Here is a 199,438-nt window from a genome sequence, read left to right as displayed (position 1 = left end):
GGTAGCTCGTCGGGCTCATAACCCGAAGGTCGCAGGTTCAAATCCTGCCCCCGCAACCAAATTATTTTATATACCAATAGGGAGTACTCATTGAGTGCAACCAAAATGGTCCGGTAGTTCAGTTGGTTAGAATGCCTGCCTGTCACGCAGGAGGTCGCGGGTTCGAGTCCCGTCCGGACCGCCATTTTTATGACTTGTAAACGAAAACGTATAGTTTCGTTTTTTTTTATGTCTTTTTCTTTCAACAAGTAACCATGATGCGATGAAATAACTTGCATTTGGCTACACTATATGTGAAAAGAAAAGATAGATCATTTCAGCACAGCCTGGTTTTTTCATACCAGGCTTTCTTTATATCATTTTTAGTTGGAACTGAGACTCATATTCGCTACACTAATACTAACTGTGTCTGACATCATGTCTACTCAATCAATTGATTGCATGAAGGGGTTGTCTTTTTATGGATGAATTTGATCTTATTCACCGAATAACACCAAAAGAAACACATCAGCGTTCTTTGGTCATGGGCATCGGTGATGATGCAAGTGTTTATCAACCTCATTCACATTGTGAAGAGGTCGTTTGTGTTGATACAATGGTAGAGCATGTTCATTTTCGTTTTGATTTTTCCACGCCCTTTGAGGTTGGCTTTAAAGCACTGGCGGTCAACATCAGTGATATCGCCGCAATGGGAGGAACCCCAAAGTATTATCTTGTATCGATTGCGATTCCGCCACATGGTGATGAGACGATCGTCACAGCTCTTTACGAGGGAATGAAAGCGTTGGCTGACACCTATCATATGGATTTGATTGGTGGGGATACGGTAGCCATCCGCAGTGACTTTGTCATTACAGTGACGGTCATTGGTGAGGTTCCAAAAGGAAAAGCTTGTTACCGTCACAGTGCTCAAGCAGGAGATATTGTATTTGTTACAGGTGAGCTCGGTTCATCAGCTGCTGGATTATCACTCTTAATGAACGAAGTAGAATCTGCAAAGGCAGTCGATTCTGATTTTTTTCTTGAGCGTCACAAAATGCCTCAGCCTCACATTGCTGCTGGATACATATGCTCAAGCTTCCCACGGGTGACCTTGAATGATGTGAGTGATGGATTAGCAAGTGAGCTGAATGAGATAGCCGAAGCGAGCCGTGTGACGATAGAGATTGAAGCTGACAAGCTCCCAAAACATCCAGATTTACCGATGTTACGCAAAGACTGGCTTGAATGGGTGTTGTTTGGTGGAGAAGACTTTGTGTTAACTGGCACGATTCCAGAGGCTGATTGGGAAAGCTTTGAAATACAATGTAAAAAAGAAGACATTCAGATCACACGCATTGGACAAGTTAAAGGTGATCAAGCAGCCAGCGTTATCTTAAAAGACAATGATCAACAAACAGTGTTAATGAAAAAAGGATATAATCATTTTAAGAAATGAGGTGACATCAACTGTGAAATTAACATGGACGACAAAAGGTGCGGATGAGACGAAACGAATTGCCGCTGCTTTGGCCAAACTTGTGAAGCCAGGCGATGTATTGACATTAGAAGGAGATTTAGGCGCTGGCAAAACCACTTTTTCAAAAGGTTTTGCGGAAGGCTTAGGTATTACCCGTATCGTCAACAGCCCCACTTTTACCATTATTAAAGAATATACTGATGGCAGACTGCCACTTTATCATATGGACGTGTACCGCATGGAAGGTGCAGAGGAAGATATCGGACTCGAAGAATATTTTGAGGGCGAAGGTGTATGCTTGGTTGAATGGGCACATCTCATTGAACCGCAATTGCCTTCATCGTATTTAAAAATTGACATGCTGAGAACAGAACGTGAAGAAGAACGTCATCTCACGTTTGATGCAAAAGGGGAGCACTACGAGGCCCTTTGTAAGGAGATGAAAGAATTTGACCATACTGGCGCTTGATACGTCAAACCATACATTAGGAATTGCTCTTGTAAGAGATAACACAGTAATTGGCGAGAGCATCACGTACTTAAAAAAGAACCATTCCGTCCGAGCGATGCCGACTGTTGAAGCACTGATGAAAGAATGTGGTGTAGCGCCAAGCGAACTAAGCAAAATCGTTGTAGCAAAAGGACCTGGTTCCTACACTGGCGTCAGAATCGGTGTGACCATTGCAAAAACACTGGCGTGGACGCTGTCTATCTCGATATCGGCTGTTTCGAGTTTAGAAACACTCGCGGCAAATGGTCAATATTTTAATGGATGGATCTCGCCACTATTTGATGCGAGAAGAGGACAAGTTTATACTGGGCTATATATGTTTGAAGAAGGAAAGATTAAAGAGATCAAACCAGACCAAAATATCTTGCTCACGGATTGGCTTCAAGAGCTGAAGCAGGCAGAAAAGCCTGTCTTATTTCTTGGACATGATGTGCATCTTCATCAAGAGAGCATTCGCTCCATTTTAGGAGAGACTGCTGCTGTGGCAGAGGGGGCATTTCATAATCCAAGACCTTCAGCGCTTGCGTTTTTAGGAGCAGATCGTCCTGCTGAAGATGTCCACCAGCTTGTCCCTAACTATATTCGTTTGGCAGAAGCGGAAGTGAAATGGCTTGAAGGACAAAAATAATCTCAACACAGTAGAGATTCGAAAAATGACAGTAGAGGACATTCCAGAGGTGTATACGATTGAAGTGCATTCGTTTACAGCACCTTGGAAAAAAGAATCGTTTGTCTATGAGATTCTCCATAACCAATACAGTCATTATTTCCTCATTGAAGAAGCTAAGCAGCCTGTTGGGTATTGCGGGGTCTGGATTGTCATGGACGATGCACAAATTACGAACATTGCGATTCTCCCTGAGCATAGAGGGAAGGGCTACGGGGAAGCATTGCTTCGATATGTCATGGAATTTTGCAAAGAAAAAAAGACAGATCATCTTTCTTTAGAGGTGCGGGTTTCTAATACACCGGCACAATCCCTTTATGAAAAGCTTGGTTTCAGACCAGCTTCTATTCGAAAGAATTATTATACAGATAATGGGGAAGATGCATTAGTCATGTGGGTGAATATAAATGAGTGAACAAACAGATCGATTCATATTAGGTATAGAAACAAGCTGTGACGAAACAGCTGCGTCCATTGTGAAAAATGGGAAAGAAATCGTAGCGAATGTTGTGGCCTCGCAAATAGAAAGTCATAAACGATTTGGCGGTGTTGTACCAGAAATTGCTTCAAGGCATCACGTGGAGCAAGTGACCATCGTATTAGAAGAAGTGATGGCACAGGCCAATATGAGCTTTAAGGATTTAGATGCTATTGCTGTCACAGAAGGACCGGGCTTAGTCGGTGCTCTTCTGATCGGTGTCAATGCAGCAAAGGCACTGAGCTTTGCTCATCAAATTCCTCTCGTTGGTGTTCATCATATTGCTGGACATATTTATGCAAACCAGCTTGTTGATGAATTGCAGTTCCCATGTTTAGCTCTTGTTGTCTCTGGCGGACATACTGAGCTTGTTCTAATGAAAGAGCATGGGTCCTTTGAGGTCATCGGTGAAACATTAGATGATGCGGCTGGAGAAGCCTATGACAAAGTGGCTCGGACGATGGGTCTTCCGTATCCAGGTGGACCTCATATTGATCGATTAGCACATGAAGGAGAGCCAACGATTAAGCTTCCTCGCGCATGGCTTGAAGAAGGGTCCTATCATTTTAGTTTCAGTGGTTTAAAATCAGCTGTGATCAACACATTACACAATGCATCCCAAAAGAGAGAAACGATTGCTCCAGAGAATTTGGCGGCAAGTTTTCAAGAAAGCGTCATTGAGGTGCTTGTTGGAAAGACATTAAAAGCGGCTGAGGCGTATGGGGTGAAGCAGGTTGTTCTAGCTGGAGGAGTCGCTGCCAATAAAGGACTGAGAGAAGCCCTAACGTCAGCATTTACGAAGCTGCCAGAAGTAAATGTCACCATTCCGCCATTGTCTCTTTGCACAGACAATGCAGCCATGATTGCTGCTGCGGGTACCATTGCGTTTGAAAAAGGAATAAGAGGCGATATGGCAATGAACGGTCAGCCTGGATTACCGCTTGTCTCATATGAATGAAAACTCCTGTGGATAGACAGGGTTTTTTTTTATTTGGAATGAAAGCGATTTATTCACATGTAAACGTTATATATCCACAATTGTTAGAAAATTTCGTTTTAAAATGAAGGGAATGTGTATAAATGTGAGTTTTTCTGTGGATATGTGATTAAAATCTTGTGGATAAGTCCGAAGTGTTTAATAATAATAAAGAAGTTATTGTGGATATCATTGTGGGTAATAAAGCTTCACTGAAAGAAAAAGAGCACCCGTTAGGGCACTCTTTAAGATTCTGATAGGTCTTCCCACTCTGCAAAAAGTGATTCAAGCTCTTGATTAAGCGCATCATTTTCTGTTTGAATGGCTTGGACCTTCTCGTGATCTTGGAAAATAGCAGGATCACATAAAAGCTGTTCATTTTCACCGAGCTTCTCTTCGATGACGGCGATCCGCTCTTCAATTTCTTCGATTCTGCGTTGCTTTTGTCTTTCTTTCTTTTTCAGTTCTTTTTCTTCCGCATAGGAAAGCTTGGCTGTTTCTACTGGTTTTTCTGCGTGCTTTTTAGACGGCTCGTGATCTTTGAGCGCTTCAAGCTCTAATTGTTCGTTTTTCTTTTCAAGGTAATAGTCATAGTCACCAAGATATTCTTTTGTTTCTGCTCGCGACAGCTCGAACACTTTTGTTGCCAGACGGTTGATAAAATAACGATCATGCGAAACAAATAAGATGGTTCCTGGATAATCAATTAGCGCATTCTCTAAAATTTCCTTACTATCTAAGTCCAGATGGTTAGTAGGTTCATCGAGAATGAGGAAATTGGCTTTTTGCAGCATCAGCTTCGCCAGTGCAAGACGCGCTTTTTCTCCACCACTTAGTGCATGAACGGGCTTTAAGACGTCATCACCGGAGAAAAGGAAGTTTCCTAAACATGTCCGGATTTCTTTTTCATTCATATGAGGATAATCATCCCAAAGCTCATTTAACACTTTCTTGGAGGATGTCAGTTTGGCTTGTTCCTGATCATAGTAGCCGATCGTGACATGAGATCCAAAATTGATGTTGCCTTTTACAGGCGTTAATGTATTCGTTAAGGTTTTTAAGAGCGTTGATTTCCCGATCCCGTTCGGACCAATGAGTGCCACGCTATCCTCACGTTTGATATGAAACGAAAGGGAGGATAGGAGCGGTGTTTTTTCATCATAACTAATATCAAGGTTATGCACCTTCAGCACATCATTGCCGCTCTGTCTCGTAATATCAAAATGAAAGCTTGCGGATTTCTCATCACCTAATGGCTTATCTAAACGATCCATCCGTTCCAGCTGCTTCCGTCTGCTCTGAGCGCGCTTTGTGGTCGAGGCTCTTGCTAGGTTGCGATCCACGAAATCCTGAAGCTTCGAGATTTCTTCTTGCTGCTTTTCATAGAGCTTCATATCTCGTTCTAGCTGCTCTGCTTTCAGCTCAAGATACTTACTATAGTTCCCTGCAAACTTTTTCATCGCTGTTCTTGAGACTTCATAGACATGATTGACGACTTTGTCTAAGAAGTAGCGGTCATGGGAAACGATAAGAATAGCTCCTGTATAATTTTGCAAATACTGCTCAAGCCATGATAAGGTATCAATATCTAAATGGTTGGTCGGCTCATCCAGAATTAAGAGTTCTGGTTTCATTAATAAGAGCTTTCCAAGTGCTAGACGGGTTTTCTGGCCGCCGCTTAATGATTGGACGGTAGCCTCATCTTCAAAATGACTAAAGCCGAGACCATGAAGGATGGAACGGACATCTGCTTCATATTGATAGCCACCTTGATCTTTAAATTCCTGCTGCAGCCTGTCATAGGTTTTCATCAGGGAATCCAGCTCTGAACCTGTGGAAGAAGCCATTTTTTCCTCAATGGTTCTCATCTCTTGTTCCATCCCTTTTAAATGATCAAAAACCGATAATAATTCGTCTTTTAATGTACGTGTAGACGTCACATCGGTGTGCTGTGCTAAATAGCCGATTGATAGGTCTTTCGGTTTGATGATCTCACCTTGTTCGTAAGACATTTGACCGGCAATAATTTTTAAAAGCGTGGATTTGCCTGCGCCGTTACGACCAACAATGGCAATACGATCCTTTGCTTTGACTTCCAATTTTATATTCGTTAAAACGGTATCAGCGCCAAACGATTTGGACAGCTGATTCACTTGTAGAATCATCATGTAACTTCACCTCTGCTATAATATGTTAAGTGTAGCTTATCAGCAGTAAACCGGCAAATCTTACATACAATCACAACGGTCAAATGAAAGACAGATAGGAAAAAATAGTGTATGATTTGAGTGAGGGAGCGTTGAAAGATGAGTCAATTTAGCCACTTTAACGAACAAGGAAGAGCAAAGATGGTCGACATTAGTGACAAATCGTCTACAGTGAGAACCGCCGTTGCTGCTTCAAGCATTCGTATGATAAAAGAAGTGTTTCATAAAATACAACAGCATGAAATTGGAAAAGGGGATGTGCTGTCTGTCGCACAGGTTGCTGGCATTATGGCAGCAAAGCAAACGTCCAACATCATTCCAATGTGTCATCCGCTCGCACTAAAAGGCGTGGATATCTCCTTTGATTGGGAGGAAGACGGAAATGCGCACATTCTGAACATACAAGTACAGGTCAAAACAAAAGGAAGTACGGGTGTGGAGATGGAAGCGCTCACTTCTGCTTCAGTATGTGCACTGACCGTTTACGACATGTGTAAAGCGATCGATAAAGGCATGATCATCGGTCCCACCTATCTCGTTGAAAAGACAGGCGGGAAAAACGGTGATTTTCACAGAGCATCTGATATTTAAGTTGGAGGATCTTATATGAATATAGACCAGTCAAAAATTCCACAAGCGACAGCCAAACGTTTGCCGCTTTACTACCGTTTTTTAAAAAATCTGCATGCATCAGGAAAACAAAGGGTGTCATCGGCAGAGCTTAGTGATGCAGTTAAAGTGGATTCTGCCACCATTCGCCGAGATTTTTCGTATTTTGGTGCACTAGGGAAGAAAGGGTATGGCTATAATGTCGATTATCTCTTGACCTTCTTTAGAAAGACTCTTGACCAAGATGAAATGACCAATGTGATGCTCATCGGTGTCGGGAATTTAGGAACGGCTTTTTTACACTATAATTTCATAAAAAATAATAATACAAAAATTTCAATGGCTTTTGACGTCAATGAGAGTAAAATAGGAAGTGAGATAGGCGGCGTGCCTGTCTATGATTTGGATAAGCTTGAAGAGCATGTTCAAGAGGTAGGAGATATTCCTGTTGCGATTTTGACAGTACCTGCCGTAGCAGCTCAGTCCATTACAGATCGTTTGATTGCCCTTGGCATCAAAGGAATCCTTAACTTTACGCCGGCTCGATTGAATGTGCCGGAACACATTCGAATTCATCATATAGATTTGGCGGTTGAACTTCAGTCTCTTGTGTATTTCTTAAAGCATTACTCTGTTACGCAGGAGGATTGATGAAACGGGGTAAAGGGGGTGGAGCAAATGGGTCCGATCGGTCCTGGAAGTTTGGTTCTGATTGCGATTGTTGCGCTCATTATTTTTGGGCCGAAAAAGCTTCCTGAATTAGGAAGAGCAGCAGGAGATACATTACGTGAATTCAAAAATGCCACAAAAGGTTTAGCTGATGATCAGGAAGAAAAAAAGAAAAAAGAAGATCAGTAGAATAGGATGAGCTTCATGAATGTCAAAGATATGCCGCTTATGGAGCATATTGTGGAACTGCGAAAACGTTTAGTGATCATTGCGATGTTTTTTGTCACCTTTATGGTGGCAGGTTTTTTTCTCGCTAAGCCGGTCATTGTGTATTTGCAAAATACCGATGAAGCGGCAACACTGACACTGAACGCGTTTAAGCTCACAGACCCACTGTACGTGTTTATGCAGTTCGCATTTGTCATTGCTTTGGTTTTGACGTGTCCCGTTATTTTATATCAGCTTTGGGCGTTTGTGAGTCCTGGCTTATATGAAAAAGAAAGAAAGGTGACACTTGCTTACATTCCGATTGCACTGCTTTTATTTTTGAGCGGTGTGGCTTTCTCTTATTTTATTTTGTTTCCGTTTGTCGTCGATTTTATGATACGAATGTCGAATGATTTAAATGTAGAGCAAGTGATTGGGATTCATGAGTATTTTACATTTCTGATGCAGTTAACACTTCCATTTGGATTTTTGTTTCAGATGCCTGTCGTGTTGATGTTTCTCACAAGACTTGGCATCATTACACCAATGTTTTTATCGAAAATACGGAAGTATGCCTATTTTGTCCTCCTTGTCATTGCCGCACTCATTACACCGCCAGAGCTTGTTTCTCACCTCATGGTTACCTTGCCAATGCTCGTTTTGTATGAAGTGAGTATTGTCATTTCAAGAGTAACCTATCGCAAAATGCAGCAAACTGAGGAGAAAGAAAGTCATTATGTCTCATAAAAAAGCATCGTGATCTAATATGTGATCACGATGCTTTTTCTATTGTTTTAAAAATTGATTGATGGCATGGAAGAGGTGCTGGTAATATGCAGGCTCATGCGGGACAAAGTCGTGTACATCTACTTCTCTGCTTTCCTCACGTTGTTCTCCGGCTGCATTCATCTCAAAGCCCTCTACCTGAATCCTTTCACATAGCCCTGTTAACAGCTGCTGTGCATCGATGAATCTCGTTCTGTAAAGACCAGCGACTTCTTCTTTCTGTAATTGAACGTTCATAGGTTCTCCTTGATTTACATAAAGGTACACGTGGCAGAACTCACGGTCGATGAACGGAGGCAGATGAATTTCATCTTGTATGATTCCTGTATAGGTAAGATCCTTAAAAGGGATGGAAAGACCAAGCTCTTCTTCTATCTCTCTTAAACCATCAGAAGGCTGTTCAACTGCGAGAAGATGGCCCGCTGCTGTAATATCAAACAGAGAAGGAAAATCCTTTTTTGCAGGACTTCTTAGCTGAAAATAGAGATAGACTGTGCCATGTTCTCGTTTGAGAAGCCAGAAATGAAATGTTTCATGCCAAAGACCTTGGGCATGGACATCTGAACGGGTGGCAACTCCAATCGTTTCATGCTGATCGTTCATGATGCTTAGTTTTTCATGTTCCATGAAGACATGTCCTCCATAAAAAAACCATTTTCCAAACGCGGAAAATGGTTTTTGATTTATTTTTGCTGTTGTTTTTTGAGTTTGACAGAGAAAGCAAACATTTTAAACGCGATATTGATATTATAGGCCGCAAACACCATCAGCAAAATGCTGTAAAATGACCACATGTCACCTGGGTTTTGGATGGCCATATAGGTGAAAGCCACACCTACGGCAAAATAAATGATGCCCCATACAACAGGGTTTCTCATGAGAAAAAGCCTCCAATAATCATTTGCATTGTTTGAGATTGTTCTTCAATCATTTTTCTTACTGGCTCAATCTGCACAAGAATAACGAGCGAGTTCATGAGCATATGAGCACCGATTGGAACAATGATTCGTTTTGTTTTCGCATATAAAAAGGCAAAGGTAAAGCCCATTGCGGTATAGAGAAAGAAGTGGGGGAAATCAGAGTGTGCAGCAGCGAAAAATACTGAACTCACAAGTGCTCCAATAAAAAAATTCGTTCTTTCATAAATCACACTAAAAATGATTTTTCGGAAAATAATTTCTTCAAGTATCGGTCCAATTAGTGAAATAATGATAACAAGAAAAGGAAAAGCATCCATAATAGATAAAATATTTTGCGTGTTTTCTGACTCACGGCCAATGCCGAATGCATATTGTTCAATCACGCCTGCAATCGATTGCGTGAAAAGGGAAAGGAAGAAACCGCCAATGATCCAAGCGATAGCAGAACCGATGGAAACCGATGCTTCATTCCGAAGTGAAGCTTTTGGTACGGTTCTAAGGATGAGCAGAATAATGATCAATCCGATACAGAAGCTGATGATTGTCCACGTTCCAGATAATTTTGCAAGCTCTGCTTGTGTCATCGGTGTTTGAATGAATCCTAACCATTTCATAATGAGCACATAAGGAATCGCAGAAACCTGCACCAATATATACGTTAAGATGATGTACCAATATTGTTTTTTCAAGTAACGAAAACCCCTTTACTAAAAGAACTAGATTTATTGTAACACAAGTCTTCTTTTTCGTTGAAAAGGAAAGAATCTGTGATGGGAAAAGATCGTGAAAGCGTAAAAATTTTTAAAGGTTTTTACTTGAAATTGCAGAAGAGATTCTTTATTATAATAAATGTGTTAGCACTCGTTGGTGATGAGTGCTAAAAAAGACTACATATAAAAATTGAGGAGGTTGTTTCTTATGTTAAAGCCATTAGGCGATCGCGTAATCATTGAACTCGTTGAATCTGAGGAAAAAACCGCTAGCGGTATTGTCTTACCGGATTCTGCAAAAGAAAAACCACAAGAAGGTAAAATTGTTGCAGCAGGTTCAGGTCGTGTACTTGAAAGTGGTGAGCGCGTTGCGTTAGAAGTCAATACAGGCGACCGCATTATCTTCTCAAAATATGCAGGCACTGAAGTGAAATATGAGGGAAAAGAATATTTAATCCTTCGTGAAAGCGACATTTTAGCTGTTATTGGTTAATCACATAAAAAATATTGAGATACATTTCTAAAAAGACTGAGGAGGTTTTGTTATTATGGCAAAAGATATTAAGTTCAGTGAAGAAGCACGCCGTGCGATGTTACGTGGTGTAGATGCACTTGCAGATGCTGTAAAAGTAACTTTAGGACCTAAAGGACGTAACGTGGTTCTTGAGAAAAAATTCGGTTCTCCACTTATCACAAATGACGGTGTAACAATTGCAAAAGAAATCGAATTAGAAGATGCATTTGAAAACATGGGTGCAAAACTTGTGGCAGAAGTTGCAAGTAAAACAAACGATGTAGCTGGTGACGGTACTACTACTGCAACGGTTCTAGCTCAAGCAATGATCCGTGAAGGTCTGAAAAACGTAACAGCTGGTGCAAACCCTGTTGGCGTTCGTAAAGGGATCGAAGAAGCAGTGAAAGTAGCACTTGAAGGCTTGCACGAGATTTCTAAACCAATCGAAGGCAAAGAATCAATTGCTCAAGTTGCGTCAATTTCTGCAGCAGATGAAGAAGTAGGAAGCCTGATCGCTGAAGCAATGGAGCGTGTAGGTAACGACGGTGTTATTACAATTGAAGAATCTAAAGGATTCACGACTGAGCTTGAAGTGGTTGAAGGGATGCAATTTGACCGCGGATACGCTTCACCATACATGGTGACGGATTCTGATAAGATGGAAGCGGTTCTTGAAAATCCTTACATCTTAATCACTGATAAAAAAATCACAAACATTCAAGAAATCCTTCCTGTACTTGAGCAAGTTGTACAACAAGGAAAACCATTGTTGATCATTGCAGAAGATGTAGAAGGCGAAGCACTTGCAACACTTGTTGTAAACAAACTTCGTGGAACATTCAACGCAGTGGCAGTAAAAGCACCTGGATTCGGTGATCGTCGTAAAGCAATGCTTGAAGACATCTCTGTTCTAACTGGCGGAGAGTTAATCACAGAAGACCTAGGACTTGACCTGAAATCAACTGAAATCGGTCAGCTTGGCCGCGCGTCTAAAGTCGTTGTGACAAAAGAAAACACAACTATCGTAGAAGGTTCAGGAGATTCTGCTCAAATTGCAGCACGTGTCAACCAAATCCGTGCGCAAGTTGAAGAAACAACTTCTGAATTCGATAAAGAAAAATTACAAGAACGTCTTGCAAAACTAGCTGGTGGCGTCGCTGTCATCAAAGTTGGTGCTGCAACTGAAACAGAACTAAAAGAGCGTAAGCTACGCATCGAGGATGCACTTAACTCAACTCGTGCAGCAGTTGAAGAAGGTATCGTATCTGGTGGTGGTACAGCACTTGTGAATGTATACAAAAAAGTCGCTTCAATCGAAGCTGATGGTGACGTTCAAACAGGTGTGAACATCGTTCTACGTTCTCTTGAAGAGCCAATCCGTCAAATCGCTCACAACGCAGGTCTTGAAGGATCCGTCATCGTTGAGCGCTTGAAAAACGAAGAAATTGGCGTAGGCTTCAACGCAGCAACAAACGAATGGGTAAACATGATCGAAAAAGGAATCGTCGACCCAACAAAAGTAACTCGCTCTGCACTTCAAAACGCAGCTTCTGTTGCAGCAATGCTTCTAACAACTGAAGCAGTCGTTGCTGACAAACCAGAAGAAGGCGGCTCAGGCGGCGGAATGCCGGATATGGGCGGCATGGGCGGTATGGGTGGAATGATGTAACACCCCCCGAAAACCCCTTGAAATATAGGGGTTTTTGTTATGGGTTTTTTTAATTGGTCACTTACGACCAATTTGAATTCTAATAAATGATGGAAAAAATATAAGAACAAATGAAATCCAAACCTTCACCGCTTTTCATTCGTTAAAATAAGAGACAGTTATTTCATGGAGTTTTTACCAATAATAATAGAAATGATATATGTAAACAGAAAAGCGGTGATGTTATGAGCTTGACTACTTGGGTGGCGATTATTTTAGTGCTAGTCATCGTGTTAGGATTGTTTGGATCAAAAAAGCGTGAGAAATAAGGTTGAAACCCACTTCCAGATAGGTAGTGGGTTTTTTGTTGCAAGTACAACATTAATCAGCTATACTAATTTTAATAATTTATTGCAAATGCAACAAAAAGGAGTCGTGATAAATGAGAGAGATTTTACGGGAGATTGGAGTCATTGCTCGGGCGCTTGATTCCATTAGTAATATTGAATTTAAAGAGTACGATTTAACGAAGGGGCAGTATTTGTATCTTGTGCGTATTTGTGAGAAGCCGGGCATCATTCAGGAAAAGCTAGCGGAAATGATCAAGGTGGATCGAACAACGGCTGCCCGTGCTATCAAAAAACTAGAGCTTCATGGTTTTATTGAGAAGAAAGATGACCATGTGAATAAAAAAATCAAAAAGCTGTTTCCAACCGATAAAGGGAAAGCCGTATATCCACTGATCAAACGAGAAAATGATTACTCGAATCAAGTAGCGCTGGATGGATTTTCTGAAGAGGAAGCAGAACAGATTTATGAGTATCTCCTCAGGGTGAGACAAAATATCGAAAAAGATTGGGATTATGTGAAAAAAGGTAATAAGAGACGCTACTAAATGATAAGGAGTGATAACTTCAATGACCGTTACTTTTATTCCGTGTAATGATCAGCATGTAAAAGAGCTGCAAAAAGTCGGCAGCGACACGTTTAAAGAAACCTTTCAGGATCCAAACGAAGCTGAACATATCGATGCTTACGTAAAGACAGCCTTTCATCCGAACCAGTTGTTAAAAGAATTACATCATCCATTTTCACAGTTCTATTTTGTTCAAGTGAATGGCGAAGTTGCTGGTTATTTGAAGGTCAATATGGAGGATGCGCAGTCAGAAGAGATGGGAAGTGAAGCGTTAGAGATTGAAAGAATTTATATCAAGCAGTCCTTTCAAAAACAAGGATTAGGCCGATATTTAATCAATCAAGCCTTTGAGATCGCGAAGAAATATCATAAACGTGATGTTTGGCTTGGGGTGTGGGAGCACAACAAAGCGGCCATCGCATTTTATCAAAAGCTTGGGTTTGTTCAAACAGGGGTGCACGCCTTCCTTTTGGGAGACGAAGAACAATTGAACTTTATTATGACCAAAACACTTAGCTGATCAAAAAGGGGGGAAGGGAACATGCATATTCCATCATTTTTTCAAGTGAAAGATATGGAGAAAATCAAATCATTTATTCAAGCCCATTCATTTGCAACAGTTGTGACCACAACGGATGAAAAGCCCATTGCGACACATATCCCAGTGAGTTTTCATCAAATTGAGGATTCGTATGTGATCACAGGTCATATGGCTATTGGAAATCCTCAGTTGAAAACGTTTGAAGAAAATGAGAAGGTGCTCGTGATTTTTCAAGGGCTGCATGCTTACATATCATCTTCATGGTATGAAAAAGAAGCCGTACCGACGTGGAATTATCAAGCTGTACATGTATATGGAAAAGCCGTGCTGCTAGAAAAAACGGAACTGATGAAAGAATTAACAACAATGCTGGAAACATACGAAAGCCACAGAGAAAAGCCGGTGTTATGGCATACGTTGTCTGATGAACTATTAGAGAAGCAAATGAAAGGCATTGTAGGCTTTAAAATCATCATTGATGAAGTTCAGGCTGCTTTTAAACTAAGCCAAAATCGCCATGAAAGGGATTATGCTCACATTATTGAACAGCTGGAAGCAGAAGGTGAAGTGGAATTAGCTGATGTGATGAAAAAGAGATTAGAGGATGTATGAGAAAAGCACTCTAATTTAGTTCTTCTTTTTCTTTTATGAAATGCTGAAAGAGAACGGTTACTCATAAACAAAACCACTTTCTTCAAGGAAAGTGGTTTTTAGTGGTGATAAGCGGGTGGCAAATAAAAAAAGCCCTTATCATTCAAGGGCATAAATAAAACGTTTATTTTATTTTTACTGTGAATGTCACGTCTTTACTATTCATGTAATCGTCAGTTGTGACATTTCCAAATTTTAGCTTTAATTCTTTGATGTTTTTAATGTTGATCTCTTTGCCTTTAGGAGCTAGGAATTGAATGACACCATCTTGTTTAACGCCACCTTCAACTTCTCCACCAATATCACCATCAGTCATAAACAGATTCGCATCTAACTGCATGCTTCCAGCTACAGCTTTACCTTGGTCTGGATAGAAATTTAGGACTTTATCAGTCGTATTTTCGATGTTCATTCCTACATTGATTCTATCTTTCATAATTTTAATTTCGCCAAGATTTACTTTCATTCCTTGAGCATTTGTTTTGTGTTTGCTCGCATTAATTTTCTTTGAACCATCATCTTTTTTGTTTTTTGATTGTGCTTTTGTACTTGTAGATTCTTTTTCTTTAGATGCACCAGTAGACACATCTTCTGTTGAGCCGCAAGCAGCAAGTGTAAATGTTAGCCCTAAAGCTAGAAATAAAGCATAGAATTTTTTCAAAATGAAAATCCCCTTAAATTAATTTATATAAGCACCTTTCATGTGAAGGGCTTATACATTGTCTGTGACTATTATAATAGGATAAATGTACTTATTAATCAACATAAAATGATAAAAATAGAAAATAATTGTTTATTGGAGTTTTTCTTTCATAAACCAGTTAGCTTAAAATTACATAAAATCCACGTCTGATCTCTTAAAACCAACTTGAATTTCCTTATAATAGAATTACTATAAGAGATTGGGAGTGATTGAGATGGATGGTTCATCAATCAAGACGGTAAATAGAGAAGATCAACATGAATTCTTGTTTCTGAATATATCTTCAAATACAATTGGTGCTCTTTCGAAAGAATCTGCTGAGAAGATTTTAAAGATAAAGGACACCAATGAAATTCATCAACTGATGTATGTACCTATTGAAAATCTTGGTGACCTCAAGTGGCTTATTCAATCTTTGCATAAAGCCATCATGGAAGAAAAAGATGTTCGTGTCGTTCTTGAATTGGTTGACCTACTTTATTTTTTTGTTGTTCCATTTTATAAAGAAAAGTTGATGAGCCATGAGGGTCTGTCACAGCTGATGAACGATATGTTATTTATCCTAGATCTTTGGACAGATCAAGAGATAATAGAGCTAGTTGATGCCATTCAATTTGAATTAAAAAGAGTAGAGAAAAAAGGCTTGTAGAGCGATCTCTACAAGCTTCCCTCGTTATTCTGATTGACCACAGGGTCTTTTCTAAACAAGCCCATACAGCCTGCGATAATGATTAATACAGCTGGAAGGATAAAGAACATAGAAATAGAAATGATTCCACCAACAGCAGATACTAACAATAAAATCCCGCCAAGCTTTGCTTTTTTCTTTACGATGACAGATGCGACAATGGCAAGAATAGAGAAAAGCATTGCTGCCCAGCCTAATCCTGTAATTTCGCTGGTGCCTGAATCGCTAAACGCCGCATCGATTCCCCCGAAAGCAAGAGCGAACATTGCGCCGAAAAATCCAAAAATACCTCCAATTAAACCTAAAACAAATTCCGTCGTTCTTTTCATTATACTTTCCTCCGATATGTAATTAAGAATTATTGGTACTTATGAACCAATACAATCTTACTCATCGGCATTCTTTTCATGATGTTAATAGTTTTGTAAAAAAAAACAAGAAAATCCATAAAGAATTTCCTTGTCCATTTACTGGGCTCTTTCCCAGGTGATTTTTGTTTCATTTGTTGTTTTCGTTCCCCTTGCCAGCACCTTACCGTTTTCTTGTTTCACGGTGATGTTTAGGTCATAGAAGGAATAAAGGGCGCCAAGGCTGTCATTTTCCGGTTTATGCAGGTTGTTTTCTTTTTCAGTCGCTGCCCCAATGGCCAGCGTCTTGGCAAAGTTTAAACCGATGACTTCAGCGTAATCACTATTTGTATCAGAGGAAGCTGTCACGTTTAAAGAAATAACTTTTTTCTTTTGATCAACGATGATCGCTGTGTCTTTTACGAGCTTAGACTGCTCCATCACCTCTTTTGTTTCATTTTGAATGCGTTCATTGATCGTTGGAAGTGCCTTCGTTTCTGTTTTTTGTTCGTTTGTCGTATTTGAGCAAGCTGCTAGCATGAAGAGACTTGCAACTAGACTCATGAAAACAAGTAGACTTTTTTTCACGTTCGTTCTCCTTTTTTCTTCGAAGTATGTATGCTTATGTTACCACGAATCCTTGTTTTGATTAAAAGAGAAGTGTTGATAAGCTGTGAACAATAAAAAGCACCCAAAACTGGGCGCTTTTTTCTTATTGTGCTGAAAGGCTTGTACTAAGTGGAATAGAAGAATGTACCGTGAATTTAGGAGACGGCGCACCTGATTCTAGATTTTTACGCAACAGCGATGATTTGATGGTCCCATCCCATTTTTTATAGACGCTTCCTGATATATCTGCACGAAGCTGTACATTTGAGAAGCTTGCTTGTGTGTAGCTGTTTGCCCCATTATCCTGAACACCGTGTACCATTTTGACAACATCAAAGTTTTTCAGACGGCTAGGGTTGAAAACAGGCTGCTTGTAGCGCAATTTCCCATTGACATATAGTGACACCGTGCCATCACCATTGTTGATGAGCTTTAAGTTGACACGTGCGCCATCCTTAATGCTCGTATCGTATTCACTGTTCCAGTATTGACTGCCGCCTTGTGAGCCGCTGCCAAGAAAGACCTTATAGCCAGAAGACGTTTTTGAAATACCGCTCTCTACAACGGCAGAGCCAAGACCGAGATACCAGTCAGCATATCCATTTTTAATCGTTGCTGTTTTCGGAAGCACAATATCAGCAGAGATACCTGACCATTTGGCTTCATCCGTTTGTGTCACAATCGCACCGTGACGGGGACCAGCTGCTGAGGCAGGTAGACTTGAAAGCATCAAAACGAAGGCCAAACTCACACTCAAAACAATGAACCACTTTTTCATAAAAATTCCTCCTTATATTGGATTCACTTTTATTATATAAAATGAAAGAGAGGGGCTACTTACATTGTTCTGGCTGATTTTGGTATTTTTTGTGAACAAAATCGGTCATAAAAAAGTGGTCAACTTGTATTCGAATTGTAATGTGACTGTAAAATAACTGGGGGCATCTTCATGTATAATAAGTGCAGAAACCAAATACGGAGGATTTTTTAATGAATAAAAAGCTTATCGCGACAATCGTAACAGTAGCTAGTTTATTTTTAGCGTTTAGTTTCTCACATGGAGCAAGTGCAAAAAAAGTAAGCGGCAATATTACTTGGTATAATGGTGTCGGTAAAAAAGGCGCAGATGGAAAAAAACTCGGTCATTGGGATGCAGCAACTAAAATGGGATTTGACGTACCGAAAAAAGGTACAAAACTAAGAGTGACAACAAAAGCGAAACCACATAAAGTGATTACAGTATATAAATATGATGTTGGTAGAATGCCAAACGCTGTATTAGACGTAAGTCCGAAAGCATTCAAAGCACTTGGGTATAAAACAAGTAAAGGTGTCGTAAAAGGGCATTACACTTATTAATACATAGGCATGCAAAGAAGCGGGAAAAGTTCATTTTCTGGCTTCTTTTCTTGTAGAGAGGGTCTAAAAGACAATGAAAAAATCAACATGGTGGATCATCACGGTCATTGGAGTCGCAGTGATTGCGGCAGTCGTTTTCTTCATGATGAAGCCGGCTCAAGAGGCGAAACATGTGGGAAAAGTCAAAACGAATCAAGATGCAAAAGACGAATTGCTTGTTTCATTTACAGATCAGCAGTTAAACAATACATATTACCTGCACGATCGGGCGCTTCATACGGAAAAGCTGACAGCGTATCCTTCGATTGCTTATGATTCTACGAAACAGCTTTTATATTACACGTATACGGATGAAGACACGCAAAAAGTGAGTATTCGGGAATTGAATGTGAAAAATGATCAAGAAAAAACGCTGTTTACTAGTGACGATTCAATCGACAGTATGAGGCTGTCTGGTAACGGAAATCAGTTATATCTAAGGTATAACAAGGATTCTGGGGAACAATTTTTTGTCGCTTCTTTTGATTTGAAAAAACACAAAGTGAAGATGTTGTATCCAGAGAAAAGCAAGGATGATACGGTGAGTTCTTTTGCCTATGATCCGACTTCAAACCTTTTGGCCGTCCAGCATTATTCATTAAAAGAGGATTATCAGAAGACCGATGAAGCGAATGAAAAAGGGACGGATCCTGAACCAACGACCATGAAGATCACCCTTCAAACAGGTCAGAAGGGGAATCGTATTGCACGTATCTCACAAACGATCAATGATATTTCATTTTCACCAGATCACAAGACATTGATTTATACAGAAGTGAAGGTTCGAAACGAAAAAGAAGTATCTTCTATTAAGATGCTTGATGTAGAAACGGGGAAAACGACGACACTCGTTAAAAACAACCAGAATGTTCATATTTTAAGTGCTGCACAGCCGCAATTTTCTACGGATGGGACATCTGTTTATTTCTTAGGTGTTGCAAAGAACGCAAAGGAATTAAAGGATGACACCGGAAGAAAGGCGAAGGTAAGGACCATTTTTGAATATGATATCAAGAAGAAAACAGTAGAAGCCGCTTGGGAGAAGGATGGCGGAATCATTAACAATTTCACTGTCAATCGATAAACGATGCGTTCAGTTATTTTATATAACTGGACGTTTTTTTATTTTGTCATTTGATATACCGGGGAAATAGGTGAGTTCATGAAATGAAAGTCGTTTTTTAGAAAGAAAAAAGAGGAGCATTTTCGTATTTTGCTGGTGTGACAGAGGAGAAGAAAGAGAGTAAAATGAATGGAAATAAAAAAACGAGAGGACAGATGGCTTCTCGTTTGATCTTATTTATTTGGTGTTTTCGTCTAGTAAGTTTTGAAAAATAAATAGGGCATTAATGGAATGAGGAAATCCAGCAACCTTTGTACAGTGCTTAATAATCTCCATGACCTCTATGACAGAGAGACCGATATGTAATGCTTGTTTAAAATGAGCCTTTAGCTCTTCATCACAATCGCCTTTTGTGATGAGGGCAGATAATGTGCTAATTGCCTTCTGTTTATCATCTAATATGAAGTGGTTGAATTCTTTTTGTTCACCGAGTTCAATTGTTAGTTGTTCAATGTTTGTCCGAATGCTCTCATTTTCATGAATTGAAAGCTTCTCCATGTTACCTGCCACTGTTTCTTGTTTGATCTGGCAAGTCTCTTTTTCTTCATTCAAATTGAACTCCTCCGTTTTTTATCGCAATTTTCCATTTGTTTGTTTAATGTTCCTTATGTGCCTTTTGATAGATGTAATGGGTATATAGTAGTACTATCGGCTTGCTGCGTCAACTTTTTAAGTGTTGCATGTACAAATAAATGCCAATTCACGCGATACATTGTTCTATTTTCTAATGAATCAATGAAAAGGAAATAAAGGGCTAATGTAACAATGTCCGTTAGCCCTTCGCGATCATCTACTTAATGCATATTTCTACGCATGTGAAGGAAGAATGGTTTCATTTTTACCGAATGATATCCATCGGCCGCATCATGTCATAATCTTCGTGCTCTAAAATATGACAATGCCACACATACCGTCCGCTGTATGGGACAAAGCGTGCGATGATTCGAATGACTTCACCGGCATGCGCCTGAATGGTGTCCTTGTAGCCTTGTTCATGTAAAGGAGGTGCTTCATTTGGTCCTGTATACACGATTTCTCCAGTCGACTGATAGATTTCTGTATCAAATGGTCTTCTGTCTATCACCCTGAATTGAACAAGGTGTAAATGAATGGGGTGTGTACCCCTTGTTGGGTTGACGATGGACCAAATCTCTACACTGCCAAGTCGAGGATTTTCCGTGACGGGATCATTCCAAAATTGATTATCTAGTAATAAAATAGGACGGCCATATTTATCCTGCGTGCCGCTAAGTGTGAGCGTACGCTCTTTATCAGCTCGACTTGGCCGAAGCGGTGGCAGCGGTTTGAAGATTGGACGTAATGATTTAGGTGCTCTCCCTTTTAGCGGACGTGTGACTTTAAACTGCATAATGTTCGCATCTGTTTCTGGATTCACTTCTTGGCCGCAGCCTGCTTTATTTTTTAGAATAATTGTTTTGTTTTCATAAGCTGAAAAGTCGATAATGACATCGAAACGTTCAGCAGGTGCAATGCTAAAGGACTTGTGATGAACAGGTCTTGGCAAAAAGCCGCCATCAGATCCAATTTGCAAGATCGTGGCATCGTTGTCTAGATGCAGCTCGTAAGTTCTTGTATTGGACGCATTTAACATGCGAAAACGGTATTTTCGCGGCTCTACTTCTAAATAAGGCCATACTTTTCCATTAACCAGTATCGTTTCCCCGCAAAAAAAGGGGACGATGGAAGGGTCTGGAATGTCACTGTCTTCCGGCGTGTTGTTTGGTCTGCTTGGATAAAATAGTGCGCCATCCTCCTGAAACGTACGGTCCATGATCATTAAAGGAATATCATACTCATTTTTCGGTAATTCTAACGACTTTTCAAACGCATCTGAGATCAAGTAAAACCCAGCTAAGCCGGCGTATACATTTAATCGCGTCAATGCCATTGCATGATCGTGATACCACAATGTGCAGGCTTGCTGATGATTCGGGTATTCGTAAATCTCCCGTTCAAAGAAGGGACCTGTCGCTTCAAAGTCTCGTGAAAACCAAGCTTCTGGATAACCGTCACTGCTTGCTGGTGTGACCCCGCCATGTAAATGAACGACGGTTTTGACTTCTGGTTCGTCATGATGGCCTTCGTGAATGGTGTGATCGACCGGCAGAAAATGCTTAAGCGGCAATTTATTCATCCATTTTACTTTAACCTTTTCATTTCGATTTGCTTTAATGGTTGGACCAGGCAAACTGCCATTATAGGTCCATAGCTTAGTTGGGGGCAGGTCTCTATGAACTTTTAAGAACACTTCCTCCATAGCGATTTCATAATATGTTTGTCTTGGGTTCTTTTTGACGGGCTCCGCTACTTCTGGAATGGGCAGCTCGTCGACAAATTTTTCTAGGTTCATGTTCACTAATCCTCACTTCAAATTCAATTTGATACATTATAAGTGCGGACATCAAAATAGGTGAATAAAATAAAAAAAACCGCTTTTCAGCGGGAGAATTAAGGGTGTTTATTTTCAAGCGCCGCATTTGCAGGCACTTTTTTATTCGGTTTAAAGATAAAATAAGCGGCTAGCACACCAAAGGTAATGATACTTGTCAAAATGAGCTGTGGTCTCATCGATTCGATAAACAGCATAGAAGCCAAAATTGCGCAAATAACCAAAATGGTAAAGTACGTGAGGTATGGGAACAGCCACATTTTGATTTTGAGTTGTTCTGGATTTTCTTTTTCGATTTTACGACGCATTCTTAATTGCGAAACGGCAATGACCAAGTAGACAAGAAGTGCAATGGCACCAGATGCATTGACTAAGAACAAAAAGATGGTTTCAGGATAAAAGTAGTTCATCATGACGGCAATATAAGAAAAGAAGGTCCCTGCGACTGTAGCCGCTATAGGAACACCACGCTTGCTGATTTTCATAAAGCGTTTCGGCGCTTCGCCTCTTTCCGCTAATGAATAAAGCATTCTGGACGTTGTGTACAAGCCGGAGTTTAAACAAGAAAGAACGGCTGTTAAGACAATGACGTTCATGACCTGAGCGGCTGATGGGACGCCGATGTATTCTAACACAGCAACGAATGGGCTTGTTAAAATACTCGCTGAATCCCATGGAAGCAAGGTGACAACGACAGCGATCGATCCGACATAGAAGATAATAATACGCCATACAACAGAGCGAGTAGCCGTTGTAACAGATTTGACAGGGTCAGCTGATTCGCCGGCCGCAATTGCCACAATTTCAGTTCCCATGAAGGAAAAGATGACGACGACGATCCCGAGTAAAACAGAGCTGAATCCGTTGGGAAGAAAACCGCCGTTCCCCGTTAAATTCGCAAGACCTACAGTATGATGACCGCCAAAACCAAAGATGAATGCAAAACCAATGAGTAGAAAGAGAATAATGCTGACGACTTTAATTAATGAAAACCAATATTCAAATTCGCCAAAAGATTTAACAGAAAAGATATTTGTCAATGTTAAGAGGATTGTGAGGATTAGACTTGTGAGCCAAACAGGTGCATCTCCATACCAGTATTGAATAATGGCAGCACCGGCAATCGCCTCGATGGCGATGACGATCACCCAGAAGAACCAGTAAAGCCAGCCGATTGTAAAGCCAGCCCATGGGCCGATGGCGTCGCTTGCATATTGTGAGAAAGAACCGCTTGTCGGATAGGCACACGCCATTTCTCCAAGCATTCTCATAATAAAGATGACCAGAAGTCCGGCAAATGAATAGGAAAGAATGGATCCAGGCCCTGCAGAATGAATGACAGCGCCGCTACCAACAAATAGCCCTGCCCCAATGACCCCGGCAATGGAGATCATTGAAATATGTCTTGTCTTAAGGTTTTTTTGAAGACCGTTTGTCATGTTGGACATTTCTTTACCTCCAAACACTTCTCTTTCGTAGAGAATTTGTTTTTAGAATATTTTAAATTTTATCACACTGAATTGTCATTCAGCATTGGACAGGTTATCAAACTGACATTTCAAACCTCTTAACATGATGTTAAAAAGTATAAAGGATTTGAGAGATTATGTTCCCTCTTTTTCCTCAGTTCATTCTTAAAAATAGCAGAAGAAAGTGGGGAAAAAAGTTGCGTCTTAAAATAAAAATATTCTGATAATTTTAAAGGGAAGTAATGTTGCTCATATGCAAATTTCGGAACGGAAAAGAAAAATGTTGATGGGAGTAGGTTTTGAGGTCGATTGACCTTATAAAAATAAGTTTACTTAGGTCAACACATTTCTATGTATCCTATTTTGCTGACGCAAGCGAATCATGTTGCTGTAGACCCACATGGGCTTTGCTTTGTAAGATAAATAATAGAAAAGTTATGTGTGAGGAGGCTCTGTTCGACATGGAGCGCTATAACGAATTAAGACAAGGTGAAACAGGAGCTTGGGTCAGCATCATTGCCTATGTGATCTTATCTGCAGTTAAACTCATCATTGGATATGTGTTTCATTCAGAAGCTCTCTCGGCAGATGGATTGAATAATACGACCGATATTATTGCATCTCTTGCCGTGCTTGTTGGGCTGCGTATTTCTCAGAAGCCGCCTGATGAAGATCATCCATACGGGCATTTTAGAGCTGAAAATATTGCGTCACTTGTGGCTTCCTTTATTATGATGCTTGTTGGGCTTCAGGTGCTGCTGAGTGCAGGCCAGTCGCTTTTCTCATCTAAGCATCAAACGCCTGATATGATCGCGGCTTGGACGGCAGCGGGAAGTGCTGTTGTGATGTACGGTGTGTATATATACAACCGCAATCTGTCCAAACGAATCAATAGCCAGGCACTTCATGCGGCAGCTGCTGATAATAAATCAGATGCGTATGTGAGCATCGGGACATTTATAGGGATCATCGCCTCCCAATTTCAGCTGGCATGGATTGATACGCTTGCTGCGTTTGTCATTGGCTTAATTATTTGTAAAACGGCTTGGGAAATTTTCAGAGATGCCTCTCATTCGTTAACTGACGGTTTTCATATAAAAGATATGTCAAAATATAAAGAGACCATTGAAGAGACACCAGGAGTGGGCGATTTGAAAGATATTAAGGCCCGTTATCTTGGAAGCACGGTCCATGTGGACGTAGTAGTTGAGGTAGAGCCGCATTTGAACATTGCAGAAAGTCATGAGATTGCAGATGAAATCGAACGTAGAATGAAAAAAGAACATGATATTTTACATTCTCATGTTCATATGGAGCCAGCAAGTGCGCCTAAAGAAGAGAAGAAGTCTTTTCCATCGTGAGAAGGCTTCTTTTCTTTTTCTGACGTGCTGATGTTTTATGCAAACGCGCGTTGTATGGTAAAGTTAGACTATATGAAAATTGACGGAAACGTGATAGGAGGATCAGGATGGCATTTGATGAACCAATGCATTCAGATTTACAAAAAATCGTAGATAACATCAATAAAGTCATGGTTGGGAAAAAAGACATTGCGATATTAAGCCTTGTTGCGATTTTGGCGAAGGGACATGTGTTATTAGAGGATGTGCCTGGCGTTGGGAAGACGATGATGGTTCGTGCTTTGGCAAAATCAATTGGCTGTGAGTTTAAGCGAATCCAATTCACTCCTGACCTTTTGCCTTCAGATGTGACAGGTGTGTCGATTTATAATAAAAAGACAAATGAATTTGAATTTAGGCAAGGACCGATTATGGGGCAGATTATTTTGGCGGATGAGATCAACCGGACCTCTCCTAAAACACAATCAGCACTGCTTGAAGCGATGGAGGAGGGCAGTGTCACGGTGGACGGAGACACAATGCCGCTTGCGGATCCTTTCTTTGTCATGGCCACGCAAAACCCGGTGGAATATGAAGGAACCTATCCACTGCCAGAAGCGCAAATGGACCGGTTTTTATTCAAGCTGCAGATGGGGTATCCGACCATGCTGGAGGAGCTAGAAGTGCTCAACTTGCAGGAGAAGCAATCTCCGATCGATACGCTCCAGGCTGTGATGGCGAAGGAGCATATCCATGCTTTGCAGCAAGCCGTTCAGAAAGTGCATGTCGATGCATCTATTAAAGAATATATTGTGGAACTCGCCCAAGCGACACGTCATCACCCATCTGTTTATTTAGGCGTTAGTCCAAGGGGATCGATTGCACTTATGAAAGCGGCTCAGGCGTATGCGCTTTTGAATCAGCGGGATTATGTGATTCCAGATGATGTACAGTATTTAGCGCCTTATACATTGCCGCATCGAATGATTTTGACGTCAGAAGCGACGTATGAAGGGAAGAAGGCGGAGACACTGCTGCGACAGCTGCTTGAGCAAATTGGCGTACCAGTTCAAAAGTCGATGACTCAATGAAGCCACAAGACCGTTTAGCTGTTTCATTATGGTTACGTGTGATGATGCTCATCATTCTTACTGCGGCAGCCTTTTGCTATGCCATGTTTCAGGGCGGCTTTGTGAGCTTGTTCCTTTTTTATGCATTTTTACCATATGCTTTGTATGCTTTGATGTTTGCGCTCGTTCCGCTTCGGGCGACGGCCAAAAGGACATTGCAGCACACCCGGTTGAAGGCAGGGGATATGCTGTCTGTTGATCTTGAAATCAAGCGGACAAACCCATTTCCATATGTTTACGTCATTATCGAGGATGATCCGCCGGACACCTTCCACTTGCAGGAACAGATTGAAATGAAGCAAATGCTGTTTCCATGGTTTCGGAAGATGTGGCGCTTTTCTTATCAATTGAATGATATTGCGCGGGGTGAGCACCATTTGACAGCGGTCCGAATCAAAACGGGTGATATGTTTGGTTTTGTTGAAAAAGAAGTGATCATTCCGTTAGAAAAAAAGCTCCTTGTTTATCCAAAGATGCTGGATCTCCCGGTTGAGTCTGCTGATTCAGTGAATGAAAACGGAGGCAAAGCGGTTCACTCGTGGTTAAATGAACCGACCAATGTCACAACAGGTGTGCGGGAATACCAGCAAGGAGACCGTTTTGCTTGGGTGGACTGGAAGACGACGGCCAGAAGAGGCCAGCTGATGACGAAGGAGTTTGAACAGAATCAGACAAAGGACCTTGTCGTGTTTGCTGATTTTACAGATGAAGTCGTTTTTGAGACGGTGGTGTCTATTGCAGCATCTGTTCTCCAAACGGCTGTGAAAAAAGGGGTGCCGGCAGGTCTTGTTCCTCTTGGAGATCAGCATGCATTTCGAGTCGATCAAGGAGAACTTCATTTACAGGACATGCTTTATTATTTAACAAGGGTGCAGTATCAGCCTTCTCGCGCACCAGAATATAAGCCGTTAGCAGCGAGTGAGTATCTGCATTCAGGGAAATATGTCATCACGGGTCAGCTGCAGGAGGAGCTTGCTGCCAGTCTTCTTGGGAATCGAAACAAAAAGAACATCACCGTTCTTTTAGTGAAGAGAGCCGTTGACCGATTGACGACAAAAGAAAAACTGCTTGTAGACCGGCTCAAGGCTTCTGGAATACGCACCACCATTTTATTTGAAGAAGAGCTGCACGAAAGAACTGTGAGGTGATAAACATTTATGCTGCATACGCATCAGCGGCAAAGCCGTTTTGAGTTGTTCATCTATTATGCTGTAGCATTTCTGCTGCTATGGGAGTGGCTTCGTCCGCTTCAAGATTTTACAGAGACGAGTCATACGTCTTATTTCATCATTTTTATAGGGCTTACCTGTTTGTTTACATTCTTTCGTCTAAAGTGGTATGTGACGTTTCCGATTTGTGCTGGATTGATCTTGCTTGCCTTATATTTGATCTTTTATCAATCAGAGCCAGGCTATCCGGCTGCTTTGTTTGCCGATATCAAAGACAATATCACGTTAATGAGCACAGGAATGTGGAGTGACATGTATCCGTCTTTCCGCACATTGTTGTTTTATATTTTGCTTTGGCTGCTTGTCTATTTGCTTCATTATTGGGTGGTCTATCAGCAGCGTATCTTTTTCTTTTTACTCATGACGATTGTGTATGTCACGATACTTGATACGTTTACGCCATATGATGCGACCTTTGCGATCGTTCGTATTATGGTGTTTGGCTTTTGTTTGCTTGGGTTGCTGTATTTCGATCGACTTCGTTCGGCTGAAGGTGTGCGGGTGTCACAGAAAGCGCGTCTACAGTGGTTTTTGCCGATGATGGTGCTTGTCCTCATATCAGCGTCGCTCGGTGCTTCTTTGCCAAAGTCTGATCCGAAATGGCCTGATCCTGTCCCGTTTTTTAAGGCGGTCACGAATCAAGATGGCACTACCGGGCAGAATAAGGTGGGATATAGTACAGACGATTCAACGCTTGGCGGGCCGTTTAGTGAGGACCGTACACCGGTGTTTAAATGGAGCGGAAAGGAGCCGTCTTATTTTCGTGTAGAAACAAAAAGTATTTACACGGGAAAAGGCTGGGAGGATGCTTCAAATGATACAAAGCCTACTCGGTTAAAGGACGACGATGTGCCGAACCAGTGGTTTACGGATCGCGTGAAGACAGAGGAGCATGAGACGAGAGTCGATATGGAATCGGACTATCGATTTAATCATGCCGTCTATCCGATTGGGACGATTTCATTGACACCAATGGAAAACATCCCGCTTCAAATGATGGGGAAAACGGAGAAAATTGTACCGTCTAATCAAAACCCGCCCAAGAATTTAGGGAACTATCAAATCAGCTTCTTATCACCTACATTTATCCTTGAAGATTTACAGAGGATCAAAGTGCCTTCAAAACAACAGGTAAATCAACAAGTGGGACGTGAATATTTACAGCTCCCATCCTCATTGCCAGAGCGTGTGAAAACATTGGCAAACAGTTTAACGGAAACGAAGGATAATATGTATGATAAAGCCAAAGCGATTGAGGATTATTTAGGATCTGCGAAGTTTTCATATGAAACGCAAAATGTCGCAGTCCCTGGGCGTAACGAAGATTATGTGGATCAATTTTTATTTGATACGATGATTGGCTACTGTGATAATTTTTCATCCTCTATGATTGTGATGCTTCGTTCGATCGGTATTCCGGCGAGATGGGTGAAAGGGTATACGTCTGGTCAGTTATATGAAACACAAATGGATGGAAACAATGTGTATGAAGTGACCAATAACAATGCACATTCATGGGTAGAGGTCTATTTTCCAAACAGAGGCTGGGTGACCTTTGAACCGACAAAAGGGTTCACGAACCCAGAGACATTTACGAATGAAGCCGTTTCTAGCGATCAAACGGATGATCAAAAGGAAGAAGAAGATCAGTCTAGTGCTGATGCAAGCGAAGATCAGCCGCAAGACCAGCCGCAGTCGCAGGAGACAGAGCAGCCGGCAAAACCAAAGGAACAAACAGCTCAAACAAAGCCAAGTATGGTGCATGTTGGTTCGATCTTGGGGTATGTGGCAGGTGCTGTTGCCCTTCTCGGTTTGATCAGCTGGATGCTTTATCGATTCAGGGCAAGATGGCTACCATTCTTCATTGTACGAAAGGTGAAACGCCTGCCTGACGAGGAAGCATTCTTCTATGCGTATGCCGCCTTATTAAAGCAGCTGAAGCGCAGAGGGATCGAGAAGAAGCCAGGCATGACATTGAGAGAATTCGCTTCTGTCATAGATGGAAAGAATGAAGATCAACAGATGTCAGAGCTGACACAGCTCTATGAGCGGGCACTCTATCGACGAGAGGATGCGTCGACGCTTTGGAAGCAATCCGCAAAGTTATGGGAAAATTTAATAAACAGGAGATAGTCTTGACCGCGTACCTTCCTGTTGTTAGAATAGGTGAATATTAAAACCTTCTAAAATACATGAAATTGAAGCGTTCGGATGTGAGTCTGGGCGCTTCAAAAGCGTGAATTCACACTGAGAGCAGGTTTTCTCCTCTCATTTTTTCTGTGCGTTTATAAAATTAAATTGGACATAGAGGTGACACCATGACAAATTTAGTAAATGAAATGATTTTGGTTCTCGATTTCGGCAGTCAGTACAACCAGCTGATCACACGTCGTATTCGTGAATTTGGTGTGTACAGTGAGCTTCATCCGCACACTTTAACTGCTGAAGAAATTAAAGAAATAGCGCCTAAAGGAATCATCCTTTCTGGTGGACCAAATAGTGTATACGATGAAGGATCTTTCCGCTGTGACGAAAAGATTTTTGATCTAGGCATCCCGGTTCTAGGCATTTGCTACGGCATGCAGCTCATGACTCACTATTTAGGCGGGAAAGTAGAAGCCGCAAGCCAGCGTGAATATGGGAAAGCGGATATCCACATTAACGGAACACCTGCTTTATTCAAAGACCTTCCAAATGAGCAAGTCGTTTGGATGAGCCATGGTGACCTTGTTGTCGAAGTGCCAGAAGGCTTTACAGTCGATGCAACAAGTGCACATTGTCCAAACTCAGCGATGAGCTTTGCTGAGAAGAATTTCTATGGCGTTCAATTCCACCCAGAGGTTCGTCACTCTGAGTACGGCAACGACCTATTGAAAAACTTTGTCTTTGGTGTGTGTGATTGTGAAGGCAAATGGTCAATGGAGAACTTCATTGAAATCGAAATGCAGAAAATCCGTCAAACAGTAGGCGACAAACAAGTATTGTGCGCACTAAGCGGCGGTGTTGATTCATCTGTTGTGGCGGTGTTAATCCACAAAGCGATCGGTGATCAGCTAACATGTATTTTCGTTGACCACGGTCTTCTTCGCAAAGGCGAAGCAGAAGGGGTTATGAAAACATTTAGCGAAGGTTTCAACATGAACGTCATTAAAGTAGATGCGAAAGATCGTTTCTTAAACAAGCTAAAAGGTGTGTCTGATCCTGAGCAAAAACGTAAAATCATCGGTAACGAATTCATTTATGTATTCGATGATGAATCGGACAAGCTAAAAGGAATTGACTACTTAGCACAAGGAACACTTTACACAGATATCATTGAGAGCGGAACAGCAACAGCACAAACAATCAAATCTCACCACAACGTAGGCGGTCTTCCAGAAGACATGCAGTTCGAATTGATTGAGCCGCTCAATACCCTATTCAAGGATGAAGTCCGTGCCCTAGGATCAGAGCTGGGTATTCCTGATGACATCGTCTGGAGACAGCCATTCCCAGGTCCAGGACTAGGTATCCGTGTACTAGGTGAAATTTCTGAAGAAAAATTAGAAATCGTCCGTGAATCTGACGCCATTCTACGCGAAGAAATTGCCAACTTCGGCCTTGAGCGCGACATTTGGCAATACTTCACGGTTCTCCCAGACATCCGCAGCGTAGGTGTTATGGGTGACGCAAGAACATATGACTACACAATCGGTATCCGTGCTGTGACGTCTATTGACGGTATGACGAGTGACTGGGCAAGAATCCCTTGGGATGTGCTTGAAAAGATCTCAACTCGTATCGTGAATGAAGTGAAGCATATTAACCGCGTGGTGTATGATATTACGAGTAAGCCGCCTGCTACGATTGAGTGGGAATAAAGGATTTATTTGATTAGGTGAGAAAATCCTGATTTATAGGGTTTATTTAGAGCAATAGACCCTATAATTAGGCTTAAATAAAATCAATCCCCCCCACTGTTCCCCCCAGTTTGTTATATACCTAAAGAATTCAGTTTATTAGTTTATTTCTAATATTGATGTGAAATGGGGTGCAAGTTATGGAAAAGAAGTTTAGTTTCTATCTTACTTTCCAAACTGCTGAACGTTTAGAAGAAATGCAAAAACGCATTTTGGAGAAAGAAGGAAGAGTAACGAAAGCCTACATCGTCAACACTGCAATTAATGAATATTATGAAAAACATTTTAAAAAAGATAATGAAGAATCGTGAAGGCCTGTCTAACTGATGGGTCTTTTTTTTGTTTTAATATTTGACTCCTTATTGACTCCGTAGATATTCCTGTGGTATATTCATCCTGTTGACTCCTAACAGAATATATACGGAGTTAAAAATTGAAAGGAGGAGATAATTTGAAAAAGAAATTTAGTTTGTACCTTACCGACTTCACTGCTAAACGTTTAGAAAGAATACGGCAAAATTTCTGTGATAACAAAGGGAGAGTGACAAAAGCATTTATTGTTAATGTGGCTGTCAACGAATATTTCGAAAAAAATTTCAAATAAGTTTTTCTAGCACATGTATGTTGATATGAGGAAAAGGGAGGTCCCACAATGTTTGGAGAAGATATCAAAAATTTAACTGTTGAAGAACAGGAAGAGGTTTTAGAATATTTAGATGAATATTTTGAGTCTGTAGCGATTGGAAACGGGGATTATTATATTGGTCCAAATGGAGAAATTATTATTGAGTAATTTAATTAGAAATGGGGAGACTTGTATGTCATCAAAAAAAGATAAATTTCAAAGATTATGTAATAAAAGATTAGACACAGCATTAATCAAATTAGATTTAATAGCAAACCTTTCAACAAATCGTTATGAATGTAATGAAGATGATGTAAAGAATATACTCGTTTCTCTAAAAAGCAAAATCATTCATATAGAAGAACTGTTTGATAAGCGTATTCTTCTAAATTCTAAAAAGATTAATAAGTGAAGAAGCAATATTCGTTTGAAAAAGAAATTAATTGGCGGGAATTCATTTCCCGTCAAAAAGTAGTCTACCAAAATAAATATATCCATTATATTGAATAACGTTTTTGGATAATTATTTTCAATGGGACATCAATTTAAAAAGGAAGAGATTACAATTAAAAATAAAATTAAAGTGATAAACAAATTCATCTTTGAAGTAGCTATGATTCTTCTACCTTTTTCGATTGTTTATTTGGTAATGGGGAATTGGCTGTCCGGTATTACGGATTTTGGTAGATCTTATGTGTTCCCATCTGATGTAACTGATTTTCGTGAGGTTTATGGGACAAAAGTAAAGTATGGCTGGATAGAGTTTGATACCTTTGGTCAAGGTTTTAAAAATTACAGTTTTGATGTTTCCTATGTATTTTGGGGCGGATTAATATCTGTAATTCTTCTAGTTTTAGTTGGCAAGCTAATTCATGTGGGCCTTGTAAAATCATTAGTGAATCGAGTAAATATAAAAAATAGAACTTGAAAGGGCGTTAGTAATCCGTGAAGCTAGAGGCACTAAAGAATATCCTTAGTAGAAGGCAGAGTGAATGGCATCATGTTGTTTTTCCGCGCAGGAAAATGAATTTATTAAAATATCTCCTTGGAGTATTCATATTTGTGCTGACAGCTTTCTGTGGAATGGTGTCTAATGCTATTCCTCCACTAATAATTAATATTCCTGTGGTGTATCGCTCAGTCAGTTTTAATGGTTTCGTTAATCTAATCATCATCATTTTTTGGGCGATATCCATTTATAAAAGTATAAGGCTCTACTTTAACATTGTTAAGAATCCTAAATCATGGATTGCGAACAATTTAGCTTATATGATTGATACTTTGAAATTATATGACGAAGAAAACTTTGAATCTATTAAAAACGATAAAGTTGTTAGGGAAAAGCGTATTGTCAGAGTAATTCGCATTCAATATAGGGAAACAAGTAAGCATGTAGTCGTAAGGATTTTACGTGACGGTGATAGGTTTACAAAAGAAGCCACTAAACTTGGAGAGAATTTAGAAGCTGCTTTAGGCTTGGAGCTAGACTCTACCAATAAGACAGTGGATTATGCTGAATATGTATTTTTAAAGCACAAAGATGAACGTATAGATTTAAATTCTACTGTAACTAACGTAAATGATTCAGATGAAATCAAAATAACTGGCAACATATCTTATGAGCTTCATAAGGTTCCCCATTCTCTCATTGTAGGAGGCACTGGATCGGGCAAGTCTTTCTTTATATTAGGTAAAATTGTTAACTATCTGAAGTTAACTCCGCAAGCTGATTTGCGAATTATAGATCCTAAAAAAGCCGATTTGAGTCTGTTAAGATTTGTTACTGGATTTGAAAATAAAGTTGCAACAGATGCTAACCAAATATGTCGAATTCTTAGGGAAACTGTCGAGTTGATGGAACGAAGATATACGGAGTATTTTAATGATATATCAGCTTTCGGAAAAACGTATCGAGACTTCAATTTGCCTATTGTTATTGTGATATTTGATGAATTTTCAGCTTTTATGCATTCAGTGGATAAGAAAATTGCTAAAGAAGCATTAGATTATGTATTTACTCTAGTAATGAAAGGTAGACAAGCAGGAGTAATGATCGAGATCCTTATGCAACGTCCATCGGCAGATGATCTACCTACAAATATAAGGGCACAAATGGGGTTTAAAGCTGGGTTAGGTGCTATGGATTCCATTGGTTATAATATGATATTTGATACGAAAAACGTTGAATATAAGACTGTCACAGAAAAAGGTGGAGGTTACATACAACTAGATGGTAAACACACTTCTCCAGTTTATTTCGAAACGCCATATATAGACAAAGATTTTGATTTTATAGCAGAAATAGAAAAACTAATGATTCAGAGAGCAAATTAAGTGTTTAATGCTATTCTTGTCAAACAGCTACAGCCAATATTGACCGTCAATTTTTGTGAAGGTTTGAGGCGGTGGCAGAGCCATCCGAACGGAGTGGTCGAAAACGTTCAGAAAAAGTGATGGCCAGTTGAGCGATTTTTGCTCAACATGAATCGAAAAATAGGGTCGCACCAGTTGGGTAACACTGGTGAATCTCCCTCAACGAAAATGCTCGAAACCCTTGGTGCTCATGGGTTGGAGGGATGTGTGAAATCCCGAGAGTTGGGGATTTAAAAAATGATAAAGAGGTGTCTGTAAAAATGGGAAAACTAATATTAAAATCGTCTAAGTTACATTCGTTAAATGACTCGGAAAATGTGGATTTAGCTGATTTCCACTTTGATATTAAACAATTTAAGATTCCTACAGCGATGCTGATTCAGAAAGACGGCTTTACTACTCGAATTGAAAAAGAAAAAAATCTAAATGGAGAGTTAGTTGAAACTGGAAAGTATTCTGTCACATTTAAAGTATATGATCGTCCATTTATCGAACTCGTCTTACAAAATGGCGGTACTGAAATTGGCTCCCCTATTACTGTAATAGTTGAAAAACAGGATAGCCTACCTATTTTAGATGATTATGAAGATGGAGAGTTCATTCCAATTTCCTTTTCGGGACTAAAAGTAAAGCCTAAAAAGGTTCAAAAGAAGGCTTTTGTTGGGCAAGGTAAGCCAATGATTGATACATGGCAGTATTCAGAGCTTAAAGTTGAAGCTGATAGTTATATCATTGGTGAAGCACATGAGTCCTCTAAATCGAAGTAATCAGTGTCTCATTGATTACTTTCGTTGTTCAATTCCGAATAGTGAATTTTCAATCGTTGCTAATGAAATTTTAGGAATCCCTATCTCTGAATTTTCTTCAGAGATTAAGGGGTCACCTTATCCAACATACGATAGATGCATTAGCTTTGCGAATATAAAACTCCATTCTTCGGGAAATCATGGAAGCATTCTTGTAGATATGCCAGGACAAGCTTGTCGACAGTATGAGGAATACATGTCAAGAATTGATGGATGGCATTGGTACAAATTTGTATCATTTATTTTAGGAATACAAGGGAAGGTATCAAGGATAGATTTGGCATTAGATATATTCGATAATGCTTCTCCATCTGTAAAAACGCTACAGGATTATGTGAAACGAGGGCAGTTGAGTACGAAAAGCCATAAATATATTGAAATAAATAGTGGAAGGATTCTTGATGGAAAACTAACAGGATTTACGTTGTACGTAGGATCATCTCCTCAAATTTTACGAATTTATGATAAGAAACAAGAAAGAAGAGATAATGCAGATGAAGTTGTGAACGTTGGAAAATGGGTTAGATGGGAACTGGAGTTAACAGGAAACAAAGCAATGTTAGTTGCTCTTCAAATCTCAAATGGGAAACCATTGAACGCTATAGTTAAAGGTGTGCTATCAGCACATTATTGTTTCAAGAGACAACCTAAGAATGTTAGTGAGTTACATAACAAAAATAGGCTACCAACAATGAAATGGTGGGGTAAGTTTATAGAAGGTATTGAGGAAATACCTTTAAAGGTTCAACGTGAAAAGTTGACTTTAAAGAAAAAGAAAAAATGGGTTGAACATTCAACTGTAAAGTCAATAAGTATGATCTATGAGTCATTTAGGCGAGCATATGGCGAAAAATATGCTGAGTTATATTTGAAAGAGTTAGTACATGTAGGAAAAGAAAAAATCACTGAGTCTGATCAATCATTAATTGAGCAACGTGTTTTAGAACTTGTAAGTGAAGAGGAATATTAGTGTGGAAAGGGATGGGTGTGATGGGTACAACAATATGTAAAGATGATTTAATTAAACTAGGCTATAAGAAATATCAAGCCATTTCGCTCATTAGGCAGGCAAAAGCAATCATGGTACAAAAAGGTTGTCCGTATTATAACAACAAAAGGCTGGGGAGAGTACCGAGGGATGTGGTTGAATCAATTTTAGGAGTTTCTCTTTTGGCAGAAATGAGTAACTCCCAATGAAAAATAAAACGCAAAAAACAACGAAATATCCTGGTGTATATGTTGATGATAAAGGAAATTTCTTTTATCAATCTGAATTTGGTATTGATCGAATTACGGGAAAACGAATACGTAAAAAGGGAAGAAAAGATGTTAATGGTAAGCCTTTTGCTTCTGCATTTGAAGCAAACAAAGAGTTAACTAGATTAAAAAGAGAATATCATAAGGTTAACAGTTATTCTAACTATAAAATGACTTACGAACAATTTATGAATAGCGTGTACATACCTTATTATCAAACAAATGTTGAAGAAAGTACATTCTCTGTTCGAAAAAGAATATTGGAGAAGATTAGGGATAGATTTGCTTCTATCCCTCTTCGTTCCATTTCAGTAGAAGACGTACAACATTTTCGCACATGGTTATTAACAAGTATAGAAAATGGTGGTGCGGGGTACTCACAATCGTATGCAAGTCTAGTATTTGGAACGTTCCGTAAAAGTTTAGAGAAAGCTGTGGAAATGCAATACCTAGAAATGAATATTTCTAAAAAGGTTAGAGCTATTCCAAAAGGTAAGGCGATTGTGTCGTATTGGACGAAAGAAGATTTTGAAAAAGTGATAAACCAAATTTATACAGAAGATTTTTATGAACATCTGAATTTTGTTATGCTGTGGGTCTACTATATGACCGGAATACGAGTGAATGAAGGCACTGCTTTATGGTGGAATGATGTCGATTTGAAAAATAAACGTTTACGTGTTCATCATATGTTAATTATGAAAACGAGAAGGGAATGGAAAAGAAATTCGTATACAAAAACGGAAGATGGAAAGAGAATTATTGCTCTTGATGATGATACAATAAATATATTAACGATGTGGCGAAATAGACAATTGGAGATAGGATTAGGTAATTCAAATGACTTTATTTTTAGTTATGATGGATTGCCAATGATTAAATCGACAATAGGCAGAATCATTAAACGTTATTCTCAATTCGCAGGAGTAACAAGGATTCAAGCAAAAGGATTGCGTCACTCCCATGCTTCATATTTAATCAATGAATTTAACGTTTCTGTTCTTGTGTTATCACAACGTATGGGGCATTCAAGTCCAGAGATTACTTTAAAACACTATGCCCATATGTGGAGTGGTGCTGATACTGTAATTGCTGAGGAGATGTCAGGTAATATAAAAATAGAAACTGCCGAATATACGAAGATAATTTTTAATGGAAATCAAGTGATAAAAAAGAAGGAATAAATAATGACTACGATTTACTCTATTAGCGATATACATGGGTTCTATGACTCAATGCTTGATACATTAAGTCTTGTTGATTTAAATTCTAACAAAGACAATAAATTGATTTTTCTGGGTGATTATATAGATAGAGGAAAAGATAGTTGTCGAGTGCTTTATTATATAAAGGAATTAGAAGAGAAGTATCCTAATCAAGTTATAGTTTTATTAGGTAATCATGAAGAAATGTTCATTGATTGGTTTACTTTAAACGATAAATTGAATTGGTTTTCTCAAGAAGTGAATTTTCTTACTGTAAAGAGTTTTTTTTCTCGTGATGAATTTATGGATATAATTAAAAATACAAAAAATAACGGTGAATCCTATTCTGAAGTAAGCTATTACATGATTAAGGAAATTAGAAAGCGCCATTCAAAACTTCAAGATTGGCTTGTTAATAAAGAAAAACAAGACCCATTTTACGAAACGGATAACCAAATTTATGTTCATGCAGGTATTTTTGAAAAAGATCAATTTTTATGGAAGTATGCTACACAACCAGATGAATTCACTTGGAAGTATCCAGCGGAAACAGGAGCTTTTTATAAAGATATCATTGCAGGACATGTTTCGACAGTTAATGTTTCTAATGATAGTAAGTATTTAGGGAAAGTATTTTGGGATGGGTACAGTCATTTTTATATTGATGGTGAAACAGAAAGAAGTGGAATAGTGCCTTTATTAAAATACGATACTTTTACGGGTGCGTATTCGAGCTATACTAAGAGAATGGATGGTTCTTGGGTAGAATATCAAATAACAAAGAGGAGAGTTTGAGAATGGGGAATATGAATACATATGAGGGTTATTTAAAAGCCAATGATTGTTTGACTTTCGAGGATTCTTCTAATATATATAATCAGATTATCGAATCAGCAAATATAAATGACAAAGAATTTAAAGAGTTTTGGAGAGAAATGATAAGTAATGCCATAATTTATGCGAATACAAGAGCAAATTGGAGTTTGCAAAATTCAACTGAACGAAGAGAGGTAGATAAAAGAAGAACGAGACAACATGATGATTTTATGGCAAGTCTAAAATTAATCGCTTCATATATGAAAGAGCAGAGATGGAATACTACTTGGTTTGATCAATTAGGAACTATAGAAAATGATAGAAAACGTTTTGGTGATTTTGCTTGCTATTTAGTTTATATTAATTCTTTGAATGCTAGGTAAAAGATTATTACTATCTTACCCACCATATACCCCACCAATATCATACTTGTGTTAATAGAGACCAATAAATACAATGATTTTAAAGATGGAAGTACGATTGAGTGGGAGTAAATTATAATTTAAGAGCCTTAAAATGCTGATAGCTAAACTTCTAGAGAAATTCTTGTTTCTCTAGAAGTTTTTTTAATACTAGTAAATAATTTTAAATTAAACTTAAAAGGTGAGCTGCAAAGCTTCACCTTAATTTTTTTAGTTCAAATAAATATTTCCTAAGGATATAGATGATTTTATTTAATATTATTCAATATATATTGAGAAGTGTTTTAATTAAATCCTTAATTATTTGGTATTGTTGAAGACAAAGCATTTTTTACAATAGAAAACACCTTCATTTCTTAAGAATGCTTTTATTTCAGTCTGCCCTCGTCTCTTTGGATAAACTAATCTTATATAGACTTCTTCATTACCTTGAATTTTTTTATGGCAAATATAACATTTTGGGTCATCAAATAAATTTAGAAACATTTATATTCTTCCTTTCAATATATTTTCTGAAAAACATTTACAAAAAAATAAAAAAATGTTGAATTTTGTATTTAAATATAATAGAATTTTAATTGTAATAAATTTGGGAGGTATTTAAATGCTAACATTTGAAGGAATTAATGTAAAATTAAATTTAAGAAAGGTCTGCCTGAGTGGATTTGCTCTACTTGCAATATTTATGATGGGCGGTATTTTTGTTTCTGCCGATGTTATTATGATTCTCCAAAATGCCGGAGTGAAAGTCAGCCCTGGTATTGCTAATGCCTTAACTACTATTAGTGGGGTATATGGAGTCCAATCATATGTACTAACCGCTTTAGGAGTAACTATAGCTTGGCCAGTTGCAGCTGCCATTGCAGCAACTGGAGCAGCCGGTGTCTGATCTAGTTCATAGAAAAGATGGGAGATCTTCTTCCCATCTTTTTTTAAAAAAATTGCAGGTATGTATATTAATTTTTGGAAGCTGTATATTAAATGTAATAGCTTTGTATATTCATGGTATAGAAACAATCACTCCTTTTGTATATAGTCTCAATATAGAACGTCCTACTGTATTATTAATTATAATTTTATTTATCCTATCTATTACTACTATAGGAATGTATTTAATCTTAACTTATCTCATTTTTAAAGTTGCTCTTAAACTTATATTTAAAAATGAACAAATCAATAAATTGATAAGTAAATATTTGTTTTTATTTGTCTTATATGGATACGCTTTTGTTTCGATATGGAATTTACTAGATAAAATTGTGTGGTTTGAATTTAATCCAATTGTATTAACAATTCCGATTTCAAATATTTTGTCATACTTTCTCATATGCTTCTTGTTATACGAATATTTACTAAATACTAAAGTATTCATAATACCGTTTGTGATAGTAGGATTTATAGTAATAATAAATAAGTTTGGGGAGTTAGCTTTATGAGAGGTAAGTATAAAGCGATTAACCCTTTCATAAAATCCTTTGTTTTATTTGCAAGCACCTTATTAGTTAGTTTGCTTATTTTTTATGCAGTGGGTGTGAATTTGGATAGCACAGAGGTGCTAGAATTTCAGAACAAAAACATTTTTTTTTACATAGTAACAAATAACCTTAAAGTATTTCTTGTTATTATATTGGGGCTATTCCTTTATAGGATACCAACTTATATAACTCTTATGTATAATGCAGTAATATTAGCTTTTGCACTGTCAGCCCTTACTCATGTTTTAATGTTTCTATCCATAATTGCCCATGGGATTTTTGAAATGTTGGCGTTTATTATAGCAGGAAGTGTTGCTTTTAATAAATACGAAGATGTAATGTCTAATAAGATGAAATTTATTTTTATATCCTTTGTTGGCATTTTATTAATATTGATAGCAGCAGTTATAGAGACTTATATTAGCCCAATTATACTTAAAGGAATGATGTAACTTGATTTATTTGTTTTTGATGTTTTATTCTTTAATTTGTTTTGTCAGTAGAGAAATGATTCCTTTAAGTTTAATGATTAATGGTTATTTATACATAATTGTTATGTATTTTGTTTTTCCCTATGTTGTTGCTTGGTATATCAAGAAGACAAAAAAAAATATTTACTATTGCAATAAAATAAAAAAAAATATTTACATTACAGATGCACTTATTGTTAAAGGAGGTCTATCAATATATTTACCGATAAATAAAGAGGCAGTGTACGCTATTAGTGAAAAGTCTTTTAAACATTTAACAAATGAAGAGTTGGATTTCCTTATTTTTCATGAAAAGGCACATATAATTTATAGAGACCAGATTAATAATATGATTTCTTTTTTTACTGTAATATATGTTAACCCTATTATATTAACTTTCATTTCATCTTTAGGATTTGTTAAGAAATATATTGTGATTTATTTGATATTTGCTGTGGTATTTTACCTTTTTTTATTTGTTTTACATTTCTATAGAACAAGGCTTAAAGAAATGCGTGCGGATTATTATGCTTCGGTAAATACAAGTATATCAACAGGTATGTCGACTCTACAAAAACTAAGTGGAATATATGAATTAAGAGAGAAAACTTTTAATGCACTTGCTACTCATCCAAGTGTTTCTAGTAGAATTGATTATTTAAATAAAAATTAATTTTCATTAATCAAAATTGATTACGAACGGGGCTTTTTGAAAAAAGCTTCGTTCGTCCTTTGTTACGTTGTGAAAATAAATTAATTATAGCGACAGCTGTTATTATCCTCTTTCTAGACTTTTAGTATAATTAGCTTGTCCACTCTCCCAAGCCACTTTGCTTGAAAATACATATCCCACTCATAATCCTCAAGCTTGTTTATTTCTTTCTTATGCATACATGCGTTCTTTTTTTATGAAATGAAGAATTGACTCATCTATACTGAACAGTACTCCGATTGATACATATTTTGACCATCCATTCAGAATTTTTGTTTGAATGAACTCTTAGCATAAAGTTAAATTTTTTAGAAGAACCTTGTGACTTACTATATGACCTTTGTATCAAAGTAATGCCCCGATGAAATTTCCTTTGAAGGTGTCATCATGACTTGCAGAGATTTCCACCAGCAATCGTTCACATTCAAGATTCTCTTGATTTACTTCACCTAAGATGATTTTTTCCATCGGCTTGGATTATAGAAAGTATAAGGCGACGTTGCATTTTTTCGTGAACATTTGCTAAGTGCTACGGCATGCGAAAACCGTCTTTTGAATTTCTTACATTTAGCTGAAAAAAGCGAAGATTTCCTTGTATTCGCTCAAATAATCTTGTGATATAGAGTATCGGCCAGTATTCATTCGGTGGGATAAATCGGTGAAATTTCCAATGCAGTGAGTGGAAAAAGTAAATGCTTTAAACCCTTCATTGTTATTTTTGATCATTTCAAATCTTTCGAAGTTGTCATAAGAAATTAATAGATGACATTGATCTATAAGAGGTTGGATTAATGTTAATGTCATCGTATAAAGTGTTTCTATTAGATGAGTTGATCACACTATTTTTTAAAGTAGTCCAAAACGAATTCATGGTTTCTCCACGAAGCAAGTTGTAGCTGTCTAAATAACGCTTTGATATAAGCTTTTGATCATTCTCTGTTCCCCAAAGTAGTTGATAAATATGATAAGGCTTTTATCGAAATCTGTTTCTTTGAGTTGCTCCCAATTTATACTCTAACATGAGCTTAATTAGTGATGTGTTTTCTATTGATTTTCTGGTATAACTTTGTTTGAAATCTCATTCCCAAGGCTTGATTTCAAGTTCTTCGCATTTTTCAAACCAGCCTTCTATCCATGTGTTCTTTTTCATTTCTTTTCTCCTCTTTTCCTTATCTATCGAACACTTTTTTCATTCTTAATCTTCTCCACAACTCCAGCGCAAGAACCAGCAGAATGACGCATTGAATCAAAAGCAAAAGCATTTGCATCGCCATAGGCGCTTGCCCATTTGTCATTTGATCCACGATATTATGCACCGCGTGCCATATGATCACCCATTGCAGGCTGTTAGTGAGTGCCACGATTTCGGCTGCAACGAGTCCAAATAAAAAGGCGAATATGATTTGTGCCACTGTTAAGGTAAGGCTTTTTCCGCTTAATAGATTTGCAGCATGACCAAGACTGAATAATACGGCGGATCCCCATATGGCAGTGCTTAGATTGATTTGTTTTAAATATCGGAACAGGATGCCGCGAAAAATACCTTCTTCAAAAATACCGACAAACACCATGAAGAAACAAAGTGCAGTAAAGGAAGGTAAGGATAGATCCTTGTTTAATCCAGCAATAAACGGGATGGTCTCAATGAAAAGGATGGGAATGACCCACATACCAAGAGACCCTCGAAAACCTATTTCTTTCAAGTGAAAACGGCTTTTTTGAATAATGAATAGAAGTAAAAGACACCCAGCCAGCATCGCAAGGCCATTGATGATATAGATGTTCATTGGATCGGTCACTTCTTTGATGGATATATAAACACCTGCACTTGTTGGAATGATTAAAGAAAACAGCAGTAGAAGCACAGATTTTCGAATGATTGTCATTGGTTTCATGTTTTGATTCCTCCTCTAATCTCAGAGTAGTGTAATCAAGCAGAAGCCTCAATCAAATCTTCCTAACATGTCAATTTTTAGCCCTAAGATGCATATTAAGTTGTTGTTCGTTTTTTTCGTTGCTGTAAAAGCTCATTAATTTCCGCAGCGGTAGCCTGATCTTTTTTATACAATAGATACTTGATCAAAAAGAATAAAGCCATAACGACAAGTAAATTCACGATGAACGAAAGGAGACTGATTTCACCGCTGACGATGATGATGGTTGTCATAATCATACACATCACAAGGATGATATATATAATCTGTTGAAAAAGAATCCGTTTATGGCTGTACGTTTGTTTGGGGTACAACAAAAAGGTAAGTGCACTTGAAATAAAGGAACTGGCAATGATCGCTTGTACAATGTAGATGGGCATTGATCCAAACGTGAAACAGTAAATCAATACGAGGGTCGTAAAGATTATACAAAATGTGATCAAAAGGTTTATGATGTAACGTCTCATCCTGTTCACTTCCTCCGTAATCCAAGCTTCTCTTTTAATTTTTGAATATAAAAGCGTGAAATCATCACCTTTTCTTCATTCATAAGGCTTGCTTCAAAACGGCCACTCGTTTTAGGAGAAATAGCGGCGATCTGATCAATATTCAGAATCATCGATTTAGAAATCCTGACATAATCATGCGCTTCAAGCAACTCTTCAAGTTCAAATAACTTTTCCTTTATGAGGAATACCCCATCTGACGTATACAAGAACGATCTTTTATCGACGCTTTCTATATATAAAACCTCGTGATAATAGACCTTCTTCACTCTTTCTTTCGTGGGCTCTTGCGCTAGGAAATAGGGTGCTGATTGCTCTACTTGTTGAACTAGCTTTTCAATAGTAGGATTTAGCTCATAAATGTGAAAAGAAACATATTCTGCTTGCGGCTTTTTGATGAAATGAATATCCGTTTTCATTTGTTTCTCCTCTGTCCATTGGGGTTTTATTCGTAATCTCTCTTTAAAATCGAATACATAAACACATCATCAAACCCATTCTGACCAAGATCATACTCTCTCAATAAACCCTCTCGTACAAAATCAAAGTTCTCCAACAATTGAACAGAGGATGTATTTGCTGGATCAATGATGGCTTCAATTCGATTGAGTTTCATTTCCTGAAAACCATATCGCAACACCGCAGCAATCGCTTCGCTCATGATGCCTTTTCTCCAATGATCGTGGTGTAATTCATAACCAATTTCCGTACGGCGGTGCTGTTTTTCTAGATTGAGAAAGCCGCAGCTGCCGATGATGGCAGGGTTGTCTTTTAAAGAAATGCCCCACCGGATACCTGTTTGTTCTTTGAAGATATCGTCATACCACTTGATTTCTCCTTTTGTGTCTTCAATGGAATCATGAGCATCCATTCCCATGTAGCGGCACACGGTTTCATTGGATAAATAGATGTGCATATCCTCAGCGTCTTCGATCGTTGTTTGTTTTAAGATCAATCTTTCAGTATGTATCGTTGGAAATGATTGTGGAAAGGTAATTTTGTTCATTTGGTTATCCTCCATGCGATATCTTACAATAAAAAACCCCTTCATTCCTCAGCCAAGCCTTCACCCCCGTCATCCCTCGTCTCTTTGGAGAGACCAGCTTGACGTACACTTCTTCGTTACCTTCTATCTTTTTCTGACAGCTAGCACACACGGGTTCTTCAAATAGAAACAAGAGATATACTCCTTTTTGTAGATATTTCTACCATTATATCAAATATTCAACATGTTCTTTGCGGACCGTTCTTCACTTTTTCCATTTTTGTCCGACATATGGTAAGGAAAAGAAATTTTCGTTTGTTGAAACCGTTTGAGAGAAAGCTTGCTCTAACAGGTGTAGGAGGTGTGAATGAGATGAAGCAAGTGCGTCTAATTAAAAAAGCACAAAAAGGGAATGTCCCGGCATTTGAGAAATTAATGCTGATGTATCAAGAGCGTTTATATAAAACGGCTTTTCTCTACACAAGAAGTAAAGAGGATTCGTTAGATGCCGTTCAAGAGACGGTCATTAAAGCGTTTAAACATTTATCTGGATTAAAAGAACCGGCTTATTTTTCTACATGGGTGACGCGGATTTTGATTCATACGATTTTTGCAATGAAGAAAAAGCAGCAAGACGTTGTTCCGTTTGAACAGCATCATGAAAGCGTTGAGCGAAATGATTTTTTGGAAGACAAGCTCGATTTAAAAAATGCACTTGATGTGTTAGATGAGCAATACCAGATTGTTATTCAGCTATTTTATTTTCAAGATTATTCGATTTCAATGATTTCTGAACAGATGGGTGTGCCTGAAGGAACGGTTAAAACTCATTTGTATCGAGCAAGAAAGTTATTAAAGCAAACATTGGAGAAGGAGGAGAGTGTCGATGGAACGAAAAGAAATGAAAAAGCTTTATGAAGAGATTGATGTACCAAAAGTTGAATTGACCTCTGCAATTCGTCAAGCAATGGGAGATGTAAAAGCAGAAAAGCAAAGACACTGGTTCAAATGGAGTTGGAGAACGCCAATATACTCTGTCATCGTACTGATCGTCCTTTACTTTTCATCAGGCTTCCTTTTTCCTTCTCTTAATACAGCGATGGCACGTGTACCGATTATTGGGCAGTTTTATATGATGTTTCACGATAAAGTAGGAATGTCTCTTTTTCAGAGTGATTTGGTGAAGCATGTCAATGAGGGGGCTGAATCAAGAGGGGTTACTGTGAAAGTAAACAGTGTGTACTATGATGCCGGGCGGCTTGTTTATACGTTTACTGTGGAGAATTTCCATACAAAAGAAGATTTTATACCAATCAATATTGATTCAGATCAGATCAATGAAAATTTCCAACCTAATATAGATAGTCCGGAGTTGAAAAAATTAAAAGATGGTCGATATGCTGGACGAATGGAATTCTATACAAATGGACAGGCGATCAAACAAGGCCAAAAAGCGCCACTCGTGATTTCAAAAATTGGAGATATTGTAGGGAATTGGCGCTTTGAGTTACCTGTGGTTAAGCAAAAAACCACTTTATTAGCAGGGCAAAAAGACGTATCTATTTTAAATGGGCGTTATCAGGTGAGAGATATAGAGGTGGAAAATGGTGTGAATTCCTCTGTGATTCAATATGCGATTGATTACAATGGTGTCGCAAAAGATGATGAGGTTTTAATAGATAGAATGAGAGATAATTTAGGAAATGAATACAGACTGAAGACTGGGACAAGATTTGAGGAAAAACAACTTTCAAACAAAAAAACGAGAATAAATCATATGACAATCTTAAATCAGCCAATCGACCCAAAGGCGACAAAACTTACATTTTTCACTAGTTTGTGGGTAGAACATGAAGAAAGCAAAATCATACCTCTCCAAACAAAGTTGCCTATTCAATTTAAAACAAAGCACTATGGAATTGGGATTAAGATCAATAAAATTGAGCAAAAAGGCCGTTCTGTGACAGTAGATTATCAATTTACTGGAGTAGGCCAAGAAGAATTAGATGAAGATGTGATGAAGAATGCAGGGGAAGGGATCGGATTAGGCGATGTTAAAAAAATGAAATCATGGTCAGACCCTGAAGCAAATTACGAAAATGGATATTACTTGAAGGGGAATGGTGCGAAGGTAACCAATTTAAAGACAGCTTCTATGCAATCCACCTTTGAATTTGATGTGAAAGAGTTAGACAAACTATCGTTAAAACATTTTTCATTTAAGGATTATGGGCTTTATCTTAATTTGTCAGATCTGAATCTGTTGGCACCGCAAAAAGAAATAACGGTAACCATTCCAGTCAAAAAAGAAACATCAAAAGCTAATCGATAAATAAGAAAGCGAACATGATTACACATGTTCGCTTTTTATCTGTTGATGCATCCGTCGATTGCGATTGAACGAGTACCGAATCAACATCAACGCAACAAAACTGGCTAACCCGCCTATCCAACTTAAATTCGTTACATTTGTATATTGAATAATCAGACCACCCATTGACGAGCCGAACATCATGCCGATATTCATAATCGCTGTATTAAAACTCAGCACGGTTTCCGATGTTTCCGGTTTTAGGGAGATGAGATAAAATTGCTTCGCTGGTGTTGTTGTCCATGTTGCGGTGCCCCAAATGGCGAGCGTGATGAAGACGCCAACTACAGAAAATTGTGTAAAAGATAACGCAAAGAGCATGAGCATCTGAACCGTGATGCTGATGGAGATGGTTCGGTTTGGTCCCCATTGATCGACAGCGTATCCACCAAAGCGTGAGCCAATAAAAGCAGAAACCCCTAAAACGAGTAATGCGATACTTGTCATTTCAAGAGAAAAACCGGCAGTCTGTCGTAATAATGGAGAGATATAAGCGAATACCATCATGTAGCCTAAAATCCAAAACGCTGTCGTGGCTAAGCCACTTAACACCCTACGGTCTTGAAGAATTTGAATTTGCTGTTTGAATGGCACATGGGAATGTCCCTCCATAGGCGGTAATAATCGATATAGAAGAAACAAGAGACAAGCGGTTCCTATTGCAATGATGAGAAAAATGGCATGCCAATCTACATATCCTGCTAAAAATGTTCCAATCGGTACACCGAGTACTAGTGAAACTGTAAACCCAGTGATCACCGTTGCCATCGCACTTCCCTTTTTTTCTGGCGGTGCGATCTGCGCCGCATAATTCGTTGCAAGCACAATATATAAGCCGCCACTCATGGCCATGATGACCCGCGAAAGCATGAGCAGCATAAAGTGATGGCTAAAAAAGGCAAGCACATTACCTGCTATAAACATGGAAATAGCCGATAAAAGAACCTTTTTTCGATTCAATTTCGATGTGGCCATGACTAAAAAGAGGGCACCCACGGCATAAAAAAGAGAATAGATGGTGATGAGCTGACCCGCAACAGGGATTGAGATGTGCAGATCGTCAGAAATAATGTCCAGTGTGCCTGACACGACGAATTCTGACGTGCCTGTGACAAATGAACCGACAGCTAAAAGAACAATCAATAGCTGATGAGATGTGTTTTTCATTTTGAACCCTTCCTTCATGTTGATACGTTGTCTTTAGTTTAAATTCCGTGCTAACATAAGTAAAATTGATGTTTTTCATGAAAGGGATGAGCGAATACTCATGAGCTTTGTTCGATTCGAGACGATGGCTAAGGTGGTCGAGCTTGGCAGTTTTACAGCAGCAGCTGAAGCATTAAATATGACACAGTCTGCCGTGAGTCATGCGGTGGCAAGTTTAGAGACGGAGTGGGGCGTGTCTTTATTCGTGCGTGACCGAAAAAAGGGCATTACGCTGACAGACATCGGCGAAACCCTTCTTCCGCATATAAGAGAAGTGCTAAATAGAGTAGAGAAAATTCAGCAGGAAATTGCGCTCACAAAGAATATTGAATCTGGCTTGATTCGAATTGGAACATTTGCCAGTGCATCCGCTTGTTTATTGCCAAAGCTGCTTGTGAGCTATCAGAAAAAGCATCCAAAGATTGAATTTAAATTCTATGAGGGGACATATGAAGAAATATTGGAGTGGCTCGATTCTGGCATTATTGATGTTGGTTTTGTTGTAAAAGGGAAAGCAGATGAAGCGTTTGATCTATTGCCACTTATGAAAGATAAAATGGTGGTCGCCTATCACGAAAATCATCGTTTTAAGCAGCAGCCAATTGTAGACATGGAAGAATTAGCAGATGAACCATTTATTATGCCAACTGGCATGTATCAATCCCATGTAGAGGATATTTTTTCAGAGGCGCAAATCAAGCCGTCTATTTTATTTGAAGTGCATGATTGTACGACCATTGCCCGCATGGTTGGGGAAGGACTTGGTGTGACGATAGGTCCTGAGTTATTCCTGAAAACGCAGCAACTTGTGAAGATCAGTCATCTGAATGTATCGCATCATCGTGAGGTGGCGCTTGCCTGTCCATCGCTCACGCAAGCTTCTCCTGCTGTGAAGGCATTTTTTGATGTAGCTGAAACGGTTTTTACAAGAATTCAGTGATGGGTGTATAAAGAACTAGATGTGATTTTCCAAATTCGTGTAATAAGACGAATGAAGCGGACATTTTTTTGAAAAATGTTCGCTTTTCGTATTGTGTTTTAAAAATGAAGTTGGTACAATAGACACAGAAATCAAATAGATAGAAGTCGTATAATCGCGGGGATATGGCCCGCAAGTTTCTACCGAGCTACCGTAAATGGCTTGACTACGTCAATTCACACTCGTTTGATATAAATCATGCATTGTTCTTGTTTGATGTCACAGTCTGAATTCACAATTGTAGTCAAGCGTCCCAAACTGTTGGGGCGTTTTTTATTTGACTTGTGAATGGGGCAGACTAAAGCAAAAGGACATGAAGGGAGTCAGTTGGCTTTGAAACAGTATTTTCAGTTTGATGAATTAGGAACGAATTATCGCAGAGAGATCATCGGCGGTTTAACGACATTTTTGTCGATGGCTTATATTTTGTTTGTCAATCCGATCACACTTGCTTTAGTGGCAGTACCGGATTTTCCAGATAAATTACGAATTGATCAGGGGGCTGTCTTTACAGCTACAGCGTTAGCCTCTGCGGCAGGGTGTTTCCTGATGGGATTGATCGCCAGGTATCCGATTGCGATTGCACCAGGTATGGGTCTGAATGCGTTCTTCGCCTTCTCGGTTGTTCTTGGCATGGGAATCTCATGGCAGGCAGCACTTTCAGGTGTTTTTGTTTCAGGATTGATTTTCGTTGCACTTTCTTTAACAGGTTTCCGTGAAAAAATCATCAATGCCATTCCGGCTGAGCTGAAGCTGGCGGTTGGTGCTGGTATTGGTTTGTTCATTACGTTTGTCGGTCTGCAAGGCTCTGGCATTATCGCCAATAATGACAATACGCTCGTTTCTATCGGGAACATTCATAGTGGCCCTGTGCTGTTAACTGTGTTTGGTATTGTGGTGACCGTCATTTTAATGGTTCTTCGCGTGAATGCAGGTGTCTTCATTGGGATGCTTGTGACAGCCATTGCAGGGATGATCTTTGGTCTTGTGCCAGTACCATCTCAAATTGTAGGAAGTATTCCAAGTCTGTCTCCAACCTTTGGTCAAGCGTTGATTCACTTGCCAGAGATTTTCTCGATCCAAATGCTTGTCGTCATTTTAACGTTCCTATTCGTTGGTTTCTTTGATACAGCAGGTACACTTGTGGCTGTAGCAACACAAGCTGGTTTAATGAAAAATAATGAGCTGCCACGTGCAGGAAGAGCACTGCTAGCGGATTCTTCTTCTATCGTTGTCGGTTCTGTTCTTGGAACATCAACAACGACGTCTTATGTTGAATCTAGCTCAGGTGTTGCAGCTGGTGCTCGTTCTGGTTTTGCAGCGGTCGTGACAGGTATCTTCTTCTTGCTTGCGATGTTCTTCTCGCCACTTTTATCTGTCGTCACTTCGAATGTGACAGCACCAGCCTTGATTATTGTCGGTGCACTGATGGTAGCGCCACTTGCGAAGATTGCATGGGATCGTTTTGAAATTGCGGTACCAGCCTTCCTCACGATGATTATGATGCCACTGACATACAGCATTGCGACAGGAATTGCGATTGGTTTCATTTTCTATCCAATCACAATGATTTTTAAAGGGAAAGCGAAAGAAGTCCATCCAATTATGTACGGATTGTTTGTCATCTTTATTCTATACTTTGCTTTCTTAAATCATTAATTGAACATCTGAAACAGCAGCTCATGGAAGCTGCTGTTTTTTTGTTAAAAAAATCAAAACATAGTTGACTTATAGGAATTATGTGTTTATGATAAAAAGACATAATTCGCTGATTGGATCACCAAAGGCGCTTTGATTTCCTTTTTTCAATAGAAGGTTTCAGAGTGCCTTTTTTTCTTGTATTCATGAAAAAGGGGAGGGGATGTCTTGTCACGCTGGCTTAGGCAGGTGATTGAGCGGAAAAAGCAGGTATTGATTGAGAAGCTCCTTTTATCGGGGCATGAAGAAAAACAGGAAGCGCTCATGCATTATACGATTCATGAGCTGGAAAATGAGGTTCTCTATGTAAAAGAGCGAAAGCAAAAATAGTGGGATGGGGGATGAGCGATGGATGAACAAAAACTGAATTTTATTTTATCTGCCTTAAAAGGGATTGAGTATGGATCAGTGGTGATCACCATTCATAATGGACATATTACACAAGTCGATACGACAGAAAAGACCCGTTTCCCTGCTCATCAGGAGAATCTCCGGGTTCAGAAAACAAAGCGGAGTCACTATCGCTCATGACGAGCTCATATAAGATGATGAAAGCTGATGCAGCCATCAGCTTTTTTGTTTTGTCTTATTTTCTCACCGTGTTAAAACCTCTGCGGTCTTTTATCCGTCTATTCGTATGACGGTCAAGGAATCTTGACTGAATAGAGAGACTCCGCTACTTTAATAGGAGTCATCCGAACAGGTCATTCACCTGAGCCTGTAAGGATTGGATAGGAGTTGATATGAGATGTTAGAGAAAGATCAAGAGCAGGTCACATCTGAAATGAAAAATGACGAGCCAACAATAGATCAAGAAACAAGGCAATCCCGTCTTAGCCGCAGCACTGCAAAACGAGGAAGAACTTCAAAGGCGGCTGATGATGAGCGTTCAGCCCTTCAGCGCATATTGAGAGGCGTAGGTGGTGCTTTTAAGCGCTATGGCTCATATGGACTTGCGATGTTAAAATCACCTAGTCGTGCCATAAATCAAGCGGAAACATTACGCATGAAGTACGCCTGGATTTCCATTGTGTTATTCAGCGTGTTTTTTGCTTTAGGGAACTATGTTCAATTAAAGGCGTCTAAGACCCGTTTATTAGGCTTTGGCATTCATTATTCTTTTGGTGACGCCTTTTTGAAGGTATCAGTCTTTACACTCATTCTGTTGACATTGATGATGCTCACGGTTTGGGTACTTGGAAAGTACATGCTAAAAGGGAACATATCGCTGAAAGAAGTGATCATGAAGTTTGGTGCCGCACTTGTCCCGGTTTTGGTTTTATCCATCCTTTGGCTTGTATTTGCCATGCTGAATATTCCATATGTGACTGTTATGTTATCCGTGATGATGTTTTTCGGTCTCCAGTTAATTGCAGTGGTGCTCTTTCGTTCCATTCATTCAGAGCATGAAGCCATGCGCGGAGATTTGATGTATGCTGGCTGGGTATTTTTATTGGTTGAGCTGGTCATTATTGCACTGCTCTGGAGCATTGTTGGAGAGTATTTGATTCCATCACTTGTTCCTGTCCGGTTTGGATAAATATCGTTGAAAACCTCCTTTTTCTAAAAAGGAGGTTTTCATGTTGAGAAGAGAAAAAAACGGGTAAACTCTTGGTAACAAAGACCACCCTTGTTGTCGAAAGATATATGTGTTTTTCTCGCGCAAATTTGATTGTATCAAGGTTTGTTCTCTAGTAGAATATGGGGTGCTTTATTTGATTTTTAGTGCAGGGGGTTCGAATCGTGCTTCAACAACTTTTATCCAATGCGTTCACCATGGTTTTAATCATTTTAGTCATTAATATTGTCTATGTCTCTTTCTCCACCATGCGATTGATTTTAACAATGAAAGGTAGACGGTACGCAGCAGCTTTTGCTGGTACGGTCGAAATGCTCATTTATGTGATTGGGTTAAGCATTGTGCTAGATAACTTAGACCAGGTACAAAATGTTCTTGCGTATGCACTAGGTTATGGGATTGGGATCATTGTCGGGATGAAAATTGAAGAGAAGCTGGCACTTGGCTACATTACTGTGAACGTGATTACAAAAGAATTGGATCTTGATCTCCCAAGACAACTGAGGGAAAAAGGATATGGTGTCACCACTTGGGCAGCAGGCGGTCTTGAAGGAGACCGGTCAGCAATGCAAATTTTAACACCGAGAAAATATGAACTGCAATTATATGAAACGATTAAAACGCTTGATTCAAAGGCGTTTATCATCTCATATGAGCCCAAATCGATTCACGGCGGCTTCTGGGTGAAGGCTGTGAAGAAAAGGAGAATTAAAGAATGACTGCAAAACCAAAGAAGAAGAAATTCTACGTGGAAGACGACATGACGATCGACCAAGTGTTGGCCCAGATGGCTGAGGAAGGCTATTCGCCTGTCCGTCGAATGGAGGAGCCGATCTTTCAGGAAAAGAAGGAAAATGGGTCGATTCAGATCATTCCGATTGGGAAAAAAATCGTATTTGAAGGAAAAATAGTCTAAACACGAACATTAAAACGACGACTTCATAGATTGTTCGATAAATCCGTTGACATCATGAACATCCGTTGTTAAGATAAACATGAAATCAAAACACGAGCCTCATATAATCTTGGGAATATGGCCCATAAGTTTCTACCCAGTTACCGTAAATGACTGGACTATGCAGGATAGTGAACAAAACTGACATGGCGTTTTAAAAAAGCGAACAGCGCTTACCATGGCCCGGTTTGTGTTGCTTCCTAACAATGCAATGCAAATCGGGCCTTTTTGTTCGGCGTTTGACAAGCTAACTTAGGTTTGGGGAGCGTGTCAAACGATACAAAAACGAATATCAGCTTAAAGGTGGGAACAAAATGAAGCCGCTTGTAGGTGTCATCATGGGAAGTACATCTGATTGGGAAACAATGAAAAATGCGTGCGATATCTTAGAGGAATTAGACATTCCGTATGAAAAACAGGTTGTATCCGCACATCGGACACCTGATTTGATGTTTGAATATGCGACTGAAGCAAGAGGTAAAGGACTAAAGGTCATTATTGCCGGTGCTGGAGGCGCAGCACATTTACCGGGGATGGTCGCAGCAAAAACGACACTGCCGGTCATTGGTGTGCCCGTTCAATCAAAAGCACTAAATGGGCTGGATTCGTTATTATCCATCGTTCAAATGCCAGGTGGTGTACCAGTTGCCACAGTGGCTATTGGCAAAGCCGGTGCAACAAATGCAGGCCTGTTAGCCGCACAAATGATCTCAGCATTTGATGAAACAATCGCTGCTCGTCTTGAACAGAGAAGAGAGCAAACGAAACAGACTGTACTAGAAAGCAGTGATCAGCTTGGCTAAGCAGACCATTTTTCCAAACGCAACCATCGGTATTATCGGCGGAGGACAGCTTGGCAGATACATGGCGGTTAGCGCAAAGCAAATGGGGTACCGGGCAGCTGTCCTAGACCCAGTCACACAATCTCCATGTGGACAGGTTGCTGATACAGAAATCACAGCCGCATATAGTGACCTTGAAGCGATAAGGCAGCTAGCGGAAATCAGCGATGTGGTGACATATGAGTTCGAAAATATTGATTATGATGCACTTAATCAGTTGAAGGAAGAGGCGTATTTACCGCAAGGAAGCGAACTCCTTCTGTTAACTCAAAACCGTGAAACCGAGAAAAAAGGGATTGTAGACGCAGGCTGTGAAGTAGCGCCTTACCGCATCATTCATGATGAAAAGGAGCTAGAAGACGCAGCGGATGTGCTTGGGGTGCCTGCCGTGCTGAAAACATGCAGGGGTGGTTACGATGGAAAAGGACAATACGTGATCAAAGAGAAAGAGCAGCTTCATGAAGCTGCCGCATTGCTCTCGCATGGAACATGTATTTTAGAAAGCTGGGTCCCATTTCAAATGGAGCTATCGGTCATCGTCACGCGGTCTGTTCATGGAGAAATTGCAGTATTTCCAGTCGCTGAGAACATTCATAAGCACAATATTTTATTCCAAAGCATTGTGCCTGCAAGGGTAGATGATCACATTGAGGAGAAGGCAAAAGAACTGGCAACGACACTGGCTGAAAAGCTAGGACTAGTCGGTACACTTGCTGTAGAACTGTTCCTGACAAACGAAGGAAAGCTGCTCGTCAATGAACTGGCACCACGCCCGCATAATTCAGGTCATTATACGCTCGACTTATGTGAGACGAGTCAGTTTGAACAGCACGTTCGGGCGATATGTGGTTTGCCCCTAGGTGGTACAGCCCTTTTATCAGAGGGCATGATGGTGAACTTATTAGGCGATGAAGTGGACATTCCAAAAGAGCATCCTGAGCTTTTAAAGGAAGCAAAGCTTTATCTATATGGAAAGCATGAAGTAAAAGCCGGCCGCAAAATGGGGCATATGACGTTTATGAAAAAGCTCGATGATAAATGGATGACAAACATCACAAAGATATGGACTGAAAGAGATGGAGGAAACGGGAAATGATCGAACGTTACGCACGACCAGAAATGTCAGCAATCTGGACAGAAGAAAACAAATTTAATGCATGGCTTGAAGTAGAAATTCTCGCTTGTGAAGCTTGGGCAGAACTTGGCATTATTCCAAAAGAAGACGTTGTGACAATGCGCAAGAATGCAAGCTTTGATATTGGACGTATTTTAGAGATTGAACAAGACACGCGCCACGATGTGGTTGCCTTTACGCGTGCTGTATCTGAATCTCTAGGAGAAGAAAGAAAGTGGGTTCATTACGGGTTAACCTCTACAGACGTAGTGGATACGGCGCTTTCATATCTATTAAAACAGGCGAATGATATCTTGCTCAAGGACATTGAGAGATTTGTTGACATACTAAAAGAAAAAGCAAAAGAGCACAAATATACCGTCATGATGGGCCGTACACATGGTGTACACGCTGAACCGACAACATTTGGTTTGAAGCTTGCTCTTTGGTACGAAGAAATGAAGCGTAACTTAGAACGTTTTAAACAAGCAAAAGCTGGCATCGAATTCGGCAAAATCTCTGGTGCTGTTGGCACATATGCGAACATCGACCCGTTTGTTGAGCAATATGTATGTGAGAAACTTGGCATCAAAGCTGCACCAATTTCTACCCAAACCTTGCAGCGTGACCGTCATGCAGATTACATGGCAACCCTTGCTTTAGTGGCAACAAGCATTGAGAAATTTGCTGTTGAAATTCGTGGTCTTCAAAAGAGTGAAACACGTGAAGTAGAAGAGTTCTTTGCAAAAGGACAAAAAGGATCATCAGCGATGCCTCATAAACGAAACCCAATTGGTTCTGAAAATATGACGGGGATTGCCCGTGTCATCCGTGGTTATATGCTGACTGCTTATGAAAATGTACCGCTTTGGCATGAGCGTGATATTTCTCATTCATCTGCTGAACGCATCATTTTACCAGATGCAACGATTGCACTGAACTATATGCTGAACCGTTTCTCTAACATTGTGAAGAACTTGACGGTGTTCCCTGAAAATATGAAACGCAATATGGACCGCACACTTGGCTTGATCTATTCTCAGCGTGTTCTTCTTGCACTCATTGATACAGGCATGGCACGTGAAGAAGCATATGACACGGTTCAGCCAAAGGCGATGGAAGCTTGGGAGAAACAAGTACCATTCCGTTCATTAGTAGAAGCAGAAGAGAAAATCACTTCACGCTTAACACCTGAACAAATCGCTGACTGCTTCGATTACAACTATCACTTGAAAAATGTCGATATGATTTTCGAACGTCTAGGTCTTGCGTAAGAAATGGGCCGCCTGCTAGTCAGGCGCCTAATCCTGAAAATTGCCAACATTCAAATTAGGAGGCCAATCTGAATGACTGTGAAACAAGAACTTCTCTACGAAGGCAAAGCGAAAAGAATCTATCAGACCGATGACGAGCATATTTTATATGTCGAATATAAAGACTCTGCTACAGCATTTAACGGTGAAAAGAAAGCGGAAATTGAAGGCAAAGGCAGACTGAATAACGAAATTTCTAGCTTGATTTTTCAAATGCTACATGAGAAAGCGATCAACAATCACTTTGTGAAACGCCTATCTGAAACAGAACAGCTCATTCAAAAGGTAGACATCGTACCGCTTGAAGTCGTTGTGCGAAACGTGGTGGCAGGCAGTATGTCAAAGCGTCTTGGGATTCCAGAGGGAACGAAACTGGACACACCTTTGATCGAGTTTTACTACAAAGATGATGCACTTGGTGATCCGCTCATTACAGAAGATCATATTCGCATTTTACATGCAGCGACACCTGAGCAGGTCGAGGAAATGAAACAAATCACAAGACAAGTGAATGAAGAATTGAAGCAAATCTTCTCAGATTGCCATGTGAATTTAATTGATTTCAAGCTTGAATTCGGAATAGATCACGAGAATCGTATTTTGCTAGCTGATGAGATTTCACCTGATACGTGCAGGCTTTGGGACAAAGACACAAACGAAAAGCTTGATAAAGACGTGTTCAGACGAAACCTGGGCGGCTTAACAAATGCATACGAAGAAATTTTCAAAAGACTTGGAGGCCATAAACATGTATAAAGTGAAAATTTTTGTCAGCTTAAAAGAGAGCGTTCTTGATCCACAAGGAAGTGCCGTGCAGCACGCTTTGCACAGTATGTCTTATCAGGAAGTAAAGGATGTCCGTATCGGGAAATATATGGAGCTAGTCATTGAGAAATCAGAACGTGATTTAGATACAGTGGTCAAAGAAATGTGTGAAAAATTGCTTGCCAATACGGTGATTGAAGATTACCGCTATGAGGTGGAGGAGGTTGTCGCACAGTGAAGTTTGCAGTGATCGTCTTGCCTGGCTCTAACTGTGATATCGATATGTACCATGCGATTCAAGATGAGCTAGGTGAACAAGTTGAATATGTATGGCACGACGAAACAAGTCTTGACCGATTTGACGGTGTACTCGTACCAGGCGGTTTCTCTTATGGGGATTACTTAAGATGTGGTGCGATTGCTCGCTTCTCTAACATCATGCCGGCGGTTAAAAAAGCAGCTGAGGAAGGAAAACCTGTTCTTGGTGTTTGTAACGGGTTCCAAATTCTTCAGGAGCTTGGCATTCTTCCGGGTGCGATGAGACGAAATAAAGACCTGAAATTTATCTGTCGTCCAGTTGAACTCATTGTAGAGAACAACGAAACGCAATTTACAAGCGGCTATCAAAAAGGCGAATCCATTACGATTCCTGTAGCGCACGGTGAAGGCAACTTCTACTGTGACGAGGACACTTTAGCGAAGCTCATTGAACGAGGCCAAATCGCTTTCACATACGGAGACGATATTAACGGCAGTGTCAATCGAATTGCAGGTGTAACGAATGAAGAGGGCAATGTACTCGGCATGATGCCGCACCCTGAGCGCGCAGTTGATTCATTACTAGGCAGCGCCGACGGACTTAAATTGTTTCAATCTATCGTGAAAAATTGGAGGGACACTCATGTCACTACTGCTTGAACCAAGTCACAAGCAAATTAAAGAAGAGAAATTGTATCAGCAAATGGGATTGAGTGATGAAGAATTCGCTTTAATCGAATCCATTATTGGCAGGCTGCCAAACTACACAGAAACAGGCATTTTTTCTGTGATGTGGTCAGAGCATTGCAGTTATAAAAACTCGAAGCCTGTTTTAAGCAAATTCCCGACAAAAGGAGAGCATGTTCTTCAAGGTCCTGGGGAAGGCGCTGGAATCGTTGATATTGGAGACAACCAAGCGGTTGTATTTAAAATCGAATCACATAACCATCCATCTGCGATAGAACCGTATCAAGGAGCGGCAACAGGTGTCGGCGGAATTATCCGTGATGTATTCTCCATGGGTGCGCGTCCAATTGCTGTACTAAACTCTCTTCGTTTTGGTGAACTGACTTCACCGCGCGTGAAGTACTTGTTTGAAGAAGTAGTGGCAGGGATCGCAGGCTATGGAAACTGTATCGGAATTCCTACAGTCGGCGGAGAAGTTCATTTTGATCAAAGCTATGAAGGCAATCCGCTTGTGAATGCGATGTGTGTTGGATTAATCAACCATGAGGACATCAAAAAAGGGCAGGCCAAAGGTGTTGGCAATACGGTCATGTACGTCGGTGCCAAAACGGGACGTGACGGAATTCACGGTGCAACATTTGCCTCTGAAGAATTTTCTGATGGATCAGAAGAAAAACGTTCAGCTGTTCAAGTGGGCGACCCATTCATGGAAAAGCTATTACTTGAAGCATGCCTTGAAGTCATCAAAAACGATGCGCTCGTTGGCATTCAAGATATGGGAGCGGCTGGCTTAACAAGCTCAAGTGCGGAAATGGCCAGTAAAGCAGGTTCTGGTATCGAGATGAACCTAGATCTCATTCCGCAGCGTGAAACAGGCATGACGGCATACGAAATGATGCTGTCTGAATCGCAAGAGAGAATGCTTTTGGTCATTGAAAAAGGCCGTGAACAAGAAATCATTGATATTTTTGAAAAATACGATCTAGAAGCTGTATCAGTCGGTCATGTGACAGATGATAAAATGCTTCGTTTACTCCATCAAGGCGAAGTGGTTTGTGAGCTTCCTGTTGATGCACTAGCAGAGGAAGCACCGGTTTATCACAAGCCGTCAAGTGAGCCTGCATACTATCGTGAGTTCTTAGAAACAAAAGTCGAAGCACCTGACATTACAGATGCAGCACATACGTTAAAGCAGCTCCTTCAGCAGCCAACGATTGCAAGTAAAGAATGGGTTTACGATCAATACGACTACATGGTACGAACAAATACAGTCGTTGCACCGGGCTCTGATGCGGGTGTTTTAAGAATCCGTGGAACGAAAAAAGCGCTAGCGATGACAACAGATTGTAACGCACGTTATCTCTACCTTGATCCAGAGGTTGGCGGGAAAATCGCCGTCGCAGAAGCAGCACGTAACATTGTCTGCTCAGGCGCTCGTCCTCTTGCAGTGACAGATAACCTGAACTTCGGTAACCCAGAGAAACCAGAAATTTTTTGGCAAATTGAAAAGTCTGCTGACGGAATTAGCGAAGCATGCCGCACGCTAAGCACACCGGTGATCGGTGGTAACGTCTCTTTATATAACGAATCAAATGGAACAGCGATTTACCCAACACCAGTCATTGGGATGGTTGGTTTGATTGAAGATACAGCTCATATTACGACTCAATCGTTCCAGCAGGCAGGCGACGTGATTTTCGTCATTGGTGAGACGAAGGAAGAATTCGCAGGCAGTGAGCTTCAAAAGATGACAGAAGGCCGCATCTACGGAAAAGCACCAGAAATTGATTTGACTGTCGAGCTTGCGCGTCAGGAAGCTCTTCTAGCGGCGATTCAAAACGGACTTGTTCAATCAGCGCATGATGTATCTGAAGGTGGTCTTGGTGTGGCACTTGCTGAGAGTACGTTTGGAACAGACGGCCTTGGTGCTGATATCCAAATCGATTTAAACAGCCAAGCTTCATTATTCAGTGAATCGCAGTCACGTTTTGTTGTGACCGTTAAGCCAGAACACAGCGAAGCGTTTACTGCGGCTGTAAAGGATGCAAAAGAAGTCGGAACGGTCACAAATGATGGTGTATTTACCGTCAAAAATCAAGAAGGACAACAATGGATTCATGCAGCGGTCAACGAGCTTGAACGCGCATGGAAAGGAGCGATCCCATGCTTGCTGAAATCAGAGGCTTAAACGAAGAGTGTGGTGTCTTTGGGGTTTGGGGACACGAAGAAGCCCCTCAAATCACATATTACGGATTGCATAGCCTTCAGCACCGAGGACAGGAAGGTGCGGGAATCATTGCAACAGATGGTGAAAACCTGACGTCACACAAAGGCCTTGGACTGATTACGGAAGTCTTTCAAAACGGTGAGCTAAAGGATTTAAAGGGAAGAGGAGCGATCGGACACGTTCGTTATGCGACAGCAGGCGGAGGCGGCTTTGAAAATGTGCAGCCCCTTTTCTTCCGCTCGCAAAATAACGGCAGTCTTGCCCTTGCTCATAACGGGAACTTAGTGAATGCAACGCAATTAAAGCAGCAGCTTGAGAACCAAGGGAGTATTTTCCAAACATCCTCTGATACAGAGGTGCTGGCTCACTTAATTAAGCGCAGCGGGTATGTTGAATTGAAAGAGCAAATCAAAAACGCCCTGTCTATGCTTAAAGGAGCATATGCTTTCTTAATTATGACCGAAACAGAAATGATTGTGGCGCTTGATCCGAACGGCTTACGTCCACTTTCACTTGGTATGCTTGGGGACGCTTATGTTGTCGCTTCTGAAACATGTGCATTTGATGTCGTCGGCGCAACATATTTACGAGATGTGGAGCCTGGCGAAATGCTGATCATTAATGATGAAGGGTTGAAATCTGAACGCTTCTCTATGAGCATTAACCGCAGCATGTGCAGCATGGAATATATTTATTTCTCAAGACCTGACAGCAACATCAATGGCATCAACGTGCATAGCGCGAGAAAGAATCTTGGCAAGAAGCTTGCAGAAGAAGCCCATGTGGAAGCAGATGTTGTCACAGGCGTACCAGACTCTAGTATTTCTGCAGCGATTGGATATGCCGAAGCAACAGGCATTCCGTATGAGCTTGGTTTAATTAAAAACCGATATGTCGGCCGGACATTTATTCAGCCGTCCCAAGCATTGCGCGAGCAGGGCGTACGTATGAAGCTGTCTGCTGTGCGCGGGGTTGTCGAAGGAAAGCGTGTTGTCATGGTGGACGATTCCATCGTACGCGGAACAACGAGCCGCCGAATTGTGACGATGCTAAGAGAAGCGGGTGCAACAGAAGTACATGTACGCATTAGTTCACCGCCAATCGCTCATCCGTGTTTTTATGGAATTGATACGTCCACACACGAAGAGCTGATTGCTTCTTCTCATTCAGTTGAAGAAATTAGACAGGAAATCGGTGCAGACTCCATTGCATTTTTATCTGTAGACGGTTTAATGGACGGGATTGGCAGAAAGTATGATGATCCGCAGTGTGGTCAGTGTTTAGCATGCTTTACTGGAAAATACCCGACTGAAATTTATGAAGATACTGTCCTTCCGCATGTGAAGGAAACAGTCCTGACGAAATAATCGAATAATGGAGCAGCAGTCAAGATGATTTGATATGCTGCTCTTTCATTCTGCCGAAAATACATGGAAGAAAAGCAGATAAAAGGAGTGAATGGGATGTCAGAAGCATATAAAAACGCCGGTGTCGACATCGAAGCAGGATACGAAGCCGTCAAGCGAATGAAAACACACGTAGAACGTACAAAAAGAGCAGGAGTCATGGGTGCTCTAGGCGGATTTGGCGGTATGTTTGATTTATCTGAGCTGTCATACAAAAAGCCTGTTCTTGTCTCAGGAACAGATGGTGTTGGCACAAAATTAAAGCTCGCTTTTTTAATGGATAAGCACGATACAATCGGTGTAGATGCCGTCGCTATGTGTGTCAATGATGTGCTGGCACAAGGAGCAGAGCCGCTCTTTTTCTTAGATTATTTAGCTGTCGGAAAAGCAGATCCTTTGAAAATTGAATCCATTGTCAAAGGGGTGGCTGACGGCTGTGAGCAATCAGGTTCGGCGCTTGTCGGCGGAGAGACAGCAGAAATGCCAGGTCTTTACACAGAAGATGAATATGATATTGCTGGTTTTTCTGTAGGCGTCGTTGAAAAGGATGAAATCGTGACAGGAGACAGTATCAAAGAGGGACATTTGCTCATCGGACTCAGCTCAAGCGGAATTCATAGCAATGGCTATTCTCTTGTACGTAAAGTATTGCTGGAAGACGCTGGTCTTGACCTTCATCAAACGTATGCACCTTTTACAAGACCGCTCGGAGAAGAGCTGCTTGAACCGACGAGAATTTATGTGAAGCCTGTGCTCAAACAAGTGAAAGCCGGTAAAATTGACGGCATGGCACATGTGACGGGCGGCGGTTTTATTGAAAATTTACCACGTATGCTGCCTGAAGGACTTGGCGTTGAAATTGATAACGGCTCATGGCCAGTACCGCCTATTTTCTCCTTCATTCAAGAAAAAGGACTGTTGAAGTCAGAAGAGATGTTTAATGTGTTTAATATGGGCATTGGCTTTGTCTTAGCTGTAAAAGAGGATCGTTTAGTTGATGTGATCAGCGGACTTGAACAAGACGGAGAAAAAGCATTTCTCATCGGGCGTGTTCAAAAAGGAGAAGGTGTCACATTCGGCGGTGGAAGCCTCTCATGAAGAAGTTTGCGATCTTCGCCTCTGGAAGCGGGACGAACTTTCAGGCCATTATTGATACGTTAAAAGAAGAACAGTGGCAGGCAGAGGCTGCCATTGTGATTTGTGATAAGCCAGGTGCGAAGGTGCTAGAGAGAGCGGAGAAAGAGGGCATTCCCTCATTCGCTTTTACGCCGAAGGCTTTTCCAAGCAAAGCCGCTTTTGAACAAACCATTATTGAACAACTGAAACTACATGAAGTGGAATGGATTTTCCTCGCTGGGTATATGAGATTAATTGGCCCGACATTACTTGAAGCATTCAGAGGGAAAATCGTGAATATCCACCCATCCTTGCTGCCAGCATTCCCAGGGCTTGATGCCATTGGACAAGCCTATCAAGCAGGAGTCAAAGTGGCAGGCATCACCGTCCATTATGTTGACGAAGGCATGGATACGGGCCCGATTATTGACCAAGCAGCGATCCATATAGAACAAGGCGAAAACCTTGAATCAATTGAAAAAAGAATGCATGAACTAGAACACACACTATATCCAAAAGTGATCAAATCACTTTTAGAATTATCTTAATGAGGTGACAAAGGCATGACGATCAAACGCGCATTAATCAGTGTTTCCGATAAAACGAATCTTGTACCTTTTGTGAAAGCATTAACAGAACTTGGTGTTGAAGTGATTTCAACTGGAGGTACACACAAGCTTCTTCAAGAGAACGGCATTGATGTGATTGGTATTTCTGAAGTGACTGGATTCCCAGAAATCATGGACGGACGACTCAAAACACTTCATCCAAACATTCATGGTGGACTATTGGCAGTGAGAGAAAACGATGAGCACATGGCACAGATTGAAAAGCACGGCATTCAGCCGATTGATCTTGTGGTCGTGAATCTCTATCCATTCAAAGAGACAATCTTAAAAGACGATGTGACGTATGAAGAAGCGATTGAAAACATTGATATTGGCGGACCGGGCATGCTTCGTGCCGCTTCTAAAAACCATCAGGACGTAACAGTCATAGTGGACCCTCGTGATTATGATTCAGTCGTTCAGCAAATCAAAGAAGGCGGCGTGTCGCTAGAGAAAAAACGTCAGCTTGCGGCAAAGGTATTCCGTCATACAGCTGCTTACGATGCCCTCATTGCGGATTATTTAACGAACTATGTTGGCGAAACGGAGCCAGAGCAGTTCACCGTCACGTTTGAGAAAAAACAATCCCTCCGTTATGGAGAAAACCCGCACCAAGCGGCTACTTTCTATGAAAATGCTCTTCCAAGCAAAGGCTCATTGGCAACAGCGACACAATTACATGGAAAAGAACTTTCCTACAACAATATCAAAGATGCTGATGCCGCTCTCCAAATCGTACGTGAATTTACGGAGCCAGCAGCTGTCGCTGTGAAGCACATGAACCCATGTGGCGTCGGTACAGGAGAAAACATTGCAGAAGCCTTTGACCGTGCATTCAAAGCAGATGAAACATCTATTTTTGGTGGCATTGTTGCGCTCAACCGTGAAGTAGACAAACAAACAGCTGAAGTGCTTCATACGATTTTCTTAGAAATTGTCATCGCACCATCATTTAGCCAAGAAGCACTTGAGGTGTTAACAGCGAAAAAGAACCTTCGTCTATTAACACTCGATGTCGAAGCTGATCACGCGAAGAAAGAAAAGCAGCTAACTAGTGTACATGGCGGACTACTCGTTCAGGATATCGATACTTACGGCTTAGACGAAGCAACGATCTCCATTCCGACGAAAAGAGAACCAACAGAAGACGAATGGAAAGATTTAAAGCTTGCATGGAAAGTGGTCAAGCATGTGAAATCAAATGCGATTGTCCTTGCGAAGGATCAAATGACAGCAGGTATTGGTGCTGGTCAAATGAACCGTGTCGGCTCGGCTAACATTGCCATTGAGCAAGCAGGTGAAAAGGCAAAAGGCAGTGCACTAGGTTCTGATGCATTTTTCCCAATGGGCGATACAGTGGAAGCTGCTGCAAAGGCAGGCGTAACAGCGATCATTCAGCCAGGCGGATCGATTCGTGATGAAGAATCGATTCAAAAGGCAGATGAATACGGCATTGCCATGGTCTTCACTGGCGTTAGACATTTCAAACATTAAGGGGATGACAGTGTGAACGTATTAATTATCGGCAGAGGCGGAAGAGAGCATACCATCGCATGGAAAGTGAATCAAAGTGAACTTGTCAGCCAAGTATTTGTCGCACCCGGCAATGATGGAATGACAGACGCTGCAAAGCTTGTACCGATTGACGAAGGCGATCATGAGGCGTTAATTCATTTTGCAAAAGAAAACGAGATCGGTTTAACAATTGTCGGTCCAGAGGTTCCTTTAATTGCAGGTGTGGTTGATGCATTTGAAGAAGCAGGTCTAAAGGTATTTGGACCAAATGCAAAAGCTGCGGTCATTGAAGGCTCAAAGGAATTCGCAAAGGACTTAATGAAAAATTACGATATCCCGACAGCTGCTTACGCCACCTTCACATCGTTTGAAGAAGCAAAAGCATATGTGGAAGAAAAGGGTGCGCCGATTGTGATTAAAGCAGACGGTCTCGCAGCAGGAAAAGGCGTGACAGTCGCCATGACACTTGAAGAGGCGATCGACTGCCTACATGACTTTTTAGAGGATGAAAAGTTTGGTGATGCGAGTGCATCTGTTGTGATTGAGGAATTTTTAACAGGGGAAGAATTTTCTCTGATGGCTTTTGTCAATGGAGAAAAGGTGTACCCAATGGTGATCGCACAGGATCACAAACGGGCTTTTGAAGATGACAAAGGGCCGAACACGGGCGGTATGGGGGCTTATTCACCGGTTCCGCAAATTTCAGATGAAGTGGTGCAAAAAGCGGTGGAAGAAGTGGTGAAGCCGGCGGCTCGTGCGATGGTGCAGGAAGAACGTCCGTTTACAGGCATTTTATATGCAGGCTTAATGCTAACACCAGAAGGCTCAAAGGTCATTGAATTTAATGCACGCTTTGGCGATCCTGAAACGCAGGTTGTTCTCCCTCGTCTAGAATCAGATTTAGTTCAAGTATTCCTCGATATTCTAGATGGAAAAGATGTGGACTTACAGTGGAAAGACACTGCGGCTGTCAGTGTGGTTCTTGCATCAGAAGGGTACCCGGAGGACTACGCAAAAGGCACACCAATCGGTGCTTTGCAAACGACTGTGTCTGATGTTGTAACCTTCCACGCAGGAACAAAAAAGGAAAACGATCAATTCGTCACAAATGGTGGCCGTGTAGCGAATGTGACTGCATTTGACGACACATTTGAAGCGGCAAGATCAAGAGTGTATGAAGCGGTTGAAGAAATCATTCAACCAGGGCTATTTTATCGCCGTGACATTGGCGCCCGTGCGCTGAAGGCAGCGGGGAAAGCTTTGTAAGCGAGCATTCTGCCATAAGTGTATAGAAAAAACACCTTTAGTTTGTGTGTAGAGAAGTCATCTACTGCAATTCGAAGGTGTTTTTTCGTTTTGTTTTTAAGGGTGTTCTTGCTTTTTGTGAGCTTTTTGCAGTTTATCGATTAATTGGAGCATGAACCTCATTCCTTTCGAACCGTATCCAAAATGATTAAAGGTTCCAATGAGATAGGCCTCTGTTGCAGGGTGATAAAACATAAATGAGCCGGTTGAACCTGCATTCCCCCAAGAATTTAATTTGGCTGGCATGAAGATTGGCACCGTTTTTATATTCATCACGCCATATCCATAATCAATTCCTAAAGTGAACTTCCCTGGATCACTTTTCATTTGGTCCATGGTCTCTTTCTTTAACAGTTGATGGTGAACGAGTGCTTTTAGGAATTTGAACAGGTCACTTGTAGTAGAGACGATGCCGCCACCAGCAAATACAAAGCTCATACTTTGATAATGCGTAATGTCTGTATGACGAACAGACAATTTCGCTATGTCAAATGGATTTTTTTCTAATGGTTCCATCCGAATGTAATGTGAATGAACCATGCCTAATGGGTCAAAAATATGGCGTTTGAGCTGCTCATGATAGGGCATGTTCGTGATGTGTTCAAGGATGAGTCCTAAGAGATGGTATCCTGTATCGGAATAATGGAAGCCTTTTTCGGGAGGGAAATGAGAGTTCATATGTTCCTTCGCCCAATTAAGTACTTCGATTGGCGTCCATTCTTTTTCGGGATTTTCTAGTATCTGTTCAATCATAGACTTGCCATGTAACGGCTTATCCTCTAAGAAGTCATGTAAACCAGAGGTGTGATTTAATAAATGCTTGATTTTTATTTCGTTCGTATAATCTTTGCCTTTATATATGTGCAGATTTTCTAACACATCTGCTTGTATGTATCGCGAGATGGGATCATCGTATGAACATCGGCCCTGTTCAACTAACTGTCCGAAGAGAACAGCGGTAAACAATTTGCTCACACTTGCGATATAATAAGGCTGTTCGGGATGTATTGCATCATTGCCAGTAGCTAGACGGATGTCAGCATCAAGCTTTTCTGAATGAACAAGTAAATACGCATTATGAATGTTTGAATCTTTTTCTACTTTCTTCTTGAATAATTGTTCAATCTCTCTTTGGACATTTATCGAACCCATTCGACCATCTCCTTCTATTTTCAGCCTTTTTGTATCAAAGTGCAGCAGTACTCGTATCTTTACCCATATGATGTAACGGGTCATTCGACTTCTATAGAAGCAGGTTGGGTACACCTGTCAAAGAATGCCCTTGTTGAAGCGTTTACATATCACTAGCGACTGTTGCCTACAAGATCCATATGTAAAAAGGATCACAACGATGTGCTGTCTGAGAGCGCTACATATGATATTTCTTCTTCATTATAAAACAAAAGAAGCGATCACACTCTTTCAACAAAGTAAATAAAGGGATACAATGAGATAAAAGGAAATGAATGGTGGTTAAAACGTGGTTATTAAAACATATATCATTGGTGTATTAGTCATGCTTATTTTATTTCTCATAGCCATAAATAACGTCATGTTGATTGCCATTAAGCAGAATAAATTGAAAAAAGGCTTAGCCATTAGTTATATGATCATTTCAATTTCTTCTGGCATTGCTATTTCTTCATTTTTAATTTGGAAGTTTTTCATTAGCTAAGAGAGGAATGAGTGTATGGTGCAATTGAAGAAACTTGCAAACGAACGTTTTTCTGCCTTGATCTGTATTGATTCATTTAATGAGCGAATTCGTTTGGATGACTATAGCGGCAGGGTGCGGGATGTGATTCAGTCCGTTCTTCAGGAAGCAGCGGACTGTAAGGCTTCTAAGGTCATTGTAAAAGTAAGGCGTGAGCATATGTCTCTTTTCTTAGAGAAAGGCTTTCGACTTGAAGGGGTGTTTTCTCATTATTTCCTGGGAAGTGATGCGTATGGAATGTCGCTTTTTCTGACGGAAGATCGGATGAACAGCCTCTATTGGCTGAAGGAAGATGAAATGGTTGCGTCTATTCAAGCGAAGCGAGTGAAAAAAGATCAAATCGCATGGCAGGATGAGTATGTGATGAGGAAAGCCGGTCCAGAGGATGTGCACAAGCTGGCAAAGCTCTATGATACTGTCTTTGAAACGTATCCCACGCCCATGAACGAGCCAGATTACATCCAAAAGGCGATGGAGGAAGGGACTATTTTTTATGCCATTGAACATGACGGACACATTGTGAGTGCGGCATCCGCCGAAATCAATGCACCGTATGGACATGCGGAATTAACAGATTGTGCGACCCTTCCAACATACAGAAAACTAGGATTCATGCATCATTTGATTCTAGCACTCGAAAAAGAACTCCAGTCGATGCATATCTATGTCTTTTATTCTCTTGCACGTGCACTTTCCTACGGAATGAATCAAGTGTTTTATCAGCTTGGGTATACGTATACCGGGCGCTTCCAAAACAACTGCTATATTTTCGATAAAATTGAAGATATGAATCTATGGGTGAAAACGCCGAATGAATCATGAAATGGTTCTCATCTGATCAAGCAGGCCAGATAGGCGGTACGCCATAATACTTAGCTGCAGCTTCATCCGATCATCAGTGGATTTGAGGCTACAGCCTGTTCTTGTTTCAATTTGTTTCAATCGATAGCTTAATGTATGCCGGTGAATAAACAATTCCCCCGCAGATTTTTGAATATTTTCATTGTGTGCTAAATACACTTCGAGTGTATGGATCAGATCAGCCCCTTGTTTTTTCGTATAAAGCAATGGGCTTAACAGCTCCACGTAAAAATCGTGCAAATTCATTCCGGCTTCGTTCATTTCAAGGAGCATGCCATATAAGCCGAGCTTCTGATAATGAATGATGCTCTCGTCTGTCTTTAGAAGAGGAAGAAGCCTTGCTGCATACTGGGCTTCCTTTGCACTTTTTGCAAACAGAATGATCTGGTCATAGGCTCTCCCAATGCCAATCACAATCGGATGGACGGGGAAAAAATAAGACCAAGTGCTCCGGCATTCCTCTGATGCGCCATACCACTCCGTTTCTTGAAATGCTTTCTTTCCCGCTGGTGTCAGCACAAAAACGGAATCAAGCCTTGCCTTTAGTAAAAAAGGAATATGTCTGCGTTCAAATATCGATGTGAGTAATTGAGATAGGCGCTGCACCATCTGATGATCGAGCTGTGTGTGCTGATGCTGAAATTGAAAGTAGATGACAACTTGTTCATCACTCATATCATATTGAAGCTTTCTTGCTTGTTCGATCACATAGCTTTCTTCTGTGTATTGCTGCTGCAACATATCATCTAACAAATGACCCTGCATTTGATTTTCTGTATCTTGGATGGCCTTTTGTTTTAGCCATTCAATCGCATACACCGCCCCGGCATGCTCAATGGCAATCGCATCGAGATGATGCCACGCCTCCTTTTTCTTTAAAGACACAATAAACCCGAAAATATCGCCCATCGCAATCACTGGGCATGCAGCGAGGACAAACGCACCGCACGTGTCATAGACGAGCCGCCCTTTCTCCTCTGCCTGCTTAAGAAGAGATGTTGTTTCAATTGGTTCACGATCTGTCAGAAAGCCAAAGGCAGGAGAATACGTCACTTCATCCTTTACAAGATGAGCCGCTTTTTGATGCAAAAAGACATCGAGCACGACGATGTTCGCCATAGTGAGATGTGCCAGCTCATCCGTAATTTGCGTCACATTTTTATTGCTCACATTTAATTGGGTCAGTCTTTGATGAATCGCTGAAGAATATTTGAGTTGATGGAGCTGACTGCTGACGATTTGCTCTAGGATGGCTTTTGTAATGTCTGAGAAATTGACATGTGAAGGAATCTCAATAAGCGGAATGCCGCTGCTTTTGGCCGCTTGAATCAGTGATGCTGGGATCTCCGTTAAGTACACGCCTTTATAAATCGCAATGGCTGATAGACGATGAGATTGAATCAATTTTTCAAGCCGTATGCGTCTTTCCTTATTTTCTGCAAGCCCAAATCCGGTTGTGACGAGTAGTTCCCCTTCTGAAACCCTGGAAGTGTCCTCAATAATTTCCACGATGGTTACCCACTGAATGAGGCGATCCAGTCCATTTTCTCCAGCAAGCAGTTTTGTTTCCTTCATCATATCGAGCGAGAGTGCGTCTTTGACGAGAATCGCCATAGACTCATGACCTCCTTTTGAACACTTTTATACACGATGTATAAAAAATGTGTGTGAAATTCGGGCATGTGGCGAATGGAGGATGACTGCCCTCTTGATTAAGCTAATCTTATAACAAGTATACAAAATTTTCTTGCGATTCATGTGAAAAGAAAGATGCAGCTGCTGACGAGAGAGGGAGGAATGGCAAAGTGGAGACTCGGAATTACTTAATCAAACCGATGTTGAATCAGGATTATCCTGTGGCTGTGAAAGGAGAGGGGATTTATTTATATGATCGGGACGGAAAAAAATATGTAGATGGTTCATCGGGTGCAGTCACGGCGAGTATTGGACATGGCATACAAGACATCATTGATGCCATGACAGAACAAGCAAAAAAAGTGAGCTTTACGTACAGGTCACAATTCACAAATGAACCAGCGGAAGAACTTGCCTATGAATTGAGTACGCTTTGCCCAGGCAATCTGAACTGGTCTTTTTTTGTAGGAAGCGGATCAGAGGCAACAGAGACAGCGATGAAAATCGCGATACAGCATTGGCAGGAGCAGGGAAAGACTGAAAAGAATCACATCATATCAAGATGGATGAGTTATCACGGCATCACGCTTGGTGCGCTGTCAATGTCAGGTCATATTGCAAGAAGAGAACGCTTTGAACCACTGCTTGAAAAACACCCGGTGCTGTCTCCGCCGTATAGCTATCGGTCATGGCTGCCAAAAGAAGAAAGCAAACAGGTCGAGTGGTATGTTCAGGAATTTAAAACCGTCATCCAGCGTATAGGAAAAGAGAGGATTGCAGCCTTTATTGCAGAGCCAATTGTTGGAGCAGCGGGAGCGGCACTTGTGCCGCCAGACGGATATTTTGAGGCGATGAAGCGAGTCTGTGAGGAAAACGACATTTTAATGATTGCAGATGAAGTCATGACAGGCTTTGGACGAACTGGGAAAATGTTTGCCATGGAGCACTGGGGCGTCGTACCAGATATCATGGTTCTCGGGAAAGGAATGAGTGCCGGCTATTCACCGATTGCGGCAACCGTATCAGCAGACCACGTAATCGCACCGATTCTCAGTGGGTCAGGGTCTGTGATGTCAGGTCACACGTATAGTGCCAATCCGCTTTCAGCAGCCGTCTCACTGGCTGTCATTCGATATTTGAAAAAACATCAGCTTCCTGAACGAGCTGACCTGTCCGGTCGATATTTAATGAATGCCTTAAAGGATTTGCAAACAAACCATTCCATCATCGGAGAAGTGAGAGGAAAGGGACTGCTGATAGGCATTGAGTTTGTCGCAGATCGATTATCCAAAACACCATTTCCTCCACATGCACAGATGACCAATCTAGTCGTTGAGACGGCAAAGCAAAATGGATTACTCGTTTATCCAGCAAGCGCTGGAGAGGATGGAGTGGGAGGTGCAGCTGTCATGATTGCACCGCCGCTTTCTATTACGCAGCAGGAGATGGATGAACTCATTCATCTATTCGGGCAGACCATCACGCAGGTCGAACAAGAAGTCATCAATCGAGGGTTTTTCCCATCTGCTATGTAGGGAGGAAAGAATATGAACAAAACAGCGAGCTTTGATGAAGTGATCACGCGATTTAAAGATGGTATGACCATCATGTTTGGCGGGTTTGGCGGCGTGGGTTCTCCGCCATCATTGATAGATGCCATTTTAGAAGCAAATATCAATGAACTGACATTGATCGGAAATGATGCAGGCTTCCCGCAAATTGGTGTTGGCCGGCTCATCACAGAAGGGAGAGTCAAGAAAATCATTGCTTCTCATATTGGTTCAAATCCCATTGCCGGGCAGAAAATGCAGGCAGGTACATTAGACGTTCTCTTTTACCCGCAGGGCATCCTAGCAGAAAAGATCAGAGCAGGCGGGATGGGGCTAGCGGGCATTGTGACAGATGTCGGCATGGATAGCCTGAATCTCGATGAGAAACAATTGGTTCCACTCAATGGAAAGAATTATATTCTTGAGCCTGCGCTGACAGCGGATGTTGCCATCGTGAATGCCTTCAAAGCAGATGAAGCAGGAAATTTAATTTTTGATAAAAGTGCACGGAATACAAATCCGATTGTAGCGATGGCAGGAGACTGGACCATTGCGGAAGTAGAAGAGATTGTGCCGGTTGGCGGGCTTCACCCAGAAGAAATCGTAACACCAGGTGTATTTGTAAACCAAATCGTGCAATCAAAAGGAGTGAACTGGACATGGGCATGGGAGACATCGATTTAAGACACCGCATTGCCAAACGAGCGGCGCAGGAAATTGAAGATGGCATGATCGTGAATCTTGGGATCGGCATCCCGACCCTTGCGGCCGAGTACATCCCAGCGCATTACCGGGTGTGGCTGCATGCAGAAAACGGCATTATGGGGGCAGGGGCTTCCCCTGTGCAAGGTGAAGAAGATCCGAATTTGTGTAATGCCGGCGGTTTCCCCATTACGTTAACAAAAGGCGGCTCATACATGGACAGCACGACTGCTTTTGGCATCATTCGAAAAGGCATGCTGGATATGACGATTTTAGGTGCACTTGAAGTAAGTAGTCAGGGTGACCTTGCGAATTGGATTGTGCCAGGTAAAAGAGTACCTGGAATGGGCGGAGCAATTGAGCTGGCGCAAAAAGCGAAAAAGGTTGTGGTGGTGATGAGCCACCTTGATAAACACGGACAATCAAAGGTGAAATCGGCCTGTACGCTGCCCTTAACCGCTAAATCTTGTGTGGATTTGATTATCACGGATATGGCGGTCATTGAGGTCAAGTCGCAGCTGCTCATTTTACGTGAAGTCATGCCGCCGTTTCAGCCGGAAGATGTCATGAGGGCGACGGAGGCACCCCTCATTTTAGCGCCTGATGTCAAATCTGTTGTATAGAAAGGATGACCGACTTGCAGCCAATTACACGTATCAGAAGCTGGATGAGAGAGCACCAGGATGAAGCCATTACGCTTCTAAAGCAAATGGTGCAATGTGACAGTACCCAAGGAAATGAACAAGAAGTACAGCAAATCGTGGCAAATAAGCTGTCAGCCATTGGCTTTGATGTAGACGTATGGGAAATCGGCGGCGATGACTTGCTGAAACATCCTTATTTTTATTCCCCTCGCCGTTCTTTTAAAGGAAGTCCCAATGTCGCTGGACGATTGAAAGGGAAAGGGGACGGCAAATCCATCTTATTAAATGGCCATGTCGATGTTGTCCCAGAAGGAGATACAAATCAATGGACATATCCGCCATACAGCGGGCATATCATAAACGGGAGACTTTATGGACGCGGGGCAACAGATATGAAAGGCGGGAACGTTTCTTTACTCTTCGCACTGGAGGCGCTGCATGCGCTTCAAATTCCGCTGAAAGGAGATGTGGTGTTCCATAGTGTGGTCGAAGAGGAAAGCGGCGGGGCAGGCACACTTGCATCGATACTGAGAGGGTATACAGCAGATGCTGCCATCATTCCCGAACCGAGTCATATGAAAATCTTTCCGATTCAGCAGGGGTCTAAGTGGTTCAGACTGCATATGAAAGGAAGGGCCGCTCATGGCGGAACAAGATATCACGGCGTCTCCGCTATTGAAAAAAGCACCATTGTCCTTTCACATATAGCGGCACTAGAAGAAGAAAGAAATCGGCGAATCACCGAGCCGCTGTTTCAGCATATCCCCATTCCGGTCCCGATCAACATTGGGAAAATTCAAGGCGGTGATTGGCCGTCCTCTGTAGCAGACCTTGTCACAATGGAAGGTAGACTCGGCGTGATGCCGGGCGAGACGGTTGAGCAGGCAGAGAAGGAACTAGAAAACTGGATGGCAGGACTCGGGGAAAAGGATGAATGGTTCCAAGATCATCCTGTAGAGGTCGAATGGTTTGGTGCAAGGTGGCTTCCAGGGTCAATCGATGCGGATCACCCGCTTCTAGGTCTATTGAAGGAACAATATGAAGAGGTATTAAAGCAGCCGCCAAAGGTTGAAGCCGCTCCTTGGGGAACAGATGGCGGATTACTGTCACAGGCGGCGGGTATCCCGATCATTGTGTTCGGACCTGGAACAACGGAGCTTGCCCATTATCCGAATGAATCCATCGACATTGAGCATGTGATCGAAGCAGCAGAAATTATTGCTGGTACGATGGTGAAATGGTGTGAAGTAGCGGAGTGATGAGATCACAAAAAAGAAGGCTGTCTCACTCAGCCTTCTCTTTATGTGTGTCCTGCTGCTCACACATATAAGTCACTGGACAAAAACGAAGAATGCCAGATGCCAGTTTCATACCGCCAAACATGATGCTGAAAAGCAGCATTTTACTCCATGGTTTTCTAGCATACAAGGACCCAGCCACAGTACATATTGTCATTCCGCAGGCAATTCTAATGAGCGCTTCCATTAAGCCAAGGTTAGGTTTCATTGAAGGTGAATCTCCTTTTTTAAATTATTTTAAGTGTGATTTCAAGAAATTGTAACGTTTCATTAATGCGTAACGTGGTTCGTTATGTTACGATAGGGCTAATACAAATGAAGGAGAGTATGTGAATGTCCGAACGTACTTTTAATTGGAGAAACAATGACATCCGCACACAAATCGATGTAGTCGACTCAAAAATAGTTCCAACACTCCTTTTAACGAATGGACTCGTGCTAAACCCGTTTTTGAAGCAATGGGTGAAGGCAAATATTTGGATACATGATGATCGAATTGTATATGTCGGAGCAGAGCTTCCTCAAAATAAATCAACTAAACGTGTAATCGATTGTGAAGGGAAATACATTGTGCCAGGGTATATTGAGCCTCACGCGCATCCGTTCCATATTTATAATCCCCAATCACTTGCAGAATATGTGTCTCAATTTGGCACAACAACGATGGTCAGCGATAACTTATTTCTTCTTTTGCAGAGCAATGAAAAGAAAGCGCTTTCCACTCTGTGTGAATTAAAAAAGCAGCCATTTCAGTATTTTTGGTGGTCTAGATACGATCTTCAAACCGAAGTCAGATATGAAGATGAAATGCTTCCGATCAACTATCGCAAGGAATGGATTGATCATCCTGACGTCCTTCAAGGCGGTGAATTAACAAGCTGGCCAAGATTGATGGACGGTGATGATCTCATTTTATATTGCATGCAAGAAACGAAGAAGCAGAGAAAACGAATTGAAGGGCATTTTCCCGGAGCTTCTGAGAAAACGCTAACAAAAATGAAGCTGTTTGGAGCAGATAGTGATCATGAAGCAATGAATGCGGATGATGTGCTAAAACGCTTGTCTCTTGGCTACTATGTCTCACTGCGGCATTCTTCCATTCGCCCAGATTTAGTGACCATTTTAAGAGAACTGCATGAGCGTGACTTTAGGCACTATGACCACTTTTTCTATACAACTGATGGCGCTGCCCCTCATTTTTATGAGGAAGGTATGATTAATCGTTTAATTTCCATTGCCCTTGAAGAAGGTGTGCCCACGATTGATGCGTACAATATGGCGACATTTAACATTGCGAAATACTATCAAATTGATGACTTGTTAGGCGTTGTCGGACCAGGTCGATTGGCTTCTTTGAATATTTTAGATGATCCGATGAACCCAAATCCTGATTCGGTTATTTCTAAAGGCGTTATTCTCAAATTAGAAGGTGAGAACCAGCATCAATTCAAAGAAACAAAATGGGAAAATGGCGGGCTTGTTCCACTAGACTTAGGCTATGACCTGACGATGAGCGATTTGCAATTCTCAATGCCTCTTGGTGTAAAAATGAGAAATGCCGTCATCATGGAGCCATATACAGTGGAGATTGATAACTCTGTCAACCAGCTGACATGTGACCATGATCAAAGCTTCTTTAGCCTGATTGATCGAAAAGGCGAGTGGCGTGTGAATACAATGCTAAAAGGTTTTGCAAACAAAGTGCAAGGCTTTGTCAGCTCATTTTCAACGACAGGTGATATTTTAGTGATCGGGAAAAATAAAGATGATATGATGCTGGCTCATAAGCGAATGAAAGAGATCGGCGGGGGGATCGTGCTCACAGAGAACGGGAAAATTTTGCACGAAATACCGCTGCAATTATCAGGCTGTGCATCGGCTGAACCGTTTGAGACTGTTCTTCAGCAGGAGCAAACGTTACGGGAGCTGCTCATTGAGCGCGGGTATCCATTTGACTGCCCAATTGATACACTCGTCTTTTTCCAAAGTACACACTTGCCATATATTCGCGTGACACCAAGAGGAATATTTGATGTCATGAAAAAAACTGTACTCTTTCCGTCTATAATGCGTTAAAATATAACAGAGTGGAGCTGTATCATCTTTGTCACATTTCTGACTGCTGTTATAGGGCAGAAGTGAGCAATGGATCTCTTTGCTGCCATATAAGGTGAGATCATCTTATATGGAGATGCTACAAAGCAGAGGGCTTTGACATGACGAGTGAAGTGCCCTAATTGTAAAATGAATCTGTCGGTTACGCTGGCCGACCAACATATTTTGAATGATCGAGCAAGGCGGGACGCATGTTTGTTGTCTCGCCGGGCTTTCCACACATACTGTTTTTTGGGCAGACCTAATCGTGCAGAAGTGATCTAGATATCGGAAGCAAACAAGTTTGTCAGATTGTCGTACAAGAAATATGACAAAACTTGTCGAATTTGTTTACGATAAAGAAGCTTCGGCTTACGAAAGAACCTGACGGCATTTTCAGCGTAGAACCAAACCTGTCATGATTCGTTCAAAGCTCATTGCTGAGGTTGAAAAAAATGAGTCAGGAAAGATACCGCTTTCTCGGAAAAATGTAGTGCGAAGTGGTGTGCCAATAGAAAAGGAGAAGATGTATAAAGATGCAAATTGATAAATTAAGGGGCAAAAGCTTAGATCAATTATTCAACTCCATCTTATCCCTTAAAGACCTGGAAGAATGCTATCGATTTTTTGATGATTTGTGTACCATCAATGAAATCCAATCATTATCACAGCGTCTTGAAGTAGCGCGTATGCTTCGTGAGGGAAATACGTATCATAAAATCGAAACGGAAACAGGTGCGAGTACAGCAACCATCTCACGTGTCAAGCGCTGCTTGAACTACGGAAATGATGCCTATACGATGGCACTTGACCGCGTAGCAGAACAGCAGGCAAATGACGAAACAAAATAAAGCAGTTTTCACTGTAAACAATCCTTTTCAACAAGAATGGAGTTGTTTACAGTTTTTTTATGAAGAGTGCTGAAAAGACAAGCAAGGACTGGCTTGAAAGAAGCAACAAACGGGTCATTTAACCGAATAACTTTATCAGAAGGTTGTGGAGAAGAAAAAATGAGATTCAATGCTTTGATACCAGAGTTATCTGTAACAGACATCGAAAAGTCTAAATGGTTCTATATAGAATTGCTTGGTTTTAAATTGGAATATGAGCGTGAAGACGATAAATTTATATTTGTTTCGTTGGAAGAGGAAACACAAATGATGTTAGAAGAAATCAATGGCCATTGGGACACTGGGGAGTTAAAACACCCATTTGGACGGGGAATCAATTTTCAAATAGACATTGAAGACGTACAGCCTGTCATTGACCGTTTAAGAAAGCAAAACATTCCACTATTCAGAGAGCCAACTGTTAGCAAATATAAAAGTAATGATACTACGTTTATACAAAAGGAATTTCTTGTTCAAGATCCTGATGGATATTTACTTAGGTTCTCGCAAGAAATGGCAGGTTAACATGAAAGTCTCTTCCATAATAGGGCGCGATTGTTGAATAAGTAAAATTAAGAGTGGCTGCGGCTACTCTTTTTTATTTTGAGATACATGAGTAACAGATACAAAAAATTGACTATTGCCGAAAAGGACAACGGTTATTTTTAAATTTGTGTTACTGCTCGTAATCGGTCGAGGGAAAGGCTTGGCATTAGTCAACGGTAAATGTCTGACTGACCAACGGGAAGGAATTTAAGGAGTTGACTAATTTCGCCAAACCCGAACCCTCTTGTTTTTATTTTAGCTCGCCTATAAACCAGAGATGCCATATTCGTCTGCGATGATGTCTTTAAAACCTATGGTTTGCCTATCCTTTGGCACAGATAACCCCCATTCCCTTTGAATGTATCTCGCATCGGAAAGAGGCAGCCATCTCTGATCATCATCATGTCTATTGAAAAAGTCTTTAATATAGGAATCTCCTTTAAACACAATGATTTGTGATCCCCATCATTCAGTGGCATCTACTGCAACCATGACACGATATACTTCTCCATCAAGTGGCTTCAAATCAATGAGGTGTTCAGCTCTATTTAGCAGTGTTTGAATGGACAATCGCTTGATTTTTTGAGGTGTTTTGCTTGAATAAATAAAATCATACGCAACTGGTAGAGGGAGATGTCAATAACCTTGTTCAATATCTGCCGGGAACTCTTGTGTATTTTCCTCAATTCTTATAACCATCTCATTCGTCTTCCGTTTCATCCCGCGAACCTTTTTGTCACGCATCCTCCATCTCTCCATTTCCTGTCATTTGTCTAAGTTCTTTACACGCGATTGAGCCAAAATGTCAATTGAAAAAAGGTGCAAAAACGCACCTTTCTCAAACTAGACGGATGGCTGTGTCCCTGTAAAAATAGGCACTTCACTTGTCTGACCATTTTCTTGTCTATAGACAATATGTTTCTCATTAAAATGAATGGGGGATTCAATTCCAGCGGCTGCGGATAAGTTAAATAAACCTTCTCTAAGGGACAGGATATAATTGCATACACGGTATTTCTTTTCTTCAATCGATAAACCCTTTTGCAGCTTTGGATCAGTCGTGGCAACTCCTACTGGGCATTTATTCGTGTGGCATACTTGCGCGCGAATGCAGCCGACTGAAAACATGAGGCCTCTGGCGATATTTACAAAGTCAGCACCCATGGAAAGGGCAATCGCAATTTTATCAGGTGAGAGAAGTTTGCCAGAAGCAAAGAGCTTCACCTGATCTCTGACACCGTATTCTTTCAATATTTGATGGACCATTGGGAGTGCGGTGAAAATCGGCAGCCCTGCGGAATCTGCCAATTCATGAAAGGATGCACCAGTGCCGCCTTCTCCGCCATCCACTGTAATGAAATCAGGATGCTTTCCGCTTTTTTTCATGTACGCCGCAAGCTCTTCAATGTTTTCTTTATGTCCGACCACAAGCTTGATGCCGACAGGCTTTCCACCTATACTTCGCAGCTGTTCAATGAAATCAAACATATCAGGAATGGAGTGGAACATCTCAAATCGGTTTGGGCTGTCAATGGATTGGTGGGGCGGTAATTTACGGATGTTCGCAATTTCTTCGGTGACCTTTTCGCCGTCAATATGTCCGCCGCGTGTTTTAGCTCCTTGTGCCAGCTTCAGCTCAAAGGCTTTGACTTCCTCGTGCTCGCTTTTTTTCTTAAATTCTTCAAAGGAAAAAGCGCCATCTTCTGTTCTCACGCCAAATAGACCGGGTCCAATCTGGCATATGATATCGGCTCCGCCTTTGAGGTGATATGGAGAAAGCCCGCCTTCACCTGTGTTCATCCACGTACCGCCAGCCATCTTTAATCCCGAGGATAGTGCTGTAATGGCCCTGTCGCCTAAAGATCCGTAGCTCATGGCAGACTGCCCAATCAGGCCTTTTACACGGAAAGGCTTTTGACATGTGTACTCGCCAATTACTTGTACATCGTCTTGATGGAGATAGTAAGGTTTTGCCTCGACCTCTTTGGTATGTTCACTTCTTCGCAGTAAATTGTCTTGATCAATCTGATACACTTTTGTTTGAATATTATCGGATTGGTCAATTCGTAATTCATCTCGCTGTTTTGGAAACAGAACGTTCCGAATGTAATAACCAGGCTTGTCAAAATCACGTTTTGATCCAAAGCCCATCGTCCGGCTTTTGTACTTCCCAGACATGACAGCTTGCTCATATTCTCTTCTTGAGAAAGGAAGCTCCTCCCGATCATTCAGAAACAGATATTGGCGAAGCTCAGGTCCTATTTTTTCAAAAATAAACCGCAGCTTTCCAATGACCGGATAGTTTCGTAGGACAGAATGTTCTTCTTGTTTTTCATCTCTCATCCAAATCCATATCAATAAAATGATGGGTACAATCAAACAAATCAATAGCAGTGCGGCTATGACAATTAAAGTAGTTGTCATGTCATCCCTCTTTTCTCTTTCATTGCTGTTGTTATTCCACTTTTCGTTCAAAGAGAAACCACTTGAACACATTGTGACGTTTAGAAATGAAGAGGCGGGGTAACTTAAAAATAAGATGACAAGGGGAGGGAACATACATGAATAAGCGTCCAAATACGTATGTACTTGCAGGATTAGGGGTTGGAGGAGCTGTGTTATTAGCGGTTAAAAATAAACAGCATTTGAAAAAATGGGCAAGCATGTTCCGAGCAAATGAAAAGGTTCCTGAAAAAGCCGGCAACCCTGATCCGTTAGATATTCAAGACAACAAGATGGTCGATGAAGGGGCCATGACATCCATCCATTATTTTAATGAAGTGAGACAATAGTTTGAAAAAAACCGTTTTGAATGATCAAAACGGTTTTTTCTTATTTAAGAGAATCGATTAGTTTAAAACTGATCAGCCCTTGATGATCAGGCTTCGAAAATTGAAATTCAACGCCTGACAAATGATAGGTTGAGAGGACATCTTGATCCGTAAAACGTAAAGAATACTCATCCTCATGAACCGGTGTGTGCCTCAGGACCTCGGCTTCTTCTGCAAATAACTCCAAGCCAGCCACTCGATCCTCCTGATCGATATCTACATTGATACATTCATTGACGTCTAACTCAATCATAAATGGTAATATCATCCTTTATTGTATAATATCATGAGGCGATACAAAACAGCCTTCATATCAAATTTAAACACGTCTTTCCCTTTTCAAATCCTTTCCTATGAAAACGGGCTTTTCCCAACAATTCTCCAGCATCCTCATCTAAAGTCACGACCACCCATTTTCAAAAGAATGAAACTTTTAGCTAAAGGAGGTTACCCGTTTTTTGCGGTCACTGATTTTGTTATAATATTTAAATGGAATGAAACGAATGGAGGAACGTTTTTCATGTATGATGTTACCGAGTGGAAGCATGTCTTTAAACTCGATCCAAATAAAGGGATTTCTGATGAACAGCTAGAAGCGATTTGTGAATCTGGTACGGATGCCATATTGATTGGCGGCAGTGACAATGTGACAGAGGACAACGTGCTCCAATTGATGTCAAAGGTTCGAAGGTTTCTTGTGCCATGTGTGCTTGAAATCTCAACACATGAGATGATTGTGCCGGGCTTCGATCTGTATTTCATCCCCACAGTGTTAAACAGCGCCCATCCAGATTGGATTGTTGGGCTCCATAAGGATGCGATGAAGGAATACGGTGATTTGATGTCAATGGAAGAGATTGTGCCAGAAGGATATGTGATCTTAAACGAAGATTGTAAAGCGGCCAAGCTCACAGCGGCAAATACTGCGTTGGATATAGATGATGTGCGGGCATATGCAAGAGTGGCAGAGCATTTGATGAAACTGCCCATTTTTTATCTAGAATACAGCGGGACGCTTGGAGACATAGAGCTTGTCAAAGAAACAAAAGCAGTGCTTCACGAAACGGTTCTTTTTTATGGGGGCGGCATTGAGAACGCAGAGCAGGCAAAAGACTTTGCGCAGCATGCAGACGTGGTCGTTGTAGGAAACGTCATTTATGACAATTTCAAAGAAGCGTTAAAAACAGTTGACGCAGTCAAAAAATCATCATAGTCAAACAAGGCGAAACGGGTTAAAATAGAACGTAAGTTCGAATTGGCGGTGAATGGAATGAATGAAATATCGAATCATCTATTAGAAGGGCTGAATGATGCGCAGAAAGAAGCGGTCAAAGCAACAGACGGTCCGCTATTACTGATGGCAGGAGCAGGAAGTGGTAAAACACGGGTGCTCACACATCGAATTGCATACTTAATGGCAGAAAAGCATGTCGCTCCGTGGAACATTTTAGCGATTACGTTTACGAATAAAGCAGCACGTGAAATGCGTGAACGTGTACAAGCCATTTTAGGACCTGGAGCAGATGACATTTGGATCTCTACGTTTCACAGCATGTGTGTCCGTATTTTAAGACGCGATATTGACCGCATTGGTGTGAATCGCAACTTCTCCATATTAGACACATCTGATCAGCTTTCAGTGATTAAGAACATTTTAAAAGAGCGAAATATTGATCCTAAAAAGTTCGACCCACGCAGCATTTTAGGATCAATCAGCAGTGCAAAAAACGAACTCATTGATGCAGAGGAATACGCAAAAACAGCCGGTGACTTCTATGATCAAGTGGTCAGCGACGTCTATACAGATTATCAAAAACGATTACTCAAAAACCAATCACTCGATTTTGATGATTTGATCATGATGACGATTCGTCTGTTTGAACGCATCCCTGAAGTATTAGAGCATTATCAGCGGAAATTCCAATACATTCATGTCGATGAGTATCAGGATACAAACAGAGCGCAGTATATGCTTGTGAAGCTGCTCGCTCAGCGTTTTCAAAATATTTGTGTCGTCGGTGACTCAGACCAGTCCATTTATCGCTGGCGCGGAGCGGATATTACAAACATTCTTTCCTTTGAAAAAGACTATCCGTCCAGTGAAGTGATTCTGCTTGAGCAAAATTACAGATCGACGAAACGCATTTTGCATGCCGCAAATACGGTCATACAAAACAATGCGAACCGTAAACCAAAAAACCTTTGGACAGAAAATGATGAAGGAGCGAAGATTGCCTATTACCGTGCAGATAATGAATTCGGTGAAGGCCAATTTGTCGCTGGAAAGATTCATCAGCTTCATCAAAGCGGAAAGCGCAAATTATCCGATTTTGCGATCCTTTATCGAACCAATGCTCAGTCCCGTGTCATAGAGGAAACATTATTGAAGTCAAACATTCAATACAACATTGTCGGCGGTACGAAGTTCTATGACAGAAAAGAAATCAAGGACATTTTGGCGTACTTACGCCTTGTGGCAAACCCAGACGACGATATTAGTTTTACGCGAATTGTCAACGTTCCAAAGCGCGGAATTGGGGCGACATCTGTTGAAAAAATTGCGGCATATGCAGAGATGAATGACCTGTCTATGTTTGAAGCGCTTGGTCAGGTGGACTTCATTGGACTGAGTGCAAGGGCAGCCAATGCTCTTGATGAGTTCAAACAGCTCATTGATCAAATGACGAACATGCAGGAATATTTATCTGTCACAGAATTAACAGAAGAAATCCTCGAAAAAACAGGCTATCGTGAAGCGCTTAAGGTCGAAAAAACGATTGAAGCGCAGAGCCGTTTAGAAAATATTGACGAGTTTCTATCTGTCACAAAGAACTTTGAAGAACAAAATGAAGATAAATCGCTTGTGACCTTCCTGACAGATCTCGCCCTCGTTGCAGACATTGATAAGCTGGATGAAAATGAGGAAGAAGATCAGGATGCCGTCATCTTAATGACTCTTCACGCCGCAAAAGGACTAGAATTCCCTGTCGTTTTCTTAATGGGGATGGAGGAGGGTGTCTTCCCGCACAGCCGTTCATTAATGGAAGATGCTGAGATGGAAGAAGAACGCCGCCTTGCATACGTAGGCATCACACGGGCTGAAGAAGAGCTTTATTTATCAAGTGCTAAGATGAGAACATTATTCGGCCGGACGAACATGAACCTTGAATCAAGATTCATTAGAGAAATACCAGCCGATTTATTGGACAACCTAAATGAGAAAAAAGAAACGAAAACACCGTTTGGCCAAACAAGAGAAAGACCGCAAAGACGGGGCCCTGTCTCTCGTCCGCAAACTCAAACCATTCAAAACACAGGTGCCGGCAGTATTGGCTGGGCTGTGGGCGATAAAGCAGCCCATAAAAAATGGGGCGTTGGAACGGTAGTGAGTGTGAAAGGCAGTGGAGATAGCACAGAGCTTGATATTGCGTTCCCAAGCCCTACTGGCATTAAGCGGCTTCTCGCAGCATTTGCGCCAATCGAGAAGCAATAAAACCAAAGGCCTTACAAAACGGATGAAGTGAAAGGAAGAAGCAGATGGATAAAGAAGCAGCGAAACGCCGGATCGAGGAACTGCACCAGATTTTGAATCAATACAACTACGAATATCATACACTGGATCATCCAAGTGTTCCTGACGCTGAATATGATGCGCGGATGCGTGAGCTGATCTCTCTAGAGGAAGAATTTCCTGATTTAAAAGCAGCCGATTCCCCCTCACAGAGAGTAGGGGGCGCTGTTTTAGACGCCTTCCGAAAAGTACGTCACGGCACACCGATGCTCAGCCTCGGGAATGCGTTTAATGAACAGGACCTTCTTGATTTTGACCGCCGGGTTCGTCAAGCAGTCGGTGACGATATCGCATACAATGTCGAGCTGAAAATTGACGGACTCGCTGTTTCTCTCCGTTATGAAAATGGAGTGTTTGTCCGAGGTGCCACGCGTGGAGATGGGACAACGGGTGAGGACATTACCGAAAACCTAAAAACCATTCGTTCCATCCCACTCAAAATCAATCGCCCTCTGTCGATTGAAGTGAGAGGCGAGGCATTTATGCCAAAACCTTCTTTTGAAGCATTAAACGAAAAAAGATTACAAAACGAAGAAGAGCCGTTTGCGAACCCGCGTAATGCGGCTGCGGGCTCACTTCGTCAGCTTGATACGAAAATTGCAGCGAAACGAAACCTTGATATATTCGTCTACAGTATAGCCGAGCTTGATGAAATCGGTGTTGAAACGCAAAGCGCGGGACTCGATCTTCTCGACGAACTTGGCTTTAAAACCAACAAAGAAAGACGGATGTGCCAAACGATTGAAGAAGTGATTGAACTCATCGAAACATTGAAAACAAAGCGTGCCGATTTTTCATATGAAATCGATGGGATTGTCATCAAGGTCGATTCCTTGGCTCAGCAGGAAGAGCTTGGTTTTACAGCAAAAAGTCCGCGCTGGGCTGTTGCGTACAAGTTCCCTGCAGAAGAAGTCGTGACAAAGCTGCTTGATATTGAACTGAGTGTGGGGCGTACAGGCGTTATCACACCAACAGCGATTCTTGAGCCTGTAAAAGTAGCAGGGACGACGGTGCAGCGTGCTTCTCTTCACAATGAAGATTTGATCAAAGAAAAGGATATTCGTCTATTCGATCAAGTCATTGTGAAGAAAGCGGGGGATATTATTCCGGAAGTAGCAGGCGTACTTGTCGATCAACGCACAGGGGAAGAAAAGCCGTTTCACATGCCGACTGAATGTCCAGAGTGTCATAGTGAGCTGGTGAGAATCGAAGGGGAAGTCGCCCTGCGATGCATCAATCCAGAATGTCCCGCACAAATACGTGAAGGACTCATACACTTTGTTTCTCGTAATGCGATGAACATTGATGGTCTTGGCGAGCGTGTCATTACACAGCTTTTCAAAGAACAGCTCGTGTCTCGTGTGTCAGACCTTTACCGATTAACGAAAGAAGAGCTCATTCAGCTCGAACGAATGGGCGAGAAATCTGTCGATAATTTACTGCGGTCGATTGAGCAATCGAAAGAAAATTCTCTTGAGCGTTTACTATTTGGTCTCGGCATTCGATTTATTGGTTCCAAAGCGGCGAAAACCTTGGCGATGCATTTCGAGGACATCGATCAATTAAAGCAAGCAACGAAAGAACAATTACTCGAAGTAGACGAAATTGGTGAAAAAATGGCCGATGCAGTCGTCACTTACTTTGAGAAAGAAGAAATACTTGATCTGCTAAATGAACTAAAAGAGCTTGGGGTCAATATGACCTACACAGGACCAAAGCCGGTGAAAGCAGAAGAAAGTGATTCCTACTTTGCAGGAAAAACAATCGTGCTTACAGGGAAATTAGAAGAAATGTCTCGAAATGATGCAAAGGCAGCGATCGAAGCATTAGGCGGCAAATTAGCAGGTAGTGTGAGTAAAAAAACAGACTTAGTCATTGCCGGAGAAGCAGCTGGTAGTAAGCTGACAAAGGCAGAAGAACTCAATATTGAAATTTGGGACGAAGCTAAAATGCTCGAGGAGCTAAAGAAATAAGAGGAGTGTTTTCTATTGAAAAAGTTGTTATTGCTGCTGACAATGCTCACACTGGTACTGTCAGCGTGTGCACCTTTTGGGGGAAAGGACGAGGAAGAGGTCACACAAAAAACGGATGAAACGAAGGAAACAGCGATCATCCCGATGTACAATATCTCTGACTCCTATTACAAAATGGTGCTGCCGTTTAAACAAGGGGCTGCAAGGGGATTAACAGCAGAGCGTCTCAATACACGCTTGGATATTGATGAATTTGAAACAGGTCTCATGCGCCTTGCAACAGAATCATTTAATACAAACGACTATCTCTTCCAAGAAGGACAGCATTTAGACGAGGATACCGTTCTCAGCTGGCTTGCGCGCAAAAAAACAGGCAGTGATCTGAAAAAAGCAGAAAAAGAAGATAAAAACTTTAAGAACCTAGGCTTAAATCCTGCACTTCCAAACTCTGGTTCAACAAAGTCTAAAAATGAAAATAGTCCAATATACTTAGCTTCGATGCTAGAGCATAATTACTTAATTCGAAAAGACAAAAATAGCTTACAGCTTGGTGGAGTCGTCATTGGCCTTGCACTGAACTCTGTATATTATTATCGTGAAAATATCGGTGATCCCCAGCAAGAGGTAACCATCGATTCATCGAAAAATTCAAAGAAACTCTTGGCAGAGGGCGAAAAAATCGCTGAGCAAGTGATTAAACGAATTCGTCAAATGGACGGTTTGCAAAAGGTGCCTGTTATGATTGCCCTTTATAAACAAGCGCCAAAATCGTCCATCGTTCCAGGAAACTTTATTGCCAAAACGGATGTGAAAGCAGGCTCAGCTGATATCGGCAATTGGGATACGATCAAAGAGGAGAATATATTCTTCCCTTCAGATAATGCGAAAAGCAGCTACAAAGATGATTCAGAGCGATTTGACCGCTTCAAGACAAAGGTAGAAGATTACTTCCCGAATTACACCGGAGTGGTAGGAAAAGGCTTTTATAAAAACGGAAATCTGCAAAAAATGAAAGTAGAAATTCCGATGCAGTTCTACGGAAAAACGGAAGTCGTGGCCTTCACGCAATATTTAACAGGTGAAGTCATGGATTACTATAAGAGTACAAATATAGAAATCAACATCACATCTTCTGATCAACAAGAAGCCCTGATCACGAAAAATGCTGAAGACAAAGAACCAACCGTCCATATATATGACTAACTTAAAACCGCCTTTTGGCGGTTTTTTAAATTGGGTAAAATGTATCAAATTATGAAAATATTGTTATAAAACGTAGAAGTGTAGAAAATAATGTATTATTATGGGTGGTAATGAAGAGAAAATGGAGATAAATATGAAAAACAAATCATTTTACTTTTTATTAGGGGGTCAAACCCTAGCTAATTTTGGGGATTCACTATATGTCCTCGTTCTTACCATCCTGACGTATCAATTAACAAATTCTACGCTCATTGCTTCAATGGTGGCCGTCTCGCAGTTTGTCGGACAAGCACTTGGAGCAGTACTCATCCCTTTCTTTATGTATCAATTTAAGCTAAAAAGACTCATTATCTATTTGCAAATTTGTCAAATTACTTTCTTCGGTTGCTTGATTTTTATTTATATTCTACAATTATCAACATTTTCTATTCCTCTCTTTTTTATCATAGTATTTCTACTCTCTTTGATAGATGGAGGAACCATTCCTGTTCGAAATTCAATGATTCCACGTTTAGTAGAAAAGCACTTTTTACTAAAAGCCAATAGCTATATCCTAACTTCTGATCAAATTGTCCTTTTACTAGGATGGCTTTTAGGAGGCCTATTTATTGGCATTCTAGGACCACAATTTTTACTTCTGACGACACTTGTTTTATACAGTTTTTCGCTCATATCAATGCTCTTTATCATCGATACTGGAGCTGCGGCTAAACAAGAGAAACAGTCTGAATCATTTGGTGCAAGGGTCTTTTCAGGCTGGAAGCTCATGTATGAGAAGCCGACAATTCGAACATTAACGATATTAGAAATGCTTTCCATGTGCGGTAGAAGTATTTGGACTGGTGCCATTATCCTTGTCTATGTCACTGAAGTCTTACATCAGCCTGAAACATGGTGGGGTTTTATTAACGCAAGCTATTTTGGTGGAACCATTCTAGGTGGCTTACTCGTGCTAAGGTTTGCAAAGCATGTGGAACAGCGTTTGTTTGATCACATTTTTTATAGCTCGGTGATCGTAGCCGTGTTGACTTTATGCTTAGGGCTGAATCAATCAGCTTGGCTGAGTTTGTTATTTGTCTTTTTATTAGGCCCAGCCTTTCAGCTTCGCAGCATTTCCATTCGTACATATGTACAGGATACACTGAGTCAAATTGAATTGCCTAAAATACTATCAGCTCAACATACACTATCAACTTTTATATACGGAATGTCTATCCTCGTTATGAGCACCATGACCGATCTCTTTGGGGCAAGAGTCGTCTTTTTTATGAACGTTGTCCTGTTTACTGTGTCGGCTTTCCTAGCATCTAGATTAAAAAATGAACAAATTTAGACATTTTATCTCAATTATTTACAAAAATACCATTATATGATTTAATATGTTCGTAGAAATGTTAACTATATGAAAAGTAGAGGTGGCGTAATTGACTAGTAGTTTAGTATATTGGCCATTAACACATCCGCAGCGGCGTGTGATGAACATGGAAACATTTTATCCAGAAACACCAATCAATCATATTGGCGGTATCATTTTCGTCAATGGGCCGTTGCAGCTCGACAAACTGAAGCAGGCCATTGCATCTTGTATCAGGACAACAGAATCACTTCGTCTCAAACTAGTAGAAAAAGACGGAGAGACTCTTCAATACGTTGATTCAAACGCCGACAACCATATTCCTGCCTATGAGTTTTCCACACATGAACACATGTTAGAATGGGCCGAAAAAGCCTTCAAAACACCATTTCAGTTATTAGAAACCTCTCTTGCCGAATTTGCCGTATTGAAAATCGGCGGACAGCATTCCGGTTATTTCATCAAATGCCATCATACTGTAGCAGATGGATGGTCGATGAAAGTAATCATCGATAAAATTAGTCAACTTTACACTGCTCTTACACAAAGCTCCTCTATCGAACAAGAAGCAGACAATCATTCTGTTTTTATTGATAAAGAATCGAAATATATGAACTCCCCAAGATTTAAAAAAGATCAGCAATTTTGGAAAGAAACATTATCTGATGTGTCTGAAAGTTATTTGGTACAGGGAACTGACCAAATCAAAGGCCATCGACAAAGCCATTATCTTGATCGACAGCTCTCAGAAAAAATCTATGAATTTATAGACACCCATCATTGTTCAATCAACTCTTTATTTACTTTAGGCCTCTTCGTTTACTTGCATAAAAAATACCAGCAAAAAGATTTTATTATTGGGACGCCAGTTCTCAATCGTTCCGGACAAAAGGAAAAAGCCACGTCCGGTATGACCGTCAGCACAATGCCTTATCGAATGAAGATCGATCCTCAGCAATCTTTGTTAGAAAGTCTGATAGACATTCAAAAAAGCTATAAGGCTTACTTCCTGCATCAGCGTTATCCATATGACGCACTCGTCAAAGATTTAGAGCTTGCAAAGGCAGGATATGATCAGCTTTTTCAAATTTTTATCAATTCCTACAGCACAAATATGGTGCAGGAGATGGAAGGGTACGCAGTTGAATACATAGAGCTTTACAATGGCTTTCAGCCATACGGTTTACAAGTTGCTGTGAAAGAATGGGATGAAAAAGGGCAAATCGAGCTGCAATATGACTACAAAATCTCAGATTACGGCAAGGAAGACATCGACTTTCTTCATGAAAGGATGCTCCTATTTGTCGAGAACATACTCATCCAGCCTAAGCAGCACATAAAAGACGTACTTCTCATGACAGAAGAGGAGAAACAACGAGAGCTTTATCAATGGAACGACACAGCCGTCAGATTTCCACAGAAACAAAAAATCCATGAATTGATCACAGATATGTCTAAGACTTCCCCTGATCGAATCGCACTTCAGGATGGATCTCATGTAATGACATACGGTGAACTTGAGAGAAAAACCAATCAAATGGCGCATTTCCTCCAAACACAAGGCTTACAGAGGCATGACTTTGTTGCAGTATGTATGAATCATTCACCAGAACTTATTGTGTTGCTGCTTGGTATTTTAAAGGCGGGTGGTGCATATGTACCGATTGATCCTGAGTATCCGCATGAGCGCATTCAGTTTATTTTGGATGATAGTCAGGCGAAGATGTTTTTCACAGATCAAGCGTCGTCATACCATTTTGAAGGCGATACGTACAATATGTACAACGTGTGGGATGACTTGGTTCAGTATGACCCGGTGCATCCATTCATTGGAGATGCAGAAGATGTCGCATATATGATCTATACGTCTGGCTCTACAGGACAGCCGAAGGGAGTCATGATTGAGCACCGAAGCTTAGTGAACTATATCATGTCTGCCAAAACACACTATACAGATTCAGCAGATGATCATTTTGCCTTGTATTCGTCTATTGCATTTGATTTAACTGTGACATCGATTTATACGCCATTGGTGACTGGAAGTACAGTGGTGATTTATCGTCAAGAGGATCAGTCAGGTTTTTTACTAGAACATATCTTGTTTGATCAAAAAGCAAAAGTCATCAAGCTGACACCAGCTCATATGGCGCTGTTAACAGATGCTGCGCTGTCACAATCGGTTGTTAAACGGATGATTGTTGGCGGGGAGCAATTACCGGCAGCTTTGGCCAAAAGAATCACAGAGGCAAGTGATGGACGAATTTCGATCTTTAATGAATATGGACCAACTGAAGCAACCGTTGGGTGCATGATTCATCAATTTCATCAAGACGATGGGGGAACATCGGTGTCAATTGGTGTACCGATGCCAAATACGGAGATTTATCTTTTAGATGAAAATCAGCAAGTGGTATTACCAGGGACAGTAGGAGAAATGTATATTTCAGGCGAGGGCGTTGGCAGAGGATATTGGCAAAGACCTGATTTGCAGGAATCTCGCTTTCTGCCTAACCCATTTGTAAGCCATCGCCGCATGTACCGAACAGGTGACGTTGCCAAACGAGCAAATGATGGAAAGATTGAATATATTGGCCGTATTGATCATCAAATCAAGCTGCGAGGCTACCGGATTGAGCTGGGGGAAATTGAACTTGCGCTTATGGCACTCGATGAAGTTGATAAAGCAGCTGTCATTGATCTAACCGATGAGGCTGGAGAAAAACAGCTTGCTGCTTATATTGAATTAAAAGAAAAAGAGCTGACGACCTTTTTACTAAGAAAAAAATTATCAGATCAGCTTCCAGCTTATATGGTACCAGCGTATTTTGTCATATTAGATGAGCTCCCGCTAACTCAAAACGGAAAAGTTAATCGAGCAGCACTGCCTGATCCATTGCTGTCTCAAATGGAAACAGAGGTTGAATGGTCCAAGGAAACAGCGATCATCGAAGAGATCATCGTAGACACAGCAAAAGATATCTTAGGGCATGAAAAGATTGAACCGGCTGATCATTTTTATCAGTTTGGCGGTGACTCGATTAAGGCGATTCAATTTATTGCGAAGTTAAAAGACAAGGGACTCTATTTAAAAACAAAAGATATATTTACTTATCCAATTTTTAGAGAAATGGCACAAGTCGTCCAGCAGGAACCGGCATTACATATCTCACAAGAGCAGGCTGTGGGCGATGTGAAATCGATCCCAATTGTTGAATGGTTCTGGTCCCAGCGGTTAAAAGACGAACATTTCTGGCATCAATCCATCATTGTTCATTCAAAGAAGAAGATGGATGAAAGGATCATGCAGGATGCTTTAAAAGAGCTGGTCATTCATCATGACGGATTAAGGTTAAAAGTACATGAGATGACAAACACACTCTATTATGATGATGGCATGCAGCATATTCCGCTGATGATACACGATTTCACGGAGCTGTCAGAAGAGAATGTGCAAGAAGCGTTAAAAGAAGTGGGTTTTCAGTTAAAGCAAAGGACCCATCTTTATCAAGGACCATTAATTCAGGCAGCACTTTGTCAAACCACTGCTCAATCACATCTCATTTTTGCCGCACATCATCTTTTAGCTGATGGCATGTCATGGCAAATTCTTGTGGAGGACTTGATGAAATTATTGCATGGAGAAAAGGTCACAGCAGAGATACTTCCGCTCAAAACACATTCATATCAGACGTTTGCGGAGCGGATGAACCAGTATGCAGCATCAGGTGATGTAAAAGAGGAGTTCAGCTATTGGCAAAAAGAGGTGCAGGATATTCAGCCATTGTATCAAGTGGCTACAAATGAGGGATATGTCAAAGATGAAATCAAATTGACCAAGGCATTATCAGTTGAGCTGACGGATCAATTGATCAATCAAGCGAACAAGGCGTATCAAACGCAGCCCCATGAATTGTTAATTTCAGCCTTAACGCAAGCCTGTTATCAGCAAACGAATCAAAAGAAGATTTCTTTAGAATTAGAAGGCCATGGCAGGGATGCTGTCCAGGAAGATATTGATGTGTCTAGAACGTTCGGATGGTTTACAACCATGTATCCAGTGAATGTGAATGTTTCTGAGTCTTTCTCAGATCATATTCGGGCTGTCAAAGAAACGATACGTGAAGTACCAAATAAAGGCGCAGGCTATGGTCTGTTGTCACTCATCAATAGACAGCTTCGAGATCATTCAGCGCCACAATTACGGTTTAACTATTTAGGTGAGATCGATCAGGTACTTAAACAATCATCTGATTATGAGATGTCCTATTTTTCTTCAGGTGCTGATTCGTCATTGGATAATCAATTAACAACTGTCATCGATATGGTCGCAACAATCAAGGGCGGTCAGCTGATTTTCCATCTATCTTTTAGTGAAAAACAGCTGAGTGAAACAGACATGACGCAGCTTTTGCATGAGGTAGAGCGGCAAATTGAACGTTTGGTTAGGCATTGTTTAGAGAAGGAAGAGGTCGAATTTACACCGTCTGACTTTGAGACAGTGGACATGTCTCTTGAAGAAATGGATTCGTTATTTACATGAGGAAGAGTCAGCACATTGTCTACATTTCATTTGTCCTGGCAGTGTTATGGATCAGTAGTTTTGCCGGCCAAACAAATGCACAAGCAGCGATTTCATCTAAAGCCATTGATCAAGTGATTGAAGAACAGATGGAGCTTGGGCGCATTCCAGGCATGTCCGTTGTGGTCGTGAAAAAGGACCAAGTGGTGTACCAAAAAGGCTTTGGTTATGCGGAGCGAAAGAAGAAGGAGCCTGTGACAGACAGCACTTTTTTTGAAATTGGCTCTACATCAAAGGCGTTTACCGCCCTTGCTATTGTTGACCTAGAGAAACAAGGGAAAATTGATCTGAAAGAACCGGTGAGCAGCTATATTCCAGGTTTTTTTCCAACGTACCATGGCAAGCCTCAGCGGATCACAGTGGAACAATTGATGCATCACACAAGCGGCATTCCCTTTCAATCCATTGCGCTTATCCAGCCAGATGATGCAAAGGATGCGTTGAAAAAAACAGTCCATCAACTGAAATCAATCGAGCTTAATCGCAAGCCGGGAAGCTCCTTTGAATATGCCACCATCAACTATGATGTCCTTGGTCTCATCATTGAAAACGTAACAAGGCAGCCATATGAGACATATATGAAAGGGCTGTTTAAAAGACATCACCTTGACCAAACGGAGGCTGGGCCTGAACGAATGAAGCACGGTGTTATTTCGGAAGGGTTTAAACTGCAATTCCTTGCCCCACATGCTTATCAAGCACCGGAATTTCGAGGCAACACCCCTGCTGGCTATATTGTGATGAATAGCCAGGAGGTTGGTACTTGGCTGCAATATCAATTGACCGATTCAACGTGGTCTCGTTTTGTGAAAAATCCTGATCACTTGACTGTGAATGTCCCAGACGAAGGGAAGCACGTTTTTTACAATGCTGGCTGGTATATAGAAAAAAAGAATAGGCATGTGGAATCGTTATTTCATGCAGGCTCTAATCCAAATTATTCATCATTTTTTCTGATCCAGCCAAAAGAAGGCGTCGCTATCGGAGTGTTAGCAAATATGAATAGCAGCTACACCGAGCAAACGGCCCGTCTTGTTGCTAAAACAATTATGGGAACAAATGAACAAGTAGAGTCATCGATGGATCCATTTCAGCTCATTGATCAATTGTGCCTTGCAGCTACATGTCTTTTTATTTTACTGCAAACGGTGTCTATCCTTCGATTTATCAAGTGGAGGAAGCGTGTAAAAAGTGGTGCTGTGGTTCAGCGGGAAATGACACGTGGCGTTTGGCTGAAAGGTCTCTGCTGGGTGTTGCTCTTGATCGGAGTATTGATCCTGCCAATGATTCTATCGCAAGTTGCCTTTAATGGGCTGCCTTGGAAAATGAGTTTTGTATGGGGACCTTCCTCTCTCATTGAACTAGCGATCTCTTATTACTTGTTTTTCGTTTGGTTTTGTACGATTGGTTTCATCAAAGGATTCATGGTGACATCTACTGCTGGAAAGAGAGGACAAAAAGATGACCGTCAAACAGATTTCGGGCATTCATCCTTATAATGATTTGTTTTATCGCAGCTGCTTCTTCAATTGCTTTTTCCCGATTGTAAAGCTGCATGATCAAGAAGTCGCTCCATACTTATTAAATGATCAATTCGCATATGGCCTCACAGAAGACGGCTTTTTGCAGATTGACTGGATGTCGACACACGATCCTGAAAAGATTATGAATTTACAAGGCATTCAAGTCGAAAAAATCAAGCATTGTGCCAATCTCATTGAGAAAGTCAAACAAGATGTGACGCTGAATCGCCCGGTCATTGTGTGGGTAGATCCTTATGTTCAGCGAGGTAGAAAAGAGTATTTGACGACGCATAGCCGTCATTCGATTTTAATCACGGGCTTTCATGAAAATCAGCAAACCTTCCATGTATTCGAGAATCGGCATTTAGATAATTTGTCGTATGAGCATCAAGTGTTGCCATATACAGACGTGCAGAAAGGGTATGACACCTTTCATGAGTATTTCCAGCCGAATGATCAATTTTACTCCTATGCGGCTTTCCACTTTGATCCGAAAAAGGTCTCGACTGAATTATTTGATCAAAAAACAGCTTATTTCCTGAGAAATATGCATGGTCAGCTTGACGCAATAGAAAAAGGAATCACAGCTCTTGAAACATTTTATGAGCAGTTTCCGCAATTGGATGACATCGAGAAGCTCGTGGCATCTTTCAATCAGGTCATCAATACGAAGAAAGTGGAGCTGTATCGGCTGAGTCTGATCAAAGAAGATCTACCTGAGATGATGCGGTTGATGGAACGTATTTTAGCAGAATGGGAAAAAGCGAGGCACCAGGCAGCGAAACTCCTTTTTTCAGGGGACATGTCCAGCAGGTACCAAGCCAACATCAAAGCTTCCTTAGAACAAATCATCCATGATGAAAAAAACTGGCTTGAAGCGTTGGCAATCAAATGCAAAAGGGAGTGTGGCGTGTTGTGAAGTTATTTTGCTTACCGTACGCAGGTGGAGCAAGCACCGTATTCAGTACGTGGAAATCTTATATAGACCGGTCGATAGAAATTCGTGCACTTGAACTCCCTGGACACGGGACAAGAATGACAGAGCCTGTGCTGACCGATTTGCAGCAAGTCGCAGATGATCTTTATTTACAGGCGTCCTCTTTCTTAAAAGAAGGAGAGCCCTACGCCATTTTCGGTCATAGTATGGGAGCTGTCCTTGCATACGAATTACAAAAAAGAATGAAAACAAGATTAAACAAAGAGCCTGTCCATGTCTTTTATTCTGGACGCTTTCCACCACATATTCCAGAAAAGAAAGTTTATCATCAGCTGTCAGATACCAAATTGAAAGAGGCGATTATTGCGATGGGCGGCGTTCCTGAGGAACTTGCCGATAACCATGCAGTACTTGATTTCTTTCTGCCGATTTTAAGAGCAGATTTTCAGCTTCTAGAGACCTATCAGTGTGATGAAGTCGTTCCAGCTGCTTGTCCAATTTCTATTTTTTATGGTACGCGAGATTTGCCTTCTGTGTTGTTCGATTTAGACGATTGGGACCAATATACAAGCGAAGATTGTGCATTTTTTGAATTCGATGGAGATCACTTTTTTATTCATTCATTAACAAATGAAGTGGTAGAGAAAATCAATGTCATATTAAAGCGAATTGGAGTGTTAGAGAAATGAACACGAAGCACATAGGCGTGATTGGAGCAGGTGTGATGGGGGCTGATATGGCTTTAGACCTTTCAGCAAATGGCTATCAAGTCACATTAGTTGATATCACAGAAGAAAAGCTAAACGAAGCGCTAGAAAAAATCAAGAAAACATATCAATTGGTTCAATTTGTGAGAAAGAAGAAAATCTCGTTGTCTTTAGAAGACGTATTGTCTCAAATCCAGCTATCTACTTCATTTGAAGGCTTACATGATGCGCATATCGTCATTGAAAATGTGACAGAAGATTGGGAGATGAAAAGACCAATTTATGAAGAGCTGCGAGATATATGTGCTAAAGAAACCATTTATTTTGTCAACACAAGCTGTATTTCCATCACAAAGGTAGGGGCCCTTATGCATTACCCTGAGAAGGTCATTGGGGCGCATTTTATGAACCCTGTTCCTCTTAAAGCGTTAGTTGAAGTGATTAGAGGAAAAGCAACTTCTGATGACACAGTTGAAACGGCAAAAGGTTTCTTGAAATCCTTTGATAAAACACCTGTTGTGGTGCATGATCTTCCGGGGTTTGTTTCCAACCGAGTGCTTATGCTGACAATCAACGAAGCCATTTGGACGGTGCAAGATCAAGTTGCCACACCAGCTGATGTCGATAAAATTTTCCGCGGAGGCTTTGGTCATAAAATGGGTCCCCTTGCGACAGGTGATTTGATTGGGCTCGATACGATTTTGAATTCATTGCTTGTTTTATACGAGAGCTACAAAGATCCGAAGTTCCGTCCGTGCCCTCTACTTGTCAAAATGGTCGACGCAGGCGAGTACGGAAAAAAATCAGGTAAGGGCTTTTTCCAATATGACATGTGAGAGGAGAAAAAAGAATGGCTAAGCAAATCAAGTGTGTAGTCTGGGATTTAGATCATACATTATGGGATGGGATTTTACTTGAATCAGATGAGGTGACGTTAAAGCCATCGATCAAGGAAGTGCTAACGGAGTTAGATGAGCGCGGCATCCTTCTTTCTATCGCAAGCCGAAATGATGAAGCAGCTGTGAAGGAAAAGCTCTCCGCCTTCGGAATCGATCATTTCTTTCTCTATCCAGAGATTCATTGGAATGCCAAATCTAGTTCATTAGAAAGAATCAGCGAGCGCTTGAATATTCATAAAGATACCATTCTGTTTATTGATGATCAGCCATTTGAACGAGAAGAAGTGAAGGCTGTTCATCCAGAGATTACGTGCTGGGATGCAGTGGATTATATGACGTTGCTCACAGATGATCGGCTGCGTCCAGTCTTTATCACAGAGGATGCAAAACGACGCAGGAAAATGTACTTAGAAGCGGATAAAAGGCAGAAGGAAGAAGAGAAATATGAAGGGCCGCCTGAGAAATTTTTGGCGTCTTTACATATGAAATTCGTTATATCGGAAGCAGGAGAACAGGACCTCCAGCGAGCCGAAGAACTAACCGTCCGTACCAATCAATTAAATGCAAGCGGGAAAACCTACGATTATGAAGAGCTTGATTACTTCCGACAATCAGATGCTCACCTGCTGCTTGTCTGTGAACTTGAAGACAAATTCGGGTCCTATGGCAAAATTGGACTCTCATTAATAGAAGAAATAGGTGACACCTGGCATGTCAAACTGCTGCTCATGTCTTGCCGCGTCATGTCTCGAGGTGTCGGGACCATTTTACTCACAACGATTTTGCAAGAAGCGAAAAAACGAGGAAAGCGGCTTGTGGCCGACTTTAAACAAACAGACCGAAACCGCATGATGTATATCACATACAAGTTTGCCAATTTCAAAGAAATCGAGAATGGGGAGGACGGCTATATTTTGTTTGAAAACGATTTAAGCTTGATTCAGCCTTTCCCAGAATACGTAGATGTCAAAATTGAGATTGACCAAAAAGCCCCAGCCAAACAATAAAAAAGCGAAAAGCGAGGAGATTGAATCATGAACCTACACGAACAAGTAAGAGCATATATCGAGCAAAATCTAGTGGTATTTGATGAAGAAATTGAGTTAGGAAATGATGATCACATTTTTGAACAAGGCTTTGTCAATTCTCTTTTTGCGATGAAACTAGTGAACTACATTGAACATGACTTTCACTTCCAGTTAGACAACGAAGACCTCGACATTGCCAATTTTAGTACGGTCAATCGCATTGTCTCCTTAATTGAAAAAAAACAACAGGGGGCGGCCCTTCATGAAAACAGCTGAACAAACAATCGATGCCATTGAGGAAATACGACAGTATTGCGATGAACATATCCGCCCGTTTGCCAATGAATTCGATGAAACAGAACATTTGCCGGAGTCGCTGATTCGAGATATGGCGAAAAGAGGCTACTTGGCAGCAGGTATCCCATCATCCTATCAAGGGATGGGGCTTGATCCGATTGTGTATGGGCAGTTCACTGAACAAGTGGGGAAAGCTTGCTGTAATGTACGGACATTATTGACAGTGAATTCTCTTGTAGGAGAAGCCATTCTTCGTTATGGAACAGAAGACCAAAAACAAGGCTGGCTCGTTGCATTAGCCAAAGGGGAAAAAATCGGTGCCTTTGCTTTGTCAGAGCCGAATATTGGATCAGATGCCAATCATGTTGAAACAAGCTATCAAAAGGATGGACACTCTTATGTCTTGAATGGGAAGAAAAAGTGGATTTCCTTTGGAGCGATTGCGGATTTCTTTATTGTGATTGCTAGAGAAGGCGAACAAGTCACCGCATTCCTTGTCGAGCGAGATCAGCCAGGCGTAGAGATTGAGAGAATTACAGGAATGATGGCCAACCGAGCGTCTTATTTAGCAGAAATCACCCTCGATCATGTACAGGTGCATGAAGACTGTGTCTTAGGACCAGTTGGGGGCGGATTTAACCATGTGGTGTCACTTGCTTTAGATCATGGAAGATACAGTGTCGCTTGGGCAGGGCTCGCCATTGCACAAGAAGCCGTTGATTCTCTCGTCACGTATTCACGTAAAAGAACACAATTTAATGAAAAACTGTATAAGCATCAAATGATCAAAGGCATGATCGGAGATGCAGTCACCCAGCTCCATGCAGCGAAAGCCTTATGCTTAAAGGCTGGAGAAATGAGACAAGCGCAGCATCCTGATGCCATCACAGAGACATCAATTGCAAAATATTTCACATCCAAAATCGCCGTTGACATTACAAATACAAATGTCCAAATCCATGGTGGAAGCGGATTTAGCCGGGAAAATTCAGCTTCAAGACTGTATCGTGAAGCGAAGGTGCTTGAAATTATTGAAGGCACTTCTCAAATTCAGCAGCAAGTCATTGCTAACTATGGTTTACGCCATTATTTCGTGAAACATTCTTAGAGAGAAAGGAGATGATCCCATGGCTTTAAAGCCGCAGAAGCTGGATAAACAGAACATTGAAAATATGTTAGGTATCACTACGATCCAAGAAGGACTGCTGTTTCATCATTTAATGGAACCAAACGGAACGGCTTATTTTGAACAACTGCTGATCCAGATAGGTGGACCGCTTGATCGAGAAATCTTTGAACAATCTTGGGCGAATGTCACCAAACAGCATGAAATGCTTAGAACATTGTTTAGATGGCAGGAGCTCGCAAGGCCTGTACAAATTGTTCTGAAGCAGCATCAGCCTGACATTCGATATCGTGATTTGACTCAAGCTAGGCAGCCTCTTCATCTGCTGAAAGAGGAAGTGGCGACACAGGACCGAGAAGAACGTTTTGATCTACAGCAAGTCCCATTTCGCCTGACGTTATGTGAGGTAAATGAAGAAGTCAGCTGGGTTCTCATTAGCTTCCACCACATTTTATTGGATGGATGGAGCCTTGGGATTGTATTAAGTGATTGGATGAGTGCATATGAGCGTTTATCAAATGGGGACAAACCTCTTCTTGAACAAAGGCCGTCCTACCAATCATTTGTCAAATGGCAGCAGAACAGCCTTCAACAGACAGAAGCGCAGGCTTCCTATTGGAAAAATGTTTTCAAAGGATGGAGTTATGCAGAACTGCTTCCGAAGTCAGGTAGCATACATGAAGCTTCAGGAGCCTTTCACAAATATGAATATCAAGTGGATGCTTCTATTGCTGAGAGCCTGAGCGAATTCACGAATAAACATGATGTGACATTGGCATCTGTGATGTATACGCTGTGGGGCGTTTTGCTATCAAAATATGCGAACCAAGATGATATTGTGTTTGGAACAACAGTATCAGGAAGAAATGCGGAAGTCCCTCATATTGAAAAGATGACAGGCCTGTTCATTAACACATTACCACTGCGGGTCTCATTCGAACAGGAGCGGCCGATTCTTGAACATATGCAAGAAGTCAGTCGTGAGGTAGCTGTGAGAAATGAATATGAACATACACCGCTATCTGATTTAAAGAAGTATGCAGGGATGACGGCAGAGCAATCGTTATTTGATTCAATCGTCGTCATTGAAAACTATCCACTTGATCGAATGCTAACGAAAAGCGATCATCCTGTCCGTATTCGTGGATTTGAGATGTCAGAGCAGACGGAATTCGATCTTACGCTCAGTGTTCAGGCGTTTGATGATCAGCTGCATTTCTCATTAGTGTATAACCCCGTCAGTTTTTCAGCTGAACAAATCGAAAAGTGGTGTCAGCATTTTCTTCATCTCTTGTCAGATGCCTGTGCTCATCCGCACAAATCTACAGCTCAATTACAGCTGCTATCAGAAGAAGAGAAAGAAAAGCAGCTAGCGGTCTTTCGTCAATATGGCGGGGCAACGTCTAGCAATGAACCGACGGTGATTGACCTATTTGAAGAACAAGTGGAACGAACGCCAGCGGCAGCGGCAGTTGAGTTTGGCGATACGACGGTTACATATGAACAACTCAATAAGAGAGTGAATCAGCTCGCACATTATTTACAAAAGAAAGGGGTCAAACAGGAGCAGCGTGTTGGTATTTTAGCAGAGCATTCCATTGAAATGGTTACGGCATGCTTAGCCATTTTAAAAGCTGGCGGTGCTTACGTGCCAATTGATCCTGAATACCCGCAGGAACGAATAGAGTATCTATTAGAAGACAGCGGAGTAGAATGGCTCCTAACACATTCGATTAACGGGCTTACGTATGCCTATAACGGAGAAAAAATTGATATCACACAGCCGGATCTATACACCGGACCATCAGACAACCTGGCAACAGCCATCACCTCAGATCAAACAGCCTACTGCATTTATACATCAGGAACGACAGGAAGACCTAAAGGTGTACTCATTCACCATCTTGGCTTAGTCAACTATATTGATTGGGCGAAACAAGTATATGTTCGAGGAGAAACAAGGCATTTTGCTTTGTATACTTCACTGTCATTTGACCTGACGGTTACTTCTATTTTCACACCACTGATTTCAGGAAATACCATCATGATTTATCACCATGAAAACCGGCAGCTGCTTGTTGAAGACATCATAAAAGATAATCGCGTACATGTGATGAAACTCACACCATCTCATTTACAGTTTATTAAACATCTGTCTTTCCCAGATAGCCAAATGAAATGCTTCATTTTAGGCGGAGAACAACTGGAAACATCTCTAGCGAAATCCATTCAGCAATCATTCCCACAGCCAATTGAAATTGTAAATGAATATGGACCGACTGAAACGGTTGTTGGCTGCATGATTCATCGATATGACCAAGACCGTGATCAAGACGTATATGTACCAATCGGTAAGCCCGCACAGAATACAGATATCCTTCTTTTTGATAGACATATGAATCTCATGCCGGAAGGGACCGTCGGTGAATTATACATTGGGGGGAAAGGTGTCGCAAAAGGTTATTTGAATCGCCCAGAACTAACCGAAGAGCGATTTGTCGACCACCCTTTCCAGCCAGGTGAAAAAATTTATAAAACAGGTGATGCAGCCCGCATCCTGCCTAATGGACTTATTCAGTTTTTAGGACGAAATGATGATCAAGTGAAGCTGAGAGGCTATCGTATCGAAACAGGTGAAATTGAATTCTGGCTGAATGAACAGCCAGGGGTCAAAGCAGCAGCTGTCGTTGTAAAGCCAGATGTTTCTGGTACACCATGTTTGGCAGCATATGTTGTCACGACAGCCATACTCGATCAATCTGCAATGAAACAAGCATTGGCTGATCAGCTACCGGATTATATGATCCCATCTCACTTTGTTCAATTGGATGATATGCCGCTGACTGCTAATGGCAAGCTAGATAAACGGGCGCTGCCTGCTTTGAAACAGGAACAGCAAACGAAAAAGCTGGTGGGCTCTGACAATCTTTCTGAAACAGAGAAGGTCATTCAGGACATTTGGAAAAAAGTCCTCGGTTTAGCTGAGGTAAGCGTACATGACAAATTCTTTGACATTGGCGGGCATTCTCTCAATCTGATCCATGTCAACCAGCAGCTGGCTAAGCAATTAAATCAAAGCATTCCAATGGTAGAAATGTTCCGTCGTCCGACGATTAGAGAGCTTGCGGCGTATTTAAGCGGCGCATCAGAGCAGGAAACAGCAGGCACGCAGCCTGCGAACCAAAAGAGAAGAAAAGATAACGAGCCAATTGCGATTATTGGAATGGCAGGTAAATTCCCTGGTGCGAAAAATGTTGAGGCATTTTGGCGAAATTTGAAGAAAGGAGAAGAATCGATTTCATTCTTTTCCGATGAAGAACTGCTCGAAGCTGGAATTGACCGTCAAACCTTCGAACGTTCCGATTATGTGAGAGCAAAAGGTGTGATTGATGGACCTGATTTATTTGACGCATCCTTCTTCGGCTATTCGCCAGGTCAGGCAGAAATGATGGATCCTCAAATCCGCCTGTTACATGAGTACGCCTATAAAGCCCTAGAAGACGCAGGATACGTACAGGAAGATTATCCAGGTAAGGTCGGGTTGTTTACTGGGTCCACATCGAATTTTCAATGGATTCAGCGATTTGCCTCTTCCCTTGATAGCAGTATGTCAGAGCTGTTTGAAGTGGGTTCACTCAATGATACGTATACCGTGAGTACAAGGATTGCCCATAAATTGAATTTGAAGGGACCGGCACTGACGCTTCAAACCGCTTGTTCGACCTCTTTGGTCGCCCTGCATTTGGCTTGTCAATCCATTGCAAACGGTGATTCAGATGTAGCGCTTGCGGGAGGTGTGTCGATCTTGCACCCAGTAAAATCAGGCTACATATATCAGCAGAACATGGTGAAATCAAGCGATGGTCATTGCCGCGCCTTTGACGATCAAGCAGATGGAACAGTGGGCGGAGATGGCGTTGGTCTTGTTGCTTTAAAAGCGCTTAGTGAAGCCATAGAAGATGGTGACCATATTTATGCGGTCATTAAGGGTTCTGCCATCAACAATGATGGTGATCAAAAGGTTGGCTTCAATGCACCAAGCGTGGAAGGACAGACTCGTGTCATTCAGGATGCTTTACATCAGGCAGATGTTTCACCAAATACGATTGAATATGTGGAAACACACGGAACAGGAACGTCTCTTGGTGATCCGATAGAAATAGAGGCGCTCACAAAAGCCTTCCAAACAGAGAAAACACAGTTTTGCCGCATTGGGTCTGTGAAAACAAATATTGGACATTTGGATGCAGCAGCAGGAGCGGCTGGCTTGATCAAAGCCGTGCTTTCGCTTCAGCATCATACATTTGTACCAAGCCTTCACTTCAAAAAGGCCAATGAAAACATCGCATTTGAGCATAGCCCATTCTTTGTGAACACCGAGTTGACCGACTGGAAACAGCCAGCTTCGCATTTACGCCGGGCTGGGGTGAGCTCATTTGGAATGGGTGGAACAAATGCACATGTCATATTAGAAGAAGCACCACAAAGAGATCGTAAGCAAATGCCTCGTTCTGCTGAGCTGCTTGTCCTATCAGCAAAGAGTAAAACGAGCATGGAAAGAATGAAAGAAAATCTCGTGAACCAAATTGAAAACACGCCTTCTATCAATTTGGCAGACGCAGCATATACCCTGCAAAAAGGCAGACAATCCTTTAGTTTCCGTCAAACATTTGTTGCCGGAAGCAGAGAAGATGCCTTGCGTGTGTTAACAGAAAAGCAAGGCAAGGGCATTGGAAAGCTCATGCATTCGCATATTGAAAAACAGAAGATTATTTTTATGTTTTCAGGGCAAGGCAATCAATACCTCAATATGGGATTAGATTTGTATCAAGAAGAGCCTTATTTCAAGGAGCAAATGGATGCTTGTTTTAAAGCATATGAAGAAGCAACAGGGCGAAGTCTTGCCCGTATTCTTTATCCATTAGCGGCTGAAACGGAAAAGGCACGTGAAAAATTGGCAAGCACTCAGTATGCACAGCCAGCCATTTTTGCGATTGAATATGCACTCTCAATGCTCTTCATTGATTGGGGCATTCGTCCTGATGCAATGATCGGTTATAGCTTTGGCGAATTAACGGCAGCAGCTATATCTGGAGTATTCAGCTTAAAAGATGCGATGTCCATGGTCGCCTACCGCGCGAACGCCATGCAGGCGTCACCAGCAGGCGTGATGATGAGTGTTCCGTTACCTGAAGCAGAGTTGAAACCGATGCTTCCAAAGGAAGTTTCTCTTGCGGTTGTCAATGATTCCTCATGTATCGTGTCAGGGCTTGAAGAGTCGATCAGTGAATTTGAAAAAGAACTGAAGAACAACAGATTGATGTGTATGCGATTAGGCGGAACCATTGCGGCCCACTCACATGTCATGAAGGAGGCAGCGGAGCAATTCGGAGAAAAATTGCAGCATATGAAAGCCAATCAGCTCCGTATTCCATTCATTTCGAATTTATCAGGAGATTGGATGACAGACTCGAGCGCTGGAGATGTGTCTTATTGGAAACGGCATATGACCGATACGGTTCGCTTTGCTGAAGGTATCACGAATATCTTACAAGAGGAAAATATTCAATTAATTGAGATTGGACCAGGACAAGATTTAAGCGTGATGGTCAACCGGTCGCTCAATGGACTGAATCAGCATGTGTGCCATGTGTTAAGACATGCAAAACAAGCTGTGACAGATACTGAATTTTTACTTGGACAGATCGGACGCTTATGGACACACGGGTTATCCATTGATTGGGATCGATTCCATATGAACCGTCAGCCGCTGAAAATGCCACTACCAACATATGCGTTTGATCGTACCTCCTATTGGTATGATGCATCAGATAGTGTAAAGCGCGACAAACCAAAGCAGTCAGGAAGAAAGCAACAAATGGAAGAATGGTTCTATACCCCTCATTGGGAAGCGGATCTTTTACCTGGTGCGCCATCGCCATCAGATGTTTCCTCTTCCGGAGCCATGCTTTTGTTTGCAGAGCCATCTGTTTTCGGAAAGAAAGTAGCAGATGAACTTCTGACGAAACGGAATGAGCACGTTGTCGTTCATAAAGGAGATCAATTTACGAAGCATGATGAAAAAAGCTATACCATTCGTTCACATGAGCCATCTGATTATGAAAAGCTCATATCGAATCTTATAAATGATCAAATCAATGTGACCGATGTTTGTCATCTTTGGGGACTTTCAGATCGACAACCATCTCACACGGAAGAAGAATGGGTGAAGCATACGCAGCAAGATGCTTATTACTCCTTGCTTTATATCGGCCAGGCGCTGAAGAAATATGTCTCGGACCAAAAGGTGTCGGTGACAGTTCTTTCCTCACTGACGTATGCCGTTGGCGGAGAGCCTGTGCTTTATCCTGAAAAAGCGATCCATCTTGGACCTGCCATGGTTATTTCTCAAGAAACACCGACCTTGCGTTATCGCATTCTTGATGTGGATCGTCCAGTGGAAAATGGTGTTCAGGAAAAGAGATTGTTGAAACAAATCAGCGATGAACTAGACCGGGAGTATGGACAGCTTCTCACTGTCTATCGACGGAATAAGCGATATGTGAAAAGGTATGCGAAAGGTTCAGTTCCCGAAACAGGACACGCTCATTTGGCTAAAAAAGATGGTGTGTACATTTTAATCGGCGGGCTTGGGTTTATTGGATTGAATATCGCTCAGACTTTGGCCGAGCAAACGCAGGGGAAATTGATCTTAACGAGCAGGTCTGGACTGCCTGATAGGAGCAAGTGGCAAGAATGGCTGGCTACGCATGATGAACAGGATCCAATCAAGAAAAAAATACAAAAGGTCATGGCACTAGAAGAGGCTGGCGCAGAAGTTCTGATAAAGAAAGTGGACGTTCGTCACCGGGAAGATATCCAGCAATTGATCAACACAGTGGATGCATCTTACGGTCAGCTTGACGGTGTGATCTATGCAGCAGGAGTGACAGGCGATCAATCATTCCTGGTGATGGAGCAAACAGATGACACTTTCTCAGAGTCGCATTTTGAGGCGAAGATGAACGGTGTACTTCATCTCGATGCCGCCTTAGGTGATCGATCACTTGATTTCTGCTTTGTCCTGTCATCTTTGTCGCCGATATTGGGCGGACTTGGTTTTACAGCTTATACAGCTGTGAATCATTTCATTGATGCGTACGTGTATGAACGCAATCTACGCTCACAAACGCAGTGGTCTGTGATTAGCTTTGACGGCTGGGAATTTGAACAGGGTAAGCAGCTGGATCTCCCAATCGGAGATGACCTCACCGAAACGTTGATTACAGAAAAAGAAGGAAGAGTGATCTTCGAACGATTGCTTTCACTGCAACAAGTTGAACAAATTGTCATTTCGACAACAGACTTACATGATCGAATTCACCGATATGTAGATCGTTTATCCCGTGAAGAAGAGGGTGGCGAAGAGCATGTACAAGATGGAATCTTGTATTCTCGACCAGCGCTGTCAACGAATTATGTGGCACCTGAAACGGAGCTGGAGAAGGAACTAAGTCAACATTGGCAAGCTTTCTTTAAGATTGACGAAATTGGCATAGATGATCATTTCTTTGAAATGGGTGGTGATTCTTTAAAGGCGATCACCTTTATTGGCATCATTCATCGCGCATTCAGTGTAGAGCTGACGCTGCCTCAATTCTTCCAAATGCCAACGATTCGTTCAATGGCAGAATATATCGATCAAGCAGATACAGCGGCTTATCATGTGATTGAAAAAGCCGAAGTGAAGGAACGTTATCCTCTGTCGTCTGCCCAAAAACGCTTGTATCTCATGCAGCAAATGGATTTAAGCAGCACAGGATACAACGAATTTAAAGCGGGGCGAATCAAGGGAAAGCTCGATATCAGCAGATTGGAATGGGCATTTCAGCAGCTCATTAAGCGTCACGAAAGTTTGCGGACAGCGTTTGTACTAGAAAATGGCGTGCCTTATCAAAAGATCGAAGAAGAGGTGCCGTTTGCTGTCACATTGTTTGATCTCACAAAGGGATCGACACAAGCATCTGAGGAAGATCAAAAACAAGTGATTGAACAATTTTTGACTGCCTTTACGTTAAGTGAGGCTCCCTTGATGAGGGTAGGTGTGATGAAGGTGTCAGAAGAGGAGTTCGTGCTCATGCTGGACATGCATCACATTATCTCAGATGGTCTTTCTCAAGATATTTTGGTCAACGACTTTATGCAGTTATATGACGGAAGGATGCTTGAGCCTCTAGCTCTTCAATATAAAGATTTTTCAGAATGGCAAAATGACATGCTTGCTTCTGATGCCCTTAAAGCATCGAGTGATTACTGGAAAAACCGTTTAGAAGGTGCACCTGCACTTGATCTGCCAACAGATTTCGATCGGCCAGAGGTGAGACAATTCCGCGGCGGGCATTATACGTTCCGTATTGAAGAAGCGGAGCTGAATGCGTTTAAACAGGTCATTTTAAAAGAAGACGCAACGCTGTTTATGGGTCTGTTAAGTTTGTATCAGATTTTGCTTCATAAATTAAGCGGGCAATCAGATATTACGGTTGGGGTTCCAGTAGCAGGAAGAAAACAAGAGGAGCTGCAGCAAGTCATCGGTATCTTTGTCAATATGCTGCCACTTCGTTTATATCCTAAAGCAGAGATGTCGTACCGTGAATTCCTTCACGATGTGAAGGCGTATGTGATCGATGATTTCGGACACCAAGAATATCAATATGAACAAATGGTTCAAGACCTGCAACTGAGCCGAAATGTCAGCCGGAATCTATTGTTTGATGCTGTGTTCGCTTTGCAAAATATGAATCAGCCAGAACTGAAGGTAGGCGGTTTAACCTTTAGTGATTATCCGTATGAGACAGGAACGTCGCGGTTTGATTTACTGTGGATTGCGTATGAGCAGGAAGATGGTCTCTCTTCAACGATTGAGTATAATACGGAGCTTTTCACAGAGGAAACCATTCAGCGGATTGCCGGCTTACTAAAAGACATCATGCGAGCTGTCTCAATAGATGCAGTGAGACTAGAGGAGATCGAACTGACTTCTTCATTCCAGCAATTAGACGACGTATCTCTTTTCGAATTAGATGACTTAAAAATATAAGTAAAGAGGTGAATGGAAGAGTGATTGAACATGATGATTTTCAACTGAAAGCAGCGGCTAAGGAAAAGGTGAAGGAAAGAGCCTACTGGACATCTATTTTATCAGGTGTCCAGCTGGATGGTCGCATTCCCCATACGGTTTCACAAGTCAAGCCTGCTGCAATGAACCGATCGCTTCATTCGTCCTTCCCGGTGGCTGTGAACCATTCGTTAAAGCAATTATGTGGAGATTCTGATTTGCGGATGTTTATCGTGCTGACCACAGCTGCTTTTGGCTTGCTGCAACGTTACAGCGGAAAAACTGAGTTGATGGTGACTGTTCCTACAATGGAACAGTCCGCCAATCAATCTGCCATTAATCATATGCTGCCACTCAAGGCAGAGTTTGATCCTCATATGAGCTTCAGCGCAGGGTTAGATGCAGTGAAACGATCGTTTCAGGAGGCAGTGCGTCATCAAAACTATCCTGTTCATATTTTAATGGAGGAACTTTGGCATTCATTAGGTGACGGCAAGGAGCGTGTCAATCTGGCATGTGCGTTTGAGACATTGCATGGACAGGCTGACCGAAAGCATTTAAATGCTGATGTGCTTATTGTTTGGAAGAAAGCACAAGATCAGCTGCATACCGAAGTCCACTGGGATGCTTCCATTTATGACGATCAAATGATGGAGCAGTTTTCCAAACATTTCATGACACTCACAGAGCAATTGCTCAAAGCGCCTGAACAAGCGATGAGCACACACTCATTTCTATCTGACATGGAAAAAAGTCAGTTGTTTGATGCGTTTCAAGGGGAGTCGCTCGCTTATCCAGTGGATCGTGATATTGTGTCTTTATTTCAACAGCAAGTCCAATTGCATCCAGCACGAACGGCCGTTTTGTTCGGCACCACCTCCTATACATATGAAGAGGTTGACCATTTATCGGATCGCATTGCGCTTAGACTCTCTCAAAGTCAGATGATACGGGAGACCCCAGTCGGTCTCAGAATGTATCGGTCTGCTGAACTTGTGATTGCCATTCTTGGCATCTTAAAGGCTGGCTATGCTTATCTACCAATTGATGTTCATCTGCCGATCGAAAGAATTCGGTATATGCTCAAAAACAGTGGCGCTACAGCGATTGTATCGGATGCAGCCGAACATGAAGGATTGGATGTCGAGGTTCATGTCATTCAAGACATGCTTCATGAATCGGAAATAAAAGAGGACCTGACTTGGTCTATTTCGCCTTCGGATATGGCTTATGTTCTGTATACATCAGGAACGACAGGGCATCCGAAAGGGGTCGTCATTGAACATCGTCATGTCATTAATTTGGTGTACGGAATGAAAACACGCTTTTTTGATCTGCTTCCAGATGATGTGCAAGTAGGGATGCTGGCTTCACATATTTTTGATGCGTCTGTTCAAACGTTGTTTCCAACATTGTTGCTCGGACATACGCTGCATATTGCCAAAGATGAAGTCCGTATGGATGGGCATGCATTGTGGGATTTTTATCGAGAAAACCACATTCAGCTGTCAGATGTGACACCCTCTCATTTAAAGCTGATGAACAAGGCAGCAGGGCAATCGAAACAGGATCTGCCTGCTTTGAACATGCTGCTTGTAGGCGGAGAAGTATTTACAAAAGAACTGATGGATCAATTTTTACAGCATCTATCAAGTGAAAAACCCATCATGATTAATGCATATGGGCCTACTGAATGTACTGTTCAATCGTCATCCTTTTTGATTCCACATAACTGGGATGAACAGGTCATTCCTATTGGGAAGCCGATGCCAAATGAGCGCATCTTCATATGTGACGGGCAAGGGGAGCCAGTTCCGATTGGTGTCTTTGGTGAACTGTATATCTCAGGCGATGGTGTAGGGCGTGGGTACATCAATCATCCTGATCTGAGCAAGGAGAAATTTATCAAAAAACCAGAGTTGAGCAGCGGGGTGTTATACGGTACGGGGGACCTTGCAAGATGGCGGTTTGATGGGGTCTTGGAATTTGCCAAAAGGAACGACAACCAAGTTAAAATCAGAGGGTATCGAATTGAGCTGGAGGAGATCCGCAGAGCTATTCTTGATGATCCGAATATGCAAGGACTAATCCAAGATGTCATTGTGATCCCTAAGGAGACGACGGAGCAGGACCAATACATTTGCGCATATTTGATGGCAAATCAAGTCATAGATCAGCGTGTACTTCGTCAATCTCTAAGTGGGAGATTACCAGGGTATATGGTGCCAAGGCATTTGATTCAAGTAGAGCAATTTCCTTTAAATCTATCAGGAAAATTAGATATTCAAGCACTGCCGAATCCAGAAGATCAGTTGCCAGCCGGGCAAGAGCGAGTGGCTATTCAAGCACACAATGAAACAGAGCAGAAGCTTGTTCGCATTTTCGCTTCTATTTTACAAGTCCCTGCTTCTCACATTCGATTAGATGAACCGTTTTTCGATTTGGGTGGGAACTCTTTTAATATCGTTGAGCTGTCCAATAAAGTGAAAGAAGAATTTCAGCAGGAGCTGACAGTGATGGAACTGTTCCAATATACAACTGTTTCACAAATAGCAGCCCAATTAAAAAACAAATCAGCAGGACAAGATAAACAAATAGAAGCTGATGGAGAAAATGAAGCGGATGACTTAGAAAGTGCCGCACAACTGTTAGGCGGGATGATAGATGAGTAAGTTAACAGGATTAGAGGTTGCGGTGGTTGGTATGGCCTGCCGTTTTCCGGGAGCGAAGAATATTCGTAGCTTTTGGGATAACCTTGCAAATGGTAGAGAGTCCATTACGTTTTTTTCTAAGGAAGAATTGCTCGAGGCGGGGGTTGAACAAGAAGCACTGGATCATGAGCAATATGTACGTGCCAAAGGAGCAGTAGATCAGCATGATCACTTTGATGCGGATTTCTTTGGTTATTCACAGCGGGAGGCAGAAGTAATGGACCCGCAAATCCGCATGTTTCATGAGGTGGCGTGGGAATCCCTTGAAGATGCAGGCTATAACCCTGAAACCTATCAGGAGCCGATCGGTTTATTTGGTGCTGCTTCTGCCAATTTATACTGGCAGGCTGCTTCCATGCTGATGAGAACGAATAACTCATCTGAGCAATTTGCGGCTGTTCAATTAACAGATAAAGATTTTATGAACACAAAGGTGTCCTATAAATTGAATTTGAAGGGACCAAGTGTGGCTGTTGATACAGCTTGTTCCTCCTCTTTGGTTGCAGTTCATTTGGCGGCACGCTCCCTTCTCACTGGTGAATGTAAAATGGCACTCGCTGGCGGCGTCACCATCACGACTCCACACAAAAAAGGATACATGTATCAAGAGGGCATGATCATGTCCCCTGATGGACACTGCCGAGCCTTTGATGAACAGGCAAAAGGAACAGTTGGCGGCGAGGGCTGTGGAGTTGTTGTGCTCAAATCATTAAAGCAGGCACTAAAGGATAAGGATCACATCTATGGGGTGATTAAAGGGTCAGCGTATAACAATGATGGTGGGCGAAAGGTTGGTTACACAGCACCAAGTATAGAAGGGCAAAGTGAAATTATTAAAAAGGCGCTCAAGATCAGTCGTGTAGAAGCCGAGAGCATTTCTTATATCGAAGCACATGGCACAGGTACGACCCTTGGAGATCCAGTTGAAATTGAATCACTGAATCAAGCCTTTCAAACGGATAAAAAACAGTTTTGTGCCATCGGGTCTGTGAAAACCAATATCGGTCATCTTGATTCAGCGGCAGGAATTGCCGGTTTTATCAAAACGACGCTTAGTCTGTATCATCAGACGCTGCCACCTAGTCTTCATTATGAAAGACCGAATCCGAAAATTGATTTTGAATCAAGCCCGTTTTATGTGAATACAACACCCGTACCATGGAAGAAACGAGAGCAGCCACTGCGTGCTGGGGTCAGTTCATTCGGAGTCGGTGGTACGAATGTACATCTCATCATGGAAGAGGCGCCTACAGCTGAAAAGCCGTCAGTAGACAAGGATCACGAACTCATGGTGATATCAGCAAGGTCGAAACAAGCGGTTCAAACGTCTGCTGAGCAAATCACTTCCTATTTAAAAGAACAAAAGGACGTGCCGCTATCCCATGCTGCGTTTACGATGCAGGAGGGGCGAAAGCATTTTCCTTATCGACAAGCATTTCTTGCAAGCTCCGATCGCACATTCCAGTCAGCTGGACAGCCTCAAAAGGCCTTTCAGCAGCCTGCGGTCGTTTGGATGTTCTCTGGTCAAGGTGCTCAGTATGTCAATATGGGCAAGGATTTATATGAGAACGACCCTGTATTTAAACAAACGCTTCAAAAATGTTTTGCCATCATTTTATCCTTGGCAGGTGTTGAGATCGAGAAAGTATTATATCCAATAACCGAAGCAGACTTCATTGAAGCAGAACAACTCATGCAGCAAACGTCTTATACACAAATCATCTTGTTTAGTTTTGAGTATGCACTCGCATCGAAGCTGATGGGACTAGGCATACGCCCGCATTATTTCATCGGTCATAGTATTGGAGAAATTACGGCAGCCTGTGTGGCCGGTATCATCCATCTTGAAGATGCAATCCGGATCGTTTTAAAAAGAGGCAATTTGATGCAAAAGATGCCTCCAGGTGATATGGCCGGTGTGACACTTCCTGCCGAGGAGATTAAGCATGAACTTCCAGAAGGTGTCGAGCTATCTGCTGTGAATAGCTCACAATTATCCGTTGTTTCCGGTCCTACAGACCGTTTACAGGTATATATCGAACAAGCTGAGAAAAGCGGTGCTTCTGTCCAAAAGCTGAAAACCTCTCACGCCTTTCATACGAGTATGATGGATGAAGCGGCCGATCAGTTTAAGGAAGTACTCTCTGAGATCGCCTATCAGCAAGGCGAGATACCGATTGTTTCCAATGTGACAGGGAGCTGGTTAACCCATGAGCAAGCAGCATCACCTGATTACTGGGCATCTCATATCAGACAGCCTGTTTTATTTAGTCAAGGAATAGAGACGCTACTTGGACTTGGAGAGGTGGTCTTCATTGAATTGGGGCCAGGTCATACATTGACTCAATTCGTGAGACGCCACGATCGCTATGATGTGGATAAAGCAGCTGCTGTTTCATTGGTGCGACATCCAAAAGAGCAAGCAGCTGATGATGAATATATGCAAAAGGCCATAGGGAAGCTGTGGAGTTTCGGAGTGGAGCCGAACTGGAGCGCTGTTAGAAAAGAGGAGACCCCATATCGAGTCTCACTGCCAACATATCCATTTGAGCATCAAATATTCCCCTCGCCGCAGTTCAAAGCGGACCAGATGATGACCGCTTTAACACCATCAGGACAGGAGGAGAATCACTTAGCTGATTTTCAAGACTGGTTTTACATTCCGGTGTGGGAGCGCTCTTCACCTGTACTAAAAGAGCAGCATCATCACGGGAAACGTGTGTTGGTTTTTGAGAAAGATGGTCATATTGGCGCCTATTTGAAAGGACGGCATGCGCAGGTTGTCAGCGTATGTCAAAGTGATCATACGATCAAAGAAAATGACCAGCTGATGAAGGCTGACGTTCATATACTGTCACATTTAGAGTGGATCATGGCTGAATTACAGCAATCTGGATTTATCCCTGAAGAGATCATTTGGATGCATGATGAACTGACGGAGGATATCGAAAACAAGCCAAACTACTTATCTGTGCTCGATCTCGTCAGGTTGATCAGCAAATACCATAACACAAACATGCGTCTTCATCTCGTGACGAGCCAAGCGCATGATGTCATCGGCATAGAGAAAGTCGATCCCCTTCAAGCAACATTAACAGGACTGGCACTGACCATTCCTCAAGAATATCAGCACATAGAGTGTCAGCACATTGATCTATGTCAGGATACTAAGGCGAATTGGCCACTATTTCTTTCATATGAGGTAGAGATGCACGATCAAGAACAGGTCGTGGCGTATCGCGGGAGCAGCCGCTGGGTTCGAAAAGCTTCAAGCACACCGTTAAGAAAAGAGAAGTCGTCCAAGCATTCTATCAGGTCTAATGGCGTTTATCTCATCACTGGCGGTATGGGCGGCATTGGCTTCACACTAGCTAAACATTTAGCAGAAACGTATCAAGCAAAACTTGTGCTCATGAGCCGATCACAAATACGTGAACGCTCTGAATGGCATAAACTGCGTGATGCGGAGGGGAAAGAAGCTGAGGCCGTGAAAAAGCTACTAGCTCTTGAAGAATTAGGGGCTGATGTACAAGTTGTACACGGTGATGTGTCAGATGAATGTGCCGTGCAGAAAGCAATTCAGCTGGCTCATATGGCATTTGGTGGTTTACATGGCGTCATTCACGCGGCAGGAGAGGCAGATGGGAAGATCATTCAAGCAAGAACAGCAGACGATGAGATTCGCATGTGTCAGGCAAAAATCAACGGGACCTATTTGCTGGGAGAAGCACTCAAGGATGAAACGCTCGATTTCTTCTTGCTTTGTTCATCCCTTGTATCCTTTCTTGGAGCGGCTGGACAAGTGGCTTATGCGGCTTCAAATGCTTTTATGGACAGCTTTGCTCATGCTAAAAGGCAGGAAGGGAAGCCGGTTATTTCTTTGAATTGGGATCGCTGGGAGAAAGTCGGTATGGCACACGATTCGGCATTGGCTGCCAAAGTCAATGACATGATGGCACTTGAGGAGCAGGTAGGAATTTCTCCAGAAAAAGGAATAAAGGCCTTTCAAGAAGTGCTACGTCTAGATTATCCGCAAATTCTTGTATCCGTTCGAGATATGGGGGAGAGAATCAAACATCGCTTAACACCTGTACAGCTAGAGGATGAGCCGTCTCAAGAGATATCACAGATCATAGATGAACGTCTAGAAGCATCATTGAGTGATCTGCTTAGCTCCTTTTTTAAGCATGAACCGGATGTGAATGAGAATTTCTTTGAAATGGGTGCGACGTCTCTTGATTTATTGCAGATGAGTGGTCATATCAAATCGGTATACGGCATCGAGGTTCCGGTAGTCATGATGTACAGCCATCCAACCATCGCGTCATTGGCTGCCGAACTGAAGAAAATACATGGTGTAAAAAAAGAAAAGCAAGCTGTCACTGAATCATCTAATTTACGTAAACAAGCAATGGCTGAAGGGAAAAATCGCCGTAAACAGAGATTAAAACGAAAATAGATGGGAGAAATGTAGCGTATGTCTGATCAAGAGCAATGGACCGAATCTGGACTTGAAATTGCAGTAGTAGGATTAGCAGGTACGTTTCCCGGAGCACCGGATGTCCAAACGTTTTGGGAAAATGTATCGCAAGGAAAGGAATCCGTTACGTTTTTCACTGATGAGGAATTAAAGGCAGCGGGTGTAGATGAAGCGCTGCTAAAGCATCCTGATTATGTGAAGGCCAAGCCATATTTACAAGATGCGGCATCATTTGATGCTGACTTCTTTGGCTATACTCCGCGAGAGGCTTCGATCATGGATCCGCAAATTCGATTGATGCATGAATGTACATGGCATGCGTTAGAAGACGCTGGCTATGATCCGGAGCAATACGATGGGTTAATTGGCCTTTATGCTGGCGCATCTAGCAATCTATCGTGGATGGGGCAGCATATGTCGTCACTTGGAAAGAACGAAGATGTGTTTCAAATCATGCATCTCAATGACCCGTCCTTCGCTTCTCGGGTTGCCTATAAATTAAATCTAAAAGGTCCAAGCGTATCCGTACAAACGGCTTGCTCCACGTCGCTTGTTGCTATCCATATGGCATGCCAAGGATTAATCGGTGGAGAATGTGATCTTGCGTTAGCTGGCGGTGTCACACTCCATCAGCCGCAGATCACAGGGTATCAATACCAAGAAGGAATGATTTATTCTCCTGATGGCCATTGCCGACCATTTGATGAGAAAGCAAAAGGGACCATTTTTGGAGAAGGTGCAGGCGTTGTGGCGCTAAAACGATTAAAAGATGCGATAGAAGACGGAGATTTTATTTATGCCGTCGTGAAAGGGTCTGCAACGAACAATGATGGAAGCAATAAAGTCGGCTATACGGCTCCAAGTGTCAGTGGTCAGGCAAGCGTCATTGAATCTGCTTTAGAAATGGCTGAGACAGAACCAGAGACGATTTCTTATATCGAAGCACATGGAACGGGTACGCCAGTTGGGGATCCGATAGAGATTGAAGCGCTCACTCGTGCTTTTCAAACAGATCAACAAGGCTTTTGCCGGATTGGATCAGTCAAAGCCAATATCGGTCATTTAGATGCCGCAAGCGGCGTGGCTGGGTTTATCAAAACAGTCATGATGCTGCATCATCGTCAATTTGTTCCAATGCCGCACTTTGATAAGCCGAATCACCGTATTCCATTTGATCAAACCCCATTTTATGTTGGGACGGATAAAGAAGAGTGGAAGGCGTCTCATTTGCCAAGGAGAGCTGGGATCAGCGCCTTTGGCATAGGTGGTGCAAATGCCCATGTCATCTTAGAAGAGGCAAAGCCGAGAAAAGCAAACAGGTCGGCCTCGTCAAAAGAATTAATCGTTCTGTCAGCCAGATCAAAGCATGACATGAAGAGTATGACAAAAAACCTGAAGGAATATGTTTCCTCACATCATGAACTCTCACTTGGTCAAGCAGCTTACACCTTACAAAGTGGAAGAAGAGCCTTCCAATACCGAAAAACGTTTGTCTGCTCAACGCGCGATGAATTACTGGAGAAACTGCAAGTTCTAAATGAAGATCCATTTGGCAGAGAAAGTGCTCTTTTCAAACGGATGAGCATGAGGTTGACTGGCTATCATGAGACAGGCTTACGTGAGTACATCAAGCTGTATGAGAAAGATCATTCCTTCAAGACAGAAGTGGATCGGTCAGTGAGTCTCGTCCAATCCGTGTTACCTATAAAAAAAGACGAGCTATTCCATTCAAAACCAAGCGGTCAAGCAGAAGTGGCTATGCTGATCATGACATCGGCTTTTGCCTATCAGCTGAAGGCACTCGGAATTGAACCAGACGTATGGATTGGAGAAGGAAGCGGGGTGTGGACAGCTTTATGTGCAGCAGGCGGTCTTGAGCTAACAGAAGCGGCATCCATTGTGTATCACCTTCATGACACTCAAACGGTGGATCAATGGCTTTCTACTCTGCATCAAAAAACACTGCATCAGCCTGTTTACATTCAACAGACGGGTGAGGAACTGACCACTTTCCAACCATCGTCTGCAAAGCGTTTCCTTGATAAGAACCAGACTGTAAAGTCATTCTTGAATGAGCAGGAATCAACAGCCTTGATCATCGATCTTTCAATGAAACAAGGCATGGTAGTTGAAAAAGGAGCAGAAAAAACAGCCGAACCACTTGATGGAGACATTCTTCAAATCGCAGGTGTTCTTTGGGAAATGGGGGTCGACTTAGCTTTTCCTTTAACAGAGGAGAAGAACAGGCAGCGTATTCCGCTCCCTGGATATCCATTTCATAAAAAAGACTTCTCTGCACAAACAAAACCGGTGGCAGCCATTGAACCGCAAAAACCACAAGAGGAAAAGCGTGTATTTACATCGCTCGCTTCTTTACAAAAAGACATTCATGACATTGTTCAAACTCATTTTGGGTTTGATCAAATAGACGATGAATCACCATTTTTTGAATTTGGTGCGACATCTCTTGATATATCCCAGCTTGCAGCGAAAATATCTGAGCGAATGGATCAAAAAATAGACACCGTTCAATTGTATCGTTTTGCCACAGTGGCAAGCCTTTCTGAATATTTGTTTGAAGAACAGACAGAACGTGAACAAACACCTGCTTCTCTCCCAGCAAAGATCGCATCACCTGAATATACAGATATTGCAATTGTCGGAATGGCAGGAAGGTTCCCAGGGACGTCGTCGCTAGAAGACTTTTGGCAGCGTCTTGTGAATGGCGAGGAAATGATTCACTTTTTCACAGAAGAAGAGCTCAAGAAAGCAGGGCTGGATGCGTCTGTTTATCAGCATCCGAATTTTATCGGAGCAAAAGGCCGTTTACAAGATATCGAGGGCTTTGATGCAGACTTCTTCAACTATTCTGCTAGAGAGGCAGAGCTGATGGATCCGCAGTTCAGACTTTTGCATGAATGTGCTTGGGAGGCGCTGGAGGATGCTGGCTGTGACCCTGACAGAATGGCTGGGAAAATTGGCGTTTATACAGGAACAAGCCCAAATCATGAATGGCTGACGCGCTTTGCACATCAAATGGAAGCAACAGAGCAATTCAGTGCGATGCTGTTAAATGATCGTGAGTTCTTTAGTACACAGCTTTCTTATAAATTGAATTTACACGGACCTAGTGTGACCATGCAGACAGCTTGTTCGACCTCACTTGTCAATATTGGCATGGCCTGTCAAGCATTATTGAATCAAGAATGTGATGCAGCGCTTGCTGGTGGTGTGACGGTCAGCTCTCCAGAAAATATCGGCTATATCTATCAAGATGGGATGATTCAATCAAAAGATGGGCATTGCCGTCCGTTTGACCAAGAGGCGAGCGGAACCATTTTCGGAGATGGAGCGGGGATTGTTCTGTTAAAACGTTACGAAGATGCCATCAGAGACGGCAACCCGATTCATGCTGTTATCAAAGGGGTTGGAGTGAACAATGATGGCAACCGAAAAGCTGGTTTTACCGCACCGAGTGTGGAAGGACAGGCAGAGGTTCTAAAAGAAACGTATGAAAAATCTGGCATAGATCCAGCTTCCATCGGTTATTTAGAAGCGCATGGAACGGGGACAAAAATGGGAGATCCAATCGAGGTATCTGCCCTTAGCCAAGTGTTTAAAGGAACAGAGCCGCTGACTATTCCAATCGGTTCTGTCAAAAGTAACGTCGGACACTTAAATAGTGCGGCAGGGATTGCAGGTCTGTTTAAAGCCATTTTGGCTATACAACATAAAACGATCCCGCCGACCATTCATTATGAGTCACCAAATGAGGATATTCCTTTCAAAGATACACCGTTTTATGTGAATCAAAAGGCGCTCTACTGGAAGGAATCAGATGAGCCGAGAAGAGCGGGGGTCAGTTCTTTCGGTATCGGCGGAACGAACGCCCATATGATCATAGAAGAAGGAATACTGGCGAAGCAGAAACCAGCTTCTAAGCAAAACCAGCTGCTCGTCCTATCTGCAAAAACGGATACTGCTTTAGCGGCAATGACGGATCAATTAAAGCAATATGTGACACAGCATCCTCAAGTTCCGCTTGAAGATATTGCTTATACATTGCGCTATGGTAGAAAGCAATTTCCGTACCGAAAAGCCATCGTGCTCTCGTCTGCTGATGAATGGCTGCAACAAAAACAACTTGAAACCAGTGTGTTCCGAAGCAAAAAATGGCGTAAAGCTACATTTGTGTTCTCGGGTCAAGGCGCTCAATATGCTGGCATGATGCGCGGATTATACGAAGCAGAGCCAGTGTTTAAATGGGAAGTAGACAGATGCTTCAAATATGTAATGGAAACAGAACAAGTTGATTTAAAGGCCATTGTTTTTTCAGAGGATGAAACAAACCAAGACATCACAAAAACGTCAAATGCACAGCCGCTTCTCTTCATATTTGAGTATGCATTAGCGAAATTACTGCAGCATAGCGGCATTGAGCCGGAATCGATGATTGGACACAGTATTGGTGAATACGTTGCCGCTTGCTTGTCAGGTGTCTTCTCACTGGAGTCTGCATTAACACTCGTTATGGCAAGAGGCAGATTGATGCAAGACATGGAAAAAGGCGCCATGCTTAGTGTGCAATTACCGGAGGCAGAGCTTGCCTCGATGATCGATGAATCGCTTTCCGTTGCTGCTGTCAATGCAAAAGACCTTTGTGTTGTCTCTGGGAAGGAAGAGCATGTTACCGCCTTTGAAAAGAAGCTGCAAGACAAAGGGATTGTCACAAGACAGCTTCATACTTCCCATGCCTTTCATTCGTACATGATGGAACCGATGCTGGAGGCATTTCATCAATTCGTAGAGCAGGTGGAATTGCATGAGCCGACAATTCCGTTCATCTCCAATGTGACAGGCACTTGGGCGACAAGTGAAGAGGTAAAGACAGCATCTTATTGGACAAATCACCTTCGTGGAACCGTTCATTTTCATGATGGCTTGTCTCAGCTATTCACCGATGAAGTACGAGCTCTCATTGAGGTAGGACCTGGAAATAGCTTGACGGCATTAGCGAAACGTCATGAAAACAAAGAGCCTCATCATGATGTGCTGAATATGGTGAGACATGCAAGGGAGCAAGCGGATGATCATGCGTATTTCTTAAAACGAATAGGTGAGCTATGGGCAGGCGGCTACGAGGTCAAGACGCAGCCAAGTCCAACTCAAGAGGAGCGTCAGCTTGTCTCTCTGCCAACCTATCCATTCGAGCGTAAACGATATTGGATTGAAGCAGGAAAGCCCGCTTCTCCGCAGCTATCAGTTCCAAAGGAAACGAAGAAGAAAGAGATGGGAGAATGGTTCTATCTGCCTTCTTGGGAGCAGCAGCCGCTAGATCCAGTTTTTGAAAAAGAAACAGAAGAACAAACATGGCTCATTTTCAGGGAACAGGATGCCTTTCATGAACTGTTTATACAATCTTTCAATCAACAAGGAATCAAGGCCATTTCTGTCACAAAGGGTGAAGCTTACCAAGAGAAAGGTCAATCGTTTACGATCAACCCGGCAGAAGGCCAGCATTATCGAAACATGCTAGATTCATTGTCTAATAGAGGTGTCAATATCACTCGTATTCTGCATTTATGGGAAGCTTCGAAAGAAGATGACATCGCGAGTCGTCAAAACGCTTTTCAGGCGCAAATTGAAAAAGGCTATTACAGTTTAATTTTCTTATCTCAAGCCATTGCGGCACAAAAAAATATTCGAGAATGCCGTCTGTTTACTGTCACTAGCGGGATTCAGCCAGTCACAGGGAATGAGACGATTTGTGCAGAGAAAAGTGCAATGCTTGGGCCGTGTAAAGTCATTTCACAGGAATACCACCATATCAAATGCTGGAATATCGATGTGGAAGACGTGCCAGACGTGATGTCTTGGAAGGAACAAGCACTTGTCGATCTCATTGTGCAGGAAATCATGCAGCCTGGAAAGGATCAGCTTGTGGCGTATCGCAATCGTCAACGCTGGGTGCAGAGCTACAAACGTATGCCACTGCAAAAAGAAGAGGGCCTTCCGAAGATGATCAGACCAAATGGCGTGTATCTCATCACGGGCGGTTTAGGAGGCATCGGTTTTGTCCTATCAAAGATGCTGGCGAAAGAAGGAAATGTGCATCTTTATTTAACAGGAAGAACAGCATTGCCGCCAAGAGACGAATGGGCGTCATATGCTCATCAAGAAAATGCGGATGAAGCGCAGCGTACGAGAATTGAGAAAGTACTCGAGCTCGAACGATTAGGTGCAACAGTTGAAGCGGTGCAGGCGAATGCGGGAGATCTTGATCAAATGAAGCATGTATTTGAGACCATTCGTAAAAAACATGGCGGCGTTCATGGTGTGTTCCATGCGGCAGGATTACCAGGGAGTACATCCTTCCGAGCGATCAAAGATATACCTTCTACACTTGCGCAGGGAGAAGATCAATTCCAATCAAAGGTGAAAGGGCTCGATGTGCTAGAGCAGTTGCTAGCTCAAGAGCAAGCGGATTTTTGTCTCCTCTTTTCATCCATTAGTGCATTGCTTGGGGGCTTAGGATTCTCTGCTTACTCAGCGGCTAACTTATATATGGATGCATTTGCAGCTAGACTCAATCAAAATAGTCAAACCCCATGGATGTGTGTGAACTGGGATGCGTGGAATTTCTGGGGTGAGCTAGAATCGACCATTGGTGAATCGATTAATGAGCTTGCGATTTTACCAGAAGAGGGTGCTGAGCTGTTCCAATATGTTCTTTCTAATCGACAGAATCGTCACATGCTCGTGTCCACAGGAAATCTTGATCAACGGATAGATCAATGGCTGTCACTAGAGTCGAAGGTTGCAGAGAGTGAGGATTCATATGAGGTGTCTAAGCACGAAAGGCCAGAGCTGAGCAATCCGTATGTGGCTCCTCGAAATGAAACTGAAAAAGCGATCTGTCAAGTGTGGCAGGACTTTATGGGCATGGAACAAGTGGGCATTCACGACAACTTCTTTGATCTTGGCGCAAGTTCGCTAGATATCGTTCAGGTCACCAACCGATTAAATCAAGCACTTCAAACAAATGAAGCGGTTGTTACCTTGTTTACGTACCCATCTGTCGCAGAGCTTGCGAAATATATTAAGCCTTCTGATGAATCGAAGGAAGAATCGATGGAAGAAGAACTAGCCGTCGTCACATCAGGTGATCGAAGAGCTCGTTTTAAACAGCAACGGAATAAAAGATTGAGAGGCGGAATCGAGAATGAATGATACAACGAATCACTATCATGGCGCAGAAATTGCTGTTATCGGTCTTGCAGGTCGTTTTCCAGGTGCCAAAAACGTAGAAGAATACTGGGAGAATCTGAAAAAGGGGAAGGAAGCAATCTCCTTTTTTACAGAGGAAGAATTACGGCGTGAAGGTACAGATGAAGCCTTATTGAAAAACCCCCGGTTTGTGAAAGCAAAAGGGATGCTTGATGACGTTGATTTATTTGATGCGGATTTCTTTGACTATACACCAAAGGAAGCGGCTATGATGGACCCGCAGTTCAGACTGTTTCATGAATGTGTTTGGACGGCGCTTGAGGATGCTGGGTACGATCCGTTTGAATATAAAGGTCAAATTGGCCTCTATACAGGTGCAGGAATCAATACAGAATGGGTCATGAGAGCTCTTCAAGGGGCTGCTCAGGGTGAGGACTCGAAAACACTGGAAGCCGCTGTTCTCAATATGCGTGACTATTTGGCGACGATGATTTCGTATAAATTAAATCTGAAGGGACCGAGTATGGTGGTGCAAACCGCCTGCTCGACCTCTATGGTGTCGATTCACTTAGCTGTTCAGGCTTTATTAAGCGGAGACTGTCATATGGCTGTTGCAGGCGGCGTGTCTATTCGTCTGCCGCAAAAATCGGGCTATCTCTATCAAGAAGGCATGATCCATTCATCTGATGGACATTGCCGCGTCTTTGATAACAAAGCTGATGGAACCGTTTTTGGCGATGGCGCAGGAGCTGTCATTTTGAAAAATTTAGAGGATGCAATGGAGGACGGCGACCATATTTATGCTGTGATTAAAGGGTCCTCTATTAATAATGATGGAAATAGAAAAGTAGGGTATACAGCGCCGAGTACAAAAGGTCAAGTATCAGCAATTAAGACAGCACTTCGAATGGCTGAGGTCGAACCTGAAAGCATTTCTTACATTGAAGCACATGGAACTGGAACAACGCTCGGAGACCCGATCGAAATTGAAGCACTCAAGCAAGCGTTTGATACGGATAAAAAAGGCTTTTGTCGCATTGGTTCTGTGAAATCAAATGTTGGTCATTTGAATGATGCTTCAGGTGTCGCCGGTTTTATTAAAACGGTCTTAAGCTTAAAGCATCAAGTGATTCCGCCGACGATTCATTTCGAGACGCCGAATGAAAAAATTGAATTTGCCGATTCGCCTTTCGTTGTGAACACAGACTTGACGCCATGGGGTGAGCAGGCAACTCCTCGCCGGGCAGGTGTAAGCTCATTTGGGATTGGTGGAACAAACGCCCATGTCATTTTAGAAGAAGCACCGAATACACGTGTAGCACCAGATAACACAGATGACAGTGAACTTCTTTTATTATCTGCAAAAACACCAGCAGCCCTTGAGAAAATGACGGACCGCCTTGCCGACTATTTACTTCAACATCAGCAGCATGTCCGTTTAGCGGATATCGCCTATACGCTCCAAACAGGACGCCATCATTTCCCGCATAAGCGTGTGATTCTTGGAAGTGACATAGCTGACATGTTACAGGCGCTGAATCAAAGGTCAAAAGAGGTGGTCAAGACGGCCAGTTCTCAAACATCGAGTCGGCCTGTCGTCTTTCTTTTCCCGGGCCAAGGATCTCAGTATGTGGATATGGGGCGTCAGCTTTATGATAAGTATCCAGTCTTTAAGGAAGCGTTGGATCAATGCTTGGATCAATTCAAACAGCATGTTTCAGTTGACCCATTCACCATTTTATTTTCAACAGAAGCAAGTGATGACCGTCAGCTGATCAACCAAACAGAATATACGCAGCCGCTCCTGTTTAGTATTGAATATGCTTTGGCTAAATTGTTGATTCATTTTGGGATAAAGCCGCAGGCGATGATCGGTCACAGTATCGGAGAATACACAGCTGCTGCTGTGTCTGGTTTACTATCTGTAGAAGATGCGATAGATCTCGTGTCTTATCGTGGACAACTCATTAGCCAGCTTCCGAAAGGCTCTATGCTGAGTGTTCCGTTGAGTGAACAGAAGGTGCTGCCATATTTGACAGACGATCTTTCACTCGCAGCAGTAAATGGTCCTGAGTTATGTGTGGTGTCAGGTGAGACAGCAGCCATTGATGCACTCGCTGAGAAGCTAGAGGCTGCTGGACATGGATGTAGAAAGCTTCACACCTCCCATGCCTTCCATTCCAAAATGATGGATGCCATCCTGCCATCATTCAAAGAAAAATTAGCAGAGTATCGACTGAATGCACCATCTATCCCGTATATTTCTAACGTCACGGGTACGTGGATTGAAAATGAGACAGTACAAGACCCAGCATACTGGGCTGATCACTTGCGACAAGTGGTCCGTTTCCGTGACGGGGCAGAGACATTATTAACGGAGCTTGATCCAATTTTCATTGAAGTCGGACCAGGGAATACGTTAAGTGCCTTTATTCGCCAAGCCTCTAAGGAACACCATCAGCAACCGATTCCATTGATGCGTCACCCGAAAGAAGAAGCAGCAGACGATCGCTATCTGTTGAGTAGACTGGGTGACATCTGGCTTCAAGGAGTGCCGGTTGACTGGACAAAATTAAGACAACACAAATCAATTCAAAAAGTATCTTTGCCAACCTATCCGTTTGAACGACAAAGATACTGGATCGAAAAGGTAGATACATCAGCACTCTCTTCGTCTTCAGGTGTGCAAATGGTGGTGCCTAAGGAAAACAAGGGACAAGAAATAGAAGAAAACAATCAAGGCCAAGCCGCTGCAGCGAGTGATATTGAAGCAACATTACAGCGGATGTGGAAAGACATTTTAGGAATCGACAAAGTGGAAAAGGACGATCATTTCTTTGAGCTTGGCGGACATTCATTAAATGCGACCGGCCTCATTTCTCAAATTCACAAAGAATTTGGTGTAGAGCTAACGCTCACAGATATGTTCAACAATCCGACGATTGAAAAGCTCCAAGCATTCATTGAAAAGGCAGAGAAGCATCAATATTTCAAAATTGAACCGGTGGAACAGAAAGACACGTATCCATTATCTGCCGCTCAAAGACGGACGTTCCTTATTCATCAGCGTATTGGTCAAGTGACCTCGTACAACATGCCAATGGCACTGAGATGTAAAGGTGAAATCGACGTCGATCGTTTTGAGCAGACCTTCAAGCAATTAATTGATCGTCACGAAACCTTGCGAACGACCTTTGAATTAAAAGATGGAGAACCCGTTCAGCGGGTCCATGATGAATTCCAGTTTGCTGTTGAAATGACAGAGGCTAAGGAAGAGGAATTAGAAGCACAAATCGATGAATTCATTCGCCCATTTGACTTGAAGGCTGCACCGTTAATCCGTGTGCGTTTTGTGAAAATCGCAGCAGATGACCATCTCTTATTAGTCGATATGCATAATATTGTGGCTGATGGTGCGAGCATGAACATCTTTATTAAAGAATTTACTGAGCTTTATCGCGGGGAAGCCTTACCTGAACTTACTGTTCAATATAAGGATTATGCAGAATGGCAGGACAAGTATTTCCGCAGCGAGATGTTTCAAAAGCAGCAGGATTATTGGAAGGAGCAAGTTGGCTCAAACGTTCCAACCTTAACGATGCCATATGATTTTGAACGGAAGGAACAATCCTTCTTAGGAAGAGCGATCAAATTTAACATTGAACCGCACATCGTCGAAAAAATTGAACAGCTCGCTGAACGATATCAGCTGACAAACAATGTCATCTTGTTCCAGCTATATGGCCTGCTGCTCTCACGCTATGCCGATCAGGAGGAGCTGATTGTCGGTTCACTTGTTGCTGGCAGACGTCACGCCGATATTGAACATACAATTGGCATGTTTACGAACTTCCTGCCAATTAAACTAGACATGGTACAAGAGGCTTCCTTTACCGAGCAATTGGCTCAAACAAAGCAAGTCCTGCTTGATGCATATGATCATCAAGAATATCCATTTGACCAAATGGTCGAGCATCTGAATCCAAAAACAAGACCGCATCGCAATCCATTTTTTGATACGATGCTCATTTATCATAATGAGTACGATCCGAATATTAAAATTGAAGCTGATGGACTGATCTTTGAAACGCATGAGTTTGCTAAGGGAATTTCCAAGCTCGATATGAAAATGGATGTTGTCAGAGAGGTAACAGGCGAGTTAAAGTGTGTTCTTCAATACAATCTTGCTCTGTTTGAACATGAGACGATGCATGCTTTCGTGAAACACTTCCAGCACTTGGTCGAACAGGCTGTTCAAGCACCTGATCAATTGCTTAAAGATTTCGCCGTACTTTCAGAGGAAGAAGAACGAGCGGCAAAAGAGAAAAGAGAACGTGCAGAGAAAAAAGCACCACTTGTGCTGACAGTCAGCTCAACATTTACGGCAGATCCAATCGCTCCGTACATTCATTACTGGACCAAGCAGTTTGATGTGCAGCTCGATGTTCAATTTGCACCGTATGGGCAGGTCTATCAGGAATTATTAAATGAACGCAGCCTCATCTCACAGAAGAAAAATGGAGCCAATCTTCTACTCGTTCGTTTGGAGGATATCACGGGTCCAGCGCATCTATCACTTGAAGAAAAGAAAAAGCTGGCCTCAGAACATGCAGAAGAACTCGCAAACGTTCTGAAATTAAAAACGAAACATAACCTATATTTTGTTGGCATTTTGCCGATGAATGCTACTCTTAAAGACACCCTGCAAGACGTGGAACAAGAGTGGATCGCCCAGTTATCTGAGATGAGCGGCGTTCAGCTGATCGACTGCCGTCAGCTTGCTCAGCAATATCAGGTGGAAGAGATGTTTGACGAACAAGGAGAGCAAGCCGCGCATCTCCCATTCACTGAAGCCTTTTTTGGAGCAATTGGTACAAAAGTCGCGAGAGAGATTGTTGCATGGCAAGTTGTACCATTTAAAGTAGCGGCCATTGACTGCGATCATACACTTTGGAGAGGTGTCGTTTCAGAAGACGGCGTGGAAGGCATCGACATCACGAAAGAACATCAAACGCTCCAGCGCTTTTTAAAACAAAAGAAACAAGAGGGGATGCTGCTTGTTCTAAGTAGCAGGAACAATGAAGAAGATGTGTGGCGTGTGTTTGAAAACCATCCGGATATGATTTTGCAAAAAGAGGATATTGTCGACTGGCGGATCAATTGGGAAAGTAAACCGGTCCATCTAAAAGAGATGGCAGATTCACTGAACCTTTCATTATCTCAGTTTATTTTCTTAGATGATGACCCAGCACAGTGCTTGCGTATGAATGAAGAGCTACCTGAAGTGATGACACTGCTGTTACCTGCCAATGAAAAAGCCATTCCGTTATTTGCCCAGCATGCTTGGGCATTTGACCGCTATAATGTTACAGATGAGGATAGAGAGCGGACAACGAGCTACAAGGCTGAAAAAGCACGTAAAAAAGAGCAAGCAGAGTCGCCATCAATGGAGCAATTTTTACAAGATTTGAATTTGAACATGAGCGTAACAGAATGGGGAGAGCAGCACCTTGCCCGCGTGGCTCAGATGAGCAGTCGCATTAACCAATTCCGTTTAAATGATCAGCGCTTTGATGAACAGCAGCTGAGAGAGCAGATGGAGAATGAGCATGTTCAAGGCTGGATCATTGAGGCAGCGGATCGCTTCAGTCATGAAGGGATTGTAGGCGCCATCTTGGCACATCATGCGAATGAAACTTTGAAAATTGATGCATGGATGCTGAGCTGCCGTGCTCTAGGGAAAGGCATTGAGCAAAAATGTCTGACATGGCTCGCTGAATACAGCCGTCAGCACCAACTTTCGACCATTGAATTTACGTATGCATCTACTGGACGTAATCAGCTATTCAAGTTCTTTATGGAAGAGCATCAGATGCAGGAGATTGAGGGGCAGCAAACATATCGAATAAAAGTGGAAGAAATCGGTTCATTAAGTGATCACATTCAAATCGTCAATCAGCTGTCATCTCGTCAGCACTCGGCTGGAGAAATAGAGGGTCACACGATGGAGGCAGCAAGTCATCCCGCTTCTGAAGCTTATACATGGGAAACGGTTCAAACAGATCAAACATTGCACAACGGCTATGTGAAAGCTCTAAAGGTGCATGACGAAGAAGGTCTACGTTCATTATTAAAGACGGAACATACGCAGGATGGTGGACTTTACGCACAGCCAACCAATGAAAGAGAGGCGTTACTTTTAGACATTTGGTGTGACATTCTTCATGTGGAAAAAGTAGGAATTGACAACGACTTTTTCGATTTAGGAGGAAATTCTTTACTTGCTGTCAAAATGGAAGTAGAGATTGAAAAGAAGGGTTGGTATGTTGATGATTTGAATTTTGCTGAAAAACACACCATTCGCGAATTAGCAAAATATATGAAGAGGGAGAATCAGCATGCATAAAGATGTAAAAGCCATATATGAAGAATCGAAAATTTTAGATGAGGCAACTCATTTATACGGGGTCCAGCGAAGTGACATCCACTTTATCGCAGATGCAGAAAACTATGTGTATGAAATGAAAAAGGACGGAGAGTCTTTCATTTTAAAAATTACTCATACCATCCGCAGATCACCTGATTATATTTTAGGTGAAATGGAATGGCTGCATCACTTAGCGAAGGGCGGTCTTTCGGTTGCGAAACCAATTGCTTCATTAAATGGCCATGATATCGAACAAGTAGACGATGGGCAAGGCGGTGCATTTTTGCTTCGAGTCTATGAAAAAGCACCAGGCCGAAAAGTCGAAGAGGCAGACTGGAACGATGAATTATTTTATGCCCTTGGACAATATACAGGCCGCATGCATAAGCTGACAAAAAGCTATCAGCTGTCAGACCCACGTTATAAAAGACAGGAGTGGGATGAAGAGGAGCAGCTTAAGCTACGAAAATATGTACCAGCAGATCAAACGCTTGTGTTCGAACAAGCGGATCGGTTAATGGAAAAGCTGGCAAAGCTCCCGAAAAATCAGGATACGTACGGATTGGTTCATGCGGATTTGCATCATGGAAACTTCCACTGGGATCAAGGGAAAATCACAACCTTTGATTTCGATGATATTGGGTACAACTGGTTTATGAACGACATCAGCATTTTGCTATACAATGTCTTGTGGTACCCAGTGATTCCATACGAAGACAAAGCTGCTTTTGCAGGGAACTTTATGAAGCAGTTCCTTAAAGGCTATCGTGAAGAGAATGAACTTGGGGATGAGTGGCTCGCCTACATTCCTGACTTCCTTCGCTTACGTCACATGCTGATCTATGGTTTGCTGCATCAAGCCTTTGATTTGGCCACCCTTGGAGAAGAAGAGAAGGCTATGCTCGCTGGCTTCCGCTCCGATATTGAGCAAGCAGCACCTATTACGACGTTTGACTTTACAAAGCTAAGTCAATCTTAAAACGAACATCCCCGCCTAGTGTTGAGGCGGGGATTATTTTTTATGGGCGATATGTGGATGGCGATTCAATCATTTGAAACAGGTTTTTTCCTTGCTTTGTATTATCAATCCAGCCCTGAAATGCTGCTTTACCTGGCCCGTATGCATAGACAGGGACATCCTCACCTGTATGGGCAAAGGTTGTCCAGCCTGTGAAAGAACGCTGATCAAAGATACGTTGAATGCTGAGTTGGATCGAACTGGCCTTCCCTGATTGTGCCGCTTTTTCTACCTGTAAGATTTCTTCTGCTGTGAGTGAGACATCAATGTAGGTATGAAGGACATCACGTACAGATTGGCCGCCTGCGATTTTCTTTGCCATATACACAGGGGTTTTTTTTGCAGCTAGGATGGGTGCTGGGTCCCATTTATAGCCGGTCTCACTTGTCATACCATCTGCGCCAAATGAAAAGCCGCCAGTCGCATGATCTGCTGTGATGACGACGAGGGTTTCTTGATCTTTTTTAGCGAATTGAAGAGCCACTTGGACCGCTTTCTCAAAATCCTCCATCTCACTCATTGCACCGACAACATCATTTTCATGTCCAGCAGAATCAATGGTACTGCCTTCAAGCAGCATAAAAAAGCCATGCTGATTGTCCTGATTTAATTGGGTCAGCGCTGCCTGCGTCATGTCTTTTAAAGTAGGCACATGCTTTGGGCGGTCGATGGCTCGATCTAGCTCGTCCTCCTGAAATAAACCGAGCATTTTTGCTGATGATTGAGATGTTAAATCACCTTTCGATCGCAGAATGGAATACCCGCTCTTTTTAAATTCTTGAACAAGGTCACGGTCTTTGCGGTCAAAATATTGCATTCCGCCTCCGAGAAGAATATCGACTTTGTGCTCTCCGCCTATTTTCTCATCAAAGAAGTGGTCTGCAATTTGATCTTTGTTTTTGCGGGAGACGTTATGTGTGCCAAAAGCAGCCGGTGTTGCATCGGTGATATCAGATGAGACGACAAAGGCCGTTCTCATTCGTGCTTCCTTTGCTGCTTCAACGATGCTTCTAAGAGGCTCTGTTTCATGATTGACGGCGATAGCATCATTGTATGTTTTTTTCCCGGTTGCCATGGCTGTCGCTGCGGCAGCTGAATCAGTAATATTATCTCGAGGATCATCTGGGTGTGTCGTCTGCATCCCGACTAAATATGGGTCCCAGACGGTTTGTTCTTTTGAAGAAGAATGTTTTTCCTGCTTGAACGTACGGTAGGCTTTGATCACGGGCATCCCCATCCCATCGCCAACGATAAAGATGATATTTTTTGGTACTTTCGTTTGTTTTTTGTCTGCTGCATTCGTTGATGTGGGAGTGACATAATGTGAGGTGAAGATGACAGCTAGTGTGAGTACGGCCAGAATACCAGAAAAGAGAAAAATGCGATTTTTACGATCCATTGAGCCCATGAGAAATCCCCTTTTATCATTTATTTCATAATTTGTATTTTATTTGAATGTTAGCGATGGATCAACCCCTTATCCCATAAAAAAAGGTGACGAGACTTTTGTCTCATCACCATTTACACCGTATCACACTTCACGCCAACAACGCCTTCTAGATCTTTAATATCAAAGTACACATCGGTTGTATACCGATCTTTATGCACACGAACGCGTACTTCCATGATCGGATAGTCCTTTTCTTTTAAATCATCAATTCGAACAGAATGAATGCGAATATTGAGTGCTTTCATTTCTTTTAAAATGTCTGTCATCCGGTTTCGATCAGAAAGTGACATTCTGATGCGGATTTCTTTTTCCTGCAGACGAATCGGTCCGATCCGCTGAAAGAGCCATGGTAAAAATTCGACACTGATCAAAATAAAGAAAAGACTGAGGAAGGCTTCTTTATAAAAACCTGCACCTGTTGCAACCCCAAGTCCTGCTGCTCCCCAGATCATTGCGGAAGTCGTGAGACCTGAGATGACATCATTGCTTTTTCGAAGAATCACACCTGCTCCAATAAAACCAACACCAGATATAATTTGCGCCGGTAACCTGAGTGGGTCCATTTGAAGCTTAGAGACTCGAGGGAAATTGTAGGCTGCATCAATGCTGATGATGGTTAATACGCAGGAGCTGACAGCAATGACAATACACGTTTTTAAGCCGAGCGGCTTTTTCTTTAGCTCGCGTTCTAGACCGATGATCAGCCCGATTAAGGTGGCCACGGCTAATTTTAAGACAGTATCCCATTCAATCGTCCAAAACATGCGTATCACTCCTTTCACTTCATGTACGTTTCACATCATGTATATGATCTTCTCACAGCCCATATGGCTGCACAACTTTTATTTTATTCAGATTTGAAAGAAAGAAAAGCTTTTTATTTCACTGAAAAAGAGAGTCATCCGCATAAGGCAGATGACTCTTTATTTCCTGCTATTTTGTTTCTTCTTTAAGATGATTTTCCATTTTGTTAAACAGCTGTTTTGATGCTTTTGACGGCGTGCTTGTCAATAAGCTCACAATGATCGCAGCTAATCCACTTAACGTAAAGCCTGGGATCATTTCATAGATACCTGTTGCATGGTTGAGGCCTGTCGTGATCCATGTCAGAACCACAATGGCACCAACGATCATCCCAACAAGTGCCCCGTGATGATTCATCCGTTTCCAGTATAGGCATAGTAAGATCACTGGACCGAATGAAGAACCGAATCCTGCCCACGCATAACCGACAAGGTCAAGAATCGTATCACTTGGGTTGAGTGAAAGACAAAGTGCAATCACAGCGACAACTAGTACAGACATACGGCCAATCATCACAAGCTCTTGATCAGATGCTTTTTTTCTAAAGAACGTTCTGTATAAATCCTCTGTCATCGCACTTGCTGTGACAAGCAGCTGAGAAGAAATCGAACTCATAATCGCAGCTAAAATGGCAGAGAGTAAAAATCCAGTAATATATGGATGGAACAAGACTTTAGAAAAGACGATAAAAATCGTTTCTGGGTCAGCAAGGTTCATTCCAGTTTCATGAACATATGCCACACCAACTAAACCGACAGACAGTGAACCGATCACTGAAATAATCATCCAACTCATTCCGATTCGGCGTGCTGGCTTTAAATCTTTTACGGACGTAATGGCCATAAAGCGCACGATAATATGAGGCTGTCCAAAGTAACCTAGTCCCCAAGCGAGGAAGGATATAATGCCAATGACGCTCGTTCCTCTAAAAATATCAAGCAATTTAGGATCAATCTGTTGAATATCTTGGAATGTAGCAACAGGTCCGCCTAATTGTGTAAAGGCAACGATCGGCACGAGCACTAATGCTAAAAACATGATAGCTCCTTGGACAAAGTCCGTTAAGCTCACTGCCAGGAATCCACCAAACAATGTATACAAAATAACAATACTTGACGTCAAAATCAGCCCAAACATGTAGTGTGCACCAAATGCTGACTCAAATAAACGTCCGCCTGATACCATCCCAGACGATGTATACAGCGTAAAGAAGATTAAAATGATGACGGCTGAAACAGCTTTTAATAAAGCAGATGATCCTTTGAATCGTTTATCAAAGAAATCAGGAATCGTAATGGCATCATCAGCAATTTCTGTATAAGAACGTAAACGAGGTGCAAGAATTAAATAGTTCAAGTAAGCACCAACGATTAATCCAATCGCAAGCCAGGTCGTCGATAAACCTGTTTTATACATTTCACCTGGTACACCCATCAGCATCCAGCCGCTCATATCCGCAGCACCTGCTGAAAGAGCTGTAACGAATGGGCCAAGTCCGCGTCCACCAAGCATATAATCATTTAAATCATGTGTTTTCCTAAATGCATACCAACCGATGGCAAGCATCCCGATAAAATAAATAGATAAGGAAATTGTAACTTCAATACTCATTTTGTGTTCTCACCTTTTTCGTATAAATTTGACATCACCTCAATCAAAATATCCAGAAGTGTCAGGGCTAGTTTTTTGATTGAATGCCCTTCTCACTGCTATGGTTACTTAACCTAACAGAGTATTCCCAAGTGATCAACCTTCTTAAACCTCTTCATTTTTAAGAAAAAATGGACAGATCGGTGATACGAATCAGTTTGTATACGCTTACAAAAGTAAATAAAAGTAAAAATTTTCTGAAAATAAAAGGGTGTCTGCATGCTTATTTTCTTCATCAGTTGAATCACAATGATGCTTCGAGAGAAAATGCCTCTTACAGCCCCTGCGTAAAGTTGCTTTAGAACAGTAAAATTTGATATGATAAAGTGTATATGACTTATGATCATGACCACGAACACGTATCATTTTTGGAGGTGAACCTGCATGTCTAGAATTTCAATAGAAGAAGTAAAGCACGTTGCGCATTTAGCACGGCTTGCCATTACAGAAGAAGAAGCTGAGATGTTTACAGAACAGCTTGATAGCATCATTTCATTTGCAGAGCAGTTAAACGAGGTAGATACGGAAAACGTTGAACCAACAACACACGTATTAAAAATGAAAAACGTCATGAGAGAAGATGTTCCGAATAAAGGTCTTTCAATTGAGGCAGTCATCAAAAACGCGCCTGATCATAAAGACGGCTATATTCGTGTGCCATCAATTTTGGACTAAAGGAGGCCCGAGACATGTCACTGTTTGATCACAAAATTTCTGAATTAAAAGAGCTTTTACATAAAAAGGAACTGTCTGTTTCTGATTTAGTGGACGAGTCTTATAAACGAATCAATGAAGTAGACGGGAAAGTACAAGCATTCCTTGCACTGGACGAAGAGAAAGCACGTGCGTATGCAAAGGAATTGGACGAGGCAGTTGGTGAAAAGGACGAGCTTGGTCTATTGTTCGGTATGCCGATCGGTGTGAAAGATAACATCGTGACGAAGGATTTACGTACAACAGCATCAAGTAAAATCTTGCAAAACTTTGATCCAATATATGATGCAACCGTTGTGAACCGTCTAAGAGAGGCGGAAGCTGTCACAATCGGTAAACTAAACATGGACGAATTTGCAATGGGATCTTCTACAGAGAACTCAGGCTACAAAGCAACGAAAAACCCATGGAATTTGAATACAGTTCCGGGTGGATCAAGCGGTGGATCAGCTGCATCTGTTGCAGCAGGTGAGGTACCATTTTCTCTTGGATCAGATACAGGCGGTTCTATTCGCCAGCCAGCATCATTCTGCGGGGTTGTAGGTCTTAAGCCGACATATGGCCGTGTATCCAGATACGGTTTAATTGCATTTGCTTCATCATTAGATCAAATTGGACCGATTACGCGTAATGTAGAGGACAATGCTTATGTTCTTCAAGCGATTTCTGGCGTCGATCAAATGGACGCAACAAGTGCAAATGTCGATGTCCCAGATTTTCTTTCTTCATTAACTGGCGACATCAAAGGTCTTAAAATTGCAGTGCCGAAAGAATATCTTGGCGAAGGCGTTGGCGAGGAAGCAAAAGAGTCTGTTCTCAAAGCGTTAAAAGTATTAGAAGGACTTGGTGCGACATGGGAAGAAGTGTCTCTTCCGCATTCTAAATATGCGCTTGCGACTTACTACTTACTGTCTTCTTCAGAAGCATCTGCGAACCTTGCACGTTTTGACGGCATCCGCTATGGCTACCGTACAGATAACGCAGACAATCTCATTGATTTATACAAAAATACACGTTCTGAAGGCTTCGGGGACGAAGTAAAACGCCGCATCATGCTTGGCACATTCGCTCTAAGCTCAGGATATTATGATGCGTATTATAAAAAAGCACAAAAAGTCCGTACATTGATCAAAAAAGACTTTGAAGATGTGTTCGAAAAGTATGATGTCATTGTAGGACCAACAACACCTACTCCTGCATTCAACATCGGTGAAAAAACAAGCGATCCACTTACAATGTACGCAAACGACATTTTAACGATCCCTGTTAACCTTGCAGGCGTTCCGGGAATCAGTGTGCCTTGTGGATTTGCAAACGGTCTTCCGTTAGGACTGCAAGTCATCGGCAAACACTTTGATGAAGGAACAGTTTATCGCGTCGCTCACGCTTTCGAGCAAGCAACAGATCATCATAAAGCAAAACCTGAACTGTAAGGGGTGAATCAGAATGAACTTTGAAACGGTAATTGGACTTGAAGTCCACGTAGAGCTAAAAACACAATCAAAAATTTTCTCAAGCTCGCCGACACCTTTTGGTGCAGCTGCCAATACGCAAACAAGTGTCATCGACCTTGGTTATCCTGGCGTATTGCCTGTACTGAACAAAGAAGCGGTGAACTTTGCGATGAAAGCGGCAATGGCGCTGAACTGTGAGATCGCAACAGACACAAAATTTGACCGTAAAAACTACTTCTATCCTGATAACCCAAAGGCTTATCAAATATCACAATTTGATAAACCGATCGGCGAAAACGGCTGGATTGAAATTGAAGTAGACGGCAAAACAAAACGAATCGGTATTACGCGTCTTCACTTGGAAGAGGATGCAGGAAAACTGACGCACACAGGCGACGGTTATTCACTCGTGGATTTCAACCGCCAAGGCACACCGCTTGTTGAAATCGTATCTGAGCCAGACATTCGGACACCAGAAGAAGCGTACGCTTACTTAGAAAAGCTTAAATCCATTATTCAATATACAGGCGTATCCGACTGTAAAATGGAAGAAGGCTCACTTCGCTGTGATGCCAATATTTCTCTCCGCCCAATTGGACGTGAAGAGTTTGGAACGAAAACAGAACTTAAGAACTTGAACTCGTTCGCTTTCGTTCAAAAAGGGCTTGAATTCGAAGAGAAACGTCAAGAGCAAGTATTGCTTTCTGGCGGTCTGATCGAGCAAGAAACACGCCGTTATGACGAAGCATCTAAAAAGACAATTCTGATGCGTGTCAAAGAAGGCTCTGATGATTACCGCTACTTCCCAGAACCGGATTTGGTGGAGCTGTACATTGATGATGAATGGAAAGAGCGCGTCAGAGCATCGATCCCAGAGCTTCCAGACGAGCGCCGTAAACGCTACATCGATGAGCTTGGACTGCCTGCATACGATGCGATGGTTCTGACGCTGACAAAAGAAATGTCTGATTTCTTTGAAGCGACCATTTCAGAAGGTGCAGAAGCGAAGCAAGCATCGAACTGGCTGATGGGTGAAGTATCTGCCTACTTAAACTCTGCTCAAAAAGAGCTGGACGATACAAAACTAACGCCTCAAGGGCTTGCTGGCATGATCAAACTCATTGAAAAAGGAACGATTTCCTCTAAGATTGCCAAAAAGGTATTCAAAGAACTAATCGAAAATGGGGGAGATGCAGAAACAATCGTCAAAGAAAAAGGACTTATCCAAATTTCTGACGAAGGTGCACTGCTCAAACTTGTCACAGAAGCACTTGATAACAACCCGCAATCCATTGAAGACTTTAAAAATGGAAAAGACCGCGCCATTGGTTTCTTAGTCGGACAAATCATGAAAGCATCGAAGGGACAAGCAAACCCACCGATGGTCAACAAGATACTTCTCGAAGAAATCAACAAACGCTAAATAGCAAAAACCGCCTCATGAAGAGGCGGTCAGATTGATGACAAAGGGCTAAAATGATCTTTATTTTAGCTCTTTGTCTTTTTTTTTCAGCGTGATATGAAAACCCTTGAAGTCTAGGAAGGCCGAGTACTGGAGCGGAGCGAATTTGATATTCGTGAGCACCAGCACGCAGAACTGACACCGAATGCGAGGGTTTGTCTTCACGCTGATCGCCTTATGGAAGAGGCGGTTTTTTTGTATGGGAATGACAGGGTCTTATCATAGATTCAGACCACCGCCGTATATCAATTCGGAGATTCTTTTCTTATAATGAAGCATAAGCGAAAGAACATATTCGAAGGGGATCAAGGTGAACTAAATCGAAAAACGGCACGTAATGTTATTGCAGAAACAGCTTCAATTGTTCCACTACTCTTAGGACGGCAGGGTCTTCACACATGTCTAAATTTGTCAGCATCCCTTGAATGACCGGCTTACGAGGCTCATCTTTCGCTAGTTCTTCTTCAATTACTTCGATAGATACGAGCGTATCATCAGAAAGCAGATGCTCAAGCTTTAACAATCGAAGCTCCTCTCGAAGGGAAACGGCATTCGGCGCTTCATCTTCCCAAATGGCTTGATTCAGAATCGGCTTCGTCTTAGAACGAAGCAGTCCTTGAACCAAATCATCAAACCGATCGAGTATAAAGGAAGAGAGCTCGTCAAATGATAATTGGATATGATCTTGTAAAAGTAGTAACTGCACATATGATTGAATGATTCCTTGGGTCATGACTGACAGGTCAGTTATATAAGGTTCAATCTGTTGTCCATAAGTAGCCAATAGGGAAATTTGTATTTCATCGTGCATTTGTTTTTTCACAGTTTTAGAATGCTTTTTAATTTGCTGATTTTCTGGAATAATGTTCTCGCTGAGGATCAAAATGATAAAATCCTTGTTCTCTGCAAAATGCTGAAACTGTTCAGCGATTTGTTTCTGAAAGATCTCTCTAGGCGCAAGATGCTGATTCTCTTTTCGAATTTTTTCAATACTTTGCATAGAAGTGTCGATATAATATTCGAACGCTCGGTTGAAAAGCTGTTCTTTTGATTTGAAGTGCAAATAAAACGCACCCTTAGAAATTCCGCACTCATCTGCTATTTCCTGAATGGTCGTAGAAGAAAAACCCTTTTTCGCAAACAACTGGATGCTTGCTTTAATGATTTTTTCTTTTTTTTCGTTCATGAAATGAGACCCCTTCAACTTTAGAATGTTTTGCCAAATAAGTAAAATGGTTGACTACATTGTATATCACCGATTATTATGATATAGAATGACCAGTCAGTCAATACATAACAGAAAATGGAGGACATAATGAATTCGATCATCAATTTTGTATTAAAGAATAAGTTCGCTGTATGGCTCATGACAATTATCGTAACAGTTGCTGGTCTATATGCTGGATTGAATATGAAACAAGAATCAATCCCGAATATCAACACTCCAGTCATTACGGTTTCTACAACGTATCCTGGCGCAACGCCGGACGAAGTATCAGATAAGGTGACCGATCCAATTGAAAAAACGATCCAAAACCTAAATGGAGTGAATGTCGTCACTTCCAATTCATATGAAAATGCGTCATCCATTCAAATTGAATATGACTATAGCAAAGACATGGATGAGGCGAAAAAAGAAATTGAAGATGCGATTAGCAATATCAAATTCCCAGAAAATGCGGAACAACCAAAAATCGCACGTTTCACCATTAACGCCATTCCAATTTTAGCACTCAGTGTGTCTGGCGATAAAGAATCCTTACAGGAATTAACTGAAAAAGTTGAAAATGATTTGATCCCTGCACTCAAAGGTCTGGGTGGTGTCTCATCTGTAGATGCATCTGGTCAACAAATCAAAGAAGTGCAATTCTCATTTAAACAAAAGAAACTCGAAGAATACGGTTTAGATGAAGAAACCGTTCAAAACATCATCAAAGGTTCCGATGTAAACCTGCCACTTGGTTTATACACATTTGACAACAAGCAAAAATCGGTTGTCGTGGACGGTAACATTTTAAGCGTGAAAGACTTGAAAAATATGCGTATTCCTGTGACAGGAGGGGCCGGTAATGCCTCTGGCGGAATAGGAAATACAGGTGCAGTTGGAAGTGCTGAGCAACAAGCAGCAGCGGGCAGTCAGTCTGTAGAGCTCCCAACAGTGAAGTTATCTGAAATAGCCAATATCAAAGTAGTAAAAGAAGCAGAATCAATCTCAAGAACTAACGGTAAAAATAGTATCGGACTTCAAATTATGAAGGGCTCTGATGCAAATACAGTTAGTGTTGCAGAAGAAGTCACAAAAGAACTAGACAAATTTAAAAAAGACAACGATGGAATGAACATAAGTTCAACTTATGATCAGGCAGAGCCAATCAAAGAATCTGTCAGCACAATGCTGAATAAAGCAATCATTGGTGCCATCTTTGCCATTATGATTATTCTCTTGTTCCTTCGTGACATCAGATCAACATTGATCTCGGTCATCTCGATCCCGTTATCACTGTTAATTGCTATCTTAATTTTAAATCAGCTCGATATTACGCTGAACATTATGACCCTTGGCGCGATGACCGTTGCAATTGGTCGTGTCGTGGATGACTCCATTGTCGTCATAGAAAACATATACAGACGAATGGCACTCAAAGATGAACCGTTACGAGGAAAAGCCCTTGTACGAGAAGCAACGAAAGAAATGTTCTTGCCAATTATGTCTTCAACGATAGTCACAATTGCCGTGTTCTTGCCATTAGCACTTGTTGGTGGCATGATCGGTGAATTATTTATCCCATTTGCATTAACAATTGTGTTTGCTTTACTTGCATCACTTCTTATTGCCGTTACGGTCGTTCCAATGATGGCACACAGCTTGTTTAAGAAAAACTTGTATGGCAATAGAAAAGAGCTCAAAGAACACAAACCAAGCAAGCTAGCACTTGGCTACAGACGTGTGTTGAACTGGACACTAAATCATAAATGGATTACGTCTGGAATTGCCGTTCTTATGCTTGTCGGAAGCTTATTCTTAGCACCACTTGTTGGCGTTAGCTTCTTGCCACAGGAAAGTGAAAAAACAGCAATAATCACTTACACACCTGAGCCTGGACAAACAAGAGAACAGGCTAAAGATGAAGCGAAGAAAGCAGAAGAATACTTAATGAAACGTGAGCATGTCGATACAGTTCAATATTCATTAGGTACGTCAAATGCTCTGATGGAAAATGCTGGTGGAACTTCAAATGGTGCTCTCTTCTTTGTCAAATATGAAGGTGACACACCAAACTTTGAAAAAGAAAAAGAAAAAATTAGTAAAGACCTTCAAAAAAATGCATCTCAAGGTGACTGGAAGTTACAAGACTTCTCATCTTCCGGTGCGAGTAATTCTGTCACTTACTATGTGTATGGCGATACAGCAAGTGACATTGAAGGCACAGTAAACGATGTAGAAAAGATTTTAAAAGACGAGAAGAATTTGAAAAACGTGAGCACAAGCTTGGCTGATAAATACGCTGAATACACATTTAACGCAGACCAAGAGAAGCTTGCTAAACTAGGTCTTACAGCTTCACAAATCGCACAAGAGATTGCGCCTCAAAGCAATGAAATCACTTTAACGAAGGTGACAGAGGACGGCACAGAAATTGATGTGAAGCTTCAAACAGATAAAGACGAATACAAGAGTAAGAAAGATTTAGAAGACAAAAAAATCACGACACCTACAGGGCAAGAAATCCGAATCGGAGATGTAGTGAAGGTCAAAGAAGGAACAACGGCAAATACAATCACGAAACGTGACGGTAAAATCTACGCTGAAGTATCCGGAGATATGACAACGGACAACGTAGCGAGTGTCACACAAGACGTACAGAAAAAGGTCGACAAGCTTGACTTGAAATCTGGTGTAACTATTGATTCAGGCGGTGTGAGCGCAGATATTCAGGAATCCTTCACACAATTAGGGATTGCGATGTTAGCTGCCATTGCCATTGTGTATCTGGTATTAGTTATCACATTCGGTGGAGGGCTTGCACCATTTGCGATTCTGTTCTCACTACCGTTCACAGTCATTGGTGCCTTGGTCGGATTGTTCGTAGCGAAAGAAACGATCAGCTTAAACGCAATGATTGGCTTGCTGATGCTGATAGGAATCGTCGTAACAAATGCCGTTGTCTTAATTGACCGAGTCATTAATAAAGAGAAAGAAGGACTCTCAACAAGAGAGGCATTACTGGAAGCTGGTACAATAAGAGTACGTCCAATCTTAATGACGGCACTTGCGACAATTGGGGCACTTCTTCCATTAGCATTAGGATTTGAAGGCGGAAGCCAAATTGTTTCAAAAGGACTTGGCGTCACAGTCATTGGTGGTCTCGCAAGTTCAACATTGCTAACACTGGTTATCGTACCAATCGTATACGAAGTGTTAAGCAAATTTAAACGCAAAAAGAAATACGTAGAAGAAGATTGAGATGGGCCCCCGCTTTGATGGCGGGGCTTTTTTATGTTGAAATCTGACAAACAGCTCTTTTCATAAGCTCTTCAAATGCTTGGAAAAATGCGTCACGATCGACATGGTCAATCACTTGAATTGATTTTCCATCTGTATGCTCTTCGGTACGTCCTTGCTTTGGCGTTTCGGTGTAAACGATCGCATTCATTTCCTTTGAACGAGTAAATGATGAGGAAGCAAGAGTGATCGTTGTCAGCACGTCCCATAGGTAGTAAGTCGAGTTGGTTTCGTGATGAATGAGCGGCGGGCAAAAGGCGTAACACTGTCCAATAAAATCAATCCCGATATGAGAACGAAGGGAAGCCCATCGCTGCCGTACATCAAGTGTAAGCGGAACTTGATTTGTGCTCTCAAGTGCGACCATTTCAATAGGAAAGCGTTCCTGAAAAACAGTGCTGACAGCATAAGGGTCCCAAAAGGCATTCCATTCTGCTGTCCCATCATGCTCGGGTTCTTCGACATTGCCTTTTTCAAGGAACGTACCGCCCATCCACACCAATTTCTCAATTTTATTAGAGATTGAAGGATCTTCTTCTAAAGCGCGTGCAAGGTCTGTGAGCGGACCAGTAAAGAGCAGAGTGACAGGTTCTTTTGCCTTTTTAACCGTTTCAATTAGATGAAGGTGTGCTGGAAGCTTGGACACTTTTGTATCAACAGTGCCTTTTTCATTTAAAATCGGCAGTGCATCTACATAAAAAGCATGCATGCGCCATTCTTTTGGAAATGGATTGACACCTCTAGAATTGGAAGCAGCGACTTCAATCTCATATGGGCTAAATCGGTCAATGATTTTCTGAGACGCACTCATTGCGGGCTCTAAATAACAATCAGCAGGAATCACAGACATCCCGATGACTTTCAGGTGCTCCATTTGCAGGAGAAGAAATAAGGAGACGAGGTCATCAACACCGCCGTCATGATTGAAATAGACAGGCTTTTTCATAGCATACCATCCTTTGCAGCGTTTTCTTTTATCTTATCAGAATGCTTATCTGTTGAGGGAGATGTGCCATGAGATTTCAAATATGAGGTGGTTGTTCTGTTGCCATTTTCAAAACTCATAGTATAATTAAAGGTTGTTAGTGGTGAAAATAGATTGCATAATGAATATAGGATGATGATGAATGAAACGTGCTCGAATTATATACAATCCGACATCTGGGCGGGAACTCTTCAAGAAGAATTTACCGCAGGTTTTGCAAAAATTTGAACAAGCTGGTTATGAAACATCTTGTCATGCGACGACATGTGCAGGAGATGCGACACAAGCAGCAGAAAAAGCCGCACAGAGAGATTTTGATTTAATTGTAGCAGCAGGTGGAGACGGCACGATCAATGAAGTCGTCAATGGACTAGCACCGCTTGATAAAAGACCAAAATTAGGAATCATTCCAGTTGGAACGACAAATGACTTCGCAAGAGCACTTGGAATTCCAAGAGAAGATATTTTAAAAGCAACAGATGCCATTATTGATGGTGTAGCAAAGCCGCTTGATATCGGTAAAGTCAATGGCCATTATTTTATTAATATTGCTGGTGGCGGCCGCTTAACAGAACTAACCTATGAGGTGCCTAGTAAGCTGAAGACAATGCTTGGACAGCTTGCTTATTATTTGAAAGGCATGGAGATGCTTCCTTCCATCCGCCCAACAGAAGTTGAAATTGAATATGACGGCAAATTGTTTCATGGAGAAATCATGCTGTTTCTCGTTTCACTCACAAACTCAGTAGGCGGCTTTGAAAAGCTAGCACCAGATTCCATTCTAGATGACGGTATGTTTGACCTGATTATTTTGAAGAAGGTCAATCTAGCAGAAGCTATTCGAGTGGTTAGTCTTGCACTTCGAGGCGAGCATATACATGATAACAATGTCATCTACACAAAAGCGAATCGCGTCAAAGTAGATGTAAAAGATAAAATGCAACTCAATTTAGATGGTGAATACGGCGGCATGTTGCCAGGTGAATTTGAAAACCTGTATCGCCATATTGAATTTATTGTGCCAAAAGCAACAGCTGAAAAATAGGGTAGAGATTGAACTTGGTTCCTTATGGCGACCAAGTTTTTCTTTGCAAATGAGGTGATGAAATTGGTGAACATGAAACCACCTGTTCAAAAGAATGAATATTACAATGTAACCTTCGAAGATTTAACGCACGAAGGTGCTGGTGTCGCTAAGATTGAGGGCTTCCCTGTTTTTGTACCTAATGCTCTCCCGGACGAACAAGGAAAAATAAAAGTCACACGTGTCAAAAAAGGATTTGCTTTTGGACGACTTATGGAGCTGACAAAGGAAAGTCAGCACAGGCAAGATGCGCCATGTCCCATTTACAAGCAGTGCGGCGGCTGTCAAATTCAACATATGAGCTATGAAGGCCAGCTGCTATTTAAACAGAAACAAGTAAAGGACGTATTAGAGCGGATCGGCAAGCTTGATATGAGCCGTGTAAAAGTTCATCCTGTACTCGGCATGGAAGACCCGTGGAATTACCGAAATAAAGCACAAGTTCCAGTTGGCGAACGGGAAGGCGGGCTTGTTGCAGGATTTTATCAGCAGCGTACCCATGAAATCATTGATATGGAAACATGTTTGATTCAGCAGTCAGAAAACGATGAAGTGGTACAGGCCGTAAAAGACATATGCAATGCGTTTGGCATCAAAGCATATAACGAAGAGCGGCATAAAGGCTGGTTGCGCCATGTCATGGTTCGCTACGGCATTGCAACAGGTGAAATGATGGTTGTTTTTGTTACTAGAACGGCTGACTTTCCGCAAAAGCAGCAGGTGATTGAGCAGATGATAGCACGCTTCCCACACGTTCGGTCAATTGTGCAAAACGTGAATTCGAAGAAAACAAATGTCATTTTCGGTGATGAAACGACCGTTTTATGGGGAGAAGAATACATTTATGACACGATTGGCGACATCAAATTTGCTATTTCAGCACGCTCCTTTTATCAAGTAAATCCAGCTCAAACAAAGGTTCTTTACGATAAAGCCCTTGAATATGCAGAACTGCAAGGCGAAGAAACTGTTATCGACGCTTACTGCGGAATCGGTACGATTTCCTTGTTCCTCGCACAAAAAGCAGGCAGAGTATATGGCGTAGAAATTGTGCCAGAAGCAATTGAAGATGCAAAACGCAACGCTGCCTTAAACGGGATCAACAACGTCGAATTCGCAGTCGGCGAAGCAGAAACCGTCATCCCAAACTGGTACAAAGAAGGCATCAAAGCAGATACGCTAGTTGTCGATCCGCCAAGAAAAGGCTGTGATGAAGCACTGCTTGACACGATTTTAAAGATGAAACCAAACCGTGTTGTTTACGTGTCCTGTAACCCAGGGACGCTTGCTCGTGATTTGCGTATTCTTGAAGATGGTGGATATGTGACGGAAGAAGTGCAGCCTGTGGATATGTTTCCGCATACGAGTCATGTGGAGTGTGTGGCGCAACTTATTTTAAAAGAAGGCAACTAACCCTATTCGGGGAAAGTTGTCTTTTATTTGTCCTGAAAAGGATTTATAAAGGTTTTGTGAATATCAATATTGCCTTCTATGCTAACGGTTATTTTTTCACCATGCAATGTGGTAACTTAGAAATAAGGTCTTTAAGTGGAAAGATATTGTAAAATTTATCACCTAACTGTATGGCATAATTTTCATTCGTACAATCTTCGAGACTTTTATGAATTTGGGTTTTGATTATATCTAGTTCTTTAAGCTTTTGGTCTGTTGACTCTCTATATTCAATTAATTCTTGTTTAGTTATGCCTTGTTCAGTTTATAGATTAAGGTATTCAAGCTTCTTTAAGCGTAAATATTGAATTTGATTAGCCACATTAGCCATTTTCTTTTAAATTCTTATTGTTTTTGCTTGAGCTTTTTCATTAGGTTTTTCATCATAGAATCATCTTGAAAGGTATGAAATAGTTTTTTGAAGTAAGCAAGAGCTTACTTCTTAAATTCAAGCTCTTTAACAGCTTTTTTGTTTAAACAATAAAAATCGTTATACTTGAGATTTCCATCACACCTATATCCTTTTTGATTAACTTTATACAACATATCTCTTCCACATTCTTTAGAATATAAAATTTGGAGATCACAAAAATTCCGCTATTAAATTTTTCATGGGTATTATATTCTTTAACTTTTTTTAAAAAAACAAGGGTCTGTAGAAAAAAACAAAACTTTTTCCAAAAAAATTTTATAACCAATTATTATTCTTAAATACTGTTATAAATAGATCTTTAGGAGGTGTGAATGATTCTTTAGAGGCGATTCAGTCATTTCTAGGGCATAATGCTGTATAATATAAGTTACATATGTGTTTATATGACTTTTATTTTTGAGGTGTATCTATGATTACTGGAGAATTAAAAAACAAAATAGATAAAGTTTGGGAAACATTTTGGACAGGCGGTATTACAAATCCGCTTACTGTGATTGAGCAATTTACCTATCTGCTTTATATAAAAGGTTTAGATGATAACGAGAAAAAGAAGGAAGCGGATGCTGAGCTACTAGGCCTAGAATTTGAGGGGATTTTTCCTAAAGATAAACCTCAATTGCGGTGGTCTATCTTCTCTAATATGGGACCTGACGAAATGTTTGAAGTTGTAACTCAAGAAGTTTTTCCATTTATTAAAGATTTAGGTGGCAAGGAATCAATCTACTCTAAATTTATGAAGGATGCTATTTTCGTGATTCCGACACCATCTCTACTGGCAAGAGTGGTAGCTGGTATCAATGGGTTAATTCAGGTAAGTAATTCTGGTGGAAAGAAGGATACCCTAGGTGATTTATATGAGTATTTATTATCTAAACTTTCAACGGCAGGAACGAATGGTCAATTTAGAACGCCAAGACATATTATAGATATGATTGTTCGCTTAATGAAACCGACACCAGAAGAAATAATTGTTGACCCTTCAGCAGGTTCAGCTGGATTTCTTGTAGGGGCAGGAGAATATTTAAAAGAAAACCATAATGATATGTTCCTTATTCAAAGTTTAAGAGAACATTTTAATCAGAATATGTTTCACGGTTTTGAAATGGATGGAACGATGCTCCGAATTGGTGCAATGAATATGATGCTTCACGGTGTAGATAGTCCTAATATAGCGTACCGTGATAGTTTGTCAGAGCAAAATAAAGATAAAGAGCAGTATACTTTAGTACTAGCTAATCCTCCATTTAAAGGATCATTAGACTACGAATCAGTATCAGATGATTTATTGAAAGTAACAAAAACAAAGAAAACAGAACTTTTATTCCTAGCATTATTTTTAAGAATGCTTAAAAAAGGTGGCCGTTGTGCATCAATTGTTCCGGACGGAGTGCTATTTGGAAGCTCTAATGCTCATAAATCTATTCGTAAGGAGATTGTTGATAATCATAAATTAGAAGCGATTATTTCAATGCCTTCAGGAGTATTTAAGCCCTATGCAGGAGTTTCTACTGCTATAATGATTTTCACAAAAACAGGCGCTGGAGGAACGAATAAAGTTTGGTTTTACGATATGAAAGCTGATGGATATTCGCTAGATGACAAACGTGACCCTATTGAAGTCAACGATATTCCAGATATTTTAACTAGGTTTAATAATCTGGCAGATGAAAAAGATAGAAAGCGTACAGAACAATCTTTCTTCGTATCAGTGGAGGAGATACGTGAAACAAGCTATGATTTATCAATTAACCGATATAAAGAGGTTGAATATGAAGAAGTGGAATACGAAAAGCCAGAAATTATAATTGGAAATTTATTAGATATAGAGGAAGAAATAAACATTGCGTTTAAAGAACTAAAAGGTCTAATCAAAGGAAGTATGTGAAATGAAAGAATCAACTGTTAAAGAACTGTTTCAAATAAAAAAAGGAAAAAAAATTGAGCAAGTAGCTTTTGAAAATTTCGATACGGTTAGATTTATTCAAATTGATGATCTACGCAATGATAATAACATAAAGTATTGTATTAGAGACAAAAAGTATGTATATACAACAAAGGATGACGTAGTCATTGCTTGGGATGGAGCGAATGCTGGAACTGTTGGATATAATCTTGAAGGTGCTATAGGAAGCACACTTGCTGTATTAAAAAGTAAGAGTCAAGATTTTAATGTAGCTTATGTAGCAAAGTTTTTACAATCAAAATCAAAATTTTTACGTGATAACTGTACAGGTGCTACAATCCCTCATATTTCGAGACAGGTGCTGGAAAATATCACAATTCCTCTTCCATCAATGGAAATTCAAGATAAAATGGTAAAGATATTTGATAAAGCTCAATTTCTTATAGATAAACGTAATGATCAACGTGTTGCATTAAATATACTTAAACAAAGTATATTTTTAGAAATGTTTGGTGATCCATTTATAAACCCGAATAATTGGTCTGAAGAAAGATTAGGAAATTATGTAAAAGTTGTTGGCGGGTATGCTTTTAAGAGCAAGGAGTTCACAGATAATGGTATTCCAGTTATTAAAATTGGAACGGTTAACAAAGGATTTTTTGATAGAAAAACGTTAGCATTTGTACCCCATATTACGGAACAGTATAAAAAGTATTTAATTAGTCCAGGAGACTTATTAATAACGTTAACTGGCACTGTTGGGAAAGAGGATTATGGAAATGTTTGTTTGGTTCCTGATGATTATAATCAATATTTATTAAATCAACGTGTAGCGAAATTAGAGCCTCACAACGATTTAACAGGTATTTATCTACGATATTGTTTTAAACAACCAAAATTCAAAAGGGAATTAACCAGGCTAAGTAGAGGCGTTCGACAAGCAAATATCTCAAATGAAGATATAAAAAATTTAAAAATTCCTTTGCCACCAAAGGAAATACAAGAAGAGTTTTCCTATATAGAAAATAAAATTGAAAAACAAATAGATATGATAGAGAAAAGTTTGATTTTATTGGAAAATAATATTCAATCTCTTTTACATAATGCTTTTAAAGGAGAATTTGTTAAGTATTGATTCCAATGTTTTTTGGGAGGAATTCATTTGCTAAGTAATTTCGAATTTTTAAAGGGTAAAAATCAATTCAATACTTTTGTAAATGCTTGCTTGGAGGCAGAAAATAGTCTCCAAGTAAGTCCTGCTACTTGTGCAATTCTAACGCGGCGAGCTTTGGAGCTTTCTGTGAAATGGTTATATGCATCCGATAGTGAATTAACAGTACCATACCAAGATAACTTATCAAGCTTAATTCACGAGCGCACGTTTATGTCAATTATTGATGAGGATCTTTTTCCATTAATGAAATACATCATTAAATTGGGAAATGTAGCAGTACATACAAACTCAGCCATTACAAGAGATGAAGCAGTTTTAGCATTGCATAACCTGCATCAATTTATTGATTGGTTAGACTATTGCTATTCAGAGGATTATTCAGATTCTGAATTTAAAGAAGAAACTTTATTTTCTGGAGAAGAACCTAGAAAACGACCAGAAGAATACAAGGAGCTTTATGAAAAGCTGAGCTCAAAAGATCGAAAGCTTGAAGATATAATAAGAGAAAATGCTCAACTTCGTAAAAATCTGACGGAAAAGAGAATCGAAAATAAAAGCCAATATGATTTTCAAGTAAATGATCTATCTGAATTTAATACTAGAAAGATCTATATTGATTTAGAGCTTAAATTAGCAGGATGGGAGTTTAGTAGAGACATTCTTGAGGAGTATAAGGTAACTGGGATGCCAAATAATCAAGGCAATGGTTTTGTAGATTATGTACTATTGGGCGATAATGGTAAACCAATAGCAGTGGTTGAAGCCAAAAAAACTTCTTATGATGCAAATAAAGGAAAGCAACAGGCAAAGTTGTATGCTGATTGTATTGAAAAAATGCACGGGCAGAGACCTATAATCTTTTATACCAATGGATTCGATATTCGTCTTTGGGATGATACTAATTATCCAGAACGAAAAGTATCTGGGATTTATACGAAAGTTGACCTGCAATTATTGATTGATAGACGTACAATCCAGCGGCCCTTAACTAATATTGAGATTAAAGACGAGATTTCCAACCGCTATTACCAAAAAGAAGCTATTCTTTCCGTATGTGAAACAATTCAAGCAAAACAGAGAAAATCACTTTTAGTTATGGCAACGGGTAGTGGTAAAACGAGAACAGCCATATCTCTTGTTGATGTTTTAGTCCGACATAATTGGGTGAAAAATATTCTTTTTTTAGCTGATCGAAAAACACTTGTATCGCAAGCCAAGAAAAACTTCAATAATCTTCTTCCTAGTATGACATTATGTAATTTACTAGATAACAAAGACAACCCTGAATTAAGCAGAATGGTATTTTCCACTTATCCAACAATGTTGAATGCCATTGACGATACAAAACGAAAAGACGGAAATAAATTATTTACTGTTGGTCATTTTGACTTAATTATTGTTGATGAAAGTCACCGAAGTATATACAAAAAGTACCGAGCAATTTTTGAATATTTTGATGGTATTACGCTAGGGTTAACAGCTACACCAAAGGATGAAATCGATAAAAATACGTATGATATCTTTGGGTTGGAAACTGGGACACCGACTTATGCATACGAATTAGAACAAGCTGTTAAAGACGGTTATCTCGTTGAACATCGTACAATCGAATCCACTTCAAAAATTCTAGATGATGGAGTTCGCTATGATGAGTTATCGGATGAAGAGAGAGAACAGTACGAAGACACTTTTGACGAAGAGCAAGGTCAAGAGATTAACAATTCTGCCGTAAACCAGTGGCTGTTTAATCATAGTACGATTGATCAAGTACTCAACGATTTAATGGAAAAAGGTATTAAAGTAGAAGGTGGAGATAAATTAGGCAAGACTATTATCTTTGCTAATAATTCAAAGCACGCCAAGCATATAGTAGAACGCTTTAACCATATCTATCCCCACTATAATGGGAAATTTGCTGCACAGGTCGATTACCAGATAGATTATGTTGAAAGTATCATTGAAGACTTTTCAACTAAAGATAAGCTGCCTCAAATTGCAGTATCTGTAGATATGTTAGATACAGGAGTTGATATACCAGAAGTCGTCAATTTGGTATTCTTCAAAAAAGTTCGTTCAAAATCAAAGTTTTGGCAAATGATTGGTCGTGGCACGCGTCTTTGTCCAAATCTTTTTGGGGTAGGGCAAGACAAGGAGTACTTTCTAATCTTTGACTATCTTCGGAATTTTGAGTTTTTTAGGGAGAATCAAAAAGGTATTGAGGGGAAAGTTTCAGTTGGGTTAACTGAACGAATTTTTAATATGAAAGTAGATATTATTAAAGAACTTCAAGGGTTAGATTTTCAAGAGGAAGTATATATTAATCACAGAAAAGAATTAATCGAAGATGTTTATCAAGAAATTAGCCGTTTAAATGATGAAAATTTTCAAGTGAGAATACATTTGCAATTTGTGCATAAGTACAAAAATCGTTCCAACTGGAAAGCTCTTTCCATTACGAATGTGCGCGAAATCCAAGAACACATTTCTCCTTTAATTCTCTCCATTGTAGACGATGAATTAGCCAAGCGTTTTGATAACGTGATGTACTCAATTGAATTAGCTAAATTAACGGCTAAAAATGCAGGTAGATACATAAAAAGTGTGGTTCAAACGGCTGAAGAGTTAACAAAACTTAGTACTATACCACAGATCAATGCTAAACGAGACATATTAACAAAAGTACAATCTGAAGAATTCTGGGAAGAAGCGAGTATTTTTGAATTAGAAGAAGTACGTGAAGCTATTCGTGAACTTGTGAAGTTTTTAGAAAAAGAAGGCCAAAAAGATTATTATACAAATTTTAGTGATATATTCACGATTATCAATAAAGAAGAAGAGGCTTTCTATGGTTCTAACGATTTGAAGAATTATCGTAAAAAAGTGAACCGATACCTAAAGGATCATCAAGATCAAACGGCTATTTATAAGCTTCGTCAAAACAAACCATTAACAAAACAAGATGTACAGACCCTAGAAGAAATCTTATGGATTGAATTAGGTACAGAAGATGATTATAAAAAAGAGTTTGGTGATACTCCTATAACAAAGTTAGTAAGGCAAATTGTAGGTTTAGATCAACAGGCGGCTAATCAAGCTTTTTCAGAAATTCTTAATGAAGAAAAGTTGAATGCTAATCAAATAAAATTTGTTAAACTTATTATTGATTATGTAGTGAAAAATGGTACTTTAGAGAAGAAAGTATTGCAGGAAGATCCATTTCGTAGTCTGGGTAGTGTGACGGAATTGTTTAGAGATAACATTGATGATGTTCGTAGAATTATTGAAGTAATCGATAGTATTAATAGAAATACAGAAGAATTTGAAGGAGCTTAATAATTAATATTAAGCTGTGCGTTTTTTATTTAATGTAAAAGTAACACAAATTAAAGTGAACAATTATTTAAAAGGTTTGTCTAATGGATAGACCTTTTATTTTTTTATCAAAAGGGAAGGTAAAATGATAAGTCGCATTAATAACTTTAAATAAAAAAGAATAGGAAAGGAAAATGTGACAACAATATTGATTTTTGGTTAATAATAGATTTGGAAGTTTTAATAACTAGTATAATAGAGGTATTATGGCAGAAGAAAATAATATAAGGCACAAGGGAGATTTAATTGGATCGTTAGCGCAATTACTGCTTGAGGGAAGAGGAGAAATAAAAAATATGGAATGATATTCAAAATAAAAAGTGAAGGAAGTACTATTAATATTTTATTGATATAGGAAGAATTGATGAAAATATAACTGGGAAAACTTTGATTTACGACTTGTTGAAGAAAAAAGAGGGCTTATACGAGAGATAATAGATGAAGTTTCTGTTGACAAATCATTGAATATGCATGTTAATTTTGCTTCAAAATTAAAGCTAATCAAACAAGTCCTCTCTTATATGGATGTATTGTTTAGTAAATTTAATTATAGTTTTATTAGTATTATACAGAGAATATTGAAATGCTGCTTGTTTTATAGCAAATTTGAATAGTTATTTAAGGAAGTGAGATATTTTGATAAAAAGAGGAGAAGCTTCATTCATTTCCTCCTTTAAAATGGAAATCGCGGGTCAAATATTAATATTTTCCCCTCATTTAGTTACTAAATGTCCCTTTTTGCAATTTTGCCCGGTTCATATTAAAGTATATAATGATAAAAATTGCTGAAAGACTTTATAGAAGGACATGCCCTAAAAGGCGCTATGTCATGAGAGGAATTGGATGAAAGATGAGTAGAAATTTCTGGCGTGATTTACCACGGCCATTTTTTATATTAGCACCAATGGAAGAAGTGACAGATGTTGTGTTTCGTCATGTTGTAAGTGAGGCGGCGAGACCAGATGTGTTTTTTACAGAGTTTACGAACAGTGAGAGCTATTGCCACCCTGATGGCATTCAAAGTGTGAAGGGGCGTTTAACGTTTACAGAGGATGAGCAGCCGATTGTTGCTCATATTTGGGGAGACAAGCCTGAGAACTTTAGGCAAATGAGTATTGGAATGGCGGAGTTAGGATTTCAGGGTCTTGATATTAATATGGGTTGTCCTGTCCCAAATGTCACGCAAAACGGGAAGGGCAGTGGCTTGATTCTTCGCCCAGACGTTGCGGCAGAACTGATTCAAGCGGCAAAAGCTGGGGGATTACCTGTCAGTGTGAAAACAAGACTTGGTTTTACCGAGGTCGATGAATGGCGCGGGTGGCTCAGACACATATTGGAGCAAGACATTGTGAATTTATCGATTCACCTTCGCACAAGAAAAGAAATGAGCCAAGTGGATGCGCATTGGGAGCTCATTCCAGAGATTAAAAAGCTTCGTGATGAAGTAGCACCTGATACCCTTTTGACTATTAATGGTGATATTCCTGATCGAAAAACGGGCTTAAAGCTTGCTGAGCAATATGGAATAGACGGAGTGATGATTGGGCGTGGGATTTTCCATAACCCATTTGCCTTTGAAAAAGAGCCGAAGGAACATACGAGCGATGAATTGCTAGGTCTTTTAAGATTACATCTTGATCTCCACGATCAATACTCATCACTAGGTCTGCGTCCGTTCACAGCACTACATCGCTTCTTTAAGATTTATGTAAAAGGATTTCGAGGAGCAAGTTTCCTAAGAAATCAATTAATGAATACATCATCAACAGATGAAGTGCGTGCGATGCTTGATGAATTTGAAGCGAGAAATAAAGAACAATCATGATGAAAAAAGAGGAGGGATAACCCTTCTCTTTTTTTATAATAGCACTATTAAACTAGTTCTAATAAATGGTAAGATGAGATAGAAATGACATGTGGAGGTATTTTGATTGAAACCATTCTGGGATAAAGACATAGAAAGCGAAGAAACATTTAAGAAAATCAATGAGAAAGGAATTGCAAAAGCTGAGAAGAAATTAGGCGTCATCCTGCCGGATACATATAAGAAACTCATCCTTGAACAAAATGGCGGCTATACCCTACATAACGCTTTTCCGACAGATCAACCGAATGGTTGGGCAGAGGATCATGTACAGTTCAACCATTTAAGAGGGATTGCCAAAAATGAAGGCATTATGGATAGTGATTATTTAATAGAAGAATGGGAATTGCCTGAGGGACTTGTGCTCATTTGTGGGGATGGTCATACGTGGATCGCATTGGATTATAGAGAAACGAAGGAGCACCCACCTGTTCATTACTTCGATCTAGAGGACGAGACAGATTTCAAACTAGCGGATTCGTTTGATGAACTGATTGCTGGGCATTATACCGCAGAGGATAGCTTAGAAGATGGGATGTCAGATGAAGAGTGGCTGGCTGAATACGAAAAGCAAAATAAACCATTATCAAAAGAAGAAGTGAAAGACATTTTCATCACCAAAGACCCTGAACAGCTTTCAAAAATCGCGAATTTTCAAGTGGAACAAATTGATGATGTTAAGTGGTTTTTTTCTGAAGTCGAAACATATATGGACACTATTCAAGACGAAGAAATGTTAACGACTGCTGGCTGGGCAATTAATACGATCTTTATACTGAATGATGAGATGATTAAGCAGCATTCTGATGTTGTCGAGAGTGCACGTCGTTTTGCGGAGCATTTGAATCAATCAGAAATAGATGAAATGCACGACATAGCCATTAATATATCGATTGCGTTGGAATTTGATTTAGAGGAGTAATACATCTTTTTTTATTGAGAAATCTATCATTTCAGCAAAAGACCCCCTCATCAAAAGGGGGGCATCAATTCCTTACTCAGCGCTCTCCTCAACCTCACGGCTATCTTCTGTTTCACCAATATAAATTGGGCCGTTTGCGTGGTCGACTCGGATTGGCCATTCGTATGGGACTTGCAGGCGTCTGGCAATGGCTCTCCAGAATTTTGTGGAATCGAGTTCGAATTCTTGGAAGTCTTTTAATAAGTCTTTGTAAGACGAGCCATCAAATTGAATGTACATGTCTTGCAGGCGCATGAACGCGACATGTCTCACTTCTAGTGCTGCCGCAGCTTCCATTTCTTCTTCTGTTGCTTCTCCAATGATCGTTCCTGCGGGTGGAAGCATGTCATATACATTAAATTCCTCTTCTTCTTCATGGGCTGCATTGTGCTGTTGATCTGACATTTTCTTCACTCCTTCTACTATTCATCATTGCTACACTTCTATTATCGGAAGAAAATGCGAAATGTGGAATGAATTCAGGAAGGAGATGCACGACACTTGCTTTTTTTCAAAGAATCTTTTAAGATAAATTACAGATATAAAAGGTCTATAATAGATAGAAAGGAATCATCTGATGAAATATTCTAAAGCGACCAACTATGCACTGCATACGATGGTGTTTTTAACTCTTGCGCCAAAGGGCAAAGCGATGGGTGTTGAGCCTCTTGCTAAGATGCAAGATCTTTCACCAACCTATTTATCAAAAATTTTAACAAAGCTTGTGAAGGCGGGATTGATTGAATCAACGCCTGGTGCAAAGGGAGGATACACCATTCTCAAACGAAAGGAAGACATTTCGTTTTTAGACGTCATTCAGGCTGTAGAAGGGCACACGAATTTATTTCACTGTTCCTTAGAGCACGAATCTTTAATGCCTCACGATGGTTGTTTGATTGAACAAGTCATGCAGGATGTTGAAACAAAAATGCAAGAAACCCTCAGTCAAAAACGTTTAATTGATATTGCGAGTCAAATTGAGCAGACAGAAAAGAATCCATTTCTCAAGATGTGATTTTTTTGATTAAATTATAGATATAAAGAGTCTTTGAAGTCTTTAATAAAAAGGAGAGATTCATATGTTCATAGATTGTGCCATTATCGGAGGCGGACCAGCTGGATTAAATGCGGCACTTGTTGTGGGAAGGGGCAGAAAACAGGTCATCGTGTTTGATGACGAGCAGCCAAGAAATCGAGTGACACAGGAATCACATGGTTTTATTACAAACGATGGAATGACACCGTTTGAGATCAGAAAAGCGGGAGAGGCAGATCTTCAGACCTACCCTAATATCCAAATCAAACGAAGTAGAATTGTTGATATACAAAAGAAAGAGGACCGCTTTACGTTACTGACACACGAGGGGGAGACGGTTGAATCAAAAAAAATCATATTGGCAACGGGACTTCAGGATATGTTACCAGAGATCAAAGGGATTCATGATGTGCATGGAAAGACGTTGTTTAGCTGTCCTTTCTGTGATGGATGGGAATTAAAGGACAAGGCACTTGCGCTCATTGCAGAGAATCAACGTGCCTTGCATATGGCTAAGCTTCTCTCCAATTGGACAAAGGATTTGATCGTGTTTACGAATGGGCATTAAGTGTTAGCTGAAGAGGAAAGGGTACTTCTTTCGGCGCATTCTATTCAAGTCATTGATGTGCCAATTGTGTCGATCGAAAATCACAATGGGCAGATGCACTCTCTTCAGCTTACGGATGGGGAGAGAGTAAAAAGAGAAGGCGGATTTGTAGCAAGTGATTCCAAGCAATCAGCCCCATTTGCCGAAAAGCTTGGCTGTCAAATGACGAAGAATGCGGGTATTGAAACAGATAGCCTTGGACGTACATCCGTCAGCGGTGTATTTGCATGTGGTGATACTTTAGGTGGTCCTGCTCAGCTAGTTCTTGCAGCAGCTGCTGGCAGTCAGGCAGGAATGGGCGTGATTCATGAGCTTGTACAAGAGGCGTTTCAAGAAAAAACATCTCTATGAAAGAGATGTTCAACGATGAACGGTTTTTCGTTTTGCTAGGACGTGAGCTGTCCAGTCGAGAAGAGCGTAAATCACAAAGAAGATGATGATCCAGCTGCTGGCATCGACCCATATATTGGTTATCTGAATGATGTTCACCTGATCAAGTCCAGCCTGAATCCACATCGTGATCAATGCTGTGAGAAATACGTGTAAAAGCCATTTTGATTTTTTCAATTGGTCACACCTCCATCTCTTTCCATCGTATAAGAAATGACAGTTCATTTCCAATTGTTTTTCTCTATGCTTCAATATTAAAATAAGACATAAAACCAATGGAAGGACATCCTATGAGCGATCAAACAAATATATTTTTAAACACTTATTTTCCAAATCTGTACCTAGCACCGCCTCTCTTTTATGAATGGCCGTATGGGCTTCGGTTTGAAGTAGCAGATTGGTCATTAGGAAAGGAAACAGAAGTGTTAGAAACAGCAGGAGATCGCGCTTTACATATTGTAAGGCATTCCTTTCAAGCAGAAGACGATGTGCTGCTTGTGACTGATGTGTATACAGAACATGAACATGAATTAACGAAACGTAAGCTCCTGGTGTATCAAAAATATGTCAATCGGAAAGTGCGTTACCGATTGCGTCATGAGCCTTTGACCTATGTACACCCAGAAATAGAAGAGGTTATTCAGTTAGAGCGGTTTACAATCAACTGCCGTCTGAGAGATATTCGGTTGCGCCCTTTGCTTCATGCGATATGCCAAGAAGATTTTTTTACACCAAATCAGATCATGAAGGGAAAACTGGGGTATGAAATCTATCTCATCAACCTCTCAAAACAGATGATTTTTCACTTATATGATGATCGAGGCTGTGATCTTATTGCAGCAGACCCTGAGCGACTACGCCCAGTCTATGAAGGCTTACAGCACTGGCTATTAGACTATGATCGCGCTCAGATGGACCGGCTGTTTGCAGGCAAATAAGAAAAACCGCACTTTCAACTAGTGCGGTTTCAGCGTGAAGACAAACCCTCGCATTCGGTGTCAGTTCTGCGTGCTGGTGCTCACGAATAGAAAATTCGCTCCGCTCCAGTACTCGGCTTTCCTAGACTGCAAGGGTTTTCATATCACGCTGAAAAGAAGACAAAGGGCTAAAATAAAGATCATTTTAGCCCTTTGTCAACAATCTGAACCCGCACTTTCAACAAGTGCGGGTTTCTTTTTATGCTTCTACTTTATTGAAAAACTGTGGCAAATACTCTTTGTGTGCTTCTAGCATTTCATCTAGGATGCTTTTTGCAATGGCATCTGATGGCACAAGCGGATTGATGGTCATCGCCACAAGTGCTGTGTTGTAATCGCCTGTAACGGCTGCTTCAGCGGCTACACGTTCAAAGGATTTAATTTGAGAAATAAGTCCTTTCACAGCGACCGGCATTTCACCAACAGCGATTGGTTTAGGACCGTCTTTTGTGATAACGCAGTTGAGTTCAACGGCAGAATCATTTGGAATGTCACTAATCGCGCCATTGTTAATCGTGTTCACCGGCTGAATGTCGTGCTTGTCGTTATAAATCGATGCGATCAAGTTACAAGCCGCATCACTGTAGTAGGCACCGCCTCGTTTTTCAAGCTGTGGCGGCTTGATATCGAGATCAGGGTCTTTGTAAAGCTCGAACAGGTCATTTTCTAGTGCACGAACGACTTCTGCACGAGTCCCTTCGCTCGCTGCTGCTTTCTTTTCTTCAGCCAGCATATCACTTGTTTTGTAGTAGTAGCGGTGATACGGACAAGGAATCACGCCAAGACCTTTTAAGAAGTCTGCATCCCAAGGAATCGCATGAATATTGTTCATCGACATTGTGGAATTTGGATCTGCCATGTCTTCAATGACTTGATCCATGATGCTTTTGCCATCTAAGAATACGTTGAGTCCAAATACCATATGGTTTAATCCAGCAAAGCTGACTTCGACTCTGCTTGCGTCTACATCCAGCCCTTTGGCGATTCCCATGCGAATGCCGATTGGCACGTTACATAAGCCAACGACTTTGCGGTGGTTTGAATAGCGAAGAACTGCTTCTGTGACCATACCGGCAGGGTTAGTGAAATTCACAAGCCATGCGTCAGGGCATAATTCTTCAATATCTTTGACAATATCAAGAATGACAGGAATGGTGCGAAGCCCTTTAAAAAGACCTCCTGGACCATTTGTTTCCTGACCAATGACATCATATTTTAAAGGAATGCGTTCATCCTTCATGCGTGCTTCAAGCAGTCCGACACGGAATTGTGTTGTAACGAAATCAGCACCCGCAAGCGCTTTCTTACGATCTAGTGTTAAATGGACGTCGATTGGAAGGCCTGCTTTTTTGACCATTCGTTTTGCAAGGTCTCCAACGATCTCAAGCTTTTCTTTTCCAGCTTCAATATCGACGAGCCAAAGTTCGCTAATCGGAAATTCATCGTACCGTTTAATGAATCCTTCCACAAGCTCTGGTGTATAGCTTGATCCTCCGCCAATTGTGACAACCTTTAATCCTTTTGCCATGTTCTGCACCTCCGAATAATGTAACGCGCAATGTTATAATAGAATGTAGCCAATTCTTTTTCTTTTGTTTGTACATCTATAGCTTATCGTGAGAGCATCTAGTGCGTAAATGACTTCAGCGTCTTTAGGCAAGGGTGTCTCATTTAGGGATTTGTTACATAGAAGAAACACGTTGTGACATATTGTTTGTGAAAGGGGAAGTCAGATGTTTTCAAGTGAGATCATTTCGAGCTTTAATGAACTAGAAAGCGCTTTATATCGATACATTATGGAAAACAGTGAAAAGGTCGTGTATATGAGAATTCGAGACTTGGCAGATGCCGCTCATATTTCCACCTCGTCTGTCCTTCGCTTTTGCCGAAAAGTGAATTGTGAAGGCTTTTCAGAGTTTAAAGTAAGGCTCAAAATGTATTTAGAATCAGAACAAACACCTTCTTTGAAAAGCACTCAGCATTTTCTATATGAATTTATAGAACGAACACTCAAAGGAGACTTTGAGGAGAAAATCAAAGGGGCAGCGAGGCTCATTGCCGAAGCAAAAAACGTACTGTTTATCGGGACTGGCAGTTCTGGTATTTTGGCGCAGTATGGGGCAAGGTACTTTTCGAGTCTTGAGAAATTTTCATTTTACATCAATGATCCATTTTTCCCGATGAATATGCAGTATTTGGACAATAGTGTCACCATTGTGCTTTCTGTCTCAGGGGAGAACCGCATTACGATTGATCATATTTCGAAATTAAAAAGAGAAGGAAGTACGATCATTAGCATTACAAACAATCAGCACTGCACAATTTCGCGAATATCTGACTTAAATATTGCCTATTACGTCACAGATGAACGAGTGCACAGAGCCAATATCACGACACAGACGCCGGTCGTGTATATATTAGAAACAATGGCTCGTGAGATGTTTACGATGTTAAAAGAAAAGTAAAAGAGCCGCTGTATTAAACAGCCGCTCTTTTTTTCTGCACCATGAAAGCGAGGATGGCGATGCCTGAACAGATGAGCACAAACAGACCGCCTAATAAATACACAAACCTTGCTCCGAATGCATCTGCAATCATCCCAACAAAGAAAATGGATAAACCGACAGATACAGAAGAAAGGACGTAGTGAGCGGAATACACCTTCGATAAATCACGGACTGGTGTTTCCGTTTGAAGAATGGTTTGCTGCGAAACATCTCGAATTTGATAGGCAGGTCCCATCAGGATACAAAGCACAAGAGCAAGCCACGGAAGGCTGTTCAGTGCAAAAAGAATGGTCAGGACCGCATAGATGAATGACCCTGCTGCCATAAAGAGGAGCAGCTGCCTTTGTATGAAACGACTCATCCACGCAGCCAACAGCCCGCCTATAATGGCACCAGTATAATAAGCAGCATTGATAAATCCCCACCAATCTTCACTTTCTTTTAAATCGTGCGTGACAAAGGCAAGCGTAATGGCTCCGATCCAAACAGCACCCGCTATATTTTCACAAACATCCATAAAGGTCAGGGTGCGAACGGTTTTATTTTTCCAAATGACCGTCCAGCCGTCTTTGAAACTGTTCAGCTTATTTGCTTTTCGATCTACATCTTCTTGCTTAAGAAGAGGAAAAACGGGCATGAAAAATAGATATGACAACACAATCATGAGACAAGTAATTCCCAGTAAATAAAATGGACCAATAAACAAGACGAGCATTCCAGTAAACGAATAGCCGGCGATTTGAACCATTTGATGAAAAATGGAGGCTGTACTATTCGCCTTCACAAGCTGATTTGCTGGCACAAGCATCGGCATGATCGCCTGTAATAAAGGACTGATGAATCCGCCTGTAATGGAAATCAAAATGAGCGCTCCAAACAGCCACACCATATGCTGCTGAAAGAAATGAAATTGTGCTGTAAACACGATGAACATTCCAAGACGTAAAAGAGGGACCCATTTCAATAGACGATAGGCTTGAAAGCGATCTGTCAAAACAGGGGAAATGAGCCCAGCCAAAAGCTGGCATAGCGTTCTAATGAGCGGAAATACAGCGGCATACGCAACAGATTGTGTATCTTGATAGATGACAAACGTGATGGTCATCACAAAAAGAATATCACTTAGCATGAGGAGGCTTTTACTGCCTGTATAAAACCAAAACTTATTTCCCATATCAAACCGACTCCTTTTCAAAAACAAGTTCAGTATAGCATGGGGATGAAGTGCCTAGAGGCTTTCCATTGAAAAATACATCTTAAGGATGAGATGATTGTGATAAGCTTTAATGAAAGACACCATAAGGAAAGGGGTTCAATCTAGTGAGAAAATTACCGGCACATGACTTTTTGGACAAGCTCGGCATCCCATATGACATCAAAACATTTTCTGCCGAAACAGAAAAAGGTGCAGCAAATGTAGCGGAAGCCCTTGGTTTTCGGGAAAGACAAATGATTAAAACATTGATCTTTGAAACAGGGGAAGGGGAGCAGCTGCTTGTGATGGTTGGCGCTGACCAGCATATCAAATCAGGAAAACTAAAGAAAGCGGCCGGCTCCCGCAATATCAAAATGGCTTCACCGGACACGGTTCTTGAAGTGACGGGCTATCGAATTGGTTCGATTCCGCCATTTTGCTGGCAGCCTGAAGGCTTTCGCACGATTATTGAAGCTTCGCTATTAGAAGAAGAGGTATTAGGAGTTGGAGCGGGAGAATGGGGAAATGAAATATTGATGACTCCAAAACGATTAGTTGAAGCGGCCAAGGCTTTACCGTTTGACATAGTTCAGCCATCTGAATAGAGAAAGTGCCTGTTACTTCAGCAGGCACTTTTTTAATTTGAAGGAGGCGTTGTAAACGGACCAATGTCCTTCATTTGCAGGAAGGCATTCACCGTCTTATTTTCTTCAAGATCATTTGCTCGTTTGCAGACAACGACAGGTCTGACGATTTCAATTCCTTCAATGTACACGCGCCCAATTTCTTTCCGATCGAGACTTCTGTGAACAGCATCACGAGGAACAAGAGTGATGCCATAGCCTGCTTTGATCATTTGAATCGCTTCATGGACACCGCTGAATTGTAAATCAACGGTCGGTTTTTTAATTCCTTTAGAGGTAAAGAGAGAAAAGAGCTTTTCTCTTGTGGAACTGCCTTCTTCGCGCATTAAAAAAGGTTCATGGCTCAGGCGCTCAAGCGGGACGGTTTTTCCGTTCAATGGATGGTCCGCCGGGACAATAAAATCATAGCTTAAATCAGTCAAATGGGAGGTGAGAATCTCCTCGTGGTGCAGATCTTCAATCACAGCGATGGCCACATCTGATTGATATTGCAGAAGACTCTCTATGACTTGAGCGGAGTTTCCGCTTTTTAATTCAATTTCGGTCTGTGGTGATGATGTTTTAAAAGCAGCAAGCCAATCAGGCAGCAAAAAATTGAGCGGTACGTAGGTAGAAGCGATTCGGAGTCGCCCTTTTTTTCCGTTTTGTAATAGCGTGATCTGATATTCTACTTCCTTTTCAGCTTCAAATACTTGCCGGGCATAAGGATACAGAATTTTCCCCATTTCCGTGAGTGTAATTCCCCGGCCGTTTCGTTTAAAAAGGCGAAAACCGATCTCTCTTTCAATGCTTCTGAGTTGAGCTGTCACAGCTGGCTGTGTCAAAGCTAACACATCTGCCGTTTGTGTGACGCTTTTTGTTTCTGCAACCTTTGCAAAAATCCGGAGGGCATGTAAATTCAATGTTGCACCACCTATCAATTATTTTGATGATTAAATCAAAAACATTCATTAGATTTATTATAAGGTATCCCTTATCGTAAAGATAGCGAAGGGGGCAGAGAAAAATGGACCATCGTCAAAAGCAAGTCGTCTCAATATCGCTCATCACAGCGTTTGCACTCATTGGAGATTCAATGCTTTATATTGTTCTTCCGATCTATTGGAGAGAGATCGGTTTATCATCCATTTGGGAAGTCGGATTACTGCTGTCGATCAATCGATTCATTCGCATCCCTCTAACGCCTGTTGTTTGGTGGCTATACCGATATGTGCCAATGAAGACTGGCGTATTGATTGCTATCTTGATGGCCTCAGTGACAACGATGCTATATGGTGTTAGCGGCTTTTGGCTGCTGCTCATTTGCCGCTGCTTATGGGGATTGGCATGGACTTTATTACGTATGAGTGGAATGCGGTTAATTGCTGAAATGGATGAAGGCTCACAAGGCCATTTGACTGGTCTTTATAACGGGCTTTACCGTCTTGGCAGTTTATTTGGAATGTTATTTGGCGGGTTATTCGCAAGCTTCATCGGCTTCCAATCGATGACGCTCGTCTTTGGTTTACTCTCATTGCTAGGGTGTATTTTTTATGTGTCTTTGGATGAGATTGAAAAGGGGCAAGGCAACGAAGTGTATCAAGGTATTAAACAGAAGTGGTTTGCACGAGATGTAGCAAAAGTACTGATGACTGGAATGTTTATAGCACTTGTGATACAAGGTTTATTTGCTTCAACGCTGAGTCATGTGATTGAAGCAAAGATCGGTCATGGTGAATTTGCTCTTTTCGGTTACGTCATAGGCGCATCTGCTTTAAGTGGAGGGATTCAAGCGATCAGATGGGGGTGGGAACCATTTGTCGCACCGAGAACAGGCAGGTGGTTTGACAGGGTGGTGTTGAAAGAACGAATGCTATGCTGGATGTTTCTTTCGTTTGGAGGTCTCAATATTCTTGCAGTCATGCTGAAGGTAAGTGGCTGGTTTCTTGTTATGTTGCTGCTGATCCAGCTGCTGTCAACGACCTTAACGACGATGACAGATACGCTTGCTTTTCAAAAAGCCTCTACTCAAACAGATAAGAATCGCTTCCTTGCAAGCTATTCCTTCGTTCAAGATATTGGTGCTGCTTTAGGACCTTTGTGCGGATATACGATAATTCATTTTTTTGGATCAAGCAGCGTCTTTTGGCTGATGATTATCATCAGCTTACTGCTTTTAAGCATGTGGGCGAGAGGCAATCGGTCGCATGTCTCTTCTGGTGCAGTGTGAAAATTTTCCGCATTACGATGTTAGGTAAACCTCTTGATTTCAGCATATGCAGCAGCTGATATAAGTAAAAAACTGCCTCATGCAGCTGAACGCAAGAGGCAGTCATATTCTCTTAATCTATGTCTGAATCGTATGCTTTTTGCGTCAGCTGGCTGACGACTTCTTTTAAGCCATTTGGTTTATGAAATTCAACAGGCGTGCTTCCTTTTTCGAATACGATTTGGTCTGCTTCAACTAGCACAACATAACGATTGTTGACCTTTGCAATATGGATCGAGTGGCCAAAGTCGGCTAGAAGACTTTTGATTTCTGTTTCACCTAGACGCATTTTCATCGTGATATCAGGGGTTTGTTCAACGATGTGTGAAGCCGCTAACGTGACCTGTTCTGTATCGAGTCGTTCCCTGATCTCCCGCTTTTCACTCGCTTCCCATATTTCAAGGTCCTCTTCAAATTGTTTTAATTCTTCACTTTCATCCTGTAATGTTTCAAATACTTGTTCCTGCACCATATTCATGACCTGTGATTTCATGATTTCAGGCATTGATTCTCCGTATTCGACGAACTTCAAAAAGTCCTCAAAATAACGAGCATGTGAGGATTGGTGAATTTTCACTTCAGCTTCCTCTGTCATGCCCTCTTCTGGCATAAACGGATATTGAATCGATTTCATGTTTTTTGTTGTAATGGCCATTTCGACTTTTCGAATCAAGGTAGATGTATCGGCGATAGAAGCGACTTTCTGTTCAAAATCGCATTTCATGATAAAGACAAAGGAGTCATTGAAATACTTTTTAGGAACCGCAGACGCAACTAAAAAAACGCCGCCTCTGACAGCACTTGTATCTAAATATGTGCGAACAAACTGTTCACTGCACTCATTAAACACTTCTTTTGAATCAGCAAATCTCGTCTTATGAAATAAATTGTAGTTTGGATTTGAATCAAGCTCATGACCCGGTTCTACAATGAAACGGCCAATTTTGGTCGGCACTTGTTCGGATTTAGGGTGTCTGTCCACTTTTCGTTTGACGATTTTTTTCAGTTCACCGTCTAGAAAATCCTTCAGCTCACTTTGTTCAAATTCCTCTTGGTCTAATGTTTGATAATGTTTAAATCGTTTATTTGCTTGTTCATCTTTGCCTTCGACTTCAACGACAAAGAATGATAGAAAACGTATCGTAAAATCCATTGATTGGTCACCACTTTTTCTTCTTCGGATATGTTGAGTATAGAAAAAGGAGTGAAAATCGTCAACGAATGGAGAATGATCGTGTCATTATTTCCCGAGAAATGTTTATTGAAAAACACTTGATAATAATTATCATTCTTGATAGAATGATAAAAGAAAAGAAGGAACCTGCCAGTTCCTTCATCTCAGAAAAAAAGTATTATTTTGTTTCAAATGTTTCGCAATCAGTTTCTGCATTGCGAGTCACGTCAGCGATTGTGCTTTTACCAATTTTAATTGTAGAAGCTGTACAGCTGTTTTCAGCCCAAAAACGGCAAGAGTTCACTTCACAAAGTACATTTTGTGCCATGGGAATTCACCTCCGTGATTCATATTGAGAATGAATCAAGCTGCCACTTGAATTCATTCAATCTCGTAGTCTCTTTATAGAAAGAGGCTGTTTGTGCTGTGTATGCACATGTTTATCATACCATCTACCCTGAAAATATACAATTTAAACTTTGAAAGAGCGAGAATACAAATCTCGCTCTTTTTTATTTGTAAAAATAGTTAAATGCTAGGTGGCACCCTCTCTCATTTCGACATATGAATAGAGTAGATTCAAAACCTGAATTCGGACAAAGTATGAGGATACATGTACTGATTTTCCGCATAAAGATAGGGTTTTCAATCAAAATCTTCATAGAGAGATGAGGGGAGAAGATGAAAGCAGTCATTCTCTGCGGAGGAAAGGGAACGAGAATGAGTGAGGTCACACAAGCGCTTCCTAAACCACTTGCTATGATCGGAGATCGGCCTATTCTATGGCATATTATGAAAATCTATCAGTATTACGGTGTAGACGAGTTTATCTTATTGCTTGGATATAAAGGTGAGAAGATCAAAGAGTATTTTCTCAACTATGACTGGCACCACCACAGCATGCAGCTGGATATGTCCACAGGAGAAATGAAGCTTTTAGGGAAAGCAGAAAACTGGAAAATCACCTTTTTAGATACGGGCGAGAATACGATGACTGGCGGACGTTTAAAGCAGGCGCAGGACTACATTGGTGATGAGACATTTATGATGACGTATGGTGATGGGCTTGCCAATATCAATATGTTTCATTTGCTCAAACGTCATCAGGAGCTTGGGGCAGCAGCCACTGTCACGGGAATTGAAAAGATGTCACAGTATGGGACGTTGAAGGTGTATAACGGGATGGCACAATCCTTCTCTGAGAAGACGGATAGTATCGGGATGATCAATGGAGGATTTTTTGTGTTGTCTCCAAAGGTTTTTGATTATTTGACAGACGATGACCAATGTGTGTTCGAAGCGGAGCCTCTTCAAAATCTGGCGAATGATGGAGAGCTTGCGGTTTATGAGCACCACGGATTTTGGACAGCAATTGATACGTATAAAAACTTGAAAGAAATCAACGGCATGTGGACAGAAGGAAAACAACCATGGAAGGTTTGGTGACGGCATGAGCGGATTTTGGAAGGGCAAGAACGTATTTGTGACTGGATGTACAGGGCTTTTAGGAAGCTATCTCGTCAAGGAATTGATTGATCAAGGCGCAAGCGTGACAGGGCTTGTACGTGATCAAGTGCCAAGATCGAATTTATATCAAGGCAGTCAATTTGAAAAGATGAACGTGGTGCAAGGCGCACTTGAGGACATGCAAACGATTGAACGTGCGTTAGGAGAATACGAAATTGATACCGTCTTCCATTTGGCAGCCCAAGCCATTGTTGGGGTCGCAAACAGACATCCTGTTTCTACATTTGAAGCCAACATTTTAGGCACATGGAATGTGCTGGAGGCGTGCAGAAGACAGCCGCTGATCAAACGAGTCATTGTGGCTTCAAGTGACAAAGCATACGGTGATCAGGAGCAGCTTCCATATGATGAAGACATGCCGCTTAACGGGAAGCACCCGTATGATGTATCAAAAAGCTGCGCAGATTTAATTTCTCACACGTATTTCAACACGTATGGTCTTCCGGTTTGTATTACGCGGTGCGGCAATTTATACGGAGGCGGAGATTTGAATTTTAATCGAATTATTCCGCAAACCATCCAGCTAGTTTTAGAGGGCGAGGCGCCGGAAATTAGAAGTGACGGCACTTTTATTCGTGATTACTTTTACATTGAAGATGCGGTCAAGGCCTATTTGCTGTTAGCTGAAAAAATGGAGGAAAAAGGGCTGGCTGGAGAAGCCTTTAACTTTAGTAATGAAATTCAGCTGACGGTCCTTGAGCTCGTGGATAAGATTTTAAAGGCAATGGGAAGTGATCTGAAGCCTCGTATTCTGAACCAAGGAACGCATGAGATTAAGCATCAATATTTATCGGCAGAAAAAGCGAGAAAGCTGCTCGATTGGAAGCCTGATTACTCCATTGATGAAGGTTTAGAAAAGACCATTGAATGGTACCGCGAATTCTTTCAAAAATAGAGGTGTAAATAGATGAACAGCATATATTGTACGGTTCTATCAAGTGGAAGACTTTATCAAGCCATTGCGTTTTTCTTATCGTTGAAGCAAGTAGAAGATGATGCTGTCATCAAGACGTTATGTATGGATGATGCTGCATTTGATTTGCTTCGTCAAATGAAATTCCCACATGTCGATCTTGTCCATGTACGAGAGCTTGAAACGCCGGAGCTGCTAGAGAAAAAAGAGGAACGGGATGCGTCGGAATATTGCTGGACATTAAAGCCGATGTGGATTGAGAGGTTATTTGAACAGGAGAAGGCGGAGGAAGTGACATATCTTGATGCGGATTTGTTCTTTTATGAGAGCCCGCAAATCATTTTTCAAAACCAGCCGGATGCTTCTGTTTTACTCTCGAGAGGAGATATTGTCATTCCAAGCTTCGATCCTGAGGAAGTGAAAATGCTTCAGAAGCTTTTAGGGCGCTATAACTCGGGCTTCCTACACTTTAAAGGAGACGAAGCCGGACGGAAGTGTCTCAGCTGGTGGAAAGAAGAATGTCTAAAAGAATGCAAAAATGCGCCGGGAGAAGGCAAATTTGGCGATCAAGGGTATTTGGATCATATGCCGATGCTGTTTGAAAAAGTAGAAGATATTAAAACAAAGGGCGTCAATATTGGTCATTGGAACTATGGGCAGCATTCCTATCGGGAAGAGAATGGACGTATTCTGCTTGAGGATGGGAGCCCGCTCATTTGCTATCATTTCAGCGGCTTTCGCATCGTGAGTAAGGATCATATGCAGCAAATCCATGAAAAAGGGAGAAGTGACTTGCCATTTTTCCAAGAAGCCTATCGAAAAGTACTTCGTCATGTGATTGAATCTGTGGAGCAAGTCAATCCAATGTTTAACGGCTATGCCAAACTGGAGGAGGATGACGCATGAATGAAAAGCCAAAGGTAAGCGTCATTATTCCGAGCTATAATGCGAAAGAGCGTTTAGAAGGGAGCCTTTTTTCCTTAACGCTTCAGGAAACGGATATTCCATTTGAGGTCATTGTCGCCGATAATGGGTCGACTGATGGCACGATGGAAATGCTAGAAAAAATGGAGGTGAACTTCCCATTTAAAAAGGTGCGTGTTCCTGTCAATCAAGGGATTGCTAAGGGGCGTAATCATGCCATTCGTGAGGCAGAGGGAGATCTGCTGATTTTCCATGACAGTGATATGCTGGCAGAGCCGAGGTTTATTCAAAAGCATGCAGAGGCACATGCAGATCAAGAGGATCTCGTCATTTGCGGTGTGTGCTGGAAGCGGATCTATCGTTATTTTTACACAGCATTTGATAAAGATCATTTGATGAGTTTGAAAAAGCAAGGTCTGTATAAGCGGGAAATGAAGAACAAAACGCCTCTTTTATCAATGGAGGAAGTCGAAAATGGTGCATTTCTAGAGAAAAGCTTCGATTTGCAGTCTGAGTTTATTGATATCCTCAAAGACATCTTGCACACGTATCATTATGATTTAGGTTCTTATGAGTTGCCGTGGAGATTTTTTATTACAAATAACTCCTCTGTCAAACGCAAGCATGTCATGGCACTGGGGATGTTTGATGAAAATATCGTTCGGTACGGGTTTGAGGATTATGATTTAGGGATCCGTCTGCATCAGCTTGGCCTGTCATTTGAGCTGAGAGAGGATATCATGAGTGTGCATCAGGAGCATCCAAGTAATTTAACGTCATTTGATGACATCAAATATAACATTTTGTATATGTGCGAGAAGTACAACAATATTGATTCCATTGATGTCCATTTGGCATTCTCTGGCCCGTTTTCTCACACCGTGACAAATGACATCGTGAAAGAAATTCGGCAGCTGCGTGAGCATCCGTCATTTGATGGTCTGTTATCTTATTTTTTAGAGCTACTTCATTTGGTCACAGAGCGGAATGTAGGCATCAAACGTGATCAAAAAGATGTGCTGACAGCAAAGCACTTTCCGTTGAAAAAGCTGTCAGAGACTGCGCAGCTTGCAAGGCAGGAATATGGCTGCACGGTTCTTGTCGAAGCAATTCAAGGGCTGACGCAAGAGCTGTTACGCGTGGATTTGTTTCAAGTGGATGTGTTGTAGATGGCGTCCTATCATTTTACAACCATCGTGTCGAATACCCATGTATTTAAGCTGCTGGCGCTGATTCATTCGCTTGAACAAACCGCCCATTCATTCAAGCTGTCTGTTTTATGTGCGGACCCTTTGGCTTACAAGGTGTTAAGTGAGTTCCCTCATCCGCATGTCCAATATGAACAGCTTCAAGACATTGAAGATGATTCGCTGCGAAAGGCAAAAGATGATCGTACGTTCCATGAGTATTGTTGGACGCTAAAGCCTGCCTTTCTACTCAAAATCCTTGAGTCATCAGATGCAGATTATCTCGCTCATTTGGATACCGATTTGTATTTTTATCATGATCCAGAAGCCATTTTTGCAGAGAATCCACTCGCTCATTTATTTTTGACAGATCATATGAATTCCAAGCGGTTTTATCACTTTTATGAATTGTCTGGCCGCTTTAATACTGGTTTTGTAGGCTGTCGTAACACAGACGTTGCCAAACAGGCGGTCACGCAATGGAAAGAAAACTGTATTGCGCACTGTACAGTAGAAATGGATACAAAAAAAAAGACGTACGGAGACCAGCGGTATGTTGAAAGATGGATCGATGATTTTGACGGTGTCCATGTGGTGACATCTAAAGGGGCCAATGCGGCGATTTGGAATATTGAAAACTACAAGCTTTCAGTTGTGGAAGGGGATATTTACCTCGACGAAAATTCCCTGCTGTTCTATCATTTTTCTGCCTTTACGATCATTGATGAGAATACCTTTAATCTCAATTGGTATTACTATATGACAGAACAAAAGCTGGTGGATCATCTGTATATTCCATATGCCGACTTGGTTCATCAAAAAATTAAACAGGTGAAAGAGGTATTTCCAGAATTTCAGCAAGGGTTTATTGCGAAGAAGCATGTTCCTGACACTCATTTTTATGAGATATGAAAAAACCGCTCAGTTAATGAGCGGTTTTCAATTTTATGATTCATTCCATTTGGAGATGGTATGATCACTAGGAAGTAAAACGGCTAAGATGCCTAAAATCGGTAAAAAGGCTGCACCGATCATGGTAGGAGTTAAACCGAAGGCATCAATGAATGAGCCGAGGGCAACCGATCCGATCGCACCCATTCCAAACGCAAGCCCAACAGTTAATCCAGACATTGTGCCAATTTTCCCGGGAAATAGTTCTTGGGCGTATACCACTGTGACAGAGAAGCTTGACATCAATATGAGTCCAATGAGTCCAAGTAGAACGTATGCAAAAACAGGTCCGGCAAATGGTAATAGAAGTGCAAGTGGAAAAGATGCCAATAAAGAAGTCAAAATCACGTTTTTCTTACCAAATCGATCTGCAAGCGGTCCGCCTAAAAATGTCCCGACTGCACCTACAATAAGAAATAAGAAGATATAAGTCTGTGATTCTTTAATCGTCACACCATATTGTTCAATGGCATAGAACGCATAGAAATTCGAAATGGCATTCCCATACCAAGAGCGGGCAAAAATAAGAAAGACGATAATGCCAAGTGCCGCGAGTGCTGACTTACGGTGAATATCAGACCTTGGAGCTTTCTGATTTGCTTTCTTGGCTTGCGCTCTAAAGGCTTGAAGCTTCGCAGCGTACCATCTTGAAATATAGAGAAGAAAACCGACAGCAATCATTCCAACAATCGTAAACCAAGCCACTCCTGGTTGACCGAGCGGGACGAGCATTAATGCAGCGATAAGTGGTGCAAAGGCTTGACCTGTATTCCCGCCTACTTGATAGATGGACTGGGCAAGTCCACGTCTTGGACCAGCTGCCATGTTGGCAACACGGGAGCCCTCTGGATGGAAGATCGCAGAGCCGAGTCCGATAAAGGCGACGCAAAGCAGAATGGTCGCAAAGGATGGAGCAAAAGCAAGCCCGAATATACCGACAGCACTTGAGAATAAAGCAATAGGAAGTGCATAGGGCATCGGCCGTTTATCTGTGTACCACCCAATAGCAGGCTGCATCACGGAGGAGACCATATTTAATGTAAAGGCAATCAGCCCTAATTGTGTAAAGGTCAGCCCCATTGAGCGTTCTAAAATAGGGAACATGGCAGGAATAACGGCTTGCAAAGTGTCGTTGAGCATATGGCAAATACCAATGATCAGTAAAATGGGATAAACCGTTGAGCCGGTGACAGCTTTTTGTGGTTTATCCTTTGCACGAGCAGCAATAGCCAATGAGACTTCCTCCTTTCATCCAACTGTTTTCTTTTTTTGCATTCCTCTCATTTTATTCATAAGGTGAACTATAAAACAATAGTAAATTGTCATGATTTAGAAAAAAAGAGACACAGCACTTGATTGATAGCGTGTGTCTCTAAAGGATTATTGATAAAAAGAAGCGATCACAGGCTTCATTTTTTGAATGACAAGTCCACTGCCGCCGCGGTTTTTCACACCTTCGATCATGCCGACGAGGACGTAATCTTCTTTTTTAGGATTAAACGCAAGTAAAAATCCATTTTCAGTGCCATCTGTTGCACCTTGTTTGCTCTTTAGCTCTGCCGTTCCAGTTTTAGCGGCAATATCAGCTCCTTCGATTTGTAAGGAGTGAGCTGTACCGTTTGGATTGGTGACGACTTGAGTGAGCGCGTCTTTCACTGTGTTTGCTGAGTCTTCTTTGATGATTTGTTTTGGTGATACTGTTTTTTCATCTTGAATCACTCGAGGATAGACAAGCTTGCCTCCTGTTGCAAAAGGAGAATAGGCATGTACTTGCTCAATCGGTGACATGAGTAGTTCCCCTTGACCATACGCCGAGTCAGCGAGTAGGATGTCAGATTGAATGCCATCGTTCGACACTTGTGCTGGCTTCATTGTAAATGGCATGTGTAAGTCTTCGCCAAACCCAAATGTTTTCACTTTTTTCTCGTAGGTGTCTTTACCAATTTCAAGTGCTTCCTGTCCGAAGTAAATATTGTCAGAGTACACAAGGGCATCGACCATATTCACGTTTTCTTTATCGTGAACTCGTGTAATTCGATAATTGCCCCAAGATTGATCCTTTTGCCATTTCAGTCCATGGATGGTGCGTACTTTATTAGGCTTTGTGACACCTGTTTCCAGCCCGATGGCTGCTGTAATGGTTTTGAATGTAGACCCTGGTGCATACCGGCTCGCATACCGGGCTTGGAATGGGAGATCTGGGTTTTCACTGTATGCCTGATATTGCTTAGGTGTGATCCCATTTGTCATGAGATTGACATCGTAGGAAGGCGTGCTGACAAGTGCTAATAGATCACCAGATGATGGATTCATGATGGTGACAGCTCCTTTTTCACCTTTCAGCTGTTCATAGGCTTTTTTCTGTAGAGAAGCATCAATGGTCAGCTTCACTGTTTTTCCGTCTTTTCGGTCTGTTTTTTGCAATGTTTCTTCAATACCTGTTTCATCATGGACAATGAGGATGCTGCCACCATCTTGTCCTCGTAAATTTTGATCAAATGTGAATTCAAGACCGGTTTTGCCAATGATTTGATCAGCCTTTAATGCTGGATTCCTTTTGATATCATCCGCATTTGCTTTTCCGACATAGCCTGTTAGATGAGCAGCGGCTTCGTTATATGGATAGTAGCGCATTTCCTTCGATTGATAGGTGACGCCGTTTACGTCCTTTGGAATCGGCATTTGCTTTAACATAGATTTCAGCGGGACAAACGTGTTGTCTGTGACCCATGTTTGTTTCAGCTGATTTTGAATCAATTCTTCATCTATATCAAAAGCTTTGCTGATTTTTTTAATATTGCTTTCTTTTTCATTCCCTGTCCCGAGCTTTTCTGGGATGATGCCAAGTGCGTTTCCACCAGTTGTTTCTGCTAAAGTACGGTCTTTCCGATCCACAATGTTTCCGCGTACAGCAGGATCTGGTTTCACCTTGATGGTATCTCCCTTCTCCATTTGCGGGAAGATGAGATTTGGCTTCCAGTCCACTTTCCACTTGTCATCTTCTTCAGTGAGAACCCCCTTGTATGACAGTTTGTTCAGCTTTCCAAGAGACGTTTTCATCGTGACATCATAGGTGAACTGATACCCATTTCCTTTGTCCTGTTTTTCGACTTTGACCTTTGATACGTTCAGATCATAAGCACCAATTCCATTAAAAATATTGTCGTATTTTTCGGTTAGTTGTTTTTTGGAGAAGTCATTGGCTTTCAGAGACGCACTCGTCACCTCATCTGACAACTTCGCAAAGTCTTTCTTCTCCATGTGTTTCGTAAAGGACTCGGCCGCCTGTAACGCCTCTTTTTCTTTTGAGAAAAGAGTATCTTTTAAGAAAAAGAAAGCAGCCGCAAGTACGATCATGCTAAGAATGGGTATGATGACTTTTTTCTGTTTCCAAAATGCTTTTCGTTGATCTGTATACAATGAAAACACCTCAATTTTTGATTAGATCCTTTATATTTTACAGTTATTGCGTGTGATTTGTATAGTTTCTCCTATGAAAATAGACCAAGTCTTGATGTAGAAATATGAATAAATGACAGGTTGCTTCTCTAAAAGATATCTTCATTTTTTCTTATGATTTAAAGGATTTCTTTAGCAATCATCGAATGTGGAAAATTAGAAAAAATTTTACAAGCGTTTTCATTAGGGGGGATTGTGATCGTTTATAAAAAAGTGAATTTAACTGGACTTGTTCTTGGACCAATGCTCTTCTTGTTGATTCTTTTTCTCATACCAGAAAATGAATTGACCTATGCTGCGAGAGTGGTATTAGGCATTACGGCTTGGACTGCGACGTGGTGGGTAACAGAAGCATTGCCGATACCAGCAACCTCTTTAGTGCCAATCATCCTTCTGCCAACACTTGGCGGGCTCTCTATGGAGCAAACATCAAGGGCTTATGGAGACCCTATTGTCTTTATGTACATGGGCGGATTTATGATCGCAATCGCCATTGAAAAATGGAATTTACATAGAAGAATGGCATTACATATTTTAAAGATCATTGGCACAAGAAGTGACCGCATTGTATTAGGTGTCATGATCTCGACTGCTTTTTTATCTATGTGGATTTCCAATGCAGCTACAGCACTGATGATGCTGCCAGTGGCACTGGCTGTGATTAAAGAGGTCAAAGCGAACGAAATCTTATCTGGTGTATCTCTTGAACGATTCAGCAAAAGCATCTTATTATCGGTTGCTTATTCAGCGTCAATTGGTGGTTTGGCGACACTTGTTGGGTCTGTGCCAAATGCTGTTTTTGCAGCGATGTCAAAAAAGCTGTTAGATCGGGAAATTATGTTCTTTGAATGGTTTTTGTTTGGTTTTCCCGTGGCGACGGTTCTTCTTATTCTCTTATTTTTGTATTTGACCAAAATACAGTTCAAGGTAGAGCACACAGGTGAAATGAGTGTAGCGTTCATACGAAAGGGGTTAGAAGATTTAGGGAAAATGAAACAAGAGGAAAAATGGGTTTTTGCTATTTTTCTCATGACGGCTTTTTTGTGGATATTTAAAATCTTTTTGTTTGGGGGGATCACCGTATCTGATACATCTATCGCCATTTTTGGTGCGATGCTGTTGTTTCTCATTCCAGCGACAAATGGAGAGAGAATACTAGAATGGCAGGATATGAAGCAGCTGCCGTGGGGGCTTTTGCTTTTGTTTGGTGGTGGGCTTTCGCTCGCTACGGGATTTGCAGAGACCAATCTAACAGCATGGATCGGGGGAAATTTACAGCATTTAAATGGGCTTTCGTATCTCATGTTGTTGATTATTTTAACCGCCGCTATTTTATTAATGACAGAAATTATGTCCAATACAGCTGTTGCCAATATGATGATTCCGATTACGGTAGGGCTCGGCCTTGCAATTGGCATCGAGCCGTACGGTTTAATGGCTGCGGCTGCCTTGGCTTCCTCATGTGCGTTTATGCTGCCGATCTCCACACCGCCAAACGCCGCTGTCTTTAGTGCGGACGTGTTAAAAATATCTGATATGGTCAAGGCGGGCTTTTGGTTAAATATCATCAGTATTGTGGCGATTGTTCTTGCGGTTTATTTCTGGCTCCCGATCGTGCTTAGATGAGGGCTTTGAGCGAATCGAGACTATCGGTGTTGGTGTTTCTTTTGGCTTCGGTGCTGGGGCTGACTTTTTGATGCTGGTTTCTTTTGGCGTATAATAGGTTGCCCCAATATTGAGTCTGCCTTGAAGCTGGTCAATGGAAAGCTCACCAAACTCTAAGTGATAGTCAATTTTATCCACGTGCAATGATTCAATATGAATATGCGTATCCTCTGAGACAGGTGAAGCAGCAGGTGCAGACATTTTTTGCTCAAGAGCGGTTAGTCTTTTTTCCAGTTCGACGACAGATGGAGGTGGACTGGATTTCGTTTTTTTAAAGAGTGATTGAATGAAATGTTTCAAGTGGACCACAACCTTTTCTTCCGCCTTGCTTTAGTCTATGGAAAAGCTGCCCGGTATATACTTATAGAGATGACAAGAAAGGGGAGAAGCGCATGCTGCCTACACGGATTCAGATTGCCCATATGAAGACGAACTCTATTGGCAAAGGGTCCTCGATGACATTCGGTTCGACGATCGTACGAAATCACTGCTCTACGATAAAAAGAAACAATGGTTTTGGTGAGCAAAATGCGGATGGCGTGATCACGATCCTGCCAATTGAAACGATTGATGATCGTGATCAAATAGACGCAGTGAGTATCAATATTCGTCATCTATCATAATCGCAGTTGCTTTTCCTTCATCCTTTTGCAAACGGATGTACAGAACGCCGTCTTTAAAGGCGGCATTCATTTGACCAAGAATCATCTCTGGAAGCCGAATTTTTCTTTCGAACGGACCATATTTCCCTTGTTTTTGGCGAAAGTCCTGCTCGTTAAAAAAGGAAATACGCTGCCCTTTCACAACCAAATATTCACCATATGATAACACCTGTACATCTTCTTTCCGGTAGCCAGGTAAATAAATTAAGTACTGAATTTCTGTAGGGGTTTCCACAATGTCGATTGGTGGAAACGACGTCTCTGTTCCTCGTTGATCTTGCTGTGAGAATGTAAAGGGAGACGGACCATTTGCCATAAAGGGAGATCTTTGCTCATCATCGAAAATCATTTTCCAAAAATCATCTCCATGCATTTGCTGGGCAATGTCCATCCACTGCTTCATTTTTTCGAAGTCCATGTGAAGACCTCCTGTTAACATACTTGATGGGTGCTTGCATATACCTATAAAAAGGAGGTTTATCTGTGGTTCAACCAACTCCGTATATCAATATTAATATTTTCATGTTAAAAATTAATTCCTTTGAAAATGCGTCGGCGGTGAATGTCGGACAAAATTTGTTAGCAGAGTGGCAAAACTCAGATAAAAAAAATCAGGGTTACGGACAGAATTTTGGAGATGCCAGCGGTTTTGTCGGTACAAAAAGCCATGTAGATGATCGAGATCAAGTGGACTCACCTGCCTCTTTTTCGCCAGCAGCTAAACCTATTCAAAGGAAGTGACGTGTGATGTTATTCTCACCCTCAGTCGTCAATGTCGGTGCTTTTAAAATCAATGCAATGGACCGGGGTGCATCGCTGACGCTAGGTCCTTATCAGCAGGTCGATTATTTTCTCTCGATGAAAATGAACCAAGGTTTTGGTGAGGACAATGGAGATTGTTCACCGCTTGTCATTCCAATTTCAAGCGTGTTAGATCCAGATATGATCGACTCAAATTCAGCCAAAAACAGCGTGATTTAAGCAAAAAAAGAGACCGGGAATCCCCGAGTCTCTTTTCTAATGTGTTTGATTGAGGTGACTGTTTCGTCTTGCGTAGGTGAAATAGACAACAACACCAATCGCCACCCAAATAAGAAAGGCTCGCCACGTCGTCCATTTAAGTGTGGCCGCCAATATCATACAAATGATCGCACTAATAATTGGAAGAACAGGTACAAATGGTACTTTAAAGGCTGTCTTCATATTCGGATGTTTCTTTCGTAAAACGATGACGGCAATCGAGATCACTGTAAAGGCTGCAAGAGTACCGATGCTCACTAAATTTGCAAGCGTCGATAAATTCACAAATCCAACGATACATGCTGCAACCGCGCCTGTCAGCCAAGTGTTGGCAACGGGTGTTTTGGATTTCGGATGAACCTTTGAAAAAATCTTTGGCATCAGCCCATCCCGGCTCATCGCAAAGGTTAAGCGAACCTGTGCATAGACAAGAGCGATTAAAACCGTCGTAATCCCGATAATCGCACCGGCGGATATGATACCAGCCACACTATTAAGGCCAACCACTTGAAGAGCAAAAGCGACAGGGTCACTGACATTCAGCTTCGTATAGTGAACCATGCCTGTTAAGACAAATGAGACGCCGATGTATAAAATGGTACAAACACCGAGCGCACCGATGATCCCAATTGGCATCGCTTTTTGCGGATTTTTGACTTCTTCTGATGCATTGGCGATCGCATCAAATCCAAGGTAAGCAAAAAAGACAGTTGCTGCCCCTGCGATCACGCCATGAAAGCCCATTGGCATAAAGGGTGTCCAGTTTTCAGGTTTGACGTAAGCGAAACCTGAGATGATAAAGAGAAGGACAATGGCGATTTTGATCAGTACAATGATGTTATTCAGCTTCGTGCTTTCTTTTACGCCTCTTGAGACAATAAAGGTAATGAGTAAAATAATGAGTGCGCCTGGAAGGTTAAAGACGGCGCCATCAGCGGCTCCAGGTGCTGCCGATAAAGCTTTCGGTATGTGCAGACCGAATCCACTGAGCAGTGATTGAAAATAGGACGACCATCCACTTGCCACAGCAGAGAGTGCAACAACATACTCAAGCATGAGATCCCAGCCCATTAAGAAGGCGAGAAATTCACCAAGTGTTGCGTAAGAATACGTATAGACGCTTCCTGATACAGGAATGGATGAGGAGAATTCCGCGTAGCAAAAAGCAGCAAGGGCGCAAGCGAGCGCAGCCAATATAAAAGATATAATAATCGCAGGTCCCGCATCTTTCGCAGCAGCAACCCCCGTAATCACAAAGATCCCTGTTCCGACCACACAGCCGATGCCAAGCAAGATTAAATCAAATGTATTCAAAGAACGACTGAGCCGCTTTGTTTGACTTTCAAGCATGAGCTGGTCGAGAGACTTTTTTCGAAATAAAGAACTCATGTTGACCTCCTAATGGATAAATCTTTTCGTAAGACGAATGTTAGTATATGCGTAAATGACAATTTAGTCAATTGGTTGAAAAACGCTTTAAATCACTAAAGTGTTAAACGTCACAAGTGAAACAGTGTGTCAAAAGAGACATCCGCCGGCATAGGGCAGGCGGATGTGGTGACAGACGATCTATGTCTGTTCAGCAAATATTTTTTTATTGTACAGTACACTCGGATGGGTAGGATAATGTGCTGAGGAGGCAAGGTGATGTTTTTTGGCTTGATCCAAATCACCGAGCTGATAATAACAATAGCAGAGCTGGAGGTGAGGGTACCACGTTTTATATTGTATGAGCGTGAAGGCTGTTTCGTTTTCAGGAGCCTTCAGCGCCTGCTCATACCAAAAGATTGCAGCCTGATGTTTATTTTGCGTTTTTAAATGATCCCCGATTCGGCAGCAAAATTCTGGGCGGGGCTGATCATATAAGAAGGATCGCAATAATGAGGATAAGGCCGCTTCCTCAAAACCAGTCGCATAATAGCAGTCAGCTAAATATTGGCATGCACGAATTTCATCCTCAATCCAGCACTGTTTTGTTGCTAAAAATTCATGATAAAAACGAATTGCTCTGACATGCTGCTGGTTATCTCTTAGTTCATTGGCAAAGTAAAAGAGATCACGAGGCGTCATATTCTCTCCTTTTGCAAGCATGTCTTCATAAATTCGCAGGTTGCGTCCAGGCTCGCCAGCTGTTGTTTTCTTGCGCTTTTGATGAGTGACGGCTATATCGGCAGGAAAGATGTTGCCATAGACTTGAAGAAATTCATGAACGGCCCCGTACCACTGAAAATTCAAGGCACGCTTCACAAGCCGATTTCTTCTATATTTAAAATTCACCTGACCGTCCCCATCAAACCCAACGTGATAAAACATTGAAACGGCATCCACTGCGGGGTCAAGTGTCTGCTTGAGGTGAAGAAGTTTTTTTTGGTCTTCTTCAAGCATGACATCGTCAGCATCGAGCCATAAGATATACTCTTTGGTTGCATGTGAAAAAGCGAAATTTCGTGCTTTTGCAAAGTGCTGGACCCATTCAAAATCCAGTACCTGTGCTGAAAAGGAGTGAGCAATTTCCTTCGTTCGGTCTGTTGATCCCGTATCAACGATGATCATCTCATCTACAATGTCTTGAACAGAAGAAAGACAGTCCGCTAAAACCTCCTCTTCATTTTTTACAATCATACATAAGCTAATGGTTATCATCTTTAGATCACCTCTTCATAGTGTATCGAGCATCGAAAGGAAACATTCTTTTCAGCAGCGGTTTTTTTAAAACTAGTTTTCTGCTACTAGCTGATTTAAAATAAAGGAAGAATCTATGTAAGGGCTGATAAAAATGAGTTTATTGAATGTTGAAGGATTATATAAAACCTATGGCGAAAAAACGCTGTTTGATCATATTTCTTTCCATATAGAACCAAAGGAACGGATCGGGTTAATTGGACCAAATGGAACAGGGAAGTCAACGCTCCTAAAGGTGATTGCAGGACTTGAATCGTTTGAGGAGGGTGACATCAAGAAAGCAGGGACACTTGATATCGAATTTCTCGAGCAAGATCCTGAAATGAACGGGAATGAAACGATTCTCGACTACATTTTTTCTGGAACGGCACCAATCATTCAAACGATGAAGGCCTATGAACAGGCGCTCGCCGATTTAGAGCATGATCCGCAAAATGAGGCAAAACAAGAAGCGCTGATGCGCATGCAAAATCGGATGGATCAGGAGGACGCATGGGATGCGAACCTTTCGGCAAAAACGATTTTGACAAAGCTTGGGGTCAAAGATGTGAGCCGCTTTGTTCATGCATTATCGGGCGGCCAGAAAAAGCGTGTCGCGATTGCTAAAAATTTAATACAGCCTGCGGGTTTGCTGATTTTAGATGAGCCGACCAACCATTTAGATAATGCAACAATTGAATGGCTCGAAGGATACTTAAGTCAATACAGCGGTGCTGTCATCCTGGTGACACATGATCGTTATTTCTTAAACCGCGTCGCCAATCGGATTTATGAATTAAATCAAGGGCAGCTGTATACGTATAAAGGAAATTATGAAGTCTTTTTAGAAAAAAGAGCGGAACGAGAAGCAGAAGCTCAGGTGAAAGAAACGAAACGTCAAAACCTGCTTAGGCGAGAGCTTGCATGGCTGAGAAGAGGGGCGAAAGCAAGAACGACGAAGCAAAAAGCACGCATCGGCAGAGTAGAAGAGCTGAAGGATCAAAAAGGGCTCGATGCAAAAGGTGAGCTTGATTTTGCTATCGGCTCGCACCGCCTTGGAAAACAGGTCATTGAGGCAGAAGACATGTCGATATCATTTGCTGGTCAGACACTTGTGGAGCGGTTTACAGATTTAGTTGTGCCAGGCGACCGTATCGGATTTATCGGACCGAACGGAGTGGGTAAATCCACTTTACTCAATTGTTTAGCGGGCAAAATGGAACCGACCACTGGACAATTGATCATTGGACAAACGGTTCGCATTGGCTATTACACGCAGGATCATAAAGAAATGAATGAAGAACTGACCATTATTGATTACATCAAAGAAACAGCTGAAATCGTCAAGACATCTGATGGCGCGATCGTGACAGCAGAGCAAATGCTAGAGCGGTTCTTATTCCCAAGATCCATGCAGCGGACTTTTATACGCAAGCTGTCAGGGGGAGAGCGCCGCAGGCTGTATTTACTAAAAGTCTTGATGGAAGAGCCGAATGTTCTCTTTTTAGATGAGCCAACGAACGACCTTGATACAGAGACGCTCAGCATTTTAGAGGATTATTTAGAGCAATTCCCTGGCGTTGTCATTACGGTGTCGCATGACCGTTACTTCCTAGACCGAGTCGTCAATCGCCTGCTTGTCTTTGAAGGAAATGGACGCATTTCACATTTCCAAGGAGCTTACAGCGATTACATGGAGCAAGAAAAGGAGCAGAAGCGAACAGAGACAAAGCCTGCTGAAAAACAAGTAGAAGCCGCACCTAAAAAGAGAAAAAAGCTTTCCTATAAAGATCAGCTTGAATGGGACGGAATTGAAGACCGGATACAGGCATTAGAGGAAAAACACCAACAGCTTGAAGCCAGCATTGCTGAGGCAGGCAGTGATTTTGGGAAAATTCAAGAGCTGATGGATGAACAAAAAGCCGTCGCTGAAGAATTAGAACAAGCGATGGATCGCTGGACAGAACTGTCGATAATGATTGAGGAATTAGAAGGTAATGAAAAATAAGGATTGGAACAAAAAAACTGTAGAGCGTCTCTACAGTTTTTTTTGATAAGAGCATTTGGCATAGGCGTCATGCTGGTGAATGGATTCCTCATTTCGACACTCGACTTGAAAGCCTCTGATCCATTGTTGCTCATATAATTCTACCGCAATCAACCTCGCGACATCCTCTACAAAGCGTGGATTTTCATAAGCCTCTTCTGTTACTTTCTTTTCATCAGGCCTTTTGAGCACGGGATAAAGCGATGCACTCGCATTTGATTCAATGATGTGTAAAAGAACTGCCTTCATGTCGTCAGGAAGCAATGCTTGTTCAAACAGCTCTACCTGAATGGAAACAGAGCCGCGCTGATTATGCGCACCATATTCACTGATTTCCTTTGAGCAAGGACATAATGTTGTCACCTGTGCGGTGCAGCCAACATGACAGGTCCAGCCGTTTTTTTCATGAAAATGAATGTCATATTGCACAGTCGCATGCATCAAACCTGACGTTCCGCTGACCGGGCTCTTTTTTTCTATGAACCACGGGAAGGAAACTTGAACCGAGGCAGATGGCTGATTCATTTGCTTAGCAAGCTGTGCTGTCAATTCTCTTAAGGAATTCATATCAAGCGGCTTACCGCTCTCATAAAATGAGTGCAGCTGTTCGGTGAGACGGCTCATATGAATGCCTTTTTGATGAGCTGGAAGATATGTGCTCAGTGCAAAGACAGCGGAAGTTGTCTGGGTCTGTGGTGTCGTTTTAGACACAATATGTACAGGATAGGACACACGGCAGATGCCCACTTGTTCAAGATGAAAATAAAAGTCCTGCTCCGTTTTTTGTATGTCCATCATGTCTTCTTTTTGACAGGGCTTCGTTCCAAGGGTTGGTGGTACAGATCCAAATAACTGATGGCGTTCTTTTTTGGGTTTAAAAGATAACATGCAATGCCTCCTATAAATCGTAATTATTCCTATTTATTTTGCGTGAAATGACTAAAGAAATCAAGGATCAAAACTTTAACGTTTACGTTAAGGTTATAAAGGTGTATAATAAAATATGAATTGATGAGCAGGAGGCACTGGCGATGGAATGGATGAAAATTGATCAAGTGGCGAAAAGAAGCGGTCTGACAAAACGGACGATTCGTTTCTATGAAGAGATTGGTTTATTATCAGCACCAAAGCGAACTGAGGGCGGTGTCAGACTTTACTCAGAGGACGACATGGAAGAGCTAGAGAAAGTAATGCAGGCAAAAGAGGTACTCGGCTTTTCTTTACAAGAGCTTCAATCGTTTATGGAAATAGGAAAGCAGCTAGAGTTGAATAAAGAAGGCTATCTGCTGTCACTTGATCCGAAGGAACGATTAGAGAAGCTGTTAGATATTGATGCGCAGCTTCATGAACAGCATCAATTGATTACAAAAAAGCTTGAAACCATTCAATCCTTTAAAAAGGATCTTGAAATGATGAAAGAAAGAGCGGCTCATGTCATTGAGCAATTACAAAAATAAACACCTCTGTGTGTTTATTTTATTTTGTCAACATTTGAAGGAAAGGTTCTGATGGAATGAAGGAAGAAGAAGTATTGAAACAGCGTACAAGTCTGCTTAGGCAGCCGAAAGCTGTTTGGGCTGTAGCTTTTGCGTGTGTGATTTCGTTTATGGGAATTGGGCTCGTAGACCCGATTTTGCCAGCCATTGCGTCACAATTACACGCATCTCCAAGTCAGGTCTCTCTTTTATTTACGAGCTATTTACTTGTGACCGGCTTTGTGATGTTTTTTACCGGCTTTCTCTCTAGCCGGATTGGTGCGAAATGGACGTTATTAATAGGACTTATTTTTATTATTGTCTTTTCTGCTTTAGGCGGTACCTCTTCAACGATTAATGAATTAATTGGCTTTAGAGGTGGATGGGGCATAGGGAATGCCTTATTCATTTCAACTGCACTCTCTGTCATTGTTGGTGTGTCTGTTGGGGGAAGTGCGAAGGCCATTATTTTATATGAGGCCGCACTAGGTCTTGGGATTTCTGTTGGACCGCTCCTTGGCGGTGAGCTTGGAACCATCTCTTGGCGCGGACCATTCTTTGGCGTTGCGGTGTTAATGCTCGTCGCTCTTTTAGCCATTACGTTTATGCTTCCACCCATACAGAAGCCTCAGAAAAAAGTGACATTATTCGAGGCTGTCGGGGCTTTGAAATATAAAGGGCTTTTAACGATGGCATCTGCCGCTTTCTTATACAATTTCGGTTTCTTTGTGCTTTTAGCATATTCGCCATTTGTGCTCCACCTCGATGAGCATGGCCTTGGCTATGTCTTTTTTGGATGGGGACTCTTTTTGGCTGTGACATCCGTTTTCTCAGCTCCAGTTATTCATCGCAAACTTGGTACATTGACTGCACTTGTTGTTCTGTTTGCTTCGTTTGCTGTGATTTTATTCGGCATTGGGGTATGGACGTCACATGTTGTGGTGGTCATTTGCGGGATTGTCATAGCTGGGGGAATTCTCGGCATGATCAATACAGTGCTCACGACGGCTGTGATGGGCTCGGCACCTGTTGAGCGTTCGATTGCTTCATCTTCATATAGTGCCGTACGATTTATTGGTGGTGCGATTGCTCCTTGGGTTGCCGGAGTACTCGCTGAAGCCTATACAGCAAGCACACCTTACTATGTAGGGGCGGCTGTTGTTCTGCTAGGAATGATCATCCTGCTCCTTGGCCGAAAGCATTTGGTGAAAATTCAAGCAGGTCATTAAATAGAAAAAGCCTTATATCTGCATAAGATATAAGGCTCAGCGTGTAGACAAACCCTCGCATTCGTTGTCAGGTCTGCGTTCCGGTGCTCACGAATGTTCAATTCGATCCGCTCCGGTACTCGTCCTTCCTAGACTTCAAAGGTTTTCTATCACGCTCTGAAGCCTTTTTTATAATACTTTTGTCGTCCAAGATTCGCAATTCCATGTGTCTGTTGCGACATCTTGATAAAATTCAGGTTCGTGGGAAATCAATAAGACGCTGCCTTTATATTCTTTTAAAGCGCGTTTTAGTTCTTCTTTGGCATCGACATCCAAGTGGTTTGTCGGCTCATCGAGAACAAGTAAATTGGTTTCTTCGTTGATCAGTTTGCAAAGACGAACCTTTGCTTTCTCTCCACCGCTTAAAACAGACACGCGGCTTTCAATATGTTTTGTCGTTAATCCGCATTTTGCAAGGGCGGCTCTTACTTCATATTGCGTGTAAGAAGGGAAGGTGCTCCACACCTCTTCAATACAGGTGTTGCTGTTTTGCTCTTTTACTTCCTGCTCAAAGTAGCCAATATGCAGGAATTCTCCGCGTTCAACCTCACCAGAAATTGGCGTAATCTCTCCTAGAAGACTTCGCAGCAACGTCGTTTTTCCGATTCCGTTTGCGCCGTATAACGCAATTTTTTGACCGCGTTCCATTTTCAAATTCAAAGGACGAGAGAGCGGCTCCTCATAACCGATCACTAGATCCTTCGTTTCAAAAATCAATTTCCCGGAAGTACGTGCAGGTTTAAAGTGGAATTCTGGTTTTGGCTTTTCTGCTGCCAATTCGATCATGTCCATCTTATCCAGCTTTTTTTGACGAGACATGGCCATATTTCTTGTGCTGACACGTGCTTTGTTTCTTGCGACAAAATCCTTCAATTCAGCCACTTCTTGCTGCTGCCTTTTATAGGCTGATTCCAGCTGCTGCTTTTTGACTTCGTACACTTGTTTGAATTGATCATAATCACCGACATAGCGAGTCAATTCCTGATTTTCGACATGATAAATCAAGTTAATGACACTGTTTAAAAACGGAATATCATGTGAAATGAGGATAAACGCATTTTCATATTCCTGTAAATAACGCTTCAGCCACTCAATATGCTGTTCATCCAAATAGTTGGTCGGCTCATCGAGAAGGAGAATTTCTGGCTTCTCTAACAGCAATTTTGCAAGCAGCACTTTCGTACGCTGACCACCACTGAGCTCCGTCACATCACGGTCTAGTCCAAGATCCGTTAACCCAAGACCTCTTGCAATTTCTTCTATCTTGGAATCAATGATATAGAAATCATTGTTTGTCAGTGCATCCTGAATCACGCCAACTTCTTCTAACAGCTTTTCTAGCTCATCAGGGTCAGCTTCACCCATTTTGCCATAAATGTCATTCATTGTTGCTTCCATGGAAAATAAATAATGGAAGGCATCTTGAAGGACGTCACGGATGGTTCTTCCCTTTTCTAGTACCGTATGCTGATCAAGGTAGCCGACACGGACATTTTTTGCCCATTCGACTTTTCCTGCATCTGGCTCTAGCTTACCAGTAATAATATTCATAAACGTTGACTTTCCTTCACCGTTGGCGCCGATTAAGCCGACATGCTCGCCTTTTAATAAACGGAAGGAGACTTCGTGGAAAATGGCTCTGTCACCAAAGCCATGGCTTAAATCTTTAACAGATAATATCATTTTTTACACCTCAAATAGATTCAAAAACGGCTAGTGCCTCTCATGATTATATCGAACTGTCCGGCTCGATAAAAGCATCAAAAGAAAAATTGCGTTTCAAAGCTGATTTTGAGATACTTAAGGATAGATTGAATCAGGATAAAGGAGATCGACATGACGGAAACTTGGGCATTTTTTAAAGAAGCAAAGCCATTTATTCAAGAGAACTTTGAAAAGGCTGGCTTCAAGCAACCAACAGCTATACAAGAAAAAACAGCAGAGTGGATTACGGAGAAGCGTGATGTGATCGCAGAATCACCAACTGGAACAGGGAAGACACTTGCGTATGTTCTGCCGCTTTTAAATAAAATTGATGTGAATATCAAACACCCGCAAGTCTTAATCTTGGCACCTTCAAGAGAGCTTGTGATGCAAATTTTTGATGTCGTGCAAGAGTTCAAACAAGGATCAGACATCAAAGCCATCTCCTTGATTGGCGGAGCGAACATCAAGAAGCAGCAGGAAAAACTAAAGAAACACCCGAACATCGTTGTGGCCACTCCTGGCCGCGTACAAGAATTAATCAAAATCAAGAAACTGAAAATGCATGAAGTCAAAACGATCGTGTTAGACGAAGCAGATCAGCTTCTTGTGCCAGAGCATATGAAAACGATCCAAGGGATCATTAAATCCACATTAAAAGAAAGACAAATCCTTTGTTTTTCTGCGACTTTGAAAGAGGAAACGATTCAACTGATCAAAGAAATGACATCTGAGCCAGAGGTATTGAAAATCGGCAGAAGCCAAGAAGAAGCGCAGAAGGTAGGTCACTATTATTTGTTATGTGATCAGCGGGATAAAGTGAAATTACTGCAAAAGCTATCTCGGCTTGAGGACATGCACGCGCTCGTCTTTGTCCGTGATATCACGAACTTAAGCATTTATGCAGAGAAATTAACGTATCACCATGTGGACCTTGGTGTGCTTCATAGTGAAGCGAAAAAAGCGGAGCGTGCTGTGATGTTGAAGTCATTCGAACAGCGGGAATTCCCGCTTCTTTTAGCAACAGATATTGCAGCAAGAGGCATAGATATCGATGATTTACCGTACGTGATTCATGCAGATCTGCCAAATGAAGAAGGCTATATCCACCGTTCAGGCAGAACAGGCCGTGCAGGCAAAGAAGGGGCTGTCATCAGCCTTGTCACACATCAAGAGCATGCGATGCTGAAAAAAATGGCGAAAAAGCTGAATATCTCGCTTGAGGAAATTGTGTATAAGCAAGGCCAGCTACATCTTGCGCCCAAGCAAGCATAAAAAAAGGACCCTTCTACATGGAGGGTCCTTTCTTTTTATGAAATTTTGACAAGCTGTTTCCCGACATTTTCACCTTTGAATAGTCCAAGGAATGCATCAGGGATGTTGTCAAAGCCTTCAATGATTGTTTCTTTGTAAGTCAGTTGATCTTCTTTTACCCATTGAGCGAGATCCTTTGCTGCCTCTTCAAAACGATCTGAATAGTTGGCTACAATAAACCCTTGCATCAATGCGCTTGTTTTAATGAGCTTTGTTTGCACACGTGGTCCAATGTCCTCGCTTGCGCTAATGTTATAAGAAGAAATAGCGCCGCACACTGGAATGCGTGCAAAACGGTTCAAATGATTCATCACCGCATCACTAATCTCGCCACCTACATTGTCAAAGTACACATCGACGCCATTTGGACAGGCTTTTGCAATGGCATCATCTAAATCATTTGTTGTTTTATAATTAATGGTTTCATCAAAGCCCAGCTCTTTTAAATAAGCAAGTTTATCATCAGATCCGGCAATTCCGACGACGTGTGCGCCTTTGATTTTAGCGATCTGTCCGACAACGGAACCAACGGCACCTGCGGCTCCTGAAATGACAACAGTCTCGCCTTCTTTTGGCTGACCAATTGAAAGAAGTCCAAAATAGGCTGTTTGCCCAGGCATGCCCAAAATCCCTAAGTAATAGGATAATGGCGCAATGGATGGATCAATTTTTGTCAGAGACTCAGCTTTGGCAGTCGAATATTCCTGCCAGCCGAGGAATCCAAGGACAAAATCACCTTTTGCAAATTGAGGAGATGTTGACTCGACGACTTCTCCGACAACACCACCCTGAATCACTTCATTTAGTTTGAACGGAGGTGTATAGGATTTTGTATCCTGCATTCGTCCTCTCATATAAGGATCTACAGAAACATATTTCGTTTGAATCAAGACTTCGCCATCTTGCGGCACGGGTATATCAACTGTTTCAAACCGAAAAACATCTTTTGTAGGTAATCCTTTTGGACGTTTTGCTAATTGAATTTGCTTTTGTTGACTCATGTCAAATCCTCCCTTTCACTTGCATCCTAGATTTACATTAACATGATGCTTCTTTTCATTCAAAACATACGGTCTTTTCAAAACACATACAAAAAAGCAGTCACCATCTGAAAGAATGGGACTACTTTTTTTGAAAAGAGACAGAGAGGAGCGGCGGGAGACAACCAAACAGCTGATACACGTCCGCATCACGTTCTTTTAACAAATATTCATTGGCATTTTGCATGGAGGCTTTCATCATATCGCGCGTCACAAAGGGAAAAAGGATATTTAAATATGAGGACAACAGGTCTTGTGGATCTTGTTCAATCGACTCGATATCTCCAATGTTAATAATGATAGAAAAGAGATAATCAATGGAGATGCGGAAGTGCTGTTCAGCAAACAATGTAAGCGGCTTTGCTTTTGCTTCTTCAGGATTCCACTTTTGAAAAAGCTGTTTCACCAAATCACTGACAACCCAAGCATTAAACTGCTGCTCCGCTGAAAAATAATACATCAGCTCTACCTCATTTCTAGCCTCCAGTATAAGAATTGTACAACAAATTAACAGGAATGAACACGATATTTCAGAATATTTAGTCATTTTTAAGGGATTTTTGTCAAAAATAAGTCAATAGGCACGGTAATACATGCAGCAAAATGAATGTGCTTGTGGAAGGTTTAATGACAAAAGTGACGGGTAAAAGATTTGTAAGACGTTAAAGGAGGAATATAAAATGAAACCTGTTGTAAGAGAGTATTCAAATGATGAAACACTGCAACGAGATGTAGAGCAATTAAAAGAACTCGGTGTTGCAAGAGAGGACATTTATGTTCTGTCCCATGACGATGACCGAACAGAGCGTATTGCAAATCATGCAGATGCCAATACGATAGGTCCAAAAGAAGTTGGACTTAAACATGCTGTTGGGAATATCTTTAGTAAAAAGGGCGATGAGCTCCGCAATAAAATTCATGAGATTGGATTCTCTAAAGAAGAAGCTGAAACATTTGAAGAACACTTAGACGAGGGAAAAGTTCTTCTATTTGTGACAGATCACGAAAAAGTGAAAACCTGGGCGTAAACGCAAATCTTTAAAAAGCCTCTTACTTTTGTAAGGGGCTTTTTGTCATGTCTTCATGTCTGGATCAGACATCCATCTTTTTTACTATAATAAGAAAGTTCAAAGGATTGGAATAAACAGTAAAAAATCTAATTGAAAATGTAGAAATACCAAAGAAAATCATCAAAGAACAGAAAAAATAGTCGAAATATCACAAAAAATCATTCGGGAAATAATTATTATATATTTCATTTTTGTCTCAAAATGAAATAAAAATCTTGTGTAATTTAGTAGATAAATTTCTTGGTTCTATTGGTTTAAGTTGTATTTTTGTGTAGAAATATGTGTTTTGAGGTCAAGAAACCACGAAAAATACCTGTATTTTCAATTAGGAAATTCATTCTAACGTTTAGGAAATAATTTGTTGACAAAATAAACTAAAAACAATATATTTGGCTTAATCCAGTCATTATGGAATTAGTTGTTAATATTCTGGTAGGTTAACACGAAGCATATTCTAGTGAAAGGTGGTGCATGCAACCAAGGTGCAAGCGTTTCTGAGGGATAAACATGTTTTACTAGACCAGAGAAAATGATCTTTTATTTGAAGAAGATATGGAAGAATGATCGTCGTTCTAAACAATAGTTTGAACTTTCTACTACAATCAATGCAAGAAGTATCAAAAAGGTGTCATGCCACTCAGAGGAACACAAAAGAGAAAGCGGTTTCAATAAAACCTATGGATTGATCAAGCAGTTAAGGAGGTGAACTCATATGAAAAAAAGAGACAACAAGCTGAGGCGCCGCATCTTTCGAATGGCTGCATATGAGGATGAGTGCTGAAAAAGAAGAGTGAACATGTGGGATGCTTCTCTCCTTTTTCAGAAAACAGATTTCCTGAAAAATCCATCTATCATTCTATCATAAGGCTTTTTGCTTGAAAACCATCTGATTGTGAATTGAAGGAGGTCCCGTGATGAAAAAGGCTTTGTACCATGAAGACAGTGGATTGTATTTAGAAAAAATGCGCGTGGCATTTCAAGAACACTATGAACAAAGAACAGATATGTGGTCCACTGATCCGTCATTAATGGACGCAGCTGTGATGTCATTAAAGGCATGGCAATCAAGGGAAAAGGAAGCACTTGCTTCTGTGCTGGATATTGGGTGCGGGAACGGCCGGGCACTTGAATATTTAGACGGGCTCTCTGCATACGTCGGCATTGATCTGTATGAGCATGAGGAGTGGGAAGGGCTAAAGAAAAAAGAAACGATTCCTGTCCATTTTGTTCATCAGGATTTTATGTCATGGTCGAGTGATCAGGGGCGCAAGATGCAGTTTGATTTAATTTTAGATCATGGCTGTTTTCACCATCAACATCCTGATGATCACGAACGTTACTTAAAGCAGGTCACTTCTTTACTTCATGAAGGTGGCGTCTTTTCACTTGTTGTATGGGGAGAAGAGTGGAAAACAGGATTAATCGGAGAAGATGGCCGATTCCATTTTTCATTTTCAGATTCTCAGCTTGGAGAAAGAATTTGTACATCAGGTCTTGAGCTTGTATCGATTGCACCATTAAAAGCAAAGGCCGGAATCAGCCAGCATCATGTCATTGCCGTCAAAATCTAGTACAAAGGAGGATAAACGCGATGTTTGAGGTGATGGTTCTTGATGCAGGTTCAAGTCCAAGTGCTTCAGTGCTGCAATCATTGTAGCTGAAAAGAAGTATCGTCTATTCATCCATGATGAGTGACGAGCTCAGATGGGACGCACTTATGGGACCAATAGCATTTAAAGGACCAGAGCTTCTAGTAAAGGTAGAAAGCAGCTCGAAGCTTACGGACCCATTCAAAAATAACCGGATGGTGTCGCTGCTCTTTCAGAGAATACAGCGTGTGAAGCTCGATTTCTGCTCCTTTGTACTGGACAAAGGCCAGATCGAAAAGTCGTCAGTTCTTCAGGCATTCAAATAAAGGCAAATAAAGAATCTTTTACGAAAATAAAGGTACTGAACGATGAGAGGCATCGCGCATCCATTGAGCGAATGTATGCAGCAGCCGGTATATGTACAGGTATTTCCTCGTCAGGCATGATTGTAGCTGGAAATGGGTGCCCAGGACGATGGAGTGCGTACACATATTCATCACTCCATCACTGCGCTGCCAAAATCGAATTGGGTGCAGTGATCAATAGGGGGGAGACAAATGAACAAGTTTGTAGCTGAATTACAATCAATGATTCATCGTTTTACATTTCAAGAAAAAGACTATTTACTCGTGGGGCCAGTGAATCTGCCAATTTCTATTCAACATGAAGAAGTGCAGTTTAAATGGTATGCCTTTTCACCTGTTGATCCAGATACAAGGCCAACCATCGAATCCATTGTACAAATGAGTACCATGCAGCAAACATTTTCCTCTTGTCTCCTATTTGGCGACTTTGAAAATGAGGTACCGCCGCTTGTGCGAATTCATAGTGTCTGCCAAACAGGGGATGTGTTTGGGTCACTGAAATGTGATTGCGGTCCACAGCTTGCGTTATCGCTGAAGAAAATCACAGAACACGGAAAAGGCATGCTCGTGTATATGGCCAACCAAGAAGGGCGTTCCATTGGGCTGATGGCAAAAGCACTGACGTATAAATTGCAGGAAATGAAACTAGATACGTTTGAGGCCAATCGCCTGATCGGCTGCGGAGATGATGATCGGCATTACGAGGAAGCTGCGGCTGTATTGCACTACTTAAACAAAGGGAAACCATTGCATTTGTTAACAAACAATCCAGATAAAGTCGACTCCATTGCTGCTTACGGTCTTCCGGTTTTACGGTTTGATCATACAGTAGAAGCCTCTCTATATAACGAAGCGTATTTAAAGGCAAAGGCAGCCTCAGGGCATATGGTCGATGAGAAGAAGTTAATTAATCAGTAGATGAGTTTACTTAAAGAAGGCGGGAGAAAAGCGTGAAACCTGATATCAATTGGATTCAAATCCCAAGCGGCTATGCAACGATTGGAAGTAATGAAGAAGATATGAAAAAGGCATCAGAATTTTGGAAGGACAAGCTTCTCAATCCAGCCTATGGACGTGAGAAAAAATTTCAAAAATGGCTGTACAAAGAATTTCCATCCTATCAGCCGTATATCAATGAATTTTTTACCTCAGATACGGTCGTAACCAATGAATGGTATCAAAGCTATTGTGATGAAACAGGCCAGACCTATCCGGAGAGCTTAACGAACCCAGAGCTTGGCGGGGGAAAAGACCATCCAGCTTGGGGCATGGACATCGAGGAAGCCTTCTCGTTCTGTCAGTGGCTGAGCGGGAAGCTCGGATATGACGTTTCGGTCCCTACTGAAGAAGAATGGGAGTATGCTGCCCGGGGCAACACGAGACATCAATACCCGTGGGGAGATGAGTTCGATCCGTCCTACTGCAATACGCACGAATCAACTATTGAAAAAACGACGCCTGTCCGGCATTACGAAAAGGGAAGATCCCTATTCGGCCTTTATGATATGGGAGGCAACGTCGAGGAATGGGTCAACACCAAATATCACGTATATGAAGGCGGCATCGAGGTTGTAGATGATTTAACGGAAACACTCGGCAGCGATTACTACATTCTAAAAGGCGGCTCCTTCGCAAGAGGCGGAGATTTATGCAGAGTCGCAAGAAGACACGGGAAGCACCCAGACCCCGTTTTTCGATTTACTGGTTTTCGTCTAGTTACTCGTCAAAAACAACATATAAAGGTGGGAGTGTAAAACGATGCATAGAGGACCAATTACTTCTGTTTTATCAACGGAGCATGACCAAATTGTTTACACTGGCGGCTATGACCGCTGTATTTATAAGTGGGACCGGGCCACAGGAGAAGGAACGTTTATCGGGAGTCACGAGCATATCATTAACTCTTTATCTCTTTCTGAAAGTGGAAAGTATCTAGCGAGTGCATCGTCAGACTATACCATTCAATTGTATGATACAGGCACACAGACACGAATTCGTACGCTGTTTGGTCATGCGGATGATGTGGAAGCCGTCGCCTTTGCCAAACAGGATACCTTACTTGTATCGGTGTCTAGAGATAGAAGGTGCTTAGTATGGGATATCGAAACAGGAGCTATTTTAAGAGAATTCCATGGACATAGCAAAGATGTATTAGCTGTATGGATCCATGGAGATAAAGCTTATACAACAGGTGATGATGGTTATGTCCTTGTATGGCTATATGATACAGGAGAAATTGTGGGGGAAATTGGCCCATTTGATTATGAGCTGGACACAATCAGCGGAAGCAATCAAAAAGAAGTGTTCGCGCTTGGCAGAGACGATGGTACCGTCATCATATATGATGCGAACTCCTTACAAGAGAAAAAAATCATCAAAGCCCATTTACAAGGTGTAAAGCGTGTGAATTTTTCTCCGAGTGGAAATTACTTGCTGACAGCGGGCTATGACCATTTAATTAAGCTATGGAATTATGAAACGGGTGATTTAATCGATACCCTCCTGCCTCATAAATATCAATGGGAGCGCTCGCTTGTCTGGACGGAGGATGAGAAGTCAATTCTGGGAGCAAGCTTTGGAAAAACGTATTGTGAATGGTCCATTGAAGAGGGAAAAGTCATATCTGATGAGATTGAAATGGCGACACCATCTATTAATGATATTGCGTTGACTGATGCGGGTGATATCATCACTGCATCAGATGACGGAAAATTCAGAAAAAACGGGGTCGAAATCGCAAAATCGACAGGCGTTTTAACAAATGGAGTGGCTGTCGCACGGGATGGAAGCTATTATGCGTGGGGAGATCATGCAAGTCAGGTGCACATTGTACACGAATCATTGCAGCAAATGGTCTCTTTTGACCTCAACACAGGTCCAGTCAACAGTGTGTATTTCCACGAGGAGGACCGGCAATTCTATATTGGAACCTACGGCGGTTATGTGCATGTGATTTCGACAGAACACTTAAAGGAAATTGGCCGTTCCAAAGCACATGATTGTGCTGTCAAAGCATTAAAGGTAGAAGGAGATCATATCATCACAGCCGCGGTAGAAGGGACCATCTGTCTTCTAGATAAGAAGAGTCTGTCTTTAAAAGCGGAATACATTGGTGCGACAGAGCTATTAAATGATGTATTTATTGATAGCAAAAGAGACCGTATTGCCATTGTCAGTCGTGACAAGAATGTCAGATTGTTTGATTTGCATACAGGTAGAATTTTAGACCAGCACAATGAGCATCAATATTCCATTAAATCAGTCACTGTCACAGATTCTGGCTATATTGTGAGTGGAGATTATTGGGGATACATCGTTGTGTGGAATCCAGAGCTAGATGTCAATACAGGTCCAATCCGAATTGCCAAGAATGGGATTAGTGCAATCAGACAATTAGGAAATGATGTGTATGCTAGCTCATATGACGGCGGTATTTATCATATTAGAGAAGATGGCACGCATACGGAAGTATTGCGCTTATTTGAACAATTTCCGGAAGAAGTAATCTCTCATTAAGAAAAAGAATGTAAGCGGGGGATTCTCATGATAAGTGTTTGCAAGGAACATATGAAAAAAGGTCTAACTGTTCTCAATTGTCCGCATGTGCTCCTCATTAATAAATATGAATGTCGCAAATGCTGTTTTTGTAAACAACGAGCATCGTATAAACTTTTTTATTCCTTGCCTTACTATGATCGATCTGAAAAGAAACGGATGGAAAAAATATAGCACATGAGAATAGAACTCCTTCATTTCCTGAAGGAGTTCTTTCCCTTGAAAGAGAAGAAAGGAGCCGCAGATGAAAGACGATGTTTTTTATATGAAGCTAGCCATTACTAACGCAAAGGCGATGAAAGGACAAACCTCACCAAATCCGCTCGTCGGTGCAGTCATTGTTCAGCGCGGGGAGATTGTTGGGATTGGTGCGCACATGAAGGCTGGCGAGCCGCATGCTGAAATTCATGCACTGCGAATGGCAGGAGAAAAGGCGAAGGGAGCTGACATGTATGTGACACTCGAACCTTGTACGCATCAAGGAAAAACGGGTCCTTGCACACAAGCCATCATCAAGAGTGGGTTGAAACGTGTGGTCATTGGCACACAAGATCCGAATCCGCTTGTAGCAGGTAAAGGGATGACCATTTTGAAAGAAGCAGGGTTAGAAGTTGAAGAAGGAATATGTAAACAGGAAGCAGACCGCTTAAATTTGCCTTTTTTTCATTTGATTCAATCAGATCTTCCTTATGTCATATTAAAATCAGCTATTTCAATAGATGGAAAAATTGCAACGGCTCATCAAGAAAGCAAATGGATCACCGGAACAGAAGCGAGAACAGAAGTGCAGCGTTTACGTCAAGAAGCAGATGCGGTGATAACAGGAGTTGAAACGATTATTCAAGATGATGCAGGTTTAATTGTGAAGGATTCATTCATCACTCAGCCCATTCGTGTCATTTTAGATTCAACATTAAGGATTCCGCTTCATGCAAAATGTTTAACAGATCATATGGCAGAAACCATAATTTGTACCTCACGAATGTACGATCAAAAAAAGTATGATCAGCTTGTGCAAAAAGGGTATGAAGTATTTGTCACAAACGGGGAACAACGGACAGATCTTCATGAAGTGTTACACATGTTAAAGAAGCGTTCTGTGATGTCGGTACTTGTAGAGGCAGGAGGAAGCGTGAGTGCATCATTTTTAGAAGCGTCACTTGTAAATGAAGCTGTTATTTATATGGCACCTTTATTAATAGGTGGAAAACATGCGCCTACTTTCTTCGAAGGAGATGGTGTGAAAAAACTAAAAGAGGCGATCCGTCCAGCGGATATTGAATATAGTATGGTAGGAAAGGATTTAAAAATGACGATGAGATTTCAATGAAAGAAAGACCTTGTGTATGGAGCGCAAGGTCTTTTCGATATGTCCAAATAAAAATAAAAATGTACATACACCTTTCCTGGTGAGGATGAATACGATGGAGGGGGGTGATTCTATGAAAAGATGTAGACAATGTGGAAAAACCTATCCAACTCATTCGAAAGACCACTACCAAAAAAAGAGCTGGTATGATGGGTATAAGGATGATGGATGGGAATGTGATAGTTGTAAGAAAGGAAAATCAGTGAAAAATCCTTGCTGTGGAAAGAATCCTTGTGTTTGTGTCATTCAAGGTCAACCAGGAGGAAGAGGAAGAAGAGGTCCAGCAGGTCCAATAGGTCCAATAGGTCCAATAGGTCCAACAGGGCCAACGGGACCAGGAGTAGG

General features: G+C 41.5%; 167 protein-coding genes, 1 tRNA gene, 2 pseudogenes and 2 riboswitches. Of the genes and pseudogenes, 126 read left to right on the top strand and 44 right to left on the bottom strand.

The genetic code is table 11. The annotated features are described in order from the left end of the window. Positions 1 to 107 precede the first annotated feature (107 nt). The 6 genes from BA70_RS07875 to tsaD all read left to right on the top strand — a co-directional run bounded on the left by BA70_RS07875 (position 108) and on the right by tsaD (position 4,073). Positions 108 to 184, top strand: a tRNA-Asp gene (locus tag BA70_RS07875). A 276-nt stretch (positions 185 to 460) separates the two neighbouring features. Beyond that, positions 461 to 1,438, top strand: coding sequence for a thiamine-phosphate kinase (gene thiL, locus BA70_RS07870; protein ID WP_034320400.1), 978 nt, complete (start codon positions 461 to 463; stop codon positions 1,436 to 1,438). 13 nt (positions 1,439 to 1,451) lie between these two features. Continuing rightward, positions 1,452 to 1,928: a tRNA (adenosine(37)-N6)-threonylcarbamoyltransferase complex ATPase subunit type 1 TsaE gene (gene tsaE / locus BA70_RS07865; RefSeq protein ID WP_034320398.1), complete on the top strand. Its 477-nt coding sequence runs from the start codon at positions 1,452 to 1,454 to the stop codon at positions 1,926 to 1,928. After that, positions 1,909 to 2,598: a tRNA (adenosine(37)-N6)-threonylcarbamoyltransferase complex dimerization subunit type 1 TsaB gene (gene tsaB / locus BA70_RS07860; protein ID WP_034320394.1), complete on the top strand. Its 690-nt coding sequence runs from the start codon at positions 1,909 to 1,911 to the stop codon at positions 2,596 to 2,598. The genes tsaE and tsaB overlap by 20 nt, the downstream gene beginning before the upstream one ends. Positions 2,599 to 2,623: 25 nt before the next feature. Further along, complete coding sequence (gene rimI / locus BA70_RS07855; protein WP_034320429.1) at positions 2,624 to 3,052, top strand: ribosomal protein S18-alanine N-acetyltransferase; 429 nt, start codon at positions 2,624 to 2,626, stop codon at positions 3,050 to 3,052. Beyond that, positions 3,045 to 4,073, top strand: a complete 1,029-nt coding sequence (gene tsaD, locus BA70_RS07850; protein WP_034320391.1) for a tRNA (adenosine(37)-N6)-threonylcarbamoyltransferase complex transferase subunit TsaD — start codon at positions 3,045 to 3,047, stop codon at positions 4,071 to 4,073. The genes rimI and tsaD overlap by 8 nt, the downstream gene beginning before the upstream one ends. Before the next feature lie 263 nt (positions 4,074 to 4,336). Here the strand turns inward: tsaD and BA70_RS07845 are convergent, their stop codons facing one another. Further along, positions 4,337 to 6,259, bottom strand: a complete 1,923-nt coding sequence (locus tag BA70_RS07845; RefSeq protein WP_034320388.1) for an ABC-F family ATP-binding cassette domain-containing protein — start codon at positions 6,257 to 6,259, stop codon at positions 4,337 to 4,339. A gap of 138 nt (positions 6,260 to 6,397) precedes the next feature. Between BA70_RS07845 and moaC the strand changes: the two genes are divergently transcribed. From moaC to tatC, 4 genes are read left to right on the top strand one after another with little or no spacing between them, the layout of a single operon-like run. Continuing rightward, on the top strand, positions 6,398 to 6,889 hold the full coding sequence (gene moaC / locus BA70_RS07840) for a cyclic pyranopterin monophosphate synthase MoaC (protein WP_034320385.1): 492 nt from the start codon (positions 6,398 to 6,400) through the stop codon (positions 6,887 to 6,889). 15 nt (positions 6,890 to 6,904) lie between these two features. Further along, positions 6,905 to 7,558 (top strand): redox-sensing transcriptional repressor Rex, encoded by a 654-nt coding sequence (locus BA70_RS07835; protein WP_008355687.1) that lies wholly within the window; start codon positions 6,905 to 6,907, stop codon positions 7,556 to 7,558. A 27-nt stretch (positions 7,559 to 7,585) separates the two neighbouring features. Continuing rightward, a complete protein-coding gene (locus BA70_RS07830; protein WP_003214302.1) occupies positions 7,586 to 7,765 on the top strand; it encodes a twin-arginine translocase TatA/TatE family subunit in 180 nt (59 codons plus the stop codon). Positions 7,766 to 7,771: 6 nt separating this feature from the next. Beyond that, the gene (gene tatC, locus BA70_RS07825) at positions 7,772 to 8,530 is read left to right on the top strand and encodes a twin-arginine translocase subunit TatC (RefSeq protein WP_105928212.1); all 759 of its coding nucleotides are present in this window, start codon (positions 7,772 to 7,774) and stop codon (positions 8,528 to 8,530) included. A gap of 39 nt (positions 8,531 to 8,569) precedes the next feature. On the opposite strand, the gene BA70_RS07820 is transcribed toward tatC, so the two are convergent. The 3 genes from BA70_RS07820 to BA70_RS07810 are packed head-to-tail and all read right to left on the bottom strand — an operon-like array spanning position 8,570 to position 10,178. Beyond that, positions 8,570 to 9,196, bottom strand: coding sequence for an NUDIX hydrolase (locus BA70_RS07820; protein WP_034320379.1), 627 nt, complete (start codon positions 9,194 to 9,196; stop codon positions 8,570 to 8,572). 56 nt (positions 9,197 to 9,252) lie between these two features. Further along, positions 9,253 to 9,447, bottom strand: a complete 195-nt coding sequence (locus BA70_RS07815) for a YdiK family protein (RefSeq protein WP_034320377.1) — start codon at positions 9,445 to 9,447, stop codon at positions 9,253 to 9,255. Further along, the gene (locus BA70_RS07810) at positions 9,444 to 10,178 is read right to left on the bottom strand and encodes a CPBP family intramembrane glutamic endopeptidase (RefSeq protein WP_034320374.1); all 735 of its coding nucleotides are present in this window, start codon (positions 10,176 to 10,178) and stop codon (positions 9,444 to 9,446) included. The genes BA70_RS07815 and BA70_RS07810 overlap by 4 nt, the downstream gene beginning before the upstream one ends. Before the next feature lie 229 nt (positions 10,179 to 10,407). Here BA70_RS07810 and groES point away from each other — a divergent pair, with 229 nt between their 5' ends. From groES to BA70_RS07785, 5 genes are all read left to right on the top strand, one after another. Further along, positions 10,408 to 10,692 (top strand): co-chaperone GroES, encoded by a 285-nt coding sequence (groES, locus tag BA70_RS07805; RefSeq protein ID WP_003214120.1) that lies wholly within the window; start codon positions 10,408 to 10,410, stop codon positions 10,690 to 10,692. Between the two features lie 55 nt (positions 10,693 to 10,747). Beyond that, positions 10,748 to 12,382, top strand: a complete 1,635-nt coding sequence (gene groL / locus BA70_RS07800) for a chaperonin GroEL (protein ID WP_034320371.1) — start codon at positions 10,748 to 10,750, stop codon at positions 12,380 to 12,382. Positions 12,383 to 12,803: 421 nt separating this feature from the next. Then, complete coding sequence (locus BA70_RS07795) at positions 12,804 to 13,256, top strand: MarR family winged helix-turn-helix transcriptional regulator (protein ID WP_034320368.1); 453 nt, start codon at positions 12,804 to 12,806, stop codon at positions 13,254 to 13,256. Positions 13,257 to 13,278: 22 nt separating this feature from the next. Beyond that, on the top strand, positions 13,279 to 13,797 hold the full coding sequence (gene paiA, locus BA70_RS07790) for a spermidine/spermine N(1)-acetyltransferase (protein ID WP_034320366.1): 519 nt from the start codon (positions 13,279 to 13,281) through the stop codon (positions 13,795 to 13,797). A gap of 21 nt (positions 13,798 to 13,818) precedes the next feature. Further along, a complete protein-coding gene (locus tag BA70_RS07785; protein WP_034320364.1) occupies positions 13,819 to 14,430 on the top strand; it encodes an FMN-binding negative transcriptional regulator in 612 nt (203 codons plus the stop codon). 163 nt (positions 14,431 to 14,593) lie between these two features. Here BA70_RS07785 and BA70_RS07780 read toward each other — a convergent pair whose 3' ends face one another. Then, positions 14,594 to 15,130 carry an LptM family lipoprotein gene (locus BA70_RS07780; protein ID WP_034320361.1) on the bottom strand — a complete coding sequence of 179 codons (537 nt, stop codon included), beginning with the start codon at positions 15,128 to 15,130 and terminating at the stop codon, positions 14,594 to 14,596. 256 nt (positions 15,131 to 15,386) lie between these two features. Between BA70_RS07780 and BA70_RS07775 the strand changes: the two genes are divergently transcribed. Then, entirely contained in the window at positions 15,387 to 15,821 is a 435-nt protein-coding gene (locus BA70_RS07775) for a hypothetical protein (protein WP_034320358.1), read from the top strand. Between the two features lie 8 nt (positions 15,822 to 15,829). On the opposite strand, the gene BA70_RS07770 is transcribed toward BA70_RS07775, so the two are convergent. The 3 genes from BA70_RS07770 to BA70_RS07760 all read right to left on the bottom strand — a co-directional run bounded on the left by BA70_RS07770 (position 15,830) and on the right by BA70_RS07760 (position 17,594). Next, positions 15,830 to 16,189, bottom strand: coding sequence for a DUF4064 domain-containing protein (locus BA70_RS07770; RefSeq protein ID WP_034320355.1), 360 nt, complete (start codon positions 16,187 to 16,189; stop codon positions 15,830 to 15,832). Between the two features lie 138 nt (positions 16,190 to 16,327). Continuing rightward, on the bottom strand, positions 16,328 to 16,795 hold the full coding sequence (locus BA70_RS07765) for a hypothetical protein (RefSeq protein ID WP_034320352.1): 468 nt from the start codon (positions 16,793 to 16,795) through the stop codon (positions 16,328 to 16,330). A gap of 124 nt (positions 16,796 to 16,919) precedes the next feature. Further along, the gene (locus tag BA70_RS07760; RefSeq protein ID WP_034320349.1) at positions 16,920 to 17,594 is read right to left on the bottom strand and encodes a hypothetical protein; all 675 of its coding nucleotides are present in this window, start codon (positions 17,592 to 17,594) and stop codon (positions 16,920 to 16,922) included. A gap of 212 nt (positions 17,595 to 17,806) precedes the next feature. Between BA70_RS07760 and BA70_RS07755 the strand changes: the two genes are divergently transcribed. Both BA70_RS07755 and BA70_RS07750 read left to right on the top strand, forming a co-directional pair. Further along, positions 17,807 to 18,175, top strand: coding sequence for an RlpA-like double-psi beta-barrel domain-containing protein (locus tag BA70_RS07755; protein ID WP_003213878.1), 369 nt, complete (start codon positions 17,807 to 17,809; stop codon positions 18,173 to 18,175). 73 nt (positions 18,176 to 18,248) lie between these two features. Beyond that, positions 18,249 to 19,298, top strand: coding sequence for a hypothetical protein (locus BA70_RS07750; RefSeq protein ID WP_034320346.1), 1,050 nt, complete (start codon positions 18,249 to 18,251; stop codon positions 19,296 to 19,298). Positions 19,299 to 19,514: 216 nt separating this feature from the next. Here the strand turns inward: BA70_RS07750 and BA70_RS07745 are convergent, their stop codons facing one another. The 3 genes from BA70_RS07745 to gabP form a co-directional block, all read right to left on the bottom strand. Continuing rightward, the gene (locus BA70_RS07745; RefSeq protein ID WP_034320343.1) at positions 19,515 to 19,889 is read right to left on the bottom strand and encodes a carboxymuconolactone decarboxylase family protein; all 375 of its coding nucleotides are present in this window, start codon (positions 19,887 to 19,889) and stop codon (positions 19,515 to 19,517) included. Between the two features lie 286 nt (positions 19,890 to 20,175). Next, positions 20,176 to 21,708, bottom strand: a complete 1,533-nt coding sequence (locus tag BA70_RS07740) for a multicopper oxidase family protein (protein ID WP_034320340.1) — start codon at positions 21,706 to 21,708, stop codon at positions 20,176 to 20,178. 98 nt (positions 21,709 to 21,806) lie between these two features. Next, positions 21,807 to 23,195, bottom strand: coding sequence for a GABA permease (gene gabP, locus BA70_RS07735; RefSeq protein WP_034320338.1), 1,389 nt, complete (start codon positions 23,193 to 23,195; stop codon positions 21,807 to 21,809). Between the two features lie 482 nt (positions 23,196 to 23,677). Here gabP and BA70_RS07730 point away from each other — a divergent pair, with 482 nt between their 5' ends. From BA70_RS07730 to BA70_RS07635, 19 genes are all read left to right on the top strand, one after another. Then, positions 23,678 to 24,577: a cation diffusion facilitator family transporter gene (locus BA70_RS07730; protein WP_034320335.1), complete on the top strand. Its 900-nt coding sequence runs from the start codon at positions 23,678 to 23,680 to the stop codon at positions 24,575 to 24,577. Positions 24,578 to 24,684: 107 nt separating this feature from the next. Next, entirely contained in the window at positions 24,685 to 25,647 is a 963-nt protein-coding gene (locus tag BA70_RS07725; protein ID WP_034320334.1) for an AAA family ATPase, read from the top strand. Next, complete coding sequence (locus BA70_RS07720) at positions 25,644 to 26,834, top strand: DUF58 domain-containing protein (RefSeq protein WP_034320331.1); 1,191 nt, start codon at positions 25,644 to 25,646, stop codon at positions 26,832 to 26,834. Before BA70_RS07725 ends, BA70_RS07720 begins: the two co-directional genes overlap by 4 nt. A 9-nt stretch (positions 26,835 to 26,843) precedes the next feature. After that, positions 26,844 to 29,048 (top strand): transglutaminase TgpA family protein, encoded by a 2,205-nt coding sequence (locus tag BA70_RS07715; protein WP_034320329.1) that lies wholly within the window; start codon positions 26,844 to 26,846, stop codon positions 29,046 to 29,048. Between the two features lie 185 nt (positions 29,049 to 29,233). Then, positions 29,234 to 30,775 (top strand): glutamine-hydrolyzing GMP synthase, encoded by a 1,542-nt coding sequence (gene guaA / locus BA70_RS07710; protein ID WP_034320326.1) that lies wholly within the window; start codon positions 29,234 to 29,236, stop codon positions 30,773 to 30,775. Positions 30,776 to 30,954: 179 nt separating this feature from the next. Continuing rightward, the gene (locus BA70_RS20290) at positions 30,955 to 31,125 is read left to right on the top strand and encodes a hypothetical protein (RefSeq protein ID WP_167331426.1); all 171 of its coding nucleotides are present in this window, start codon (positions 30,955 to 30,957) and stop codon (positions 31,123 to 31,125) included. Positions 31,126 to 31,466: 341 nt separating this feature from the next. After that, positions 31,467 to 31,607: a hypothetical protein gene (locus BA70_RS20285; RefSeq protein WP_034320323.1), complete on the top strand. Its 141-nt coding sequence runs from the start codon at positions 31,467 to 31,469 to the stop codon at positions 31,605 to 31,607. Next, entirely contained in the window at positions 31,600 to 31,851 is a 252-nt protein-coding gene (locus BA70_RS07700) for a hypothetical protein (protein ID WP_051691123.1), read from the top strand. Before BA70_RS20285 ends, BA70_RS07700 begins: the two co-directional genes overlap by 8 nt. Before the next feature lie 120 nt (positions 31,852 to 31,971). Then, the gene (locus BA70_RS07695) at positions 31,972 to 32,367 is read left to right on the top strand and encodes a hypothetical protein (RefSeq protein ID WP_034320320.1); all 396 of its coding nucleotides are present in this window, start codon (positions 31,972 to 31,974) and stop codon (positions 32,365 to 32,367) included. A 17-nt stretch (positions 32,368 to 32,384) separates the two neighbouring features. Continuing rightward, positions 32,385 to 33,773, top strand: coding sequence for an FtsK/SpoIIIE domain-containing protein (locus BA70_RS07690; RefSeq protein WP_239646639.1), 1,389 nt, complete (start codon positions 32,385 to 32,387; stop codon positions 33,771 to 33,773). A gap of 299 nt (positions 33,774 to 34,072) precedes the next feature. After that, positions 34,073 to 34,579 (top strand): hypothetical protein, encoded by a 507-nt coding sequence (locus tag BA70_RS07685; protein WP_034320420.1) that lies wholly within the window; start codon positions 34,073 to 34,075, stop codon positions 34,577 to 34,579. Continuing rightward, positions 34,557 to 35,588 carry a replication initiation factor domain-containing protein gene (locus BA70_RS07680; protein ID WP_034320318.1) on the top strand — a complete coding sequence of 344 codons (1,032 nt, stop codon included), beginning with the start codon at positions 34,557 to 34,559 and terminating at the stop codon, positions 35,586 to 35,588. Before BA70_RS07685 ends, BA70_RS07680 begins: the two co-directional genes overlap by 23 nt. A gap of 20 nt (positions 35,589 to 35,608) precedes the next feature. Continuing rightward, a complete protein-coding gene (locus BA70_RS07675; protein WP_034320417.1) occupies positions 35,609 to 35,815 on the top strand; it encodes a DUF3173 domain-containing protein in 207 nt (68 codons plus the stop codon). Next, positions 35,812 to 37,059: a tyrosine-type recombinase/integrase gene (locus tag BA70_RS07670; protein ID WP_034320315.1), complete on the top strand. Its 1,248-nt coding sequence runs from the start codon at positions 35,812 to 35,814 to the stop codon at positions 37,057 to 37,059. Before BA70_RS07675 ends, BA70_RS07670 begins: the two co-directional genes overlap by 4 nt. Positions 37,060 to 37,062: 3 nt before the next feature. After that, positions 37,063 to 37,875, top strand: a complete 813-nt coding sequence (locus BA70_RS07665) for a metallophosphoesterase (protein WP_034320312.1) — start codon at positions 37,063 to 37,065, stop codon at positions 37,873 to 37,875. A 2-nt stretch (positions 37,876 to 37,877) separates the two neighbouring features. After that, entirely contained in the window at positions 37,878 to 38,279 is a 402-nt protein-coding gene (locus BA70_RS07660) for a hypothetical protein (protein WP_239646638.1), read from the top strand. 643 nt (positions 38,280 to 38,922) lie between these two features. Continuing rightward, the gene (locus tag BA70_RS07650) at positions 38,923 to 39,207 is read left to right on the top strand and encodes a hypothetical protein (RefSeq protein ID WP_034320306.1); all 285 of its coding nucleotides are present in this window, start codon (positions 38,923 to 38,925) and stop codon (positions 39,205 to 39,207) included. Positions 39,208 to 39,750: 543 nt separating this feature from the next. Beyond that, on the top strand, positions 39,751 to 40,245 hold the full coding sequence (locus BA70_RS07640; RefSeq protein WP_051691122.1) for a stage II sporulation protein M: 495 nt from the start codon (positions 39,751 to 39,753) through the stop codon (positions 40,243 to 40,245). 1 nt (position 40,246) lies between these two features. After that, positions 40,247 to 40,936 (top strand): M48 family metalloprotease, encoded by a 690-nt coding sequence (locus tag BA70_RS07635; protein ID WP_034320301.1) that lies wholly within the window; start codon positions 40,247 to 40,249, stop codon positions 40,934 to 40,936. A 1,208-nt stretch (positions 40,937 to 42,144) separates the two neighbouring features. Here the strand turns inward: BA70_RS07635 and BA70_RS07630 are convergent. The 4 genes from BA70_RS07630 to BA70_RS07615 all read right to left on the bottom strand — a co-directional run bounded on the left by BA70_RS07630 (position 42,145) and on the right by BA70_RS07615 (position 44,421). Then, positions 42,145 to 42,870 (bottom strand): CPBP family intramembrane glutamic endopeptidase, encoded by a 726-nt coding sequence (locus BA70_RS07630; protein ID WP_034320298.1) that lies wholly within the window; start codon positions 42,868 to 42,870, stop codon positions 42,145 to 42,147. 95 nt (positions 42,871 to 42,965) lie between these two features. Continuing rightward, complete coding sequence (locus BA70_RS07625; protein ID WP_034320295.1) at positions 42,966 to 43,376, bottom strand: hypothetical protein; 411 nt, start codon at positions 43,374 to 43,376, stop codon at positions 42,966 to 42,968. 5 nt (positions 43,377 to 43,381) lie between these two features. Further along, positions 43,382 to 43,834 (bottom strand): LytTR family DNA-binding domain-containing protein, encoded by a 453-nt coding sequence (locus BA70_RS07620; protein ID WP_034320294.1) that lies wholly within the window; start codon positions 43,832 to 43,834, stop codon positions 43,382 to 43,384. A 26-nt stretch (positions 43,835 to 43,860) separates the two neighbouring features. Beyond that, complete coding sequence (locus BA70_RS07615) at positions 43,861 to 44,421, bottom strand: GNAT family N-acetyltransferase (protein ID WP_034320292.1); 561 nt, start codon at positions 44,419 to 44,421, stop codon at positions 43,861 to 43,863. A 351-nt stretch (positions 44,422 to 44,772) separates the two neighbouring features. On the opposite strand from BA70_RS07615, the gene BA70_RS07605 reads away from it, so the two are divergent. Together BA70_RS07605 and BA70_RS07600 are read left to right on the top strand one after the other, a co-directional pair. Continuing rightward, on the top strand, positions 44,773 to 45,318 hold the full coding sequence (locus BA70_RS07605) for a sigma-70 family RNA polymerase sigma factor (protein WP_034320287.1): 546 nt from the start codon (positions 44,773 to 44,775) through the stop codon (positions 45,316 to 45,318). Beyond that, positions 45,287 to 46,732: a DUF4179 domain-containing protein gene (locus BA70_RS07600; protein ID WP_034320285.1), complete on the top strand. Its 1,446-nt coding sequence runs from the start codon at positions 45,287 to 45,289 to the stop codon at positions 46,730 to 46,732. The genes BA70_RS07605 and BA70_RS07600 overlap by 32 nt, the downstream gene beginning before the upstream one ends. Positions 46,733 to 46,750: 18 nt before the next feature. On the opposite strand, the gene BA70_RS07595 is transcribed toward BA70_RS07600, so the two are convergent. Further along, positions 46,751 to 47,938, bottom strand: a complete 1,188-nt coding sequence (locus BA70_RS07595; protein WP_034320283.1) for an MFS transporter — start codon at positions 47,936 to 47,938, stop codon at positions 46,751 to 46,753. Positions 47,939 to 48,038: 100 nt separating this feature from the next. On the opposite strand from BA70_RS07595, the gene BA70_RS07590 reads away from it, so the two are divergent. From BA70_RS07590 to purD, 19 genes are all read left to right on the top strand, one after another. Continuing rightward, positions 48,039 to 48,917 carry a LysR family transcriptional regulator gene (locus BA70_RS07590; protein WP_034320281.1) on the top strand — a complete coding sequence of 293 codons (879 nt, stop codon included), beginning with the start codon at positions 48,039 to 48,041 and terminating at the stop codon, positions 48,915 to 48,917. A 126-nt stretch (positions 48,918 to 49,043) separates the two neighbouring features. After that, positions 49,044 to 49,145, top strand: a riboswitch (purine riboswitch). Positions 49,146 to 49,289: 144 nt separating this feature from the next. Continuing rightward, positions 49,290 to 50,615 carry an NCS2 family permease gene (locus tag BA70_RS07585; RefSeq protein ID WP_034320409.1) on the top strand — a complete coding sequence of 442 codons (1,326 nt, stop codon included), beginning with the start codon at positions 49,290 to 49,292 and terminating at the stop codon, positions 50,613 to 50,615. A gap of 207 nt (positions 50,616 to 50,822) precedes the next feature. After that, positions 50,823 to 50,984, top strand: a complete 162-nt coding sequence (locus BA70_RS19940; protein ID WP_142392819.1) for a Fur-regulated basic protein FbpA — start codon at positions 50,823 to 50,825, stop codon at positions 50,982 to 50,984. A gap of 18 nt (positions 50,985 to 51,002) precedes the next feature. Beyond that, positions 51,003 to 51,185, top strand: a complete 183-nt coding sequence (locus BA70_RS07580) for a YezD family protein (protein ID WP_034320279.1) — start codon at positions 51,003 to 51,005, stop codon at positions 51,183 to 51,185. 217 nt (positions 51,186 to 51,402) lie between these two features. Further along, entirely contained in the window at positions 51,403 to 52,194 is a 792-nt protein-coding gene (locus BA70_RS07575; protein WP_034320276.1) for a hypothetical protein, read from the top strand. 203 nt (positions 52,195 to 52,397) lie between these two features. Then, on the top strand, positions 52,398 to 52,952 hold the full coding sequence (locus BA70_RS07570) for a DUF2179 domain-containing protein (RefSeq protein WP_034320274.1): 555 nt from the start codon (positions 52,398 to 52,400) through the stop codon (positions 52,950 to 52,952). Further along, positions 52,949 to 53,149 (top strand): NETI motif-containing protein, encoded by a 201-nt coding sequence (locus tag BA70_RS07565; RefSeq protein WP_034320271.1) that lies wholly within the window; start codon positions 52,949 to 52,951, stop codon positions 53,147 to 53,149. The genes BA70_RS07570 and BA70_RS07565 overlap by 4 nt, the downstream gene beginning before the upstream one ends. A gap of 79 nt (positions 53,150 to 53,228) precedes the next feature. Beyond that, a riboswitch (purine riboswitch) is annotated at positions 53,229 to 53,330 on the top strand. Positions 53,331 to 53,502: 172 nt separating this feature from the next. Continuing rightward, entirely contained in the window at positions 53,503 to 53,991 is a 489-nt protein-coding gene (gene purE, locus BA70_RS07560; protein ID WP_034320270.1) for a 5-(carboxyamino)imidazole ribonucleotide mutase, read from the top strand. Further along, a complete protein-coding gene (gene purK / locus BA70_RS07555) occupies positions 53,984 to 55,126 on the top strand; it encodes a 5-(carboxyamino)imidazole ribonucleotide synthase (protein WP_034320268.1) in 1,143 nt (380 codons plus the stop codon). The genes purE and purK overlap by 8 nt, the downstream gene beginning before the upstream one ends. Then, positions 55,123 to 56,418 carry an adenylosuccinate lyase gene (gene purB / locus BA70_RS07550; RefSeq protein WP_034320266.1) on the top strand — a complete coding sequence of 432 codons (1,296 nt, stop codon included), beginning with the start codon at positions 55,123 to 55,125 and terminating at the stop codon, positions 56,416 to 56,418. Before purK ends, purB begins: the two co-directional genes overlap by 4 nt. 72 nt (positions 56,419 to 56,490) lie before the next feature. Further along, entirely contained in the window at positions 56,491 to 57,213 is a 723-nt protein-coding gene (gene purC / locus BA70_RS07545) for a phosphoribosylaminoimidazolesuccinocarboxamide synthase (RefSeq protein ID WP_034320264.1), read from the top strand. Then, positions 57,206 to 57,460: a phosphoribosylformylglycinamidine synthase subunit PurS gene (gene purS / locus BA70_RS07540; RefSeq protein ID WP_008344293.1), complete on the top strand. Its 255-nt coding sequence runs from the start codon at positions 57,206 to 57,208 to the stop codon at positions 57,458 to 57,460. The genes purC and purS overlap by 8 nt, the downstream gene beginning before the upstream one ends. Then, a complete protein-coding gene (gene purQ / locus BA70_RS07535) occupies positions 57,457 to 58,140 on the top strand; it encodes a phosphoribosylformylglycinamidine synthase subunit PurQ (RefSeq protein ID WP_034320262.1) in 684 nt (227 codons plus the stop codon). The genes purS and purQ overlap by 4 nt, the downstream gene beginning before the upstream one ends. After that, positions 58,124 to 60,355: a phosphoribosylformylglycinamidine synthase subunit PurL gene (gene purL, locus BA70_RS07530; protein ID WP_034320259.1), complete on the top strand. Its 2,232-nt coding sequence runs from the start codon at positions 58,124 to 58,126 to the stop codon at positions 60,353 to 60,355. Before purQ ends, purL begins: the two co-directional genes overlap by 17 nt. Continuing rightward, positions 60,331 to 61,761, top strand: coding sequence for an amidophosphoribosyltransferase (gene purF / locus BA70_RS07525; protein WP_034320258.1), 1,431 nt, complete (start codon positions 60,331 to 60,333; stop codon positions 61,759 to 61,761). Before purL ends, purF begins: the two co-directional genes overlap by 25 nt. 96 nt (positions 61,762 to 61,857) lie before the next feature. Next, a complete protein-coding gene (gene purM, locus BA70_RS07520; protein ID WP_034320256.1) occupies positions 61,858 to 62,898 on the top strand; it encodes a phosphoribosylformylglycinamidine cyclo-ligase in 1,041 nt (346 codons plus the stop codon). Beyond that, entirely contained in the window at positions 62,895 to 63,464 is a 570-nt protein-coding gene (gene purN, locus BA70_RS07515; RefSeq protein WP_034320253.1) for a phosphoribosylglycinamide formyltransferase, read from the top strand. The genes purM and purN overlap by 4 nt, the downstream gene beginning before the upstream one ends. A 15-nt stretch (positions 63,465 to 63,479) precedes the next feature. Continuing rightward, the gene (gene purH / locus BA70_RS07510) at positions 63,480 to 65,018 is read left to right on the top strand and encodes a bifunctional phosphoribosylaminoimidazolecarboxamide formyltransferase/IMP cyclohydrolase (protein ID WP_034320251.1); all 1,539 of its coding nucleotides are present in this window, start codon (positions 63,480 to 63,482) and stop codon (positions 65,016 to 65,018) included. Positions 65,019 to 65,030: 12 nt separating this feature from the next. Then, complete coding sequence (purD, locus tag BA70_RS07505; protein WP_034320248.1) at positions 65,031 to 66,305, top strand: phosphoribosylamine--glycine ligase; 1,275 nt, start codon at positions 65,031 to 65,033, stop codon at positions 66,303 to 66,305. Positions 66,306 to 66,401: 96 nt separating this feature from the next. On the opposite strand, the gene BA70_RS07500 is transcribed toward purD, so the two are convergent. Further along, positions 66,402 to 67,496, bottom strand: coding sequence for a serine hydrolase domain-containing protein (locus BA70_RS07500; RefSeq protein WP_034320245.1), 1,095 nt, complete (start codon positions 67,494 to 67,496; stop codon positions 66,402 to 66,404). Between the two features lie 328 nt (positions 67,497 to 67,824). Between BA70_RS07500 and BA70_RS07495 the strand changes: the two genes are divergently transcribed. Further along, a complete protein-coding gene (locus BA70_RS07495; protein ID WP_034320243.1) occupies positions 67,825 to 68,019 on the top strand; it encodes a hypothetical protein in 195 nt (64 codons plus the stop codon). A gap of 15 nt (positions 68,020 to 68,034) precedes the next feature. Beyond that, complete coding sequence (gene ablB / locus BA70_RS07490; RefSeq protein ID WP_034320240.1) at positions 68,035 to 68,880, top strand: putative beta-lysine N-acetyltransferase; 846 nt, start codon at positions 68,035 to 68,037, stop codon at positions 68,878 to 68,880. On the opposite strand, the gene BA70_RS07485 is transcribed toward ablB, so the two are convergent. Beyond that, positions 68,875 to 70,533: a PucR family transcriptional regulator gene (locus tag BA70_RS07485; RefSeq protein WP_034320237.1), complete on the bottom strand. Its 1,659-nt coding sequence runs from the start codon at positions 70,531 to 70,533 to the stop codon at positions 68,875 to 68,877. The genes ablB and BA70_RS07485 overlap by 6 nt on opposite strands. Before the next feature lie 191 nt (positions 70,534 to 70,724). Here BA70_RS07485 and BA70_RS07480 point away from each other — a divergent pair, with 191 nt between their 5' ends. Genes BA70_RS07480 through BA70_RS07465 form a run of 4 tightly spaced genes read left to right on the top strand, consistent with a single transcriptional unit; the run spans position 70,725 to position 74,709 of the window. Then, positions 70,725 to 72,089 (top strand): aspartate aminotransferase family protein, encoded by a 1,365-nt coding sequence (locus tag BA70_RS07480; protein WP_034320234.1) that lies wholly within the window; start codon positions 70,725 to 70,727, stop codon positions 72,087 to 72,089. Positions 72,090 to 72,101: 12 nt separating this feature from the next. Next, a complete protein-coding gene (locus BA70_RS07475; protein WP_034320231.1) occupies positions 72,102 to 72,788 on the top strand; it encodes a CoA transferase subunit A in 687 nt (228 codons plus the stop codon). Continuing rightward, the gene (locus BA70_RS07470) at positions 72,764 to 73,429 is read left to right on the top strand and encodes a 3-oxoacid CoA-transferase subunit B (RefSeq protein ID WP_034320229.1); all 666 of its coding nucleotides are present in this window, start codon (positions 72,764 to 72,766) and stop codon (positions 73,427 to 73,429) included. Before BA70_RS07475 ends, BA70_RS07470 begins: the two co-directional genes overlap by 25 nt. A 14-nt stretch (positions 73,430 to 73,443) precedes the next feature. Further along, positions 73,444 to 74,709 (top strand): peptidase, encoded by a 1,266-nt coding sequence (locus tag BA70_RS07465; protein ID WP_034320226.1) that lies wholly within the window; start codon positions 73,444 to 73,446, stop codon positions 74,707 to 74,709. A gap of 25 nt (positions 74,710 to 74,734) precedes the next feature. On the opposite strand, the gene BA70_RS07460 is transcribed toward BA70_RS07465, so the two are convergent. Then, on the bottom strand, positions 74,735 to 74,956 hold the full coding sequence (locus tag BA70_RS07460) for a YgaP family membrane protein (protein WP_034320223.1): 222 nt from the start codon (positions 74,954 to 74,956) through the stop codon (positions 74,735 to 74,737). A 125-nt stretch (positions 74,957 to 75,081) separates the two neighbouring features. Between BA70_RS07460 and BA70_RS07455 the strand changes: the two genes are divergently transcribed. The 3 genes from BA70_RS07455 to BA70_RS07445 all read left to right on the top strand — a co-directional run bounded on the left by BA70_RS07455 (position 75,082) and on the right by BA70_RS07445 (position 78,257). Then, positions 75,082 to 76,824 (top strand): adenine deaminase C-terminal domain-containing protein, encoded by a 1,743-nt coding sequence (locus BA70_RS07455; protein ID WP_034320220.1) that lies wholly within the window; start codon positions 75,082 to 75,084, stop codon positions 76,822 to 76,824. Between the two features lie 554 nt (positions 76,825 to 77,378). Then, positions 77,379 to 77,693, top strand: coding sequence for a YerC/YecD family TrpR-related protein (locus tag BA70_RS07450; protein WP_003214053.1), 315 nt, complete (start codon positions 77,379 to 77,381; stop codon positions 77,691 to 77,693). Between the two features lie 93 nt (positions 77,694 to 77,786). Beyond that, entirely contained in the window at positions 77,787 to 78,257 is a 471-nt protein-coding gene (locus tag BA70_RS07445; protein ID WP_427281649.1) for a bleomycin resistance protein, read from the top strand. A 285-nt stretch (positions 78,258 to 78,542) separates the two neighbouring features. Here BA70_RS07445 and BA70_RS20970 read toward each other — a convergent pair. Both BA70_RS20970 and BA70_RS07435 read right to left on the bottom strand, forming a co-directional pair. Beyond that, positions 78,543 to 78,857: pseudogene (locus BA70_RS20970) on the bottom strand (DUF3916 domain-containing protein). A 264-nt stretch (positions 78,858 to 79,121) separates the two neighbouring features. After that, complete coding sequence (locus BA70_RS07435) at positions 79,122 to 80,702, bottom strand: FMN-binding glutamate synthase family protein (RefSeq protein WP_034320214.1); 1,581 nt, start codon at positions 80,700 to 80,702, stop codon at positions 79,122 to 79,124. Between the two features lie 137 nt (positions 80,703 to 80,839). On the opposite strand from BA70_RS07435, the gene BA70_RS07430 reads away from it, so the two are divergent. Beyond that, complete coding sequence (locus BA70_RS07430) at positions 80,840 to 81,070, top strand: hypothetical protein (RefSeq protein WP_034320211.1); 231 nt, start codon at positions 80,840 to 80,842, stop codon at positions 81,068 to 81,070. A gap of 40 nt (positions 81,071 to 81,110) precedes the next feature. Here BA70_RS07430 and BA70_RS07425 read toward each other — a convergent pair whose 3' ends face one another. Then, complete coding sequence (locus BA70_RS07425; RefSeq protein WP_239646637.1) at positions 81,111 to 81,362, bottom strand: hypothetical protein; 252 nt, start codon at positions 81,360 to 81,362, stop codon at positions 81,111 to 81,113. A 267-nt stretch (positions 81,363 to 81,629) separates the two neighbouring features. Between BA70_RS07425 and pcrB the strand changes: the two genes are divergently transcribed. The 19 genes from pcrB (at position 81,630) to BA70_RS07330 (ending at position 131,245) form a co-directional block, all read left to right on the top strand. Next, positions 81,630 to 82,322, top strand: coding sequence for a heptaprenylglyceryl phosphate synthase (gene pcrB, locus BA70_RS07420; protein ID WP_034320208.1), 693 nt, complete (start codon positions 81,630 to 81,632; stop codon positions 82,320 to 82,322). A 57-nt stretch (positions 82,323 to 82,379) separates the two neighbouring features. Further along, entirely contained in the window at positions 82,380 to 84,602 is a 2,223-nt protein-coding gene (gene pcrA, locus BA70_RS07415) for a DNA helicase PcrA (protein WP_034320205.1), read from the top strand. A gap of 44 nt (positions 84,603 to 84,646) precedes the next feature. Further along, a complete protein-coding gene (gene ligA / locus BA70_RS07410) occupies positions 84,647 to 86,653 on the top strand; it encodes an NAD-dependent DNA ligase LigA (RefSeq protein ID WP_034320202.1) in 2,007 nt (668 codons plus the stop codon). Positions 86,654 to 86,668: 15 nt separating this feature from the next. Beyond that, the gene (locus BA70_RS07405; RefSeq protein ID WP_034320199.1) at positions 86,669 to 87,856 is read left to right on the top strand and encodes a CamS family sex pheromone protein; all 1,188 of its coding nucleotides are present in this window, start codon (positions 86,669 to 86,671) and stop codon (positions 87,854 to 87,856) included. A 133-nt stretch (positions 87,857 to 87,989) separates the two neighbouring features. Then, positions 87,990 to 89,189 carry an MFS transporter gene (locus BA70_RS07400; protein ID WP_034320196.1) on the top strand — a complete coding sequence of 400 codons (1,200 nt, stop codon included), beginning with the start codon at positions 87,990 to 87,992 and terminating at the stop codon, positions 89,187 to 89,189. A 91-nt stretch (positions 89,190 to 89,280) separates the two neighbouring features. Next, on the top strand, positions 89,281 to 93,750 hold the full coding sequence (locus BA70_RS07395) for a non-ribosomal peptide synthetase (protein ID WP_149865352.1): 4,470 nt from the start codon (positions 89,281 to 89,283) through the stop codon (positions 93,748 to 93,750). After that, positions 93,747 to 95,288, top strand: a complete 1,542-nt coding sequence (locus BA70_RS07390) for a serine hydrolase domain-containing protein (protein ID WP_034320193.1) — start codon at positions 93,747 to 93,749, stop codon at positions 95,286 to 95,288. The genes BA70_RS07395 and BA70_RS07390 overlap by 4 nt, the downstream gene beginning before the upstream one ends. Continuing rightward, the gene (locus tag BA70_RS07385) at positions 95,251 to 96,231 is read left to right on the top strand and encodes a C39 family peptidase (RefSeq protein WP_034320191.1); all 981 of its coding nucleotides are present in this window, start codon (positions 95,251 to 95,253) and stop codon (positions 96,229 to 96,231) included. The genes BA70_RS07390 and BA70_RS07385 overlap by 38 nt, the downstream gene beginning before the upstream one ends. Beyond that, complete coding sequence (locus BA70_RS07380; protein ID WP_034320188.1) at positions 96,228 to 96,938, top strand: thioesterase II family protein; 711 nt, start codon at positions 96,228 to 96,230, stop codon at positions 96,936 to 96,938. The genes BA70_RS07385 and BA70_RS07380 overlap by 4 nt, the downstream gene beginning before the upstream one ends. After that, positions 96,935 to 97,792 carry a 3-hydroxyacyl-CoA dehydrogenase family protein gene (locus BA70_RS07375; RefSeq protein WP_034320185.1) on the top strand — a complete coding sequence of 286 codons (858 nt, stop codon included), beginning with the start codon at positions 96,935 to 96,937 and terminating at the stop codon, positions 97,790 to 97,792. Before BA70_RS07380 ends, BA70_RS07375 begins: the two co-directional genes overlap by 4 nt. A 14-nt stretch (positions 97,793 to 97,806) precedes the next feature. Then, a complete protein-coding gene (locus BA70_RS07370) occupies positions 97,807 to 98,862 on the top strand; it encodes an HAD-IIIC family phosphatase (protein WP_034320182.1) in 1,056 nt (351 codons plus the stop codon). 27 nt (positions 98,863 to 98,889) lie between these two features. Then, a complete protein-coding gene (locus BA70_RS07365) occupies positions 98,890 to 99,159 on the top strand; it encodes an acyl carrier protein (RefSeq protein WP_034320179.1) in 270 nt (89 codons plus the stop codon). Beyond that, positions 99,146 to 100,288 carry an acyl-CoA dehydrogenase family protein gene (locus tag BA70_RS07360; protein WP_034320176.1) on the top strand — a complete coding sequence of 381 codons (1,143 nt, stop codon included), beginning with the start codon at positions 99,146 to 99,148 and terminating at the stop codon, positions 100,286 to 100,288. Before BA70_RS07365 ends, BA70_RS07360 begins: the two co-directional genes overlap by 14 nt. Positions 100,289 to 100,307: 19 nt before the next feature. After that, positions 100,308 to 109,403 (top strand): hybrid non-ribosomal peptide synthetase/type I polyketide synthase, encoded by a 9,096-nt coding sequence (locus BA70_RS07355; RefSeq protein ID WP_034320174.1) that lies wholly within the window; start codon positions 100,308 to 100,310, stop codon positions 109,401 to 109,403. A 20-nt stretch (positions 109,404 to 109,423) separates the two neighbouring features. Beyond that, complete coding sequence (locus tag BA70_RS07350; protein WP_034320172.1) at positions 109,424 to 112,093, top strand: non-ribosomal peptide synthetase; 2,670 nt, start codon at positions 109,424 to 109,426, stop codon at positions 112,091 to 112,093. Further along, positions 112,086 to 116,591 (top strand): type I polyketide synthase, encoded by a 4,506-nt coding sequence (locus tag BA70_RS07345; RefSeq protein WP_034320169.1) that lies wholly within the window; start codon positions 112,086 to 112,088, stop codon positions 116,589 to 116,591. Before BA70_RS07350 ends, BA70_RS07345 begins: the two co-directional genes overlap by 8 nt. Before the next feature lie 18 nt (positions 116,592 to 116,609). Next, the gene (locus BA70_RS07340) at positions 116,610 to 123,842 is read left to right on the top strand and encodes a type I polyketide synthase (RefSeq protein WP_034320166.1); all 7,233 of its coding nucleotides are present in this window, start codon (positions 116,610 to 116,612) and stop codon (positions 123,840 to 123,842) included. Further along, entirely contained in the window at positions 123,835 to 130,245 is a 6,411-nt protein-coding gene (locus BA70_RS07335; protein WP_034320163.1) for a type I polyketide synthase, read from the top strand. Before BA70_RS07340 ends, BA70_RS07335 begins: the two co-directional genes overlap by 8 nt. Continuing rightward, complete coding sequence (locus tag BA70_RS07330) at positions 130,238 to 131,245, top strand: phosphotransferase enzyme family protein (protein ID WP_034320160.1); 1,008 nt, start codon at positions 130,238 to 130,240, stop codon at positions 131,243 to 131,245. Before BA70_RS07335 ends, BA70_RS07330 begins: the two co-directional genes overlap by 8 nt. A gap of 40 nt (positions 131,246 to 131,285) precedes the next feature. Here the strand turns inward: BA70_RS07330 and BA70_RS07325 are convergent, their stop codons facing one another. The 3 genes from BA70_RS07325 to putP all read right to left on the bottom strand — a co-directional run bounded on the left by BA70_RS07325 (position 131,286) and on the right by putP (position 135,149). Continuing rightward, a complete protein-coding gene (locus BA70_RS07325) occupies positions 131,286 to 132,692 on the bottom strand; it encodes an alkaline phosphatase (RefSeq protein ID WP_034320157.1) in 1,407 nt (468 codons plus the stop codon). Between the two features lie 113 nt (positions 132,693 to 132,805). Further along, a complete protein-coding gene (locus BA70_RS07320; protein WP_024424547.1) occupies positions 132,806 to 133,498 on the bottom strand; it encodes an MgtC/SapB family protein in 693 nt (230 codons plus the stop codon). A 169-nt stretch (positions 133,499 to 133,667) separates the two neighbouring features. Beyond that, entirely contained in the window at positions 133,668 to 135,149 is a 1,482-nt protein-coding gene (gene putP / locus BA70_RS07315; RefSeq protein WP_034320154.1) for a sodium/proline symporter PutP, read from the bottom strand. 423 nt (positions 135,150 to 135,572) lie between these two features. Between putP and gatC the strand changes: the two genes are divergently transcribed. From gatC to gatB, 3 genes are read left to right on the top strand one after another with little or no spacing between them, the layout of a single operon-like run. Continuing rightward, positions 135,573 to 135,863, top strand: a complete 291-nt coding sequence (gene gatC / locus BA70_RS07310) for an Asp-tRNA(Asn)/Glu-tRNA(Gln) amidotransferase subunit GatC (protein ID WP_003213898.1) — start codon at positions 135,573 to 135,575, stop codon at positions 135,861 to 135,863. A gap of 14 nt (positions 135,864 to 135,877) precedes the next feature. After that, positions 135,878 to 137,335, top strand: coding sequence for an Asp-tRNA(Asn)/Glu-tRNA(Gln) amidotransferase subunit GatA (gene gatA / locus BA70_RS07305; RefSeq protein ID WP_034320152.1), 1,458 nt, complete (start codon positions 135,878 to 135,880; stop codon positions 137,333 to 137,335). Positions 137,336 to 137,348: 13 nt separating this feature from the next. Further along, positions 137,349 to 138,779 (top strand): Asp-tRNA(Asn)/Glu-tRNA(Gln) amidotransferase subunit GatB, encoded by a 1,431-nt coding sequence (gene gatB / locus BA70_RS07300; RefSeq protein WP_034320149.1) that lies wholly within the window; start codon positions 137,349 to 137,351, stop codon positions 138,777 to 138,779. 379 nt (positions 138,780 to 139,158) lie between these two features. On the opposite strand, the gene BA70_RS07295 is transcribed toward gatB, so the two are convergent. Next, entirely contained in the window at positions 139,159 to 140,004 is an 846-nt protein-coding gene (locus BA70_RS07295) for a TetR/AcrR family transcriptional regulator (protein ID WP_034320146.1), read from the bottom strand. A 129-nt stretch (positions 140,005 to 140,133) separates the two neighbouring features. Here BA70_RS07295 and BA70_RS07290 point away from each other — a divergent pair, with 129 nt between their 5' ends. Continuing rightward, complete coding sequence (locus BA70_RS07290; protein WP_034320143.1) at positions 140,134 to 143,283, top strand: efflux RND transporter permease subunit; 3,150 nt, start codon at positions 140,134 to 140,136, stop codon at positions 143,281 to 143,283. 31 nt (positions 143,284 to 143,314) lie between these two features. Here BA70_RS07290 and BA70_RS07285 read toward each other — a convergent pair whose 3' ends face one another. After that, positions 143,315 to 144,268: a nucleoside hydrolase gene (locus tag BA70_RS07285; RefSeq protein WP_034320140.1), complete on the bottom strand. Its 954-nt coding sequence runs from the start codon at positions 144,266 to 144,268 to the stop codon at positions 143,315 to 143,317. 181 nt (positions 144,269 to 144,449) lie between these two features. On the opposite strand from BA70_RS07285, the gene BA70_RS07280 reads away from it, so the two are divergent. The 7 genes from BA70_RS07280 (at position 144,450) to BA70_RS07245 (ending at position 156,511) form a co-directional block, all read left to right on the top strand. After that, positions 144,450 to 145,352, top strand: a complete 903-nt coding sequence (locus tag BA70_RS07280) for a diacylglycerol kinase (RefSeq protein ID WP_034320137.1) — start codon at positions 144,450 to 144,452, stop codon at positions 145,350 to 145,352. Between the two features lie 66 nt (positions 145,353 to 145,418). Further along, positions 145,419 to 146,804 (top strand): 23S rRNA (uracil(1939)-C(5))-methyltransferase RlmD, encoded by a 1,386-nt coding sequence (gene rlmD, locus BA70_RS07275; RefSeq protein ID WP_034320406.1) that lies wholly within the window; start codon positions 145,419 to 145,421, stop codon positions 146,802 to 146,804. Between the two features lie 881 nt (positions 146,805 to 147,685). After that, the gene (locus tag BA70_RS07265; protein ID WP_034320131.1) at positions 147,686 to 149,161 is read left to right on the top strand and encodes a type I restriction-modification system subunit M; all 1,476 of its coding nucleotides are present in this window, start codon (positions 147,686 to 147,688) and stop codon (positions 149,159 to 149,161) included. A 1-nt stretch (position 149,162) separates the two neighbouring features. Beyond that, positions 149,163 to 150,314 carry a restriction endonuclease subunit S gene (locus BA70_RS19085; protein ID WP_051691121.1) on the top strand — a complete coding sequence of 384 codons (1,152 nt, stop codon included), beginning with the start codon at positions 149,163 to 149,165 and terminating at the stop codon, positions 150,312 to 150,314. Positions 150,315 to 150,341: 27 nt separating this feature from the next. After that, complete coding sequence (locus BA70_RS07255) at positions 150,342 to 153,686, top strand: DEAD/DEAH box helicase family protein (protein WP_034320129.1); 3,345 nt, start codon at positions 150,342 to 150,344, stop codon at positions 153,684 to 153,686. 889 nt (positions 153,687 to 154,575) lie between these two features. After that, complete coding sequence (locus BA70_RS07250; RefSeq protein WP_034320126.1) at positions 154,576 to 155,550, top strand: tRNA dihydrouridine synthase; 975 nt, start codon at positions 154,576 to 154,578, stop codon at positions 155,548 to 155,550. A 106-nt stretch (positions 155,551 to 155,656) separates the two neighbouring features. Further along, positions 155,657 to 156,511, top strand: a complete 855-nt coding sequence (locus tag BA70_RS07245; RefSeq protein ID WP_034320123.1) for an SMI1/KNR4 family protein — start codon at positions 155,657 to 155,659, stop codon at positions 156,509 to 156,511. Positions 156,512 to 156,583: 72 nt separating this feature from the next. On the opposite strand, the gene BA70_RS07240 is transcribed toward BA70_RS07245, so the two are convergent. Continuing rightward, a complete protein-coding gene (locus tag BA70_RS07240) occupies positions 156,584 to 156,955 on the bottom strand; it encodes a hypothetical protein (RefSeq protein WP_034320121.1) in 372 nt (123 codons plus the stop codon). A 172-nt stretch (positions 156,956 to 157,127) separates the two neighbouring features. Between BA70_RS07240 and BA70_RS07235 the strand changes: the two genes are divergently transcribed. The 3 genes from BA70_RS07235 to BA70_RS20520 all read left to right on the top strand — a co-directional run bounded on the left by BA70_RS07235 (position 157,128) and on the right by BA70_RS20520 (position 158,544). Continuing rightward, a complete protein-coding gene (locus BA70_RS07235; RefSeq protein ID WP_034320118.1) occupies positions 157,128 to 157,565 on the top strand; it encodes an Rrf2 family transcriptional regulator in 438 nt (145 codons plus the stop codon). A gap of 64 nt (positions 157,566 to 157,629) precedes the next feature. Beyond that, positions 157,630 to 158,154, top strand: a complete 525-nt coding sequence (locus tag BA70_RS20525; protein ID WP_239646636.1) for an NAD(P)/FAD-dependent oxidoreductase — start codon at positions 157,630 to 157,632, stop codon at positions 158,152 to 158,154. Beyond that, complete coding sequence (locus BA70_RS20520; protein WP_239646635.1) at positions 158,155 to 158,544, top strand: FAD-dependent oxidoreductase; 390 nt, start codon at positions 158,155 to 158,157, stop codon at positions 158,542 to 158,544. It abuts the gene before it with no gap. 9 nt (positions 158,545 to 158,553) lie between these two features. On the opposite strand, the gene BA70_RS07225 is transcribed toward BA70_RS20520, so the two are convergent. Beyond that, entirely contained in the window at positions 158,554 to 158,760 is a 207-nt protein-coding gene (locus BA70_RS07225; protein WP_034320115.1) for a hypothetical protein, read from the bottom strand. Between the two features lie 113 nt (positions 158,761 to 158,873). Here BA70_RS07225 and BA70_RS07220 point away from each other — a divergent pair, with 113 nt between their 5' ends. Next, the gene (locus BA70_RS07220) at positions 158,874 to 159,521 is read left to right on the top strand and encodes a DUF3885 domain-containing protein (protein WP_034320112.1); all 648 of its coding nucleotides are present in this window, start codon (positions 158,874 to 158,876) and stop codon (positions 159,519 to 159,521) included. Positions 159,522 to 159,759: 238 nt separating this feature from the next. On the opposite strand, the gene BA70_RS07215 is transcribed toward BA70_RS07220, so the two are convergent. After that, positions 159,760 to 161,088, bottom strand: coding sequence for a 6-phospho-beta-glucosidase (locus tag BA70_RS07215; protein WP_034320108.1), 1,329 nt, complete (start codon positions 161,086 to 161,088; stop codon positions 159,760 to 159,762). A 205-nt stretch (positions 161,089 to 161,293) separates the two neighbouring features. Between BA70_RS07215 and BA70_RS07210 the strand changes: the two genes are divergently transcribed. Continuing rightward, a complete protein-coding gene (locus tag BA70_RS07210; RefSeq protein ID WP_034320105.1) occupies positions 161,294 to 162,025 on the top strand; it encodes a MurR/RpiR family transcriptional regulator in 732 nt (243 codons plus the stop codon). 13 nt (positions 162,026 to 162,038) lie between these two features. Here BA70_RS07210 and BA70_RS07205 read toward each other — a convergent pair whose 3' ends face one another. Continuing rightward, a complete protein-coding gene (locus BA70_RS07205; protein ID WP_034320103.1) occupies positions 162,039 to 163,241 on the bottom strand; it encodes an MFS transporter in 1,203 nt (400 codons plus the stop codon). Between the two features lie 146 nt (positions 163,242 to 163,387). Between BA70_RS07205 and BA70_RS07200 the strand changes: the two genes are divergently transcribed. Then, the gene (locus BA70_RS07200; protein WP_034320100.1) at positions 163,388 to 163,867 is read left to right on the top strand and encodes an aminoacyl-tRNA deacylase; all 480 of its coding nucleotides are present in this window, start codon (positions 163,388 to 163,390) and stop codon (positions 163,865 to 163,867) included. 32 nt (positions 163,868 to 163,899) lie between these two features. On the opposite strand, the gene BA70_RS07195 is transcribed toward BA70_RS07200, so the two are convergent. Beyond that, positions 163,900 to 164,808 (bottom strand): LysR family transcriptional regulator, encoded by a 909-nt coding sequence (locus BA70_RS07195; protein WP_034320098.1) that lies wholly within the window; start codon positions 164,806 to 164,808, stop codon positions 163,900 to 163,902. A gap of 104 nt (positions 164,809 to 164,912) precedes the next feature. On the opposite strand from BA70_RS07195, the gene BA70_RS07190 reads away from it, so the two are divergent. Continuing rightward, the gene (locus tag BA70_RS07190; RefSeq protein ID WP_034320095.1) at positions 164,913 to 166,115 is read left to right on the top strand and encodes an MFS transporter; all 1,203 of its coding nucleotides are present in this window, start codon (positions 164,913 to 164,915) and stop codon (positions 166,113 to 166,115) included. 112 nt (positions 166,116 to 166,227) lie between these two features. Here the strand turns inward: BA70_RS07190 and BA70_RS07185 are convergent, their stop codons facing one another. Together BA70_RS07185 and BA70_RS19425 are read right to left on the bottom strand one after the other, a co-directional pair. Next, a complete protein-coding gene (locus BA70_RS07185; RefSeq protein ID WP_034320094.1) occupies positions 166,228 to 167,307 on the bottom strand; it encodes a DUF3900 domain-containing protein in 1,080 nt (359 codons plus the stop codon). Between the two features lie 199 nt (positions 167,308 to 167,506). Beyond that, positions 167,507 to 167,656, bottom strand: coding sequence for a DUF1540 domain-containing protein (locus tag BA70_RS19425; RefSeq protein WP_078061668.1), 150 nt, complete (start codon positions 167,654 to 167,656; stop codon positions 167,507 to 167,509). Positions 167,657 to 168,009: 353 nt separating this feature from the next. On the opposite strand from BA70_RS19425, the gene rfbF reads away from it, so the two are divergent. From rfbF to BA70_RS07155, 5 genes are read left to right on the top strand one after another with little or no spacing between them, the layout of a single operon-like run. Beyond that, entirely contained in the window at positions 168,010 to 168,774 is a 765-nt protein-coding gene (rfbF, locus tag BA70_RS07175; RefSeq protein ID WP_034320090.1) for a glucose-1-phosphate cytidylyltransferase, read from the top strand. Between the two features lie 4 nt (positions 168,775 to 168,778). Beyond that, positions 168,779 to 169,750 (top strand): GDP-mannose 4,6-dehydratase, encoded by a 972-nt coding sequence (locus tag BA70_RS07170; RefSeq protein ID WP_034320085.1) that lies wholly within the window; start codon positions 168,779 to 168,781, stop codon positions 169,748 to 169,750. Positions 169,751 to 169,762: 12 nt separating this feature from the next. Further along, entirely contained in the window at positions 169,763 to 170,674 is a 912-nt protein-coding gene (locus tag BA70_RS07165; RefSeq protein WP_034320083.1) for a putative nucleotide-diphospho-sugar transferase, read from the top strand. Beyond that, a complete protein-coding gene (locus tag BA70_RS07160; protein WP_034320081.1) occupies positions 170,671 to 171,861 on the top strand; it encodes a glycosyltransferase family 2 protein in 1,191 nt (396 codons plus the stop codon). Before BA70_RS07165 ends, BA70_RS07160 begins: the two co-directional genes overlap by 4 nt. Next, positions 171,862 to 172,791, top strand: coding sequence for a putative nucleotide-diphospho-sugar transferase (locus BA70_RS07155; protein ID WP_034320078.1), 930 nt, complete (start codon positions 171,862 to 171,864; stop codon positions 172,789 to 172,791). Positions 172,792 to 172,824: 33 nt separating this feature from the next. Here the strand turns inward: BA70_RS07155 and BA70_RS07150 are convergent, their stop codons facing one another. Both BA70_RS07150 and pbp4 read right to left on the bottom strand, forming a co-directional pair. Continuing rightward, on the bottom strand, positions 172,825 to 174,063 hold the full coding sequence (locus BA70_RS07150; protein WP_034320075.1) for an MFS transporter: 1,239 nt from the start codon (positions 174,061 to 174,063) through the stop codon (positions 172,825 to 172,827). Positions 174,064 to 174,210: 147 nt separating this feature from the next. After that, positions 174,211 to 176,250, bottom strand: a complete 2,040-nt coding sequence (gene pbp4 / locus BA70_RS07145; RefSeq protein ID WP_034320071.1) for a penicillin-binding protein PBP4(5) — start codon at positions 176,248 to 176,250, stop codon at positions 174,211 to 174,213. 282 nt (positions 176,251 to 176,532) lie between these two features. Between pbp4 and BA70_RS07140 the strand changes: the two genes are divergently transcribed. Then, positions 176,533 to 177,915 (top strand): SLC13 family permease, encoded by a 1,383-nt coding sequence (locus BA70_RS07140; RefSeq protein ID WP_051691124.1) that lies wholly within the window; start codon positions 176,533 to 176,535, stop codon positions 177,913 to 177,915. Here BA70_RS07140 and BA70_RS07135 read toward each other — a convergent pair. After that, on the bottom strand, positions 177,847 to 178,263 hold the full coding sequence (locus tag BA70_RS07135; RefSeq protein ID WP_223251728.1) for a hypothetical protein: 417 nt from the start codon (positions 178,261 to 178,263) through the stop codon (positions 177,847 to 177,849). The two genes, BA70_RS07140 and BA70_RS07135, sit on opposite strands and share 69 nt — an antisense overlap. Positions 178,264 to 178,346: 83 nt before the next feature. Between BA70_RS07135 and BA70_RS07130 the strand changes: the two genes are divergently transcribed. Beyond that, entirely contained in the window at positions 178,347 to 178,577 is a 231-nt protein-coding gene (locus BA70_RS07130) for a hypothetical protein (RefSeq protein WP_034320060.1), read from the top strand. On the opposite strand, the gene BA70_RS07125 is transcribed toward BA70_RS07130, so the two are convergent. Beyond that, positions 178,555 to 179,034: an Hsp20/alpha crystallin family protein gene (locus BA70_RS07125; protein WP_034320058.1), complete on the bottom strand. Its 480-nt coding sequence runs from the start codon at positions 179,032 to 179,034 to the stop codon at positions 178,555 to 178,557. The two genes, BA70_RS07130 and BA70_RS07125, sit on opposite strands and share 23 nt — an antisense overlap. 65 nt (positions 179,035 to 179,099) lie before the next feature. Here BA70_RS07125 and BA70_RS07120 point away from each other — a divergent pair, with 65 nt between their 5' ends. Both BA70_RS07120 and BA70_RS07115 read left to right on the top strand, forming a co-directional pair. Continuing rightward, positions 179,100 to 179,357, top strand: coding sequence for a hypothetical protein (locus tag BA70_RS07120; protein WP_003213975.1), 258 nt, complete (start codon positions 179,100 to 179,102; stop codon positions 179,355 to 179,357). A 6-nt stretch (positions 179,358 to 179,363) separates the two neighbouring features. Beyond that, complete coding sequence (locus BA70_RS07115) at positions 179,364 to 179,597, top strand: hypothetical protein (RefSeq protein ID WP_008355873.1); 234 nt, start codon at positions 179,364 to 179,366, stop codon at positions 179,595 to 179,597. A gap of 36 nt (positions 179,598 to 179,633) precedes the next feature. Here BA70_RS07115 and BA70_RS07110 read toward each other — a convergent pair whose 3' ends face one another. After that, complete coding sequence (locus tag BA70_RS07110) at positions 179,634 to 181,025, bottom strand: branched-chain amino acid transporter BcaP (protein ID WP_034320055.1); 1,392 nt, start codon at positions 181,023 to 181,025, stop codon at positions 179,634 to 179,636. 180 nt (positions 181,026 to 181,205) lie between these two features. Further along, on the bottom strand, positions 181,206 to 182,279 hold the full coding sequence (locus tag BA70_RS07105) for a tetratricopeptide repeat-containing glycosyltransferase family 2 protein (protein WP_034320053.1): 1,074 nt from the start codon (positions 182,277 to 182,279) through the stop codon (positions 181,206 to 181,208). A gap of 133 nt (positions 182,280 to 182,412) precedes the next feature. On the opposite strand from BA70_RS07105, the gene BA70_RS07100 reads away from it, so the two are divergent. Then, positions 182,413 to 184,305, top strand: coding sequence for an ABC-F family ATP-binding cassette domain-containing protein (locus tag BA70_RS07100; protein ID WP_034320052.1), 1,893 nt, complete (start codon positions 182,413 to 182,415; stop codon positions 184,303 to 184,305). A 30-nt stretch (positions 184,306 to 184,335) separates the two neighbouring features. Here BA70_RS07100 and folE2 read toward each other — a convergent pair whose 3' ends face one another. Beyond that, complete coding sequence (gene folE2, locus BA70_RS07095) at positions 184,336 to 185,232, bottom strand: GTP cyclohydrolase FolE2 (RefSeq protein ID WP_034320051.1); 897 nt, start codon at positions 185,230 to 185,232, stop codon at positions 184,336 to 184,338. A 143-nt stretch (positions 185,233 to 185,375) separates the two neighbouring features. On the opposite strand from folE2, the gene BA70_RS07090 reads away from it, so the two are divergent. Beyond that, positions 185,376 to 185,801 (top strand): MerR family transcriptional regulator, encoded by a 426-nt coding sequence (locus BA70_RS07090; RefSeq protein ID WP_034320049.1) that lies wholly within the window; start codon positions 185,376 to 185,378, stop codon positions 185,799 to 185,801. Between the two features lie 56 nt (positions 185,802 to 185,857). Further along, entirely contained in the window at positions 185,858 to 187,048 is a 1,191-nt protein-coding gene (locus BA70_RS07085) for an MFS transporter (RefSeq protein WP_034320047.1), read from the top strand. 168 nt (positions 187,049 to 187,216) lie between these two features. Here the strand turns inward: BA70_RS07085 and BA70_RS07080 are convergent, their stop codons facing one another. Continuing rightward, positions 187,217 to 188,770, bottom strand: coding sequence for an ABC-F family ATP-binding cassette domain-containing protein (locus BA70_RS07080; RefSeq protein WP_034320045.1), 1,554 nt, complete (start codon positions 188,768 to 188,770; stop codon positions 187,217 to 187,219). 153 nt (positions 188,771 to 188,923) lie between these two features. Here BA70_RS07080 and BA70_RS07075 point away from each other — a divergent pair, with 153 nt between their 5' ends. Continuing rightward, the gene (locus BA70_RS07075) at positions 188,924 to 190,066 is read left to right on the top strand and encodes a DEAD/DEAH box helicase (protein ID WP_034320043.1); all 1,143 of its coding nucleotides are present in this window, start codon (positions 188,924 to 188,926) and stop codon (positions 190,064 to 190,066) included. 35 nt (positions 190,067 to 190,101) lie between these two features. Here the strand turns inward: BA70_RS07075 and BA70_RS07070 are convergent, their stop codons facing one another. Further along, positions 190,102 to 191,106 (bottom strand): NADP-dependent oxidoreductase, encoded by a 1,005-nt coding sequence (locus BA70_RS07070; protein WP_034320040.1) that lies wholly within the window; start codon positions 191,104 to 191,106, stop codon positions 190,102 to 190,104. A gap of 121 nt (positions 191,107 to 191,227) precedes the next feature. Continuing rightward, positions 191,228 to 191,605 carry a YfmB family protein gene (locus tag BA70_RS07065; RefSeq protein WP_034320037.1) on the bottom strand — a complete coding sequence of 126 codons (378 nt, stop codon included), beginning with the start codon at positions 191,603 to 191,605 and terminating at the stop codon, positions 191,228 to 191,230. Between the two features lie 220 nt (positions 191,606 to 191,825). Here BA70_RS07065 and BA70_RS07060 point away from each other — a divergent pair, with 220 nt between their 5' ends. The 8 genes and pseudogenes from BA70_RS07060 to BA70_RS07025 all read left to right on the top strand — a co-directional run. Further along, entirely contained in the window at positions 191,826 to 192,173 is a 348-nt protein-coding gene (locus BA70_RS07060; RefSeq protein WP_034320034.1) for a YflT domain-containing protein, read from the top strand. Between the two features lie 956 nt (positions 192,174 to 193,129). Continuing rightward, complete coding sequence (locus BA70_RS07055; RefSeq protein ID WP_034320031.1) at positions 193,130 to 193,786, top strand: class I SAM-dependent methyltransferase; 657 nt, start codon at positions 193,130 to 193,132, stop codon at positions 193,784 to 193,786. Between the two features lie 146 nt (positions 193,787 to 193,932). After that, a complete protein-coding gene (locus BA70_RS07050; RefSeq protein WP_142392813.1) occupies positions 193,933 to 194,130 on the top strand; it encodes a hypothetical protein in 198 nt (65 codons plus the stop codon). Positions 194,131 to 194,361: 231 nt separating this feature from the next. Beyond that, positions 194,362 to 195,087, top strand: coding sequence for a GTP cyclohydrolase II (locus BA70_RS07045; RefSeq protein WP_034320027.1), 726 nt, complete (start codon positions 194,362 to 194,364; stop codon positions 195,085 to 195,087). A 32-nt stretch (positions 195,088 to 195,119) separates the two neighbouring features. Continuing rightward, complete coding sequence (locus BA70_RS07040) at positions 195,120 to 195,923, top strand: formylglycine-generating enzyme family protein (RefSeq protein WP_034320025.1); 804 nt, start codon at positions 195,120 to 195,122, stop codon at positions 195,921 to 195,923. 4 nt (positions 195,924 to 195,927) lie between these two features. Further along, positions 195,928 to 197,685, top strand: a complete 1,758-nt coding sequence (locus BA70_RS07035; protein ID WP_034320023.1) for a WD40 repeat domain-containing protein — start codon at positions 195,928 to 195,930, stop codon at positions 197,683 to 197,685. 283 nt (positions 197,686 to 197,968) lie between these two features. Continuing rightward, positions 197,969 to 199,054, top strand: coding sequence for a bifunctional diaminohydroxyphosphoribosylaminopyrimidine deaminase/5-amino-6-(5-phosphoribosylamino)uracil reductase RibD (gene ribD, locus BA70_RS07030; protein WP_034320020.1), 1,086 nt, complete (start codon positions 197,969 to 197,971; stop codon positions 199,052 to 199,054). Positions 199,055 to 199,166: 112 nt separating this feature from the next. Then, a pseudogene (locus tag BA70_RS07025) lies at positions 199,167 to 199,438 on the top strand (exosporium glycoprotein BclB-related protein); the annotation flags it as partial.

This window comes from Bacillus zhangzhouensis, assembly GCF_000715205.1.
In the GTDB taxonomy this organism is placed as follows: Bacteria; Bacillota; Bacilli; order Bacillales; family Bacillaceae; genus Bacillus; species Bacillus zhangzhouensis.
This window is presented reverse-complemented; position numbering and strand designations above follow the sequence as displayed.

Excerpts from the sequence above, each read along its gene's own strand:
- BA70_RS07130 (WP_034320060.1), top strand. The coding sequence starts at position 178,347 with ATGCTGCCTACACGGATTCAGATTGCCCATATGAAGACGAACTCTATT.
- BA70_RS07340 (WP_034320166.1), top strand. The coding sequence starts at position 116,610 with ATGTCTGATCAAGAGCAATGGACCGAATCTGGACTTGAAATTGCAGTA.
- BA70_RS07660 (WP_239646638.1), top strand. The coding sequence starts at position 37,878 with ATGGGGAATATGAATACATATGAGGGTTATTTAAAAGCCAATGATTGT.
- BA70_RS07185 (WP_034320094.1), bottom strand. The coding sequence starts at position 167,307 with ATGGATTTTACGATACGTTTTCTATCATTCTTTGTCGTTGAAGTCGAA.
- BA70_RS07785 (WP_034320364.1), top strand. The coding sequence starts at position 13,819 with ATGCATATTCCATCATTTTTTCAAGTGAAAGATATGGAGAAAATCAAA.
- BA70_RS07115 (WP_008355873.1), top strand. The coding sequence starts at position 179,364 with ATGTTATTCTCACCCTCAGTCGTCAATGTCGGTGCTTTTAAAATCAAT.
- BA70_RS07400 (WP_034320196.1), top strand. The coding sequence starts at position 87,990 with ATGAAAAACAAATCATTTTACTTTTTATTAGGGGGTCAAACCCTAGCT.
- BA70_RS07140 (WP_051691124.1), top strand. The coding sequence starts at position 176,533 with ATGCTCTTCTTGTTGATTCTTTTTCTCATACCAGAAAATGAATTGACC.
- BA70_RS07600 (WP_034320285.1), top strand. The coding sequence starts at position 45,287 with ATGGAACGAAAAGAAATGAAAAAGCTTTATGAAGAGATTGATGTACCA.
- BA70_RS07820 (WP_034320379.1), bottom strand. The coding sequence starts at position 9,196 with ATGGAACATGAAAAACTAAGCATCATGAACGATCAGCATGAAACGATT.
- moaC (WP_034320385.1), top strand. The coding sequence starts at position 6,398 with ATGAGTCAATTTAGCCACTTTAACGAACAAGGAAGAGCAAAGATGGTC.
- ribD (WP_034320020.1), top strand. The coding sequence starts at position 197,969 with ATGAAAGACGATGTTTTTTATATGAAGCTAGCCATTACTAACGCAAAG.
- rimI (WP_034320429.1), top strand. The coding sequence starts at position 2,624 with ATGACAGTAGAGGACATTCCAGAGGTGTATACGATTGAAGTGCATTCG.
- BA70_RS07165 (WP_034320083.1), top strand. The coding sequence starts at position 169,763 with ATGAACAGCATATATTGTACGGTTCTATCAAGTGGAAGACTTTATCAA.
- BA70_RS07835 (WP_008355687.1), top strand. The coding sequence starts at position 6,905 with ATGAATATAGACCAGTCAAAAATTCCACAAGCGACAGCCAAACGTTTG.
- BA70_RS07325 (WP_034320157.1), bottom strand. The coding sequence starts at position 132,692 with ATGGGCTCAATGGATCGTAAAAATCGCATTTTTCTCTTTTCTGGTATT.
- BA70_RS07390 (WP_034320193.1), top strand. The coding sequence starts at position 93,747 with ATGAGGAAGAGTCAGCACATTGTCTACATTTCATTTGTCCTGGCAGTG.
- BA70_RS07125 (WP_034320058.1), bottom strand. The coding sequence starts at position 179,034 with ATGGACTTCGAAAAAATGAAGCAGTGGATGGACATTGCCCAGCAAATG.
- BA70_RS07370 (WP_034320182.1), top strand. The coding sequence starts at position 97,807 with ATGGCTAAGCAAATCAAGTGTGTAGTCTGGGATTTAGATCATACATTA.
- purH (WP_034320251.1), top strand. The coding sequence starts at position 63,480 with ATGACGATCAAACGCGCATTAATCAGTGTTTCCGATAAAACGAATCTT.
- BA70_RS07335 (WP_034320163.1), top strand. The coding sequence starts at position 123,835 with ATGAATGATACAACGAATCACTATCATGGCGCAGAAATTGCTGTTATC.
- BA70_RS07210 (WP_034320105.1), top strand. The coding sequence starts at position 161,294 with ATGTTTTCAAGTGAGATCATTTCGAGCTTTAATGAACTAGAAAGCGCT.
- BA70_RS07450 (WP_003214053.1), top strand. The coding sequence starts at position 77,379 with ATGCAAATTGATAAATTAAGGGGCAAAAGCTTAGATCAATTATTCAAC.
- pcrA (WP_034320205.1), top strand. The coding sequence starts at position 82,380 with ATGAATGAAATATCGAATCATCTATTAGAAGGGCTGAATGATGCGCAG.
- BA70_RS07475 (WP_034320231.1), top strand. The coding sequence starts at position 72,102 with ATGAACAAAACAGCGAGCTTTGATGAAGTGATCACGCGATTTAAAGAT.
- BA70_RS07695 (WP_034320320.1), top strand. The coding sequence starts at position 31,972 with ATGGGACATCAATTTAAAAAGGAAGAGATTACAATTAAAAATAAAATT.
- BA70_RS07355 (WP_034320174.1), top strand. The coding sequence starts at position 100,308 with ATGGCTTTAAAGCCGCAGAAGCTGGATAAACAGAACATTGAAAATATG.
- purS (WP_008344293.1), top strand. The coding sequence starts at position 57,206 with ATGTATAAAGTGAAAATTTTTGTCAGCTTAAAAGAGAGCGTTCTTGAT.
- BA70_RS07620 (WP_034320294.1), bottom strand. The coding sequence starts at position 43,834 with ATGAAAACGGATATTCATTTCATCAAAAAGCCGCAAGCAGAATATGTT.
- purL (WP_034320259.1), top strand. The coding sequence starts at position 58,124 with ATGTCACTACTGCTTGAACCAAGTCACAAGCAAATTAAAGAAGAGAAA.
- ligA (WP_034320202.1), top strand. The coding sequence starts at position 84,647 with ATGGATAAAGAAGCAGCGAAACGCCGGATCGAGGAACTGCACCAGATT.
- BA70_RS07050 (WP_142392813.1), top strand. The coding sequence starts at position 193,933 with ATGGGACCAATAGCATTTAAAGGACCAGAGCTTCTAGTAAAGGTAGAA.
- BA70_RS07665 (WP_034320312.1), top strand. The coding sequence starts at position 37,063 with ATGACTACGATTTACTCTATTAGCGATATACATGGGTTCTATGACTCA.
- BA70_RS07365 (WP_034320179.1), top strand. The coding sequence starts at position 98,890 with ATGAACCTACACGAACAAGTAAGAGCATATATCGAGCAAAATCTAGTG.
- BA70_RS07460 (WP_034320223.1), bottom strand. The coding sequence starts at position 74,956 with ATGAAACCTAACCTTGGCTTAATGGAAGCGCTCATTAGAATTGCCTGC.
- BA70_RS07345 (WP_034320169.1), top strand. The coding sequence starts at position 112,086 with ATGAGTAAGTTAACAGGATTAGAGGTTGCGGTGGTTGGTATGGCCTGC.
- purN (WP_034320253.1), top strand. The coding sequence starts at position 62,895 with ATGAAGAAGTTTGCGATCTTCGCCTCTGGAAGCGGGACGAACTTTCAG.
- BA70_RS07205 (WP_034320103.1), bottom strand. The coding sequence starts at position 163,241 with ATGGGAAATAAGTTTTGGTTTTATACAGGCAGTAAAAGCCTCCTCATG.
- BA70_RS07565 (WP_034320271.1), top strand. The coding sequence starts at position 52,949 with ATGACTGCAAAACCAAAGAAGAAGAAATTCTACGTGGAAGACGACATG.
- BA70_RS07680 (WP_034320318.1), top strand. The coding sequence starts at position 34,557 with ATGAGTCCTCTAAATCGAAGTAATCAGTGTCTCATTGATTACTTTCGT.
- BA70_RS07090 (WP_034320049.1), top strand. The coding sequence starts at position 185,376 with ATGGAATGGATGAAAATTGATCAAGTGGCGAAAAGAAGCGGTCTGACA.
- BA70_RS07670 (WP_034320315.1), top strand. The coding sequence starts at position 35,812 with ATGAAAAATAAAACGCAAAAAACAACGAAATATCCTGGTGTATATGTT.
- BA70_RS07575 (WP_034320276.1), top strand. The coding sequence starts at position 51,403 with ATGTTAGAGAAAGATCAAGAGCAGGTCACATCTGAAATGAAAAATGAC.
- BA70_RS07085 (WP_034320047.1), top strand. The coding sequence starts at position 185,858 with ATGAAGGAAGAAGAAGTATTGAAACAGCGTACAAGTCTGCTTAGGCAG.
- BA70_RS07615 (WP_034320292.1), bottom strand. The coding sequence starts at position 44,421 with ATGAACAAAATTACCTTTCCACAATCATTTCCAACGATACATACTGAA.
- BA70_RS07160 (WP_034320081.1), top strand. The coding sequence starts at position 170,671 with ATGAATGAAAAGCCAAAGGTAAGCGTCATTATTCCGAGCTATAATGCG.
- groES (WP_003214120.1), top strand. The coding sequence starts at position 10,408 with ATGTTAAAGCCATTAGGCGATCGCGTAATCATTGAACTCGTTGAATCT.
- BA70_RS07075 (WP_034320043.1), top strand. The coding sequence starts at position 188,924 with ATGACGGAAACTTGGGCATTTTTTAAAGAAGCAAAGCCATTTATTCAA.
- BA70_RS07190 (WP_034320095.1), top strand. The coding sequence starts at position 164,913 with ATGGACCATCGTCAAAAGCAAGTCGTCTCAATATCGCTCATCACAGCG.
- BA70_RS07065 (WP_034320037.1), bottom strand. The coding sequence starts at position 191,605 with ATGTATTATTTTTCAGCGGAGCAGCAGTTTAATGCTTGGGTTGTCAGT.
- BA70_RS07035 (WP_034320023.1), top strand. The coding sequence starts at position 195,928 with ATGCATAGAGGACCAATTACTTCTGTTTTATCAACGGAGCATGACCAA.
- BA70_RS07235 (WP_034320118.1), top strand. The coding sequence starts at position 157,128 with ATGAAATATTCTAAAGCGACCAACTATGCACTGCATACGATGGTGTTT.
- BA70_RS07360 (WP_034320176.1), top strand. The coding sequence starts at position 99,146 with ATGAAAACAGCTGAACAAACAATCGATGCCATTGAGGAAATACGACAG.
- BA70_RS07580 (WP_034320279.1), top strand. The coding sequence starts at position 51,003 with ATGGATGAACAAAAACTGAATTTTATTTTATCTGCCTTAAAAGGGATT.
- BA70_RS07500 (WP_034320245.1), bottom strand. The coding sequence starts at position 67,496 with ATGGGTTCGATAAATGTCCAAAGAGAGATTGAACAATTATTCAAGAAG.
- BA70_RS07720 (WP_034320331.1), top strand. The coding sequence starts at position 25,644 with ATGAAGCCACAAGACCGTTTAGCTGTTTCATTATGGTTACGTGTGATG.
- BA70_RS07330 (WP_034320160.1), top strand. The coding sequence starts at position 130,238 with ATGCATAAAGATGTAAAAGCCATATATGAAGAATCGAAAATTTTAGAT.
- BA70_RS07595 (WP_034320283.1), bottom strand. The coding sequence starts at position 47,938 with ATGAAAAACACATCTCATCAGCTATTGATTGTTCTTTTAGCTGTCGGT.
- pcrB (WP_034320208.1), top strand. The coding sequence starts at position 81,630 with ATGTATGATGTTACCGAGTGGAAGCATGTCTTTAAACTCGATCCAAAT.
- BA70_RS19425 (WP_078061668.1), bottom strand. The coding sequence starts at position 167,656 with ATGGCACAAAATGTACTTTGTGAAGTGAACTCTTGCCGTTTTTGGGCT.
- BA70_RS07080 (WP_034320045.1), bottom strand. The coding sequence starts at position 188,770 with ATGATATTATCTGTTAAAGATTTAAGCCATGGCTTTGGTGACAGAGCC.
- BA70_RS07730 (WP_034320335.1), top strand. The coding sequence starts at position 23,678 with ATGGAGCGCTATAACGAATTAAGACAAGGTGAAACAGGAGCTTGGGTC.
- gatB (WP_034320149.1), top strand. The coding sequence starts at position 137,349 with ATGAACTTTGAAACGGTAATTGGACTTGAAGTCCACGTAGAGCTAAAA.
- BA70_RS07675 (WP_034320417.1), top strand. The coding sequence starts at position 35,609 with ATGGGTACAACAATATGTAAAGATGATTTAATTAAACTAGGCTATAAG.
- BA70_RS07385 (WP_034320191.1), top strand. The coding sequence starts at position 95,251 with ATGACCGTCAAACAGATTTCGGGCATTCATCCTTATAATGATTTGTTT.
- BA70_RS07760 (WP_034320349.1), bottom strand. The coding sequence starts at position 17,594 with ATGAAAAAGTGGTTCATTGTTTTGAGTGTGAGTTTGGCCTTCGTTTTG.
- ablB (WP_034320240.1), top strand. The coding sequence starts at position 68,035 with ATGGTGCAATTGAAGAAACTTGCAAACGAACGTTTTTCTGCCTTGATC.
- BA70_RS07155 (WP_034320078.1), top strand. The coding sequence starts at position 171,862 with ATGGCGTCCTATCATTTTACAACCATCGTGTCGAATACCCATGTATTT.
- BA70_RS07100 (WP_034320052.1), top strand. The coding sequence starts at position 182,413 with ATGAGTTTATTGAATGTTGAAGGATTATATAAAACCTATGGCGAAAAA.
- gabP (WP_034320338.1), bottom strand. The coding sequence starts at position 23,195 with ATGTCCAACATGACAAACGGTCTTCAAAAAAACCTTAAGACAAGACAT.
- BA70_RS07715 (WP_034320329.1), top strand. The coding sequence starts at position 26,844 with ATGCTGCATACGCATCAGCGGCAAAGCCGTTTTGAGTTGTTCATCTAT.
- BA70_RS07250 (WP_034320126.1), top strand. The coding sequence starts at position 154,576 with ATGAGTAGAAATTTCTGGCGTGATTTACCACGGCCATTTTTTATATTA.
- BA70_RS07830 (WP_003214302.1), top strand. The coding sequence starts at position 7,586 with ATGGGTCCGATCGGTCCTGGAAGTTTGGTTCTGATTGCGATTGTTGCG.
- purC (WP_034320264.1), top strand. The coding sequence starts at position 56,491 with ATGACTGTGAAACAAGAACTTCTCTACGAAGGCAAAGCGAAAAGAATC.
- BA70_RS07590 (WP_034320281.1), top strand. The coding sequence starts at position 48,039 with ATGAGCTTTGTTCGATTCGAGACGATGGCTAAGGTGGTCGAGCTTGGC.
- gatA (WP_034320152.1), top strand. The coding sequence starts at position 135,878 with ATGTCACTGTTTGATCACAAAATTTCTGAATTAAAAGAGCTTTTACAT.
- BA70_RS07630 (WP_034320298.1), bottom strand. The coding sequence starts at position 42,870 with ATGAAACCAATGACAATCATTCGAAAATCTGTGCTTCTACTGCTGTTT.
- BA70_RS19085 (WP_051691121.1), top strand. The coding sequence starts at position 149,163 with ATGAAAGAATCAACTGTTAAAGAACTGTTTCAAATAAAAAAAGGAAAA.
- thiL (WP_034320400.1), top strand. The coding sequence starts at position 461 with ATGGATGAATTTGATCTTATTCACCGAATAACACCAAAAGAAACACAT.
- purM (WP_034320256.1), top strand. The coding sequence starts at position 61,858 with ATGTCAGAAGCATATAAAAACGCCGGTGTCGACATCGAAGCAGGATAC.
- BA70_RS07485 (WP_034320237.1), bottom strand. The coding sequence starts at position 70,533 with ATGGCGATTCTCGTCAAAGACGCACTCTCGCTCGATATGATGAAGGAA.
- BA70_RS20285 (WP_034320323.1), top strand. The coding sequence starts at position 31,467 with ATGTTTGGAGAAGATATCAAAAATTTAACTGTTGAAGAACAGGAAGAG.
- gatC (WP_003213898.1), top strand. The coding sequence starts at position 135,573 with ATGTCTAGAATTTCAATAGAAGAAGTAAAGCACGTTGCGCATTTAGCA.
- BA70_RS07605 (WP_034320287.1), top strand. The coding sequence starts at position 44,773 with ATGAAGCAAGTGCGTCTAATTAAAAAAGCACAAAAAGGGAATGTCCCG.
- BA70_RS07755 (WP_003213878.1), top strand. The coding sequence starts at position 17,807 with ATGAATAAAAAGCTTATCGCGACAATCGTAACAGTAGCTAGTTTATTT.
- BA70_RS07795 (WP_034320368.1), top strand. The coding sequence starts at position 12,804 with ATGAGAGAGATTTTACGGGAGATTGGAGTCATTGCTCGGGCGCTTGAT.
- BA70_RS07625 (WP_034320295.1), bottom strand. The coding sequence starts at position 43,376 with ATGAGACGTTACATCATAAACCTTTTGATCACATTTTGTATAATCTTT.
- BA70_RS07845 (WP_034320388.1), bottom strand. The coding sequence starts at position 6,259 with ATGATGATTCTACAAGTGAATCAGCTGTCCAAATCGTTTGGCGCTGAT.
- BA70_RS07455 (WP_034320220.1), top strand. The coding sequence starts at position 75,082 with ATGTCCGAACGTACTTTTAATTGGAGAAACAATGACATCCGCACACAA.
- tsaD (WP_034320391.1), top strand. The coding sequence starts at position 3,045 with ATGAGTGAACAAACAGATCGATTCATATTAGGTATAGAAACAAGCTGT.
- BA70_RS07220 (WP_034320112.1), top strand. The coding sequence starts at position 158,874 with ATGAGCGATCAAACAAATATATTTTTAAACACTTATTTTCCAAATCTG.
- BA70_RS07435 (WP_034320214.1), bottom strand. The coding sequence starts at position 80,702 with ATGACAACTACTTTAATTGTCATAGCCGCACTGCTATTGATTTGTTTG.
- BA70_RS07055 (WP_034320031.1), top strand. The coding sequence starts at position 193,130 with ATGAAAAAGGCTTTGTACCATGAAGACAGTGGATTGTATTTAGAAAAA.
- tatC (WP_105928212.1), top strand. The coding sequence starts at position 7,772 with ATGAGCTTCATGAATGTCAAAGATATGCCGCTTATGGAGCATATTGTG.
- BA70_RS07170 (WP_034320085.1), top strand. The coding sequence starts at position 168,779 with ATGAGCGGATTTTGGAAGGGCAAGAACGTATTTGTGACTGGATGTACA.
- BA70_RS07070 (WP_034320040.1), bottom strand. The coding sequence starts at position 191,106 with ATGAGTCAACAAAAGCAAATTCAATTAGCAAAACGTCCAAAAGGATTA.
- BA70_RS07425 (WP_239646637.1), bottom strand. The coding sequence starts at position 81,362 with ATGATTGAGTTAGACGTCAATGAATGTATCAATGTAGATATCGATCAG.
- BA70_RS07685 (WP_034320420.1), top strand. The coding sequence starts at position 34,073 with ATGGGAAAACTAATATTAAAATCGTCTAAGTTACATTCGTTAAATGAC.
- BA70_RS07240 (WP_034320121.1), bottom strand. The coding sequence starts at position 156,955 with ATGTCAGATCAACAGCACAATGCAGCCCATGAAGAAGAAGAGGAATTT.
- BA70_RS07725 (WP_034320334.1), top strand. The coding sequence starts at position 24,685 with ATGGCATTTGATGAACCAATGCATTCAGATTTACAAAAAATCGTAGAT.
- BA70_RS07265 (WP_034320131.1), top strand. The coding sequence starts at position 147,686 with ATGATTACTGGAGAATTAAAAAACAAAATAGATAAAGTTTGGGAAACA.
- groL (WP_034320371.1), top strand. The coding sequence starts at position 10,748 with ATGGCAAAAGATATTAAGTTCAGTGAAGAAGCACGCCGTGCGATGTTA.
- BA70_RS07740 (WP_034320340.1), bottom strand. The coding sequence starts at position 21,708 with ATGAACCTAGAAAAATTTGTCGACGAGCTGCCCATTCCAGAAGTAGCG.
- BA70_RS07290 (WP_034320143.1), top strand. The coding sequence starts at position 140,134 with ATGAATTCGATCATCAATTTTGTATTAAAGAATAAGTTCGCTGTATGG.
- rfbF (WP_034320090.1), top strand. The coding sequence starts at position 168,010 with ATGAAAGCAGTCATTCTCTGCGGAGGAAAGGGAACGAGAATGAGTGAG.
- BA70_RS07105 (WP_034320053.1), bottom strand. The coding sequence starts at position 182,279 with ATGATAACCATTAGCTTATGTATGATTGTAAAAAATGAAGAGGAGGTT.
- BA70_RS07750 (WP_034320346.1), top strand. The coding sequence starts at position 18,249 with ATGAAAAAATCAACATGGTGGATCATCACGGTCATTGGAGTCGCAGTG.
- BA70_RS07470 (WP_034320229.1), top strand. The coding sequence starts at position 72,764 with ATGGGCATGGGAGACATCGATTTAAGACACCGCATTGCCAAACGAGCG.
- BA70_RS07280 (WP_034320137.1), top strand. The coding sequence starts at position 144,450 with ATGAAACGTGCTCGAATTATATACAATCCGACATCTGGGCGGGAACTC.
- BA70_RS07320 (WP_024424547.1), bottom strand. The coding sequence starts at position 133,498 with ATGTTTTGGACGATTGAATGGGATACTGTCTTAAAATTAGCCGTGGCC.
- paiA (WP_034320366.1), top strand. The coding sequence starts at position 13,279 with ATGACCGTTACTTTTATTCCGTGTAATGATCAGCATGTAAAAGAGCTG.
- BA70_RS07430 (WP_034320211.1), top strand. The coding sequence starts at position 80,840 with ATGAATAAGCGTCCAAATACGTATGTACTTGCAGGATTAGGGGTTGGA.
- BA70_RS07650 (WP_034320306.1), top strand. The coding sequence starts at position 38,923 with ATGCTAACATTTGAAGGAATTAATGTAAAATTAAATTTAAGAAAGGTC.
- purE (WP_034320270.1), top strand. The coding sequence starts at position 53,503 with ATGAAGCCGCTTGTAGGTGTCATCATGGGAAGTACATCTGATTGGGAA.
- BA70_RS07815 (WP_034320377.1), bottom strand. The coding sequence starts at position 9,447 with ATGAGAAACCCTGTTGTATGGGGCATCATTTATTTTGCCGTAGGTGTG.
- purF (WP_034320258.1), top strand. The coding sequence starts at position 60,331 with ATGCTTGCTGAAATCAGAGGCTTAAACGAAGAGTGTGGTGTCTTTGGG.
- BA70_RS07295 (WP_034320146.1), bottom strand. The coding sequence starts at position 140,004 with ATGAACGAAAAAAAAGAAAAAATCATTAAAGCAAGCATCCAGTTGTTT.
- guaA (WP_034320326.1), top strand. The coding sequence starts at position 29,234 with ATGACAAATTTAGTAAATGAAATGATTTTGGTTCTCGATTTCGGCAGT.
- BA70_RS07215 (WP_034320108.1), bottom strand. The coding sequence starts at position 161,088 with ATGGCAAAAGGATTAAAGGTTGTCACAATTGGCGGAGGATCAAGCTAT.
- purB (WP_034320266.1), top strand. The coding sequence starts at position 55,123 with ATGATCGAACGTTACGCACGACCAGAAATGTCAGCAATCTGGACAGAA.
- BA70_RS07060 (WP_034320034.1), top strand. The coding sequence starts at position 191,826 with ATGAAACCTGTTGTAAGAGAGTATTCAAATGATGAAACACTGCAACGA.
- BA70_RS07775 (WP_034320358.1), top strand. The coding sequence starts at position 15,387 with ATGGATGGTTCATCAATCAAGACGGTAAATAGAGAAGATCAACATGAA.
- BA70_RS20290 (WP_167331426.1), top strand. The coding sequence starts at position 30,955 with ATGGAAAAGAAGTTTAGTTTCTATCTTACTTTCCAAACTGCTGAACGT.
- BA70_RS07285 (WP_034320140.1), bottom strand. The coding sequence starts at position 144,268 with ATGAAAAAGCCTGTCTATTTCAATCATGACGGCGGTGTTGATGACCTC.
- BA70_RS07640 (WP_051691122.1), top strand. The coding sequence starts at position 39,751 with ATGAGAGGTAAGTATAAAGCGATTAACCCTTTCATAAAATCCTTTGTT.
- folE2 (WP_034320051.1), bottom strand. The coding sequence starts at position 185,232 with ATGTTATCTTTTAAACCCAAAAAAGAACGCCATCAGTTATTTGGATCT.
- BA70_RS07375 (WP_034320185.1), top strand. The coding sequence starts at position 96,935 with ATGAACACGAAGCACATAGGCGTGATTGGAGCAGGTGTGATGGGGGCT.
- BA70_RS07045 (WP_034320027.1), top strand. The coding sequence starts at position 194,362 with ATGAACAAGTTTGTAGCTGAATTACAATCAATGATTCATCGTTTTACA.
- BA70_RS07110 (WP_034320055.1), bottom strand. The coding sequence starts at position 181,025 with ATGAGTTCTTTATTTCGAAAAAAGTCTCTCGACCAGCTCATGCTTGAA.
- BA70_RS07770 (WP_034320355.1), bottom strand. The coding sequence starts at position 16,189 with ATGAAAAGAACGACGGAATTTGTTTTAGGTTTAATTGGAGGTATTTTT.
- putP (WP_034320154.1), bottom strand. The coding sequence starts at position 135,149 with ATGAGTATTGAAGTTACAATTTCCTTATCTATTTATTTTATCGGGATG.
- BA70_RS20525 (WP_239646636.1), top strand. The coding sequence starts at position 157,630 with ATGTTCATAGATTGTGCCATTATCGGAGGCGGACCAGCTGGATTAAAT.